The sequence below is a fragment of the Methylobacterium organophilum genome (genome assembly GCF_022179465.1).
GTDB lineage: Bacteria > Pseudomonadota > Alphaproteobacteria > Rhizobiales > Beijerinckiaceae > Methylobacterium > Methylobacterium organophilum.
Genome location: NZ_BPQV01000013.1, coordinates 1 through 179237, shown reverse-complemented (window position 1 = coordinate 179237; position 179237 = coordinate 1). Strand labels below are relative to the sequence as shown.

The following is a 179237-nucleotide window of genomic DNA, read 5'->3' as shown; positions in this document are numbered from 1 at the left end:
CCTGGGTGATGTCCGGGTCGAGCGTCGTGCCGGTGAGCCAGAGCTTGCCGCCGCCTGTCACCGTCGCGGCCGGATAGTCGGCAAGTCGCTGCAGGATCTTGCCGCCGTTGATGGTGAGGACGCCATCGCCCGTGACGTTGATGTCGCCGTCTGCCGAGGCGACGCCGCCCACCGTGTTAATGCGGGTGATCGTCGCCCGGCCGTGGCTGACCTTCACGGAAGGGCGCGTCGCACCGGTGCCGCTCGCGGACTTGGTCGAGTTGAGGCTGTCGATCTCAACCCGGCGGGCGCCGACCACGTCGAGCGTCGCGCCGTCGCCGTCCATGTCGAGGTGGCCGAAGAAGTACCAGGTGGTCTCGGTGTTGGTCCCGACGATGAGCCGCTGGCGGTAGGACGAGAAGAACCGGAAGTTGGCCGCATCCGAGCGGCCGAGGCTCAGCGCGACCGGCGTCCCGTCCTGGTAGATGTTCAGGAGCTGGGCGTCGTTCGCGTTGCCGGAGTTGATCATCCCCCAGGGCCAGTTGTGGACGACCAGGGCCTGGACGTAATCGGCGTTGTTGTCGATGGCGAGGCCGGTGTTGAGGGGGCTCATCTCCAGCTGGCGGATGGAGAACGTGCCGCGGCTGTTGATGTTGACCGCGTTGACGCAGAACCAGCACTTCTGGAGGCGCACGTGCCCGATCATGAAGCGATCGGTGTCCACCAGATCCAGCGCGGCCGGGTACTGCACGACGTCGGCCCGCACGGCGACGCCGCTCTGGTCGAAGTCGATCAGGACCCCGTCGATGCCGCCGTTGTCGGCCGCCTTGAAGACGGAGCCGGCGGACATGTTGAAGGTCTTCGGGATCCGGATCGTGGTGCCGTAGCGCCCGACCTCACGCGCCGCGCCTGCCCCGCGGAGCTGCTGCGTGTTGCAGAAGGTGATCTGGTTGGTGATCGTGTAACGGCCGGTCGGGAAGCGCACGTCCTTGCAGGTGGCGAAGGCGTTGCGCACGTACTGGGTCAGATCGGCCGTGCTGGTGCCCGCGCGGATGTCCGCCCGCAGCCCGGGCGGGATGAACGCCATCACGTTCACCTCGTCGGCGGCCCGCTCGCCCAGGCCGTAGGCGAAGGCGCCGGTGGCGGGCGCGGTGACGCTGAAGCCCCCGGCCTCACCGCTTGAGCCCGCCCCGTTGATGATCAGCCGGTCGACGTTCGGCGCCAGCATGTTCGGCGACGGGTATCGGCTCTTGGCGCCCTCGTCCCAGGCCGCAGCGGACGCGACGAGGCCGGTGAGGACGAACGCAAGCGCGCCCGCGCCGCGAAACAGGTTTCGCATCGGGATCTCCGAAGGGTTTGGGAGCGAGAGACGTGAGGCCGGGCGGAAGAACAGTCGGAGGGAGGACGCAGCTCCGCGATGGGCAGGCGTCCTCATGCCCGAGCCTCCTCGTTCCGCGATGAGGCATTGCGCGAGGAGGCGATCAGGACTTGGCGGAGCGTGTCGCGGAGGAAGGCGCTGGTGCCTTTGGCCTGCCGCGCGGCGGCTGCCTCGATCGCCGACCGAAGCTCAGCATCGGTTCGGATGGTGATCGTATCCGAGAGCTTGATCGGCCGCACGGCGCGCCTCCATTGCTAAAAGCAATATATTGGAGGCGCCATAAAATGTAAGACAGAAGTTGTTGTTACAGTTGTTGCTGTGGGTTTACTGAATTACGCTGCGTCAACTCCATAAAGATCCCGAAGGATGGCAGATTGCTTCTGCGGAGATGCTTTGGCGAAATCCGAAGCCTCGGCCTCAAGGGCAGCCTGCGACTGAGCGCGAGTCGACATCTCGCTGATCCACGACGCAACATCGGGATCAAGCCTCGCGGCGACGAGCACCTTGCCAAACAGCGCACCTGTATTGATGGCACGCTCTAATTGGTCATGATTGATTTCCGATGCAGACATTCCCAAGCGATGCAGGCCGAAGTGCTTAGCGCGAACACTGTTTATCGCAGACTGTACGGCCGCGCGCGTGTATATATCAGTTTTCCAATGATTTCCTGTATAAGCCATCGCGGCGCCAATTGCTGCAGCAATCGTGCGAAGCAATTCCTCGGTATCATCGTCACCCATTAACGCTTTCGCGACGAGATTTTCTTTCGTTCGATCTCGTTCCGACTGATCTTCAGCAAGACTGCGTTCAAGCCGAAGCTCGGCCTCTTGAGAGATAGATCTACCTGAAAGACGGGCAGCTTCTCTCAGTGCGGTCTCAGTCTCGTGCGTGAGACGCGATGTCAGCGTGTAGCGCTTGGCGGGGCTGCCGCCCTCCGTTCCAGACATGGTGAAGCTCCAAAACCAAGATGCGTCCAGGCTACGGGGATCACCGGTATATCGCTAAGGCACCCCTCGTCAACAAATGAAGCGCCCGTGCAGCACGGCGGTCGCTTGCTTTCCCTGCAAACAGGGTTCAAAACCTGTGAGTCACTGGTGAAGCAGAACCGCTGCTGGGCAGAATCGCGGAGCACGGCATGATGAACGAAGCGCAGAAGACGCCTCACGCCGAGGTGTTCGATCGCATCCGGAATGGTCTGAACGTGAAGGTCGCCGATCTGGCGCCGATGATCGGCATCACGGAGGCGGGCCTCTATCGAGCGGTTCGAGAGAAGCGGATCGAGGCCATCCAGATCGGCCGGGCGGTGTTCATCCCGGCCCGCGTCGCCGCTCCGCTCGTCGGCCTAAAGATGGAGCCGGTCGCCGCCTGATCTTCCCGCCCCGGCGGGCGCGGCTCGCCGGCTTCCGAAACGCCCCGAGCAAAAAACGGCCCCGCGCAAGCGGAGGCTCGCCGGGGCCGAAAAGGTCAATTTTGCATGGACCGCTCTACAGCACGAGCCGCGCCGCGGCAATCTCGTTCCGTCCCGACTTCGCCGCCCGATCTCCCGTCGATTGAGGAGATGCGTACCCGCGTGGTGCTCGGGCGCGTCCGGAGCCCAGCCCTTGCCCAGGTGATCGCGGGGCACGCCTTCGCCGTCTCCGACCGCTGGGGGCGCGCATGAGCGCCCCGCTTCCTCTCCCCACAGCGCCCGACGACATGGGCGCGGTCTACGCCGCCATCGGCGAGGCTGTCGCGACGGCCCGCCTGATGATGACCGCCGAGCTGCTGCAGGAAACGCGCCCAGTCGGGCGGGGAGGCGCCTGATGCCCGAGCCGCAGGTCGTCGCCGTCATCGCCAAGAACGCCGTCGAGGAGGTGCGCGTCGCGCTCACCGAGTTCAACGGGCACGAGCTCGTCGATGTCCGGATCTACGCGAGCTTCGACGATTCCGACGCCGAGCGCCGCCCGACCAAGAAAGGCATCTCCCTCAAGCGGGAGAAGCTGCCGGAGCTGATCCAGGGCCTTGAGCAGGCGCTGCGCGAGGGAGAGGGCTGACATGGGCCGCCGCTCCGCGCACAGCGACGAGGGGCTGTTCCCCTCCGAGACCGAGATCGCCCGCCGGCTCAGCCAGGATCCGGCCGCCTGGGCCGCGAAGGCCATCGTGCTCGAGCGCGACGGGCTGCCCCGCGTCGATCCCCTGATGGGGGCCCGCTACTGGCCGGCGGTGCAGGCCTATTGGGATCGGCGCTACGGTCTCTCCCGCGTCGGGGCATCCGCCCTCGACGGACAGGAGAACCTTGATGTCCTCTGATCTCAATGCGCCCGGCCTGAAGCGCCGGAAACGCAAGAACGGCCCGGATGCCCTGTATTGGGTGGCGCGAGCCGACCTCGTGAAGGTCGGCTATCGGCCCGAGACAGTGCGGCTGCCCTACGACCCGAATAACCCGGCGCAGCACACCCTCACCAGCGCAGCGTGCCTGCGCTTGCAGGCCGAGATGCTGGAGTGGTCTTCGGGTCGCGGGCGCGAGAAGAACCCCTTCCACGGTACGTTTCGGTGTCTGTCGCGCCGCTACCAGACCGATGAGGCCAGTCCCTTCCAGCGGCTCAAGCACACGACCCGCGAGAAGGATCTCTACATCCTCAAACTCATCGAGGATGCGATCGGCGATCGCCTGATTGCTGCAGTCGTGCTCGGAGATGTGTGGCGTTGGCATAAAGCGTTGGCGGAGGCGAAGACGCCAGGCGGCCGGAGGCGGCTGCGCCGCGCCTGGGGCTTCATGAAAAAGCTGCGGGAGATGCTCTCCTATGGCGTCTCGGCCGAGCTGCCTGGCTGCGCACGGCTCAAGGCCATCCTGGCCGAAGTACGCTTCCCGCAGCCGGCCCGGCGGCGGGTGACGCTCGACCTTCCCCACGTCGAGGCCTTCATCGCGAAGGCGATCGAGATGGGGCGCGTGTCCCTCGCGCTGGCGACGGCCGTGCAGTTCGACACGGCCTTGCGTCAGAAGGACGTGATCGGCGAGTGGGAGCCGATCCCCGAGGGCGAGCCCGCAAGCGGCATCGTCCTCAACGGGCATCGCTGGGTGAACGGCCTGACCTGGGCCGATATCACCCTGGACGGCATCACCCGCAAGATCACGTCGAAGACCGGCGCCATCGCTGCGCACGATCTGACGCTCTGCCCCCACGTCCAGAGCGTTGCGAACCACGTTCCGACCGCAGCGCGAGTCGGCCCGCTGATCGTCGATGAGAAGGCGGCGCGCCCTTATGCCGGAGACGCCTTCAGCCGCGAGTGGCGCATCGTGGCCCGCGCCGCGGGCATCCCGGATCACATCTGGAACATGGATGCGCGGGCCGGGGCCATCACCGAGGCCGAAGATGCGGGTGCCGACCTCGACGACGCTCGGGCCGCAGCGGCTCACACACAAGCATCGACGACGGCGCGCTACTCGCGCGGCGCGGTCGGAAAATCGCGGAAGGTGGCGGCGCTTCGCATCGCCCACCGGAGCGCGAAGAACACGGCCTGAACGGCCATGAGGAACGCGTCGGGGAACATGGGGAACGTGAGGTCAGCGGTAGAGCGTTAAAAAGGCTGACGCTTCAATGGGATAATTGGAGCGGGCGATCGGGATCGAACCGACGACATTCAGCTTGGGAAGCTGACGTTCTACCACTGAACTACGCCCGCATGCCCCGCATGGCGGGGCGGCGCCCAGCCTTGGCCGAGCGAAGCGCGGGGACCATAGCAGACCCGGCCCGATTGTCCACGCGGACGTGGTGCTTGCCGGGCCGGGCGGCTTCGGAGCCGCGGCCTGGATGAGGAGCGCCAGGGTTTTGCCGTTCGGGAGGGAGGGCGGTGAGCGGCGACGTTCCCTTGCCGGTTGCCTTGCAGTAGCCTCGGAGGCCAATGATCCCGGGCCGCACCCTGCGGTTTCGCTCCCTGCCCATCCCGAAGCACGCCTGACGCATGAACGACGCCCTTCTCCAAGACGCGCCGACGGATCCGGCCGCCACGTCCGCCCCGGACAGGCCTGTGGCTGGTCCGCATCTCGTGCTGGCCTCGGCCTCGCCGCGGCGGCTGGCCCTGCTGCAGCAGATCGGGATCGAGCCCGACGCGCTGCTGCCCGCCGATATCGACGAGACGCCGCGCAAGTCGGAATCGCCGCGGGAACTCGCCCGGCGCCTCGCCCGGTCCAAGCTCGACGTGGCGCAGGACGCCGCGCGGCGTCGGGACGACATGCGCGGGAGCTACCTGATCGCGGCCGACACCGTGGTGGCGGTGGGGCGCCGGGTGCTGCCGAAGGCCGAACGCCTCGACGAGGCGGCCGATTGCCTGCGCCTGCTCTCCGGCCGAGCCCACCGGGTCTACACGGCGGTCTGCGTGCTCTCGCCGAAGGACCGGCGCCGGGAGCGTCTGGTGGAGAGCCGCGTGCGCTTCAAGCGCCTCTCCACCCGGGAGATCGAGGCCTATCTCTCCTCCGGCGAATGGCGCGGCAAGGCGGGCGGCTACGCCATCCAGGGGCTCGCCGGTGCCTTCGTCGTCAAGCTCGTGGGGTCGCACAGCGCCGTGGTCGGCCTGCCGCTCTACGAGACCGTGAGCCTGCTCGAAGGCGAAGGCTTCCCGGTGCGCCGCAACTGGGGCGCGATCGCATGAGCGCACCACGACCGAACAGGAAGCCCGCCCTCGCCGCGACCTGCCCGATCTGCGGCAAGCCCGCGCAAGCGGAGACCGCCCCGTTCTGCTCGACCCGCTGCGCCGACATCGATCTCGGCCGCTGGCTCGGCGAGCGCTACGTCATCTCCGAGCCCCTGGACGGGGAGGAGGAAACCCCGCCCTCGCGGGAGCGCGAGCCCTGACGGAAGGGCGCGTCACGAATTCGTCGTTTGGCGCGCCGGCGAGGCTGGACAGGGCCCGAACCCTTCACTATACCCCCGCTCCAGCCGAGGCCGCCGCGCCGGCCCGGCGGTCGCCCAGGTAGCTCAGTTGGTAGAGCATGCGACTGAAAATCGCAGTGTCGGTGGTTCGATTCCGCCCCTGGGCACCATCTCATTCTTAAGCCGTTTCAGAGGCTTAGCGCTCCCTTCCAGAGCATCCCCTTCGGATCGCGTGACGGTCGGTCTGCGTCGCAATCCGGCTTCGTTGCGGGGCTCGGGCCTCCATGTCGAGAAGGTTCCTCCCGATCACGCAAGCGCGCCGGAACGCGATGCGCCTTCCGGGCTTGTCTCCGCAGGGCAGGATGCGGAGGCGGCGATGAAGGTGTTTCAGGTTCGGCAGGGCGCGAGCGGAGCCATTCTGTGGACCGGCGCGGCGGCCGGCGAGATCCAGGCGCTCGATGCCATGGCGCACGAGGCCGGCTACTACGATCATTCCGATCTTCCGGCGAGCATCCGCGAGGGCGGCCTTTCGGTCGAAGCCCTCGGTTTCTCGAAAAGCACCGGTTCCCCGACGCGGCGCGTCGAAGGCGGCCGCAGCGGTCACATTCTGAGGCCGTCTTCCGCGACGGCGCGCGCCGCCCGCGTCTAGGCGGGTGAAAAGGGCGAGGCCTGCGCGCGTCTCAGGCCTGCGCCCGCTTGATGGCGAGCACCGTGCGCGCGAAGCTTCCGGGTTCCGCATCGGGATTGCGCAGTTCGCGCCATGCGCGCGTGTGACCATCCAGCAGGAAGACGATCACCGCCACCACCAGAAACAGCTTCGTGCGCATCGCTCCCGTCCTTCTCCCCGGAGAAGGGCGGTCTATTCTCGGGCCTGCCGCCGCTGCATGCGCTGGCGCACATTCGCGCGGCCGCTCCACTCGACGCTGCCGGGACGGTAAAGAACCCGTTGCCGCCGTCGACGGGGGCGCGGAGGTCAGATCGCGGCAGGCAGCGGTGTCGCGAGCCGGGGCGAGGCCGGCCCCTCCTGCCGTCTGGTCTCCGGCTGCGGTTCAGCCCGCGCCAAGTCGAGGGCGGCGTCGAGGGCGTCGCTGAAGGACGTCACCAGGAGATCGGCGGAGGTGGCGCGGCGCAGCCCGTCCAGCGTGGTCGGATCCCGCTCGCCCCAAAAGCCGACAAGCACCTTCACCCCGGGGATCGCGCGCCGTGCGGCCCGCACCGCGAGCCGGATCTGCGAGAGACTGATCGGCTCGAGATAGGACAGGCAGACCAGGGCCGTGCCGCTCAAGGCTTGGACCGGGGGGGCCTCGCGGGTGGAGGAGGGGAGGGGAATCACTTCCGCGCCGAGGCCGTGGCGCTCCAGGATCTGGCCGAGCATGGTCGCGGCGGCCTCGTCGAACACGCCGCGGCTCGCCACGCAGAGGACCGGATAGCGGGCGCGCCAGGCTTCGGCGAGATCCGCGCTGCCGAGCACGATGCCGGCGGAGCGCCGGTCGGGGCCGATGGCGGCGAGGGCGGCGGCGGCTTCGCTGCTCCGGCGGCGGCTTCGGCGCCGGCGCGCCCGGCCAAGGCGTTCGACCACGAGACGGAAGGCCGCGCGCATCTCCGCCTGGCGGGCGGCGTCGAAGCCGCCTCGGGAGAGATCCTGCTGCGCCAGCCGGAGCGCGGCGAGCACCACCTCGTCGTAATAGGTGACGAGCGCCCGCTCCTTCAGGAATTGCAGGCCCTGGTCGATCGCCTCCGCCGGGTCGCCGGCCAGCATGCGCTGGTAGAGGATCTCCGGCGGCGTCAGGGCCGGGCGGTCGCCGAGGATCACGTCGAGATACCACAGGCGCTCGACATGCCGGCCGAGCACCACCAGGCAGACCGTGAGCGGGGTGGCGAGCACCAGGCCGATCGGTCCCCACAGGAAGGTCCAGATCGTCGCCGCTAGGATCACCGCGATCGGCGAGAGCCCGGTCGAGTGCCCGTAGAGCAGGGGCTCGACGACGTGCCCGGCGATGGGCTCGACGATCAGGAAGAGCAGGGCTGTCTGGATCACCATCGTCCAGCCGGGATCGACCGCCGCCGCCAGGGCCAGGGGCAGCACGGCGCTGATCGCCGCGCCGACATAGGGCACGAAGCGCAGGATGGCGGCGAGCACTCCGAACAGGATCGGGCTGGGGACGCCGATGAGCCAGAGGCCGAGGCCGATCACGAGGCCGAAGGCGGCGTTGAGGGCGAGCTGCGCCAGGAAGAAACGGCTCAGGCGGGCCGTGGCATCGTCCAGCGCCGCCGTCGTGCGCCGCAGATCCCCGGAGCCGGCGAGCCGGATCGCCCGGTTCCGCAGGTCCTCCCGCTGCATCAGGATGAAGATCGTGAAGAGCAGGATCAGGCCCGCCGTGGCGAAGGGGTGGAGCACCGAGCCGGCATAGGTCTGGAAGGTGGTGATCAGGCCCGAGCGCGCCTCGTGGATCTCCACCTGCATCGGCCGGCCGGGGCTGCCGATCTGGGCCTCGGCGGCGATCGCCTCCACCGGCGGCTGCAGGGCGGCGCCGATGTCCTGGGCCATGTCGAGGATGCGCGACAGGGTGCCCTGCTCGGCCGCCGCCCCACGCAGGGCCGCCACCTTGTCGCGGATCGTCAGGGTGTAGCGCGGCAGCTCGGCGGCGAGCTGCGCGCCCTCCCGGGCGATCAGGACGCCCACCGCCCCGAGGGTGCCGAAGGTGAGCAGAACCACGAGCAGCACGGCCGGCGCCCGCGGCATGCCGAGGCGGCGCAGGCCGCGCACGGCCGGCACCAGCACGAAGCTCAGGAGAATCGCCAGGGTGATCGGGACGAGGATGTCCCGCCCCAGATTGAGGGCGACGGCGAGTGTCACCACCACGAGCAGCGAGGCCAGGGCGACGAAGATCGGCAGGGCCTGTCGCATCAGCCGGGCGGTGAGGGGATCCTCGGTCATGGGCGTCAGGCCGCGGGCTCGGCTTCGCCCAGGGCGGCGGTGATCTGGCCGACGAGCTTGGAGAAGTCGACCGGCTTGGGATGATAGTCGTCGCAGCCCGCCTGGATCGCCTTGTCCCGGTCGCCGGACATGGCATGCGCCGTGAGCGCGATGATCGGGATGTCCTTGGTCTCGGCGTTCGACTTGAGGGCGCGGGCCGCCGACCAGCCGTCGAGCACCGGCAGGTTCATGTCGAGGAGGATCACGTCGGGCCGCCCGGTCCGGGCCTGGGCGACGCCGGCCTCCCCGTCATGGGCGAGCATCACCTCGTAGCCGCGCCGCCGCAGGCGACGGGAGAGAAAATCCCAGATCTCCTCGTGGTCCTCGACCAGCAGGATCTTTGCCGACACGCCCTTGCCCCTCTCGCACTGGCCCGTTCGCCATGGAAAGGCCCGCACGCTTCAACGCGCGGGCCTCGCCTCCGGTCGCATCTGGCCCGAGGCCTATTCCTCGTCCAGGCCGAAACGCACGGTCTCGATATTGGCCCGCTCGAAGGCCTGCATCACGTACTGGTAGGAGCGCTCCATCTCGCTCGCCTCGCCCTCCGATTCCTCGGGCTTGAGCACGAACATCAGCATGGAGCGGCCGGTCACCGCGTAGGTGTCGCCCACGGCGAAGCTCGCCACCTCCTGGTCGTCCGGCAGGTTGGTGTCGAGGAGGCGCGTCCAGGCCACGCCGCCCGGCGTCTCGGGGAAGGTGAACCCCACCACGTCGTGATAGGCGTTGAAGTAGAGGAGCAGGGTCGCGTCCCCGCCGCGGCGGTGGATGCCGCTCGCCTGGGCACGCCCGTCGAGGAGCACGGCGAGGGAGCGCGAGGCGGCGTCGTTCCAGTTCTCCGGGGTCATCTCCGTGCCCGCCGGCGTCAGCCAGGTCACGTCCTTGACGCCGAGTTCCTCGTCGTAGGCCCCCGTCACGAAGCGCCCGCGCGACAGCATCGGCAGGGCGTTGCGCAGGAGGATCAGGCGCTGGGTGAACTCGGCGAGGTCGCGCTCCTCCGGGCCGATGGCGCCCCAATCGACCCAGGAGACCTCGTTGTCCTGGCAATAGGCGTTGTTGTTGCCCTGCTGCGTGCGGGCGAACTCGTCGCCGGCCAGCAGCATCGGCGTGCCCTTCGACAGGAACAGCGTCGCCAGCATGTTGCGCATCTGGCGCAGGCGCACGGAGCGGATCTGCGGATCGTCGGTCGGCCCCTCGACCCCGTAATTGAAGGAGAGGTTGTGGCCGTGGCCGTCGCGGTTGCCCTCGCCGTTCGCCTCGTTGTGCTTCTCGTTGTAGGAGACCGTGTCGTTGAGGGTGAAGCCGTCATGGGCGGTGATGAAGTTCACGCTCGCCCAGGGCCGGCGCCCCCGCTTGTTGAACTTGTCGGCCGAGGCCGTGATGCGGGAGGCGAGGCCCGGCAGCAGGCCGCCATCGCCCTTCCAGTAGCCGCGCACGTCGTCGCGGAAGCGGTCGTTCCACTCGGCCCAGCCGGGGGGGAAGCCGCCGACCTGATAGCCTCCGGGGCCGCAATCCCAGGGCTCGGCGATGAGCTTGACCGCGTTCAGCACCGGGTCCTGCCGGCAGGTGTCGAGGAAGCCGCCGCCCTCGTCGAAGCCGTAGGGCTCGCGCCCCAGGATCGTGGCGAGGTCGAAGCGGAAGCCGTCGACCCGCATCTCCGTCGCCCAGTAGCGTAGGGAATCGGTGACGAGCTGCAGCACCCGCGGATGCGACAGGTTGAAGGTGTTCCCGGTGCCCGTGTCGTTGATGTAGTAGCGCTCCTGGTTCGGCAGCAGCCGGTAGTAGGAGGCGTTGTCGATGCCCTTGAAGGAGAGGGTCGGACCCTTCTCGTTGCCCTCCGCCGTGTGGTTGTAGACCACGTCGAGGATCACCTCGAGGCCGGCGCCGTGCATGCGCGCCACCATCTCCTTGAACTCGGAGAAGGCGAAATCCGGCACCGCGGCGTAGCGCCGGGCGGGGGTGAAGAAAGAGATCGTGTTGTAGCCCCAGTAATTGATCAGGTCCTTCTGCTGCAGGTAATCGTCCTGCACGAAGGAATGGACCGGCAGCAGCTCCACCGAGGTCACGCCGAGGCTCTTGATGTAGTCGAGCACGGCCGGGTGGCCCATGCCGGCATAGGTGCCGCGGTGCTTCTCCGGCACGGCCGGGTGCAGCTTGGTGAAGCCCTTCACGTGGGTCTCGTAGACGATGGTCCGCTCCCACGGCACGTGGGGCTTGCGGTCCCGGCCCCAGGTGAAGGCCGGGTCGATCACCCGGGAGCGGCGGGTGAAGGGGGCGGAATCGCGCTCGTCGAAGGTCAGGTCGTCGCCGCTCTCCATCTGGTAGCCGAACAGGGCCGGGTTCCACTGGATGGTGCCGACGAGGCCCTTGGCATAGGGGTCGATGAGCAGCTTGTTCGGGTTGAAGCGGTGCCCGGCCTCGGGGGCGTAGGGCCCATGCACCCGGTAGCCGTAGATCGTGCCGGGGCGGGCATCCGGCAGGTAGCCGTGCCAGACCTCGTCCGTGTATTCCGGCAGCTCGATCCGGTCGATTTCCTTCTCCCCGGCATCGTCGAACAGGCAGAGTTCGACCTTTGTGGCGTGGGCGGAGAACAGCGCGAAGTTCACGCCCATCCCGTCCCAGGTCGCCCCGCAGGGATGGGGCGAGCCTTCGCGGATCCGCGAGCGCGCCACGGCCGGCTTGCCGATTCCGTTCGTGGCGGTCCTGTCGTTGGGGGCCATGGTCACTCCGCGAGGTGGTGCGTTGCTCGGCGCGGAGGGGGAACGCGCCGGAGGGCACCGGATTTCGATTCGAAACGTTCGCGCTGCGGTCTAGCTCCGGGGCGCGAGAAAAATTCACTCCGCCCCGGCGCTTGACCGGCCCGCCTCTGTTGCGGTGCAACACCTAGAGCGCGTTCCGGCGAAGGGGATGCCGGTTCGTCGACGCAAGGCGCGGCCTCACAGGGACCGGGAGCCGCCGGCCCGATGCGATCGGGTTGGACGGGGCGCCGGGCGGCGAAGCAGGTTCGGGAAGGACGTCATGCAGGTTGCCGAGCTGATGAGCCGCGACGTCGAATTCATCGCGGCCGAGGCGAGCGTACGGGAGGCGGCGGAGCTGATGGGCGAGCTCGATGTCGGCGCCCTGCCGGTGGGCGAGCCCGGGGCGATCGAGGGCATCCTGACCGACCGGGACATCCTCTACCGCGTCGTGGCGGCGGGGCTCGACCCGAACACGACCACGGTCGGGGCGGTGCAGTCCCGGCCGGTGATCGCCTGCGCGCCGACCGACACCGCCCGGGCCGCCATGGACCTGATGGCCGCCCACCATGTCCGCCGCCTGCCGGTGCGCGACCGGGAGGGCCGCGTCGCCGGCTGGATCACCCTGGCCGACCTGTCCCGCGCCCTGCTGATCGGCAGCGCGACCCTGCAGGGGGCGCTCCAGGCGCTGACCGAGGAACGGTGAGGCCCGCTCAGGGCCGGTAGCGGCGGTGCAGGCTCGCCACCGCATCCTCGGGCAGGGCGAGGCGCGCGGCGAGATAGGCGAGGTAGCGCGCGCTCGCCCGGTCGCGCTGGTCCACGGCCAGCAGCGCCGCGCCGTAGGCGTGGGTGCCGATCCGCGCCGCCAGGATCGCGTCGAACAGGGCCGCCTCCGCGGGCTTGCCGAAGGACTCGGCCAGCATCCGGCGCTCGCGCTCGCCGGCCCCGATCCGCGCCAGGGCGCCCTGGGCGAGGTCGAGGTCGCAGCCGCGCCCGCCCGCCTCCATCGCCGCGGCGACGAGGCGGATCACCAGGGCGCGCTGCGCGAGATCGAGGGAGCGCAGGTTGAGGGTGAGCGGCAGCAGGGTCTGGTAGCGGTTCTGCAGCCAGCCATGCAGAACCTTCTGGCCGAGGCTCTCGAGCACGATGGCCTCGGGCCGTCCGGCATGGCGGTCGCGCCGGGGCCGGGCCGGCGCGGCGGGCTCGGGCGCCGGGTCGGGCCGGCGCAGGAGGCGGTCGAGAAGGGTCACGCGAGGGCCGTCCCGGCAGTGCCACGATCGGCGCGTCTTGTGCCGGAACCGGGGGCCGCCGTCACGCGTCCGTTCAGGCGATGCGGCGGGCGGCACGGCGGCTGCTTCCGAGGGAGGATGGTGGCGATGTTCGAGGATCCTTCCGAGCGGCCCGCGGGCCTGACGGCGCTCGCCGAGCGGCATGGCGTCAGCCTGGACGCGGTGCGCCACCTCCTGCGGGCGCTGGAGGCGGGCCAGGGCCAGATGGCCCAGTTCGATCATCCCGATCTCGGCGGCTTCGGGCAATGGTCCGCGGGCGGCATGATCATGGTCGGGCGCATGAACGACCACGCCCTGAAGGCGCGGGTGGCGGCGCTCTGCGCCGATCTCGCCGCCTCGCTGCCCGCCCTGGCCTGGGACAGGGGCGCCAGGCCCTCCGGCGGTTCGACGCATTGGTGGCCGGAGGAGCTCGGCCTGCCCGCCAGCGCCGGCGCGCAGAACACGACCCGCTACGCCTATTTCCCGGGGCGCCGCCGGCTCGCGGTGGAGCGGGACGGCCAGGTGAGCCTCTACGATACCGGCCCGTACGTCATCACCGGGGTCTCGCAGGCGCAGAGCGGCAGCGCCTCCTTCCAGTTCAGCGGGCCGGACGGGCCGGTGCGGCTGGAGGATCTCACCCCCGTGGATCTCACCCCCGCGCCGCCCCGCCCCGAGACCGCGCCCGGGCCGAAGGCGGCGCCGGCCGGGCCGGTGGCCCCCTCCGCCACGACGCCCGCTCCTTCCTCCGCTCCCGCGGCCGCGCCGGCCTCCGCGACCGAGATCCTCGCCATCCTGGAAAAGCTCGCCGACCTGCACGGGCGGGGCGTGCTCACCGAGGCGGAGTTCGCGGCCAAGAAGGCGGAGCTGCTGGCGCGGCTATAGCCTTCCCATGGCCCTGTCCCGCGACCTGATCGCGATCGAGCGCATCTTCCACGAGGAGGCCGTGGCGGGCTTTCCCCGCGGGCAGGCGATCCTCGACCGTTTCCCGCAGGCCGAGCGCATCCCGGTGTCCTCGCACTGGAACATCCCCTCGCTCCACGGCAACGAAGGCGCGGTGGAGGATTGGGTGCGCCTCAAGCGCTCGACCCTGGTGCTCGGGGTGAAGAAGGGGCTCGCGATGCGCCCCAACGGCCGCTCCGCGCATTTCATCGCGCCCTCGGTCTCCAATGGCTGCGCCATGGCCTGCGCCTATTGCTACGTGCCGCGCCGCAAGGGCTACGCGAACCCGATCTCGCTCTTCGTGAACATCGAGGCGATCGGTGCCGCGATCCGGCGCCACGCGGAGCGGCAGGGCGCCCTGCCGGAGCCGGATCAGGTCGACCCGGCGGCCTGGGTCTACGATCTCGGCGAGAACGGCGACCTCTCCGTCGACGCCGCGATCTGCGACAATGTCCGCGACCTCGTCGCCCTGTTCCGCGACCTGCCCAACGCCAAGGGCTCCTTCGCCACCAAGGCGGTCAACCGCGACCTGCTCGCCTACGACCCGCAAGGCCGCACCCGCATCCGCTTCTCGCTGATGCCGGCCCGGATCGCGCGCATCGTCGACGTGCGCACCGCGCCGATCGGGGAGCGCATCGCCGCCATCGGCGACTTCCTCGCCGCCGGCTACGAGGTGCACGTGAACTTTTCCCCCGTGATCCTCTACGAGGGCTGGGAGGCCGATTGGCGGGACCTGTTCCGGGAGATCGACGACACCATCCCCGCGGCGGCCAAGCGCCAGCTCAAGGCCGAGATCATCCTGCTCACCCACAACGCGGTCCTGCATGCGGTCAATCTCGGCTGGCACCCGAAGGCCGAGGCGCTGCTCTGGCGCCCGGACATCCAGGAGGCCAAGCGCTCGGAGGGCGGGGGCGACAATCTGCGCTACCGCGCCGGCTGGAAGGGGCGCTGGCTCGCCCGCTTCAAGGCGCTGCTTGCCGAGGAGATGCCGTATTGCGCGGTACGCTACGCCTTCTGACCAGAGCCTGAGGAATCGGCATGAACGGGCACGAGGATTTCCTGCGCGAGGCCGTCGCGATCGCGCGCCAGAACGTGGCCGAGGGCGGCCGGCCCTACGGCGCCGTGATCGTGCGGGACGGAGAGGTGGTGGCGCGGGCGGCCAACACGATCCATTCGAGCAACGACCCCACCGCGCATGCCGAGCTCGCGGCCCTCCGCGCGGCGAGCCGCCGCCTCGGCCGGCCGAAGCTCGACGATTGCGTCGTCTATGCGAGCGGGCGCCCCTGCCCGATGTGCCACGCCGCCATGCGGCTCGCCGGCATCCGGGAAGCCTATTTCGCCTTCACGGCGGAGGAGGCGGCGGCGCACGGCCTCCTCAGCGCCGGGATCTATGCGGAGCTGTGCCGGCCGCTCGAGGAGCAGCCGATGCCGGTGCGCCATCTCGCGCTGTCCGACGAGGCGAGCCCCTATCCCGACTGGGCGGCGCGTCAGGGCGGCTAGGGCGCCCCCGGCCTCAATGCGTCCAGGGGGCGGTGCGGTTGAACTTGAAATTGTCGGAGTAGGACAGGCCCTTGCGCAGGGTCTGGGGCTTGGCCTCCTCGACCCGGTAGGCGATGCCCGCCCGCGTGGCGTAGGCCACGGCCTCTTCCTTCGTGTCGAATTCGAGCCGCACCTGCTGCAGCATGTCGGAGGATCCGGTCCAGCCCATCAGGGGATCGGTCTCGCGCGGGGCGGTCTGGTCGAATTCGAGCAGCCACTGCTTGGTGCGGGCGAGGCCCGACTGCGAGGGATCCTTGGACGGGCGGTAGATGCGGGCGCTCGACATCGGACGCTTCAAGTCTCCGGCAAAGGAATGGTCGGGGCGATAGGATTCGAACCTACGACCCTCTGCTCCCAAAGCAGATGCGCTACCAGACTGCGCTACACCCCGACGCGCGGATGCGCATCGAGGGAGATACGGTCTCGGCCTCACGCGAGCAAGCCGGGAGTTGCAGGATCGGAAAAAGGGACTCTTCGGGACGGGGAATCGCCCGGCGCATTTCCGGGCGGCACAACTAGGGATTTCAATTCGTGGATCGGGCCTATCTAGGCTGAAGGCCCCCGCGCCCCCGCAGCCCGCGGAGGCCGGGGCGCAGAAGCCGTGACGCGAGCGCCGCACGATGGGCAACCCGCTGATTCTCAAGCTGTCGCACGGGATCGACCTCGACGAGGACGAGCGCGCCGCGCTCTCGGCCCTCACCGAGCGGACGGTTCCGTCCGCCGCGCGGCACGTGATCATGCGCGCCGGCGAGCCGAGCGTGAACCTGCATCTGATCATGAGCGGCGTGGCCATCCGCTACAGGCTGCTGCCCGATGGCGGACGCCAGATCTTCGCCCTGCTGCTGCCGGGCGATTTCTGCGATCTCCAGGCGCACCTGCTCGACCATTCCGACCACTACATCGAGACGGCCACGGACTGCGCCATCGTCGAGATCCCGCCGGCGATCGTGGACGACCTCGTGCTCACCCGCTCCCGCCTCGCCCGCGCCCTGTGGTGGGCCACCCTCGTGGACGAGAGCGTCACCCGCGAATGGATGCTGGGCCTCAGCCGCCGCCCCACGGACAAGCGCATGGCCCACCTGTTCTGCGAGATCCTCCTGCGCATGCACGCCGTCGGGCGGGGCGAGAGGGACAGCTGCGCCATGCCGCTGACCCAGGCCCAGCTCGCGGATGTGCTCGGCATCACGAACATCCACGTGAACCGGGTGCTTCAGGAGCTTCGGGACCGGGACCTCATCGTGCTGAAGAAGCGGCAGCTTCTCGTCCCCGACCTCCCTCGCCTGCAGGCCTTCTGCGACTTCGACCCGGGCTACCTGCATCTCGGCCAGCGCGCCCGGGCGGCCGAATCCCGGGGGGCACGCGCGCCGCAGCCCAGCTCCGCCCGAACCCTCTGAGGCGCGGTCGGTTATGAAAGGGCGATCGGAGAAGTCAGACGATGCCGCGTTACTTCGTCGACACCAGCGACGACGATCTGTTCGTCGAGGATGAGGAGGGGCAGGAACTCGCGGGCGTGAACGACGCCCGCCGGCTGGCCCTCAGCGTCCTTCCCGACATGGCCCGGGAGAAGATGCCGAACGGCGACCGGCGCAGCTTCCTCGCGATCGTCCGCGACGAGGGCGGCCGCGTCGTCTACAGGGCGACGCTGACGCTGAGGGGGGAGTGGACGCGCTGATCCGCCCGTCCCGCGGCCGGCCTCAGACCAGGATGTCGAGGACGCGCTTCTCCATGTCCACGGAGGATTTCAGGAGGCTGGTGTTCAGCCCCACCTCGGACTTGGCGGCCATCGCCTCCTGGACGGCCGAAGCCAGATCGGCCTGAGGCTGGGTCGTGCCCTTGGCGGCGATGTCGCCCGCGCTCCGCTTGAAGCGCTGGAAGGCATGGGTGAGCGCCGCGCTGCTCGTGGAGATCGAACCGACCATGGCTGCCCTTTCCGCTCGGATGCCGCGACCTGACCGGGCGACTTGGCCGAAGCACCGGTAAAGCCTCCCTTGCGGGATTCCGGTGCTTTCTCGGGGTTGGACGGATTCCTGGGGGCGGCCGCTCGCTTGACCGGCGCGGCGGTTGCACCCACTTCGGCCCGGGGCGGGCGGTACCGGTGCCGCGACGGGCCGGTCGCAAGGGATAACACGATGATCGATCTGTATTATTGGCCGACGCCGAACGGCCACAAGGTCACGCTGTTCCTGGAGGAGGCCGGCCTCCCCTACACGATCCGGCCGGTGAATATCGGGGCGGGCGACCAGTTCAAGCCGGACTTCCTCACGATCGCCCCCAACAACCGGATGCCGGCGATCGTCGACCACGCGCCGGCCGATGGCGGCGCCCCGGTCTCGCTGTTCGAATCGGGGGCGATCCTGCTCTATCTCGCCGAGAAGACCGGTAAGTTCCTGAGCCCGGACCTCCGCGGCCGGGCCGAGACCCTGCAATGGCTGTTCTGGCAGATGGGCGGCCTCGGCCCGATGCTCGGGCAGAACCACCATTTCTCGCAATACGCGCCGGAGAAGATCCCCTACGCCATCGAGCGCTACGTCAAGGAGACCAACCGGCTCTACGGCGTGCTCGACCGCCGCCTCGCCGACCGGGCCTTCGTGGCCGGCGCCGACTACAGCATCGCCGACATGGCCTGTTATCCCTGGATCGTCCCATACGAGAAGCAGGGTCAGACCCTCGACGACCATCCAAATCTGAAGCGCTGGTTCGCGGCCATCGCCGCGCGGCCGGCCACGAAGGCGGCCTATGCCCGGGGGCCTGAGGTCAACCCGAATCTCGGCCAGACGATGAGCGAGGAGGCCAAGAAGGTGATGTTCGGGCAGACCGCCGCGAACACGCAGCGCTGAGGAGCCCTCCCTCCCTCGCAGAAGGGGAGGGGAAGCCTCCGCTACGTCCGCAGCGACTCGAGCGGCACCGGCGCCGCGTGCGGCCGGCTGCCCAGCATCGCGTCGATCAGCGCCAGCACCTCGGTCCGGCCGACATTCGCGGCCGGCTCGAAGGGCGTCCAGGTCTGGGTGAAGTCGAGGCGCTCGAACACGTCGCGGTAGCGGCGCAACTCGTTGACGGTCAGCGGCACTCCGCGCACGAAGGCCTTGTGGGCCGAGATCGTCAGCGCGCGGCGGAAATCGCCGGGGTCGAGCTCGAATTTCAGCGCGTCGCCGCAGAAGCAGATCTTTCGCCTCCGGTCGAACAGGATGGCGTGGCCGTCGAAATGGCCGGCGGTGCGGTGCAATTCCAGCCCCGGCAGCGGTTCCAGGACATCGTCGTAGGGCCAGGAGACTTGGAGCGCCGCGCTCCAGGTGAAGTCGGCCGCCGGCAGGCAGAGCTCGGGGTCGAAGCGGTCCTGGAGCTGGACGAGCGCTCCGTAGGAATGGGGATGCGAGGCCGAGAGCACCTGCATCCCGCCGAGCCGTGCGATCTGGTCGAGGGCCGCCTCGCTGAAGACCGGGCAGGCCTCGAAGCCCATGTTCCCCGCCTCGGACTGGATCAGGTAGCCGCTCGGGCCGATACCGGAGACGGGCTCGTTCCAGAAGCGCCAGACCCCCGGCTCCAGCTCCTGCCAGTGGCAGGGAAAGGCCTCCTGCGCCTCGGCCTCGGAGCGGAAGTGCCAGCCGTCCTGGGGCACCACGTGCCGGGCATCGAGGCACATCGGGCAGCTCGACGGCCTCTCGAAATGCCGCTGCCAGAACCCGCAATTGTCGCAGGTGAAGGCGGGCAGCTTCAGGGCGCCCGCGAAGGGCAGGTAACCGGGCACGGGCGGACCTGTTCGCAAAAGGAGACGGCCGGAAGCTAGTGCTCCCGGCCGTTCCCGCATCCCCTTCTTGCCGGATCGGCGCTCAGCCGTGGGCGGGCGCCCCGTGGGCCGCGTCGTGCGGATCCTTTCCGCGTTTCCGGCCGATCCAGATCACCGCCTTGCGGATCACCACGTAGAAGACCGGCGTGAGGAACAGGCCGAAGAAGGTCGCGCCGATCATGCCGAAGAACACCGCCGTGCCGAGCGCCTGGCGCATCTCGGCGCCGGGGCCGGTGGCGATCACCAGCGGCAGCGTGCCCAGGATGAAGGCGAAGGCCGTCATCAGGATCGGGCGCAGGCGCAGGCGGCAGGCCTGCACGGCGGCGTCGACCGGGCCCTTGTGCTCGCTCTCCTCGATGTCGTGGGCGAATTCCACGATCAGGATCGCGTTCTTGGCGGCGAGGCCGATCAGCACGATCAGGCCGATCTGGGTCAGGATGTTGTTGTCCTGCCCCCTCAGCTGCACCCCGAACAGGGCCGCGAGCACGCCCGTCGGCACCACCAGCAGGATCGCCAGCGGCAGCGCCCAGGATTCGTACTGCGCGGCGAGCACGAGGAAGACGAGCAGCACGCCCAGGGCGAAGACGTAGATGGCGGTGCCGCCCGCGGCCTTCTGCTGGTAGGCGATCTCGGTCCAGTCGTAGGAATAGCCCTCCGGCAGGGAGCGCTTGGCGATCTCCTCCATGGCGTCGAGCGCCTGGCCCGTCGAGATGCCCGGCTTGGCCACGCCCTGCACCGGCACCGAGTAGTACAGGTTGAAGCGCTGCACGATCTGCGGGCCCGTGATCTCGCGGATCGTGGCGAGCGTGCCCATCGGCACCAGGGCGCCGGTGGAGGAGCGCACCTTCAGCTGCTCGATGTCGCGCTTCGACATGCGGTAGACCGCGTCGCCCTGCACGCGCACCTGGTAGATGCGGCCGAGCGTGTTGAAGTCGTTCACATAGGTGCCGCCGAGCGCCGCCTGTACCGTGTTGAACACGTTGGCGAGGGGCACGTTCAGCATCCGCGCGATGGTGCGGTCGATGTCGAGATAGAGCTGCGGCGTGTCGTTGCCGAAGGTCGTGAAGACCCGCTGCACGTCGTTGCTCTGGTTGGCCTGTCCCAGCACCTCGCCGGTGGCGGCCAGGAGCGGGCCGATCGCCGAGGATTGCCGGCTCTCGATCTGCATCTTGAAGCCGCCGCCCTGGCCGAGGCCGCGCACCGGCGGAGGCGGGATCACGATGATGCGCGCCTCCTGGATGCCCGCGGTGGCCTTCAGCACGTCGCCGGTGATCACCGCGGCGCTGCGGCCCTGCTCGGCCCGCTCCTTGGCGCCCTTCAGCGTCAGGAACATCACCGCCGCGTTGGTGGTGTTGGTGAAGGTGGCGCCGTCGAAGCCCGCGATGATGACGGTGTTGGTCACGCCGTCGACCTTCCGGGCCAGCGCCGCGGCGCGGTTGACCACGTCCGTGGTGCGGTCGAGGGAGGCGCCGGAGGGCAATTGCACCACGCCGATCAGGTAGCCCTGGTCCTGGTCCGGGATGAAGCCCGTGGGCGTCGTCTGGGCGAGGTGCAGGGTGCCCGCGATCACGCCCACATAGACGAGCAGCATCGCGATCACGCCGATGGCCGTGCCGGTCAGGAACCGGATCGAGCGGGCATAGCCGTTCGAGAGCGCGTCGAAGCCGCGGTTGAACAGGCTCGCCAGCCAGTTGAAGAAGCGGGTGAGGAAGAATTTCGGCTTCTGATGCGCGTGGTGGGGCTTCAGCAGCAGCTTGCAGAGCGCCGGGGAGAGCGTCAGCGAGTTGAAGGCCGAGATGATGGTCGAGGCCGCGATGGTGAGCGCGAACTGCTTGTAGAACTGGCCCGAGATGCCGGGGATGAAGGCGGTGGGGATGAACACCGCCGCCAGCACCAGCGCGATGGCGACGACCGCCGAGCCGACCTCGTCCATGGTCTTGTGCGCGGCCTCGCCGGGGGACAGGCCCTCCGACATGTTGCGCTCGACGTTCTCGACCACGACGATGGCGTCGTCGACCACGATGCCGATGGCGAGCACCAGGCCGAACAGGGTCAGGTTGTTCAGGGAGAAGCCCAGCGCGGCCATGACCGCGAAGGTGCCGACCAGCGAGACGGGAATCGCGATCACCGGGATCAGCGCCGTGCGCCAGCTCTGCAGGAACACGATCACCACGATCACGACGAGGAGCACCGCCTCGAACAGGGTCTTGTAGACCTCGTGGATCGATTCCTCGATGAACTCCGTCGGGTTGTAGGCGATGCGGTACTCGACGTCCGGCGGGAAGTTCTTCTTGAGCTGCTCCATCGTCGCCTTGACGGAGGCGGCCGCGTCGAGGGCGTTGGTGCCCGGGCGCTGGAAGGCGCCGATGCCCACCGCCGGGGTGGCGTTGAGGAAGGAGTTCGTCGTGTAGTCCTTCTGGCCCATCTCGACGCGGGCGATGTCCTTCACCCGCACGAGGCGCCCGTTGGTCGCCTTGACGATGACCTCGGCGAATTCCTCCGGCGTCTGGAAGCGCCCCTGCGACTGCACCACGAGCTGGAAGGCGGCGCCCGGCGCGGCCGGCGGCCCGTTGAGCTGGCCGGCGGCGACCTGGACGTTCTGCTCCTGCAGGGCGGTGGTGACGTCGGTCGTGGTCAGGCCGTAGGCGGCCATCTTCTGGGGATCGATCCAGATGCGCTCGGCGTATTCGTTGCCGCCGAAGATCGTGATGTCGCCGACGCCGTCGAGGCGCAGCATCTCGTCGCGGATGTTGAGGTAGATGTAGTTGGCCAGGTAGTTCTGGTCGTAGGTCTTGTTCGGCGAGAGCAGGTGCACGACCAGCATCAGGTCGGGCGAGGCCTTGCGCACCGTGACGCCGAGGTTGCGCACGTCCGGCGGCAGGCGGGGCTGGGCCACCGAGAGCCGGTTCTGGACGAGGACGTTCGCGATATCGAGGTTGGTGCCGACCTTGAAGGTCACGGTCAGCAGCATCGCCCCGTCATTGGTCGACAGCGACGTCATGTAGAGCATGTTGTCGACGCCGTTGATCTCCTGTTCGAGCGGCGTCGCGATCGTGGCGGCCACCGTCTCGGCATTGGCGCCGGGGAAGGAGGCGCGCACCGTCACGGTCGGCGGCACGATCTCCGGATACTGGGAGACCGGCAGCTTCTCGTAGGCGACGAAGCCGAGGATCAGGAAGACGATCGACGTCACCGACGCGAAGATCGGCCGGTCGACGAAGAAATGGGCAAAACGCATCGGTCAAACCTCTTGCCGCGCCTCAGGCCTTGCGGCCGGCGGCGGCGCTGCGTCGTCGTCTCACGGCCGGCGGAGGCCGGCATCGGGTCTCATTCCGGCCCGAGGGAGCGAGGCCGTTCGGGGCCGCTCCCCCGCGCCCGTCATTCCTTGACCGGCGGAAGCTCCTTGCGCTCCGCCTTGACCTGCGCCCCGGGCCGGATCTTCGCGAGGCCATTGATCACCACGGTCTCGTCGCCCTTCAGCCCGTCGCGGATCACGCGGTAGCCGTCGACGAGGGGCCCGAGCTGCACCGGCTTGGCGGCGACCTTGTCGCCCTCGCCGAGGATGTAGACGATGCGCTTGTCCTGGTTGGCCGAGATCGCGTCGTCGGGCAGCAGGATGCCCTGGAAGGGCTTGGTCGCCGGCATCGAGACGATGCCGAACAGGCCCGGCTTGATGAAGCGGTCCTCGTTGGGGACGGTCGCGCGCAGCAGCACGGTGCCGGTGGCGTTGTCGACGCGGTTGTCGACGAAGTCGAGGGTGCCCTTGTGGGTCGGCTTCTTCTCGCCGGTCAGGGCGATCATGATCGGCGCGCCCTTGCCGCGCTGCATCTGGCCCATGCCGATGCCGAGGGAGGCCTGATATTTCAGGAACGACTTCTCGTCGACGGTGAAGCCGAAATAGATCGGGTCGAGGGAGACGATCGTCGTCAGCAGCGTCTGGTCGGTGATGACGATGTTGCCCTCCGTCACCGCGCGCTGGCTGATGCGCCCGTTGATCGGCGACTTCACCTCGGTGAAGTCGTAGTTGAGCTGGGCGTTGCGCAGGGCCGCCTCCGCGCTGTCCACATCGGCCTGCGCGGTCTGCGAGGCCTGGCGGCGCTGGTCGGTGACCTGCTCGGAGATGTTGCCGCCCTTGGAGAGCACCTGGGCGCGCTCGAGGTCGGTCTGGCTGAAGGCGAGCCGCGCCTTGGCGGAGGTCAGAGCGGCCTGCGCCTGCTCCAGGGCCGCCTTGTAGGGCCGCCGGTCGATCACGAAGAGCGTCTCGCCCTTCTTCACGTCCGCGCCGTCCTGGAACATGATCTTGTCGAGATAGCCGGTGACGCGGGCGCGCACCTCGACGAACTCGATCGGGTCGAAGCGGCCGGTATACTGGTCCTGCTCGACGATTTCCTTCACCACCGGCTTGGCGACGGTGACGGTGGGTGGCGGCATGCCCGGTGCCTGGGCCCATGCCGCATCCCCGAGACCCGCCGCGGTCGATCCGGCAAAAACTCCGGAGACGACGAGGCGCAACAGCCGAAGCTTTCGCATCATTCTATTCCCTGCCTTCCGCGACCTAGGGGGCGGAGAAGGTCCGTGGTGTGCGCTCGCGCACATGTTATCGACGGCGATGGAACGATCGGCGGGGTCAGGTCTCGATCGGCTCGCCGGCGCCGTACCAGTCCTTGAAGGCGCCGGCGTAATGCTCGACCAGGTCGAGGCCGGCATTCTGAACCGCCGCGAGCGCGTGGACCGAGCGCACGCCCGAGGCGCAGGAGAAGACCGGCCGGCGCCCGTCCGCCTGGACCAGCGCCCGGATCTCCGCCGGATCGAGGCTGGAGAGCGGCCGCGAGACCGAGCCCGGGATGTGGCCCCGGGTGAATTCATAGTCCTCGCGCACATCGATCAGCAGCAGCGAGCCGTCCGCCAGCCCCTGCTTGACCGTGTCCCGATCGAGATCGACGACCTTCATCGCTGTCGTTCCCTGGAACGCCTCCCGCCGCGACGGAGGCCGCTTCGGCATCGGGGACGGGGCGCTCGTAGCCATGGTGGGGAAGCCGGCCCGACCGTTTCGGATCGGGGCAGGCCCGCGCGGAAGCGCGACCGGGACGGTGAACGACGGCGCCGGGAGGCGCAACGGTCGCGCTGATGAATTTTCATATTCATCAGCGGGCCGGCGCGCAATCACCTCGTGCTCGCTACGGTTGCAGGGAGGGGCGCGGCCCGGCGCCGAGATCGTCCAGGACGGCGTCAACGGTCTCGAAATGCGCCTCCCAGCTCGGCGGCCGGAAGGCGTCGAGCCGCGCGGCGAGCTGGCGCCTCAGGGGAGAGGCCGGTTCGCTCAGGGCCAGGACCGCGTCCCGCCAGCCCGGCCCGTCCAGGGGGTCGAGGAAATGCGCAGCCGCGCCGGCGATCTCGCGATGGACCGGGAGATCGGACGCCACCACCGGAAGGCCGGCGGCGGCGGCCTCCACGACGGGCAGGCCGTAGCCCTCCGCGAAGGACGGCATCAGCAGCGCCGTCGCCCCCCGCATCAGCCGCGCCAGGCCCGGCGTGGTCAGCCCGCGCACCTCCTCGACATGGCCGTGCAGGGCCGTGCAGCGGTCGAGCATGTCGACGACGTGCTCGATCTCCCAGCCCCGGCGGCCGATCACGAGGAGGCGCGGCGTGGCCGGGCCGAGCCTCTCCGCCAGCGCCCGCCAGACATGCAGCAGCAGCAGGTGATTCTTGCGCGGCTCGATGGTGCCGCAGACGAGGAAGGTCGGCCGCGCCAGCGTCGGCGCCGCCGCGTCCCGGGCGAGGAAGGCGGGTTCGACGCCGAGGGGGGCGAGGCGCGCGGGCGGCCGGCGCAGGCCCGCTTGCGCGCAATGGGCGTCGAACCGCGCCCCCGTATCCCGCGAATTGACCAGTACATGCGCGGCATGGGCCGCCACGGTCGCGAGGCGCCTTCCATGGCGCTCGGCTTCGCCCGCCCGCCCGTATTCCGGATGGGTGATCGGGATGAGGTCGTGCACGAAGAAGACCGGCCGGATGTCGGTGCGGCCATAGAGCCAGTCGAACCGCCCCGGCAGGTCGAGGCGCAGATGCGAGGTGTGGAGATAGACCGTGCCCGCGGGCAGCGCGTCGACGCCGCCCGCCCGCGCGGTGCGCAGCAGGGCTTCCGCCTGCCGGCGCCGCCGGTGCAGCGCCCCGGAAGCGGTCGCGCCCCCCGCCGCCGCCAGGGGCGGGAGCCCGGCGAGCCGGCGATAGACCGGGTCCGCCTCCGCCGTGCGGTTCTCGGTCCAGCCGTCCGCGACCGCCTCGACGATGCGGCGCGCCGCTTCTTGGGGCAGCACCCGCATCCCCCGGGGCGTGAGCACCACACCGAAGCGCTGGCCCGGCCCGGCGAGGTAGCGGCGGGCATAGGCGAGATCGACCCGGTCGATCCCCGTGGGGCTGGCATGCCGCAGGCGGGTGATCAGGCGCGTCAGGTCGAAGGCGAGCGCGGAGGAGGGCATTCGTCCCTTTCGAGGATGGGCGCGGTGCGGGGAAGCCCGGCCCTGCGCTCCATAGATCGGTTTGGCCGGGCATGACGACCACCGCGGCGGCGGTCCCGCCCGGCGCGGAACCCCGCTCCGGTACAGCGCCGCCTCATCATCGCTGATTTCGGGGTTGCGGCGGAGCCGCCGGGAAGCTAAGAGCGCCGGGCCTCGCGGCGTCGGAGTGTAGCGCAGCCCGGTTAGCGCACTAGTCTGGGGGACTAGGGGTCGTGGGTTCGAATCCCGCCACTCCGACCATTTTACGCTTTGTTTACGGGCACTTAGCGAGCGTGGCCTTCAGGCCTCGTTTTCCCTTTTCCAGAAGTCAAATCGAGAACGCTTGGACTGCCTTCGTTCCGTCGAAGGGTGACGGATGGCAATCCGGCAGCAAAAAGGGCGGCCCGCTCGCGCAAGCCGCCCTGTGCCTTGTCTCGGCTCCACTATCAGTGGTCGTTTGCCGCGAAAAAGCGATCGATGGGGCGAGCGTGATGTCGGCTGCCGGCGGTCGAGCGGCAGATCGGTGACCAGCCGTTTCAGCGTGCTGTTCTCGTCCTCCCGCTGCTTGAGCCGCCAGATCTCCGGCACACCCATGTCGGTTGGCGGTTCTGCCCCGATCCCCGACCCGGCGGATCCTGTCGGACGCTGGGAAAGCGCGTGAGGGCGCCTAAACGAAAGCCTTGTTCATGCCACGGGCGACGAGGGCAGCCCAGGCGATCGCGACGATCACGGTGGCCAGGGGGATGGCAACGGCAAAGACGATCTTGAGATCCATGATCGCTCTCCGAAAATGGAGCCGCCATCGAGGCGGACGGGGGCATCCTGAAGAGAAGCCCGGCTCGACACCGGAAGCGATCCGGTGTGGCGGTGGGCGCGGCCATGCAGGGCGAGCGGCCGAACCCGCGGGCCCGAAGACGGCACCCCCTGCTCCGTCGGTGCGGCCTGCCAGCCACCGCCATGGGGAAAACCCCGGAAGCGGTAAGCTTCCGGGGCGGTATCGACGCCGCGCCAGGTTGATCGGGCTGGGGATGCGACGGTCGAACGAAGGACGCCTTCACCGCACCGGCGCGAGGACGGATACCGTCCTCGCGCCGGTTCGTCTCAGTAGCTGCCGAACTTGTAGTTCACGCCGGCGCGCACGACGGCGAAGTCGTCGCCGAGGGAGCGGCGGTCCGGCGTGCGCAGGTAGAGGTCGCCCGTCTCGGTGTTGACGGCGAGGAGGGCGGTGCCCTGGTTGCGCTGGACGTTCACGTAGAGGCCTTCCACCTTCAGCGTCACGGCGGACGACTTGAAGAAGTTCAGGAAGGAGTCGGTCGGGAGGGCGTACTCGACGCCGCCGCCCACGGTCCAGCCGGTCCGCATCTGGGCGTTGTCGGTGACGCCGAAGTAGCGGTTCTCGCTGCCGCCGCCATAGGCGTAGCCGCCGGTGGCGTAGACGAGGGTGCGGTCGAAGGCGTAGCCGAGGCGGCCGCGCACGGTCCCGAAATACTCCATGCCCGCCGTGGCCCGCGGATCGAAGAAGACCGTGTCGGGGTTCAGGACGGTGCCGCGGCCGGCGAGCACGCCGGAGCGGCGGCGTCCGGCATCGAGATACTGCGCGTCCGCCTCGACGCCGATCACGAAGCCGCTGCCGGGGGTGAACTGGTAGTTGGCGCCGACCTGCAGACCGCCGGTGAAGCCGTTCTGGCCCCGGTTGTTGAAGCTGAACGTGCCCCCGACCGTGCCGATATCGGAATCGTCGATCAGGAAGGCGGCGTTCCGCTTGCTGCTCTCACGGGTGGTGAAGGCGTAGCCGGCATTGCCGCCGAGATAGAAGCCGGTCCAGGTGAACACCGGAACCGGCGTGAAGACCGGCGCCGGCGGTGCAGCGCGCCGCGGCAGATCGGCGGCGGACGCCGCGGCCGTGAGGGCCGTGAATGCAACCAGAGATGACAGAACCTTGATCATGGCCGAGCTATTTCCACTCCAGATTTATCGATGGGCATGATGTATCAGATCAGTCCTTAAGAGTATGTAGCGGCCTTGCAACAGTTATATTACGCGACGATCCAGAAATGTGTTGGTTAATACTTGCATAACTGCAGCATATACTAAAAGTAGAAATGTATTATTTTGTTTATTCTGCAAGTTGTGTGACTTGCTGGCCCGCCGAAGGCGGCGACTTGCCGATATCTTAATATATCGTTTGCGATTCTCCGGAGGCGTTTCACGATCGAACTGCATTCCGATGAGGTGGATGCCGGTTCTTCGAAAGACGGCGCGGTGTCACAAGGATCGAGCGCCACCCGCCTGAGGCCATCAGGTTGGTGGCGGTTTTCGCTTCCGCGACCCAGTTGCGGATCGTCTTCGCCGAGGGCTCGAACGCGCGAGGGAGGCCGGTCGGATCGCGGCGGACGCGGACCGGGTCGACCATCGGGCGACGAAACTCGGCCCGGCACGGGGTCCGAGGCCCGGGCATCGGGAAAACACCTCACGCCAAAGCGCGCTCGGTGCCCGCAAACCCGTCACGTCTCGCTTCCTCGAGGCATCCGGTGCAGACGGCGCGTCGGATGCGGAAGGAGGCAAAGCCTCCTCGAGGGTGCCGGAAGCCTTCGACCGGTCGCCCGGTTCTCAGGGGCGCAGGGCGGCGGGCTCTGGCCGACGGTGCGCGGCTCGCCGGTTTATGGTCGTGAGATTGCCAAAGTTCAATTCTGACTCATTCCATGTTCTTGAATATCGCATACCGTCTGTAGCGTGATCGCGGGCTGGATGGGTCCGTGAATGGGATTGGTTTGCTTATATCGATTTTTTCGCAATCGAAATTGGTCGATGCATATAATATATATTCTTCTTATTGTGATCTTTGAAATATGCGCACGACGATCATCGTAGTGATCACTCATTGATTGACGCAAAATTTTCGCGCATCCAGAGAATATCGATTGCTGGAGGTTCGGACCATGTCGTCGGCATTCAGATTTATGAAGATACGGCTGGGCGTTCCGCTTTCTTATGCGGAGGTCCGTATCTTCCGAGAGAACATGTGGAAGCGATACACGGGAAAAATTTTTCCGGATGAGGGAGATGTTACCCAAGCTGGGGCTGCGTTATTGTATCTCGATCGAATTGTCGATAGATTGATCAATAAAGCGCGGGGGATATTGCCGTTCAATTCGATATTGATTGTCATCGCTAATCTGGAGCGGGCTCTGGACGCGCATAAGGAACTTATCAATGCCTCTCTCGTGTCCCTGGTTGTGTCCACGGTCCTGCTGATCAATCTTTTCTGGGTGCATTGGGGGGATGTGGATCATTACGCATCCGCCGCACGCGAGTTTGGCGCTACGGTCAGGATCATCTGGGTCCGATCCATGATCATGCAAATTTCGATATTTCTGTCTCTTTCGGGCCTGGTTCTTCTGACGATCAGCGGGGTGGATTATTACTCGAATGCGCAGGGCCTATCTTTTTCGGCAACGTTGCAGGTTCCATTCAATTTCAGCAGATTGAACCCGCAAGTCATGGAATAGAAGGCTGTCTATTCAGGCAATAATGCTCTTGCGGCTTTGGACGTCTTTCTCGTCGTGGTGTTTCGCAGCGGGTGCGATCGCCGCCTCGTGACCGCGAAGAGCGGGATGCGCGAACCCGAGGGGACGGCTCTGTCCGGTCCGCGTCCTCCCGCGAGCCGGAGCGCCCCCACCCCTCACAACAGGCCGAGATCGGCGGGCGTGACCTCGGCGAAGACGCGCGCCAGGGCGCGCTGGTCGAGCCCGTAGAGGCGCTGGAACAGGCCGGCGAGGAGGGCGCGGTAATCGGTGAGGACCGGAAAGTCCCGGTTCTGAAAGAGGTGGGCCTCGTCCGCCCGGACCTGCGGCCCGGCGATGCGGCCGCCGCGCACCCCGCCGCCGAGCACCCAGTAGACGCTGCCGTGCCCGTGATCGGTGCCGCGATTGCCGTTCTCCCGGAAGGTCCGCCCGAATTCCGACAGCACCACCACCACCGTCTGGCTCCAGCCCGCGCCGATCTCCTGCTGGAACCCCGCGAGCCCTCTCCCGAGCTCGCCGAGCCGGTCGGCGAGGTAGCCCGTCGCGGCGCCCTGGTTCACATGCGTGTCCCAGCCACCGACATCGACGAAGCCGAGGTTGAAGGCCTCGCGCATGAGCCGGCCGATGCGCCGGGCCGAGAGCTCGAAGCCCTTGGGGGACACGGCGCCGCGATCGGCCTGTGCCTGATGCTCCGAGATCGTGTGATAGACCTCGTCGCGGACCCGGAAGCCCTCCTCGACGGCGGCGCGCAGGGCGCTGTTGCCGTACATCGCGGTGATCAGCTTCGCTTGCCGGTCGTCGATGCCGGGCTTGCCGACCCCGTTGATGGCGATGTTCGGCACCGTCTCGCCGCCCCGGAAGACGAGGGGCATCTGCTCGGTGAAGCTGATCGGCCGGCCCCGGGTCAGCTCGGCGGCCATACGCCCCATGAAGCCGGAATTGTAGTCGCGGGTGCCGCCGAGGCTCTGGCCGAGCTCGATCGTGTCCTGCGTTTCGAAGTGGCTGCGGGTGAGGTCGTCGGTGCCCGCGAACGGCACGAAGGCGGCCTGTCCCTGGGCATAGAGCGGCAGGATCGTGTCGCGCAGCGCGGGATGCAGGCTCCACTCCGCATCGAGCGGCAGGGCGGCCGCCGGATCGGCTGAGTTCGCCCGGGCCAGGGCCAGGTGCGGGCGCGCCTGGTAGTAGAAGTCGCTTCCCGTCGGGATGACGGTGTTGGCCGCGTCGTAGGCGCCGCGGAGGAAGACCACGAGCAGCCGCGTATCCGCCTGTGGGGCGGCCCAGACTCGCCCGGAGGTCGTCATGAGAGGCAGCGCCAGAGCCGCGCCGAGCAGGTCCCGCCGATCCATCGCGATCCTCCTCACTGCATGAACTCGGGCGAGGACAGGTAGAGGGTGTTCCAGTCCTGCGGGGAGATGGCCCGGTCCAGGGCCGCGCGGGTGCTCGCGCTCAGCGCGCGGGACAGGACGGAGAAGTAGAGCGCGTTCTGCAACAGCGGGAAGGCGGGCTCCTCCACCGCATCTGGGCCGGGCGGCCTGAACAGGCCGGCGGACCCCGAGCCGAGCTGCCGGGCGACCTCGAAGCGGGTCATCATCTGTCCCGGCCCGGTCCAGGCTTCGGGGCCGAGCGGGTAGCCGTCGGGCGTCGAGCGGTTGAACAGGCCCTCGCCCAGCCGGTTCAGCCAGTTCTGGATGGGGCCGGTATTGAGCACCACGCGCCCGTCATAGGCGAGGCGGACGGCCGAAAGCACGTAGCGGACGGGGTCCTTGGTCTGCTGGCCCAGGGCCGCGGCGAAGTCCGGCGCATGGACCAGGGCGTCCATGACCGCGGCGACGTCGCCGTCGCTGCGCGTGAACACGGCGGCGAGCCGGTCCACCAGGGCCTCGGCCGGCGCCCGGCCCGTGAAGTAGCTGGCCAGGGCGCGGGACACGTTGCGAGCGGTCGCGGGGTGGCGGCAGAGGAGATCGACGGCCTCCTCGATCTCCGCGAAGCCGCGGCCTCGGATCGGGTGGCCGAGCAGGACCTTGTCGCTGTAATCGTGCCGGGCCGGATTGAAGAGGAACAGGCCCTCGCGGACGAGGTCGCCCTGCCGCTCGGGCTTGAGCTTCGGATCGTCGGGCCGGCTGTCGATGCCGACCCCGGTGAGGATGCGCGCCAGCGCCTCGACATCGGCCTGGCTGTAGCCGGCGCCGACGCCCAGGGTGTGCAGCTCCATGATCTCGCGGGCGTAGTTCTCGTTGAGATGGCCGGCGGCGTTCTCGGCATTGTCGAGGTAGCGCAGCATGGCCGGGTGGCGCAGCGTCGCCATCAGCAGGTCGCGAAACCGGCCGAGGGCGTGGGGACGGATGGCCGTGTCGACGTAGTCGCCGACGAGCAGCCGCAGATTCGCCTTGTGCTGGTGAACGTTGAAGCGGTTGAACCAGAACCAGGTCAGGCGCTCGCGGATCTGATCGGGCGCGTAGAGGGCCCGGATCAGCGTGAGCGCCGCGGCGTCCCGCGCCTCGGTGTTCAGGGCGGCCTGGTAGAGCTGATGCGCCGCCTTGCGCGGCTCGCCTTCGGGCTCCGCCTGGGCCGCCTTCTGCTGTGCCTCGAACGCGCGGGCCCGGTCGATCAGGGGGACCGACCGTATCAGGGGCGCAGCCACGGCTTCGGCGGCCGGGGGCAAGGTCACCGCCGCGGCGGGGTGCAGCTGCTCGCGCAGCCAGCGTTCCCGGCCCTTGGCGTGCAGTTCGGCGTAGCTCGAAGCGTTCGCGCCCCAGGTCAGGGCATTGAGGAAGGCGAGGTCGTCGCCGGCCGGAGGGGCGGCGCGGGCCGGCGCCGCCATCAGCCAACAGGCGACGATGACCGCGATGCCCGAGGGCCAGCAGATCGAATGCGCAGACCTCATGAGCCTCACCTCCGGGCTCACACGGCTCGATGCAGAACGCGGCGGAACGAGGACGATCCGCCGGGAGCGTGCCGGGCTCCCGGACTCTTGAACGGTCCGCGCCGCTAAATTCAGGTTAAGCCGCGCGCATCCCCGTCACGCCGCTGGCAAGGGCATCGGCCGGGAGCGAGGCAAAAGCGGCGAGAAAAATACGATGACAGGCACCGTTTCGATCAAAATCACGGTGCGGCAGATGAATTCTGCGGCCGTTTTCCATAATTTTTCCTGGGGACTTGCCGCGAGGGTTGTAAAGGTCTACTGATTGTCTATCGATCTAAGCCCGGAATTTGGGCCGTATTCGCCTTCGCAGGGCGGTTCGGAATTTCTCGTCTTCTATCGGTTTCGACTATTTTGCCGCTGCAAGGCGGCGAAGTGCCTACGCATGACTGCCTGCGAAGCGACAGGGATAAAATGAGCACCGGTACCGTCAAATGGTTCAACGATCAGAAGGGCTTCGGCTTCATCCAGCCGGATGATGGCTCCAAGGACGTGTTCGTCCACATCTCCGCCGTGGAGCGCGCCGGAATGCGCGGCCTCGTCGAGGGCCAGAAGGTCTCCTACGAGATGGAGACGGATCGCCGCTCCGGGAAGCAGTCGGCCGGCAACCTCCAGAACGCTTGAGCCGTCTCTTCGGCCCATGTTTCGAAGCCGCTCCCCACGGGGCGGCTTCTTCGCTTTTTCGCACCATCGTTTCCGAGACCAGCCCCTCGCGGCGCGGGTCACAGCAAGGATCCTACGTGAGCTTCAGCAACCAGACGGCACTCGACGGACGTCTTTCCGCTCAGCAGCAGGCGCGCCAGGCTATGCTCGAGCGCTTCCGCCGCCGCCCCGGCGCGGATGACCCGGCCGTGATGGCCCGCACCGCCGAGCGCCGGGCCATCGCCGAGGCCCGGGCCGCGCGTGTCGAGCAGCGCGAACTCGCTCGCCTCGCCGAGGAGGAGCGCAAGGCCGCCGAGGCCGAGGCGGCGCGTCAGGCCGAGGTCGCCCGGCAGGCCGCCGAGCGCGAGGCCATGGCCGAGCGAGCCCGGGCGGCCCAGGCCGCCCAGAAGGCCGAGCGCGACGCGCGCTACGCCGCGCGCAAGGCCAAGATCAAGCTGCGCCGCTGAGCGCAGGCCGTCCCGTCACAGGAGGATGTCATGTCCCACAAGTTCAAGCTCGGCCAGCGGGTGAAGCGCCTGCGTCCCGTCTCCCTGGCGGACAAGACCGGCTTCGCCGACGTGGCGGAGATCGTCCGCCTGATGCCGGCGGACCAGTCCGGCGAAGTCTCCTATCGCATCCGTTCGGGCTTCGCCGAGCGGGCGGTCCGCGAGGATGAGATCGAAGCGGCGCTCTGACACCGCGCATCCGGGGTTCCGGCCGTCGATCGCCGGGCCCCGCCTCAGGCGCGTCCCGCCGGAGCGTTTTTCGCAGATCGGTGCAGGACGTCGAGGCGGTATGTGGGCGTCCGCTCCTGCCCGACGCAATGCAGGAAGCCGCCCGTGGCCTCGATGAAGAGGCGGGCCGCCTCGTCCCCCGTCAGCGGGTAATGCGTCTCCCCCGTCCAATGCACCAGCACGACGTCCCCGCCCGGCGGCAGGCTCGCGCGCACGCGCTCCGCCAGACGCCCCACGTCGGACGCATCGAGATAATAGACCACCTCCGAGAGCAGGATCAGGTCGAAGGCCCCGTCCGGCCATTGCCCGGGGACCTGCCTGGCCTCGAAGCGGACATGGTCGAGGCCGCCGCAGCGCTCCCGGGCCTGGCGGAGGGCCGATTCCGCGACATCGAGCCCGAGCAGGCGCGCGCACCGGCCGGCCAGCGCCTGCGTCAGGACGCCGATGGAGCAGCCGATCTCCAGGGCCGAGGCGTAGCGGGCGCGGGGCAGGGCCGCCAGGGTGGCGGCGTATTTCGCGCGCTCGTAGGCGCTCGTGGCGAAGCGCCAGGGGTCCGGATCGGCGGCGTAGCGCGCCTCGAAATAGTCGGGGGGCAGGGAGGTCGTGTGGCGGGTCACGGCCGCATCTCCAGGAAGATCTCGAAGGGGCGGGCGAAGCGGGCCAGCATGGTCGGCTCGAGCCGGAACCCGTCGGGATCGTCGTCGATGAGGTCGGTCGTCTGCGAGCGGTGGGCGGCGATCGCCGCGCCCTTCGCGGCGAGTTCGCCCGCAATGTCGAGGCGAACCCCGCGCGGGGCGGCCCCTACCTCCGTCTCCCCGGGCAGCGTCCAGCCCCAGATCGGATAGGCGAAGAGGCGCACGTCCCCAAGGCGGCGGCGGGCGAGTCCGGCCAGGGCCGCGGCGGCCTGGTGATCGCCATGCGGATCGTGGGCCCAGGTCACGAACAGGGCGCTCGCTCCGCAGGCGCGGGCGAGCGCGGCGATGGCCTCGGCCGCAGACTCCGCCGCGGGGCCGGAGGCCGGCACGAACCGGTCGGGCAGGCCCAGGAAATGGATGCTGTCCGCGTCGAGACCGAGGGCCCGCCCGGCGGCCAGGGTCTCCGCTTCGCGCAGGGCCCGCAGCCGCTCGGGCGGGTAGCTCGGCGAGTTCGGGTGCGAGCCGGCGCCGTCGCTCACGACGACGAGGCGCACGGGCATGCCCCGGGCACGGGCCTGGGCGATCAGGCCGCCGCAGCCGAGGCTCTCGTCGTCCGGATGCGGGGCGATCACCACGAGGCCGCCGCCCCCGGCCAGGGTGCGGAGATCGGCGAAGGGCAGCGTCTCGGCAGCCGCGAGGAAAGCGTCCGCCCGCATCAGCGTTTCCCCTCCGCGATCCAAAGCTCCCCCGCCGGCCCCTCCGCGGACAGCACCGCGGCGGCGGCCGTCGTGAGGGCCCGGTCGGGCGCCGGCTGGCGCAGATAGGTGGCGAGATCGCGCGCGCGCCGCTCCAGCGGGTGCCCGCGCAGGAAGCCCTGCAGACCGACGGAACGCTGGGCGAGCTGCAGCACCTCGAGGCCCGCGCGCTCGACGGCCAGGCGCGCCAGATTGACGAAGGCGACGATCCGATCCGCGGGAAGGGCCTCCTCCGTGGCGAGGGCGGCCGCCCGGCCCACCCAGTGCCGGGCGGTCTCGACCGCGATGGCGCCCTCGCCGAGGCGCGCGAGCTGGTGCGGGTCGGCGCCGCGCCCGTGCCGGCCGAGATGGGCGCGCCAGGCATCGAACACCGCCTCGATGCCGCCGAGCTGGACCGCCGCGAACCGCCAGGCGCCGCCCGAGAAGGCCGGCTGCCGATGGTAGTCGTCCGGCCCGCCGAGGATGGCATCCGGGGGGACGGCGAGGCCGCCGAAATCGACGGTGCCGGTGGCCGAGGCGCGCATGCCCTGTGCCCGCCAGGCGGAGAGATCGGCGCGGGTTCCGGGCTCCAGGGGCACCAGCAGCATCAGCGGCTCGGCCTCCCCCGGGCGGCGTCCGGTCACGAGGGCGCGCGTCACGAAGCCGGCCCCCGAGGCGAAGGTCTTCACGCCCCGCAGGCTCACGCCGCCGGTGCCGGAGTCGAGGGTCAGGCCGCCCTCGGGCGGCTCCGTGTTCCAGACGCCGAAGAGGTGTCCGTCGCGCGCATCGGCGAACAGGCGGGCGCGCTGGCCGGCCTCGCCGTAGCGGGCCACCAGCTGGAGGGCATTGACGTGGCCCTCGTAGAGCCGACCGAGGGGGAGGCTGCCATAGCCGACGAGGCGCAGCACCTCGGCGAGATCCCGGGCCCCCGGCTCCCCGCCGAGGCCGGCGCCCCGTTCCTCCGCCGGAACCGGCGCGGCGAGCAGCCCGAGGCGGGCGAGATCGGCGACGTCCTCGGCGGGGAAGCCGCCGTCGTGGTCCTGCGCCTCCGCGCGTGCGGCGGCCGTGGAGGCCACGTCCCGCGCGGCCGCGATCGCGTCGTAGGCCAGATTGAGCGGCGTCGCCTGGTCCATCTGCTGCGCTCCCGTCAGACCGCCGCGGCGGCGATCTCCTCGATCGTGCGGCCGGTCAGAACCGACCGCGGCTGTTCGTCCAGAATGTCCGGCGCGCCGGGTCCGCGGGCCGCCTCGTCCCTGGATTTGACCAGCAGCCAGGAGACCTGCCGCGCGCCCCCCCGCGTCTTCATCCGCATGAGCCGCCAGCGTCCCCGCAGCTTCTCCCCGTGCAGGGTGAAGGCGAGCGACCCCGAATCCAGCGCGGACCGGGGGTCGCTGTCCTCCGGCACCCAGTGGCCGCGGTCCCACAGCAGCACGACGCCGGCCCCGTAGCGGCCCGGCGCGATCACTCCCTCGTAATCGGCATAGTCCAGGCCGTGATCCTCCACCGCGACGGCGAGACGCCGCGCGCCGGCGACGAGGCTCGGCCCGCGCGTGACCGCCCAGCTCTTCAGGACGCCGCCGAGCTCCAGCCGGACATCGTAATGCAGCCGCCGCGCGGCGTGCTTCTGGATGCGATAGGCGAGGCGCGCCGTCTCAGGCATGGCCCGCCCGCTCGATGGGCGGCTTGGCGGCCCCCTCCATCACGGTCGCCGCCCCCGGTCGGGGCAGGCGGCCGGCGACGAAGCCCCGGCCCGCGCGGAGCAGGGCCAGGCAGGCCCGCGCCTGCCGGATCCGGGCCGGGAGCTGCGAGGGCCGCAGCGGGTGATGGACGAGGCGGGGGCTTTCCAGCTCCGCCACCGCGAGCACCGCGCCGAGGCTCGGCAAATCCGCGATCGCCCGCGCGCGATCGGCGCGAAGGCCGAGCCAGGGCGCCCACAGGGCGGTGCGGGCGAGGCGCCCGCTCGCATGCAGCCGCCGCAGCCATCGCCGCGCGGCGAAGCGGAACAGGGCCCGCGGCAAGGCCTCCAGGCGCGGGTCGCACGGACTCTCCGGGATCGCGCAGCGCCGCTTCATCGTATCGGCCGCGCCGCCCGGGGCCCGCCCGTCGAGCCGGCCCGAGGTCACGACGACGATGTCGGGATCGTGCCGCACCCGCGCGTCGCTCGACAGGAGCGAGGAAACGAAGGCCCGGTCCTCGCCGACCGCCAGGGCCGGCATGCCGCCGACCTGGCGATAGACGGGCAGGCGAACGGCGAGGGTCGCGCCGGAGGTGGTCCAATGCCGCGGCCAGGGATCGTGCGGGATCGGGTCGATCCGCGCCTCCAGCTCGGTGAGGAGCGCCTCGTAGGTGCCCTCCAGCCTTCCGCGGGCGTGCAGGGCCGCGGGCAGCCGCGCCGCGTCGTCCGCATCGAGGGCGATCCGGCCGGCCACGGCATCGGCGCCCGCCGCGATGGCGGCGAGATTGCGGGCGACCCAGTCCGGCGCCACACGGCTGTCCGCGTCGGAGGTCAGGATGACGCCGTCGCGGGCGCCCGCCGCCTCCAGCCAGCGGGCGGCTTCCTCCATGGCCTCGCGCCGGGCCCAGCCGGCATTGGCCCCCGCGGAGACGCGCGCGATCACGCGGACCGGAAAGGGCAGGTGCGGGCGAAGGGAGGCGACCACCGCCGCCGTCGCGTCGGTGCAATTGTTGAGGAACAGGACGATGCCGAGTCCGCGCGTCCCGATCTCCCCCTGGGCCGCGAAGGCCGCGAGGCAGGCTCCGATCCGCTCGGCCTCATTGCGGACGGGCACGGCCACCACCACCCGGAGAGGGCGCGCGTCCTCCGCTGAGGGCAGGGGGGCGGTTCCGTCGTGGTCCAGCGTCATCACGCACTCCGGCAGGCCGGTACGCGACAGCCGGCAGACCCGGTAAAAACCCTCGGCGCGGGGAACCGGTTCGGTCCCGGGCACGGCCTGCGCCACCATGGCGCGAGCGATCCCACGACGGAGGCTCGCAGCGCGGTCTCGGTCGCGCGCACGGGGTCGCGCGCACGAGGAAGGGGGCCGGGCTCCGCCGTCTCGGCGTCGCGGATCGGGCAGGCCTGCGGGGAGCTGCGTTCGGATCAGGCCGCGATGGGCGAGGGTCGTAGGAGCGCGCTCGAGGGCCCGACCGCGCCCCGAGCCTACGCAGCGTCAGGCCCGGCGACGGAGGCGGTGGGCGAAAGCGTCTTCCAGGGCGGCCGCAGGGGGCGGCGCATCCGCCGCCCGGGTATGGGCCGCGAAGGCCGCGATCGGCGCGGGCCTGCCGATCAGGTAGCCCTGCGCGGAATCGCAGCGCTCGGCCTCCAGGAAGCGCATCTCGGCTTCCGTCTCCACGCCCTCCGCCACCACGGGCAGGCCGAGGCCGTGCCCCAGCCCGATGACGGAGCGCACGATGGCCGCGGCCTGGGGATTCTCGTCGACCCTGCGCACGAAGGACCGGTCGATCTTGATCTTGTCGAAGGGATAGGCCCGCAGGTTCGAGAGCGAAGAGTAGCCCGTCCCGAAATCGTCCATGGCGATGTGGACGCCGAGGGACTTGAGCAGGCGCAGGGTCGCCTGCGCCCGCGAGGGATCGCGGATCAGGGCGGTTTCGGTGATCTCGATCTCCAGGCGCCCCGGCTTCAGCCCGGTCTGCAGCAGGATCTCCTGGACGCGGGTGGCGAAATGCGGCGCGTGGATCTGGACCGCCGAGACATTGACCGCGATCGGCAGGGGATTCGACCAGCGCGCCGCCTCCCGGCAGGCCTCGCGCAGGACCCATTCGCCGATCCCCAGCATCGCGCCGCATTCCTCCGCGACCGGGATGAAGACCGCCGGCGAGATCCAGCCGCGCACCGGGTGCAGCCAGCGCAGCAGCACCTCGAAGCCGATGACCTCGCTGGAGCCGACACGCGCCAGGGGCTGGTAGACGAGATTCATCTGGCCGAGGGCCACCGCGCGCTGGAGGTCGTGCTCCAGCTGCCGGCGCTCGCGCACCTCGGATCCCATCGCCTGCTCGAAGAATCGGAACGTGCCCCGGCCTTCGCTCTTGGCGCGGTAGAGGGCCGTGTCCGCGTTGGTGAGGAGGAGCGTCCGCTCGGTCGCATCGTCCGGGAACAGGGCGATGCCGATGCTGGTGGCGATCGAGATCCGGGCCGGATCCTGGGACTCGGCGGCGAGCGCGCCGAGCACCGCCTCGGCCAAGCGGCCCGCCTCGGCCGGGTGGCGGCAGCGGGCCAGGATGGCGAACTCGTCGCCGCCGAGCCGGGCCATCAATTGCCCCTCGTCGAGCAGCGCGCTCACCTTGTCGGCGACGTCGATCAGCAGAGTGTCCCCGGTGGCGTGGCCGAACAGATCGTTGACCTCCTTGAAGCGGTCGAGGTCGAGGCAGAGCACGGCGACCTTCTCGCCGCGGGCGGCGGCCACGGCGAATTCCTGATCGAGGCGGTGGCCGAAGCTCGTGCGGTTGGCGAGGCCCGTCAGGGAATCGTGATGGGCCAGGAAATGGATCTGCCGCTCGGCCTGGCGCCGCGCCCGCAGGTCGCGGATGGCGACGGCGTAATGGGGCTGATGGCCGTAGAGGATCGGCCGGGCGATGCATTCCACGGGGATGGGGTCGCGCCCGGACGGGTGCAGCTCGGCCTCGAAGGCGGCGTCCTGCACCCCGTCCGGCGCGGGCCGGGCGGCGAGCGCCGGCAGGAAGGGGGCGAGGGGGGCGCCGACGAGATCCGCCGCGGGAATCCCGACGAGGCCCGCGAAGCTCTCGTTCGCGCTCACGATCACGTCGTCCCGGTAGACCACCATCCCCTCCACGGCCGCGTTGGCGAGGCTCTGCAGGCGGGAGCGCTCCAGGGCGTTGTGCCGGTCGCGGATGTCGAGGTTCAGGGCGGCGCAGGCGAGCAGCAGGATGGTGACGCTCACCAGGGCCACGCCCCCGGCCAGCGTCGGACCGGTGACCAGGCCCTCCGGCACGACGCGGCCCGGATCGGGCACGATCGTCACCGCGGCCATGGCCGTGAAATGCAGGCCGCAGATCGCGGCGAGGAGGATCAGGGCGCCTCCGAGGCGGCCGGAGGGGCCGAGGCGCGAGAGGGCCAGGGGCAGCGCGAGGGCGCCGAGCCCGACGCCGATCCCGATCGAGACCGCGGCGAGACCGGGATCCCACACGATGCTGGCGGGCGCCTGGAACGCCCGCATGCCGACGAAATGCATGACCGCGATGCCGCAGCCCAGCACCGCGCCGCCGAGGGCCGCCATCGCCCGGGACCGCCCGGTGGCCGCGAGGGCGAGGCCGAAGCCGGTGAGGCTGATCGCGTAGATCAGCGACGAGGCCGTCAGCGCGAGGTCGTAGGCATGCGGCACGCCCGGCTCGAAGGCCAGCATCGCCACGAAATGCGTCGCCCAGATTCCCGAGCCGCCGGCAATGGCGGCCACGGCGATCCAGAGGATCCGAGCCCTGGCGACACGCTCGCAGGCATGCCGGAGAAGCTCGACGGAGGTAATCGCCGCGAGGCCGCAAATCACCGCAGCAAGGATGACGAGCCGCATATCGTGCGCGCCGGTCACGCAGCCGACCACTTTGAGCATCGATCGCACCCGCTGCCTTCTAGTTGCGGCAATATCGCTCTGGGCGACCTAACCAACTCTTAAATCTTGTTGTCTGTCATGAAGCGTACGGATTTAAAAACTATGGAAATCTGTTTTCATTGCGGGAGTCTTGTCGGGGCCTGCATCCTGAAATTGCAATTCTTCCTTTGGACCGGGGTTGAACCCGGTACATTCGTCCCACGCGGGCGCCCGCAGCCGCCATGTTCGGGCCGCCCGGACGCATCGCCTTCTGTCCCGATCGAGATTGGCGGCTTGATCCCTGATTGCCCTCCGTTCCGGGGGCTGAGGCGCGCCAAGTGGGAGGGCCATGCGGCTGCGGGGCCCGGAGCGGCCACCGCGCGCCGCAAAAAGAAATCCCGCCACGGCTGGGCCATGGCGGGTCGGGAAGTTGGTCTCGTCACATCTCCTTAACAGGCGGAGCGGAAGGCGATGTGTTCTGAAGCACGGCGCTCGTTGTGAGAAATAATCCTGCGCGGCTCCGGAAATGAGGCCGGGAAAACAAAAATCATCTTCCGGCATGAGCGGATGAATGAAGGCGCTTAATCCGTTCATCATGGGTCGTCGGGCTGCCCGCCCCGCACGCGGTACGCGGACGACTGGCGGCCCGGTCAGCTTCCTCGGCTCACCCGGGCCGCCCTCGTTTGCACGGGGCGGGTGCGGGCGGAGCTCGGCCGCCCGCCGTCAGGCCTGTCCCTCGGTCAGGGGCGTGATCGTCAGCGCGTCGAATTCCCCGACGATGCAATCGTGCATCCGCCGCAGCCAGTCCTGGGTTTCTCGGCTCTGCCGCTCGGCGGCGGCGGCCCGCTTCTCCGCCTCCTGGAGCCGGAGGGTCAGCTCGCGCGCCTGCTTCTCGGCGGTCTCCGTCCGGTTGCGGGCCCGTTCGAGGCCGGCTTCCGCGCTGCGGGCCCGCTCCTCGGCGGCCTGCGTCGCCGCCGTCGCGTTCCGGACGATCTGGTGGGCGTCCTGGGCGATGGCGTGGGCCCGCTGATGCATCGCCCGCACCCGGGCGGCCACGCTGCGCACGAGGGTGAGGGAATCCGCCCAGGCGTCCGGGCCGCTCGCCCCGGCGGCGAGGGGCGGGGGCGCCTGCGTGAAGAGCTGCACGACCTTGTCGAGGGCCGCGGTGGTCGCGTCGCGCTCCTCCGCCCGGGCGGCGGGCGGGGACGGGGGTGGAGAGGGGGCGAAGGCGGCGCTCATGCCACGTCCTGCCGCGGGAGCTCGCCGAACTCGGCCAGGATGGTTTCCTGCAGGCGCATCAGCCAGGTCTCCGCCATGCGCGCCCGCTCCTCGGCGGCCTGGGCCCGCTGTTCCGCGATGGTGAGCTGGGCCTGCAGCTCGCGGCCCCGCGCCTCGGCGGCCCGCACCCGGGCATCGGCCTCGCAGATGTCGTGGCCGACCTGTTCCAGCAGCTGCTGGACCCGGAGCTCCTGTTCCTGAGCCTGCGCCTCGACCTCCCGGGAATGCCGGGCGGCCGATTGCACCCGCGCGATCAGCCTGTCCCAATCCTCGGGGGCGGATAGGCGGGTGAGGGCGGGCGCCTCGGGCTCGCCCGCACCCGCCGCCGCCGCCGCCGGGGCCGCGCCCGTCGCCGTGCCCGTCCGCGGCAGGGGCACGCCGGCGCCCAGACGCTCGCGGATGGCGTCGAAATCCCAATGATCCGTCGAGGGTTTGAGAAGGGCGTTCACGGCAATCGAGCCTGATCAAGTCCGAGGGGCGCCGGAGCGGCGATGGCGCAACCATCAGGTGCAGATATGGTTAATCAGGTCTTAACGCCGCGGTCCCTCTCGGAGGGGCCACGGCCATCGAGACCGGCGGCATAGGTGCCCCAGCGCGCACGATGAATTGCGCAAACCTTTGTTTCGACGCGGAAAATCCTCGACGGCTCCGGCCATGCCCGCGCGCGATCTGCTGTCTTTCCGCCGCGCTCTCGGGACGGAGTGGCGCTGAAAACAGTTTTCGCAACCTATAGTGGCGTTTCCGCCACCGTCCCCATCCCGCTTCCATCGTGCCCCGCGGGCCGCACATCGACTTTTTCTGCCAAGGTTGCGGATTAAGCGGCGCCAAGGAATCGTGCGGCTGCAAAGTAAATTTGAAGTAGAAAACTTCTAAATCATAGATGTTGCATGTAGGTTTTGATTGTTGCCAATGATGTTTCTGCAACCAGAAAGAAACGCGATCGTCCTCTGTGGCGGGCCGCAAGCAGAAACAGAGACCATCATGCGCTCGCGTATCACGGCCGCCACCTGCAGCGCCGGATTGTTCGAGGGAGAACCGTCCCGCTGGCTGCGTCCCGCGATGGTATCGGGCGCGATGCTGTGCGGCGCCTTCGATCCGGCCCTGGCGCAGGAGACGGTGACCCTCGACGCCATCGCCGTCGAGGGCGATGCGCAACGGCGCAACGCCGCCGGCACCGGGCGCGGGGGCGCCCTGGGGCCCGTGCCGGGCTACGTCGCCACGCGCAGCATGGTCGGCACCAAGACGGACACGCCGATCCTCGAGACGGCGCAGTCGATCTCGGTGATCGGGCGGCAGCAGATCGAGGACCAGAACGCGCTGAGCGTGGTCCAGGCCCTGCGCTACACCCCCGGTGCCTCGGTGGAGCAGCGCGGCGGCGCGGGCTCGACCCGGCTGGAGCAATTCTTCATCCGCGGCTTCGTGGCTCCGACCTATCTCGACGGCCTGCGCCTGCCGCAGAACCGCGACGCCTATCCGTCGGTCGATCCCTACAACCTGGAGCGGATCGACATCATCAAGGGGCCGGCCTCCACCCTCTACGGCCAGGCGGGCCCGGGCGGCCTGGTCAATCTCGTCAGCAAGCTGCCGCGCTTCGTCCAGCACCGCGAGATCTTCGTGCAGGGCGTCGGCTTCGACGAGGTGCGCGGCGGCTTCGACATCGGCGGCCCCGTGGGCGACGGCAGCGGCACCCTGGCGGACCAGTTCGCCTATCGCGTCGTCGGCTCGGGCCGCATGGGCGACGGCCCGGCGGTGACGACCCGGGTGGAGCGCGCCTTCATCGCGCCAAGCTTTACCTGGCAGCCCTCCACCGACACGAGCCTGACCGTGCTCGCCCGCTACCAGCGCGATCCCTATTCCGGCTTCTATGGCGGCTTTCCGGCCAAGGGCACGGTGTTCCCCTCGAATTTCGGCATCCCCGGCGGCCGGCTCGGCTACCTGCCCGTCGATTTCTACGACGGCGACCGCAGCTACGAGCGCTCCGACCGCACCATCGGCTCGATCGGCTACATCTTCGATCACCGCTTCGACGAGAACCTGCGCTTCCGCTCCACCACCCGCTATCTCCACAGCCAGGGCGACTACCGGCAGGCCTATACCGCCTTCTCCGGCAACGGCCCCTCCTGGGACGGGCGCCTGCTGCAGCGCGGGCGCGGCGGTACCCGGGTCGCCATCGACGCCTACACCACGGACAACAATCTCGAATACCGGTTCGACACGGGGCTCTTCCATCACACGATGCTGTTCGGCATCGACCACCAGACCCTGCGGACCACCACCTTCGGCACCGGCTTCCCGAGCACGGTCCCCCTCGACCTGCTGAACCCGAACAACGACATGGGGCTGCCGGGGCTGCCCTTCACCACCTACCAGGACATCGTGGCGAGCCAGACCGGCGCCTACGTCCAGGACCAGATCCGCTTCGACGACCTGATCCTGACCCTGGGCGGCCGCTACGACCGGGCCCGCCAGGAGGGACCGACCTTCAGCCTGCCGAGCTACCGGCGCACCGGCACGCAGGATGCGCGCGCGGAAGCCTTCACCTACCGGGCGAGCCTGCTCTACCGCTCGGAGATCGGCCTCTCCCCCTATGTCAGCTATTCGGAGGCTTTCGAGCCCATCGTCAGCGGCGCGATTTTCGACGGCGACCCGAACGGCCTCGGCCGCATCCCGGATCCGCAGACGAGCCGGCAATACGAGGCCGGCGTGAAGTATCAGCCGCCGGGCACGGAGATCCTGCTCACCGCGGCGGCCTTCGACATCAAGCAGCAGAACCGGTTGCAGCCCGATCCGGTCAACGGCACCCGCTTCAGCATCCAGACCGGCGAGGTCGGGGTGCAGGGCGTCGAGTTCGAGGCCCGGGCCAACCTGCTCGACGGCCTCAACGTGATCGCGGGCTTCTCGATCCTCGACGCCAAGGTGACCCGCGATTCCACCACCACCCTCAACGAGCTGACCAACGGGCAGGTGCCGCTGCTCGGCCGCGTGCCGGTGCAGATCCCCGACCACACCGCCTCGATCTTCGCCGATTACCGGGTGCCGGACGGGCCGCTGCGGGGCTTCGGCATCGGCGGCGGCCTGCGCTGGATCGGCCGTTCCTGGGGCGACCCCGCCAACACCTTCCGGGTGCCGGACGCCTTCCTGGTCGATGCGGTGGCGTCCTACGACTTCACCCATCTCGATCCGGCCTGGGCGGGCGTGGACCTGCAGCTCAACATCCAGAACCTCCTGGACGAGCGCTACATCACGACCTGCTTCAACTACTCCGCCTGCTATTACGGCCTGCCGCGCACGGTCTTCGCGACCCTGCGCTACCGCTGGTAGCCGCCATCATCCCCGGCGCGGGGCCTTGGCTCCGCGCCGAATGCGTTCGGGTCGGGAAGACGGGATCGGCGTCATGCGAAAGGGCTTCCGCCAATCGATGGCGTGGCTGCATGCCTGGTCGGGGCTGATCGTCGGCTGGGTGCTGTTCGCGGTCTTCGTCACCGGCACGGCGAGCTATTACCGGGCCGAGATCTCCCGCTGGATGCGGCCGGAGCTGGCGCGGAGCGCCGATACCCGGCCGGAGGCGCTGGCCGCCGCGGCGGAGCGGGGCGTCGCCTATCTCCAGGCGCATGCGGGGGAGGCGCGGGCCTGGTTCATCGGCCTGCCGCGGCCCGACAGCCCGGTGCTCGACCTGTTCTGGCGGGCGCGGCCCGGCGCGCCGCCGAACCGCGTGACGCTCGATCCCGAGAGCGGCGCCCCGGTCGCGGCCCGCGACACCCGGGGCGGCGACTTCTTCTACCGGTTCCATTTCGAGCTGCACATGCCGCCGATCTGGGGCCGCTGGGTCGTCGGGATCTGCGCGATGATCATGCTGGTGGCCCTGCTCTCGGGCATCGTCACCCACCGGCGGATCTTCGCGGATTTCTTCACCGTCCGGCGGGCGAATTCGGCCCAGCGCGGCTGGCTCGACGCGCACAACGTCACCGGCGTGCTGGCGCTGCCCTTCCACCTGATGATCACCTATACGGGGATCATCACCCTCGGGCTGATGTACATGCCCTGGGGCGTCACCGCGGCCTACAAGGGCGACCAGCAGGCCTTCTTCGCCGAGACCGGGCAGGTCACGAAGCCCCGGCCGCCCCTCGGCCGGCCGGGAACCCTGGCGCCGGTCGGTCCGATGGTGCGCCAGGCGCTGGCCGATGTGCAGGAGCCCCTGGAGCGATTGACGATCGGCAACCCGAAGGACGCGAACGCCACGGTCGTGGCCGTGTTCGAGGAGCCGCACGGCATCGTCCACCAGCATCCGCAGGTCGCCTTCGACGGCACGACCGGTGCCGTGATCGAGACGCTCCGGGGCGGCCTCAAGCCGGCGGCGCAGACCTTCACCGCCCTGGTCGGCCTGCACGAGGCCCATTTCGCCGGGGCGGCCCTGCGGATCCTGTTCTTCCTCTGCGGCCTGATGGGCTGCGCCATGGTGGCGACCGGCCTCGTGCTCTGGTCGGTGGCCCGGCTGCCGAAGGCGGGCGAGGCGAAGGGCTTCGGCCTGCGCCTCGTCCAGGCGCTCAATATCGGCACGGTCGCCGGCCTGCCCGCGGGCGTCGCGGCCTTCTTCCTGGCGAACCGGCTGCTGCCGACGGGCCTGGCGGGCCGGGCGGAGGGGGAGATCGGGGCCTTCTTCGGCGCCTGGATCCTCGTTGCCCTGGTGTCCCTCGCCATGCCGCAGCGTCAGGCCTGGTCGCGCATGCTCGCCGCCGCGGCGCTCCTGTTCCTGGCGGTGCCCGTCGCCAACGCCCTGACGGTGGGGCTGGCCGTCCCGGCGAGCGACCTCGCCCTCCATCGCGGGTTCGATCTGGCGATGCTGGCCCTCGCGGCCGGGCTCGGCCTCACCGCCCTGAAGGTCCGACGCTACCGCGCCCCGAACCGGGGCAGGAAGGGCGTTCCGGTGGGCGAGGCGATGCCGAGCGGGGCGCGGTGAGCGCCGCCCGACGAAGGGGGCCGGTCCGTCGAGGAAATGCGCGCCGAAACAAGAGGAGAGGGCTCTTGCCAGCCCGGCGGGAAGGACGGAGGAAGCGGCCTCCCGCCGCCTCCCCGGCCCAACCGGAGCCCCTCTCTTGATCCAGCCCCAGCCGATCTTCGGCGAACTGACCCGCTACCACTTCGTCCGCGAGATCGAGCAATGGGGCTGGTCGATCGGCGCCTACAGCTACGGGCGGCCGACGGTGCTCGAGCCCGACCTCGCGCGCCTCCGCATCGGCCGGTTCTGCTCGATCGGCCCCGGCGTCACCATCGTGCTCGGCAACCACCGGACCGACGGCGTGACGACCTATCCGTTCAAGGCCATCGCCGGCCTCACCGGCGGTGGGGTGTGGGCAGAAGCGCGCGCCTGCGCGGACGACCATGCCAGCCGCGGCGATGTCGTGATCGGCGACGAGGTCTGGCTCGGCGCCCATTGCACGGTGCTCTCCGGCGTCACCATCGGCAGCGGTGCGGTGATCGGGGCCGGCGCGGTCGTGCGGCGGGACGTGCCGCCCTACGCCGTCGTCACCGGCAACCCGGCGGCGGTCGTGCGGACCCGCTTCGACGAGGCCACGGTCGCCCGGCTGCTCGCCCTGGACTGGTGGTCCTGGCCGGAGGCGCGCATCGCCGAGCATCTGCCGCTCCTCCTCGGCGGCGATGTCGCGGCCTTCCTGGCGGCGGCGGAGAATCCCGGCGGCAAGGCTGCCCGGAAGGCCAAGGACAAGACGAGCAAGGGCGAAGGCGGCAAGGCCAAGAAGGACGGAAAGCCCAAGAAGGACGGAAAGGCCGCCAAGGCCAAAAACTAGCCCGTCAGCGCTGCGGATCGCGCGCGTTGGGCGGGCAGAGGACGGTGCCGGCGAGGCAGGCGGCGCCGGCGAGCAGGATGCCGAGGATCAGGGACATGGCGTCGGTTTCCTTGGGGACGGATGTTCGTGGCGCCCGTTCTGCGCCTTGCCCGCCCCGCGGCCCTGACGGCGCCTGTCAGCGTTCCGTCAGGTCGCCTCGATCAGGATGATCGCCGACCATGCGGACCCCTCTGCCCTCCCTCCTCGCCGCCGCCCTGCTCGCGGGCCTCGCGCTTGCCGGGTCGTCGCCCGTGCGCGCCGACAAGGATGCCGACCAGGCCCGCCAGGCCCTGGAGAAGGGGGAGATCCGGCCCCTCGACGAAATCCTGCGCGCCGCCCGGGAGGCCTTGCCCGGGGAGGTCGTCGCCCTCGATCTCAAGCGCGACAGCGGCCGCTGGCTGTACAAGCTGCGCATCCTCGGGCCGGACGGGAAGCGCCGCCGCCTGAAGATCGACGCCGGCAGCCTCAGGGTCCTCGACAGGGACGACGACGACGATGACTGAGTTCCGGCGGGAGAGGTGAGCGGATGCGCATCCTGATCGTCGAGGACGAGCCGCGCATCGCCGCGGATGTGAAGCAGGGGCTGGAGCGGGCCGGCTACGTCGCGGAGGTCGTCGCCGATGGCGAGGCGGCCTGGTTCCGCGCGGAGGTCGAGACCTACGACGCCATGGTGCTCGATCTCGGCCTGCCGCGCCTCGACGGGCTCGGCGTGCTGCGCCGCCTGCGGGCGGCCGATGTCGGCTTGCCCGTGCTGATCCTCACCGCTCGCGACGGCTGGCGCGAGCGCGTCGAGGGGATCGATGCGGGGGCCGACGACTACCTCGTCAAACCCTTCCGCATGGAGGAGCTGGTGGCGCGGCTGCGGGCAATCCTGCGGCGCAGCGCCGGCCATGCCTCGCCGGTCCTGCGCGCCGGCCCCGTCGAGCTCGACACCCGCACCCGCGCCGTGAGCGTCGACGGCCGGGAGATCGACCTCACCGCCCTCGAATACCGTCTGCTCGCCTTCCTGCTGCACCGGCAGGGACAGGTGGTGCCGGCGGGCGAATTGCTCGACCATCTCCACGGCACCGGCAGCGCGCGCGAGGCCAATGCCCTCGAGGCCCTGCTCACCCGCCTGCGCCGCAAGCTCGGCCCGGGCATCGTCGAGACCCGCCGGGGCCACGGCTACCTGGTGCCCGCGGACGCGCCCGGCGGCCCGGAGCCGTGAGGCTCGGCTCCCTGCGCCTGCGGCTGGGGCTCGCCGCCGCCGGCCTGATCGCCCTGGCCCTGCTGCTCGCGGGCGCCGGGCTGACCCTGATCTTCGAGCGCGTCCTCGACGCCCGGGCGGCGGACGAGCTCGACCGCCGGGTCAAGCTCCTGGCCGGCCAGGTCGAGCAGGCCCCGGACGGCGCCCTGAGCCTGGCCCACGAACCCTCCGATCCGCGCTTCGCCACGCCCTATGGCGGGCTCTACTGGCAGGTGGAGGGGGGCGGCCACGTGCTGCGCTCCCGCTCCCTCTGGGACCGGCGCCTCGACCTGCCGCCGGGCGACGGGCTCGTGGCCGACGCGGCGGGGCCCGATGGCGGGCGGCTGATCGCGTTCACCCGCGCCGTGCGCATCGGCCCCAGGGGGCACGAGACGGAATTGCGCATCGCGGCGGCGGAGGACCGGCGCGGCCTCGCCGCGAGCCGGGCCACCTTCCTGCGGCTGCTCGTCCCCTCCCTCGGCGCCCTGTTCCTGGTGCTGACCCTCGCCATGGCGTTGTTCGTGCAGCGGGCGCTCCGGCCCTTCCGCACGCTCCAGGCGGAGCTGCTCGCCGTGCATGCGGGCGAGCGCGACCGCCTGCGGGGCACCTTCCCCGACGAGGTCCGGCCCCTCGTCGCCGATCTCAACCGGCTGCTCGACGCGCAGGAGCGGGCGCTGACCCGGGCGCGGGCCAGCGCCGCCGACATGGCCCACGGCCTCAAGACGCCGCTCGCCGTGCTCGATGCCCTGGTGCGGCGAATCGGCGGCCGCGAGCCGGCGCTCGCCGCCGAGATCGCCGAGCAGGGCCGGGCCATGAGCGGACAGGTCGAGCGGGCGCTCGCCCGGGCCCGGGTGGCGGCGGGGGCGGATCTGCGCAAGCGCGCCTGCCCCGTCGCCCCGGTGGCCGAACGCCTCGTCGCGACCCTGCGGCGCCTGCCGGAGGGCAGCTCCCTCGCCTGGGAGATCGCCGTGCCGGCGGGCCTCGCCTATCCCGGCGAGGAGGGCGAGCTGATGGAGCTTCTCGGCAATCTCCTCGACAATGCCCGCAAATGGGCGCACCGGCGCGTGCGCATCGGCGGCGGCCTCGATGCGGCGGGCGCCCGCCTCGTCGTCGAAGATGACGGGCCGGGCATGACGGCGGAAGCGATCGCCGGCCTCGGCCGGGGCGTGCGCTGGGACGAGAGCCGCCCCGGCACCGGCTTCGGCCTCGCCATCGTCCGCGACCTCGCCGAGGCGGCGGGCATCGCGCTCGCCTTCGGCCCCTCGGACGGGGACGGCCTACGCGTGGAACTGCGCTGGCCGGTTTCCTGAGGGAGCGCCGCGCGCGGGACCGGTGTCAGGCGCGGGCGTCGTCGAGGTCGCGCCGGCGGGTCTCCGGCATCAGGATCGCCGCCACCGTGCCGATCGCGCTGAAGGCGGCGAGGTAATAGGCCGGGGCGAGCCGGTCCCCGGTCACGGCGATCAGCCAGTTCACGACGTAGTTGGTGCTGCCGCCGAAGATCGAGACGGAGAAGGCGTAGACGATCGACAGCCCGGCGCTGCGCACCGCCCGCGGCAGCGATTCCGGGATGCCGACGATGATCGCCGCGGCGTTGATGGAGGAAAGCGCCGAGAGCAGGAAGGTCACCGTGAAGACGCTTCCCGCGGTGCCCGCCGCGACCATCCAGGCGAAGGCCGGTACCGACAGGACGAGGATGAGCAGGCGCGGCCAGATCATCACCGGGCGCCGGCCGGCCCGGTCGGCGATCCAGCCGCCGAGCAGGGGGAAGGCGACGGAGGCGAGCCCGAGGGCGATCGGCACCGCCCCGGCGACGAGCCCGCTCAGGCCGAGGGTCGCGCCGGCATAGACCGGCATGTTGGTCCCGACCGCGTTCGAGACCGTCGAGGCGGCGATGATCAGGAAGGTCAGGAGCAGCAGGCGCCGATGCTCCCGCAGGAGCCGCATCACCACGGCGCCGGTGCTGGGGGCGGCGGCCGGGTTCTTCTCCGCGCCCGCGGTCTCCGGCAGGTGGCTGCGGATGATCAGGCCGATCGGCACCACGGCGAGGCCGAGGGCGAACATCAGCCGCCAGCCCCATTCCGCCATGGCCGGCTCGCCGAAGAGCAGGCCGAGCGCCGTGGCGAGGAGCCCCGCGAACAGGGCGGCGCAGCCCTGGCTGGCGATCTGCCAGCTCGCGACGAAGCCGCGATGGGCCGGGGGCGCCGCCTCCAGCAGATAGGCGGTGGAGGGACCGACCTCGCCGCCGAGGGCCAGGCCCTGGATCAGCCGCCCGGCGATGACGATGCCCTGCGCCCAGGCGCCGATCGCGGCATAGCCCGGGCAGGCGGCGAGCATCAGCATGCCCAGGGCCATGAGCGCGATGGTGATCAGCATGGCGGGCTTGCGCCCGGCCCGGTCGGCGAAGGCGCCGATCAGGATGCCGCCGATCGGGCGCATCACGTAGCCGATGCCGAACAGGGCCAGTGAGGCGAGCAGGCTGTGGGTGGCGTCGCCCGAAGGGAAGAAGGTCTCGCCGATGGGCTTGGCGAAGAAGGCGTAGAGGGTGAAGTCGTAGAATTCGAGGGCGTTGCCGAGCACCACGGCGGCCACCGCCTTGCGCGCGAGATTCGGGTGGGGCGCCGGTGCGATCCGGGCCGTGGCATGCGTCGAGACCATCCGCTCCTTCCATCGGGCTGCGACGGCGTTGTAGGGCCGGGCGCGCCGCCGCCCACCGCCGGCGGGGGCGGGGCGCCCCTTCGCCGCGGGCGGACATGGCTGCGGGCGGGCCTGCGCCGGCCCGCGGGGCGATTTCGGATGTGACAGTGCGGCCGGCCCATGGTCCATGGGAGCCCATGTCGACCGATCAGACCGCCGCGACGCTCGAGGCCCTGCGCCGGGGAGACCTCGCCGGAGCGCGAACGCTCCGCCTGACCGGGCTGTCCGAGGTGCCCCGTGAGCTGTTCGGGCTCGCGGACACGCTCGAAGTGCTCGATCTCGGCGGCGGTACGCTTACCGACCTGCCCGCCGATTTCGGCCGGCTGCGCCGGCTCCGGGTGCTGTTCGGCTCCGGCAACCGCTTCGCGCGGCTGCCGCCGGTGCTGGGCGACTGCCCGGCGCTGAGCCAGATCGGCTGCCGGGGCGCGGGCGTGCAGGAGGTGCCCGCGGAAGCGCTGCCGCCGGCTCTGCGCTGGCTCACGCTCACCGACAACCGGATCGAGGCCCTGCCGGCGCGCCTCGGCGCCCTGCCGCGGCTGCAGAAGGTGCTGCTGGCGGGCAACCGCCTGCGGGCGCTGCCCGCCAGCCTCGCCGGCGCGCCGAACCTCGAATTGCTGCGCCTGGCCGCCAACGCCTTCGAGGCCCTGCCGCCCTGGCTCGCCGGGATGCCGGCGCTCGCCTGGCTCTCCTGGGCCGGGAACCCGTTCGAGCCCGCGACCCCTCCCGCGGGCGCGCCTGGCATCCCCTGGGCCGATCTGGAGATCGGGGACTGCCTGGGGGAGGGGGCCTCCGGCCGCGTGCACCGCGCCCTTCGGCGCCGGCCCGACGGGGCCGAGCCCGTGGCGCTCAAGCTGTTCAAGGGTGCGATGACCAGCGACGGGCTCCCGGAGCGGGAGATGGAAGCCTGCCTCGCCGCCGGCCGGCATCCGAACCTCCCCGGCGCCCTCGGGCGGCTGACCGGGCATCCGGAGGGGGTGCAGGGGCTCGTCATGCCGCTGCTGCCCGCCTCCTGGCGGGCGCTGGCCGGCCCCCCGAGCCAGGAGAGCTGCAGCCGCGACGTCTACGCGCCGAACCTCGCCCTCGATCCGGCCTCGGCCCTGCGCCTCGCCCGCGCGGCGGCCGCGGCGGCCGCGCATCTGCACGGCCAGGGCCTCCTCCACGGCGACCTCTATGCCCACAACCTGCTCTGGGATGGGCAAGGGGATGCGCAGGGGGATGGGCAGGGGGGCGCGGCCGTGCTGAGCGATTTCGGCGCCGCCTCCCGCCTCCCGCCCACCCCCGCGGGGGAGGCCTACCGGCGCATCGAGGTGCGTTCCTGGGGGATCCTCCTCGGCGAGCTCCTCGACCGCTGCCGGGAGCCGCCCCCCCGGGAGGCGGCTTTGCGCGCGCTGGAACGGGCCTGCACCCAGCCCGAGGTGGCCGCCCGGCCGACGATGCGGCAGGTCCTCGACGCGCTGCCCGCCGAGGCGGGCTGATCCCGCCCTCAGGCGCCGCCGGGGATCAGCCGCTCGCCGCCGGCGAAGACCGTCAGGGTGTCGGAGCGGGCGATGGCGCAGAGCGTCATGTCGTGCAGACGGGCCCGCTCCACGGCGAGCGAGGTCGGCGCGGAGATCGCCACGATGACGGAGGCGCCGAAGGCGGCGGCCTTCTCCGTCATCTCGAAGGAGCAGCGGCTCGTGATCACCAGGAAGCCCCGGTCCGGGTCGGTGCCGGCCCGCATCAGGGCGCCGATCAGCTTGTCGAGGGCGTTGTGGCGGCCGACATCCTCGCGCACGGCTTCCAGGCTCCCGTCGAGGCGCGCCCAGGCGGCGGCGTGCACGGCCCGGGTCTCGCGGTTCAGGCTCTGGCGGTCGCCGAGCGCCGAGAGGGCCGCGGCGATCGCCGGCAGCGTCACGTCAGGCCCGCGTCCGGTGCGGGGCTTGGCCACGGGAAGCGAGGCCAGGTCCTCGATGCCGCAGACGCCGCAGCCGGTGCGCCCGCTCATGGCCCGCTTGCGGGCGAGGTGTTCGCGCAGGCGTCCGGGGGCGATGTCGACCACGAGGCGTAGGCCCTCCTCGGCCGCCTCGACCTGCGCGCCGCGCACCTCCGCGGCCGCGGCGACGACGCCCTCCGTCAGGCTGAAGCCGTAGGCGAAATCCTCGAGGTCGCGCGGCGTCGCCATCATCACCGCATAGGGCACACCGCCATAGACGAGGTTGACCGGCGTCTCGACGGCGAGCGCCCGGCTGTCCTCCCTCGCCTCCGGCGCGTCGTAGGCGAGGACGAGGGTGGGCACGCGCCGCGACGGCGCCGGGGCGCGGGGGGGCGTCGTCGGTTCCTCGGGCAAGGGCGTCCCTCCATGCGGCGTCGGTTCGACGGTCGGGTCCTGCTTTACCCCGGAGCCCGGGCGGAACGATACTTCCGGGCAGCGCCGCCGGGGCCGGGGGGCGGCATAACGTCCGCCCGCTCACGGAATCGCACCCGCGATCATCCGGCGATCGCTCAATAATTTGCTTTGGAAACGAAAAATCGCCAGCGCTCCGGGAACCGCCACGCTTGTGCGACGCTCAGGCGGTTGCGCATTTGCAATCAGTATGGTTCTACGTCGCGGTCGAGAATCCGGCGGTGTGCCCGCGCACGCCCACCCGGTCCGCCGATCGCCCGGCCTGCATTCTGCATTCAGATGCGGTGCCCACCAATGAAATCAAGGGAACCGGGGAGCCAAAGAGGCCTATGAGGACGGTGAAGCGCCAACATCGGTCGTCGTGGGGAGTCGCCGCAGGCGCCCTTCTCGCCTCCATGGTGCCGGCTTTTGCCGAGCCGGTCGGTCATCCGGAGCGCTGGCAGATGGGCCGTCAGGTCCCCGTCACCGCCGAGGCCGCCGATCTCGCCCTGTTCGAGCACTACCTGCACCTGCTCGCCTTCGGCATCTCGATCTTCGTGCTGGCGCTGCTGGTCTACTGCATCGTCAAGTTCAGCGAGAAGGCGAACCCGCGCCCCTCGCGCACCACGCACAACACCGCCATCGAGGTGGCCTGGACGATCATCCCCGTCCTGATCCTCGTCGCCGTCGCCATCCCCTCGTTCCGCCTGCTGCGCACGCAGCTCTCGGACCCGAAGGCCGACGTGATGGTCAAGGTGATCGGGCACGCCTGGTACTGGTCCTACGAGTACCCGCAGGACGGCGACAAGGGCGGCTTCACCTTCGACGCCAACGTCGACGAGGAGAAGGAGCCCAAGCTCCTCCAGAACGACAACGAGGTGGTCGTTCCGGTGAACAAGGTCGTCAAGGTGCAGGTCACCTCCGGCGACGTGATCCATTCCTGGGCCGTGCCGTCCTTCGGCGGCAAGATCGACGCGATCCCCGGCCGCCTGAACCAGTGGTGGTTCAAGGCCGAGCGGGAGGGGACCTATCACGGCCAGTGCTCGGAGCTCTGCGGCGCCCGCCATGCCTACATGCCGATCACCGTGCGTGTGGTGAGCGAGGAGGCCTACGCCCAGTGGCTCACGGAAGCGAAGACCAAGTTCGCCGCCATCGACGGCGGCACGAAGGTCGCCGCCCGGTAACGAACCGGCCCACGGCCTGAGAGGAGGACCGGCACCCCGCGCGGGTTGCCGGCTCTCATCCCGCGAGATCTAGGAAACACCCGAGCAAGGTCAGCATCGATGGCTACCGCCGCAGCACATGCCGGGCACGACGCCCACCACGATCACAAACCCTCCTTCTTCGTCCGCTGGTTCCTCTCCACGAACCACAAGGACATCGGCACGCTCTACCTGCTGTTCGCCTTCTTCGCGGGCATCATCGGCGCGTTCCTCTCCTTCGGCATCCGCATGGAGATGGAGGAGCCCGGGCTCCAGTACTTCTCCAATCCGGCCACCTACAACGTGTTCGTGACCGGCCACGGCCTCATCATGGTGTTCTTCATGGTGATGCCCGCCCTGATCGGCGGCTTCGGCAACTGGTTCGTCCCGCTGATGATCGGCGCGCCGGACATGGCCTTCCCGCGGATGAACAACATCTCCTTCTGGCTGACGGTCTCGGGCTTCTGCTGCCTGGTCTGCTCGCTGTTCGTCGAGGGCTCGCCCGGCGCCAACGGCGCGGGTACCGGCTGGACGGTCTATCCGCCGCTCTCCTCGTCCTCCGGCCATCCCGGCCCGGCGGTCGATTTCGCGATCTTCTCGCTGCACCTCGCGGGCGCGGGCTCGATCCTCGGCGCGATCAACTTCATCACCACCATCCTGAACATGCGCGCCCCCGGCATGACGCTGCACAAGATGCCGCTCTTCGCCTGGGCCGAGCTCGTCACCGCCTTCCTGCTGCTCCTGTCGCTCCCGGTGCTCGCCGGCGCGATCACGATGCTGCTCGTGGACCGCAACTTCGGCACCACCTTCTTCGACCCGGCCGGCGGCGGCGACCCCGTCCTCTACCAGCACCTGTTCTGGTTCTTCGGCCACCCCGAGGTGTACGTGATGATCCTGCCGGCCTTCGGCATCGTCTCGCACATCATCGCGACCTTCTCGAAGAAGCCGGTCTTCGGCTACCTCGCCATGGCCTACGCCATGGTCGCCATCGGCGTCGTCGGCTTCGTCGTGTGGGCGCACCACATGTACACCGTCGGCCTGTCGCTGCAGACGCAGTCCTACTTCGTCTTCGCGACCATGGTGATCGCGGTCCCGACCGGCGTGAAGATCTTCTCCTGGATCGCGACCATGTGGGGCGGCTCGATCCGCTTCACCGCCGCGATGCACTGGGCGGTGGGCTTCATCTTCCTGTTCACGGTCGGCGGCGTGACCGGCGTCGTGCTCGCCAACTCGGCGGTCGATAAGTACCTGCACGACACCTACTACGTCGTCGCGCACTTCCACTACGTGCTGTCGCTCGGCGCGGTGTTCATCATCTTCGCCGGCGTCTACTACTGGTTCCCGAAGATGACCGGCCACGTCATCCCGGAATGGGCCGGCAAGCTGCACTTCTGGCTGGCCTTCATCGGCGCGAACATCCTGTTCTTCCCGATGCACTTCCTGGGTCTCGCCGGCATGCCGCGTCGCTATGCCGACTACCCGGAGGCCTTCGCGCCCTGGCACAAGGTCGCGACCATGGGCGGCCACATCTTCGCCCTCGGCATGGTCGTGTTCTTCATCGGCATCGTGCTGGCCTTCCGCTCGAAGACCCGCGCCGCGGACAATCCCTGGGGCGAGGGCGCCACGACCCTGGAGTGGACCCTGTCCTCTCCCCCGCCCTTCCACCAGTTCGAGACGCTCCCGAAGATCGTCGACGAGCCGGCGCACTAAGGGACCGACACAACGCGAGGACCGCCCCGGCGGTCCTCGCCCTTTCCGGGTGGCCCCGCGGGGCCGCCCGCAAAGGGCGACGCTTCCGAGATCCGGAAGGGCGCGCGGATTGAGAAAGACGGCCCCCCGGGGCCGACGCTTCGAGAAGCACGTGGGTTCATGACGGTTCTGTCGAACAGCCTCGGTGCCGGCGCGGATCGGCCGGCCTTCGCGCCCGCGATGGGCGCGGCGGGAGGCGAGGTCTCCGATTTCTTCGCCCTGCTGAAGCCGCGGGTGATGGTGCTCGTGATCTTCACGGCCCTCGTCGGCATGGTGGTCTCCCATGCCAGCGTGAACCCGGTCGTGGCCGGCATCTCGCTGCTGATGATCGCCGTGGGCGCCGGGGCCTCGGGCTGCCTCAACATGTGGTGGGATGCCGATATCGACGCGGTGATGACGCGCACCGCGACCCGGCCGATCCCCGCCGGGCGCATCCGCCCCGACGAGGCCTTGGCCTTCGGCATCGTGCTCTCGGTCGGCTCGGTGCTGATCCTGGGGCTCGCCTCGAACTGGCTCGCCGCCGGGCTGCTCGCCTTCACGATCGTCTTCTACGCCGTGATCTACTCGATGTGGCTGAAGCGCGCGACGCCGCAGAACATCGTCATCGGCGGCGCCGCCGGGGCGCTGCCGCCCGTGGTCGGCCAGGCCGCGGTGACGGGCCATGTCGGCATCGAGTCGCTGATCCTGTTCGCGATCATCTTCATCTGGACGCCGCCCCATTTCTGGGCGCTGGCGCTGGTGAAGAGCGGCGAATACGCCAAGGCCGGCATCCCGATGATGCCCAACGTCGCCGGTCCCGACTCCACCCGCCGCCAGATCGTCTGGTACACCCTGCTGCTGGTGCCGCTCGGGCTCGCCCCCGTGGCCCTCGGCTTCGGCGGCTGGCTCTACGGCGTGGTCGGCCTCGTGGGCGGCCTCGGCATGCTGGCCGGCGCGGCGCAGGTCTATCGCCGGCGCGAGGGCGAGGCGGAGCGCAAGGCCGCCATGGGCCTGTTCGGCTTCTCGATCCTCTACCTCTTCGTGCTGTTCTCGGCGCTGCTGGCGGAGCAGGGCCTCGGCCTGTTCCGCGCGGTCCTGGCGTGAGCACGGCCATGTCGAACCTGCCCGAGGGCATCCGCCCGCTCACGCCGGAAGAGGCCAAGGCCCGGCGCAAGCGCTCGGTCGCCATCGCCCTGACGCTCGGCGCGCTCGTCCTGCTGTTCTTCGTGCTGACGATCGCCAAGCTCGGGCCGCAGATCCTCAACCGGCCGCTCTGAGGACGGATCGGCGATGCGCAGCAGCGGGAGCACGGGCAACGGGGCGCGCTGGACGGCGATCGCCTGCGCCGGCCTCGTCCTCGGCATGACCGGGCTCGCCTTCGCCTCGGTGCCGCTCTACGACCTGTTCTGCAAGGCGACGGGCTTCGACGGCACGCCGGTGCGCGGCGTCGCCCCGGGCCTCGCCCTGGCGGACGGCACGGCCAAGCCGCTCACGGTCCATTTCGACACCAACGTCGCCAAGACCCTGTCCTGGAGCTTCCGGCCGGAGACGCGCAGCGTCTCGGCGACGCCCGGCGAGACCAAGACGGTGTTCTTCACCGTGAAGAACAACGGCCTGAAGCCCGCGACCGGCATCGCGACCTTCAACGTGCAGCCCGACCTGATGGGCGCCTACTTCGTGAAGGTGGAGTGCTTCTGCTTCAGCGAGCACACGCTGCAGCCGGGCGAGAGCATGGATTTCCCGCTGGTCTTCTACGTCGATCCCAAGCTGCGCCGCGACCCCGATATCGGCGGCCTCGACGAGATGACCCTGTCCTACACCTACTTCGCCTCGAAGAACGGGGCGCCCGCCGCGGATACGGCGAGCGTGGAGGCCGGGGAGCGGAAGAACTTCTGACGCGGGGCGATTCCTTTCGCGCCAAGCGTGACAACAGCTTCCCGACCGCGATAGTGGTCGGGCCGGAAAGGCGGGGAACCCCGCCGCAACGAAGAGAACGGGACCGGTGCCGCGGGCGGCCGGAGCCGGGGGTGAGGAGAGCGACGACGATGGCCGAGGCCCACGCCAAGAACCACGACTACCACATCATCAATCCGAGCCCGTGGCCCCTGATCGGCGCGTTCTCCGGCTTCCTGATGGCCTTCGGCGCGGTCTTCTGGATGAAGAGCCTGACGCTCGGCAACCTCGCCGTCGGCCCCTACATCTTCGGCGCCGGCACCCTCGGCGTGCTCTACACCATGCTGTCCTGGTGGAAGGACGTCGCCCACGAGGCCAATAGCGGCGACCACACCCGCGTCGTGCAGCTGCACCACCGCTACGGCATGATCATGTTCATCGCCTCCGAGGTGATGTTCTTCGTGGCCTGGTTCTGGGCCTATTTCGAGGCGGCTCTCTACACCGCCGACCCGATCCAGGCGACCCGCGTCGAGTTCACCGGCGGCGTCTGGCCGCCCAAGGGTATCGAGGCCTTCGACCCCTGGCACCTGCCGCTGCTCAACACGCTGATCCTGCTCACCTCCGGCACCACCGTGACCTGGGCCCACCACGCCCTGCTGCACGGCGACCGCAAGGGCCTCAAATACGGCCTGTGGCTGACGATCATCCTCGGCGTGCTGTTCACCGCCTGCCAGGCCTACGAGTACAGCCACGCCCATTTCGGCTTCTCGGGCAGCATCTACTCGTCGACCTTCTTCATGGCGACAGGCTTCCACGGCGCCCACGTCATCATCGGCACGATCTTCCTCGCCGTCTGCCTGCTGCGCGCCTACAAGGGCGACTTCACGCCCAAGCAGCACCTCGGCTTCGAGTTCGCCGCCTGGTACTGGCACTTCGTCGACGTGGTCTGGCTGTTCCTGTTCGCCGCCATCTACGTCTGGGGCTCGGGCGTCGGCCACGCCGCCCACGGCTGAGCGCAGCCTGATCCCAGGGACGACGGAAGGGGCGGCGCGAGCCGCCCTTTTTCATGCGCGGGGCGCCGTTGCGCCCTGCGACGTTCCGCCGGGACCGGGCGGATGCGATATCGGGTCCGCTGGCGGACCGTTTCGTCGTGCCGGGAGGTTCCCGGGATGGGTCGCCTGGTCTTCCGGAGTTCGAACGACGTGACACGCCCCATCGCCAACGAGCCGCCTCCGATCCCGACGGGCCTGCGCGGGCGCTGCCCCCGTTGCGGCGAGGGGCACATGTTCAAGGGCTATCTCAGCTTCCGCCCCACCTGCGAGGTCTGCGGGCAGGATTTCTCCGCCTTCGATTCCGCGGACGGGCCGGCCTTCTTCGTGATGTCGATCGTCGGCGCGGTCGTGGTCGCCACCGCCCTCTGGCTGGAGATCACCTACGAGCCGCCGATGTGGCTGCATGCGGCGGTGGCGGGCACGCTCTCGATTGGCCTCAGCCTGCTCCTGGTGCGGCCGCTGAAGGGCCTGCTGGCGGCTCTCCAGTTCCACAACAAGGCCGCCGAGGGGCGCTTCCGCTAGAGCCCTCTCGCCGGCGTGGACACCGGTTCGGCGTGCGCGCGCGCGTCACGACAGCGGCTCTTGAACGCCTCGGGTCGGCGCCAGGGCTGCCGCCCTTGCGCGGCGCCCTGGCAGTCTCTTGCCGGTCATGGACCGGCAGGCGAGGGAACGCGTCGCCGGATGCGCCATTTTATCCCGGTCAGGATGAGGAATATTTCGTCATTCTCCCCGGCCCAGCTCCGGCGGCGGTTGCGCCTGGGGAGGTTTCGCGCCAGTTTCTAAGAAAAGTTTCCAGAGGATGCGGCGGAATGTTCCGGCAGATGGCGTGCCGTTTCCCGTCCGCTATCATGCGTGATCGGTGTTGCGGCCGGTTGCGCGCCGCCGAGCTTTGCACCGCCGCGCGGCCCGCCACGGATGGGCACGCGGCCGGAGCCTCGGGTCGTCGAAGGGCGGGGTTTGGACAGTGAACGCTCCGAAGGAATCGGCAGAGACGCTGAGAGACCCTCTGCTGCTCGACAACCAGCTCTGCTACGCCCTCTACGCCGCCGCCCATCGGATGACGAAGTCGTACCGTCCGATGCTGGAGCGGATGGGTCTGACCTATCCGCAATATCTCGTGCTGCTGGTGCTCTGGGAGAGCGACGGCATCACCGTCTCCGATATCGGGCGCCGGCTGCGGCTCGATTCCGGCACGCTCACCCCCGTGCTGAAGCGCCTGGAGGGCTCCGGCCTGCTGCTGCGCAGCCGCCGGCAGTCCGACGAGCGCGAGGTCGAGATCGCGCTCACTCCGAAGGGGCGCGACCTGCGCTCCGAGGCCCTCGCCGTCCGCCAGGCGGTCATGTGCCAGCTGCATCTCACGGAGCCGGAGATCCAGGCCATGCGCGCCGATCTCAACGCCCTCATCGACAGCCTGAGCATGGCGGGGTGACCGGGCGGCCTTGGCAAGCCGCGCCAATGTTGATTTGCCGGTTAAGGATCTCTTGAGGAAGAGGCTCGACCTCGGCTAGTGGTGCGTCGCGGTGGGGATGTCTCGCATCGCGCCGTCCGGCTGATCTCCCGCTTCGCCCCGCCGATGATTCATCGCAAAGTTGCAGAGGCCTGCCTCCTCTCGGTGCCGGGCTCATCCTCCCTCGTCCGGGCGCACCCTCTTGTGTCCGGAAGCGAACCGTTGCGTCATCGGCTCGTTGACCTGCGATGACGGCAGGGTTGATCTCGATCGAGCGAGAGGCCCGGCGGCAGGTGGGGGCGCTGCCCTATCGCCGCACGGCTGAAGGCGGCCTCGAAATTCTCCTCGTGACCTCTCGGGAGAGCCGGCGCTGGGTCATCCCCAAGGGCTGGCCGATGAAGGGCCGCAAGCCCTACGAGGCCGCCGCACAGGAGGCCTACGAGGAGGCGGGACTCCTCGGGCATATCGGCAAGCGCGCCCTCGGCTACTACTTCTACGAGAAGCGGCTCAAGAACCGGGATTCGGTGCTCTGCCAGGTCCGAGTCTATCCCCTCGAGGTGCGCCGGCAACTCAAGAAATGGCCCGAGCAGGACCAGCGCGACGGCCGCTGGTTCTCCCCGTCGGAGGCCGCCGAGGCCGTGGTCGAGGCGGGGCTCGCGGGCATCATCCGCGCCGCCTGCAAGCGCGATTCCGGCATGCTGGCCTGAGAGCTCAGCCTGTCTCTTCGGTCGTGGCGGGAGGCGCGAAGGCCGCCCTCCGGATCGCGGCCAGGGTGATGAGCCGGGGCGTGCCCGGTGGCCCGGAGAGGGGCAGGCGATCGCGCCCCGTGGCCAGCATCCGCGAGAGCGCGTCCCGCAGGGAGGCTTCGGGCCTGGTCTCCGGCCCGCCTTCGGCCGAGCCCGGCTCGGCCCAGTCGCCGCAGGGCAGCAGGGCGAGGCGGCGCAGGGCCCGGTCCTGCCCGAGGAAGTCCGCCACGAAGCCGCCCGCCGGGGCGGCGAGCAGATCCGCGGGGGGCGCGGCCTGGACGAGGCGCCCCTCGCGCATCAGCGCGATCCGGTCGCCCATCAGCATGGCCTCGCCGATGTCGTGGGTGACGATCAGCACCGTCTTGTGCAGCCGCGCCAGGATCGCGCCGATCTCGGCCTGGAGCCGGCCGCGGGCGACGGGGTCCACGGCCCCGAAGGGCTCGTCCATCAGCAAGATCGGCGGGTCCGCGGCGAGCGCCCGGGCCACGCCCACCCGTTGGCGCTGGCCGCCCGAGAGGGCCTCGGGCCGGCGGTCGCGATAGGTCGCGGGATCGAGCCCGACGAGGTCGAGCATGGCGTCGACCCGTGCCTCGATCCGGCGCCGTGGCCAGCCGAGCAGCTTGGGCACGGTGGCGACGTTCTGCGCGACGCTCCGGTGCGGGAACAGGCCGATGCCCTGCAGCACGTAGCCGATGCCCCGGCGCAGGATGACGGGATCGAGGCCGGCGACGTCCCGGCCCCCGACGAGCACCCGGCCGGCATCCGGCTCGACGAGCCGGTTGACCAGGCGCAGCGTCGTCGATTTGCCGCAGCCGGACGGCCCGATCAGCACGCAGGTGCTGCCCTCGGGGACGACGAGGTCGAGGGCGGCGACGGCGGCGTGCGCGGCGCCGGGAAACCGCTTCGAGGCGCCCTCGAACCGGATCACGGCGCGGTGCCGCCGGCCGCCCGCGGCGACTCCCTCAGCAGCCCTTGCAGATCGAGCCCATGGTGCGCTGCATGCGCTGGTCCCAGGCCTTGTTGCGCGTCTCGGCCGCCTTCTGCGCCTTCAGCATCGCCGCCTCGCTCTCCGGCTTCAGGGCGCCGGTCCGGGGGCTCGCCGGGGGCATCACCCGGCCGGTCGAGGAGACGTTGCGCCCGGAGGGCGGGCTCGCGGGCACGGTCTCCGCCAGCGCGGGGGAGGCGGCGAGCAGCGCGGCCGCGGCGAGGAGGGCGATCCGGTCAATCATCGGCCAGTCCGAGCTGTCGTGAGGGGAAGAGCGCGGGCGTCTGCAACCACGCGAGAGCGGCATGCCCCGGGCAGGGACTCAGGGCATGACGTCTCCGGGCATGAGGTGACATCGCGCCCGGCGCCGCGCAAGATCGGTCGCCGGTCCGATCGCTCCCTCGGCACCGGCAGGAGGAGCCGCATGACCGATTCCGCCGCCCCTCCGCCGGGCCGACGCGTGGCCCTGGAGCATGCCCTGGCCCGACTCGCCCCCCGCCTGCCGGATTTCGAGCGCGAGGCGATCCTCGACCGGGCGCTGGCGAGCCCCGGCCTGCGCCGGGCGGTCCCGGAGACGGCGGCCTGGCTCGCCCTCGTGGCCTTCGCCCGCCACGTCTTCACCGAGTACGACGCTCTGCTCGACGAGGGCTACGACCGCGACAGCGCCCGTCATTTCGTCCTCGACGACCTCAACGACGCGCTGGCGGAATGGGGCGTGCGCCGCCGCCTCAGCGAGGAGCCGGAGGCGAGCGAGGCCGAAGCGGAGGCCTGACTACCCTTCGAGGGACAGCCGCACCCCGTGATGCGCCCGGCCGCCCGGGGGCAGCAGGCGCTGGGAATCGCGCTCCGCCAGCTCGCCCGAGAAATCCGACCAGTCGGCATGGCCGGTCCAGCATTCGAGGGAGAGGAAGGGCGCGGTCGGCTTGGTCCAGAGGGCGAGATGGGGAAAGTCCTCCACCGCCATGGCGATGGCCCGGCCGCCTGGCCCGACGAAGCGCAGGGTGCGGCTCGCGGCGTTGCGGAACACCAGCGCCTCGATGAAGACCGCCGGATCGAGGGGCAGGATCGCGCCGTCGAGGGGCGCCGGCCGCTCGCGGCGCAGGAGCAGGCCGCCGGGCCCCACCTCCGGCACGAAGGGCCGCTCCGGTGCCTCGAAGGCGACGTGGTAGCCGCCGCCGGCCCGGCGCTCGCCCCCGGCGAAGGGCCAGGGGAAGGCGGGGTGGAAGCCCAGGGCGTAGGGCAGCGGCTCCGCGCCGGGATTGGCGACGGCGATCGCGAAATCCAGCCCGCCGGGCCGGATCCGCGCCGCGATGTCGAGCTGGAAGGCGAAGGGGAAATGCGCCCGCGTGGCGGCATCGTCGGTCAGGCGCAGGCGCACCCGGTCCTCCGCCTGCTCGACGACGGAGAAGGCGGCGTCCCGGGCGAAGCCGTGCTGGGGCATCGGATAGGTCTGGCCCCCGACGCGGATCGCCGCGTCGGCCGAGGCGCCGACCACGGGAAACAGCCAGGGGGCGTGGCGATTCCAATGGGCGGGGTCGCCGTGCCAGAGATACTCCTGGCCCCCGACCTGCCAGGAGACGGGCTCCGCGCCCCGCAGGGCGATCCGCGCCGTGCCGCCGTCGCCCGCCCGGATCTCGACCGTTTCGCCCATCGCCTGCCCCGCTGGTTCCCCCGGAGGAATAGCGGGCCGGGGCGCCCCAGGCCAGCCGCCGGTTCAGGCGCGGCGCGTCTCTGCCAAGGGGGCAAGCTCGGGGGCGACGGCCTCCAGGGGGCCGGAGGCGACGAGGCGCCCGGCATCGAGGACATGCACCACGTCGACATGGCGCAGCGAGGTCAGCCGGTGCGCGACCATGATCAGGGTGCGGGTGCCCGAAAGCGCCTGGAGCGCCGCGATCACGGCGGCCTCCGTCTCCCCGTCGAGGGCGCTCGTGGCCTCGTCGAACACGATCACGTCCGGGTCGTGGTAGAGGGCGCGGGCGATGCCGATGCGCTGGCGCTGGCCGCCGCTGAGCCGCGCGCCGCGCTCGCCCACGCCGGTGGCGTAGCCCTGCGGCAGGGTGGCGATGACGTCGTGGATGCCGGCGAGCCGCGCCGCCCGCTCCAGAGCCGCCGGGTCGCGCTCCTCCGCCGGCACGCCGAGGGCGATGTTCTCGGCGATGGTCCCGTCGATCAGGAACACGTCCTGCGGCACGTAGCCGATCCGGTTCTGCCAGGCCGGCAGGCTGTCGGCGTCGAGCACGCGCCCGTCGACGAGGAGACGGCCCCGCGTCGGGGCGACGATGCCGAGGAGCAGCCCGATCAGCGTCGACTTGCCCGAGCCGGTGCGGCCGACGAGGCCGATGGCGCCGTGGGCGGGGATGGTCAGGTCTAGCTCCATCAGGGTCGGCCGGCCCGGCTCGTAGTCGAAGCCGACGCCCTCGAAGCGGATCTCCCGGGCGAAGGGCAGCCGTTCGGCGGTGCGCGGCCGGGGCTCGCGCTCGCCCTGCAGCGCCTCCACGATCACCCGCACCCCCGGCAGGTGGAAGCGCAGCTGCGCGATCGACACGAAGATGTTCTGGAAGGCCGGCAGCATCCGATAGCCGGCAAAGGCGAACAGGCCGAGGAGCGGCAGCAGCCCGGCGGTGTCGAGCCCCTGATGCAGGGCGAACAGCACCACGACGATGACGCCGCCGAAGGCCAGGGACTCGATCACGAAGCGCGGCATCTGCCCGGTGAGCAGGCTCTCCGCCACCGCCCGGGCATAGGCGCGGGCCGGCGGGTCGAAGGCCGCCGCGAAGCGGGCCTCGCGGCCGTAGAGCTTGAGCTCCGTCAGGGCGCCGAAGGTCTCCTGCACCACCCGGTAGCGCCGCTCGTTGCCCGAGACCGCCCGGGCGCCGAGCTTGGCGAGCCGGGCCCGCATCACGAGGTAGATCAGCACGTAGAGGCCGCCGAAGCCGCCGCCGAGGATCAGGGCGAGCTTGGGCTGGTAGACGATCAGGAACAGCACCACCGCGAGCGCCGAGGCGCCCCGGGAGACCAGCACCATGGTCGGCGTCAGCACGCCGACGACCATGCGGTCGGTCTCGCTCAGCACGTTCTTGGCGAGCTCGGCGCTGTTGGCCCGGGCGAAGAACAGCCGCTCCCGGTCGACGTAGCGGGCGAGCAGGCGCCGGGCGAAGCCGTAGCCGGTCAGGTGCGAGAACAGGAGCTGCGCGAAGGTCAGCCCCGCATTGATCAGGCTGGTGGCCAGGATCGCGAGGAGCGCCGCGAGCCCGGTGGCGAGCAGGAAGCTGCGGTCGTCGGTAAGCCCGAGCCCGTCGCGGATCGCCGTGAGATAGGGGATGCGGCCGGCGGCCGCCGGGTCCCCGACCAGGGTCAGGAACGGCACCACCGAGGCGACGCCCACCACCTCGAACAGGGCGGCGACGGCGAGCCCGAGCAGGATGAGGGCGAGCTGCCGGCGCTCGTGCGGCCGCATGGCCCGCACGAGATCGAGAAGGGTCCTCATGCGGGCATCGATGCCGGACGGCATCCCGGCGGAGAAGGGGCGGAAAGACCAGACACCGTGAGGCCCGTCGGCTGAGGCGGATCCCGCCGGAGCGTGGACCGGCTCGGCAGGGCGGCGGAGGATGATGGCGGACCGGGACCCGGGCCGGCGCACCCTGCTCGTGAAGGCGCCGTTCTAGGCGCCCCGGCGGGGCGATGTCCATGCCGCCCGGCGGGCGCCCGCTCCTATCCCCGCTTGCGGCCGCCGCCGCCCTTGTAGCGCGGCTTCTGGCCGCCGAGCCCCTGGGTCGAGCGTGCCTTGGGCCGCTCCTGCCAGGTCGGGGAGGGCAGGGCGCCCCCCACCGGCAATTCGCGGTCCGTGCCCGGCCCCATATTGTCGAGGGTCGGCTTGGCGATGCGGGAGCGGCCCTTCTCGCCGTAGCGGCCCGCCTCGCGCTCGATGGCGCCCTGATGGGCCATGGGATCGTCGGCGACCAGCAGCTCGGTCGCCTGCAGCCGCTTGAGCTCGTCGCGCAGGCGCGCGGCCTCCTCGAAGTCGAGATCGGCGGCGGCCGCCCGCATGCGCTTCTCGAGATCGGCCATGACCGCCTTGAGATTGTGCCCGACGGTGATCGCGTCCTTGGCCAGTCCCGTATCGACGCGGACGTGATCGCGCTCGTAGACGCTCTCCAAGATGTCGGCGATGCCGCGCTTGACCGATTGCGGCGTGATGCCGTGCTCGGCGTTGTAGGCGAGCTGCTTCTGGCGGCGCCGCTCGGTCTCCGCCATCGCCCGCTCCATCGAGCCGGTGATGCTGTCCGCGTAGAGGATGCAGCGGGCCTCCGCGTTGCGGGCCGCGCGGCCGATGGTCTGGATCAGCGAGGTCTCCGAGCGCAGGAAGCCCTCCTTGTCGGCGTCGAGGATCGCGACAAGAGCGCATTCCGGGATGTCGAGGCCCTCGCGCAGCAGGTTGATGCCGATCAGCACGTCGAAGGCGCCGAGGCGCAGGTCGCGGATGATCTCGATGCGCTCCAGGGTGTCGATGTCCGAGTGCATGTAGCGCACCCGCACGGAGTTCTCGTGCAGGTACTCGGTCAGGTCCTCGGCCATGCGCTTGGTCAGGGTGGTGACCAGGGTCCGGTAGCCGGCCTGGGCCACCGCGCGGACCTCTCCCAGCAGGTCGTCCACCTGGGAGCGGGCCGGGCGGATCTCGATCACCGGATCGACCAGCCCGGTCGGGCGGATCACCTGCTCGGCGAAGACGCCCTCGGTGCGCTCCATCTCCCACTTGCCCGGCGTGGCCGAGACGTGGACCGACTGGGGCCGCATCGCGTCCCATTCCTCGAAGCGGAGCGGCCGGTTGTCGAGGCAGGAGGGCAGGCGGAAGCCGTATTCGGCCAGCGTCGCCTTGCGGCGGAAGTCGCCCCGATACATGCCGCCGATCTGCGGCACGGTGACGTGGCTCTCGTCTGTGAAGACGAGGGCGTTGTCCGGCAGGTACTCGAACAGGGTCGGCGGCGGCTCGCCGGGCTTCCGCCCGGTGAGATAGCGCGAGTAGTTCTCGATGCCGTTGCAGGCGCCGGTGGCCTCGATCATCTCGATGTCGAAGGTGCAGCGCTGCTCCAGCCGCTGCGCCTCGATCAGGCGGCCCATCTTGGTCAGCTCGGCGACGCGCAGCCGCAGCTCCTCCTTGATGCCCTTGATCGCCTGCTGCAGCGTCGGGCGCGGCGTGACGTAGTGCGAGTTGGCGTAGACCTTCACGAACTTCAGCTCGTTGATCTTCTTGCCGGTCAGCGGATCGAACTCGACGATGGATTCGACCTCGTCGCCGAACAGGCCGATGCGCCAGCCGCGATCCTCCAAGTGGGCCGGCCACAGCTCGATCACGTCGCCGCGCACCCGGAAGGTGCCGCGGGCGAAGTCGGACTGGATCCGCTTGTACTGGAGCGCCACGAGGTCGGCGATGAGCTGGCGCTGCTCGATGCGCTCGCCCAGCGACACGGTGAAGGACATCGCCGTGTAGGTCTCGACCGAGCCGATACCGTAGATGCAGGACACCGAGGCCACGATGATCACGTCGTCCCGCTCCAGCAGAGCGCGGGTGGCGGCGTGGCGCATGCGGTCGATCTGCTCGTTGATCGAGCTTTCCTTCTCGATGAACGTATCGGAGCGCGGGACATAAGCCTCGGGCTGGTAATAGTCGTAGTAGGAGACGAAGTATTCGACCGCGTTGTCCGGGAAAAAGCTCTTGAACTCGCCGTAGAGCTGCGCGGCCAGCGTCTTGTTCGGCGCCAGGATCAGGGCCGGGCGCTGGGTCTCCTCGATCACCTTGGCCATGGTGAAGGTCTTGCCCGAGCCGGTGACGCCGAGCAGCACCTGGTCGCGCTCCTGCTGCCTCACGCCGGCCACCAGGTCGGCGATGGCGGTGGGCTGGTCGCCGGCGGGAGTGAACTCGGATTTCAGCGTGAACTTCACGCCGCCTTCCGATTTCTGCGGCCGCTCGGGCCGGTGCGGCACCCAGGCCTGGCCGTTCTTGAAGAGCGGGTTGCCCTCGGTGAGCAGCTTCTCCAGCGCCTCCACCGTGGCCGAGACGCCCTCGGTGGCGAGCGACGGCGCGTCCTCGTCGGGCGCGGGCGCCGTCTCCGGGGCCGGGCCGTCGTCGGGAGGCGTCAGGCCGAGGGCCTGGGCCAGATGCGGGTCGATCTCGGCGGCGTCGTCGCGCAGGGTGAATCCCGCCTGCGGCGCCTCGGCGAAGCCCTCCGCCCGCCCGGACGCGGCGGCCTTCCGGCCCCGCCCCTTGCCCGCGGCGGGTGCAGGCTCGGCCACCTTCAAGCGCTCGCGGTTCAGCGCCGGGTTGAGCAGGGCCGCGAGATGCTCGTCGAGCGGCTTCAACTCGGGCTTGTCGGCCTTGGCCGCGGCGGAACGCGCCTTGGGGCTCGGCTTGGCGCTGGGCTTCTTCGGAGTCGGCATGGGCTGAATATGGGCTCGACCGGAGGGATGAGGAAGACGGGTCAAACCGTTTCAGTCCCCGTCTTGCCGGAGACTTCCGCCGGAACTACCGTTCCCTTGTTCAGGACATGCGCGTTGGCGAGGGAAGGGCCGTCATGAAAACGGTCAGCCTCAGGAGGCCGAGGCGGATCTGCCGCGCCTCGTCGAGCAGGCCGCCCGCGGCGAGCCCTTCGTGATCACGAAGGGCGGCCGGCCGCTGGTGCGCGTCGTGCCCGAGACGGCCGACGCTCCGCGGACGCGGCGCATCGGCTTCCTCGCGGGGAAGATCTCCGTGCCCGATGATTTCGATACGATGTATCAGGAAAAGATCATCCGGCTGTTCGAGGGTGAGCCCGACGCGCCGCGCTGACCGGTCGCCGGCGGCGCGGGGCGTTGCCTCACGCCGGCAGGGCGAGGTCCCGGTCCCAATGGGGCTCGCCTTCGAAGCGGCGCGCCAGGAAGGCGAGGAAGGCGCGGGTCTTGGCCGGGCGCCGGCCCGGCGGCATCAGCGCGGAGATCGGGAGGACGGGGGTGGGCGCGCCGAGATCGAGGGCGACGAGCTGTCCCGCCCGCAGGGCGTCCCCCACCAGGAAGGTCGGCTGGTAGACGAGGCCCTGGCCAGCGATCGCCGCCGCCACCAGGGCCGCGCCGTTGGGCGCGCGCAGGTTGCCCGAGACCGCGTAGGTCCGATCGCCGAAGCGCCAGCCGCCCGCATCGGCGAGGGTGTAGCTGAGGCAATTGTGCTCCTTCAGCGCCTCGGGCCGGTGCGGCGTGCCGTGCCGGGCGAGGTAGTCGGGGGCGGCGCAGACCGCGATGCGGCAGGGCGCCAGGGTGCGGGCGATCAGGCTCGAATCGCCGAGCGCCCCGATCCGCACGGCGAGGTCCCAGCCCTCCTCGATCAGGTCGACCCGCCGGTCGTTCAGGCCCAGCTCCACGCTCACCGCCGGATGCGCGGCGGCGAAGGCGGCGAGCGCCGGGGCGATCTCCCGCACGCCGAAGGAGAGGGGCACGTTGAGCCGCAGCGTCCCGCGGGCCTCCACCGCCTCCGCGCCGGCCACCGCCTCGGCTTCGGCGATCTCGGCGAGGATGCGCTCGCAGGCCTCCCCGTAGGCCCGGCCCGCCTCCGTCAGGGTCAGGCGGCGGGTCGAGCGGTGCAGCAGCCGCGTGCCGAGCCGCGCCTCCAGGGCCGCGACATGCTTGGTCACCCCGGTCTGCGACAGGCCGAGCGCCCGGCCGGCGGCGGAGAAGCTGCCCAGGGCCGCTACCCGCGCGAACACTTGCATCCCGGTCACGCGGTCGAGCACGGCGTCATTTCACTCCAGTAGAGTGAGATGAATGGAGAAATCGGCGGATTATCGCAAGCGCCGGCATGGGGCACGATCTCTCCATCGCAAACGGACCTGTTCGACCATGACCACCGCCCTCGCCACCACCACCGACACCCGCACCGCCCCCTATGCCGCGCTCCTGCTGCGGCTGACCCTGGGCGGGCTGTTCCTGGCCCATGCCGGGCTGAAGCTGTTCGTGTTCACCCCCGCCGGCACGGCGGCCTTCTTCGGCTCCCTCGGCCTGCCGCCGGCCCTCGGCTACGCGGTGATCGCCGCGGAGGCGGCCGGCGGCCTCGCCCTCATCCTCGGCCTCTATGCCCGCTGGGTGGCGCTCGCGCTGATCCCGATCCTCGTCGGCGCCATCGTCACCGTGCACGGCGCCAACGGCTTCTTCGCCCAGAACCCGGGCGGCGGCTGGGAATTCGCCGGCTTCTGGGCGGTGATGCTCCTGGTCCAGGCCGGGCTCGGCAGCGGCCCCTACGCCCTGCGCCGCGGCTGAAGGGGGTGGCGATGAGCGCGCCCATCCATCCGGAGACCCGCATCGGCCACGTCCATCTCAAGGTGGCCGATCTGGAGCGGGCACTCGGCTTCTATTGCGGCGTGCTCGGCTTCACGCTGATGCAGCGCTACGGCAGCCAGGCGGCCTTCGTCTCGGCCGGCGGCTACCACCACCATATCGGCCTCAACACCTGGGAGAGCGCCGACGGTCCCCCGCCGGCCCCGGGCACCACCGGCCTCTACCACGTCGCCATCCTCTACCCGAGCCGGGCTGCCCTCGCCGACGCCCTCCGCCGCCTCGACGCCGCCGGCATTCCCCTCGACGGGGCGAGCGACCACGGCGTCTCCGAGGCGCTCTACCTGCGCGACCCCGACGGCAACGGCGTGGAACTCTACCGCGACCGCCCGGAGCCCGAATGGCCGCGGGACGAAGCCGGTCACCTCGCCATGGTCACCCGCCGCCTGGATCTCGCCGGACTGCGCGCCGAACCTTGAGGGCCATGCCTGCTCAAAGCGCGCGAAAGGGCGTCATCGCCGCGACCGCTCGGGCGAAAACCGCCGCGCCGGAGTCTCCATCGGCTGGACAGGGAGGGGCGGGGGCGCCAGATGCCGGCTGCCGCAAGCAGTGAGATCCCGATGGCCGAAGACCGCCCCGCCGCCCCGCCCGCCCTCGACGACGAGACCCTCGCCTTTGCCGGGCGCGTCTTCCAATATGCCCGGATGGGGCATGCCGCGGAGCTCGCCGAGCTGTTCGGGCAGGGGCTGCCGGCCAATATCCGCAACGACAAGGGCGACAGCCTGCTGATGCTCGCCGCCTATAACGGCCAGGAGGAGACCGTGAAGGTGATCCTCGAGGCCGGTGGCGATCCGGAGCTCGCCAATGACCGCGGCCAGACCCCGCTCGCCGGCGCCGCCTTCAAGAACGAGCTGGGCATCGCCCGGCTGCTGCTGGAGCACGGCGCCCAGGTCGACGGCACCGGGGGCGGCAGCCGCACCGCCCTGATGACCGCGGCGATGTTCGACCGCACGGAGATGGTGGCCCTGCTCCTCGATCACGGCGCCGACCCGGACGTTCGCGACGGCGCCGGGCAGGATGCCGCGGCGCTCGCCCAGTCCATGGGCGCCACGCAGACCCCGGCCCAGCTCGCCGCGGCCAAGCGCTAGGATCCGGCCGCCGGGCACAACTTCGGCGCGCAAGGCCCTCGACCGGCAAAGTGAATACGGAATAATCTCCGCCCAAAGAACGTGGGAGGAGGGTTTCGTGAAGAGGGTGTTCCGGATGGTCGGCGCCGCGCTCGCCGGCGGCTGGCTCTGCGGCGCGGTCGCGGCCGCGCCCGCCGCCTATCCCAACCAGAAGGAGGGCGACCTCGTCGTGAAGGATTTCCGCTTCGCGGGCGGCGGCAGCCTGCCCGAGGCGAAGCTGCACTACACGACGCTGGGCACGCCCCACCGGGACGAGACGGGCGAGATCGACAACGCGGTCCTCGCCCTGCACGGCACCACCGGCACCGGCAAGGCCTTCCTGGTCCCGACCCTGGGGCCGGAGCTGTTCGGCCCCGGTGCCCCCCTCGATGCGGAGAAGTACTTCGTGATCCTGCCGGACGGCATCGGCCGCGGCGGCTCCTCCAAGCCCTCGGACGGCCTGCGCGCCCGCTTCCCCCGCTACGGTTATGCCGACGTGGTCGAGGGCCAGTACCGGGTCGTCACCGAGGGGCTCGGCATCAAGCATCTGCGCCTCGTGCTCGGCACCTCCATGGGCGGCATGCAGGCCTGGATGTGGGCCGAGCGCTATCCCGGCATGATGGACCTGGTGATGCCGGTGGCGAGCCAGCCGATCCCGGTGAGCGGCCGCAACGCCCTGTGGCGGCGGCTGCTGATCGAGGGCATCCGCACCGATCCCGAATGGAAGGGCGGCGACTACGAGAAGCAGCCCTCCCGCTTCGGGAAGATCCTGCCGATCTTCAACATCATGACCGAGAGCGTGCTCGGCCTGCAGAAGGACGCGCCGACCAATGCCGGCGCCCAGGCGCTCTACGACAAGCTCGCCGCCGCCTACGAGAACAAGGCCGACGCCAACGACTGGCTGTACTGGTTCGATTCCTCCTTCGACTACGACCCCTATCCGCAGCTCGACCGGATCACGGCCAGGGTGCTCGCCGTGAACTTCGCCGACGACGAGCTGAACCCGCCCCAGCTCGACGTGATGAACGGCGCCATCGCCAAGGTGAAGGAGGCCCGCTTCGTGCTGGTGCCGACCGCGCCGGACACCCATGGCCACCAGTCCCTGCGCTACGCCAATCTCTGGAAGGGCTACCTCGCCGAGTTCCTGGCGAGCCCGAAGGCCGCCACGGACAAGCCGAACGCGGCCGAGGGCCCCGGCGGCGCGCCGGCCCGCTGAGGCCGGCGTTCAGCCCCGCGGATGGGGCGGGGCGTCCGGCAGGTGGATGCGCCAGGGCTGCTCGAAAGGGTGCTCGTCGAGATTGGCTCCCGGGCCGCCCCGGTCGACCACCAGGAAGTCCTGCGCGGCTCCGAACGGGGTCAGCACCCCGTGCCACGTGCCCCGATGGTAGCTGACGCCCTGGCCCGGCGCGGTGACGAAGGCCTGCGGCCGGCCGGGCCGGTCTCCCTCGTCCGGGCAGACCACGACGAGGAACGGCGCGCCGTTCAGGGGCATGAAGGCCTGGCTGCCGAGGGGATGGCGTTCGACGAGGCGCAGAGTCAGGGGCATCGCGTAGGGCTGCGCGGCGACGAAGCCGATCACGACGCGGCCGTCCGTGTCCGCCACGCAGGCTTCCGCGAGCGCCGGAAAGCGTAGCGCCCGGCCGCTGTTCATCGGGCGCGCCGCCTCCGCCCGCTTGTCGAGGACGTCGCCGAAGGGGGCGAAGGCCTCCCGCGTGAGGGGACGCGCGATCAGGATCCGCTCGCTCACGGGGCTGCTCCATGCCAGGGGACGGCCCGCGCGGGATCCGTCCCGGTTCAGAGATCCGACGAGCGCCGCGACAGCTCGGCGCGCAGATGGCGCGCCGCCTCGATCAGGCCCGCATCGCGCCGCCGGCGCGGGCGCGGCTGGTCCAGGGTGACGTCGGCGGCGATGCGGCCGGGGCTGCCGGCCAGCACTACCACACGGTCGGCGAGATAGACCGCCTCGTCGATGTCGTGGGTCACGAACAGCACGGTCTTGCCGGTCTGCGCCTTGATCCGCTGCAACTCGTCCTGCAGCCCCTCGCGGGTGAAGCTGTCGAGGGCCGAGAAGGGCTCGTCCATCAGGAGCACGTCCGGATCGACGGCGAGGGCCCGGGCGATGGCGACGCGCTGGCGCTGGCCGCCGGAGAGCTGGTGCGGCCAGCGCTGGGCGAGGTCGGCGAGGCCGACGAGCTTCAGCATCGCCTCGGCCCTGGCGTAGCGCTCCGCCTTCGACAGGCCGCTGTTCTCCAGGCCGAAGGCGACGTTGGCGATCACCCGCCGCCAGGGCAGCATCCGCGCATCCTGGAAGACCAGGGCCATGGGCGTGCGGACCTTGGGATCCGCGTCGATCGTCACGCCGCCCCCGCTCGGCTTGGCGAGCCCGATCAGCACCCGCAGCAGGGTCGACTTGCCCACCCCGGATTCGCCGACGATCACTAGGAACTGGCCCCGCGGGATCGCGAGGTCGAGCTCCGACAGGATCACGTTGCGCCGGCCGTCGCGCGCGTAGGCGAGGCTGAGGCCGCGGATGTCGATGATCGGCCGGCTCACGCGCGCCACCGCAGCAGGAAGTTCTGGAGGGCGACGAAGCCGGTGTCGAACAGGCCGTAGAGGGCGGCCATGGTCAGCATGTAGACCACCACGATGTCGGTGGAGAGGAGCGAGGAGGCCTGCATCATCCGCGCGCCGATGCCCGGCACGCCGAAGATCTCGGCGGCGACCACCGCCATCCAGGCCTGGCCCAGGGCCGTGCGCAGGCCGACCAGGATGCCCGGCGTCGCCGCCGGCAGCAGGATCTTGGTCAGGCGCGCCCAGGCGGAGCGGAAGCCGAAGGCCTCGGCCACCTCGAGCAGGTCGCGGTCGACCCCGCGCACCGCCCCCTGGGTGGCGAAGAACACGATCCAGAACACGCCGATGGCGATGATGAACACCGCGGCCGCCGGCTGCACGCCGAACCAGATGATCGCGAAGGGCACCCAGGCGAGGCCCGGGATCGGCCGCAGCAGCCGCACGATCCAGGCGGTGACGCTCTCGAAGGGGCGGAACATGCCGCTCAGGGTGCCGAGCGCGATGCCCATGCCCGCGCCGAGCCCCAGCCCGACCACGTAGTGGCTCAGGCTCTCGACGACCGCCGTCGGCCAGGCGCCGCCCGCGATCTCCTTGAGGAAGGCGGCGGGCAGGGTCGAGGGCGGCGGCAGGAAGGCCGGGTTGACGAGGTCGAGCCGCGGGGCGGCCTCCCACAGGCCGAGGAAGGCGAGGAGCCCCGCCGCCGCGAGCCCGGTCGAGCGCAGGAAGGTCATGGCGTCGGGGTTACGGCTTGGCGGCCTTCTCGTAGAAGCTCGGCACGAACAGGCCGTCGATCGGCACCTCCTTGTCGAGGGTGCCGATGGTGACCTGGAAGGCCTGCATCTGCTTCGTCGCCTCCAAGATCACCCGCGGGTCGGCGGTGAACTTGGCGGCCGGCGAGGTCAGCGCCTTCTGGATCGTGGCGACGTCGGTGATGCCCTTGCCCAGCGCCGCCTCGACCGAGGGGGCGGCCTTGGCCGGGTCCGTCTTGAGGAGGTCGACCGCCTTTACGAGCGCCTTCACCAGGCCCTCCACGGCGGCCGGGTTCTTGTCGGCGAACTTGCCGTAGACGGCGACCACGGTGCCGGGCTGATCGGGGAACATCTCGCCGCCATTGGCGATCAGCTTGATCGCCGGGTTGCGGCCCTGGACGATGGTGAGCGCCGGCTCGCGGATCGAGGCGCCGTCGACGGCGCCGGCGAGCAGGGCCTGCTGCGTGGCGTCGATGCCCATCGGCACGATCTCGACATCGGCCTTGTCGGCCTTCGCCACCTGCCAGAGCCAGTGCTGCAGGGTGGTGTTGGGCACCGAGCCGGGGGGCTGGGTGGCGAGGCGGGCCGGCTTGCCCTCCTTCGCCCGGTACTGCTTGAACGCCTCCGCCTTGCTCGGCGCGCTCGCGAAATAGGGGGCGAGCTTCGGGCCGGCGACGAAGACCATCTCCTCGACCGCGGTGGCGGCCACCACGCGCACGTCGATGCCCTTGGTGCGGGCGACGGCCAGGGGGGCGATGCCGGCGACGTAGACGTCGATCGTGCCCGAGGCCAGCGCCTGGATCATGTTCGGGCCGGATTCGAAGGTGGTGAAGCTCGGCTCCAGCCCCGCTTCCTTCAGCCAGCCCTCGCCGCGGGCGACGAAAATCGGCGCGGCGCCGATGACGGGGATCACGCCGATGCGCACGGGCACCTGTTGGGCCTGGGCGGGCACGAGGAAGGCCAGGGCCGCCAGCGCGGCGAGCAGGAGACGCATGGGGCAGGGTCCGGTATCGCGGGAACGGCTCCCCTTACGCATGGACGCGCGCAAGATCAAAGCGGCGTGATCGGCGGAACCTCGCCGTCCCCAGTCTCGGCCCCGATCGGCGGGTCAGGAACGCGGACCGGCCCCGCTTCGTTACGCTGGCGCTGCGCGACCCGCGCGGCCCGGACAAGGGATATATGCCATGAGCCTCCTCGGCAGCATCGTCAGCAAGATCCTCCATCCGTTCGGCGGCGGCGAAGCCCAGGCCAAGGAAGGTCCTGCGCCCTCGCAGGCGGAGGCCAAGCCCGGCGCGGGCGGCGACGCGCCCGCCACGCCCACGAGCGGCGGCACGGCCGGCAGCGGCGGCACCGTCGACGTGGCGGAGGTGCTCGACGGCCTCGCCGCCAAGAACCCGCAGAAGCTCGACTGGCGCCACTCGATCGTCGACCTGATGAAGCTGATCGATCTCGATTCGAGCCTCGCCGCCCGCAAGCAGCTCGCCGACGAGCTGCACTACACCGGCGACAAGAACGACTCGGCCACGATGAACATCTGGCTGCACAAGCAGGTCATCAGGAAGCTCGAGGAGAACGGCGGCAAGGTGCCGGCCGACCTGAAGGACTGAGCGCCGCATCCGCCCTCTCCCCTCTGCGGGAGAGGGCTTTTCCCCTACAGCGACCCCACCGTGCGCAGCCGTGCCCGCGGGTGGATCTCCGCCTGGCTCATCACCGCCGTCTCCCGGCGGAAGCGCTCGATGATCGAGCGCACGAAGGGCCGGGCCTGGGCGGAGGTCACGAGCACCGGCATCTCGCCGCGCCGGGCCGCGGCCTCGAAGCGGTCGCGCACGGCGTTCACGAATTCCGACAGGCGCGAGGGCTGCATCGCCAGGTAGCGCTCGTCGCGCTCGCCCACGATCGACTCGATGAAGGCCTGCTCCCAGGCCGGCGACAGGGTGATGATCGGCAGCGTCCCGTCCGGCCCCTGATACTGCGCGCAGATCTGGCGGCCGAGGCGCGCGCGGACATGCTCGACGATGTCGCGCGGGTTCTTCACCTGCCCCGCCACCTCCGCGATGCCCTCGACGATGGTGCCGAGGTCGCGGATCGAGACGCGCTCGGCCAGCAGCAGCTGCAGCACGCGCTGGATGCCCGTGGTCGCGATCTGGCTCGGCACGATCTCCTTGAAGAGATCCATGTGCTCCTTGGGCAGCTCCTTGAGCAGCTTCTGCACCTCGACATGGTTCAGGAGCTCGGAGACATGCGCCTTGATCACCTCGGTGAGGTGGGTCGAGACCACGGTGGCCGCGTCGACCACGGTGTAGCCCTTGAGCTGGGCCTGGTCGCGCAGGCTGGCGTCGATCCAGGTCGCGGGCAGGCCGAAGGTCGGCTCCAGCATGTGCTGGCCGGGCAGCTGCACCTGGCCGCCCATCGGGTCCATGGCCATGAACTGGCCGGGGAAGATCTGGCCGTTGCCCGCCTCGATCTCCTTCACGCGGATCACGTAGCCGTTGGCGTCGATGCCCACATTGTCGAGGATGCGCACGGAGGGCATCACGAAGCCGAGCTCGGCGGCGAGCTGGCGGCGCAGGGCCTTGATCTGGTCGGTGAGCCGGTCGCCGCCCTCGCCGCTGACGAGGGGCAGGAGGGCGTAGCCCATCTCGAGCTTGAGGTCGTCGAGCTTGAGCAGGTCTGTCACCGTCTCCTCGCCGGCCGCGGTCGCGGCGGAGGCGGCGGTGGGGGTGGCCACGGCGTTCTCGGCCGCCGCGCGCTCCCGGTTCACCTTGGCGATCTTCCAGGCGGCGTAGCCCGCCCCGCCGCCGAGCGCCAGGAAGGGCAGCATCGGCATGCCGGGCAGGAGGGCGATGAGCAGCATCACCCCCGCCGACATGCCGAGGGCCTTCGGGTAGTTGGCGATCTGCTTGCCCAGGGCCTTGTCGGCGGCGCCCTTCACGCCGGCCTTGGAGACGAGGATGCCCGCCGCGGTCGAGACGATCAGGGCGGGCACCTGGCTGGCGAGGCCGTCGCCGATGGTGAGCAGGGTGTAGGTCTTGGCGGCCTCGCCGAAGCCGAGGCCCTGCTGGGCCACGCCGATGATGATGCCGCCGATCACGTTGATCGCGGTGATGAGCAGGGCGGCGATGGCGTCCCCGCGCACGAATTTCGAGGCGCCGTCCATGGCGCCGAAGAAGGAGGATTCCTCCTCCAGGGCGGCGCGCCGGGCCTTGGCGACCTTCTCGTCGATGAGCCCCGCCGAGAGGTCGGCGTCGATCGCCATCTGCTTGCCGGGCATGGCGTCGAGGGTGAAGCGGGCCGCCACCTCGGCGATGCGGCCCGAGCCCTTGGTGATGACCACGAAGTTCACGATGATCAGGATCGCGAAGACGATGATCCCGATCACGAAATTGCCGCCCATCACGAAATGCCCGAAGGCTTCGATGACGTGGCCGGCCGCCGCCGTGCCCTCGTGGCCATGGCCGAGGATCAGGCGGGTCGAGGCGAGGTTGAGCGCCAGCCGCAGCATCGTCGCGATGAGCAGCAGCGTCGGAAAGACGGTGAATTCCAGCGGGTTGTCGATGAACAGCCCGGTCATCATGATCAGCACGGACATGATGATCGACACCGCGAGCAGCAGGTCGAGCAGCACCGCCGGCAGCGGGAAGATGAGCACCGTGAGGATGCCCAGCACCGCCGTGGCGAGGAACAGGTCGGAGCGCTTCGCGAGGGCCTGGAGGCTCGCGCGGTCCGGCAGCGCGAGGCCGCCGAGGCCCGGGAATCCGGGCCGGCCGGTGGTCACCGCGCCTGCCGTCTCGCTCATGCTCGTCCGCATCCCGGCCGCGGGAAGGGCGCGGCAACCCGGCAAGAATTGCCGGGCACACGGTTAGCAGAAGGTTAACGCGGTGCGCGCCGCCCCCGCCCGGGAACCAGCCGGAGCCGACCCGCTTGATCGGACAGGGGTCGGAAGGCCCCGAAGGAGGACATCATGGCGGCCAGGACGATCACGGCCCTCTTCGACGATTACGAGGAGGCGGCCCGCGCCATCGACGCGGTCGAGGCGGAGGGAGTGCCGCATGCCGCTATCAGCATCGTGGCGAGCAACCCCGACGACCGGCATTCCGGCCGCGTCCCGCCCCAGCCGCCCGGCCGGCCGACGACCGTGGCGGGGCACGACGCCGCCGACGGCGCCGGGACCGGCGCGGCGGTCGGCACGGTGATCGGCGGCGGGGCGGGGCTGCTCGCCGGCCTCGGCCTCCTCGCCATCCCCGGGATCGGCCCGGTCGTGGCCGCGGGCTGGCTCGTCGCCACGGTGGCGGGGGCCGGATTCGGCGCCGCCACCGGCGGCCTGCTCGGCGCCCTCACCGGCGCGGGTTTGAGCGAGGCGGATGCGGAGGCCTATGCCGAGGGCGTGCGCCGGGGCGGCACCCTGGTGACGGTGCGGGCCGAGGAGGATCTGGCGGACCGGGTCCTGCACATCCTAGAGCGCGGCGGCTCGATCGATCTCGACGAGCGGGCGAGCGACTGGCGGAGCCAGGGCTGGCAGGCGACGGGCGCGCCTTCGGCCAACCCGGTCCCGGCGCCCCCTTCCGCGACGCTCCCCGCCGCGGCTGCCGCCGTCCCTCCGGCGGCGACCCCTGCCGCTCCGCCCGGCTCCAGCACGCATTCCGTCCCGGTCCCGACCCCCGAGGACGACGACGAGGCGGAGCCGTTCTCGAGCGGCGAGCCCCGGCCCTCCACGGACCCGACCCACGCCCCCCATACCCGTCAGGTGCCCGGCGGCATCCGCTAGGGACGCGACGACGCGGCCGCCCCGTGAGGCGGCCGCGGTCTGCCGTGAGCGGATCGGGGGCGGCGCGGCGCCGGCCTCAGGGCTTGGCCTCGAGCACGCTCGCCATCACGGTGCCGTAGTGGCAGGCCGTGGCGAGGAGCACGAAGCCGTGCCAGATCGCGTTCTGGAAGGGCAGGCTGCGCCAGACGTGGAAGACCACGCCGAAGGAATAGAGCAGGCCGCCGATGCCGAGCAGCCAGAGCGCCTGAAGGGACAGGCCGGCGATGATGGAATCGTAGGCGAGCACCCCGCTCCAGCCCAGCATCAGGTAGAGGGCGATGGAGACCCGGTCGAAGCGGCCGGGCATGGTCAGCTTGATGGCGATGCCGATGGCGGCCACCGTCCAGATCAGGGCGAGCAGGCTCCAGGCGACCGGGCCGGACCCGACCAGGGCCACCAGCGGCGTGTAGGTGCCGGCGATCATCAGGTAGATGAAGGCGTGGTCGTAGCGCCGCAGGATCCATTTGCGCGGAGAGACCGGCCACATGTTGTAGGCGGCCGATGCCCCCAGCATCGCCACCAGGGCGGCGGCGTAGATCAGCACCGAGGAGAGTTCGGTCCAGCCGAGATGGGTGAGCGCGGCGGTCACGATCAGGGCGATCGCGCCGGTCAGGCCCAGCGCCACACCGACGAGGTGGATGGCGCCGTCCGCCAGCAATTCGTGCCGGGTATAGTGCCAAGTCAAGGCCAGGGGCCTGCCGTCCTCCGCCAGGGACATTGTCGGCGCCTTTCTCCTCTCTGTTGCCGTGACGATAAGAGGAATCGCCCTAAGTCGTTCCATAGGAAGAGTACGGACTTTCGGGATATCGTTACCGCATCTCTTCGCAGGTACTCCGAAAGAGAAAGGTGGGGCGTCACGCTCGACTGACGTCGGGCGTGGTTTCACATTGCACTGCGCCGTTCATCTTGCGCCGCAAAACACAGCGGCTTCCACTCTACGTTGGGTCCGTGACATGGGTACGACTTGCGACGACGGGCCCGGCGCCGGTTATCGCCCGCGGATTGGCCGCAAGGACCGGGCCAGGACCTGTCTAAGCCCGGCGAGCGGGCCGTCCGTGTCGGGCGCGTCCCGGGCGAGCCGCTCGGCCTTGCGCAGCAGGGCGGCCGCTGTGCCCTTCGGGTCGGGCAGCTCCCAGGCCACGTCGAAGCCCGCCCGCGTCACGTAGCGCGTGTCGGGGGCGTGGTAGTAGCGGGCGCGCGTTCCCGCCACCCGGTCGACCAGGGCGAAGTTCGCGTTGAGCGCGGGCTGCCAGTTGAGCCCGACGACCCGCCGCCCGGGCGCGGCGAAGGCGGTGGTGTGGAAGGCGGATCCCGCCGAGCCCAGCACGACCGGATGGGCCGAGAGCAGGCGGACCTGCTCGGGGAAGCGCAGGGTCTCCGGATGGGCGATCGCGACCCCGCGCCGCGCCAGCTCGGCCTCCAGGGCGTCCTCGTTGACGATCCGGGCGATGCCCGCGCCGAGCCGGGTCTTCGAGAGATAGAGGAAGCGTTCCTGGCGTTCCCCCTCCCAGTAGGGCCGGCCGATGGCGCGGCAGAGGTCGCCGAAGACCGCGTGCACGCTGCTCTGCTCGGTCAGGCTCGGGGCCGGCACCAGAACCTCGGCGAGCCGCAGGGGCGCCCCGGGGCTCTCCAGCTCGTCGAGTTCGTAGCCGAGGCGGCCGAAGATCGCCGCGCCGAAGCCGGCCCAATGGGCGTCCTGGACCGGGCCGGGGCGGTGGCAGAGCAGCGCCGGCCTTTCCCCCTCCCAGCCGATCAGGGGCCAGAGCCGGGGGAGCGTGTTGAGCAGGAAATGCCCGTAATGCCAGGCGATCGGCCCGAGATAGAGGGCGCGGCCCAGCGCCGAGGGCGTGCCTTCGGGCAGGCGCTCCCCGGGGGCGAGGTCGCGCCCGGCATCGCCGATCCGGGTCGGCCCGGAGAACAGGCCCCAGGCCCCCTCGGGCCGGGGCGGCACCAGCAGGGCGTCGCGCACGGGAACGAGCGCCGGGGGCGCCTCGATCCAATCCGCCCGTCCCCAGAGCGTCGTGCAGCGCAGGAGCGGCCGTGCCATACGTCCCGACGCTCCTTCGCGGGTGGGGGAAAGCGGGCCGCCATGCCATGCCCGCGGCGGGGAGGCCAAGCCCTGCGGCAGAAAGGCCGAGCCCTGCGGCAGCAAGGTTAGGCCCCGCGGGGCCCGCGCGCGCGTCCCGGTGCTTCACGGCGCCGGTGCGATGGTGTAGGCGCGGCCCCTTGTTCGCATCGGATCCGCCGGTGCTCCGACCAGACCCGGCCGCGAGGCATTTCCGCATGACCGCCCGCATCGAAGCCGCCTTCGCCCGCTGCCGCGCGGAAGGCCGTGCCGCCCTCGTCACCTACGTGATGGCGGGCGATCCCGATCCGGAGACCTCCCTCGCCGTGCTCAAGGCGCTGCCGAAGGCCGGCGCCGACATCGTCGAGTTCGGCCTGCCCTTCACCGATCCGATGGCCGACGGCCCGGCGATCCAGGCCGCGGGCCTGCGGGCGCTCGCCGCGGGCCAGGACCTGCGCAAGACGCTGGCCCTCGTCGCCCGCTTCCGCGAGGAGGACCGGGACACGCCGGTCGTGCTGATGGGCTATTACAACCCGATCCACAGCTACGGCGTTCCGGCCTTCCTCGAGGCGGCGCTGGCGGCGGGCATCGACGGGCTGATCGTGGTCGACCTGCCGCCGGAGGAGGACGACGAGCTCTGCCTGCCGGCGCTCGCCAAGGGCCTCGCCTTCATCCGCCTCGCCACGCCGACGACGGATGCGGAGCGCCTGCCCGCCGTGCTCGCGAACACCGCGGGCTTCGTCTACTATGTCTCGATCACCGGCATCACCGGCACGGCGACCCCGGATTTCGGGCGCGTGGCCGAGGCGGTGGGCCGCATCCGTCCGCATACGGACCTGCCGGTCGTGGTCGGCTTCGGGGTGAAGTCGGGGGCGCATGCCGCCGAGATCGCCCGGGGCGCGGACGGCGTCGTGGTCGGTTCGTCCCTGGTCGACGCCCTCCATCGCAGCCTGGACGCCGAGAATCGCGCCCAGGCGGGGAGCGTCGAGGCGGTGGCCGGTCTGGTGCGCGAGCTCGCGGCGGGCGTGCGCGGCGTCGCCAAGGCCTGATCCGCCGCAGGAAAACCGCATCTCCCTGGCATTGGCCGCCGCGTATTCCGATATCGGCCCAATCCGGCAAGGATCTCTTCCATGGTCGAAGCGATGAACTGGATCTCGGAGGTCGTGCGCCCCAAGATCAAGACGCTGTTCAAGCGCGAGACGCCCGAGAATCTGTGGATCAAATGCCCCGATACCGGGCAGATGGTCTTCCACAAGGAAGTCGAGCAGAATCTCTGGGTGATCCCGGGCTCCGAGCATCACCTCAAGATGAGCGCCCCGGCCCGTCTCAAGGCGATGTTCGACGAGGGCACCTGGATCGACGTGCCCCTGCCCGAGGTCCCGGCCGACCCGCTCAAGTTCCGGGACGAGAAGCGCTACGTCGACCGCCTCAAGGAGGCCCGCGCCAAGACCGGCATGCCGGACGCCTTCAAGATCGGCTTCGGCCGGGTCGGCGGCCTGCCCATGACCATCGCCGCGCAGGAATTCGGCTTCATGGCCGGCTCCCTGGGCATGGCGGCGGGCGAGGCCTTCATCCGCGGCGCCGAGACGGCGCTCGAGAAGCGCACCCCCTACGTGCTGTTCTCCGCCTCCGGCGGCGCGCGCATGCAGGAGGGCATCCTGTCGCTCATGCAGATGCCGCGCACCACCGTGGCCGTGCGCCGGCTCAACGCGGCCCGGCTGCCCTACATCGTGGTGCTCACCAACCCGACCACCGGCGGCGTCACCGCCTCCTACGCCATGCTCGGCGACGTGCATCTCGCCGAGCCGGGGGCGCTGATCTGCTTCGCCGGGCCGCGGGTGATCGAGCAGACCATCCGCGAGAAGCTGCCCGACGGCTTCCAGCGGGCGGAGTATCTGCGCGAGCACGGCATGATCGACCAGGTCGTGCACCGCAAGGACCTCAAGGAGACCATCGCCCGGCTCTGCCGCCTGCTGATGAACGTGCCGGCCGAGGCGGCGAAGAAGCCGGAAGCGGCCCCGGCGCCCCAGCCCGAGCCGGCGTGAGCGGGATGGCCCGATGATGGATTCCTCCGACGCGCTGATGGCGCGCTTCCTCGCCCTGCATCCGCGGACGATCGACCTCTCCCTCGGGCGCATCGAGCGGCTGCTGGAGAAGCTCGGCCATCCGGAGCGGCGCCTGCCGCCGGTGATCCATGTCGCCGGCACCAACGGCAAGGGCTCCACCATCGCCTTCATGCGGGCGATCCTGGAGGCGGGGGGGCTCGCCGCCCATGTCTACACCTCGCCCCATCTCGTCCGCTTCCACGAGCGCATCCGCCTCGGCGCCATCGGCGGCGGCGTCTTCGTGCCGGAGGAGCAGCTGGCCGACGCCTTCAGCCGCTGCGAGACCGCCAATGACGGCGACCCGATCACCGTGTTCGAGATCACCACGGCGGCCGCGCTCCTGCTCTTCTCGGAGGCGCCCGCGGACGTGCTGCTGCTCGAGGTCGGCCTGGGCGGGCGGGTCGACGCCACCAACGTGATCGACCGCCCGGCCTGCGCCGTGGTGACGCCGATCGGGCGCGACCACGCGGAATATCTCGGCGACACCCTGGAATCGGTGGCCACCGAGAAGGCCGGCATCTTCAAGCGCGGCTGCCCGGCGGTGATCGCCGCGCAGGACTACGCCCAGGCCGATTCGGTGCTCTGCCGCCGGGCCGAGGCGGTGGGCGCCGGCCCGATCTTCGTCGGCAACCAGGATTTCTCGGTGCACGAGGAGAGCGGCCGTCTCGTCTACCAGGACGAGCGGGAGCTGTTCGACCTGCCGCGGCCGCGCCTCGCCGGCCGCCACCAGCTCACCAATGCCGGCACCGCCATCGCCGCCCTGCGCGCGGCGGGCTTCGGCGATCTCGGCTCCGCGGCCTTCGAGACCGGCCTGCGCCGGGTCGAGTGGCCCGGCCGCCTGCAGCGCCTCACCAAGGGGCATCTCGCCGAGATGATGCCGAAGGACGCCGAGCTCTGGCTCGATGGCGGCCACAACGCCGATGGCGGCCGCATCCTCGCCGCCGCCATGGCCGATCTCGGCGAGCGCAGCGACGTGCCCCTCGTCCTCGTGGTCGGCCTGCTCGGCACCAAGGACGCGGAGGGCTTCCTGAAGAACTTCGTCGGGCTCGCCCGCTCGCTCATCGCCGTGCCGATCGCCGGGCAGCTCGCCGCGCGGCCGGCGGAGGAGGTGGAGCGGATCGCGCAGGGCGTCGGCCTGATGGCCGAATCGGCGTCGAGCGTGGAGGCCGCCCTGGCGAGCCTCGCGGCGACGGTCTTCGAGAAGCCGCCGCGGGTCCTGATCTGCGGCTCGCTCTATCTCGCCGGTGCTGTCCTGACGGCGAACGGCACGATTCCTACCTGAACTTTAACTAGATTGAATTCTCCCTGTCCCATTTGGGAGAAGCGTCTTCCCGAGACTGAGTTTCCGCGGCTCATGACCGCGGAGATTTCCCACTCCTGCGGTTGCGCTCGGGTGGCGGTGTGGCCTGAGGGTTACATCGTGGGGGTGGAAAATGGTCTAGCTTCCACGGCGATCGGGCAATTCGCTGGGGATCAACAATGAAAAAGCTTCTTACGTCGCTCGCCGCCTTCACGGCGCTGACGGCTGCGGCTTCCGCCGCTGACCTGCCGCGTCGCGCTGCTCCGCCGGTCTTCACGCCGGTTCCCGTCTTCACCTGGACCGGTTTCTACGCCGGTTTCAACGCCGGCTACGGCTTCGGCGTGCAGGACAACACCGCCGCTCCGGTGGTGGGCGTGAACGCCGCCACCGGCCTCGTGCCGGCCGGCACCACCGCGGTCATCGCCTTCGGCGACAACCGCAGCACCGACGGCTTCGTCGGCGGTGGTCAGATCGGCTACAACTACCAGTTCACCCCGGGCAACGGTGTGGTCGTCGGTATCGAGGCCGATGCCCAGTACGTCGATTTCGGTCGTGACCGGAACCGCTTCACGGTCGTGAACAGCACCGCCGCCGTCAACGGCCTGGCCGCTCAGCAGGTGTTCAACCCGAACGGTCTCGCCGGCCTCGACTTCTTCGGCACCGTCCGCGGCCGCATCGGCTACGCCTTCGACCGCGTCCTGTTCTACGGCACCGGCGGTTTCGCCTACGGCGCCGGCGGCGGCCGCGAGTTCGGCCTGCCGAACAGCTCGCGCGACGACTTCCGCACCGGCTACGCCGCCGGCGGTGGCGTCGAGTACGCTCTCCCGACCGACTCGTTCCTGAACTTCTTCCGCTCCTCGGCCGTCACGCTGAAGGTGGAAGGTCTGTACGTGAACCTCGATCGCGGCGGCGGTGCCCTCAACGGCGCCTTCGCGGTGAACAACGCCGGCACGGTCATCACCACGACCTCCCCGGGTGTGGTCGTCGCTTCCGGCGCCCTGCGCCGCAACGACACCGAGTTCGCCGTCATCCGCGCCGGCCTCAACTACAAGTTCGGCTCCTACTAAGCCGACCGAGGGTCCTCGAAACCACGGAAAGCCCGGCCGCAAGGCCGGGCTTTTTCGTGTTCGGGACCGGCCGGCGAGGCCCAGGCCGCGCGCCTTCTGGGGCGCCCACGAAAAAGGCCCGGCGGGGAACGCCGGGCCTTTCGCGCGCCGGAGCGCGACGGAAACGGGGAGCGGATCAGGCGCTCGCCTGGATCCAGCGGGAGAGGTCGCCCTTGGGGGCGGCGCCGACCTTCTGGCTGGCGAGCTTGCCGTCCTTGAACAGCATCAGGGTCGGGATCGAGCGGATGCCGTAGGTCGAGGCGATGCCGGGATTCTCGTCCACGTTCACCTTGGCGATCTTCACCTTGCCCTGCAGGTCGACGGAGATCTCCTCCAACGCCGGGCCGATCTGACGGCAGGGGCCGCACCACTCCGCCCAGAAATCCACCACGACGGGTTCGGCGGACTTGAGAACGTCCTGCTCGAAGCTCGCGTCGGTCACTTTCACCGTGGCCATGGCCGGTCCTTTCCGAAACGTCACACCTGTCGCCCTGGAACCGGGCGACCTGCCCTTCCTTGGAAGCGAGTTGCCGAGAATTGGCGCCGCCCCCCTTCACGGTCAAGGCGGACGGCGTCCGGGGCAGGGCAGGGGCGCAGGGATCTCATGAAAACCCGGTGAGGAGCGCCGGGCCGTCGCGCCGAGGGATGCCTTTCGTCGGCCCTTGCCCCGCTTCGGGGCTCGCCGCGGCGGGGTTGCCGCCCCATGTGGCGGGCGGAGCCGGCGTTTCCCCGGCACCCTCCACGCGCGATCTCGCCGGAATCGCGCGGCCAGACGACCAGGATGTCTCGTGCCCTTCCTTCGGGAGGCGGGGCCGCCGGTACGGGATCGGACAAGGAACAACGACGTGACGCGCTTCTCCCTCGCCCTGCTCGCCTCCGTCGCCGCCTTCTCGCCGGCCGCCCTCGCCCAGCAGGAGGGGACGGAGCCGCGGGCGCCCCGGATCGAGGGCGACGCCTTCCAGGCCCCCGCGGCGCCGACCGCCGGCGAGAAGCCCGCGGAGACCCAGGCCCCGAACACGAGCTACACGCCGCTCCTGCCCAACCAGACCCGGGCGCCCCAGCCCGCCAAGGCGACGCAGGTGGAGGTGAGCCCGGTCGTGAGCGGCCTCGACAGCGCCTGGGCGCTCGAATTCCTGCCGGACGGGCGCATGATCGTCACCGAGAAGGCGGGCAAGATCCGGCTGATCGGCAAGGACGGCAAGCCCGGCCCGGCCGTCGCCGGGGTGCCGAAGGTCGATGCCCGCGGGCAGGGCGGGCTCCTCGACATCGCGCTCAGCCCGAGCTTCGCTGGCGACAAGACGATCTATTTCAGCTTCAGCGAGCCCCGGGACAAGGGCAACGGCACCAGCGTGGCCAAGGCCAAGCTCGTCGAGGACGGCAAGGGCGGCGGCAAGCTCGAGGATCTGAAGGTCATCTTCCGCCAGACGCCGTCCTATGACGGCGACAAGCATTTCGGCTCGCGCCTCGTCTTCGCGCCGGACGGCAACCTCTTCGTCACGGTGGGCGAGCGTTCGGACAAGGGGCCGCGGGTGCAGGCCCAGGACCTGTCGAGCGGCCTCGGCAAGGTCTTCCGCATCGACAACGAGGGCAAGGCGCCCAAGGACAATCCCTTCATCGGCAGCGACAAGGCCAAGCCCGAGATCTGGTCCTACGGCCACCGCAACGTGCAGGGCGCGACCCTCGACGGCCAGGGCCGGCTCTGGACCGCCGAGCACGGCCCGCGCGGCGGCGACGAGCTCAACCGGCCGCGGCCGGGGCTCAATTACGGCTGGCCCCTCGTGACCTACGGCATCGAGTATTCCGGCGAGAAGATCGGCGACGGCGCCACCCAGGCCGGCGGCACCGTGCAGCCGGTCTATTACTGGGATCCGGTGATCGCCCCCTCGGCGCTCGCCTTCTACGACAAGACGCTCTTCCCCGAGTGGAAGGACGACTTCATCCTCGGCGGCCTCGTCAGCACCGGGCTCGTGATCCTGAAGGTGAGCGGCGACAAGGTGCTCACCGAGGAGCGCATCCCCCTCGATCACCGCATCCGCGACGTGAAGGTAGGGCCGGACGGCGCCGTCTATGCCGTCACCGAGGGGCCGGACGGCCAGATCCTCAAGGTGACGCCGAAGAAGAGCAGTTGACGCGTCTTCTCGAAAACAGGGTCCGTTCGGCGCGGGCCGGCGCGCCCGGACCCGGCGCCGCCGGCCCGATGCGATCGGGCCGGCCGTCGCGCGGGCGGGGCGGGCCTCAGCCCAGCACCACCACCTTGGCGCCGACCTCGACGCGGCTGAACAGGTCGATCGCGTCCTGGTTGATCATGCGGATGCAGCCCGAGGACACGCTGCGGCCGATCGATTCCGGCTCCGTGGTGCCGTGGATGCGGTAGAGCGTGTCCTTGTTGTTCTGCCAGAGATACATCGCCCGGGCGCCGAGCGGGTTGCGCGGGCCGCCGGGCACGCCGAGGCCGCTCTGCAGCGTGGAGACCTCGCGGGCGAGGGCCGGCTTGCGGGCGATCATCTCCTTGGGCGGATACCAGTCCGGCCAGGCCTGCTTCGCGTTGATTGTCGAGGCGCCGGACCAGGAAAAGCCCTGCTTGCCCACGCCGACGCCGTAGCGCCGCGCCCGGCCGCCGGGCAGGACCAGGTAGAGGTGATGGGCCTTGGGATCGACCACGATGGTGCCCGGGGCCTCGCTGCCGGTATAGGCCACCTCCTGGCGCAGGAAGGAGGGGTTGGCCTTCTTCCAGTTGAAGGCCGGCACCGGGAAGGGCTCGCCCTGCACGGCGGCATAGGCCTTGGCGTAATCGATCGGCCCGTCATCCGGCTTCGCGTTCGCCACGGCCGCGCCGTTGGCGGCCGGCGTCGGCGGCTCGGCGGGCGGGGGCTCGCCGTAGCGCTCGGCCCGGCGGCGGGCATAGGCCTCCGCGTCGAGATCGATCTCGGGATCGGCCACCGGCCGGCCGTTGCTGACCCGGCCGCGATAGGGCACGTAGTCCCCGCCGCGGCGGCGATAGAGGTTGCCCTGCTCGTCCCGGTAGAGCCTGTCGTCGTCGTAGCCCCCCAGGCCCTGGGCGAGGCCGAGGCTCGGGACGGCGGACAGGAGGAGGCCGGAGACGGCTCCGGTCAGGATCTGGCGGCGGTTCTTGATGGACATGGATCGCTCGATGGATCGCCGGACGAGGCCGGTCCGGATGGCACCCCGGAAGGCACAACGCGGAACGGTCAAGCCTGCTCCCTAGCAAGCTTGCGGTTGCGCGTCACGCGACCGGGAACCCCGCGGCGGCCCGACCTGCGGGCAGGCTTTACCATCCCGTAAAAATTGAGCGGAAAGCCGCGCGAATCGAGCGGCCCCGTCATTGAACTGTCGGCACCCGTGGCGATCTATGCGGGGAAGATCCCCTGAGGAACCGCCCCGTGCCCGTCGCTCCGCTCCGGCGCCCCCTCGCCCGTGCCGCAGGCTGTGTCCTCGCCTGCGCACTCGCCCTCGGCGCGGGCGGCGCCGAGGCCCGCAGCCCGAAGCGCGTGCCGCCCCCGGCCGAGGCCCCCGCCGCGGCGGAGCCGGCCAAGCCCGGCGTGACCTGGACCTCGGGCGAGGCACCCCTCCTCTGCAGCACCGGCCGCCGCAAGATGTGGCAGGACGGCGAGGGCTGGATCGTGCGCCGGGTAAAGACCTGCCGCTGATCGCCCGCGCGGTCCGCAGGACGCTTCGGTGAGACGACGCTTCGGTGACAGGGGCGCGCCGCTAGGCAGGGCGGCGCGGCAACAGCCTCTTTCCTGAGCAATCCCACGGATGAGGCCGCGCCCCCCGCCGTGGCCGGCGCCCGCACCGGATCTGGCACGGCTGCTGCATGGGTCGGCCGCCGCTTCTTGAACGCGGCGCGCGGGGCAACGGCGCCTCGCATGCGGACGGCGCGAGTCCGGATCCCCCGCATGAGCGGCTCCGCCCGGCGATTGGCCGGCGCTTCGGGCTGCGTTCGAGAGACGAGCACTGCCATGGCCAGTTTCAAGACCGTGATGAAATCCGGTCATCCCAAGACCCTGTTCGCCGCCTTCCTCTATTTCGATTTCTGCTTCGCGATCTGGGTGCTGAACGGCGCCATGGGCCCGTTCATCACCGAGACCTACAAGCTCACCCCGGCCCAGACCGGGTTCATGATCTCGCTGCCGATCATGGCGGGGGCGATCATGCGCTTCCCCCTCGGCGTGCTCGCCCAGTATATCGGCCGCAAGAACGCGGCGATCACCGAGATGAGCATCATCATCCTGGCGATGGCCTACGGCTTCTTCTTCGTCTCCTCCTACAACGACGTGCTCGCCATGGGCGTGCTGCTCGGCATCGCCGGTGCCTCCTTCGGCGTGGCCCTGTCGCTCGGCTCGGGCTGGTTCCCGCCGGAGCACAAGGGGCTCGCCATGGGCATCGCCGGGGCCGGCAATTCCGGCACCGTGCTCGCCGTGCTGTTCGCGCCGCCGCTGGCCCAGGCCTATGGCTGGCAGACGGTCTACGGCTTCGCCGGCCTGGTGATGGTCCTGCCCCTCGTGGTGATGATCGCCCTGGCCAAGGAGCCGCCGGACGCCCACCGGCAGACCTTCAAGGAGCATGTCTCCTGCCTGTTCACCAAGGACGGCTGGGCCTTCTCGCTGATCTACATCATCACCTTCGGCGGCTTCATCGGCCTGTCGAACTTCCTGCCGACCTTCTTCTACGAGCAGTTCGCCGTCACCAAGGTCGAGGCCGGCCGCCTCACCATGCTGGCCGCCCTGATGGGCTCGGGTATCCGCATCCTCGGCGGCTATTTCGCCGACCGCATGGGCGGCCTTCTGGTGCTCTCGATCGTGCTGCTCGCGGCGATCGGCTCCTTCCTGGCGCTCACCGGCGCGCCCTCCCTGGCGCTGACCACCGGCCTGTTCATGCTCTGCTTCGCCGCGCTCGGCGCCGGCAACGGCGCGCTGTTCCAGCTCGTGCCCCTGCGCTGGCCGAACAACACCGCCGTGGCCGGCTCGATGATCGGCGAGATCGGGGCCCTCGGCGGCGCGATCCTGCCCAACGTCATGGGCTTCTCGAAGCAATATACCGGCGCCTTCGGCCCGGGCTTCGTGGTCTATGCCCTGTTCGCGGCCATCGTGCTCGGCTGCCTGTTCCTGTGGCAGCGCAAATGGGTCGGCGCCTGGGTCGGCCCCCGCGGCAAGGTGCTCGCGCCGGAGGCCGAGGCGGCCGCGACGGGCACGCTCAAGCCGGCCACCGCCTGAGCGGTGGCCTCGCAGGATCGGGAGAACGCAACGGGGGCTTCGGCCCCCGTTTTCGTGTCGCGGCGCGTCCCGTTGATCAACGGGCGTCGAGCCGGGTCCCCTCTCCCCGCAAGCGGGGCGAGAGGATGCGCGCATGGCCGAAGCGATCGTGCGGAATCCCGTTAAGATATTGTATTGAAACAGTCTTTTGCGCGGCGAGGGTCGCCCCATCAACCGGCCCCCGGCTCACCCCTGCACGGCGACGGTCGCGAAGGTGAGCAGGTCGACCTGCTTCGCCCCGCCCCGCAGCAGGGCCCGGGCGGCGGCGTTGCCGGTGGCGCCGGTGGTGGTGACGTCGTCGACGAGGAGGAGGCGCCGGCCGGCGATCCGCGGGCGGGCGGCCTCGGGCACGCGGAAGGCGCCCTGCAGGTTCTGCGCGCGCTGGGCCCGGGTGAGGCCCACCTGCGGGCGCGTCGCCTTCACCCGGGCCAGCGCCTGGAGGTCGCAGGGCCGCTGCGCCAGCCGCCCGACCGCCCGGGCGAGCAGGGCCGATTGGTTGAAGCGGCGGCGCCAGAGCCGTAGCCCGTGCAGGGGCACCGGCACGATCAGGTCGGTCTCGGCCAGGAGCTCCCGGCCCGCCGCCGCCATCATCCGCCCCATCACCCGGGCGAGGTCGAGGCGGTCGCCGTATTTGAGCCGGTGGACGAGGTCGCGGGCGGTCCCGTCGTAGAGCGCCACCGCCCGGGCGCGGGCGAAGACCGGCGGCTCGGCGATGGCCCGCGGCGACAGCAGCGGGCCGATGCCGAGATCGAGGGCGAAGGGGGTGCCGAGCCGCTCGCAGAAGGGCCGCTCGATCAGGGACAGGCCCGACCAGCAGGCGGGGCAGAGGGCGTGGGGCTCGGCGGTGGCCGCGCCGCAGCCCACGCAGGTCGGCGGATAGACGAGGCCGAGCGCCCCGTCCCAGGCGGCGCGCAGCCCGGTGAGCAGAAGGGTCCGGGCCGCCGCCGTGCTCAGCGGGCCGGCTGCTGTTGGGGTTGGGCGGCCGCCTTGTCCTTCTTGTTGGCGTAGTGGTGGCCGATGGCGCAGCCGGCGGCGGCGCCCGCGACGCCGTGCCCGGCGGCGTGGCCGGCCAGGCCCCCCACCAGCGCTCCCTTGATGCAGCCCTTCGCCTCGGCGCCGCCGGCGAAGGTGGCGGCGGCGAGAACGAGGCCCGCGGCGACGAGATGGCGGATCATGCTGGACACTCCGTTGAAAAGCGGCACAGCAACGGGCGGCCCCGCCCCGGCGTTCCGCCCTCCCGAAAGCGTGAAGCGCGATGATCCGCCAGACTGGCGCGGGCGGCAAGCCGGGACCATGTTGAGCCCGCGATGAACCCGCCGCCGCCCCTGTTCGACACCGCCCTGATCCGGCACCGCCTCGCCCGTGCCCGGCGTGCAGGCTTCGCTGATTTCCTGCTCGCGCGGGTGATCGAGGATGTCGACGACCGCCTGTCCGCGGTGCTGCGGCGCTTTCCCCTCGTCCTCGACCTCGGGACCCCGCTCCCCGGGCTGGCGCAGGCCCTGCGGGGGCGCGAGGGCGTCGAGCGGGTGCTGCGCCTGAGCCCGCTCGCCGAGCCGGGGGCGCCCCTGACGGTCCTGGGCGAGCCCGAGGCGCTGCCCTTCGCTGCGCAACGCTTCGACCTCGTCGTCTCGGCGCTCGCCCTCCAGCACGTCAACGACCTGCCGGGGGCGCTGGCGCAGCTACGGCGGGCGCTCAAGCCCGACGGGCTGTTCCTCGCCTGCCTGATCGGCGGGTCGAGCCTGACCGAGTTGCGCCAGAGCCTGCTCCAGGCGGAGAGCGAGATCGCCGGCGGGGTCAGCCCGCGGGTGGCGCCCTTCGCCGAGGTGCGCGACCTCGGCGGCCTGCTGCAGCGGGCGGGCTTCGCCCTGCCGGTCACGGACACGGATCGGATCGTGGTGCGCTACGCCGACGCCTTCGGCCTGATGCGCGACCTGCGGGCCATGGGGCTCACCAACGCGCTCAGCGAGCGCAGCCGCGCCGGTTTGCGCCGCGACGTGCTGATGCGGGCCGCCCAGATCTATGCCGAGCGCTTCGCCGACCCCGATGGCCGCCTGCGCGCCACCTTCGAGATCGTCTGGCTCTCCGGCTGGGCGCCCCACGAGAGCCAGCAGAAGCCCCTGCGCCCCGGCAGCGCCCAGGCGCGCCTCGCCGAGGCTTTGGGAACCGACGAGCGCCCCCTCACCCCCGGAGGTTGACCATGAAGGAGCCCGGCCCCGACCATCCGATCGTGATCGCCCCGCACCCGGCCGCCGTGAGCGTGCGGGTCGCCGGCACCCTGGTCGCCCACACGCGCAACGCCCTGCGGCTGACGGAGGCGCGGTATCCGCCGGTGCTCTACATCCCGCGGGCGGATGTGCGGGCCGACCTGCTGCGGCCCAATCCGCGCACCACGCAGTGCCCCTACAAGGGCGAGGCGCACTATTTCGACCTCGCGGTCGGCGACGACCTGCGCAGCGCCGCGGCCTGGAGCTACGAGACGCCGTTCCCCGCCGTCGCCGCGATCCGCGGCCATCTCGCCTTCTATCCCGACCGGGTGGATGCGATCGAGGAAGAGCCCGGTCTATAAGCGGATCCCGGTCCGGAGCCCGTCTTGAGCAAGCCCTTCGTCGTCGATGCCCTCACGCAGGACCGGCAGCGCCGCGCCGCGGATCCCCGCGCCTCGGCCTGGGTCTCGGCCAATGCCGGCTCGGGCAAGACCAAGGTGCTCACCGACCGGGTGCTGCGCCTGCTGCTCGACGGGGCGCGTCCCGGGCGCATCCTCTGCCTCACCTTCACCAAGGCGGCCGCCGCCAACATGTCGAACCGGGTGTTCGACCGGCTCGGCCGCTGGGTCACCCTGGAGGAGGGGGCCCTCGCCGCCGAGCTCGAATCGCTCACCGGCGCCCGGCCGGCCCGGCGCCAGCTCCAGGTCGCCCGGCGCCTCTTCGCCCATGCGGTCGAGACGCCGGGGGGCCTCAAGATCGAGACCCTGCACGCCCTCTGCGAGCGGCTCCTGCACATGTTCCCCTTCGAGGCGAACGTGCCGGCCCGCTTCGTCGTGCTCGACGAGAACCAGAGCGGCGAGGCCTTCGCCCGCGTCACCGACGACGTGCTCGCCGACGCGATCCGCGGCGGCCATCCGCATCTCAGCGCGGCGCTGGACATCGTCGGCCCCGAAGCCTCCGGCGAGACCCTGCGCGAGGCGATCCGCGCGGCGATGCGGCGGCGCGCCCTCTTCTCCGATCCCCGCGCCCTGAAGCCGGGGCTCGCCCGGCTGACCAAGGCGCTGGGCCTCGAGGACGGCGACGACGAGGCGGCGCTCCTCGCCCGCATCTTCGACCGCGCCCCCCGGGATCTGCCCGGGCTCGCGGAAGGCCTGCGCACGGGCAAGGCCACCGACGAGAAGCTCGCCGAGGGGCTCCTGGCCGCCCATGCGGCCCGGGGCACGCCGGAGGGGCTCGCCGCCTATCGCAGCGTGTTCTTCACCGAGAAGCAGGAGCCGCGGGCCGAGCGCAGCCTCGGCACCAAGGCGGTGCCGCCGGCGGTGAAGGAGGCCCTGCTCGCCGAGCAGGCCCGGCTGATCCCGCTCCTCGACGCCCTCAAGGCCGCTCAGGCCGCGGGCCGGACCCAGGCCCTGTTCACGCTCACCGCCGAGATCCACCGCCGGGTCGAGGCGCACAAGGCGCGCATCGGCGCCCTCGACTTCGACGACCTGATCCACAAGACCGTGGACCTGCTCGGGCGGGTCGAGGCCGCCTGGGTGCTGTTCAAGCTCGACAAGGGCGTCGACCACGTCCTCATCGACGAGGCGCAGGACACCAACCCGCAGCAATGGGAGATCCTGCGCCGCATCACCGCGGATTTCGCCAGCGGCTTCGGGGCGCGCCCGCTCCTGCGCACCCGCTTCGCGGTGGGCGATCCCAAGCAGTCGATCTACAGCTTCCAGGGCGCCGAGCCGCGGGAATTCGCCGCCACCCACGGCGACTGGCGGAAGGCCGCGGCCGAGGCGGAGCTCGCCTTCGAGGACGTGAAGCTGGAATTGTCCTTCCGCTCCGCCCGCGGGGTGCTGCGGGCGGTCGATGCGGTCTTTGCCGTGCCCGACCATTTCCAGGGCCTGTCCTTCGAGGACGGGGCCACGGGCACCGTGCACACCTCCGCCCGCGGCGAGGCGCCGGGCTCCGTCGAGCTCTGGCCCGTCGAGGTGCCGGCGGAGGAGACCGAGCCCGATGCCTGGGCCGCCCCTGTGGACGCGCCGGAGGCGAGCGCCCCGGGCATCGTCGTCGCCCGCCGGATCGCACGGGCGGTGCGGGAATGGACCACCCGGGGCGACGCCCTCGGGCGGCGCTGGCGGCCGGGCGACATCCTGGTGCTGGTGCGCAAGCGCTCCGCCGCCTTCGAGGAGGTGATCCGGGCGCTCAAGGCGCTGGGCCTGCCGGTGGCCGGCCAGGACCGGCTCGAGGTCGCCGCCCATATTGCGGTGGCCGATCTCGTCGCCATCGGCCGGGCCGGGCTCTTGCCCGCCGACGACCTGACGCTCGCCACCGCCCTCAAGACGCCCCTGGTGGCGCTCACCGACGACGACCTCGTGCGCATCGCCGCGGGGCGCCCGGAATCCGAGACCCTGGAGGACGCGCTCGCCCGCCACGCCGAGGCCGGGGATCCGGCCGCGCGCCGGGGGCATGCGGCCCTGCAGGGCTGGCGCGCCCGCGCCGCCTGGCAGGGGCCGTTCGGCTTCTACGCCGCCCTGCTCGGCCCGGAGGGCGGCCGGGCGAAGCTGGTGGCGCGCCTCGGCGGCGAGGCGGGGGACGCCGTCGACGTCTTCCTCACCGAGGCGGCCAAGGCCGAGAACGGTACCGACGCGCCGAGCCTCGACGCCTTCCTCGCCCGCTTCGTGGCCCGGCAGGTCCGGGGCGAGCCGGGCATCACCGTCAAGCGCGACATGGAATCGAACCGGGACGAGGTCCGGGTGATGACCGTGCACGGCGCCAAGGGCCTGGAGGCCCCCGTCGTCGTGATGATCGACGGCTGCGAGCCGCTCGGCCGCAACGATCCGCCCCTGCTGCCGATGGGGCCGGAGAGCATCGTCGCGCCGCTCCCCCCGGTCTGGCCCGGCGCCAAGAGCCAGGATTGCGCCGCCACCACCGCGGCGCGGGCGGCCCTGCACGCCCGGGCGCGGGAGGAGCACAACCGCCTGCTCTACGTCGCCATGACCCGGGCGGCCGACCATCTCGTGATCGCGCCCTATTGCGGGGCGACCGAGCCCGACGAGGCCGCCTGGAGCCGGATGATCCGCACCGGGCTGGAGCGCGGCCTCGGCCCGGGCACGGACAGCGAGGCGGCCTACGGGCCGATCACCCTCTGGCAGGACGGCACCGCCCGGGCGGAAGCCGAGGCGCCGGCCGCGCCCGGGGCGGTGTGTCCCGGCCCGGAGCCCCTGCCGGACTGGCTGCGCCGGCCCGTCCCGGAGGAGCGCGACGCGGCGCCTCCGCTCACGCCCTCGAACCTGCTCGGCGCGGCCGACGGCCCCCGCGATTCCCGGCGCCGGGAGGCCGGGGCCGAGGCGCGGCAGCGCGGCACCCTGATCCACGCCCTGATCGAGCACCTGCCGCGGGTCGTCCCGGAGCGCCGGGCGCAGACGGCGGCCCGCTTCGTGGAAGCCCGCGCCCCGGCCATGGCCGCCCCGAAGCGCGCGGCCATCGTCGAGGCGGTGCTGCATCTCCTGGAGGAGCCGGATCTCGCCCCGCTCTTCGCGCCGGGGGCCCAGGCGGAGGTCGCCCTGTCCGGCCGGGTCGTGGCGGGGGGCGTCGAGCGGATCGTGTCCGGGCGGATCGACCGGCTCGCGGTGGGCGAGGGGGTGGTGCGGCTCTGCGACTTCAAGACCGGCCGGCCCCCGGCCGCGGAGGTGGCGCTGCCGCCGGCGGAGGCGGCGCAGATCGCTCTCTACGCCGCGCTCCTCGCGGAGCTCTATCCGGGCCGCCGGGTCGAGCCGATCCTGGTCTGGACCGCCGGCCCGGTCCTGCGCCGCCTGTCCCCGGCGGAGATCGCGGACGCCCTCGGCGCGGCGGCGATCTCCGCCGGGTGAGGCCGCCGGCCCGGGCGAGAGGCCCGGGGCCGGCCTTGCCTGCCTCAGGCGTCGAGCTGGTCCTCGTCTTCGTCCTCGTCGTCGATCTCGACGAGGAACACGATGTCGGCCTCGTCCTCTTCCTCGTCGTTGTCCGCGCCGGCGTGATGCGGGTCGGGCTCGAACGCGCCGTCCTCGTCGGACTCGTCGGCCGCCAGGGCGTCCTCGAATTCCTCGATCTCGTCCTCGGTGGCGGGGCGGATCGTCAGGGCGGAGGTGCCGTTCCAGATCGGCTTGCCGCTGGTCGTCAGCGTGCGGATGTCCTCCTTGAACCCGTCGCAGGTGAAGAGGTCGCGCGCCGTCTCCTCGTCCCCGTTGATGACGGCGACCGCCGTCCCGTCGATCTCGAGCGTGAACATCGAAATAGCCTTTCGTGAGGAGCGTCCGCCCGGCCGCCGCGCGCCGCGCGGCGAGTCGCCGTATGGGCCGGGCGCCCACCCTGTAGGGGCGCGCGCCGGCCGGGTCGAGGGGCGGGGCGGAGATTGATGCGGGCTGCGCTCAGGCGCCGCCGGCCCGGCCGATCGCGCGCTTGACCACCCCCTGCACCTCCTTGTTGGAGAGGAACAGGTCGTGGTTGATCAGGCCGCCGCCATACTCGGAGGCGTCGGCCACGCGCACGCCGAGGGCCTCCAGGCGCTCCCGGTCGGCGGCGCCCGCGCGCACGATGCCGCCGGCGATGGCGCCCGACAGCTCCAGGGCCCGGTCGTTGGTCGACGAGATCACGGTGATTTTGTTCACGTCCGGGCCGAGCCGTTCGACGCCCGCGGTGAACAGGTCGATGTCGATGTCCGGGGCGGCGAGCACCACCGCGCCGATGCGCGCCATCGCCGCCTCGCCGGCCTCCGCCCGCAGCATGCGCAGGGTCTCGAGGGTCAGGAGCGTGCCCATGGAATGGGCCACGATGTGGATGCGGCCCCCGCTCGGCGAGGCGGTCAGCGCCTTGAGCAGGTCCTCGAAGCCGTCCCGCGACCACAGGGCGCTCTCGCGGTCGTAGCCGTAATCGAAGGTCGCGGCGGCGGAGGGCCAGGTGAACAGCCCGGAGGCGCCGCGGAAGCGGATGCCGTCCGAGAGCATGGCTGCGCTGATCGCCGCCGATTCGAAGCTCTCCCGGTAGCCGTGCACGTAGAGGAGCACGTCGCGCCCGAAGGCGGCCTGGGTGAAGGCGGCGGCCGCGCCGGCGCCGGTCTGCACCTGCGGCACCGCCTTGATGCCCCAGTCGCCGGTCACGACCGAGGAGACCTGGCCGATCAGCGAGCGGTCCGGGGCCGACATGCGCACCTCCGCGAAGGAGAGGCCGCGGCCGCGCTCGGAGCCGAAATAGGGGGATTTGGAGCCGCCGGAGACCGGCTTGCGGGTGGTGGCGACGAGGAGCACCGGGCTCACGTCGAGGGCCGACTGGCTCTCGGGCGCGCCGCCCACGGCGCCGGTCACGAGCCCGTCCGCGATGCAGCCCGACAGGCCGGGGGCGAGCCCGGCCACGCCCGCGAGCGCGGCGAACCGCATCAGCCCACGGCGCGTCGGGCCGGCCTGCGCGGCATCCCGCCCCGTTCCGAAATCGTTCCGCCGCATGCCTCGACGCCCCCGTTCCGAGCCTTTCCGCCCGGCTTCGGCCTAACCTGTGCAGCAGGATCGTGACCATGGCGGGGCAGCCATGAGGCGCCGCGCGGTGTGGGGCGGTGTGGATTGCGGGGGCCTGCTTCAGTCCTGCCGCGTGCGGCGGGCCGGGGCGGCCCCCTTCGGCGCGCCGGGCTCGGGGCTGAGCATCATGCGGCCCTCGTAGCCGTCGAAGCCGCCGCTATAGGTGAACCGGTTGAGCGCGAGCTTGCGCTTCATCTCCGGCGAGAGCTCCCCCTGCCAGGAGGGTCCGCGCCGGGCCTGACCCGGGCGCCGCATGCGCGCCGAACCCGCCATGTAGGGCTTTGGCATGAGCCACCTCTGCGATTGCCGTCCCCGCAGGATCCGAAAATTTCCGCGGGCTGGATAGGGCGTTCTTCCGGGAGGAACGTTTTGGGCCGCGATTCCGTGGCGTTCCCGGCGGCCATGTGTGTCTGGCTACCGCTTCACCAGCGCGTAGCGGGGATGCGCGATGAACTCGTGGAAGTTGACGCAGAGGGTGTCGATCAGGCCGGTCAGGCGCGGGTTGCGGTGGCGCTGCTTGGGGTAGAGCAGCGAGATCGCGGTCTTCTTCGAGCGCCATTCCGGCAGGAGCGGCACCAGGGAGCCGGACTGGACCTCGTAGGTGACGAAGAAGTCCGGGAGATAGGCGATCGCCGAGCCTTCGACGGCGAAGTACTTCGCCATCCAGTACTCGTTGACGCGGTAGCGCTCGTAGGGGCGGGCGATCGCCTGGGCGCGCCCGCGCTGGAGCGCCCAGGCCTCGGCCACGCCGCTGCGGTGGTAGACCGCCCCCGGCAGGCCCTGGAGATCCTCGGGACCGGCGAGGCCGCCGAAGGAGGCCGCCAGGGACGGGGCGGCATAGACCCCGCTCGCCACGTCCGTCAGCTTGCGGCAGAGCAGCGCCGAATCGGGCGGCTTGCCGACATAGAGCATGCAGTCGAAGTCGATCTGCCCCGAGAGCAGGGTGTCGTTCGGGGTCATCCTGAGATCGAAGTCGAGATGGGGGTTCTGCAGCGCGACCCGGTGCGCGGCCGCCCCGAGGAGGGTGGTGCCGAACTCGCCGCTCGCCACGATCCGCACCCGGCCCTCGACCCGGGAATGCGCGCTCTGCGCGGCGCTCGCGGCGGCCTCGCAGCTGTCGAGGATCGCGCGGCAATGCTGCTGGTACTCGCGGCCCGCCTCGGTCAGCTCCAGCCCCCGCGGCTTGCGCAGGAACAGCTCGACCTTGAGGGCATCCTCCAGCCGGCTCAGGTGGTGGCTGAGGGTGGCCTTGGGGATCCCGTGCGCCGCCGCGGCGCGGCTGATGCTGCCGCAGCGCGCCAGGAGCAGGAAGCCGTGAATGTCCTTGAGCTCGTAGCTGAACAACCCGCGCGCCTGCGTTCGGCATTCTGAACGGAACGATCAGGAAAGCGCTCTAGCCGATCTGTCAATCATCGATATGGTCTCGCGACAGATCAGCGGCGCGAATGTCCATTCGCGAAGCAATGTGCCTGCGATGTGACGGGATCAGTCCAGATTTCAGGCATTCCGATTCTGTGAAGAGCCGTGTCGTCCGGCGCGGCAATACTGGGTTCGGGGCCGGCCGCCCTCCGCGGCGGCCGCCCGGGGCGCGAGGAGGCGGGAATGATCAGCGGCGATGTCATGCGCGGCCTGCCGAAGGCGGAGATCCACATCCATCTCGAAGGGGCGGTCAGGCCCGACACGGCGATGGCGCTGGCTCGCAAGAACGGGGTGGCCCTCGCCGAAGGCGGCGTCGAGAGCCTCTATGTCTATGACGACCTCGCCGCCTTCCTGGCGGTCTATGGCCGGATCGCCGACAGCGTCGTCACCGCCGACGATTTCCGGCGCATCACCTACGAGATGCTCGAATCGGCCGCCGCCCAGGGCTGCCGCTACATGGAATTCTTCATCAGTCCCCATGCCCATCGCGGGGTGCCGTTCGGGGTCCAGTTCGAGGGCATCCGCGCCGGCCGGGCCGAGGCGGAGGCGGATTTCGGCATCGTCTCGCGCATCATCCCCGGCATGAACCGGGAGCTGGGGCCGCAGGCCGGCGAAGACTATCTCGACGCGATCCTGGCCCATCGCGGCGACGACGTGATCGGCCTCGGCCTCGATTACGACGAGGTGCCCCACCCGCCGGAGCCCTTCGCCGCGGTCTTCGCCCGGGCCGCGCGCCAGGGGCTGCGCCTGACCGCGCATGCGGGCGAATCCGGCCCGCCCGCCTCCATCGCCGGGGCGCTCGACGCCTTGAAGGTCGAGCGCATCGATCACGGCTACAGCGTGGTGGAGGACCCCGCCCTGGTCGCCCGCTGCCGGGACGCGGGCATCGCCTTCACCTGCTGCCCCTCGACCACGCGCGTCACCACCCGTTGGCGCGACCTCGGCGCGCCCGAGCATCCGATTCGCCGCATGAAGGAGGCCGGGCTGGCAGTGACGATCAACACCGACGACCCGCCGATGTTCGGCACCGATCTCGGCCGCGAATACGCCCTCGCGCAGACGCAGCTCGGCTTCGCCCCGGCGGACATCAAGGCGGCCATCCTGACGAGCCTCGACGCCTCCTTTCTGGACGCGGCGCAGAAGCGCGCCTGGCGCGTGGAATGGTCGAGGGAGATCGACCGGGCGCTCGGCCTCGCCGCCGGCACGGCGTGAGGCCCGCCCGGCCGCGCCTCCGCTGCCCGCTCGATCGGACCGGTCTACGCGCGCCTTGCCTCTCCCTCGGGGAGAGGTGGCCGCGAAGCGGACGGAGAGGGCGGCGCCGAGGGGCCCGGTCTCGCGCCCGGCGCGGCCCACGCCACCGCGCTCACGCGCGGTCCCCCTCGCCCCGGGGGCGGGGCGAGGCGCTCCTGCCCGACCGACACTTCAACCGGACACGACATCGTCCACCAGCCGAAGGGAACCGCCATGGGCGACAGCATTCCGATCATCGATCTCACTCCCCTGCGCGAAGGCGGCGAGGCCGGCCGCCGGGCCGTCGCCGCGGCGATCGGCGAGGCCTGCCGGGGCATCGGCTTCTTCTATCTCTCCGGGCACGGCGTGCCGGCCCATTTGAGGGGGGATGTCTTCGCCATGGCGAAGGCGTTCTTCGAGAGCCCGGAGGCGCTGAAGCGGACGGCGCTCTATTCCGCCAAGAGCGGCAATCGCGGCTTCATCCCCATGAAGGGGGAGGCCCTCGATCCGACCAAGGCGCCCGACCTCAAGGAGGCCTTCAACATCGGCCTCGACCTCCCGGCGGAGGATCCGGAGATCCGGGCCGGCGCCCCGTTCCGGGCCGCCAATCTCTGGCCGGACCTGCCCGGCTTCCGCACCACCACGCTCGCCTATTTCGACGCGGTCTGGGCCCTCGGGCGCGTGCTGCACACGGCCTTCGCCACCGAGCTCGGCCTGCCGACGGACTTCTTCGAGGACAAGCTCGACCGGCCCATGGCGACCCTGCGGCTGCTGCACTACCCGGCCCGCCCGGCCGCGCTCGACGAGGGCCAGCTCGGGGCCGGGGAGCACACGGATTACGGCTGCGTCACCCTGCTCGCCACCGACGCGGTGGGCGGCCTCGAGGTCCGCACCCGGACCGGCGAATGGATCGCGGCGCCCTTCATCCCGGACACCTTCATCTGCAACATCGGCGACTGCCTGATGCGCTGGACCAACGACGTCTACCTGTCCACGCCGCACCGCGTGGTCAGCCCGGCCGGAAGCGAGCGCTACTCCATCGCCTTCTTCCTCGACCCCAACCCCGAGGCGGAGGTCGCCTGCCTGCCGGGCTGCGCCAGCGCGGAACGGCCCGCCCGCTATGCGCCGATCCGGGCCGACGACTACCTGACGAGCCGGCTCAACCCGACCTACGCCAAGGCCGGCCTGCTGGCCGGGGCGGCCGCCTGATCGCCGGGAGAGGGCGGGCCCCGCCGCCGGCCCTCTCCCCCGGCAAGGCTCTCGACGAACGCCGCGCGCCCGGTCATGAAGGGCGCCATGGCGCCTCCTCCTCTTCCCGACATGGACACGATCCGCGAACGGCTGCTCGCGGGCGACCGCGCGGCCCTCGCCCGGGCGATCACCCTCGCGGAATCGCGCCGGGCCGACCACCGGGCGGCGGTGCGCGACCTGATCGACGCCGTGCTGCCGCAGACCGGCAAGGCGATCCGGGTCGGCATCACCGGCGTGCCGGGGGTGGGCAAGTCGACGACGATCGACGCGCTCGGCAGCCTGCTCACGGAGGCGGGCCACAAGGTCGCCGTGCTCGCCGTCGACCCGTCCTCGACCCGCACCGGCGGCTCGATCCTCGGCGACAAGACCCGGATGGCCCGGCTCGCCAACGACGGGAACGCCTTCATCCGGCCCTCGCCCTCCTCGGGCACGCTCGGCGGCGTCGCCGCCAAGACCCGGGAGACCATGCTGCTCTGCGAGGCGGCGGGCTTCGACGTCATCCTGGTCGAGACGGTCGGCGTCGGCCAGTCCGAGACGGCGGTGGCCGACCTCACGGATTTCTTCCTCGTGCTGATGCTGCCCGGGGCCGGCGACGAGCTCCAGGGCATCAAGAAGGGCATCCTCGAACTCGCCGACATGATCGCGGTCAACAAGGCCGATGACGGCGAGGGCGAGCGCCGGGCCCATGCTGCGGCCTCCGAGTACCGGGCGGCCCTGCACATCCTCACCCCGCCCTCCGCCACCTGGACGCCGCCGGTGGTTACCATCTCCGGCCTGCACGGCAAGGGCCTCGACGGGCTCTGGCGCCGGATCGAGGACCACCGCGAGAAGCTGACCGCCACGGGCGAGATCGCCCGGAAGCGCCGGGAGCAGGACGTGAAATGGATGTGGGCGCTGGTGCACGAGCGCCTGCATCAGCGCCTCGTCGGCAGCGCCGAGGTCCGCAAGGCCACCGCCGAGGCCGAGAAATCGGTCGCCGCGGGCGAGCACTCTCCCGCCGCCGGCGCGGACGCGATCGCGACGCTGATCGGGCTTTGAGCGGATGCCGGGCCGGCTCCTCGTCACCGGCTTCGGCCCCTTTCCCGGCGTGCCCCGCAATCCGAGCGCGCGCCTCGCCGAACGGATCGCCCGCCATCCGCGCCTCCGGCTCCTGCTCGCCGAGGCGCCGGAGCTGCTCGTGCTGCGCACGGCCTATGCGGCCATCCCCGCGCAGCTCGAACCGGCGCTGGCGCGGGATCCGGCGGCGGTGCTGATGATCGGGGTCGCCGCCCGCGCGAAGCGGGTGCGGGTTGAGTTCCGCGCCCTCAACCGGGCGAGCCGGCTCTTTCCCGACGCCAGCGGCGGCACCGCCCGGCGCCTCGCCCTCGACCCGGAGGGGCCGCCCCAGCGCAAGAGCCCCGCGGCGGAGCGCGCCCGCCTCGCCATGCGGCGCCGGGGCCTGGATGCGGCGCGCTCGCGGGAGGCCGGGCGCTATCTCTGCAATGCCGGCTACTACCGCACCCTTGCCGAGGGGAAGCCGGCGATCTTCCTGCATATCCCGCTACCGCCGCCGCCCGCCCGGCGCGGCCCGCGCCGCCCCCGCGCCCTGGACCTGTGGACGCAGGCCGGGATCGAGGCGGCGCTCGCCCTGCTGCGGGGGGCGCCCGTCGCGGCCGCGGCACGTCCGGCGTGAGCCGGAATCCCGTCAGTCCTGGCAGGTGATGCGGATCGGGCGCTCGCTCGGGCGCACCGGGGCGGTGGCGATGGCGCCGGTATACTCGTCCTGCGCGGCGACGCCGTAAGTGGCGGCGCTGGCATAGCCCTGGGCTTCGCACCAGGCATTGGCGACCACCTGGCCGCATTCGCTGGCGCCGCCGGTGAGGCATTCGCCGACGCCGTAGCCCTCGCCCGAGGGGATCAGGAAGGTCTTCTCGACAGGGGCCTGGGCGCTCTTGGCGGGGCTCTGCCCGTCGCCGGCCGCGAGGCCCTGCGAGGCGGCGGAGGCGAGGATGACGGCGAGCAGGGCAGCGGCCGGTCGGCGCATGGTGAAAGCCTCGTTGACGGGATCGTTCTTGGCCGGAGTGTTCGGACGGTGGGGTAAACAAACCCTTGCGGCGATCCTCACGGCTGCTTGAAGTCTCTCGATCGGACGGGTCGTTCTCGAAATGCTCATGGTTTTGGGGTAGCCCAGGCGGCCCGGTCCGGCCGTCGCCTTCGCGCAACACGGCCTCCGGGCGAGGCCGGCGACCATGCGGCGGCTTGGGCGGGGGCCGGTCCGGCCTGCCCGGAGAAGTCGCTGCATCGCGAGAGGGATAGACCGCCGCCCGGGCCCGCCGGGGCCGGGGCGGGCGGAATCAGGCAGGAACGACGGTGATGGCGCCGATGTTGCGGCTCTACAACACGCTGACGCGGGAGAAGGCGCCCTTCGCGCCGATCGATCCGGGCCATGTGCGCATGTATGCCTGCGGGCCGACCGTCTACGACGCGGCCCATATCGGCAATGCGCGCCCGATCATCGTCTTCGACCTGCTGTTCCGGCTGCTGCGCCATCTCTACGGGGAGGCGCACGTCACCTATGCCCGCAACGTCACGGACGTGGACGACAAGATCAACGCCCGCGCCGCCGAGCGCGGCATCACCATCCGCGAACTCACCGACGGCACCCTCGCCCAGTTCCACAAGGACATCCGCGACCTCGGCGTCCTGATGGCCGAGGACGTGAACGTGGCCGGCGCCCGCCCCCGCTTCATCGAGCCCCGCGCCACCGACCACATCGCCGAGATGCACCGGCTGATCGAGGGGCTGGTCGCGGCGGGCCATGCCTACGTGGCCGAGGACCACGTGCTGTTCGACGTGCCCTCCATGCCCGATTACGGCGCGCTCTCGAAGCGGCCCCTCGACGAGATGGAGTCCGGCGCCCGGGTCGAGGTCGCGCCCTACAAGCGCTCGCCCCTCGATTTCGTGCTGTGGAAGCCCTCGAAGGCGAACGAGCCGTCCTGGCCCTCGCCCTGCGGCATCGCGGCGCCGGGCCGGCCGGGCTGGCACATCGAGTGCTCGGCGATGTCCTGGAAGCATCTCGGCGAGACCTTCGACATCCATGCCGGCGGCCTCGACCTGATCTTCCCCCATCACGAGAACGAGGTGGCCCAGTCCCGCTGCTGCTTCGGCACGAGCGTGATGGCCAATGTCTGGCTCCACAACGGCTTCCTGCAGGTGGAGGGGGAGAAGATGTCGAAGTCCCTCGGCAACTTCATCACCATCCGGCAGGTGCTCGACGACTGGCCGGGCGAGGTCGTGCGCCTCAACATGCTCAAGACGCATTACCGCCAGCCGATCGACTGGACCCTGCGGGGCCTGGAGGAATCGCGCCGGATGCTCGACCGCTGGTACGGGATCGTCGGCGACGCCGCCCCGGCCTCCGTGGTGCCGGCCGCGGTGATCGAGCCGCTCCTCGACGACCTCAACACCGCCGCCGCCTTCGCCGAGCTCCACCGCCTGGAGGAGCCCGCTGCCCTCAAGGCCGGGGCCGGGCTGATGGGCTTCCTCAAGGAGACCCGCAGCACCCGCGAGCAGGCCCAGATCGCCAGCGCCGGCATCGACGTCGCCCGGGTCGAGGCCCTGATCGCCGCCCGCCGGGAGGCCCGCGCCGCCAAGGACTGGGCCGCCTCCGACCGCGCCCGCGACGAGCTCGCGGCCCTGGGCGTGGCCGTGAAGGACAACAAGGACGGCACCACGACCTGGAGCGTGGTGAAGTAGGCCGCGAACCCTCCCCCGCCGGGCGAGGGGGCGCCGCTCGCCCCGCCCGAAGTCGGGCTTGCCCGACTTCGGCATCGCTTGCTGATCCCGGGCAAGCCGGGGATCAGTCGGGGAGGGGGCGGCTCGACCGCCCCGTCGCGGCCCGCCTCAGCCCCGCCCCAGCCAGTCCTTCCACCAGGGCTTGCCCGCGAAGGAGCGCCGGCTCAGCCGGTCCAGGGCCTCGGCGGCGGCGGTGACCGGCGTGTCGGCATACATCCGCCCGATCGCGGCGGCGGTGTTGGGCATCTCCGTGAATTCCCGCAGGATCGCGTCGTAGTTCCGCTTGAGCACCTGCGAGGACGGGTCGAGATTCGTGATGAGCACGAGGCCGGTCGGGGCGGCGTCGGCGGCGGTGATGGCCAGGTCCGGGCGGTACTTCCTGAGGATCGCCACCACCTTCCAGACGTCGCCCGTCCAGAAGCTCACATAGTCGGAGCCGCGGGCGCGCTCGAGGGCCTGTTCCGGCTCGCGGTCGGCCATGGCCTCGGTGAGCGGCAGGCAATCGTGCAGGGCGATGATCGAGTCGCGCCGGCAGATCGCCTCCGTGTTGAAGAAGTCGCGCAGCAGGAACTCGAACAGGTGCATCCCGTCGAGGAAGGCGAGGTCGATCCGGTGCCCGATGTCGCGGCGCCAGTTCAGGCGCTGGAAGAACACGTCGCTCGGGAGCTGATACAGGGAAACCCGGGCCTTGTTGGCGGTGACGTTGGTGTTCAACTGGAACAGCGGGTCGACGCCGATGGCGTGCACGCAGCTGATCTGGGTGAAGACGTCGCCGCTTCGGACGCCGACTTCGAGATAGCGCAAGGCCCCGGTCCTTTTGGACAAATCCCGGAGAAGTTCGAAATAGGGAAGGCCCGCATGGGGCCGGATGATGGTCTTCGCCGCGTCAGCCATGGCCGAGTTCTACGCGATTCCCCGGTTCAAGGCATCGGCCGGTGCCAGGATGTCGGGAGCCTTTGCCGGACGATCACAGCGGCCGACGCGCATCCCCTTGCCCCCTCTTGCGGGAACCTGTTCCCGCATCCCATCGGGTGCCCGCTGGATCGGCTCGGTCTGCGGCGCATCGTTCCTCTCCCTCCCGGGAGAGGGGGCCGCCGGGCTCCCCCGCATCGCGCGGCCCCACTCCAGCGCGCTTCGTGCGGTCCTCCTCGCCCAGGGGGGCGAGGAAAGGCGCGGCGGCCGAACGCCGCCCCCTCAGAACCGCTCCGCCACCAGCCGCTCGCGCTCGGGGGCCTCGCCCTGCTGGGCGGCGGCCTGGCGCAGGAGGGGAATCACCTGCGCCACGTCCTCCGTCACGAGGTAGCGCGGGTCGAGGCCGGCGCGCAGGAAGCCGGTCTCCCGCATGTGGTCGAGCAGGGTGAGCAGCGGCGCCCAGAAGGCGTTGGTGGAGAGCAGCAGGATCGGCTTGGTGTGCTGGCCGAGCTGCGCCCAGGTGAGCTGCTCGACGAGCTCCTCCAGGGTGCCGATGCCGCCCGGCAGCGCCACGAAGGCGTCGGCGCGGTCGAACATCAGCTTCTTGCGGGTGTGCATGTCGTCGACGACGATGGTCTCCTGCACCGCGTCGAGCATGCGCTCTCGCGACTTCAGGAAGTCCGGGATGATGCCGGTGACGTGGCCGCCATGGTCGAGCACGGCGCCGGCCACGGTGCCCATCAGGCCGACATTGCCGCCGCCATAGACGAGGCTGAGCCCCGCCTCGGCGATGTCGCGGCCGAGCGTCGCCGCCGCCTCGCGGAAGGCGGGATCGGTGCCGAAGCCGGAGCCGCAATAGACGCAGACGGAGGTCAGGCGAGCCATGCGCGGCCTCCCGAATCCCGTCCGGACGCCCCGTCCAGGGGCCAAACTGCTGAAGTCGCGTGGGATTCGAGGCCGCACGCGCGCGGGAGCCTTGGTGTTCCTGTCATGTCCGGTAATATGTCGCGAGAATTCGAGCGAATGTCGACGGCCGGAAACGCGGTCCCGTCGTGTCGCCGCCGCAGACGGGTGCGGCGAGGGAGCGTGGCGTGATGACCTCGGAGTTGCGGCGAGGGATCGTTCTCGCGGGCGTCGGTCTGCTCGCCGGATTCGCCCTGGTCGTCGCGCTGTTCGGCACCGGGGAACTCCTGAAGCGGCAGGGCCCGCCGGTGCCCGCCGCGCCCCATGGCCTGACGGGGAGCGCCGACGGGGCGGGCAAGGCCGGCCCCGAATCGCCGGCGGCGAAGTCTTCCGCGGCGAAGCCCGAGGCCCTGCAGGAGCTGTCGCCGGGCGGCCCGGCTTCCCCCGCCGCGCGGCCCGAGGCGCCGGAGGCGGGGACGCCGAGCTTCGACATCGTCCGCGTCGAGCCGGACGGCTCGGCCGTGGTCGCCGGCCGGGCGGCCCCGGATTCCACGGTGGAGCTGCTGCGGGACGGCCAGCCCTTCGCCCGGGTGCAGGCCGACCCGGCCGGGCAATTCGCCCTGACGCCGCCGGACCTGCCCGCCGGCAACAGCGAGATCACCCTGCGCATGACCGCCCCCGACGGGAAGACGGCGACGAGCCGCCAGAGCGTCGTGGTCGTGGTGGCGCCGAAGCGGGACGCCAAGCCGCTGATCGCCCTGAGCAGCCCCGACAAGCCAACCGTCGTGCTCTCGCAGCCCGAGGAGAAGCCGGGGACGGGCGCCGCGGCCGGCAAGCCGGAGCCGCCATCCTCCGGGCAGGGCCTCGCCGAGGCCCGCACCCCCGAGACGAAGGCGGCGGGCAAGCGCGGCCCGGGAGCGGCGGCGCGGCCGGGGACGAAGCCCGCCGCCGGGGCACATGCGGGGGCGACCGCCGAGGCGGGGCCGGGCGGCCCCGTGAAGATCGTCAGCATCGATGCCCAGGAGAACGGCCGGCTCTTCGTCAGCGCCGAGGCCGAGAAGGGCAGCACCCTGCGCCTCTATCTCAACGACACCCTGGTCGCGAGTGGGCAGGCCGGCCCGGACGGGCGCATCGCCTTCACCATCGGCAGGGGCGTGCGGCCGGGGGATTATCAGATCCGCGTCGATCAGGTCGATCCGTCCTCCGGCAAGGTGCGGCGGCGCGCGGCGGTGGCCTTCGCCTTCCCCGCGCCGGGACCGGCCCCGGCCCCGGTGGCGGAAGCCGGGAGCGAACCAGGCCGCGGCGGCCCGGCCCGGGCCACCGGCTCCAACGCGACGCCTTCGCCCACCCGCGAGGCCGCCGCCGCGCCCGAGGCCGCCCCAACGACCGCCCCGTCGCGACCGGCCACTCCGGCGGCCGACGGCAAAGCCGGCGCGCCGGCCCCGTCCCGCCCCGCGGCGACGGCGGAGGCCGCCGCGCCGCGGAACGCCCCCGGCTCGGTCTTCGTCGCCGAGATCGGCACGGCGCGGATCATCCGGGGCGACAGCCTCTGGCAGATCAGCCGGCGCACCTATGGCCGGGGCGACCGCTACACCGTGATCTACGACGCCAACCAGCAGCAGATCCGCGATCCCGACCTGATCTATCCGGGCCAGATCTTCGTCCTGCCCAAGGACGCCCCCGATCCGGCCAAGCGGGGCTGACCGGCGGACCGGCCGCCCCAGCCGGGATCAGCCTTCGCCGGTGCCGAAGGCAGGCTCTCCGAACCCCGCATTGTCTCGCCCCCGCCGCTCCACCACCCTGCCGGCATGGATGCGGACCCGACCGGCAGCGCCGCCGAGGCGATCCTGAGCATGGTGGCGATCCGGCTCGCCGCCCTCGTGCTGCTCGGGGTGATCCTGCCCTGGCTGCCCGCCGAATCGGGGTCGCGGCATGCAACCGGAGCGTGTCGGGGCGGGGCCGCCGAACGGGTCGCCGCGCCCGTCCCGCCGCCGCCCCCGGCCGGGGACGAGGGCCTGCGCGACCTGCTCCGGCACGATTGACGGCGGCCTCGAAGCCCCGCCCGAGCCCGCTTCGAGGCCCTGCGGGGCAGGCTTCGAAGCGGCGGGGGCCGGCTCTCAGGCGCTTGCCGCCCGCAACCGGTCGAATCCGGCCTCCAGATCCGCCTTCAGATCCTCCGGATCCTCCAGCCCGATATGGAAGCGCAGGGTCGGCCCGCCCGGCTCCCAGCGGGTCGCGGTGCGGTAGACGGTCGGGTCGAAGGGGATGACCAGGCTCTCGAATCCGCCCCAGGAGAAGCCCATCCCGAACAGCTCGAGCCCGTCGAGGAAAGCGGCAACCGCTTGTTCCGGCACGGGTTTCAGCACGATCGAGAACAGGCCGGAGGCCCCCAGGAAGTCGCGCTTGAACAGGGCGTGGCCCGGATCGCTCGGCAGGCCCGGATGCAGGACCTTCAGCACCTCCGGCCGGCTCTCTAGCCATTCCGCCATGGCGAGCCCCCGCGCGCCGTGCTCGCGCAGGCGCAGACCCATGGTCCGTAAGCCCCTGAGACCTAAGAAGATATCCTCCGGACCGGCGCACATGGCGAAATGCTCGTAGGTGCGCTTCACCGCCGGCCAGTGCCGGGCATTGGCCGAGACGAGGCCGATCAGCAGGTCGGAGGCGCCGCTCAGATATTTGGTCCCGGCCTCCACCGCGATGTCGACCCCGCGTTCGTGCGGCGGGAACAGCAGCGGCGTCGCCCAAGTGTTGTCCATGACCACCGTGCCGCCGCGGGCATGCATCGCCTCCGCGATGGCCGGCACGTCCTGCATCTCGAAGGTCTGCGAGCCCGGCGCCTCGACGAGCACGGCTTTCGTGTTGTCCCGCATGAGGTTAGCGATATCGGCGCCGACCAGGGGATCGTAGTACTCGACCGTCACGCCGTAGCGCGCCAGCACGCCGTCGCAGAAGATCCGCGTCGGGCGATAGGCGGAATCGGTGACGAGCAGATGGTCGCCGGCGCTGGTGCAGGCCATCAGCGTCAGCGTCAGGGCGGACAGGCCCGAGGGCGTCAGCACCGTGCCCGCCGCCCCCGCGATCTCGGTCCAGGCCTCGCAGAGCGCATCCATGGTGGGCGTGCCGGAGGTGCCGTAATTGTAGCGGCCGCGCCGGTGCTTGATGTCGTCATAGGTCGGATAGAGGACCGTCGAGCCGCGATAGATCGGCGTGTTGACGAAGCCGTGCTGTTCGAACGGGTCGCGCCCCGCCAGCACGAGCCGCGTATCAGGCGAGAAGCGCGCACGGTCGTGCGGGGGCGATTTCGACATGGATCTCTGCGCGGGTTCTGGACGCTGCGTAAGAGCGCTTTCAGCCCGCGGCGGCCCCGTGCGTCAACCCTCGCTTAAACCGGGATGTCTAAGGGGATCTGGCCTCATCGGTCTTGGCGGCCTCGTCATAGGCCTGGATCCAGGCGGCCCGCTCCTCCGATCCCTCGGGATAGGGGCATTCGCTGCGCGGCTTGCCGTAGAGGCGGGCGTTGCGGCCCTGGATGAAGGGGCTGTCGCTCGCCGTGGCGGTGGCGTCCATGTTGCCGCTCCGTGTCTCGAAACGAAAGGGAAGCCGCGGAGGGCGGCCTTCGGATCGTTAACGAGCCCGGACCTATCCTGTTTCTCTACAATCTTCGCGTGAGGGGCTGCCGCGTTGGGTATCCTGCGTTTCATTGCCTTCGGCGCCACCATGGGCCTCAGCACGCTGGTCGTCTGCTTCGTGAGCGCGGATCGGCTCGCCCATTCGCCGAGTCCTGCCGTGGCGGGGGCGCCCGTGCCGCGCCTCGCGCAGGCGGCGGCGCCTCTGCCCGAGGCCACCGTCACCCAGACCGCCGAGGTGCGCGCTCCGGCCAAGGCCATGGGGGGATTCGACACCGAGCGCCTCAACGCGCTGATGCGCGGCGAGGGCCTGCCGGCCGCGGGAAGGAAGCGCTGAGCCGCCGTTTCGGGTAAGCCCGCCACGGGAAACGGCGGGGTTTTGGGTCTTGGGTCTCGTTTACGCGCTCGGCGCCTGCCTGATCTGGGGCCTCGTGGTCCCGGTTCAGTTCCGCTGGCTCTCGGCCATGGCGCCGGAGGCGATCCTCGCCCATCGGATCGCCTGGTCCGCGGTCTTCGTCGCCGTGCTGCTCTTGGTGTTGCGCCACCGGCTCGCCAATCCGCTGCCGCTGAGGCCCCGCCACGGCCTCCTCGTGGTCTCGGCCGGCCTCATCGCCTTCAACTGGCTGCTCTACGTCACGGCCGTCGGCTCGGGGCACATGCTCGATGCCAGCCTCGGCTACCTGATCAATCCCCTCGTCGCCGTGCTGCTCGGGGCGGTGGCGCTGCGGGAGCGATTGCGGCCGGTCCAGATCGTCGCGGTCGTCATCGCCGCCACCGGCGTCGCCATCGCGGTGGCGATGGCGGGCAAGCTGCCGCTGCTCTCCCTCGGCCTCGCCGTGAGCTTCGCGATCTACGCCCTGATCCGGAAGATCGTGGGCGTCGATGCCCTGCTCGGCTTCTGCGCCGAGACCTTCCTGCTCCTGCCCTTCGCGCTCGCCTATCTCGCCGTCCAGCCGGCCGGAACCGCGCCCGCGGACACGTTCGGCTTCGTCCTGCTCGTCGCGACCGGTGTGACCACGGCGTTGCCGCTGATCTGGTTCGCGACGGCCGCGCAGCACCTCACCCTGGCGACCCTCGGGCTGATGCAATACATCGCGCCGTCCTGCCTGATGCTGCTGAGCGTCTTCGTCTATGGCGAGCGGCTGGCGCCCGATCGGCAGGTGATGTTCGCCCTGCTCTGGCTGGCGCTGATCCTCTACGCCGCCGATTCCTTCCGGGCGGCGCGGGCGGCCACTGGCGATCGGGGTTCCGGCATGCCAGCCTCGCCGGAGGAGGAGAGGGGAACATGATCGGTCGCCGCAATCGCATCACCGATATCGCCGGCATCCGGGTCGGCCACGCGGGGGACGCCCGCGTCGCTTCCGGCGTCACCGCGCTCCTCTTCGACACGCCCTTCGTCGCGGCGGTCGATGTGCGCGGCGGCGGCCCGGGCACGCGGGAGACGGACCTCCTCGATCCGCAGGCCACCGTGGAGCGGGTGGACGGCCTCTTCCTCTCGGGTGGCTCGGCCTTCGGGCTCGACGCGGCGGCGGGCATCGTCGCCTGGCTCGCGGAGAACGGCCGCGGCTTTCCGGTGGGCGACGTGCGCGTGCCGATCGTTCCCGGCGCGATCCTGTTCGACCTGCTCAATGGCGGTGACAAGCAATGGGGGCGTTTCCCGCCCTACCGCGACCTCGGCTTCGCGGCGGCCGCGGCGGCCTCCGAGGACTGCGCCCTCGGCAGCGTCGGGGCCGGGCTCGGCGCGCGTACGGCGAACCTCAAGGGCGGCCTCGGCTCGGCCTCGAGCCGGGTCGCGGAGACCGGGTTCACCGTCGGAGCCCTCGTGTCGGTCAACGCCTTCGGGCGCGTCACGATCGGGGAGGGGCCGCATTTCTGGGCCGCGCCCTTCGAGCGCGAGGCCGAGTTCGGCGGCTGCGGGCTGCCCTCCGCCCTTCCGCCGGACGCGTTCACCTGGCCGCGCCTGGGCCTGCCGGGCGCGAACACCACGCTCGCCGTCGTCGCCACCGATGCCGCCCTCACCAAGGCGCAGGCCAAGCGCCTTGCGGTGACGGCGCAGGACGGTCTCGCCCGGGCGATCAACCCGGTTCACACGCCCCTCGACGGGGACGTGGTCTTCGCGGTGGCGACGGGGGCCGTGCCGCTCGCCGATCCGATCGGCGATCTCGCCCGGCTCGGTGCGGCGGCCGCCGACACCCTCGCCCGCGCCGTGGCGATCGGGGTGCATGCGGCGACGGCGCTGCCCTGCCTCGACCTGCCGGCCTGGAAGGATCTTCACGGCCGGCAAGGTTAGCTCAGCGCAGGTAGATCACGCTGTAGAGGGAGCGGCGCAACTCGTCCTCCTCCAGCCAGACGCGGCCGAGATCGCAACGCTCGCGGATGCCCGGGCGCATCCGGGCGCAGTACTCGCCCGTATTGTCCTGGAGATGGTACTGGCAGCGGCCCTCGACGCTTCGCCGCGCCAGGATCGGGCTCGAATGGTCGGCGGCGAGGTCCGGGTCCTTCGGGTCGCGGTCCTCCAGCACGTACCAGCTGTAGCCGACGGTCGGGATGCGGCCGTGATCGAGGGCGTAATCGACCATGGCGAGCAGCCGGTCGGTCTGCCGCCGCGTCGGCGGCTGCCCCCGCTCCAGCCGGTCCATGAAGTCGAGCTGATTGTCGGCGACCCGGTAGGAGACCGGCAGCAGTGGCACCGGCAGGGGCCGGCGGCGGCAGCTGGCCTCGACATGGGCGAGCCAGCCGGCATTGAAGGCGTCGGTTTTCGCGCTGCGCAGTTTCTCGACCGTACCGGCGAGGCTGCGCCAGCATTGCTTCGGCGCCACCACCCGGGCGCGCCAGCGCAGGGCCCGTAGGAACTTCTGGTGCTGGCCGTATCCGTCGAAGGAGGGCAGGTCGCGGTCCTCGCAAAGGCCGCCGACATTGTAGAGGAGGGCGGCCGCGTCTTCCTGCCCGTCCTCCAGCTTGTCGAAATAGGCGAGGCGTCCGGGATTGCCGTCCTTGCTGACATCCGTGTCGTTGCGGCTCGTGGCGATCTCGGCAAGCGTGTCGGGGTTCTCCCGGAGATAGCGGCGCAGGGCGGGATCGCGGGAGGCGGCGAGCCGCGCCGGATCGGCGAAATAGTAGCGCGTCGCCACGTCCAGGGCCGAGACCGTGCGGCCGACCCGCTGGGAGATCATGTCGGCGGTGGCGTAGGCGAAGCAGATCGCGCTGTCGCCCTGGCTCATCGGCGACTCGGCCGGATCCGGGCTGATCTTGCCGTCGAGGGGATGCGTGCCCGGGTGCGGCGCGGGCGCCACCACCGTGACGTCGGGGCAGGCGGCGTTGCGGGTGTAGCGGGGATGGGCGGGGAGGATCCGCGGATCGTACGCCATCGCCGGCATCGCGAGGAGGCCAGCAAGGAATGCCCAGGCCACGGGCGCGAGGCGGCTTTTGAAAGAAGGCACCAGTCGCGGTGTCCGGCTACGCTTCGGGTCCCGACCTCATGGCACGGGGACGCATCCGGCCAAAGCGCCGCGGGCACTCAGATCCCCGCATACCACTCGTAGCCCCGGTCCTCCCAGTACCCGCCCTTGCCGTCGCCGAGCTTGGCGAGCGACTCCACCACCTCGATGCGGCGGATATACTTGGCCTGCTTGTAGCCGAGCTGGCGCTCCAGGCGCAGCCTCAGGGGGGCGCCGTGGGCGACCGGCAGGGTCTGGCCGTTCATGGCATAGGCCAGGATCGTCTGCGGGTGGAACGCGTCGGTGAGATCGATGCTCTCGTAGTAACGGATCGGCCGGCCTGCCTGCGGGGCGTCGCCCTCGCCAGAGGCCGTCTCCGTGGTCCGGTCCTCCTGGCCTGCGCGCTTCTCGGACAGGCCGGGATGGCCGGTGGCCTTCGTGTCGGCGGCTTTGGCGTCGGAGGATCCGGTGTCACCGCCGCCCCAGGCCAGGCCGGCAGCCGCCTTCGGCTTGTTTTCGGCCGCCGGCGCGTCCTGCCCGGATTCGTTGCCGGCCTGATCCCCGCCTTCGAGGCCGCCGCCGGCATAGTCCATCGTGTCGAAGCAATGGAATACGATGTAGCGCGCCTGGGGCTTGAGCCCGGCCCGGTTGAGCAGCTCGGAGAGCGGCACGCCGGTCCATTTGCCGATGCTGCTCCAGCCTTCCACGCAATCGTGCCGGGTGATCTGCGTGCGCGACGGGAGGCCACGCAGCTCCGACAGGGACAGGCTCTGCGGGTGCTCGACGAGGCCGCTCACCTCCAGGCGGAAGCCCTCGAAGCTCTTGGCGGCGAGCGCCTTGTAGTCCCTGTCCTCGGGGTCGACCGTGCCGTTCGGCTTGAAATAGGCCGAGATCGCGCTCTCCGGGAATTCGCGCGCTAGCGAGGCGGGGGTGAGCAGCAGGCGCTGCACGAACAGGTTGGCGTCCTCGCCGGCTTCCAGGCTGCGCCGGCCCCAGGGCGCCTTCGCGATCTGGTCGCAGCCGGTGAGCGCGGTCGCGCCGAGAAGGCCCGCGACGCCCGTGAGGAAACCCCGGCGATGGGGCGGGGGGAGGCGCAGGCGGCGGCTCATCGGTTCTCTCCCCCGGCCGGGATCCGTCGTTTCTCGATCACGAACCAGCCGGTGATCATGCCCCGCAGGTTGTTGAACAGACCCGAGACCAGCACGAGCAGCACGTGCACGATCGTGAACAGCACGAGCAGGTTCATCGACAGGAAGTGAATCGAGCGGGCCGATTGCCGGCCGCCGAACAGGTCGACGATGGGCGGGAAAATCGCGTCGAAGCCCGGCGACATGGCGAGGCCGGTGAGCAGCATCAGCGGCAGCAGCACGAGCACCACGACGAGATAGGTGAGCTTCTGCAGCACGTTGTAGCGCTTGGCCTCCTCGCCTTCCGGGAAGTGCAGCGTCAGGTGCTCGCGGATCGAGCCGCCGATGTCGCGGATCTGGTCGCCGTCCGGGATCAGCCGGCGGCGCAGCTGCCCGCTGCCGAGGCCGTAGAGGAGATAGATCAGCCCGTTGATCACGAAGGCCCAGGCGAACAGGAAGTGCCAGCGCCGTCCGGTGGCGAGATCCTGGTTGGCCGGCAGGGTCGCCCAGGCGGGGAAGGCGCGGCTTGCCGCCTCGCCTTGGTCGCGCGAGAGGCCGAGCCAGCCGGTCGTGTCGAAGGTCCGGTCGCCGAGCATCACGACGCCCCGCGGCGTACCGTCGGGCGTGGTGTCGTCGGTGATGGCGAGGAACGGCTTGTCGAAGGTGGAGGCCTGTCCCCAGTAGAGGGCCGGATGGGCGTTGAAGATCTGCAGCCCGCTCATCAGCAGGATGGCGAGGCAGGCGAGATTGATCCAGTGCGCGAGCCGGATCGTCAGCGGGTGCCGGAAGACCCAGTGTCGCCGCACCGTCTCGATGGCCTCCGGCATCGCCGGTGTCGCAGATCCCGCCACGAAGTTCCTCGCCTCCCTGCCACACGAAAACGCCCGCCCGGTCGTCCCGGACGGGCGAGCACCATCGATTACGTGTTCGACGGCGCGCGGGTTTCGTTACATGCCGCTGTTCATGTCCGAGCCCTGCTCCATGCCGGAGCCGGAGTTCATGCGCTTCTTGGAGCGCATCATCTTCTTGTTGCTCTTCATCTTTTTCATGGACTTCTTCTTCATCGGGCGCTGGGCCATGTCCTCGTTGCCCATCTGGCCCTGCTGCATCTGGCCGTCCATGCCCGGCTGCATGCCGGGCTGCATCTGCTGGGCGGAGGCGGTCGAGGCGAGGCCGAGACCGAGCGAAAGCGCGCCGGCGGCGATCAGAAGGCGGGTGTTCATGAAGCACCTCGTGAATGACGTGGACGTGCGTCGCGTGCGAACAACCCGGCAGGGCGCACAGGCCTGCCGGACCTGAGCGCCAACGGACTCGGCCGCGGATCGTTCAAAAAATTTTCTCGCAAGCTGCCGGGGGCGGGATTCAACTTTCCGTCAGCCGCGGCCGGGAAAGCGGTTCTTTCCCCCTTGTGGGATCCGGCCGCTTCGCCTGCTTGCCGCCCTCGGATCCGCCGCCTATAGCCTGCGGCCTGTCATGAGCGCAGCGCCCGCACCGCACAGCTTCCCCCACCGGCACCTGCTCGGCATCGAGGGGCTGTCACGCCCGGATATCGAGGCTCTGCTCGCCCGGGCGGACGACGCCGTCGCCCTGTCCCGTCAGGTCGAGAAGAAGCGCAACGTCCTGCGGGGCCGCACGCAGATCAACCTGTTCTTCGAGCCCTCGACGCGCACGCAATCCTCGTTCGAGCTGGCGGGCAAGCGCCTCGGCGCCGACGTAATGAACATGTCGGTGGCCTCCTCCTCGGTGAAGAAGGGGGAGACCCTGATCGACACCGCCGCGACGCTGAACGCGATGCGGCCGGACATCATCGTGGTGCGCCACCATTCCGCCGGCGCCGTGCATCTGCTGGCCCGCAAAGTCGATTGCTCGGTGGTGAATGCGGGCGACGGCGCCCACGAGCACCCGACCCAGGCGCTCCTCGACGCCCTGACGATCCGCCGCAACAAGGGCGGGATCGAGGGGCTGCAGGTCGCGATCTGCGGCGACGTCCTGCATTCGCGGGTGGCGCGCTCCAACATCATCCTGCTCCAGGCGCTGGGCGCTCGGGTGCGGGTGATCGGCCCCTCCACGCTGCTCCCCACCGGCATCGAGCGCTTCGGCGTCGAGGTCTTCACGAACATGCGCGAGGGCCTGAAGGGCTGCGACATCGTGATGATGCTGCGCCTGCAGCGCGAGCGGATGAACGGCTCCTTCGTGCCCAGCGTGAAGGAGTATTTCCGCTATTACGGACTCGACGGCGACAAGCTCGCCCTCGCCAAGCCCGACGCGCTGGTGATGCATCCCGGCCCGATGAATCGGGGCGTCGAGATCGCCTCCGACATCGCCGACGGGGCGCAGTCGCTGATCCGCGAGCAGGTCGAGATGGGCGTGGCCGTGCGCATGGCCGTGCTGGAGGCCCTGGCGACGCATCTGCCGAACGGGTGATCGAATGAGCCAGCTCCTCCTCGCCAATGCCCGCCTGCTCGATCCCGCGACCGGCCGGGAAGGCCCGGGTGCCGTCCTCGTGCGCGACGGCCGCATCGCCGACCTGGCCTGGGGCGCGACCCCGGACGCGCCGGAAGGCTGCGCGCGAATCGATTGCAACGGGCAGGTTCTCACCGCCGGTCTGATCGACTTGCGCGCCTTCGTCGGGGAACCCGGCGCCGAGCACCGGGAGACCCTGGCCTCGGCGAGCGCGGCGGCGGCGGCAGGCGGCGTCACGACCCTGGTCTGCATGCCCGACACCAACCCGGTGATCGACGGCGCGCCGATCGTCGACTTCGTGCTGCGCCGTGCACGGGACACAGCGAGCGTGAACGTATTGCCGGCCGCGGCCATCACCAAGGGGCTCGCCGGCAAGGAGATGACCGAGTTCGGCCTCCTCGCGGAGGCCGGCGCCGTCGCCTTCACCGATGGCCTGAAGGCGGTGACGAACGCCCAGCTCATGCGCCGCGCCCTCACCTATGCCCGCGATTTCGGCGCCCTGTTGATGCAGCATGTCGAGGAGCCCGACCTCGTGGCCGAGGGCGTGATGAACGAGGGCGAGATGGCCTCCCGCCTCGGCCTGATCGGCATTCCCCGCGAGGCCGAGACCGTGATGCTGGAGCGGGACATCCGCCTCGTCCGCCTCACGGGCGGCCGTTACCACGCGGCCATGATCTCCTGCGCCGATTCGGTCGAGATCGTGCGCCGCGCCAAGGCGGACGGTCTGCCGGTCACCTGCGGCGTGTCGGTCAACAACCTCGTGCTCAACGAGGGCGACATCGGCCACTACCGAACCTTCTGCAAGCTCTCGCCGCCATTGCGCGACGAAGCCGACCGGCACGCGGTGATCGCGGCCCTGAACGAGGGGGTGATCGACGTGATCGTCTCCGATCACAACCCGCAGGACGTCGAGACCAAGCGCCTGCCCTTCGCGGAGGCCGCGGACGGGGCGCTCGGCATCGAGACCCTGCTCGGCGCCTCCCTGCGCCTGCTCCATACCGGGGACGTCGCCCTGCCGAAGCTGCTCGCCGCGTTGAGCGCCAACCCGGCCCGGCTCCTCGGGCGCGAGGCCGGGCGTCTCGCGGCGGGGGCGCCGGCCGATCTCGTGCTGATCGATCCGGACGTGCCCTACGTGCTCGACAAGCGCCAGCTGAAGTCGCGTTCCAAGAACTCGCCCTTCGACGAGGCCCGGCTCCAGGGCGCCGCGGTGCTCACCCTGGTCGGCGGCCGCATCGTCCACCGCGCCGAGACGCTGGCGGACGCCGCATGACCGCTGCGCTCGATGCGGGCTGGCCGCTCGTCTTGGCCGGGCTCGGCTTCGGCTATCTCCTCGGCTCGATTCCCTTCGGGCTGATCCTCACGAAATATGCCGGGCTCGGGGACGTCCGGGCCATCGGCTCCGGCAATATCGGCGCGACCAACGTTCTGCGCACCGGCCGGAAGGGGCTCGCCGCCGCGACGTTGCTCGGCGATGCCCTGAAGGGGACGGTCGCCGTGCTGGTCGCCGGGCTCTGGGGCGAGGAGCCTGCTCTGGCCGCGGGCCTTGGCGCCTTCCTCGGCCATCTCTTCCCGGTCTGGCTCAGCTTCAAGGGCGGCAAGGGCGTGGCCACCTTCCTCGGGGTCCTGCTCGCCCTCAACCCCCTGGCTTTGCTCGCTTTCGCCGTGATCTGGCTCGGACTGGCCTTCGCCCTGCGCTATTCCTCGCTCTCGGCGCTCGCCGCCTCCGCCGCGACGCCCCTCGTCCTATGGGCGCTAGGCCAGCCGCGCACGGCCCTGCTCTTCCTCGTGCTCGGCCTGCTGCTCTGGTGGAAGCACGCGCCCAACATCCGGCGACTTCTTGCCGGCACCGAGGGACGCATCGGGCAGAAGGGCTGACGAGGCTGCCTGGGCCGCCGGTGCGTCAGCCCATGCATTGATCCTCGTGCGTCTTGGCGGCGTCGTTCTTGGGCTCGTGCTCGGCCGGGCGCCCGCGGCCCACCACACCGTCGGACTGCGCCTTCAGGTAGACGTAGATGTCGTCGACGTAGCACATGACGTTCTTGTTCTCCCCGAAGGCTGGCATGACCAGTTCCTGGGAGGCGCTCACGTCCTTCTTGCCGCCGGCCACGATGCCGATGAAGGTGGGATAGTCGTCATGCTTGAGGGCCTCGACGAGGGACGGCGCGTAGGTCGAGCTCGCGCTGTCCGGCCCGTGGCAGACGATGCAGTTCGCATTGTAGCGCAGGTATCCGGACCTCGTCGCCCAATCGATCTCCATGCCGAAAGGTTTTCCTGGCGCAACAAGCTGGGCCGACTTAGCTTTCCGCGACGGGAGCGCCCCTCGGGGAATCGAGTCCGGCCGGCCGCTCTCCCGAGAGGAGGGCGGTCATGCAGCTCACCGATGCGCAGCGCCTCGACTGGCTGCGTCTGATCCGCACCGAGGGCGTCGGCCCGCGGACCTTCCGCACGCTGATCAACCGCTTCGGCGGGGCCGCCGCCGCGCTGGAGGCCCTGCCCGACCTGACCAAGCGCTCCGGCAAGCGCGTGGTGCCGCCGAATCGTGCCGAGATCGAGAAGGAGATGGCGGCGGCGGGCCGGATCGGCGTCCGCTACCTCGCCATGGGCGAACCCGCCTATCCGAAGAGCCTCCAGGCGGCGGACACGGCGCCGCCGATCCTGGCCGTGCGCGGGGCGGCGGAGGCGCTTCTGAGGCCCGCGGTGGCGATGGTCGGGTCCCGCAACGCCTCGGCCTCCGGCCTCGCCTTCACCGAGCGGCTGGCGCGGGGGCTCGGCGAGGCGGGTCTCGTCGTGACCTCGGGCCTGGCCCGCGGCATCGACGCCCGGGCGCACCGGGCCGCGCTCGCGACGGGAACGGTTGCCGTGCTCGCGGGCGGGCATGACAGGATCTATCCGGAGAATCACGCGCCGCTGCTGCAGGAGATTCTGGAGAACGGAGGCGCCGTGGTGGCGGAGATGCCGCTGGGCTGGGTGCCCCGCGGGCGCGACTTCCCCCGGCGCAACCGCATCATCTCCGGGCTGTCCTATGGCACCGTCGTGGTGGAGGCGGCGCGCCGCTCAGGCTCCCTCATCACCGCGCGCTTCGCCCTGGAGCAGGGCCGAGAGGTCTTCGCCGTGCCGGGTTCCCCGCTCGATCCGCGCGCCGAGGGCACCAACGATCTGATCCGCCAGGGGGCGACGCTGGTCGGCGAGGTCGCCCATATCCTCGCGGTGATCGGCCCCCTCGTCGAGCATCCGGATGCCTTCGGTCCGCGCGATCTCCTGAGCCGCGACCGGCCCGCTCTGGAGGAGCGGCCGGATTTCTGGGACGAGATCGATCTCGACGGGGAGGTGATCCGGGTGCCGGCCGCCGGGCTCGACAGCCCCGATCCGGCCGAGCCGGAGGGCGACCGGGCCCGCCTGATCGCCGCACTGAGCCCGACGCCGATCGGCACGGACGAACTCGCCCGGCTGGCCGGCCTGTCGGTGCGCGTGGTGCAGACGGCGCTGCTCGAACTGGAACTCGATGGGCGAATCGAACGGCATGGCAGCGGTGCGGTTTCCCTGGTGCCATGAGGCAGGCGCATCGGTCTTTCTTGAGCGGCCGATTTGACAACCCGGCGCCCTTAACCCACTTCTGCGCGGCGCGAGGCCCCGGCCATCGGCGGGAGCGCATCCGCGCATCTCCTACAAACCGTTCTGGCGGTGAGGCTCTGGCGAGAGGCAGAGGTTCATGAAAGTCGTCGTCGTCGAGTCGCCGGCCAAGGCCAAGACGATCAACAAGTACCTGGGGCGCGATTACGAGGTTCTGGCCTCCTTCGGTCATATCCGCGACCTGCCGGCCAAGGATGGCTCGGTCGATCCGGAAGCCGATTTCGCCATGATCTGGGAGCTTGAGGATCGCGGCTCCAAGCGCGTCTCCGAGATCGCCAAGGCGGTGAAGGGGGCCGAGAAGCTGATCCTCGCCACCGACCCGGATCGCGAGGGCGAGGCCATCTCCTGGCACGTCATCGAGGCGCTCTCCGCCCGCAAGGCGCTGAAGGGCATCCCCGTCGAGCGCGTCACCTTCAACGCCATCACCAAGGACGCGGTGCAGACCGCGATGCGCAAGCCCCGCGAGATCGACCAGGCCCTGGTCGATGCCTATCTCGCGCGCCGCGCCCTCGATTATCTCGTCGGCTTCAATCTCTCTCCCGTGCTCTGGCGCAAGCTGCCCGGCGCCAAGTCGGCCGGCCGGGTGCAGTCGGTCGCGCTCCGCCTCGTCGTCGAGCGCGAGATGGAGATCGAGCGCTTCAAGCCGCGGGAATACTGGTCGATCGTGGCGACCCTGGTCACCGAGGTCGGCGGGGTGTTCGAGGCGCGGCTGGTCGGCGCCGACGGCAAGCGCATCCAGCGCCTCGATGTCGGCAATGCCGAGGAGGCGGCGGCCTTCAAGCGCGATCTCGAACTCGCGACCTTCCAGGTCGGGTCGATCGAGGCGAAGCCCGCCAAGCGCCATCCGCAGCCGCCCTTCACCACCTCGACCCTGCAGCAGGAGGCGTCCCGGAAGCTCGGGATGGCGCCGGCCCAGACCATGCGCGTCGCCCAGAAGCTCTACGAGGGCGTCGACATCGGCGGCGAGACGGTCGGCATCATCACCTACATGCGAACCGACGGCGTTGACATGGCGCCCGAGGCGATCCAGGACGCCCGCCGGGTCATCGGCCGCGAGTTCGGGGACGACTACGTCCCCAACGTGCCGCGCAAATACTCGGTGAAGGCCAAGAACGCGCAGGAGGCCCACGAGGCCGTGCGCCCGACCGATATGGGCCGCCTGCCGAAGCAGATCGCCCGCTACCTCGAACCGGAGCAGGCCAAGCTCTACGAGCTGATCTGGACGCGCACCGTGGCGAGCCAGATGGAATCGGCCGAGCTCGAGCGCACCACCGTCGACGTGATCGCGAGCGTCGGCCCGCGCCGGATCGACCTGCGCGCCACGGGCCAGGTCGTGAAGTTCGACGGCTTCCTCGCCCTCTATCAGGAGGGCAAGGACGACGAGGAGGACGAGGACGGCAAGCGGCTCCCCGCCATGAAGGCGGGCGATCCCCTCAAGCGCGAGCGCATCGCCTCGACCCAGCACTTCACCGAGCCGCCCCCGCGCTATTCCGAGGCGAGCCTCGTGAAGCGGATGGAAGAGCTCGGCATCGGCCGGCCCTCGACCTATGCCGCCGTGCTCCAGACCCTGCGTGATCGGGAATATGTCCGGATCGAGAAGAAGCGCCTCCAGCCGGAGGACAAGGGCCGCCTCGTCACCGGTTTCCTTGAGAGCTTCTTCAAGCGTTACGTCGAGTACGATTTCACCGCGAGCCTCGAGGAGCAGCTCGACCGGGTCTCCAATGCGGAGATCGATTGGCGCACCGTTCTGCGCGACTTCTGGCGCGACTTCTCCGCTGCTATCGGCGGCACCAAGGAGCTGCGCGTCGCCGAGGTGCTGGAGGCGCTCAACGGTCTGCTCGGTCCCCACATCTTCCCCGAGAAGGCGGACGGATCGAATCCCCGCGCCTGTCCGACCTGCGGCTCCGGCCAGCTCTCGCTGAAGCTCGGCAAGTTCGGCGCCTTCATCGGCTGCTCGAACTATCCGGAATGCAGCTACACCCGGCAGCTCTCGGCCTCCGGCGTCGACGGCGACGGTGAGGGCTCCTCCGGCGAGGGCGGCCAGCCCGGCGTGCGCGTGCTCGGCAACGATCCCGTCACCGGCCTGCCGGTCACCCTGCGCGACGGCCGGTTCGGCCCCTTCCTTCAGCTCGGCGAGGCCAGCGCCGACAAGGATGCGGAGAAGCCCAAGCGTTCCTCGATCCCGAAGGGCGTGGCGCCGGCGAGCGTCGACCTCGAAAAGGCCCTCAAGTACCTGTCCCTGCCCCGGGAGGTGGCGCGCCATCCCGAGACCGGCGAGCCGATCCTCGCCAATATCGGCCGCTACGGGCCCTACGTGCAGCACGGAAAGACCTACGCCAATCTCGGCCGGGACGACGATGTGCTGGAGGTCGGCGCCAACCGCGCGATCGACCTGATCGTGACCAAGGAGCAGGGCGGCGGGCGCGGGCGCCCGTCCTCCGATCCCGGCCGCCCCCTCGGCAAGGACGAGGCGACGGGGCGCGAGGTCACGGTGAAGGCGGGCCGCTACGGGCCCTACGTCACCGACGGCGAGGTCAACGCCACCCTGCCCAAGGCGATGGCGGCCGAGGCCCTGACCCTGGAGCAGGGCATCGATCTGCTCAACGCCAAGCGCGCCTCCGGGGGCGGCAAGAAGGCGCCGGCCCGGGGTCGGAAGGCGCCGGCCCGCAAGGCAGCCGCGAAGTCCGGCGAGGACAAGGCGCCCAAGAAGGCGGCCGCCAAGGCTCCGGCCCGGAAGACGGCGGCGAAGAAAAGCGCCGGGTGAGCGTTCTGCCGCATCCGGCCGATTGCACTATCGGCCTGATCGACAGTTCTGGGGACAGCCGATACTCTTTCCGCTCGAGGCCAGCCCCTCGGGCGGAACGTCCGGCCTGCGACATCCCGGAATCGACACCGCCCGCATGACCGACAGTCCCGAGAAGCCTCCGCACGCGACGCATCGCGGCGTCCTCACCGGTGCCCTGGCCGAGATCGCCGAACCCGGCAGCGACATCTTCTTCGCGGCCGTGGAGACCACCCGGATGCCGATGGTGGTGGTCGATCCGCGTCAGGACGATCTGCCCATCGTCTTCGCGAACCCGGCCTTCCTGGCGATGACGGGATACACCCGCGACGAGGTGCTCGGCCGCAACTGCCGTTTCCTGCAGGGGCCGGAGACCGATCGCGCCAAGGTCGCGATCGTCGCGAGGGCGATCGCCGAGCAGCGCGACGTGTCCCTCGAGATCCTGAATTACCGGAAGGACGGCTCGACCTTCTGGAACGCCCTGTTCGTCAGCCCGGTCTACAACGCAGCCGGCGAGCTCGTGTACTATTTCGGCTCGCAGCTCGATGTCTCGCGCCGCCGCGACGCCGAGGATGCCCTCGGCCAGGCGCAGAAGATGGAGGCGCTCGGCCAGCTCACCGGCGGCATCGCCCACGACTTCAACAACCTGCTCCAGGTCATCCTCGGCTATGCCGACGTGCTCGCGAGCGGCCTGTCGAAGCCCGAGCCGGACCGGGCCCGCCTCGGGCGGGCCACGCAGAACATCCGCGAGGCGGCCGAGCGCGCGACCACGCTGACCCAGCAACTCCTCGCCTTCGCCCGCAAACAGCGGCTGGAAGGCCGGCCGGTCAACCTCAATGCCCTCGTCCGGGAGATGGGCGAGCTCGCCCGCCGCACCCTCGGCGAGACGGTAGAGGTCGAGACCGACCTCGCCGGCGATCTCTGGACCTGTCGGGTCGACCCGACCCAGGCCGAGGTCGCCCTGCTCAACATCCTGATCAACGCCCGGGACGCGATGCCCGGTGGCGGCCGCGTGCGGATCACCACCACGAACGAGACCATCGCCGACTCCGATGCCCAGGCGACCGACGCCCTGCGGCCGGGGCGCTATGTCGGCGTCGCGATCAGCGACACCGGCAGCGGCATCCCGCCCGCGGTGCTGTCCCGGGTGATGGATCCGTTCTTCACGACCAAGGAGGAGGGCAAGGGCACGGGCCTCGGCCTCTCCATGGTCTACGGCTTCGCCAAGCAATCGGGCGGCGCGGCGCGGATCAGCTCGACCCTCGGCGTCGGCACGACCGTCCACCTGTTGTTCCCGACCGACGATCGGATCGAGGAGCGCCCTTCCCGCGAGAGCGAGGAGGACAGCGAGCGTCACGGCACCGAGACGATTCTGATCGTGGAGGATCGGGAGGACGTGGCCGAGCTCGCCCGGGCCATCCTGCGGGATTACGGCTACGTCACGCATATGGCCGGCAATGCCCGCGAGGCGCTCGCCATCCTGGATGCCCACGAGGGCATCGCACTCCTGTTCTCCGACCTGATCATGCCGGGGGGCATGAACGGCCTCGTGCTCGCCCGGGAGGCGCGTCTGCGGCGTCCGGACCTAAAGGTGCTGCTGACCACTGGCTATGCCGAGGCGAGCCTGGAGCGAACCGATGTCGGGGGATCGGAGTTCGAGATCCTGAAGAAGCCGTACCGACGCGCCGATCTGATCCGGCGGGTGCGGGCGGCCCTGGACTCACCCGGCGGCGCCTGACGGCAGCGCCGCACGCCATGTCAGGAGTGGCCCATGCCCCGCGGCGACAAGTCGAAATACACCGACAAGCAGATCCGCAAGGCGGAACACATCGCGGAATCCTACGAATCCCGCGGTGTACCCGAGAAGGAGGCGGAATCCCGTGCCTGGGCCACCGTCAACAAGGACGATGGCGGCGGCAAGCACCCCGGCGGCTCGGGGCGGGGGCGCAACACGGGAAAGCCCGCCGCCCACAAGGGCGGCCGCGTCGGCGGCGAAGCCTCGGCCTCCCGCACTGCCGAGCAACGCTCTGCGTCCGCCAAGAAGGCCGCCGAGACCCGCAAGCGCAACGCCGCCAAGAAGGCGTCCTGATTACCGGGCGACGGCGCCCACCAACGGACCGAGCGGGCGGCTGAGATCGGAGCGGCCGATGCCCGGCGCGTAGAGACTCGACACCGAGCCGTCGAGGAACAGCGCGTTGCGGCAGGCGAAGGTGTCCTTGAACAGACGCGCGAAGGCGCCGAAGCTCACGGGACGTTCCGAGATCGCGAAGACGGCGGTGTGGCCGTCCTCGCGCACCCCGACGCCGTTGCGGATCTTCTGGCTCGGGCCGTCCGTCGAGATCTTGGGGTGGATGCGGCCGTCGATGACCAGCATCGGGCCGGACTGCGTGGCGTAGTCCGGCTTCAGCTTCGCCTTGAGGTAGCGTCCCGTCTCCAGCACGCCGGCCCGGTCGCCCTTCACGTAGAAGATGCCGTTGGGCTTGAGGTGGAAGTTGCCCGGGCCGTTGGCGGTGGAGACGCCCTTCAGCTCGCGCCCCTCCTCGATGTAGAGCCCGACCGGCGCCTGGCCCTTGTCGTACATGCCCGCATTCATCGCGAAGCTGAGGCGGTCCCCTTGCGCCCGCGCGAGGTTCGAGAGCGAGGAATAGGGAAGGCCGTCCGAGCCGAGCCAGAACAGCCGGAGCCGCTGCTTGCGCAGGTCGATCAGGCAGGCGGTGTAGGCCTCTCCTTCGGACTCCACGACCCGGCAGGGGCTCGCCGCCGTGGCGGTCTTGCCAGCCGCCGGTGCATCCGCCTCCCGCGACCAGGCCTGCGTGGCGGCGAGAGCGAGCAGCACGGCAGGCAGAAGACGGGCGGCGTATCGAGACATCGGACGCTTCCTGGCAGAGCGTGAACCGGCGGAGCTTGGCCGCGCGGCGCTCTCCTCACCCGGAAAAGCGGCAGCATTCAAGCGGGGCCGCTCCCGCGATTCTCGAAGCTCACGCATTCGAGACCGGACGTCGCATGAACCGTTTCCCGGAGCTGAGCGTTTTTTGGGCAAGGGGCAGTCAAGGGGCGGTCTTCCCCCTCAGTCCGGAGAATTTTCATATGAAACGCGTCTTGATGGCTTCGGCCGCCCTGGTGGGCGCGCTGGCGATGGTTCCTGCCACGGCCGAAGCCCGCGGCTTCGGTGGGTTCCATGGCGGCGGCTTCCACGGGGGTGGATTCCACGGCGGCGGGTTCGGCGGCTTCCGGGGTGGCGGTTTCGGCGGCGGCTTCCGCGGGGCGGGCTTCCGTCCGGGCTGGGGCGGTGGCTGGCACCGGGGCGGCTATGGCTGGCGCCGTGGCGGCTACGGCCTCGGTGGTCTCGGCCTCGGTCTGGGCCTCGGTCTCGCGGCGGGCGGCCTCTACGGCGGGTATGGCGGCTACGGATATGGCTACGGCCCGTATTACGGCGGCTACTCGGCGGTGGGCTACGATCCCTATTACGGCGGCGGCTGCTACACCGTCCCGCGCCTGCGCTGGACGCCCTATGGCTACCGCCGGGTCCTGGTCGAGCGCTGCTACTGAGGCACGTTCCGAAAGCACGGACAACGAGGGGCCGCGCCAGCGGCCCCTTTTGCCTGCCCTCTTGAGGCGGCGCTCGGTCTCAGCGCCGGCGCATCTCGTCGCGCCGCATCGGCATGGCGTCGATAGTCGAGAACAGGGTCTGAGGCGGGATCGGCTCCTGCGACGACAGCTTGACGCCGCCATCCTTGCCGACCAGCACGGCGTGGAACGCCTCGGCCGAAAGCCCGAGCCGTCGGCGCAGGCGTACCGCGTCCGCGCTCGACCCCACGGCTTCGAGAACGACGAGGTCCCGCTCGCGCAATCCCGTCCGGGCCGAGGCGAGGGCCTCCCGCTGCGCCCTGAGAGTCTTGTCCTCCGCTCCGGGGGCGGAGAGCACCAGCACGCGGGACCGCCACTGATGGGCGGCCAGCGGGTCGCCGTCCGCGGCTCCGCCGGCCAGCAGAGCCGCGAGCGTGGCGGCGGCGAAAAGGCTCTGGCGTGGCATCGGCGGCTCCTGTCGCGGGGCGGTTGCAGCAACCAACGCGCGGCGCTGGGAGCCCGTCTGCGGTCGTTCGGCGCAGCCCTCGGCTCACACCGCCCGCAGGGGAGGCTCCAGGACGCCGAGGACCCGGGCGAGGTCGCTGCCGCGCTTCATCACATGGCCATTGGCCGCGATGACCGCATAGGCCCCCTGGCGGCGGGCGAGCTTCGGATCCTTCTCGACCCGGTAGAGCGGCATCTCGGAAGAGCGGCGGTAGATGGAGAAAATCGCCTTGTCGCGGCGGAAGTCGAGGGCGTAGTCGCGCCATTCCCCTTCCGCGACCCGGCGTCCGTAGAGATTGAACAGGATCCGCAACTCGTCCCGCCCGAAGGCCACCTGGGGCGGCGGCGCGCTTCTCGGAAACGGGATGATCTGCGGATCGCTTGCGGCGGGATCGGCACCGGGCCTCTCGCTCATCGTCTCTCCCTTGTCCGGGCCGCCGAAGCCTCCCGTCGAGCCGAAGCGGGTACCGTTTCGGCAGGTCGGGCGGGTTCGGAGGCGGTATCGATCTGATGATGGGCCGCCCCGGTGCCCGCGGCAAGCGCCGGCTAACGGCTCGAATCGCCGCTTTTCCGCCGCAATAAGGCCCTTGCGCAGCCTCATCGCGCTGATGAACTGTTGCATGGAACCTCGTCGGCTCAAGCCCCGGGGCGGCGACTGCAACCCGAGCTCCCCAGCCCGTGGTCGCTGCAATGGATCCGCGAAGGCCGGCACTCCGAGGTTTCGAGACCCAAGGACTTCAGGCGGCCTCTTCGGAGCGCCGCCCTTTTTCTTGGATTTTTTCCCCGATCCTGCGAAGGCTCCGGGCGATCATGACCTCGCCCCCCGTCTTCGACAGCGCTTTTCGCGACCGCCTCGCCGATCTCATCGTCTGGCGGCGGGACGTGCGGCGCTTCCGTGCCGAGCCGGTGGACGAGGCGGTGCTGCACCGCTGCCTGAAACTCGCGAGCCTCGGCCCTTCCGTCGGAAACAGCCAGCCGGGCCGCTTCGTGCGGGTCTCGGATCCGGAGCGCCGCGCCGCGGTGGTCGAGAGCTTCTCCCGCTGCAACGCCGCGGCGCTCGCCTGCTACGCCGAGGAGCGGCAGACGCTCTACGCCCGGCTCAAGCTCGAGGGCCTGCGTGAGGCGCCGATCCACCTCGCCGTCTTCTGCGACGAGGAAACCGAGGCCGGCTTCGGGCTCGGCCGGGCCACCATGCCGGAGATGCTGCGCTATTCCGTGGTCACGGCGGTGCACGGTTTCTGGCTCGCCGCGCGTGCCCATAACCTCGGCGTCGGCTGGGTCTCGATCCTCGAGCCGGAGCGGGTGACCGCCGCCCTCGACGTGCCCCCGGCCTGGCGCCTCGTGGCCTATCTCTGCGTCGGGCATCCGGTGGAGGAGCACGCCGATCCGGAGCTCGTCCGCCATGGCTGGCAGGCGCGGGTCGCCGCTCAGAGCCTGCTCCTGGAGCGCTGACCGGCGCGCTGCCGTGGGGTAACGGAATGATATCCTTACCCGTCCCTCGCCCCGATCGCGCGCCTTTTCGGCATCGCGTCGCGGCGGAGTTAGCCGTCTGAAAGCGTTGAAGAAACCGGCGGTGGATAAGTCGCAGGGCTTCACCGGAACGGCAAGGCCTCGCGGCGCTTTCTTGCTCAAGCGTATGGTCACGCTTGAGGAATGAAATCCATGTCTGCGTTCACGCTGGAGGAGTCCAAGGTATCGTCGTTCCCGCGGCTGCGGGCCGTCCTGACCGGCGCGGCGTTCGCGACGGTCGCGGCTTCGGCTTTCGCGACGCCGGCCGCGTCCCGCGAGATGGTGCCGTTCGCCGATCCCGTTGCGCCGGGCTCGCTCGTGGTGCGCACCTCGGAGCGGCGCCTCTACCTCGTCAACGGCGACGGCACGGCGATCCGCTATCCCGTGGCGGTGGGCAAGCCCGGCAAGCAGTGGAGCGGCCACACCGAGATCGACGGCAAGTATTACGAGCCCGACTGGTCGCCCCCGGCGGAGGTGAAGCGCGACCATCCCCGGCTGCCGAATCTCATCCGCGGCGGCTCGCCGCACAATCCCATGGGCGTGGCGGCAATGACCCTGCGGGGCGGCCAATACGCCATCCACGGCACCAATCGGCCGAACTCCATCGGCACCTTCGCGTCCTATGGCTGCATCCGCATGTACAACCAGGACATCGCGGATCTCTTCCAGCGCGTCGATGTCGGCACGCAGGTCTACGTGGTGCGGTAGAGCGCTGTTCGACGAAGCGGCTCCCGCGCGTCGAAAGACATCCCGTCCTCATCGGGACCGGAAGGATCCGGCCTGACCCGATCGGACCGGAATGAGATGCGTCAGAAATCGACGGCGAGGCCCTTCACCTCCCAGTCCTGGTAGCGGACGGGCTCCAGCCCGCCGCGGCCCTGGCGCTCCGTCTTGGCCGCGATCTCGGCCGCGCGGGCGTCGATGGCGGCGCGCCGCTCGGCGGCTTCCGCCAGGGCGCGCTCCGCGGCAGGGCTGAGGGGCTTGCGCGCGGGCGGCGCATCCGGGCGATCGTCCGTCGTCGTCATGTCGTCTTGCTTTCGGTCGCGTCCGGTGGGAGGGCGTCGGGAAACCCGACCCCTCGTTCTTTCGGAAAGTGGCATTCATGGCGAGACGCCGCAACGCGGCCGGCCGCGAGACGGCTTCGGAGCCGGACGTCCCCGGCCTCGGAGCCCGCCGCGTTGCCCGCGAAGCCGTCGCCGACCTGATCGGCAAGGCTCGCGGCCTCGCCCTCGACGACGCCCTCACCCAGGCCCTGCGCCGCACGCCCCTCGAGCCCGCCGATGCGGCGCTTGCCCGCGCCATCGCCACGGCCACCTTCCGGCGCTTCGGCTCCCTGCGCGCGGCCCTCGCGGAGCGGATGACCAGCGGCCTGCCGGAGGAGCAGCCGCGCCTCCTCGCCTTGCTGGTGACCGGGGCCGCCCAGATCCTCGACCTCGCCGTGCCCGACCATGCCGCCGTCGATCTCTCGGTGCGGCTTGCCAAGTCCGATCCCGAACTCGCCCATGCCGCCGGCCTCGTGAACGCGGTCCTGCGCCGGCTTGCCCGCGAGGCGGAGGGGATCCGGGCCTCCGCGCCAGATCCCCTCGACATCGACACGCCCCCCTGGCTCGCCCGGCGCTGGCGGGAGAGCTACGGCGAGGCGACCGCGCGTGCGATCGCGGCCTCCCATCGCGCCGGGGCGGCGGTCGATCTCACCGTTCCGACGGACGCCCAGGCCTGGGCCGAGCGGCTCGGGGGTATCCTCCTCCCTCTCGGCAGCGTCCGCCTCGCGGAGGTGCGGGCCGCGGTGTCCGAGCTGCCGGGCTATGCCGAGGGCGCCTGGTGGGTGCAGGACGCCGCCGCCGCGATCCCCGCCCGGCTGCTTCGGCCCGCCAAGGACGAGCGCATCGCCGATCTCTGCGCGGCGCCGGGCGGCAAGACCGCCCAGCTCGCCGCGGCGGGGGCCCGGGTGACCGCCGTCGACCGCTCCGCTGCCCGCCTCGAACGGTTGCGCCTCAATCTGGCGCGGCTCTCCCTCTCCGCGGAGGTGCAGGCCGTCGACGCCCTCGATCTGCCCGAGGACGCGCCTTTCGACGCCGTGCTCCTTGATGCGCCCTGTTCGGCCACCGGCACGATCCGCCGCCATCCGGACGTGGCCTGGACCAAGAGCGAGGGGGATATCGGCCGTCTCGCCGGCCTGCAGGCGCGGCTCCTCGACAAGGCCGCCAAGCTGCTCCGACCCGGGGGGCGCCTCGTCTATTGCACCTGTTCCCTGGAGCCGGCGGAGGGGGAGGCGCAGGTCGCCGCCTTCCTCGCGCGGCATCCGGATTTCGCCCGTCTGCCCGTCACCTCGGAAGAGGTCGGTGGCCATGCCGAGCTGATCGGGCCGGAGGGCGACCTGCGCACCCTGCCCTCGCACCTGCCGGGTCCCGCGGGCTCGCGGGTGGGGGGGGTGGATGGGTTCTTCGCGAGCCGGCTGGTACGAGGCGGCTGAGGGCGGCAACAGCGTTAGCAAATGGTTAAGAGGCGGGCTCTACCGTCAGGCTTGGGAGCCGGCCGACGCACGCCCCGCGTCGCCCGCGCCGGAAGAGGACACTGCGTGGGTTGGGGGTCTGACCGCTGGGATCTGTATCGGCTGGCCGGGACGGAACTCGCCCGATCCGTCCGGATGACGGCCGCCCGCCTGACCTCGCCGGCGGACATCCTGTCCCGTGCCCGGGTCCGCGCGCTGGTGATCGCGCCGCACGACCTGCGCACGAGCGATCCCACCTTCGCCGACGACATCTATTCCGGCCTGTTCGTCTTCGCCGGGCGCTCCCTGGTGGTGAGCGGCCGCTCGCCCTTCGACTACGATCCGCCCTCGCCGGAATGGGCGCAGGTGCTCTACGGTTTCGGCTGGCTGCGCCACCTGCGCGCCGCCGACAACGCCCTGGCCCGGGCCAATGCCCGCGCCTTCGTCTCCGATTTCATCGCCGGCCGGGGCGATCCGGATCTGGCGAGCCCGGTTCCCGTGGCGGCCCGCCGCCTCGTCTCCTTCCTGTGCCAGTCGCCCCTGGTGCTCGAGGGGGCGGACCACGCCTTCTACCAGGCCTTCCTCAAGGCGATCGGGCGCAATGCCCGCGAACTGGAGCGCTGGCTGCGCCGGGGCGCGCCGCCCCAGGCCCAGCTCGTCTCGGCCGTGGCGCTCAGCTATGCCGGCCTCTGCTGCGAGGGCATCGAGCCGATCCTGCGCCGGGCCACCCGGGTGCTCTCGCGCGAGCTCGACCGGCAGATCCTGCCCGATGGCGGCCATATCAGCCGCAACCAGCGCTTCGCCCTGGAACTGCTGCTCGACCTGCTGCCCCTGCGCCAGAGCTTCCTCAGCCGCAGCATCGACCCGCCGGAGGCGCTGCTGCGCGCCATCGACCGGATGCTGCCGCTGTTCCGGCTTCTGCGCCACGGGGACGCCTCGCTCAGCCACTTCAACGGTGTCGGCGTGACCGCCGCGGACCACCTCGCCACGCTGCTCGTCTATGACGGGGGCGCCGCCCAGACGATGCTGCGGGCCCCGATCTCGGGCTACGAGCGGCTGGAGGCGGGCCGCACCGTCGTGGTCGCCGATGTCGGGCAGGCGCCGGGGCCGCGCGAATCGGCGGAGGCCTGCGCGGGCTGCCTCTCCTTCGAGATGACGAGCGGCCGCGAGCGCCTCGTCGTCAATTGCGGCATGCCCGCGAGCGGGTTCGAGCTGCGCCGCGTCGCCCGCAGCACCGCCGCCCATTCCACCGCGACGGTGGACGACACCTCCTCCTGCCGCTTCCTGGCGAGCCCGGACGCCTGGTGGGGACGCCGGCTCGTGACGAACTGGCTCTCCGACCGCTACGGACCCGCCATCCTGCGCGGGCCGACGAACGTGGCCGTGGAGCGCGGGGCGGAGGCCGGGGCGGCGACCCTGGCGGCCCGGCACGACGGTTACCTCCTCTCCTTCGGCGTCGTCCACGAGCGCCGCTGGACGCTCTCGGCGGACGGGAGCCTGCTCGAGGGCGTGGACGCCTTCCTGCGCGAGGGCCGCGGCAGCCGCCGGCCCCACGAGATCGCCGTGCGCTTCCACCTGCACCCGAACGTCCATGTGCGCGGGGAGGGCGGCGGCCAGGTCGAGCTGACCACGGCCTCCGGCGAGGTCTGGCGCTTCTCGGCCGACGGCGCGGACGTGGCGATCGAGGAGAGCGTCTACTTCGCCGGCGTGGTCGGCGCCTGCCGCACCGAGCAGATCGCGCTCTATCTCGCTCTCACCGAGGGCGCGCGGATCCGGTGGCGCTTCGTGCGGGTCGCGGAAGGCGGCGGAGGGCGGTCCGGCCCGGTTTGATCCGCCCGGGTGGAAGCCCGGAGGCGTTCCATGCTACCGCGCGCCGGCAGAACGCCTTTTCGAGACCGGACGAGCCTTCCATGTCGCGCGACCAGACCCGGGTGACCCGCGCCCTTCTTTCCGTTTCCGACAAGACCGGCCTCGTGGCCTTCGCCCGCGCCCTGGCGGAGCGCGGCATCGCCCTGGTCTCGACCGGCGGCACCCACCGCGCCCTGACCGAGGCCGGCCTCGCCATGACCGAGGTGGCGCAGCTGACGCAGTTCCCCGAGATGATGGACGGGCGCGTGAAGACGCTGCACCCGGCCGTCCATGGCGGCCTGCTCGCCATCCGCGACAATCCCGAGCATCAGGCGGCGCTGGCCGCCCACGGCATCGGCGCCATCGACCTGCTCGTGGTCAATCTCTACCCCTTCGAGGCGACGCTGGCCCGGGGCGGCTCCTACGACGACTGCGTCGAGAACATCGATATCGGCGGCCCGGCCATGATCCGCGCCGCGGCCAAGAACCATGCCGACGTCGCCGTGGTGGTCGACGTGGCCGATTACGGCACGATCCTCTCCGAACTGGCGGCGAACGACGGCGCCATCGCCGCCGCGACCCGCCGCCGCCTCGCCCAGAAGGCCTTCGCCCGCACCGCCTCCTACGACGCCGGCATCGCCAACTGGCTCGCCGGCGCGATCGAGCCGGAGGCCGCGCCCGCCTTCCGCGCCTTCGGCGGCAGCCTCGGCCAGGCCCTGCGCTACGGCGAGAACCCGCACCAATCCGCCGCCTTCTACCGCTCCGCCGGCACGCCGCGGCCCGGCATCGCCACGGCGCGGCAGCTCCAGGGCAAGGAGCTATCCTACAACAACCTCAACGACACCGACGCGGCCTATGAATGCGTGGCCGAGTTCGATCCGGCCCGCACCGCCGCGGTGGCGATCATCAAGCACGCCAATCCCTGCGGCGTCGCCGAGGGCGGCAGCCTGCTCGAAGCCTATGAGCGGGCGCTCGCCTGCGATCCCGTCTCGGCCTTCGGCGGCATCGTCGCCCTCAACCGGCCCCTCGACGCGGAGGCCGCCCGCAAGATCGTGGAGATCTTCACCGAGGTCATCATCGCGCCCGATGCGACCGAGGAGGCCCAGCGCATCGTCGGCGCCAAGAAGAACCTGCGGCTGCTGCTCGCCGGCGGCCTGCCCGATCCCCGCGCCGCGGGCGAGACCGTGCGCAGCCTCGCCGGCGGCCTGCTGGTGCAGGGCCGCGACGGGGCGGTCGTCGACGACATGGCGCTCAAGGTCGTGACGAAGCGCCAGCCGACGGAGGCCGAATACGCCGACATGCGCTTCGCCTACCGCGTCGCCAAGCACGTGAAGTCGAACGCCATCGTCTATGCCCGCAGCGGCGCCACGGTCGGGATCGGGGCCGGGCAGATGTCGCGGGTCGATTCCTCGCGCATCGCCGCCTGGAAGGCCGCGGAGGGCGCCAAGCGCCTCGGCCTGTCCGAGAGCCTCGCCAACGGCTCCGCGGTCGCCTCCGACGCCTTCTTCCCCTTCGCCGACGGGCTTCTCGCCGCGGCCGAGGCGGGGGCCACCGCGGTGATCCAGCCCGGCGGCTCGATGCGCGACGAAGAGGTGATCCGCGCCGCCGACGAGGCGGGGCTGGCGATGGTGTTCACCGGCACGCGCCACTTCCGGCACTGAGGGGCCGCGGCCTCTCGGACCCCGATCCAAGAGAGACGAGCGCAGGATGCGTGACGGCGCCCCGCCTTCCGACGGAGCGCCGCCACGTCTCGCGGCGCCCCCGCGCCCGCAGCGTCCGCTCACGCCCCTGCAGCTTCTCAGGACGGTGGCCTCGAACACCGTCGGCATCTTCGACGAAGCCCTGTTCGACGAGCTCGTCGTGGTGCGCCGCTACGGTCCGGTGCGGCTCGCCTTCGTCAGCGACCCGGCGGCGATCCGGCAGGTGCTCGTCGACCGCTTCGACGATTATCCCCGCGTGCCGATGATCAAGCGCCTCTACGCGGCGGAGATCGGCACGGGCACGCTGGCGACCTCCGGGGCGATCTGGTGGCGGCACCGCCGGATCTGCGCCGCGACCCTGGACCGGCGCGCCACGGCCCCGGACCTGCCCGGGCTGATCGCCCAATGCGAGGCGCTGGTCGCGGGCTTCGAGCCGCTGCTCGCCGAGCCGGTCGATATCGAGGCGCAGGCCGCCCGGATCTGGATCCAGCTCCTCAACCGGATGTCGGCGGGGGGCGACCTGGATTTCGTGCCGATCCTGAAATGGCTCTCGAGGGTGCCGCGCAAGCCCCGCGCCCTCGATCTGCTGCCGATGCCCGAATGGCTGCGCGACCGGGTCAGCTCGGCGCGGCAGAGCCCGGAGCGGATCGCCCTCCGGGCGCAGCTCGCCGCGATGATCGCGGCGCGCAAGGCGGCGGGCTATGCCGGCCCGCGCGACCTGCTCTGGCGGATCGCCCACAGCGCCGACCGCGCGACCGGCGAGACGCTGCCGCCCAACGAGATGGCCGACGAGGCGGCGAGCCTGGTGGGGGCCGGGGACGCCACCATCCGGGCGCTGACCTGGATCTGGTATCTTCTCGGCACGCATCCCGCGGTCGAGGCGCGGCTGCATGCCGAGCTCGACGCGGTGCTCGGCGACGGGCCGCTCCGCCCGGAGCAGTTGCGCCAGCTGCCCTATCTCCGCCGGGTCCTCGACGAGGTGATGCGGCTCTATCCGCCGATCCCGATCATCGCCCGCGTGGCGCGGGTCACCGACACGATCGCGGGCAAGAAGGTCCCCAGGGGCACCTTCGTCATCGTCGCGCCCTGGGTGGTGCACCGGCACCGGCGCCTGTGGGACGAGCCGGAGCGCTTCGATCCCGACCGCTTCACCGAGGCGCGCAGCGCCGACCGGCCGCGCTTCGCCCATCTCCCCTTCGCCGTCGGCCCCGGCGTCTGCCCGGGCTCCCACTTCGCCCAGACGCAGATGATGGTGATCGCCGCGGCCATCGCCCGGCGCTACCGCTTCCACTTGGCGCCGGACGCCAACGTGGTGCCCTTCGGCGCGATCAGCCTGCAGCCCCGCGGCGGCCTCTGGGGGGCGCTGGAGCGGCGCTGATCGGATCCGTTCAAACGAAGAAGCCCCGGCCGTGCGGAGCGGCCGGGGCTTCTTTTCGTCGATGACGGCGCCTCGCGGCGCCGTTGCTCGTGCCTGTCAGTGCGCGTGGGCGCCGGCGGCGCCGATGCCGGTCTCCGAACGCACGTATTGCGCGTCGAAGGCGGCCCGCTCGCGGTTGGCCCGGCGCGTCTTGTCCAGAAGCGACACCGCCCAGATCGTCACGAAGGCCAGCGGCATCGAGAACAGGGCCGGGTTGGCGTAGGGGAACAGCGGCGCCGGATGGCCGAGGGTCTTCACCCAGACCGCATCCGAGAGCACCACCATGGTCACCGCCGCCACGAGACCGACGAGGCCGCCGATCAGCGCCCCCCAGGTCGTGGTGCCGCGCCACAGGATCGACATCGCCAGGACGGGGAAGTTGCAGCTCGCCGCCACCGAGAAGGCGAGGCCGACCATGAAGGCCACGTTCTGGTTCTCGAAGACGTAGCCGAGATAGATCGCCACGATGCCGATGCCCACGGCGGAGATCTTGGAGAGGTTGACCTCCGCCTTCTCCGTGGTGCGGCCGCGGGCGATGACCTGGGCGTAGAGATCGTGGCTGATCGCCGAGGCGCCGGCCAGCGTCAGCCCCGCCACCACCGCGAGGATGGTCGCGAAGGCCACCGCCGAGATGAAGCCGAGGAAGTACGGCCCGCCCACCGCGTTGGCGAGGTTGACGGCAACCATGTTGGTGCCGCCGATCATGTCCTTGATCTTGTCGAAGGACCCGCCCGCGCCGAGCTTGAAGTAGGAGGGATCGGACATCAGCAGGGCGATGCCGCCGAAGCCGATGATGAAGGTGAGGATGTAGAAGTAGCCGATCAGGCCGGTGGCGTAGAACACCGACTTGCGGGCGGCCTGAGCGTCCGACACCGTGAAGAAGCGCATCAGGATGTGCGGCAGGCCGGCGGTGCCGAACATCAGGCCGACGCCGAGCGAGATCGAGTCGATCGGGTTCGAGACGAGGCCGCCCGGCGCCATGATGGCGTCGCCCTTCGGGTGGGTCTGCACGGCCGCGGCGAACAAGGCCTCGGGGCTGAAGCCGAACTTGTAGAGCACGGCCCCGGCCATGAAGCTCGCGCCGCCCAGCAGCAGGCAGGCCTTGATGACCTGCACCCAGGTCGTCGCCTTCATGCCGCCGAAGGCGACGTAGATGATCATCAGCGCGCCGACGATCACCACCGCGTAGAGATAGGGCAGGCCGAACAGGAGCTGGATCAGCTTCCCCGCGCCGACCATCTGGGCGATCAGGTAGAACGCCACCACCACGAGGGTGCCGGTCGCCGAGATGATGCGGATCGAGGTCTGGTCGAGGCGGAAGCTCGCCACGTCGGCGAAGGTGAACTTGCCGAGGTTGCGCAGGCGCTCCGCGATCAGGAACAGCACGATCGGCCAGCCGACCAGGAAGCCCGTCGAGTAGATCAGCCCGTCGAAGCCCGAGGAATAGACGAGGCCGGAGATGCCGAGGAACGAGGCCGCCGACATGTAGTCGCCGGCGATGGCGAGCGCGTTGGTGCGGGCCGAGATGCCGCCCCCCGCCGCGTAGAAGTCGGCGGCCGATTTCGAGCCCTTCGCCGCCCGGTAGGTGATGACGAGGGTGAAGATCACGAAGAAGAAGAACATCGTGACGGCCGGCCAGTTCGTGGCCTGCTGCTGCACGGCGCCGAGATCGGGGCCCGCGGCCAGGGCCGGGGCGGCCGCCAGCGCGAGGCCGGCGGCGGGGAGGAGGAGGCTGCGGCGGATCATCGGGCGAGGCTCCGGGCGAGGTCGGCCGAGAGCCGGTCGAAGCGGGTATTGGCGCGGGCGACATAGGCGCCGGTGAGCAGGAACGCGAAGACGATCACGAACATGCCCATGTAGAAGCCGAGGGAGGCGGTGCCGCCGACCTTGGTGGCCAGCAGCGCCTTGTCGAAGGCGATCAGGCCGATGAAGCCGAAATAGACGACGAGCATCAGGCCGGTGAGGATCCAGCCGTAGCGGGTGCGCTCGCGGACCAGGGTCTTGAAGGTCGGGTGCTCGGCGATCCGGTCGAGGTCGTGATCCGGCTCGGGCATCTCCAGGGCGCCGATGCCATGGATCGTCTGGGCCTGGGGCGTCACCGACGCTCCCGCCGTTTGCAGGGTGCTCATGGGGTTCCTCCCGCCTGTCCGGTCCCGTTCTGTCGGGATCCGCGGCCGGTTTTCTGGCGTGGGGGCGTGACAGGCGGATGTTGGCGCTCCGCTCCGTCACGCTTGCGGTCTGCCGGGCCTTCCGAAATGGAGGGCCTGCGATCGACTTGTGCGCGATCTTATGCCGGCCGGTTCTGCCGGTTCTCGATCAGGTCGTCAACGACCGCCGGCTCGGCGAGGGTGGAGGTGTCGCCCAGCGAGCCGAAATCGTCCTCGGCGATCTTGCGCAGGATGCGGCGCATGATCTTGCCCGAGCGGGTCTTGGGCAGGCCCGGCGCGAACTGGATCAGGTCGGGCGAGGCGATCGGGCCGATATCCTTGCGGACCCAGGCGACGAGCTCCTTGCGCAGCCCGTCCGAGCCCTCCTCGCCCTCGTTGAGAGTGACGTAGGCGTAGATGCCCTGGCCCTTGAGATTGTGCGGGTAGCCGACCACCGCCGCCTCCGCGACCTTCGGATGGGCGACGAGGGAGGATTCGACCTCCGCCGTGCCCATGCGGTGGCCGGAGACGTTGATGACGTCGTCCACCCGGCCGGTGATCCAGTAATAGCCGTCCGCGTCCCGGCGGGCGCCGTCGCCGGTGAAGTAGAGGTTCTTGTAGGTCGAGAAATAGGTCTGCTCGAAGCGCTCGTGGTCGCCGTAGACCGTGCGCATCTGGCCCGGCCAGGAATCCTTGATGCAGAGATTGCCCTCGCAGGGGCCGTCGAGCTCCTTGCCCTCGGCATCGACCATCACCGGCTGCACGCCGAAGAAGGGCCGGGTCGCCGAGCCGGGCTTGAGCTTGGTGGCGCCCGGCAGCGGCGTGATCAGGATGCCGCCGGTCTCGGTCTGCCACCAGGTGTCAACGATCGAGCAGCGCTGCTCGCCGACGACGTTGTAGTACCATTCCCAGGCCTCGGGATTGATCGGCTCGCCGACGGAACCCAGCACCCGCAGGGATTGGCGCGAGGTCTTCTTCACCGGGCCCTCGCCGCCGCCCATCAGCGAGCGGATCGCGGTGGGAGCGGTGTAGAAGATGTTGACCTTGTGCTTGTCCACGACCTCCCAGAAGCGGGAATTCGACGGATAGGTCGGGATGCCCTCGAACATCAGCGTGGTCGCGCCGTTCGCGAGCGGGCCGTAGACGATGTAGCTGTGGCCGGTGACCCAGCCCACATCCGCCGTGCACCAGTAGACGTCGCCCTCGCGGTAATCGAAGACGTATTCGTGGGTCATCGAGGCGTAGACGAGATAGCCGCCGGTGGTGTGCACCACGCCCTTGGGCTGGCCGGTCGAGCCCGAGGTGTAGAGGATGAAGAGCGGATGCTCCGCCTCCACCGCCTCGGCCGGGCATTCGTCGGTCACCTGGGCGGCGGCCTCGTGGTAATAGACGTCGCGGCCCGGCTCCATCGCCACGGCGCCGCCGGTGCGCTTCACGACGACGACGTGCTCGACGAGGTCCTTGTCGAGCCGCTTGATCGCCTCGTCGACATTGGCCTTGAGGGGCACCTTGCGCCCGCCGCGCAGGCCCTCGTCGGCGGTGATGACGACCTTGGAGCCGCAGCCGCTGATCCGGCTCGCCAGCGAGTCGGGCGAGAAGCCGCCGAACACGATGGCGTGGATGGCGCCCAGCCGCGCGCAGGCCAGCATGGCGTAGGCGGCCTCGGGGATCATCGGCAGGTAGAGCGTGACCCGGTCGCCCTTGCCGACGCCGCGGTTGCGCAGGACGTTGGCCATGCGGCACACCTCGGCGTGCAGCTCCCTGTAGGTGATGTGCTTCGACTCGTTCGGGTCGTCGCCTTCCCAGATGATCGCGGTCTGGTTGCCGCGCTTGGCAAGGTGGCGGTCGATGCAGTTCAGCGCGACGTTGGTCTTGCCGTCCTCGAACCACTTGATCGAGACGTTGCCCGGGGCAAAGCTCGTATCCTTGACTTTGTGGTAGGGCTTGATCCAGTCGATCCGCTTGCCGTGCTCGCCCCAGAACGCGTCCGGATCGGCAACGGAGGCCGCATACATCTCCCTGTACTTGGCATCGTCCACGTGGGCGCCCTGGCGCCATGCGTCCTGGACCTCGACGACCTTCTCAGACATCGTGTTTCATCCCTCGAGGTGCCCGATCGTATCGCGAAGCTTGCGCAGCCGGGTCTTTCCGATCCGTGGTTCTAGGCTCTCCGGAAACGGGGCAGCAAGCACCATTTAGTCCAGGGCTTTGCGGGATCGGCAGATTGTTATGGCCGGCCCCGCGCGCGGTCGGCGGGGCGGTCATGCGGCCGGGAACATCATCTCGACGAGGGTGCCCTCGTTCTTGCGGCTGGAGATGCGGAAGCGGCCGTGATTGGCCTCGACGATCGCCTTGGTCAGGGTGAGGCCGAGGCCGCTGCCGCCGCCCGGATGGGCGGTCTGGACCGGTCCGAAGGGTTCCAGCGCGTTCGCCACTTCCTCCGGCGTCATGCCGATGCCGGTGTCGCGCACCCGCAGGGCGATCTCGCCGCGCTCGGCCAGGGTCGTCGAGACGATGACCTGGCCGCCGGCTTCCGTGAAGCGCACGGCATTGGCGATGACGGTGAGCGCGGCCTGACGCAGGGAGCGCTCGTCCGCATGCAGCCTCCGCAGGTCCGGGGCGAGGCTGGTGCGCACGAGGACGCGTTCGCGCGCCGCCTGGGGCTGCACGGCGGCGATGCAGCCCGAGACGAGGTCGTTCAGGGCGATCTCGGTGGGGGCGAGGCCGGCGCGCCCCGCCTCGATCTGCGCGAGTTCGAGCAGGTCGTTGACGATGGCGAGCACGTGGCTGCCCGCGTCGCGGATGTCGCGCAGGTAGTCGCCGTAGCGCTCGCTGCCGAGCGTCTCCAGCGGTGCCTTCATCATCGCGTCGGCGACCTCGATGATGCCCGTCATCGGCCGGCGGATCTCCTGGCTCGCCTTGGCCAGGAAATCCGCCTTGCGCAGGGCGGAGGCTTCGAGCTCCCGGCGCGCCGCGGCCTGCTCCTCGCGCAGGCGCTTCGCCTCGCCGCGTTCCGTCAGGACGGCGCTGAAACGGGCGGCGTCCCGGCCCGGGAGGCGGGCGAGGCGCAGGCTCACGGGATCGCCGCCGGGCGCGTCCTTGGGCAGGATCTCGCCGGCCTCGCCGGTGCCGGCGCGCTCGGCCGCGGCGATGGCCGCCCCGAGCGCCGGGGCGCTTTCGGGGGCCAGCAGGTCGCGCAGGGCGATGCCGACCACCTCGCGGGGATCGCCCCGCAGCCGGGCGGCGGCGCTGCGGTTGAGGGAGAGCACCCGGGCCGTGTCGTCGAGGGTCAGCACCCCGTCGGGCAGGCTGTCGAGCACGTCGCGCAGGGCCTGCTCGCGGGCGGCATGGCTCTCGGCGACATGGGGCGGCACCACGGGGGAGGGCGGCGCGACGCGGGCGAGCAGCAGCTCGGCCGGAGCGCCCTCCCAATCGAGCCGCGCCCGCTCGACGAGCAGGGGCACGCTGCCGCCATCCGCGGTGGCGCAGGGCACGACCTCGCCGGCTTCGCTGCGCTCGGACGGCGCGAGCCCGCGGAAAAGCCGCGCGATGCCCGCTTCCCCCTGCAGGGCCGAGCGGTCGGGAAAGCCGGTCAGGCCGAGGAACCGGGTATTGGCGAACAAAACCGTGTCGTCGCGATGCACCAGCACCCCCGCCGGCAGCTGGTCGAGCACCTCCGCCAGGGCGGTGGGCATCGGTTCGGGACGCCAGGGGCGGACGGGCTGCGGGGCTTGGTTGTCCTGCGACAGCTCGCCGTCGAAGCGCACGCCGAGGGCGCGCGCGATCTCCCGGAAGGCGGTCTGCTCCGTCTCGGACAGATCCGTCGCCGGCGGCTCGGGGTGCCGGCGCCAGGGGGACGCCGCCGGCTCGGGCAGGGCCTCGGACGGGGAGGCGACCGTCTCCGCGGCGAGCGAGGCCGGCTCCGGAGCCGAAGATTCGGGGGCCGCCGGCGCGGGCATGGCGGTGTCCGGCGCGTCGGCTGCGTGCTCGTCGATCTCCGGCTCGCCGAGCACGGGTTCTTCGGTCCCGATCGCCGCGCGCGGAGCGTCCGCGATGTCGTCCGACGCCCGGTCGGGGTTTGCGGGATGGCGTGCGCGCAGGAGGCCGAAGCCGGCGAAGCCCGCGAAGGGCTGCCCCGGCCGGGCGGCCGGCATGCCGGACAGCTCGGCCTCCGCCGTCGCGCCCGAGCCTGGCGCGACGACGCGGACCGGCTGCGCCCGGAAGGTCGCCTGCGTGGCGAGCGCGGCCGCGAGGGCCTCGCCGCGCACGATGCCCCGCGCGAACAGCTCCGCCCAGGATTGCCCGACCAGGAGCGGCGCCAGATCGGCGGCGGCGCCCGAGATCGCGGTCACCACGTCGGCCGCGTCCGAGCGCCACACGAAACGGCCGGTTTCCGGCCGCGGCGGCGCGGCGTCGCCCGGGCCGTCCGGACCCTTGTCCTGCGGCGGGTCCGGGGGCGTGTTTTCCGGCGCCGCGGCGACGGCCTTTCCGGGGAGCGGCGGCAGCTTCGGCAATGCGCCGAACGGGGCCAGGACGAGGGCGGGCCGGCCGTCCTCCAGCGTGGCCAGGGCCGCCCGGCAGGTGACGGGGGCGGCGAGGCCCCGCGGATCGAGACGCAGCCGGAACAGCCGGGCACGGGCACCGGCGCCGCCGGCCCGCTCGATCTGCCGGGCGAGGCCCAACGTCTCCGCGACGCGTCCCTCGGGATCCGCGATGCCCGCGCGCAGCCCGCGCGCCGGGGGAGAGGCGAACAGCACCCGCTCGGCCCCGGTGTCGAGCACGAGGAAATGCGCCTCCTGCCCGCGCAGCAGGCCGCCGAGCTCCGCGCCGGCGCTCCAGCGGGGGAGGGCGTCGGTCACGGCCGCTTCGTCAGGGGTCGCAGCTGGCTGCATCAGGGTATCGGGTATCCGTAGCCGGCCTTCGCGCAAGGGCCTGTGCTGAGTTTCTAGGGGTGGCTTGTACCCCGGACATAGACTTCGGCGAGCGCCGACACACGTTTATCAACTGTTAACCCTAATCAGCCTCGCCGGGGCTGGAAATCGCCGCGGCCTGTGTTATTGTGCAGTGCACAATCGCTGTGTGAACCAAAAACTCGAGGAGACGGACATGGCCGAGACCCCGAATTACGAGATCCCCACCGAGATGCGCGATTTCGCGGAGAAGAGCGTCGACCAGGCCCGCAAGGCCTTCGACTCCTTCATCGGCGCGGCCCGGCGCACGGCCGAAACGGTGAGCGGCTCGGCCGATCTCGCCCGCAGCAATGCGAGCAACCTGTCCACCCGCGGCTTCGAATACGCCGAGCAGAACGTGAACGCCGCGTTCGACCTGGCGCAGAAGCTCGTCCGCTCCCGTGACGTGAACGAGGCCATGCAGCACCAGGCCGAGTTCGTCCGCTCGCAGTTCGCCGCGATCCAGGCCCAGGCCAAGGAGTTCGGCGGCCTTGCCCAGAGCGCCTTCCAGCAGGGTGCCGAGAACGCCAAGAGCGCCGTGCAGCAGGGCGTGAGCGAGGCCCGCGACGCCTTCAACCAGAATGCCGAGGCCGCCAAGAAGGCGACCGACCAAATCTGATACCCCTTCGCGGTTTTCCGCGGACCGGGCCGGCGCGATCACCGCGCCGGCCCTTTTCGTGTCGGGCCTTCAGCCCCGTCCGGCTCAACCCTTGAGGAAATCGCCGCATTTGGGCGGCGGCTCCGTGCCCCAGGGGGCGAGGGGGACGCTCGAGGTGGAGTTCTTGGGCGAGCCCTGGATCACCTTGTCCGAGTAGACCATGTAGATCAGCGTGTTGCGCTTCACGTCGCAGCCGCGCACGATCTGCATCGACTTGAAGATCAGCGACCGGCGCTCGCTGAACACCACCTCGCCCTGCTTGAACTTGTCCTTGAACTGAACCGGCCCGACCTGCCGGCAGGCGAGCGAGATGTCCGACACGTCCTCGGCGAGGCCGAGGGTGCCCTTGATGCCGCCCTTCTCCGGCTGGGTGTACCAGCAGGCGACGCCCGCCACCGCCGGGTCGTCGATGCCGTAGACGACGAGCTTGTCGTTGGGCGTGAGCGGCCGCCAGACCGTCGACTTGTCGAAGATCCTGTCGGGCTCCTGCGCCTGTGCCCCGTTCCCCGCCAGGGCCGCGAGGCCCAGGCCGAACACCCCCGCAAGACCCATGGTGCGCTTCAGCCACATCATTCCCGCAATCCCCGCAAAGCTGCGCCGTTGTGATGTGGGGTGTCTGTTGCCGGTCTGCGAGGAGGTTTATTCAGGACGTTGATTTGCCCGACGCGTCCCGCTGCCCCTTTCGCGGGCCGTGCCCCGCCCGACAGCAACCCGAGCTATGCCGTTGATTCGTAGGTCGACACGTCTGCCGGTTGCGCTTCTCCTGCTCGCGCTGTTCGCCGTGCCGTTCCTCCCGGCGGCCGCGCGCGCGGACCAATGGGCCTGCCAGCGCTACAAGGCCGAGCTCGCCAACCTCAACAACGGGGCGAGCGCCGCCGAGGCCCTGCGCAACGAGATCGGCCGCCTCCAGGCCTATTACCGCAGCCTGAACTGCGAGGGCGGCAAATTCCTGTTCTTCGACACCCGGCCGCCCCAGTGCGGGGCCGTGGAGCAGCGCATCCGCGCGCTCAATGCCGGCTACGGCTCGGAGAACGGAGAGGTCGTCTCGGCGCGCCGCCGCCAGCTCACCCAGGCGGTCGCCACGGCCTGCGGCGACCAGCCGCCCGGCACCGGCCTGCCCGGCGAGCAGACCGCCCGGGGCGGCCATCAGGTCATCTGCGTGAAGACCTGCGACGGCTCCTATTTCCCGATGAGCAACCTGCCCGAGGGGCGCTCGGGGGCCAACGACATGTGCCAGGCCCTCTGCCCGGGCACCGAGGCCGTGGCCTATTCGATGCCGGCCGGCGACGACGCCCTCAAATACGCGGCGACGGTCAAGGGCAGCCGCGCCTACACGGCGCTGCCCAACGCCTTCAAGTTCCGCACGAGCTTCACGCCGAACTGCTCCTGCAAGCGCGAGGGCCAGACCTGGGCGCAGTCCCTGGTCAAGGCCGAGAGCATGCTGGTGCGGCACAAGGGCGACATCTTCGTCACGCCGATGCAGGCGGAGGCGTTGTCGCGGCCGAAGGTGCGCCTCACCCTGGTCGGCCGGGCCGACCGCACCGCCGCCGAGATCGCGGCGGATGCGGCGCAGCGTTCGGGCACGCTGTCCGACGGGGATGCCGCGGGCGGCAGCCCCGCGGCGACGGGCAGCGCCGCCCCGCAGAACATCCGCGTCATCGCCCCCTCGATGATCCCCGTGCCGGCCCGGACGGGCGCGCCCTGACCGGCTGATCCCCAGGATGTGAACGGCCCGACCCCGGGTCGCCGCCGGCTCTGCGGCGGCGCGGAGGCGCCTGCGGCGTGGAACCATATCGGCCCGACCGAGTTCGGATCCCCCGATTGCGTTTCACGAAGGCTGACCTGATGGGGATGACCCGCTCGCTGCTTCTGACGGGCACGATCCTGCCCACCCTGCTCCTGTCCGGGCCGATCGCCGCCCGGCCATCGGGCGAGGGGCTGACCGGCCGGATCGAGCTCGCGCAGGCGGAGGAACCACGGGGCGGCCCCCGCGGCCCCGGTGGCGGCGAGCGCGGCGGTCCGGAGCGTGGCGGTCCCGGCGGCGCGGAGCGTGGGGGACCGCCTCCGGGGCGGCCCGAACGGGCGGCCCCGCCCGAGCGCCCGTCTCCCGCCGAGCGGCCCGGTCCCGCGGCCCGGCCGGAGCGTCCCCCTCCCGCGGAGCGCCCTGCGCCGGCGGAGCGGCCGGCCCCCTCGGCCCGTCCCGAACGTCCGGCGCCGGCGGAGCGTCCCGCCCCTGCCGAGCGCGCGGCGCCGCCCGCGGCCCGCGAGCGTGCCCCGGAGCGCCCGCCCGCCGCCGAACGGCCCGATCGGGCGCCGGCCGCCCGCCCCGATCGCTCGGAGGAGCGCCCGACGCCGCCCGCGGCCCGGGACCGCAGGCCCGGCCCCGACCGGGAGGCTCCGGACCGCGCCGCGCCCAATCGCCCGGACGAGAGGTCCGGCCCCGCCCGCTCCGAGGAGAGGCCTGAGCGGGCGACGCCGCCCCGCCCCGGCGCGGCGCCGAATGCCCCGCCCCCGGCCCCGCAGAACCGGTCCACGCCCCCCGCGCCGAACCGGCCCGCTGGCGCGGAGACGCCGCCGCCCGCGCGCCCCGGCGCCCCGGCGCAGCCCCATGCGGCCCCGCCCGAAACGCCGCCCCCGAGCCGCCCCGGCCAGCCCACGGCCCCGGGCGCGCCGCCGCCCAACCGTCCCGGCGAGCCGGAGGCGCCGGCCGCGCGCCAGCCGGAGACGCCGACCCCGCCGAACCAGCGGCCCGGCGTGCCGGGCCGTCCGGTCGCGCCCAATCAGCAGCCGGGCGTTCCCGGCCGTCCCGTCACGCCTCCCGGCGCGCAGCAGCCGGCCGTGCCGCCGGGCACGCCCCCGGGGACGCCGCCCGGGCAGCCCGTGCCGCCCAATGCGCAGCAGCCCGGCGGGCGCCTGCCTCCCGGCCAGGGACCATCCAACCAGATCGCGCCCGGCCAGCCGAACCAGGTTCCGCCGGGTGCTCCGCCCCAGCCGGGTCAGCCGGGCTACCAGCCTGGCAATGCGGGTGGCTACGACCGCCGCGACGCCTCGGATCGGCGCGACGCCTATGACCGCCGCGACGGCGCCGAGCGCCGCGACCGCTTCAACGTGCCCGGCGGCCCCGGCTACATCCCGGGTGGCTTCAACGACAACGATTACCGGGTGCGCGACTACGACACCGTCCGCCGCGATCGCCGCGAATACGATGTGGACGGGCGGACCTATATCCGCGAGCCCGGCCGCATCATCGTGCGCGACCGCGACGGCTATTTCATCCGCCACGACGAGAACGAGCGCTTCCGCGAGATCTACGGCGACCGCGGCTATCGCAGCGAGCGCCGCGGCGGCGAGATCTACAGCTATGTCGACAGCCCCGGGGGCGGCCAGGTCGTCACCGTGGTGGACGACGACGGCCGCCTGCTGCGCCGCTACCGCCGCTACGGCGACGGGCGCGAGGTCTTCCTGATCAACAACAGCTATGGCGGGCCGCCGCGGCCGATCTACGAGGACGTGGTCGACCTGCCCCCGCCGGACATCCGCATCCCCCGCGACCGCTACATCGTGGATTACGAGCGGGCGGACGAGCGGACGGTCTATCAGGCTCTCTCGGCGCCGCCGGTCCAGCCGGTCGACCGGCGCTACACGCTCGATCAGGTCCGCTACAGCCCGCAGCTGCGCGCCCGCATGCCGAGCGTGGACATCAACACGATCAACTTCGATTCCGGATCGTTCACGGTGACGCCCGACCAGGCGCAGCGCCTCTCGACCATCGCCGCGGCGATCAACCAGGCGGTGAAGGCCAATCCGCAGGAGGTGTTCCTGATCGAGGGCTATACCGACGCGGTCGGTGCGGAGGTCGACAACCTCTCCCTCTCCGACCGGCGGGCGCAATCGGTGGCCTCGGTGCTGACCCAGACCTTCCAGGTGCCGCCGGAGAACCTCACCACACAGGGCTACGGCGAGCAGTACCTCAAGGTGAATACCCAGAGCGCCAACCGCGAGAACCGCCGCGTCACGGTCCGTCGCATCACCCCGCTGCTCCAGCAGCAGGCGGAGGGCCAGCCGTCATCGGCTCCGCCGCCGCAATAATCCGGCCGCCGCCCGATCCTGGGCGGGAGCCGTGACGATCGCGAGCCGGCCCGACCTGGAAAAGGTCGGGCCGGTTTTTTCGTGGAGGCGTCCACCCGGCATGGCCGCATGCCTCTCCGACGCCAAGCCCCTTCCCATGCGCGCCTTGCGCAGGGGATGAACATTCGCTCAAAAATTGTGCAGTGCATCGGCGCTGCTGCCGTCCGGGGCACGCTCCGGTCACGCTTCGGCACCCTTCGCCCGCGCTGCGGCGAAAGGAGACCGGCCGCCGCTCCGCGGGCGCCGGCGAAAGTTGGCATGCTTCGTGCTGGATATCCCGCATAGGCCGGTCAACGAAGATCGGCCCACCGTCAGCAAAGCCGCTGATCCGATGTTCGCACGCGACGATTTTTGATCGCGCAGGCGATCCCGGATGGCGGCTTTTTTCATGCGCGATGGCGCCGGGGGGACGAAGATCAGATGAGCATCGACCCGAGCAACACGACACGCCGTGGCATCATCAAGGGGGCGGCCGCCGCGCTGGCGCTCGCCGGGGCGGCGCGCGCCGCGCTGCCGGGCGGCGCCTTCGCGCAGGGCGCCGGGCCGGAGGTCAAGGGTGCCAAGCTCGGCTTCATCGCGCTCACCGACGCGGCCCCCCTCTTCGTCGCCAAGGAGAAGGGCATCTTCGCCAAGTACGGCATGCCCGACACGGAGGTGCTGAAGCAGGCCTCCTGGGGCACCACCCGCGACAACCTCGTGCTCGGCTCCGAGGGCAACGGCATCGACGGCGCCCACATCCTGTCGCCGATGCCCTACCTGATCTCCGCCGGTCGGGTGACCCAGAACAACGTGCCGGTGCCGATGTACATCATGGCCCGGCTCAACCTGAACGGTCAGTGCATCTCGATCGCGAAGGAATACCTCGACCAGAAGATCGGCCTCGACACCAAGCCGTTCAAAGCCGCCCTCGAGGCCAAGAAGGCCTCGGGCAAGTCGGTGAAGGCGGCGATGACCTTCCCGGGGGGCACCCACGACCTCTGGATCCGCTACTGGCTCGCCGCCGGCGGCATCGACCCGGACAAGGACATCGAGACCATCGTCGTGCCGCCGCCCCAGATGGTGGCGAACATGAAGGTCGGCACGATGGACTGCTTCTGCGTCTGCGAGCCGTGGAACGAACAGCTCATCCACCAGGGCATCGGCTACACGTCCGTGACCACGGGCGAGCTCTGGAAGGACCATCCGGAGAAGGCCTTTGCCCTGCGCGCGGCCTGGGTCGACAAGTATCCGAACGCGGCCAAGGCCCTGCTGATGGCGGTGATGGAGGCCCAGCAATGGTGCGAGAAGCCGGAGAACCGTGAGGAGCTCGCCGGCATCGTCGCCAAGCGCCAGTGGATCAACGTGCCGGTGGCCGATGTCGTCGACCGGATGAAGGGCAAGTTCGACTACGGCACCGGCCGCGTCGTCGAGAACAGCCCCTTCACCATGAAGTTCTGGGCCGACAACGCTTCCTACCCCTACCAGAGCCACGACCTCTGGTTCCTCACCGAGGACATCCGCTGGGGCAAGTTCGAGGCGACCACCGACACCAAGGCGCTGATCGGCAAGGTGAACCGCGAGGATCTGTGGCGCGACGCCGCCAAGGCGCTCGGCGTCTCCGCGATCCCGACCTCCACGTCCCGCGGCAAGGAGACGCTGTTCGACGGCAAGGTCTTCGACCCGGCCGATCCTGCCGCCTACCTCGCCAGCCTCGGCATCAAGAAGGTGGCGTGATGGCGACCGGAGCCACCCTCTCGAACGCCGCGGGCGCCCGCGCCGTGGCCAAGGCCCGCGGGCCGCTCGTCACCCTGGCCGGTCTGCGCGCCTTCGCGGCTCGGATCGTGCCGCCGCTCGTCGTGCTGGCGGGCTTCCTGCTCCTGTGGGAGGTGCTCTGCTCCTCCCCGACCGCCGGCCTGCCGGCGCCCTCGCGGGTGCTGTCGGAGGCGCACGACATCATCGTCGATCCGTTCTTCGACAATGGCGGCACCGACAAGGGCCTGTTCTGGCATATCGCGGCGAGCCTCAAGCGCGTCGCGCTCGGCTTTTCCCTGGCCGTGGTGGCGGGCGTGCTGCTCGGCACCCTCGTCGGCCAGTCCGAATGGGCGATGCGCGGCCTCGACCCGATCTTCCAGGTGCTGCGGACCATCCCGCCGCTGGCCTGGCTGCCGCTCTCGCTCGCCGCATTCCGCGACGGTCAGCCGAGCGCGATCTTCGTGATCTTCATCACCTCGATCTGGCCGATCATCATCAACACCGCGGTCGGCATCCGGAACATCCCGCAGGATTACCGCAACGTGGCGGCGGTGATCCGGCTCAACCCGATCGAATTCTTCTACAAGGTCATGCTGCCCTCGGCGGCGCCGTACATCTTCACCGGCCTGCGCATCGGCGTCGGCCTGTCCTGGCTCGCCATCGTGGCGGCCGAGATGCTGATCGGCGGCGTCGGCATCGGCTTCTTCATCTGGGACGCGTGGAACTCGTCGCATATCAGCGAGATCATCGTCGCCCTCGTCTATGTCGGGCTCATCGGCTTCGTCCTTGACCGGCTGGTGGCTGGGGTGGGCGTGCTCGTGACCCGCGGCACCAGCGCAGCGTGAAGCGAGCCGCCATGACCCATCTCTCCCTCTCCCAGGTCGGCATCTCCTTCCGCCGCGGCGGCAAGACCTCCGAGGTGCTGCGCGACGTGAATCTCGACATCGCCAAGGGCGAGTTCGTCTCGATCATCGGGCATTCGGGCTGCGGCAAGTCGACGGTGCTCAACATCGTCGCCGGCCTGCTCAAGGCCTCGACCGGCGGCGTGCTCCTCGACGGCAAGGAGGTGAATGCCCCCGGTCCCGACCGCGCGGTGGTGTTCCAGAACCACTCCCTGCTGCCCTGGCTCACCGTGCGCGAGAACGTGGCGCTCGCCGTCGACAAGGTGCTCAAGGGCAAGAAGTCGAAGGCCGAGCGGGCGCAGTGGATCGAGCACAACCTCGCGCTCGTGAACATGATGCACGCCGCCGACAAGCGCCCCAGCGAGATCTCCGGCGGCATGAAGCAGCGCGTCGGCATCGCCCGGGCGCTGGCCATGGAGCCGACCGTGCTCCTGATGGACGAGCCCTTCGGGGCGCTGGACGCGCTCACCCGCGCCCATCTCCAGGACCAGCTCATGGAGATCCAGACGCGGCTGCGGAACACCGTCATCATGATCACCCACGACGTGGACGAGGCGGTCCTGCTCTCCGACCGCATCGTGATGATGACGAACGGCCCCTCGGCGACGATCGGCGAGATCCTGCCGGTGCCGCTGCCGCGTCCGCGCCGCCGCCTGGAGCTCGTGGAGGATGCCACCTACGTCCATGCCCGCGCCGCGGTGCTGGAGTTCCTCTACGCCCGCCACGCCAACCCCGCCGCCCTCGCCGCGTGAGCTTGGAAGGGGGATCGGGCATGGGCGCGCAGGCCATGGGTGGAAAGGAGCGGCTCGTCGTCGTCGGCAACGGCATGGCCTCGCTCCGTTTCCTGGAGCGGCTGACCGAGCGGGCGCCGGGGCGTTACGACGTCACCGTCGTCGGCGCCGAGCCGGTCGCCGCCTATAACCGCGTGCTGCTCTCCTCGCTGCTCGGCGGGGAGGTGGACGAGGCCGCCTGCGGCTTCCGCCCGCTCTCCTGGTACGACGATCACGGCATCCGCCTGATCACCGGCGCGCCGGTGACGCAGATCGACCGGGAGAACGGGTTGGCCATCGTCGGGGAGACGCATGTCCTGCCCTTCGACAGGCTGGTCCTGGCGATCGGCTCCCTGCCGATCCGCCTGCCCCTGCCCGGCATCGACCTGCCGGGCGTGCTCACCTTCCGCGATTTCGCGGACGTGGCGGCGATCCGCAAGGCGGCCGTCGAGCACGCCAAGGCCGTGGTGATCGGCGGCGGCCTGCTCGGGCTCGAGGCCGCGGTCGGGCTCGCCCGGCTCGGCGTCGACACGACGCTGATCCACGTCATGGACCGGGTGATGGAGCGCCAGCTCGACCACCATGCCGCCCGCCTCGTGCGCGCGGCGATGGAGGCCCGTGGCGTCAAGGTGATGCTCTCGGCCGACACCGCCGCCATCGAGGGCGACGGCAAGGTCGAGCGGCTGGTGATGAAGGACGGCACCGTGGTGCCGGCCGACCTCGTGGTGATGTCGGTGGGCATCCGCGCCTCCATGGCGCTGGCGCAGGGCTGCGGCCTCGCCTGCGGGCGCGGCATCACCGTCGACGACCGCATGACCACCTCCGACCCGCGCATCTTCGCGCTCGGCGAATGCGCCGAGCATCGCGGCGTGGTCTACGGCCTCGTCGAGCCCGCCTACGAGCAGGCGGAGGTGCTGGCGCGGCATCTCGTCGGGGAGGCGGCGGCCTATCTCGGCACGTCCCTTGCCACGAGCCTGAAGGTGTCGGGCCTGCCGGTGTTCTCCGCCGGGGTGGTCGACACGCCCGAGGGGGCCGAGGCGATCGTGATGCACGACGCCTCCGCCGGGCTCTACCGCAAGCTGACGATCGTGGACGGCACGCTGATCGGCGCCGTCTTCGTCGGCGACATCGCCGAGCAGGCGCGGTGCAAGGACCTGATCCGCACCGGCGCGGCGCTTCGACCTGAAGACCGGGACGACCTGATGTTCGGCCCGTCCGTGAAACCCCTCGCAGCGTGAGTGAGGCAGCGATGGCAGACGATTTCAATCCTGAGCAGAAGCGCTATCTGGAAGGCTTCGCCTCCGGCATCGCCGCCGCCCGGATGACCGGCGGCCTCGCCCTGGGTCAAGCGCCCGCGGGCGCGCCGTCCGAGCCGACGGGACCGGATGCGATCCACATCAAGGCGCAGGACCGCACCGTGAAGAACGGCGGCAAGCTCTGCGACCAGGAGAAGTGGAAGCGCGCCGAGAACCCCTTCGATGGCCATAACCGCCTGATCCAGGAGGCCGCGACCGGCAAGCCGCCCAAGCCCGAGGACAATTTCCGCTGGCGCTACCACGGCCTGTTCTGGGTCGCCCCCAATCAGACCTCCTATATGTGCCGCCTGCGCATCCCCAACGGGATCCTGCAGCACTGGCAGTTCGCCGGGATCGCCGACCTCGCCGATGCCCATGGCGGCGGCTACAGCCACGTCACCACCCGCGCCAATCTCCAGGTCCGCGAGATCGCCCCGGAGCACGGCCAGCCCTTCCTCGACGGGCTGACCGATCTCGGCCTCACCGCCCGGGGCGCGGGCGCGGACAACATCCGCAACGTCACCGGCTCGCCCACCGCCGGCATCGACGCGCAGGAGCTGCTCGACACGCGCCCGCTCGCCAAGTCCTGGCACAACTGGATCCTCAACGACCGCTCGCTCTACGGCCTGCCGCGCAAGTTCAACGTCGCCTTCGACGGCGGCGGCGTGATGCCGGTGCTGGAGGAGACCAACGATATCGGCTTCCAGGCGATCGAGGTTCTGGAGGGCGCGAGCGTGCCCGCCGGCATCTGGATGCGCCTCGTGCTCGGCGGCATCTCCGGCCACAAGGACCTCGCCCGCGACACCGGCGTGGTGCTCAAGCCCGAGGATTGCAACAAGGTCGCCGACGCGATCCTGCGCGTCTTCATCGAGAACGGCGACCGCACCAACCGCAACAAGAGTCGGATGAAGTACGTCCTCGATGCCTGGGGCTTCGACAAGTACCTCGCCGCCGTCGAGGAGAAGCTCGGCCGCCCGCTCGACCGGGTCGATCCCGCCCATGTCGCCCCGCGCAAGGCCACGAACCGCTTCGCCCATGTCGGCGTGCACAAGCAGGTGCAGCCCGGCCTGAACTGGATCGGCGTCGTCCTGCCGGTGGGCAAGATGACCACCGACCAGATGCGGGAACTCGCAAAAATCTCGGCCGAGTGCGGCGACGGGCAGATTCGCCTCACGGTCTGGCAGAACTTCATCTTCTCCGGCGTGCCGGACGCGAAGGTGGCGGAGGTCGAGGCCCGCATCGAGGCGCTCGGCCTCACCATCAAGGCCGCGGGCATCCGCTCGGGCCTGGTGGCCTGCACGGGCAACCGCGGCTGCAAGTTCGCCGCCGCCGACACCAAGGGCCACGCGCTGCTCATCGCGGACCATGTCGAGAAGACCGTGACCCATCTCGACGTGCCGGTGAACGTGCATCTCACCGGCTGCCACCATTCCTGCGCCCAGCACTACATCGGCGATATCGGGCTCATCGGCGCCAAGGTCACCGTCTCGGAGGAGGGCGACACCGTCGAGGGCTACGACATCGTGGTCGGCGGCGGCTTCGCCGAGACCCCGAAGATCGGCACCGAGATCTGGAAGGGCGTGAAGGCGGAGGAATGCCCGGGCCGCGTGGAGGCCCTGCTCCACGCCTATCTCGCCCGCCGCCAGGGGCCGGAAGAGAGCTTCCAGGCCTTCACCGCGCGCACCGGCCCCGAGGCCCTGCGCGACGCCGCCGAAGAACAGCCCGCCCTCAAGGCCGCCGCATGACCCAGCACGTCACGCCCCCGCTCGTTCTCATCCCCGAGAGCGCCCCCTTCACCGCCGACCAGCGCTCCTGGCTCTCGGGCTATTTCGCGGCCCTGCTCGGCCCGGCGGTCGAGGGCGCGACGGCGCTCGCACCCGGTGAGGCGCCGGGCGGTGCGAAGAAGCTCGCCGACAACGACGATGCGCCCTGGCACGACCCGTCCATGCCGATCGCCGACCGCATGGAGATGGCCAAGGACCGGCCGGACGCGCAGAAGCTGATGGCCGCCATGGCCCAGCAGGATTGCGGCCAGTGCGGCTACAACTGCGCCGACTATGCCAACGCGATCTTCCTCAAGAGCGAGGAGCGCCTGAACCTTTGCCAGCCGGGCGGCAAAGAGACCCTGCGCATGCTCAAGAAGCTCGACGAGGAGTTCGGCGCCTCCGGCGGGGCGGCGGCCGCGCCGAAGGCGGAGGCGGCCGCTCCGAAGAAGGAGCCGGAGCTCGGCCCCCTGGGCTATTGCCGCGAGAATCCCGTCGAGGCGACCTTCCTCGGCCGTCGTCGTCTCAACGAGCCGGGCGGCGAGAAGGAGACCTGGCACATCGAGATCGACCTGAAGGATACGCCGATCGAGTACGTGGTCGGCGACAGCCTCGGCCTGTTCCCCGCCAACGCCCCCGCCCTGGTCGATGCGGTGATCGCCGAGCTCGGCACCCGTCCCGAGCGGATCATCGGCGGCAAGACCCTGCGCAACCGCCTGCTCGCCGATTACTCGCTGGGCGCGGCGCCGGACGGGCTCTACCAACTCCTCTCGCTCCTGACCTCGGGCGAGGCGCGCCGGAAGGCCCAGGCGCTCGCCGCCGGCGAGGATCCGGACGGCGACGCGGCCTATCTCGACGTGCTCGGCGCGCTGCACAAGTTCCCGGGCGCCCGCCCCGATGCCGAGGTCTTCCTCGAGGCCCTCGACGAGCTGCAGCCGCGCCTCTACTCGATCTCGTCCTCGCCCAAGATGGATGTCGGCAAAGTCTCCCTCACCGTCGACGCGGTCCGCTACAACCACCGTTCGCGGCTGCGCCTCGGCGTCGCCTCGACCCATCTCGGCGAGCGCCTGCCCGAGCAGACCAAGGTCAAGATCTACCTGCAGAAGGCGCACGGCTTCGCCCTGCCGGAGGATCTGTCCAAGGACGTGATCATGTGCGGGCCCGGCACGGGCATCGCCCCGTTCCGCGCCTTCCTGCGGGAGCGCGCCGCCACCAAGGCGCCGGGCCGCAACTGGCTGTTCTACGGACATCAGCGCCAGGCCAGCGACTTCTTCTACAAGGACGAGCTGACCCAGCTGAAGGACGACAAGGTGCTCACCCGCCTGTCGCTCGCCTGGTCCCGCGACGGCAAGGAGAAGACCTACGTCCAGGACCGCATGCGCGAGACCGGGGCGGAGCTGTGGAAGTGGCTCGAGGGCGGCGCCCATTTCTATGTCTGCGGCGATGCCAAGCGCATGGCCAAGGACGTGGAGCGCGCCATCATCGACGTCGCCGCCAGCCACGGCGGCAAGAACCCCGACGAGGCCGTGGCCTATCTCGCCGCGCTGAAGAAGGCGGGGCGCTACCAGGCCGACGTGTACTGAGCCTTCGAACCCTCCCCTCGGATCTCGGGCCAGCCCGAGCTCCGCAAGCGCGACTTGCGGGGGGAGGGCGAAACGGCGGCCAGCCGGCGGCCCGGCTCTTGCTGCCTGTGACGACGCGATATCCGCCGAGGATCGGCCCATGACCCAGCCCGCCTCCGACACCGCCGCGACCGTGGTGAAGACCACCTGCCCCTATTGCGGCGTCGGGTGCGGCGTGCTCGCGAGCCCGGACGGGCGGGGCGGTGCCGGCATCGCCGGGGATCCCGAGCATCCAGCCAATCGCGGCCGGCTCTGCTCCAAGGGCTCGGCTTTGGGCGAGACGCTCTCCCTCGAGAACCGCCTGCTGCATCCGGAGATCGACGGCCGCCGCGCGTCCTGGGAGGAGGCGCTGGGGGCCGTCACCGGTGGCCTGCGGCGCATCGCGGAGGCGCACGGGCCGGATTCGATCGCCTTCTACCTCTCCGGCCAGCTGCTCACCGAGGATTACTACGTCGCCAACAAGCTCGCGAAGGGCTTCCTCGGCACGCCCCATGTCGACACCAATTCGCGGCTCTGCATGTCGAGCGCGGTCGCGGCCCATCGCCGGGCCTTCGGCTCGGACACGGTGCCCGGCTGCTACGAGGATCTCGACGAGGCCGATCTCCTTGTGCTCACCGGCTCCAACACCGCCTGGTGCCACCCGATCCTGTTCCGCCGCATGATCGACGCGCGCGCCAAGCGCGGCACCAAGATCGTGGTAATCGATCCCCGCCGCACCCAGACCGGCGAGGAGGCCGACCTGTTCCTCGGCCTGAGGCCGGGGAGCGACACCGCCCTGTTCTCCGGCCTGCTCGTCCATCTCGCCGCGACGGGCAAGCTCGATCCCCGCTTCATCAAGGAGCACACCGCCGGCTTCGACGGCGCCATCGAGCGCGCCCGGCAGATCGCCCCCGACGTCGCGGCGACCGCCGCCGCCACTGGCCTCGCCGAGGCGGATGTCGCGGCCTTCTTCGCGCTGTTTGCGGAGACGAAGCGGGTCGTCACCTGTTTCAGCATGGGCGTGAACCAGTCCGCGCAGGGTACGGACAAGGGCAACGCCATCATCAATTGCCACCTCGCCACGGGCCGCATCGGCCAGCCGGGCATGGGGCCGTTCTCCCTCACCGGCCAGCCCAACGCCATGGGTGGGCGCGAGGTCGGCGGGCTCGCCAACATGCTCGCCGCCCACATGCATTTCGCGCCGGAGGAGGTCGACCGGGTCAAGCGCTTCTGGAACGCGCCGCGCATCATCACCGGCGAGGGCATGAAGGCGATCGCGCTGTTCGAGGCGATCGAGCGCGGCAAGATCAAGGCCCTCTGGGTGATGGGCACCAACCCCGTCGTGTCGATGCCCCAGGCCGACCGGGTTCTGGCGGCGATCGCCAAGCTCGACCTGTTCGTGGTGTCCGAGGCCGTCGCCGACAGCGACACGGCGCGGGCCGCCGGCCACAAGACCATCCTGCTGCCGGCCCTCGCCTGGGGCGAGAAGGACGGCACGGTGACGAATTCCGAGCGGCGCATCTCCCGCCAGCGCGCTTTCCTGAAGGCGCCGGGGGAGGCTCGGGCCGATTGGGCGATCATGAGCGAGATCGGCCGCCGCCTCGGCCACGGCGCGGCCTTCCCCTACACCAACGTCGCGCAGATCTTCCGCGAGCATGCCGCGCTCTCGGCCTTCGAGAACAACGGCAGCCGCGACTTTGACATCGGCGGCCTCGTCGAGCTGAACGACCGCGCCTACGAGGCGGCGGCGCCGGTGCAGTGGCCGCTGCCGAAGAAGCTTTCCGGCAAGGGCGGGCAGCCGCGCCTGTTCGGCGACGGGCGCTTCTTCACCTTCGACCGGCGTGCCCGCTTCGTGGCGGTGCAGGCTCCGGCCCTCGCCACGGCGCCGAGCGCGCCATTCCCGCTCGTGCTCAACACCGGCCGCGTCCGCGACCACTGGCACACCATGACCCGCACGGGCAAAAGCCAGCGCCTCTCCGCGCACCGGGCCGTGCCCTTCGTCGAGGTGAGCCCGGAGGATGCCCGCCGCCTCCAGCTCGCCGAGGGGGGCTTCGCCCGCGTCACCACCGAGCAGGGCAGCGCCGTGCTGGAGGTGACGGTGACCGACGGCGTGCGCCCGGGCGAGATCTTCGCCCCCATGCACTGGAGCGCCATGACCGCCTCCGACGCCCGCGTCGGCGCGCTCACCCGCGGCATGCCCGATCCCGTCTCCGGCCAGCCCGAGCTGAAGGCGACGCCGGCGGCGCTGGAGGCCGTGGCCTTCCGCTCCCGCGGCTACCTGATCACCCGCGAGCCGCAGGCGGCGCCCCAGGGCTGGTGGTGGGCGCGGGCCACGGTGCAGGACGGCTCCGGGCTGATCTTCGCGACGCAGGACGGCTCCCGCGAGATCGCCCTGGCCCTGCGGGGCGCCTTCCAGGGCCTCGACATCGCCGAATATTCCGATCACGGCCGCGGCCTCTATCGGCTGGCCGCCTATGACGGCGCGCGGCTGGTGGCGAGCCTCGCCGTGGTGCCGGGCGAGGCGAGCCGGCCGGACTGGGAACTCGCCAAGAGCGCCTTCGCCGCGGGCGCCCTCGAATCCGGCGACCGCCGCGCCCTGCTCACCGGCCGCGCCGCCACGCCCTCGGCCGGGCCGACCATCTGCGCCTGCCACGGCGTCGGCCTCGACGTGATCACCGCCTGCATCGCCGCGGGCGCCGGCTCGGTGGAGGCGGTGGGCGCCGCCTGCAAGGCCGGCACGAATTGCGGCTCCTGCATTCCCGAGATCCGCAAGCTCCTGCCCGAACCGCTTGCGCGCAGCGCCGCCTGAGCGCAGGTTTCCCGGTTCCCTCTCCCTCGGATAAAGGAGAGGGTCCGCCGGCCGTCTCCCGAGGCGCCGGCCCGGTACCGAGCGAAGAAGTCTCCGCCCCCCGATGAACACCCCGCGCCAACCCCGTGAGACCCGCTCCGCCGGCCTCGAGCCCCTGGCGGTGCTGCCGGTCTTCGTGCCCCTGCAGGACAAGCGGGCCGTGCTCGCCGGCTCGAATGGCGGCGCGCCCTGGAAGGTGAAACTGCTGGCCGCCGCCGGCGCCCGGGTCGACGTCTATGCCGCCGCGCCCAGCGAGGAGCTGCGCGGCGTCTCCGACGAGATCGCGGCGGGCTCCGTCACCCTGCACGAGCGAGCCTGGACCCCCGACGACCTGACGGGGGCCGCCTTCGCCATCGGCGCGATGGAGGACGAGGCGGAGTGCGTCGCCTTCGTCGCCGCGGCCCGGGCGGCGGGCGCCATCGTCAACGCGGTCGACCGGCCGCATCTCTGCGATGTGAAATTCGGCGCCATCGTCAACCGCTCGCCCCTCGTCGTCGGCATCTCGACGGAGGGCGCCGCCCCGGTCTTCGGTCAGACCGTGCGGGCGCGCATCGAGGCGATGCTGCCCCGCGGCTTCAAGCACTGGGTCGCCGCCGCCCGCGACTGGCGCGAGACGGTCTCCGCCCGCTTCCACGGCTTCGCCGAGCGCCGCGGCTTCTGGGAGCGCTTCACCGACCGCGCCTTCGCCGAGCCCGAGCGGGCGCCGACCCAGGCCGATCTCGACGCGCTGATCGGCCAGACGGAGGCGCTGCCCCTGGGCGGCGCGGTGACGCTGGTGGGCGCCGGCCCGGGCGATGCCGAGCTCCTCACCCTCAAGGCCCTGCGCGCCCTGCGCAACGCCGACGTGATCCTCTACGACGACCTCGTCGCCCCCGAGATCCTCGATTATGCCCGCCGGGAGGCCCGCACCATGCTGGTGGGCAAGACCGGGCACGGCCCTTCCTGCCGGCAGGACGACATCAACGCCCTGATGGTGTCGCTGGCGAAATCCGGCAAGCAGGTGGTGCGGCTGAAATCCGGCGACCCCCTGGTCTTCGGCCGGGCGGGCGAGGAGATCGAGGCCTGCCGCCAGGCCGGCATCCCCTGCGCCGTGGTGCCGGGCGTCACCGCCGCCCAGGGCGCGGCGGCCTCCATCGGCGTCTCCCTGACCCATCGCGACGCCGCGCGCCGCCTGCAATACGTCACCGGCCACGATCGCCGCGGGGCCCTGCCCGAGGACCTGAACTGGGGGGCGCTCGCCGATCCGAGCGTGACCACCGTGGTCTACATGCCCAAGCGCACCCTGCGCACGCTGCTGGAGCGGGCGGTCCGCGAAGGGCTGGCCCCGACGACCCCGGCGCTGGTCACCTTCAACGCCACCCGGCCGAACCAGGCGGTGGTGCGCGGCAGCGCCGCCGATCTCGCCGACCGGATCGAGGCGGCCGGGCTCGAAGGCCCGGCGATCCTGATGGTCGGCGAGGCCCTGGGCCGGGACAAGGTCGCCCTGCCGCTCCCCGAGACCGCGGCCGCCTCGCGCTGAGCCTTAGAGATCCCCGAGGGAGAGCTGGCCCTGCGGGGAGGGCTTGCCCGGGCGGGCCGTTTTCTCGGCGGTCTTGCCGGTCCTGGCCGCGCGCTTGCGCTGGGGCGGGGCGTCGGCCCGCAGCCGCGCCTTGGCCCTGTCGCGGGCGACCGCCTCGGGCGCCTGCGGATCGTCGTCGAGCCACTTGCCGCGCTTGATCACCTCGTTGACCCGGCCCTGGTTCACCCCGAGCTTGAAGGCGATCTCCTGCTGCGTCATCCCCGTGGTGGCGTGCAGCTCCAGGATCGACCGGGCCAAATCCGGCGTCATCTTGCGGCCGGTGAGGCGGCGGGCGGGACGGATCACGCGGGTGGCGCGGTCGCGTTCCCGCAGGCGCTCCAGCAGGGCGAGCGCCATGTGCATGCCGTGCTCGCGCAAAGCCTCCTCGAATTCCTTCAGCGTCGCCATTCCCGGCTCCCCGCCTGCGGGCATTCCTCGATGAGGGACAACCACGGCGCCAAGGCCAAGGTTGCGCCGCCCGTTCCGATTCGGAACGCTCTGCCGCTTCGGCGCCACTGGCAACGCCGACGTGACGTCATCCACCGGAAAGCGTCGCCGGCTTGGCACCGGGCCGCGGCCTCGGGTAAACCGCGCACGATTTCCTGCCGCACGAGGCGCTCTCCGCGATGATCAGCCCGATCCTGCCCGTGGCCCGCGAGGGCGCCGCGCCCGGTGGCCCGTCCCTGGTGGAGGCGCTCGAGGGCGGCGCGGTTCTGGTCTTCCGCGACCTCGACTTTCCCTTCGACGCCTTCGAGCGGCGCTTCGTCGAAAAGCCCTTCGCCGACGGGAAGGCCAAGAACGTCAACATCCGTGGGCCGCAGGCGGAGCTGCGCGGGGCGGCGGGCAGCGAGGAGGAGCAGGCCCGGCTGCGGGCGCTGCTGCAGCGCTACCGCAGTTTCGCCCAGTCGCTCATCGACACCTACCTGCCGGCCTATACCGGCAAGGTCACGCTCGCCGGCACCTCCTACCGGACCTTCGACGTCGATGCGCGCAAGCTGAGCTGGCGGCGGGACGACACCCGCATGCATGTCGACGCCTTCCCCTCCAACCCGATCGGCGAGAAGCGCATCCTGCGCATCTTCCGCAACATCAACGCCGAGGGGCAGCCGCGGCACTGGCGGGTGGGCGAGGATTTCGGCGCGATGGCGGAGAAGTTCCTGCCGAAGCTGCCGGCCTATTCGGGCCTCTCCGCGGGCCTCCTGGCGCTCCTCAAGATCACCAAGGCCAAGCGCTCCGAATACGATCACCTGATGCTGCACCTGCACGACGCGCTCAAGCAGGACATGGGCTATCAGGCCAATGCGCCCCAGGAGAACGTGTATTTCCAGCCCGGCGAGACCTGGGTGACCTTCTCCGACCTCGTGATGCACGGCGCCATGGGCGGCCGCTACATGCTGGAGCAGACCGCCTATCTCCCCGTCGCCGCGCAGGCCGACCCGGAGAAGAGTCCGCAGCGGATCCTCGCGCAGAAGCTCGGGCGCCCGCTGCGGCATTGAGGGGTTCGCGCGCCGATCAGCGCGCCTCCGTGCCCTGCGGGATCGGAAAGGGTGGGAAGCGGACCTCGCTGTACTCCCATTGCTTCAGGTCGCCTTGAGCCTGGAGCGTGCCCTCTTCGACTAGGGCTTCGATCTGCTCGGCGATGTCGCTGCCGTCGCCCCTATAGACGCCACGATGGGTGAGGCTCACTTCGGCGATGATCCGAGCCGTCTTCAGCCAATTGTCCTCTGCGGTGCAGAGGATCCAGTATTTTAACCGATCGGGGCCCGGCTCCTCGGTGAAGTCCCGCCACAGCAGCATCAGCGCCGCCATCACCGCCGGGCCGACGAAGAGGCCGAGGAGTCCGAAGGTCTCGACGCCGCCGAGAATGCCGAGCAGCACCCAGAGGAAGGGGAGCTGGGTGGTGCCGCCGATCAGCGCCGGCCGCACGAAATGGTCGGCCACGAAGGTGACGACGAAGCCCGCGGCCACCACGATCACCGCCGGCACGATCTTGCCCGCCGCCGCGAGCAGCAGGGCCGCGATCCCGAAGGCGAGGGGGGCGCCGAAGGGGATCATCGCCGCCACGGCGGTGAGCGCGCCGAGCAGCACCGGATGCGGCACGCCCGCGAAGGCGTAGACGATCCCGAGCAGCACGCCCTCGCCGATCCCGACGAGCACCAGACCGTCGACGGTGCCGTGCACCGAGGCCACCATCTGCCGCGCCACGCGCTCCCCCCGCTGGCCGAACAGGCGGTGGCTCGCGGTCAGCCCCTGCCGCACCAGCACCCGCCCGTCGCGGAACAGGAAGAACAGGGCGAGCAGGCAGAAGCCGAACAGCACGACCCGGTGCACCAGCCCTGCGCCGATGGTGCGGGTGAGGTCGCGGTTCGAGGCAGTGTCGAGGCGGTGCAGCAGTTCCTGCGCCCAGCCGGCATGGGCGAGGTTGGCGTTCCACCAGTCGGTGACGGCCTGGGCGCCGAAGGGCAGGCGCTGCACGATCTCCGGCACCGGCACGCCGTTCTGCTCGGCCTGCCGGAAATACTCGAGGATGTCGTGCGCCTCCCGCAGGGCCTCGACGGCGAGCACGCCCACGGGCAGGAGGAAGACGAGGGCGACGGCCCCCGTGAACACGGCCGGCCACAGGATGTTGTGGCGGCCCGGGGGAAACCGCCTCTGCGCCCGCTCGAACAGCGGCCAGAGGGCGATGCCGAGCACCACGGCCCAGACCAGGGCCTTCAGGAAGGCCAGCAGGATGTAGAGCCCGAGCCCGAGCAGCCCGAGGGCGAGTGCCGCCCGGGCCGCCGATTGCGCCCGATCCACGCCGGCATGCGGCCCCATCCTCTGATCGTCCATCGTCCGAATGTCCCGTGCCTCTGCGATTGCTCCGGCACAGTTCTAGGGCATTCGCGTGCGAAGGCGCCGGCTCCTCACGCCGTCGTGCGGTCTCAGGCGGCGACCCGGTTCCGGCCCTTGGCCTTGGCACGGTAGAGTGACCGGTCGGCCCGGGCGATGGCCTCCGCGACCCCCGTCTCGCCCGGCCGGATCTCGCCGCAGCCGAGGCTCACCGTCCAGGCGAAGCGGCCCTGCGCCCCGGCGACCGCGCTGCGGATCGCCTCCGCTCCGGCATGGGCGGATGCGAGGCTCGCCGCGGGCAGCACGGCGACGAACTCGTCGCCGCCGAGCCGGGCCATGAGCGCGGCCGGCGGCAGGGCGATCCGCGCCCGCGCCACGAGATCGGCGAGCACGGTGTCGCCGGCGGCATGGCCGTGGCGGTCGTTGATCGCCTTGAAGTGATCCACGTCGATCACGATCACGGCGCCGCCCCCGGCGAGCAGCCGCCCGGCACGGGCCTCGAGGCCCGCCCGGTTCCAGGCGCCGGTCAGCGCGTCGGTATGGGCGAGGTCGCGCAGCTTGGCCGAATCGCGCTCGCCCGGCATGGCCAGGAGCCCGAGATTGAGCACGGCCAGCAGGATCTGGTCCGACAGCATCGGCACCAGGGCGGCCATGTTGATGAGGGCGCGGCCGGTCCCCTCCTCGATCATCGCGACGGCGTAGCCCGGCAGGTAGCCGAGCAGGCCGAGTCCGGCGATGCGGCGGCCCGTCGAGACCGTGCCCCGCCGCGGAAACGCGACCAGCCAGCCGCTCAGGCCCATGGTCAGGGCGGTTCCGAAGGTGCCTCCGAGGCGGGCCGCCGCCGAATCCGGGCCGACGATCCAGGCGGGAAGGGCATAGCCGAGCCCCGTCGCGGCGATGGGCAGGATCATCCAGGCCGCGAAGGCAGGCCGGCCTTCGAAGCGGCGCACGCCCGCCAGCACGATCAGGTCGCTGGCGGCGAGCAGCGCGTAGAGGCTGCCGTCCTGGAGCGGGCTATGGTCGGAGAGGCCGAAGCCCAGGAGCGTGAGGACGTAGAGGGCGGAGGTCAGCGCCCAGTAGAGCAGGTAATCCTCGCTCCTGCGGCCGAGCCACAGGCACAGATACACCAGCACGAAGGCCGCGCTGGCGAGCATGCTGCACAGGCGTACGGTCGCCAGGTCCGGAAGGTCGGGCATGAGCCGGCATGCAGGAGCGGTCGGGAGGGGGATTCTATTAGCGCGTGTTTAAGGGTCCGTCTCCGCCACGAGAAGAAACGCGGGAACCGGCAAGGTTGCCCGGCCTCCATCGCTTCGTGTAAGGGGTCGCGATCTATTTCCAGAGCACCGATGGGAGCCGGCGGCGGAGAGGGGCCGCACTGGATCCCGGGTGGGGGACAGCGTCCGGTCCGGGGGATTTCCGCGGCGCTTGCCCGAAGTCACGAGAAAGCGGCCAATCTTCATGTCCAACGAGACCGCCACCTTCGATCGCGTGGCCGACATCATCGCCGAGACGGCGGATATCCCGCGTGACAAGATCACGCCGGAGAGCCACGCCATCGACGATCTCGGCATCGATTCCCTCGCCTTCCTCGACATCGCCTTCGCGGTCGACAAGGCCTTCGGGATCAAGCTGCCGCTGGAGCGCTGGACCCAGGAGGTCAACGAGGGCAAGGTCCCGGCCGAGGAGTACTTCGTGCTCAAGAACCTCTGCGCCCGCATCGACGCGCTCGTCGCCGAGAAGGCCGCGAAGGCCTGATCGGGCCGAAGCGTCGGCCATGCGGCTCGAATATTTCGAGATGATCGACAAGGTGGTGCGGCTCGACCGCGCCGCCGGCACGATCGAAGCCTTGGCGCAGGTGCCCGAGGCGAGCCCCGTCTTCGAGGGGCATTTCCCCGGCCATCCGCTGGTGCCCGGCGTGCTGCTCACCGAGACCATGGCCCAGGCCTCCGGCTATCTCGTGCTGGCCCATCTCGGCTTCGCGCAGATGCCGTTCCTGATGGCGGTGGACAAGGCGCGCTTCCGTTCCTTCGTCGGCCCCGGGGCGAGCCTGGAGATCAGCGCCAGCCTCGAGCATGACGGCTCGGGCTACGCGGTGACCAAGGCCGCGATCCGCCATGCCGGCAAGCCGCTCTGCGACGCCGAGCTGCGCTTCCGCACCATGCCGTTCCCGGCCGGGCTCGACGCGCCGATGCGCGAGCGCGCCCGCAAGATCGGCCTCCTCGATCTCGATGGAGCCGCCGCATGAGCGCCACCCGCGACGTCGTCGTCACCGGCATCGGGCTGCTGTCCTGCGCCGGCGAGGGCATCGAGGCGCATCTCGCCGCCTATGCCGCGGGCGAGGCGCCGCGCACCGACGCGCAGAGCTACGCGCCCTATCCGGTGCATCCGGTGGCGCCCCTGACCTATGATGGGCAGATCCCGAAGAAGAGCGACCAGCGCCAGATGGAGGCGTGGCAGCGCCTCGGCGTCTACGCGGCGGGCCTCGCCCTCGATTCCGCGGGCGTGAAGGAGGATGCCGCCTTCAAGGCCGGGCTCCACCTGATCGTGGCGGCGGGCGGCGGCGAGCGCGACTACGCGGTCGACGGGGCGATCCTGTCCGGCCTGCGCGAGGCGGCCGATCCCGGCGCCTACCTCAACGAGCGCCTGCTCAACGACCTGCGGCCGACCCTCTTCCTGGCCCAGCTCTCGAACCTGCTCGCCGGCAACATCGCCATCGTGCACGGCGTCACCGCCGCCTCCCGCACCTTCATGGGCGAGGAATCCTCGGGGGTCGACGCGCTGCGCACCGCCCAGGCCCGGGTCGCCTCGGGCCAGGCCGACGCGATCATGGTCGGCGGCTCCTACAGCGCCGAGCGGCCGGACGTGCTCGTCGTCCACGAGATGGGCGGCTTCCTCTATAAGCCGGACTACCGGCCGGTCTTCGCCCGCGGGGGCGAGGGCAATGGCGGCTTCATCCTCGGCAGCGCCGCCGCCTTCCTGGTGCTTGAGGCGGCCGAGCACGCCGCCGCCCGCGGGGCGAAGGCGCTCGCCCGGCTGGCGCCGGTCGCCAACGACCGCAGCCGCCGCGAGCCGGGCAGCGTGGAGGCGACGCTCGGCCGCCTCCTCGGCGAGGCCGCCCTCGGCCGGCCCGACCTCGTCCTCTCCGGCGCGACCGGCGTGGCCGACATCGCGGAGGAGGAGGTGCGGGCGATCCGCGCCGCCCTCGGCGAGACCCGCATCCGCGCCACCGGCGACGTGGTCGGTCATCCGATCGAGGTGGCCGCGCCCTTCGGCACGGCCCTCGCCGCCGCGCTCTGCGCCGCGGGCCAAGCCTCCGAAGTGGCGATCACCTCCGTCGGCCATCGCCGCGGCGAGGGCGTGATCCGCGTCGTCTCCGCCTGAGCGGGGGCGCGCCCGATGCACAGCCGGCGCAAAATAGGCTAAGGCGCTTGCCATGAACGCTTCCTCCGCCCGTGACGGAAAGGGCCGGCCGCTCGTCGCGGTGACGGGCCTCGGCATCGTGACCTCCCTCGGGCGCGGCGTCGCCGACAATTGGGATGCGCTGACCTCGGGCCGCTCCGGCATCAAGGCGATCAGCCGCTTCCCGACCGAGGGCCTGCGCACCCGTATCGCCGGCACGGTCGACTTCCTCGACACCGATCCCCTGGTGGCGCCGCTCCTGTCGGAGCGCTTCGCCATGGTGGCGGCGGAGGAGGCGATCGGGCAGGCCGGCATCGGCGCCGATTTCCCCGGCGGCCTGTTCATCGCCGTGCCGCCGGTCGAGATGGAATGGCCCCAGCGCCAGGCTCTGGCCGAGGCGGCCGGCGAGAACGGCCCCGTCACCTATGACAGCCTGCTGCGCGCCGCCGCGAGCCGGCGCTTCGACGCCTGGCACGACCTCTTCATCTTCGGCACCGTGGCCGACCGGGTCGCCGACCGCTTCGGCACCAAGGGCTCGCCGATCTCGCTCTCCACCGCCTGCTCCTCCGGCGCGACGGCGATCCAGCTCGGCGTCGAGGCGATCCGGCGGGGCGAGATGAAGGCCGCGCTCTGCATCGGCACGGACGGCTCGGTGAACCCGGAATCGCTGATCCGCTTCTCCCTGCTCTCGGCTCTCTCGACCCAGAACGAGATCCCGGAGGCTGCCTCCAAGCCCTTCTCGAAGAACCGTGACGGCTTCGTGATGGGGGAGGGCGCCGCTGCCCTGGTGCTGGAGGATGCCGAGGCGGCCCGCGCCCGGGGCGCTACCATCCTCGGCTACGTGCTCGGCTGCGGCGAGAAGGGCGACGGCTTCCATCGCACCCGCTCCAGCCCCAATGGCGAGCCGATCATCGCGGCGATCCGCGCGGCACTCGAGGATGCGGGCGTCGGGCCGGAGGCGATCGACACGATCAACGCCCACGGCACCTCGACCCCGGAGAACGACAAGATGGAGGCGATGGGCTGCGCCGCCGTCTTCGGCGAGCGCATCGGCGCGGTGCCGATCTCGTCCAACAAGTCGATGATCGGCCACACCCTCACCGCCGCGGGGGCAATCGAGGCGGTGATCTCGCTGCTCACGATCCGCAACGGCCGCATCCCGCCGACCATCAACTACGCCCTGCCGGACCCGAGCCTGACCCTCGACGTGGTCGCGACCGCGCGGGACGCGAAGGTCTCCAAGGTGCTCTCGAACTCCTTCGGCTTCGGCGGGCAGAACACCTGCCTCGTGCTCTCGGACGGGCCGGCATGAGCGGCGAGGGCAAGCGCGTCCTCGTCACCGGCGGTGCCTCCGGGCTCGGCGCCGCCATCGTGCGGGCTTTGGCGGAGGCGGGTTACGGGGTCGACCTCACCTACCGGTCCTCGCCGGAGACGGCGCAGGCGCTCGTCGCTGAGCTGCAGGCGGCCCATCCCGCTGGCCGCTTCGCCGCCCATGCCCTCGACCTCGCCGACCGGGCGGCCCTCGACGCCTTCTGCGACGCGATCGAGGGCGAGGGCTTCTACGGCTACGTCCATAATGCCGGCCAGTCGGCCGACGCGCTCGCGGCCATGCTCGACCAGGACCGGGCCGAGGCGGCGATGCAGGTGAATTTCTGGTCCCTGAGCCGGATCGCGAAGGCGCTCGTGCGCGGCATGATCCGCGCCCGCTCCGGCCGCATCGTCGCCATCGGCTCGGTGGCCGCGCTCCAGGCCAATGCGGGCAACGCGGCCTATGCGGCCACCAAGGGCGCCCTGATCTCCTATTGCCGGACGCTGGCGATCGAATCGGCCAAGCGTGGCGTCACCGTGAACGTCATCGCGCCGGGCTTCATCGACACGGCGATGCTCGCCCCCTACGCCGCCCATCGCGAAGGCATCGAGCGTCAGATCCCCCTCGGCCGCTTCGCCAAGCCGGAGGAGGTGGCGGCGCTCGCCGCCTTCCTGATGAGCGGGCCGGCCGGCTACGTCACCGGCGCGGTCCTGCCGGTTGATGGCGGGCTCACGGCGATGATGGGCGTGCATCGGGCCTGATCCGCGGGACGCAAGCTTCCATGATCCGCTCGCTCGCCCTCGCCGCCCTGCTCGTGACTGGCGCCGGGCCCGTCCTGGCCGCGCCGGAGAGCTTCCGGGTCGACGGGCTGCCGCGGGACGACAGCCTCACCATCCGCGAGAGCCCGGATGCGGGGGCACCCGCGCTGGGCCAGATCCCGGTCGGGCGCCGGGTGATGGGATTCGGCTGCACCGCCGACACGCCGAGCCGGCTGACCTGGTGCCGGGTGAAGTTCGGCCGCACCGTCGGCTGGGCGCGGCGGCGCTATCTCACGCCGGATTGAGCCGGCGCCTCTTTCGGTCGATAAGGCCGCCGATCCGGCCCCTCGCCCCGAGGGGCCCATGCGGGATTTCGACCGGCACGATGCAGGCCCTCCAGCTTTTCGGCGACCGCGACCTTCGCCTCACCGAGGTCGAGCCGCCCCCGCCGCCCGGCCCCGGCGAGGTGCAGGTGCGGGTACGTGCCGTCGGCCTCAACTTCATCGACGTCTGGGGCTTCCGCGGCATGGCCTTCGCCAAGCGCAAGCTGCCCCTGACGGTCGGCGCGGAAGCCGCCGGCGAGATCGCCTGCATCGGCGAGGGCGTGGAGGGGCTGAAGCCGGGCGACCCGGTCGCGCTCTACGGCGCCATGACTTGCGGGCAATGCCGCGCCTGCCGGGAGGGCCGCGACAACCTCTGCGAGGACGTCTCCGGCGTGATGGGCTTCCATATCGACGGCTTCGCCCGCGAGTTGGTGAACATGCCCGCCCGCCTCGTGGTGAAGGTGCCCGAGAGCGTCGATTTCGTCCAGGCGGCCTGTGCCGGCATCGCCTTCGGCACCGTGCAGCACATGCTGTTCGACAATGCCCGGCTCGAGCCCGGCGAGACCATCCTCGTCCATGCCGGCGGCTCCGGCATCGGCACGGCGGCGATCAAGATGGCCAAGGCCATCGGCTGCACCGTGTTCACCACGGTCGGCGACGACGCCAAGGGCGAGAAGGCCAGGGCTTTGGGCGCCGACCACGTCATCAACTACCGCGAGGAGCGCTTCGAGGGCGAGGTGCGACGGCTGACCAAGCGCAAGGGCGTGGACGTGGTGTTCGAGCATGTCGGCGCCGAGACCTGGAACGGCTCGCTGCTCTGCCTCAAGCGGGGCGGCCGCCTCGTGACCTGCGGCTCGACCTCCGGCGTCTCGGCGACGATCAACCTGATGCAGCTGTTCCAGCAGCAATACCGGATCACCGGCTCGTTCGGCTGCCGCCTCGCCAACATCCGCGAGTCGCTGGCCAAGATGGCGGAGGGCATCACGCCGGTGGTCGACACGGTTCTGCCGCTGGCCGACTTCGCGACGGGCCTGGAGCGGCTCGAATCGCGCAAGGTGTTCGGCAAGATCCTCGTGACGCTGTGATCGTCTCGCGCGGATGCGGGAAATGATTTATGCGCGACCTCGTTCTTTCCGAGACACGTTTTCCATGAGTCTTTCGTGCTCCGCCTCGCGCTGATCCTGAGGCGACAGCTCCCGCGTCTTGCGGGCCTGGCCACGATCCCGCTGATCCGCGGCCTGTTCTGGCTCGCCCGCGCCCTCGGCACCAACCGGGCGAGCGACCTCGGCGGCTGGCTCGCCCGCAGCATCGGGCCGTTCCTGCCCTCGCACCGCACGGCGCTCGCCAACCTGCGCGCGGCCTATCCCGACCTCTCCGAGGCCGAGCTTCGGGCGCTCGCGGCGCAGGCCTGGGACAATCTCGGCCGCACGGGCGCCGAATACGCCCATCTCGACACGATCTTCGATTACGACCCGGACAGCGCCGAGACGCAGCGCATGTCGGTGAAGGGCATCGACCACTTCTACGCCCTGCGCGACGACGGCAGGCCGGGCCTGGTCTTCTCCGCCCATCTCGCCAATTGGGAGCTGCCGGCGATCTGCGCGCAGAAATTCGGGCTCGAGACCACCGCCGTGTTCCGGCCGCCGAACAACCCGGCTGCCGCTCAGCTCGTCGCCGAGGTCCGGCGCAAGACCATGGGCGGGCTGGCCGCCTCCGGCACGGGCGCGGTCTTCGCGATGCAGGGGGTGGTGGAGCGCGGCGGCCATCTCGGCCAGCTCATCGACCAGCATTTCACCCGCGGCGTCGTGGTCACCTTCTTCGGGCGGCCGGTGCTCGTGAACCCGCTGCTCGGCAAGCTCGCCCGCCACCACGATTGCCCGGTCCACGGCGCCCGCGTCGTGCGTCACCCGAATTCCCGGTTCCTGCTGGAGCTGACCCCGCCCCTCGACCTGCCGCGGGACGCGGAGGGGCTCGTCGACGTCCAGGGCGCGATGCAGGCGATGACCGAGGTGGTCGAGTCCTGGATCCGCGAGAATCCGGGCCAGTGGCTCTGGATGCACCGGCGCTGGCGCCCGGGGATGTTGCCGAAAATCCTGCCGCCGGCCCTACGGGCGGAGCCTCAAGCCAACGTGACTTTCCAAGGGGCCGATGCGCGCGTCTCATGAGGTCATGCGATTGAGACTGAACATCGCGTTCGCCGCGGTGATGCTCGCGGGCTTTCCCGCGGCGGCGCAGGCGGAGCCCGTCCGCGCGGTCGTGGAGATGTACACGAGCCAGGGCTGCGCCTCCTGCCCCCCGGCCGACCGCCTGACCGGCGCCCTGTCCAAGGAGCCCGGCATCCTCGCCCTGACGCTGCCGGTCACCTACTGGGATTATCTCGGCTGGAAGGACAGCCTCGCGACCCATGCCTTCACCGACCGGCAGCGGGCCTATGCGAGCGTGCGCAGCGACCGCTCCCTGTTCACGCCCCAGGCCATCATCAACGGGCAGGACGTGGTGGTCGGCTCGGACCGGCAGGAGATCGCCCAGCTCATCGAGAAGGCCAAGGCCGCGGGCGGCCTGCCCGTGGGCCTGCGCGTCGAGGAGCGCAACGAGCGTATCGTCGTCGACGTGGAGGCCGATGCGAGCGGCCGCCGCGGCGAGGTCTGGCTGCTTCCGATCGCCCGCCACCGGCTCGTCGACATCGAGCGGGGCGAGAACAAGGGACGGCAGATCGTCTACGAGAACGTCGTGCGCGGCATGCAGCGGCTGGGCGCCTGGGCGGGACAGAGCATCCGCTTCGAGGTGCCCCGGGAGTCCGCCCGCAAGGGAGGCGCGGACGCCTATGTCGTGATGCTGCAGAACGCCGCCGGAGGGCGCCTGGGCGCGATCCTCGCCGCCGCCAAGGGACCCGGCTGGTAAGGGGAGCGGCGCGCGTTCAGCTGCGCGCGGCCGCCCCTTCGAGGGCGTGGCGGATCTCCGGAAGCGCCGCTTTCGCCGCCTGGCGCCCCAGCTCGATGCAGAGCGCGGCGCGGTGGAACTCGAACTGCCCGAATTCCGCGAGCTTGGGCCGGATCGACACGTCGGGCGGGTCGCCGGCGAGGCGGGCCCGGGAGATGCGGTCCTGGGTGATGTTGAAGGCCTGGAGCATCACGCGGGCGACCCCCGGGGCCGGGACGCCCCCCTCGTCCCGCTCCGTGCGTCCGCGCCCGATCAGGCGCAGGCCGGCGCCGCGCAGCAACTCCCAGCGGCTGCGCACCCGCACCACCGTCTCGATCTCGGCCTCCAGGCTCTCGTCGCCGGCGGGGGAGGCGGGCTCGGGCCGGATCACCGATCCGCGCAGGCGCGTGTCGCAGTTCAGGTTCACGCAGATGACGAGGTCGGCCCCGAGATCCCGGGCGAGGCGCACCGGCACGGGATTGACCAGGGTGCCGTCCATCAGCAGCCGCCCGTCGAGGGCGACCGGCGGGAAGATGCCGGGGATCGCGTAGGAGGCGCGCACGGCGTCGGCCAGCGGCCCGTGGGTCAGCCAGACCTCGTGGCCGCTGCCGAGCTCGGTCGCGACGCTCGCGAAGGCGATGCGCAGATCCTCGATGCGCAGGCCCTCGAGCTCGCGGCTCAGGCGCCGGCGCAGGCGCTCGCCGGCGATCAGCCCCGAGCCGGACAGGCGGGGATCGATCATCCCCATCACCCGGCGCCGCGTCAGCGAGAGCGCGAAATCCTTGAGCGCGCCGATGCGGCCGGCGGCATAGGCGCCCCCCACCACCGCGCCGATGGAGCAGCCGGCCACCACCGCCGGGTAGAGGCCGGCTTCCTCCAGCACCTCGATCACGCCGATATGCGACCAGCCCCGGGCCGAGCCGCCGCCCAAGGCGAGGCCGATGCGCGGCGCGCGGGGCGGCACCGCGACGGGCTCGACGATACTGTTCGGGAACGCGGGCAGGCGCGGTGCGAGCGCCTCCCGCCTCATCGGCCGGCGGGCGCCAGCACCGCGGCGCCGGTCGCGGGATCGAGGGAGACGCTGCGGTAGAAGCAGGAGCGGCGCCCGGTATGGCAGCAGCCCCCGTCGCCCCCGACCGCGACGCGGATGAGGAGCGCGTCCTGGTCGCAATCGACCCGCATCTCGACGATGCGCTGGACCTGCCCGCTGGTGGCGCCCTTGTGCCAGAGCTCGCCGCGGGAGCGCGACCAGTACCAGGCCTCCCCCGTCTCCAGGCTGCGCCGGAGGGATTCGGCGTTCATGTGCGCCAGCATCAGCACCGCCCCGTCCTGCGCGTCGACGGCGATGCAGGCCACGAGCCCGTCCGGCCCGAAGCGCGGGGTCAGCACGGAGCCTTCCTCGACCTCGGCCTTGGAGCCCGGCGGGGGGAACGGGGGCGATGCGGGAATCATGCGCGTCCCGGTGTCAGGCCTTGTTGCGCACGAGGGTGAGGAAGCGGACCTGCTCGCTCGGATCCTCCCGGAACACGCCGCGGAACTGCGTCGTGATCGTGGAGACGCCGGCCTTCTGCACGCCGCGCATCGCCATGCAGAGATGCTCGGCCTCGACCATCACGGCGCAGCCGCGGGGCTTGAGGATGCTCTCGATGGTGTCGGCGATCTGCGCGGTCATGGTCTCCTGCGTCTGCAGGCGGCGGGCGAAGGCATCGACCACGCGGGCGAGCTTCGAGAGGCCGACCACGCCCTTCGTCGGGTAATAGGCGATATGGGCGAGCCCCATGAAGGGCACCATGTGGTGCTCGCAATGGGAATAGAACGGGATGTCGCGTACCAGCACGACGTCCGAATAGCCCTCGACCTCCTCGAAGACCCGGGCGAGCAGGTCTTCCGCATCGCTCCTGTAGCCACCGAAGATCTGCTCGTAGGCCTTCACCACCCGGGCCGGCGTGTCGATCAGGCCCTCGCGGGTCGGATCGTCGCCCGCCCAGCGCAGCAGGGTGCGCACGGCGGCCTCGGCCTCCTGGCGGCTCGGCCGGCCGAGGGCGATCTCGTGGGGCACGCGCTGGGCGGAAGCCGGCTCCGGCGCCACGTCCACGGCTTCCCGCACGGGCTCGCGGCCGCCGACGGCCTTGAGTGCGGTCAGGCGCTTCTCCTCGTCGGTCATGCCGTAGGACAGGGATTTGAGGGCCGCATCCATCGCATCTCCCGCCCGGGTGACGCGGGCCTTCATGGTGTTGCTGTCGGGTTTCGCGTACATCGTCGGTTCCCGTCGTTCCTCCCGTGGGAGGGACGTCTTCGCCCCCGCCTTTCGTGGAAGCCTCGGCCGGGGCGTGACCTGGGTCGACGAGCCGTCCTCGCGGAGCGGCAACGAAGCGCCTATATCGTCGTTCTCGCGCCGGTGCGCAATGCATCGGCGCGATATGGGCGATGCCGAACACGCGGATACCTCCGGCAAGGAGGTCGTTCCACCGGCATGGCATCCGAGGAAGAGGCTTTTCGCGCCGATGCTCGACGACATCTACAACCGCCGCATTCTGGAACTCGCCGCGGATATTCCCCGGCTCGGGCGTCTCCCGGCGCCGGATGCGAGCGCCAGCGCCCATTCCAAGCTCTGCGGCTCGACCGTGACCATCGACCTCGCCACCGATGCGAGCGGCGAGCGGGTGACGGATTTCGCGCATGAGGTGAAGGCCTGCGCCCTCGGCCAGGCCTCCTCCTCGCTGATGGCGCGGCACGTGGTCGGGCGCAGCGCGCAGGACTTGCGGGACCTGCGCGCGACCATGCGGGCGATGCTGAAGGAGAACGGTCCGGCGCCCTCCGGCGAATGGGCGGCCTTCGCCGTGCTGGAGCCGATTCGGGATTTCCGGGCCCGGCACGCCTCGACCCTGCTCACCTTCGACGCGGTGGTGGACGCCCTCGACCAGATCGCCGCCCGCAAGGAGGCCGCGAAGGATGCCGTCCAGGCGGCCGAGTAGGGCGCGATGCTGCGCCGGCTCGCCCATGTCGCGATCCGCACCTACCAGCTCAGCCTGTCCGGGCTGATCGGACGGCAATGCCGGCACTGGCCGTCCTGCTCGGACTATGCCGACGAGGCCATTGCCCGGCACGGTCTCTGGGCCGGCGGCTGGATGGGCTTCGCCCGGATCTGCCGTTGCGGCCCCTTCGGCACCCACGGCATCGATCTGGTGCCGGTTGCTCGGCCGGAGCGGGCGCGCTGGTGGCGCCCCTGGCTCTATGCCCGCTGGCGCGGCGTCGAGGCGCCGCCCTCTCCCTTCCTCTGCGAGGCGGTCCTGTCGGAAGGGGAGGGGCGTTCGCAGAAGCGCTCCCGGGAAACGGGAAGTCGAGCCGGCTGAGAATCGTGTTGACGTGTCGTGAGGGTGTACCTATACCCGGTTCATCGGCGCCGGCCGCGGGAGTGGACCGGTTGCTGCGGCATC

172 protein-coding genes, 4 tRNA genes and 3 pseudogenes are annotated in these 179237 nt (G+C 70.9%); 101 read left to right on the top strand and 78 right to left on the bottom strand.

What is annotated here, in order from left to right; translation table 11 throughout:
- The 3 genes and pseudogenes from MFF21_RS20070 to MFF21_RS20060 all read right to left on the bottom strand — a co-directional run.
- Positions 1-1318 (bottom strand): annotated as a pseudogene (locus MFF21_RS20070) (hypothetical protein); the annotation flags it as partial.
- A 92-nt stretch (positions 1319-1410) separates the two neighbouring features.
- A complete protein-coding gene (locus tag MFF21_RS20065) occupies positions 1411-1596 on the bottom strand; it encodes a hypothetical protein (RefSeq protein WP_238313329.1) in 186 nt (61 codons plus the stop codon).
- Positions 1597-1689: 93 nt separating this feature from the next.
- On the bottom strand, positions 1690-2304 hold the full coding sequence (locus tag MFF21_RS20060) for a TraY domain-containing protein (protein WP_238313327.1): 615 nt from the start codon (positions 2302-2304) through the stop codon (positions 1690-1692).
- A 188-nt stretch (positions 2305-2492) separates the two neighbouring features.
- Between MFF21_RS20060 and MFF21_RS20055 the strand changes: the two genes are divergently transcribed.
- From MFF21_RS20055 to MFF21_RS20040, 4 genes are all read left to right on the top strand, one after another.
- Positions 2493-2726 carry a helix-turn-helix domain-containing protein gene (locus tag MFF21_RS20055; RefSeq protein ID WP_238313325.1) on the top strand — a complete coding sequence of 78 codons (234 nt, stop codon included), beginning with the start codon at positions 2493-2495 and terminating at the stop codon, positions 2724-2726.
- Between the two features lie 433 nt (positions 2727-3159).
- Complete coding sequence (locus MFF21_RS20050; protein ID WP_238313323.1) at positions 3160-3390, top strand: transcriptional coactivator p15/PC4 family protein; 231 nt, start codon at positions 3160-3162, stop codon at positions 3388-3390.
- A gap of 1 nt (position 3391) precedes the next feature.
- Positions 3392-3646, top strand: a complete 255-nt coding sequence (locus MFF21_RS20045) for a hypothetical protein (RefSeq protein ID WP_238313321.1) — start codon at positions 3392-3394, stop codon at positions 3644-3646.
- A complete protein-coding gene (locus tag MFF21_RS20040; RefSeq protein WP_238313319.1) occupies positions 3636-4859 on the top strand; it encodes an integrase in 1224 nt (407 codons plus the stop codon). Before MFF21_RS20045 ends, MFF21_RS20040 begins: the two co-directional genes overlap by 11 nt.
- Positions 4860-4945: 86 nt before the next feature.
- Here the strand turns inward: MFF21_RS20040 and MFF21_RS20035 are convergent.
- A tRNA-Gly gene (locus tag MFF21_RS20035) sits at positions 4946-5020 on the bottom strand.
- A 279-nt stretch (positions 5021-5299) separates the two neighbouring features.
- Here MFF21_RS20035 and MFF21_RS20030 point away from each other — a divergent pair.
- The 4 genes from MFF21_RS20030 (at position 5300) to MFF21_RS20015 (ending at position 6856) form a co-directional block, all read left to right on the top strand.
- On the top strand, positions 5300-5986 hold the full coding sequence (locus MFF21_RS20030) for a Maf-like protein (protein WP_373325066.1): 687 nt from the start codon (positions 5300-5302) through the stop codon (positions 5984-5986).
- The gene (yacG, locus tag MFF21_RS20025; RefSeq protein ID WP_238313316.1) at positions 5983-6189 is read left to right on the top strand and encodes a DNA gyrase inhibitor YacG; all 207 of its coding nucleotides are present in this window, start codon (positions 5983-5985) and stop codon (positions 6187-6189) included. Before MFF21_RS20030 ends, yacG begins: the two co-directional genes overlap by 4 nt.
- A 112-nt stretch (positions 6190-6301) precedes the next feature.
- A tRNA-Phe gene (locus tag MFF21_RS20020) sits at positions 6302-6377 on the top strand.
- A gap of 62 nt (positions 6378-6439) precedes the next feature.
- On the top strand, positions 6440-6856 hold the full coding sequence (locus tag MFF21_RS20015; RefSeq protein WP_238313314.1) for a hypothetical protein: 417 nt from the start codon (positions 6440-6442) through the stop codon (positions 6854-6856).
- A 31-nt stretch (positions 6857-6887) separates the two neighbouring features.
- Here the strand turns inward: MFF21_RS20015 and MFF21_RS20010 are convergent, their stop codons facing one another.
- The 4 genes from MFF21_RS20010 to glgX all read right to left on the bottom strand — a co-directional run bounded on the left by MFF21_RS20010 (position 6888) and on the right by glgX (position 11901).
- Positions 6888-7034, bottom strand: coding sequence for a hypothetical protein (locus MFF21_RS20010; protein WP_238313312.1), 147 nt, complete (start codon positions 7032-7034; stop codon positions 6888-6890).
- Positions 7035-7180: 146 nt separating this feature from the next.
- Positions 7181-9145, bottom strand: coding sequence for an AI-2E family transporter (locus MFF21_RS20005; RefSeq protein WP_238313310.1), 1965 nt, complete (start codon positions 9143-9145; stop codon positions 7181-7183).
- A gap of 5 nt (positions 9146-9150) precedes the next feature.
- Positions 9151-9534 carry a response regulator gene (locus MFF21_RS20000; protein WP_238313308.1) on the bottom strand — a complete coding sequence of 128 codons (384 nt, stop codon included), beginning with the start codon at positions 9532-9534 and terminating at the stop codon, positions 9151-9153.
- A gap of 93 nt (positions 9535-9627) precedes the next feature.
- Complete coding sequence (gene glgX / locus MFF21_RS19995; protein WP_238313306.1) at positions 9628-11901, bottom strand: glycogen debranching protein GlgX; 2274 nt, start codon at positions 11899-11901, stop codon at positions 9628-9630.
- 298 nt (positions 11902-12199) lie between these two features.
- Here glgX and MFF21_RS19990 point away from each other — a divergent pair, with 298 nt between their 5' ends.
- Positions 12200-12622, top strand: coding sequence for a CBS domain-containing protein (locus MFF21_RS19990; protein ID WP_238313304.1), 423 nt, complete (start codon positions 12200-12202; stop codon positions 12620-12622).
- Between the two features lie 7 nt (positions 12623-12629).
- Here the strand turns inward: MFF21_RS19990 and MFF21_RS19985 are convergent, their stop codons facing one another.
- The gene (locus tag MFF21_RS19985) at positions 12630-13166 is read right to left on the bottom strand and encodes a DUF533 domain-containing protein (RefSeq protein WP_238313302.1); all 537 of its coding nucleotides are present in this window, start codon (positions 13164-13166) and stop codon (positions 12630-12632) included.
- A gap of 126 nt (positions 13167-13292) precedes the next feature.
- Between MFF21_RS19985 and MFF21_RS19980 the strand changes: the two genes are divergently transcribed.
- Genes MFF21_RS19980 through MFF21_RS19970 form a run of 3 tightly spaced genes read left to right on the top strand, consistent with a single transcriptional unit; the run spans position 13293 to position 15623 of the window.
- A complete protein-coding gene (locus MFF21_RS19980; protein ID WP_238313301.1) occupies positions 13293-14066 on the top strand; it encodes an SHOCT domain-containing protein in 774 nt (257 codons plus the stop codon).
- Between the two features lie 7 nt (positions 14067-14073).
- A complete protein-coding gene (locus tag MFF21_RS19975) occupies positions 14074-15141 on the top strand; it encodes a spore photoproduct lyase family protein (RefSeq protein ID WP_238313299.1) in 1068 nt (355 codons plus the stop codon).
- 20 nt (positions 15142-15161) lie between these two features.
- Entirely contained in the window at positions 15162-15623 is a 462-nt protein-coding gene (locus MFF21_RS19970) for a nucleoside deaminase (protein ID WP_238313298.1), read from the top strand.
- A gap of 13 nt (positions 15624-15636) precedes the next feature.
- Here MFF21_RS19970 and MFF21_RS19965 read toward each other — a convergent pair whose 3' ends face one another.
- Positions 15637-15948, bottom strand: coding sequence for an ETC complex I subunit (locus tag MFF21_RS19965; protein ID WP_238313297.1), 312 nt, complete (start codon positions 15946-15948; stop codon positions 15637-15639).
- Positions 15949-15976: 28 nt separating this feature from the next.
- Positions 15977-16053: transfer RNA gene (locus MFF21_RS19960), tRNA-Pro, on the bottom strand.
- 229 nt (positions 16054-16282) lie between these two features.
- Here MFF21_RS19960 and MFF21_RS19955 point away from each other — a divergent pair.
- Together MFF21_RS19955 and MFF21_RS19950 are read left to right on the top strand one after the other, a co-directional pair.
- A complete protein-coding gene (locus tag MFF21_RS19955) occupies positions 16283-17056 on the top strand; it encodes a Crp/Fnr family transcriptional regulator (RefSeq protein ID WP_238313295.1) in 774 nt (257 codons plus the stop codon).
- A 41-nt stretch (positions 17057-17097) separates the two neighbouring features.
- Positions 17098-17334 carry a DUF6894 family protein gene (locus MFF21_RS19950; protein WP_238313293.1) on the top strand — a complete coding sequence of 79 codons (237 nt, stop codon included), beginning with the start codon at positions 17098-17100 and terminating at the stop codon, positions 17332-17334.
- A gap of 22 nt (positions 17335-17356) precedes the next feature.
- On the opposite strand, the gene MFF21_RS19945 is transcribed toward MFF21_RS19950, so the two are convergent.
- Positions 17357-17581 (bottom strand): hypothetical protein, encoded by a 225-nt coding sequence (locus MFF21_RS19945; protein WP_238313291.1) that lies wholly within the window; start codon positions 17579-17581, stop codon positions 17357-17359.
- A 210-nt stretch (positions 17582-17791) separates the two neighbouring features.
- On the opposite strand from MFF21_RS19945, the gene MFF21_RS19940 reads away from it, so the two are divergent.
- Entirely contained in the window at positions 17792-18499 is a 708-nt protein-coding gene (locus MFF21_RS19940) for a glutathione binding-like protein (RefSeq protein WP_238313289.1), read from the top strand.
- Between the two features lie 41 nt (positions 18500-18540).
- On the opposite strand, the gene MFF21_RS19935 is transcribed toward MFF21_RS19940, so the two are convergent.
- From MFF21_RS19935 to MFF21_RS19915, 5 genes are all read right to left on the bottom strand, one after another.
- Complete coding sequence (locus tag MFF21_RS19935) at positions 18541-19407, bottom strand: MBL fold metallo-hydrolase (protein ID WP_238313288.1); 867 nt, start codon at positions 19405-19407, stop codon at positions 18541-18543.
- 82 nt (positions 19408-19489) lie between these two features.
- Entirely contained in the window at positions 19490-22684 is a 3195-nt protein-coding gene (locus tag MFF21_RS19930; RefSeq protein WP_238313287.1) for an efflux RND transporter permease subunit, read from the bottom strand.
- 140 nt (positions 22685-22824) lie between these two features.
- Positions 22825-23979, bottom strand: a complete 1155-nt coding sequence (locus MFF21_RS19925; RefSeq protein WP_373325065.1) for an efflux RND transporter periplasmic adaptor subunit — start codon at positions 23977-23979, stop codon at positions 22825-22827.
- Between the two features lie 94 nt (positions 23980-24073).
- Positions 24074-24397, bottom strand: a complete 324-nt coding sequence (locus MFF21_RS19920; RefSeq protein WP_238313286.1) for a rhodanese-like domain-containing protein — start codon at positions 24395-24397, stop codon at positions 24074-24076.
- A gap of 226 nt (positions 24398-24623) precedes the next feature.
- Positions 24624-25922: a glycosyltransferase family 4 protein gene (locus MFF21_RS19915; protein ID WP_238313285.1), complete on the bottom strand. Its 1299-nt coding sequence runs from the start codon at positions 25920-25922 to the stop codon at positions 24624-24626.
- A 201-nt stretch (positions 25923-26123) separates the two neighbouring features.
- On the opposite strand from MFF21_RS19915, the gene MFF21_RS19910 reads away from it, so the two are divergent.
- Positions 26124-26201 (top strand) — tRNA-Pro (locus MFF21_RS19910).
- Between the two features lie 39 nt (positions 26202-26240).
- Here the strand turns inward: MFF21_RS19910 and MFF21_RS19905 are convergent.
- On the bottom strand, positions 26241-26534 hold the full coding sequence (locus MFF21_RS19905; RefSeq protein ID WP_238313350.1) for a hypothetical protein: 294 nt from the start codon (positions 26532-26534) through the stop codon (positions 26241-26243).
- Between the two features lie 507 nt (positions 26535-27041).
- Entirely contained in the window at positions 27042-27887 is an 846-nt protein-coding gene (locus MFF21_RS19900; RefSeq protein ID WP_238313284.1) for an outer membrane protein, read from the bottom strand.
- A gap of 992 nt (positions 27888-28879) precedes the next feature.
- Here MFF21_RS19900 and MFF21_RS19895 point away from each other — a divergent pair.
- Positions 28880-29449, top strand: a complete 570-nt coding sequence (locus MFF21_RS19895) for a hypothetical protein (RefSeq protein ID WP_238313283.1) — start codon at positions 28880-28882, stop codon at positions 29447-29449.
- Positions 29450-29622: 173 nt separating this feature from the next.
- Here MFF21_RS19895 and MFF21_RS19890 read toward each other — a convergent pair whose 3' ends face one another.
- The 3 genes from MFF21_RS19890 to MFF21_RS19880 form a co-directional block, all read right to left on the bottom strand.
- Positions 29623-30810 (bottom strand): DUF1501 domain-containing protein, encoded by a 1188-nt coding sequence (locus MFF21_RS19890; protein ID WP_238313281.1) that lies wholly within the window; start codon positions 30808-30810, stop codon positions 29623-29625.
- Between the two features lie 11 nt (positions 30811-30821).
- Positions 30822-32348 (bottom strand): DUF1800 domain-containing protein, encoded by a 1527-nt coding sequence (locus tag MFF21_RS19885; protein WP_373325064.1) that lies wholly within the window; start codon positions 32346-32348, stop codon positions 30822-30824.
- A gap of 115 nt (positions 32349-32463) precedes the next feature.
- Positions 32464-32604: a hypothetical protein gene (locus MFF21_RS19880; protein ID WP_238313278.1), complete on the bottom strand. Its 141-nt coding sequence runs from the start codon at positions 32602-32604 to the stop codon at positions 32464-32466.
- 194 nt (positions 32605-32798) lie between these two features.
- On the opposite strand from MFF21_RS19880, the gene MFF21_RS19875 reads away from it, so the two are divergent.
- From MFF21_RS19875 to MFF21_RS19865, 3 genes are all read left to right on the top strand, one after another.
- Positions 32799-33008 carry a cold-shock protein gene (locus MFF21_RS19875; protein WP_238313276.1) on the top strand — a complete coding sequence of 70 codons (210 nt, stop codon included), beginning with the start codon at positions 32799-32801 and terminating at the stop codon, positions 33006-33008.
- A 116-nt stretch (positions 33009-33124) separates the two neighbouring features.
- A complete protein-coding gene (locus MFF21_RS19870) occupies positions 33125-33493 on the top strand; it encodes a DUF6481 family protein (protein ID WP_283206545.1) in 369 nt (122 codons plus the stop codon).
- Positions 33494-33523: 30 nt separating this feature from the next.
- Positions 33524-33721, top strand: coding sequence for a hypothetical protein (locus MFF21_RS19865; RefSeq protein ID WP_238313274.1), 198 nt, complete (start codon positions 33524-33526; stop codon positions 33719-33721).
- A gap of 44 nt (positions 33722-33765) precedes the next feature.
- Here MFF21_RS19865 and MFF21_RS19860 read toward each other — a convergent pair whose 3' ends face one another.
- The 8 genes from MFF21_RS19860 to MFF21_RS19825 all read right to left on the bottom strand — a co-directional run bounded on the left by MFF21_RS19860 (position 33766) and on the right by MFF21_RS19825 (position 42420).
- Positions 33766-34377 (bottom strand): class I SAM-dependent DNA methyltransferase, encoded by a 612-nt coding sequence (locus tag MFF21_RS19860; protein ID WP_238313273.1) that lies wholly within the window; start codon positions 34375-34377, stop codon positions 33766-33768.
- Complete coding sequence (locus MFF21_RS19855; protein WP_238313271.1) at positions 34374-35111, bottom strand: PIG-L deacetylase family protein; 738 nt, start codon at positions 35109-35111, stop codon at positions 34374-34376. The genes MFF21_RS19860 and MFF21_RS19855 overlap by 4 nt, the downstream gene beginning before the upstream one ends.
- Entirely contained in the window at positions 35111-36262 is a 1152-nt protein-coding gene (locus tag MFF21_RS19850) for an acyl-CoA dehydrogenase family protein (RefSeq protein WP_238313269.1), read from the bottom strand. Before MFF21_RS19850 ends, MFF21_RS19855 begins: the two co-directional genes overlap by 1 nt.
- 14 nt (positions 36263-36276) lie before the next feature.
- Positions 36277-36789, bottom strand: coding sequence for a DNA polymerase ligase N-terminal domain-containing protein (locus MFF21_RS19845; RefSeq protein ID WP_308445694.1), 513 nt, complete (start codon positions 36787-36789; stop codon positions 36277-36279).
- Positions 36782-38092, bottom strand: a complete 1311-nt coding sequence (locus MFF21_RS19840; RefSeq protein WP_238313267.1) for a glycosyltransferase family 2 protein — start codon at positions 38090-38092, stop codon at positions 36782-36784. Before MFF21_RS19840 ends, MFF21_RS19845 begins: the two co-directional genes overlap by 8 nt.
- A 207-nt stretch (positions 38093-38299) precedes the next feature.
- Positions 38300-40714, bottom strand: a complete 2415-nt coding sequence (locus tag MFF21_RS19835) for an EAL domain-containing protein (protein ID WP_238313266.1) — start codon at positions 40712-40714, stop codon at positions 38300-38302.
- A gap of 702 nt (positions 40715-41416) precedes the next feature.
- A complete protein-coding gene (locus MFF21_RS19830) occupies positions 41417-41932 on the bottom strand; it encodes a hypothetical protein (RefSeq protein ID WP_238313264.1) in 516 nt (171 codons plus the stop codon).
- Positions 41929-42420, bottom strand: a complete 492-nt coding sequence (locus MFF21_RS19825; protein ID WP_238313262.1) for a hypothetical protein — start codon at positions 42418-42420, stop codon at positions 41929-41931. The genes MFF21_RS19830 and MFF21_RS19825 overlap by 4 nt, the downstream gene beginning before the upstream one ends.
- Positions 42421-42952: 532 nt before the next feature.
- On the opposite strand from MFF21_RS19825, the gene MFF21_RS19820 reads away from it, so the two are divergent.
- From MFF21_RS19820 to MFF21_RS19795, 6 genes are all read left to right on the top strand, one after another.
- Positions 42953-45292 (top strand): TonB-dependent siderophore receptor, encoded by a 2340-nt coding sequence (locus MFF21_RS19820; RefSeq protein ID WP_238313260.1) that lies wholly within the window; start codon positions 42953-42955, stop codon positions 45290-45292.
- Between the two features lie 73 nt (positions 45293-45365).
- On the top strand, positions 45366-46928 hold the full coding sequence (locus MFF21_RS19815) for a PepSY-associated TM helix domain-containing protein (RefSeq protein WP_238313258.1): 1563 nt from the start codon (positions 45366-45368) through the stop codon (positions 46926-46928).
- 136 nt (positions 46929-47064) lie between these two features.
- A complete protein-coding gene (locus tag MFF21_RS19810; protein ID WP_238313256.1) occupies positions 47065-47775 on the top strand; it encodes a CatB-related O-acetyltransferase in 711 nt (236 codons plus the stop codon).
- 218 nt (positions 47776-47993) lie between these two features.
- Entirely contained in the window at positions 47994-48317 is a 324-nt protein-coding gene (locus MFF21_RS19805) for a PepSY domain-containing protein (protein ID WP_238313253.1), read from the top strand.
- A 23-nt stretch (positions 48318-48340) separates the two neighbouring features.
- Positions 48341-49021, top strand: coding sequence for a response regulator transcription factor (locus MFF21_RS19800; RefSeq protein WP_238313251.1), 681 nt, complete (start codon positions 48341-48343; stop codon positions 49019-49021).
- The gene (locus MFF21_RS19795; RefSeq protein ID WP_238313249.1) at positions 49018-50349 is read left to right on the top strand and encodes a sensor histidine kinase; all 1332 of its coding nucleotides are present in this window, start codon (positions 49018-49020) and stop codon (positions 50347-50349) included. Before MFF21_RS19800 ends, MFF21_RS19795 begins: the two co-directional genes overlap by 4 nt.
- A 25-nt stretch (positions 50350-50374) precedes the next feature.
- On the opposite strand, the gene MFF21_RS19790 is transcribed toward MFF21_RS19795, so the two are convergent.
- Positions 50375-51694, bottom strand: a complete 1320-nt coding sequence (locus MFF21_RS19790; RefSeq protein WP_238313247.1) for an MFS transporter — start codon at positions 51692-51694, stop codon at positions 50375-50377.
- Positions 51695-51870: 176 nt separating this feature from the next.
- Here MFF21_RS19790 and MFF21_RS19785 point away from each other — a divergent pair, with 176 nt between their 5' ends.
- Positions 51871-53208 carry a leucine-rich repeat-containing protein kinase family protein gene (locus MFF21_RS19785; protein WP_238313245.1) on the top strand — a complete coding sequence of 446 codons (1338 nt, stop codon included), beginning with the start codon at positions 51871-51873 and terminating at the stop codon, positions 53206-53208.
- 8 nt (positions 53209-53216) lie between these two features.
- Here MFF21_RS19785 and fdhD read toward each other — a convergent pair whose 3' ends face one another.
- Positions 53217-54059, bottom strand: coding sequence for a formate dehydrogenase accessory sulfurtransferase FdhD (gene fdhD, locus MFF21_RS19780; RefSeq protein WP_238313243.1), 843 nt, complete (start codon positions 54057-54059; stop codon positions 53217-53219).
- A 386-nt stretch (positions 54060-54445) separates the two neighbouring features.
- Here fdhD and coxB point away from each other — a divergent pair, with 386 nt between their 5' ends.
- The 9 genes from coxB (at position 54446) to MFF21_RS19735 (ending at position 62124) form a co-directional block, all read left to right on the top strand.
- The gene (coxB, locus tag MFF21_RS19775) at positions 54446-55279 is read left to right on the top strand and encodes a cytochrome c oxidase subunit II (RefSeq protein ID WP_238313241.1); all 834 of its coding nucleotides are present in this window, start codon (positions 54446-54448) and stop codon (positions 55277-55279) included.
- Between the two features lie 99 nt (positions 55280-55378).
- On the top strand, positions 55379-57007 hold the full coding sequence (ctaD, locus tag MFF21_RS19770) for a cytochrome c oxidase subunit I (protein WP_238313239.1): 1629 nt from the start codon (positions 55379-55381) through the stop codon (positions 57005-57007).
- A 159-nt stretch (positions 57008-57166) separates the two neighbouring features.
- Positions 57167-58129 (top strand): heme o synthase, encoded by a 963-nt coding sequence (locus tag MFF21_RS19765; RefSeq protein ID WP_238313237.1) that lies wholly within the window; start codon positions 57167-57169, stop codon positions 58127-58129.
- Between the two features lie 8 nt (positions 58130-58137).
- Entirely contained in the window at positions 58138-58302 is a 165-nt protein-coding gene (locus MFF21_RS19760; RefSeq protein WP_238313236.1) for a cytochrome c oxidase system small membrane protein, read from the top strand.
- A 13-nt stretch (positions 58303-58315) separates the two neighbouring features.
- Entirely contained in the window at positions 58316-58921 is a 606-nt protein-coding gene (locus tag MFF21_RS19755; RefSeq protein WP_238313234.1) for a cytochrome c oxidase assembly protein, read from the top strand.
- A 149-nt stretch (positions 58922-59070) separates the two neighbouring features.
- Positions 59071-59931, top strand: a complete 861-nt coding sequence (locus MFF21_RS19750) for a cytochrome c oxidase subunit 3 (RefSeq protein ID WP_238313232.1) — start codon at positions 59071-59073, stop codon at positions 59929-59931.
- A 156-nt stretch (positions 59932-60087) separates the two neighbouring features.
- Positions 60088-60492, top strand: a complete 405-nt coding sequence (locus MFF21_RS19745; protein ID WP_373325063.1) for a DUF983 domain-containing protein — start codon at positions 60088-60090, stop codon at positions 60490-60492.
- A gap of 442 nt (positions 60493-60934) precedes the next feature.
- Positions 60935-61399 (top strand): MarR family winged helix-turn-helix transcriptional regulator, encoded by a 465-nt coding sequence (locus MFF21_RS19740; protein ID WP_238313228.1) that lies wholly within the window; start codon positions 60935-60937, stop codon positions 61397-61399.
- Positions 61400-61665: 266 nt separating this feature from the next.
- Positions 61666-62124 carry an NUDIX hydrolase gene (locus MFF21_RS19735; protein ID WP_238313226.1) on the top strand — a complete coding sequence of 153 codons (459 nt, stop codon included), beginning with the start codon at positions 61666-61668 and terminating at the stop codon, positions 62122-62124.
- A 4-nt stretch (positions 62125-62128) separates the two neighbouring features.
- On the opposite strand, the gene MFF21_RS19730 is transcribed toward MFF21_RS19735, so the two are convergent.
- On the bottom strand, positions 62129-63091 hold the full coding sequence (locus MFF21_RS19730; RefSeq protein ID WP_238313224.1) for an ABC transporter ATP-binding protein: 963 nt from the start codon (positions 63089-63091) through the stop codon (positions 62129-62131).
- Between the two features lie 34 nt (positions 63092-63125).
- Positions 63126-63392 carry a hypothetical protein gene (locus tag MFF21_RS19725; protein WP_238313222.1) on the bottom strand — a complete coding sequence of 89 codons (267 nt, stop codon included), beginning with the start codon at positions 63390-63392 and terminating at the stop codon, positions 63126-63128.
- A 180-nt stretch (positions 63393-63572) separates the two neighbouring features.
- Here MFF21_RS19725 and MFF21_RS19720 point away from each other — a divergent pair, with 180 nt between their 5' ends.
- The gene (locus MFF21_RS19720) at positions 63573-63920 is read left to right on the top strand and encodes a DUF2293 domain-containing protein (protein WP_238313220.1); all 348 of its coding nucleotides are present in this window, start codon (positions 63573-63575) and stop codon (positions 63918-63920) included.
- Here MFF21_RS19720 and MFF21_RS19715 read toward each other — a convergent pair whose 3' ends face one another.
- From MFF21_RS19715 to uvrB, 3 genes are all read right to left on the bottom strand, one after another.
- Positions 63921-64799, bottom strand: a complete 879-nt coding sequence (locus tag MFF21_RS19715; RefSeq protein ID WP_238313219.1) for an aldose 1-epimerase family protein — start codon at positions 64797-64799, stop codon at positions 63921-63923. It lies immediately after the preceding gene.
- 63 nt (positions 64800-64862) lie between these two features.
- Entirely contained in the window at positions 64863-66635 is a 1773-nt protein-coding gene (locus MFF21_RS19710; RefSeq protein ID WP_238313218.1) for an ABC transporter ATP-binding protein, read from the bottom strand.
- Between the two features lie 224 nt (positions 66636-66859).
- Complete coding sequence (uvrB, locus tag MFF21_RS19705; RefSeq protein ID WP_238313217.1) at positions 66860-69583, bottom strand: excinuclease ABC subunit UvrB; 2724 nt, start codon at positions 69581-69583, stop codon at positions 66860-66862.
- Between the two features lie 211 nt (positions 69584-69794).
- Here uvrB and MFF21_RS19700 point away from each other — a divergent pair, with 211 nt between their 5' ends.
- Positions 69795-69971, top strand: coding sequence for a type II toxin-antitoxin system Phd/YefM family antitoxin (locus MFF21_RS19700; protein ID WP_308445693.1), 177 nt, complete (start codon positions 69795-69797; stop codon positions 69969-69971).
- 28 nt (positions 69972-69999) lie between these two features.
- On the opposite strand, the gene MFF21_RS19695 is transcribed toward MFF21_RS19700, so the two are convergent.
- A complete protein-coding gene (locus MFF21_RS19695) occupies positions 70000-70905 on the bottom strand; it encodes a LysR family transcriptional regulator (RefSeq protein WP_238313216.1) in 906 nt (301 codons plus the stop codon).
- A gap of 106 nt (positions 70906-71011) precedes the next feature.
- Here MFF21_RS19695 and MFF21_RS19690 point away from each other — a divergent pair, with 106 nt between their 5' ends.
- From MFF21_RS19690 to MFF21_RS19675, 4 genes are all read left to right on the top strand, one after another.
- Entirely contained in the window at positions 71012-71428 is a 417-nt protein-coding gene (locus MFF21_RS19690) for a DoxX family protein (protein ID WP_238313215.1), read from the top strand.
- 11 nt (positions 71429-71439) lie between these two features.
- The gene (locus MFF21_RS19685; RefSeq protein WP_238313213.1) at positions 71440-71922 is read left to right on the top strand and encodes a VOC family protein; all 483 of its coding nucleotides are present in this window, start codon (positions 71440-71442) and stop codon (positions 71920-71922) included.
- A gap of 141 nt (positions 71923-72063) precedes the next feature.
- Positions 72064-72591: an ankyrin repeat domain-containing protein gene (locus MFF21_RS19680; RefSeq protein WP_238313211.1), complete on the top strand. Its 528-nt coding sequence runs from the start codon at positions 72064-72066 to the stop codon at positions 72589-72591.
- Between the two features lie 97 nt (positions 72592-72688).
- Entirely contained in the window at positions 72689-73825 is a 1137-nt protein-coding gene (locus tag MFF21_RS19675) for an alpha/beta fold hydrolase (RefSeq protein WP_238313209.1), read from the top strand.
- A 9-nt stretch (positions 73826-73834) separates the two neighbouring features.
- On the opposite strand, the gene MFF21_RS19670 is transcribed toward MFF21_RS19675, so the two are convergent.
- From MFF21_RS19670 to MFF21_RS19655, 4 genes are read right to left on the bottom strand one after another with little or no spacing between them, the layout of a single operon-like run.
- Positions 73835-74356: an ureidoglycolate lyase gene (locus MFF21_RS19670; RefSeq protein ID WP_238313207.1), complete on the bottom strand. Its 522-nt coding sequence runs from the start codon at positions 74354-74356 to the stop codon at positions 73835-73837.
- A gap of 47 nt (positions 74357-74403) precedes the next feature.
- Positions 74404-75162: an ABC transporter ATP-binding protein gene (locus MFF21_RS19665; RefSeq protein WP_238313205.1), complete on the bottom strand. Its 759-nt coding sequence runs from the start codon at positions 75160-75162 to the stop codon at positions 74404-74406.
- Positions 75159-75911: an ABC transporter permease gene (locus MFF21_RS19660; protein ID WP_238313203.1), complete on the bottom strand. Its 753-nt coding sequence runs from the start codon at positions 75909-75911 to the stop codon at positions 75159-75161. Before MFF21_RS19660 ends, MFF21_RS19665 begins: the two co-directional genes overlap by 4 nt.
- A gap of 10 nt (positions 75912-75921) precedes the next feature.
- On the bottom strand, positions 75922-76923 hold the full coding sequence (locus MFF21_RS19655; protein ID WP_238313201.1) for an ABC transporter substrate-binding protein: 1002 nt from the start codon (positions 76921-76923) through the stop codon (positions 75922-75924).
- 190 nt (positions 76924-77113) lie between these two features.
- On the opposite strand from MFF21_RS19655, the gene MFF21_RS19650 reads away from it, so the two are divergent.
- A complete protein-coding gene (locus MFF21_RS19650; protein WP_238313199.1) occupies positions 77114-77536 on the top strand; it encodes a DUF3597 domain-containing protein in 423 nt (140 codons plus the stop codon).
- A gap of 44 nt (positions 77537-77580) precedes the next feature.
- Here the strand turns inward: MFF21_RS19650 and flhA are convergent, their stop codons facing one another.
- The gene (gene flhA / locus MFF21_RS19645; protein WP_238313198.1) at positions 77581-79725 is read right to left on the bottom strand and encodes a flagellar biosynthesis protein FlhA; all 2145 of its coding nucleotides are present in this window, start codon (positions 79723-79725) and stop codon (positions 77581-77583) included.
- A gap of 165 nt (positions 79726-79890) precedes the next feature.
- Between flhA and MFF21_RS19640 the strand changes: the two are divergent.
- Positions 79891-80556: pseudogene (locus MFF21_RS19640) on the top strand (hypothetical protein); the annotation flags it as partial.
- A gap of 214 nt (positions 80557-80770) precedes the next feature.
- On the opposite strand, the gene trhA reads toward MFF21_RS19640, so the two are convergent.
- Together trhA and MFF21_RS19630 are read right to left on the bottom strand one after the other, a co-directional pair.
- Positions 80771-81451, bottom strand: coding sequence for a PAQR family membrane homeostasis protein TrhA (gene trhA / locus MFF21_RS19635; RefSeq protein WP_238313194.1), 681 nt, complete (start codon positions 81449-81451; stop codon positions 80771-80773).
- A 270-nt stretch (positions 81452-81721) separates the two neighbouring features.
- Complete coding sequence (locus MFF21_RS19630; protein ID WP_238313191.1) at positions 81722-82780, bottom strand: glycosyltransferase family 61 protein; 1059 nt, start codon at positions 82778-82780, stop codon at positions 81722-81724.
- Between the two features lie 236 nt (positions 82781-83016).
- Between MFF21_RS19630 and trpA the strand changes: the two genes are divergently transcribed.
- The 4 genes from trpA to MFF21_RS19610 all read left to right on the top strand — a co-directional run bounded on the left by trpA (position 83017) and on the right by MFF21_RS19610 (position 87270).
- Entirely contained in the window at positions 83017-83847 is an 831-nt protein-coding gene (trpA, locus tag MFF21_RS19625) for a tryptophan synthase subunit alpha (RefSeq protein WP_238313189.1), read from the top strand.
- Between the two features lie 81 nt (positions 83848-83928).
- A complete protein-coding gene (gene accD / locus MFF21_RS19620; protein ID WP_238313187.1) occupies positions 83929-84843 on the top strand; it encodes an acetyl-CoA carboxylase, carboxyltransferase subunit beta in 915 nt (304 codons plus the stop codon).
- Positions 84844-84859: 16 nt separating this feature from the next.
- Entirely contained in the window at positions 84860-86185 is a 1326-nt protein-coding gene (locus MFF21_RS19615; RefSeq protein ID WP_238313340.1) for a bifunctional folylpolyglutamate synthase/dihydrofolate synthase, read from the top strand.
- A 197-nt stretch (positions 86186-86382) separates the two neighbouring features.
- Complete coding sequence (locus tag MFF21_RS19610; protein ID WP_238313185.1) at positions 86383-87270, top strand: outer membrane protein; 888 nt, start codon at positions 86383-86385, stop codon at positions 87268-87270.
- Between the two features lie 175 nt (positions 87271-87445).
- Here MFF21_RS19610 and trxA read toward each other — a convergent pair whose 3' ends face one another.
- Complete coding sequence (trxA, locus tag MFF21_RS19605) at positions 87446-87766, bottom strand: thioredoxin (RefSeq protein WP_238313183.1); 321 nt, start codon at positions 87764-87766, stop codon at positions 87446-87448.
- A gap of 388 nt (positions 87767-88154) precedes the next feature.
- Between trxA and MFF21_RS19600 the strand changes: the two genes are divergently transcribed.
- Entirely contained in the window at positions 88155-89438 is a 1284-nt protein-coding gene (locus MFF21_RS19600; RefSeq protein ID WP_238313181.1) for a PQQ-dependent sugar dehydrogenase, read from the top strand.
- 106 nt (positions 89439-89544) lie between these two features.
- On the opposite strand, the gene MFF21_RS19595 is transcribed toward MFF21_RS19600, so the two are convergent.
- Complete coding sequence (locus tag MFF21_RS19595; protein WP_238313179.1) at positions 89545-90450, bottom strand: L,D-transpeptidase; 906 nt, start codon at positions 90448-90450, stop codon at positions 89545-89547.
- A gap of 260 nt (positions 90451-90710) precedes the next feature.
- Between MFF21_RS19595 and MFF21_RS19590 the strand changes: the two genes are divergently transcribed.
- Positions 90711-90977 (top strand): hypothetical protein, encoded by a 267-nt coding sequence (locus MFF21_RS19590; protein ID WP_238313177.1) that lies wholly within the window; start codon positions 90711-90713, stop codon positions 90975-90977.
- A 312-nt stretch (positions 90978-91289) separates the two neighbouring features.
- Positions 91290-92543 (top strand): MFS transporter, encoded by a 1254-nt coding sequence (locus MFF21_RS19585; RefSeq protein ID WP_238313176.1) that lies wholly within the window; start codon positions 91290-91292, stop codon positions 92541-92543.
- Positions 92544-92768: 225 nt separating this feature from the next.
- Here the strand turns inward: MFF21_RS19585 and MFF21_RS19580 are convergent, their stop codons facing one another.
- Together MFF21_RS19580 and MFF21_RS19575 are read right to left on the bottom strand one after the other, a co-directional pair.
- Positions 92769-93509, bottom strand: coding sequence for a ComF family protein (locus tag MFF21_RS19580; RefSeq protein ID WP_238313338.1), 741 nt, complete (start codon positions 93507-93509; stop codon positions 92769-92771).
- A 23-nt stretch (positions 93510-93532) separates the two neighbouring features.
- Positions 93533-93757 (bottom strand): hypothetical protein, encoded by a 225-nt coding sequence (locus MFF21_RS19575; protein WP_238313336.1) that lies wholly within the window; start codon positions 93755-93757, stop codon positions 93533-93535.
- Between the two features lie 132 nt (positions 93758-93889).
- Between MFF21_RS19575 and MFF21_RS19570 the strand changes: the two genes are divergently transcribed.
- From MFF21_RS19570 to addA, 3 genes are read left to right on the top strand one after another with little or no spacing between them, the layout of a single operon-like run.
- Positions 93890-94777, top strand: a complete 888-nt coding sequence (locus MFF21_RS19570; protein ID WP_238313174.1) for a methyltransferase domain-containing protein — start codon at positions 93890-93892, stop codon at positions 94775-94777.
- Positions 94778-94779: 2 nt separating this feature from the next.
- Positions 94780-95148, top strand: a complete 369-nt coding sequence (locus tag MFF21_RS19565; RefSeq protein WP_238313172.1) for a DUF427 domain-containing protein — start codon at positions 94780-94782, stop codon at positions 95146-95148.
- A 24-nt stretch (positions 95149-95172) separates the two neighbouring features.
- Positions 95173-98643 (top strand): double-strand break repair helicase AddA, encoded by a 3471-nt coding sequence (gene addA / locus MFF21_RS19560; RefSeq protein WP_238313170.1) that lies wholly within the window; start codon positions 95173-95175, stop codon positions 98641-98643.
- Positions 98644-98687: 44 nt separating this feature from the next.
- Here the strand turns inward: addA and MFF21_RS19555 are convergent, their stop codons facing one another.
- The 4 genes from MFF21_RS19555 to MFF21_RS19540 all read right to left on the bottom strand — a co-directional run bounded on the left by MFF21_RS19555 (position 98688) and on the right by MFF21_RS19540 (position 101664).
- Positions 98688-99041 carry a hypothetical protein gene (locus tag MFF21_RS19555; protein ID WP_238313168.1) on the bottom strand — a complete coding sequence of 118 codons (354 nt, stop codon included), beginning with the start codon at positions 99039-99041 and terminating at the stop codon, positions 98688-98690.
- A gap of 139 nt (positions 99042-99180) precedes the next feature.
- Entirely contained in the window at positions 99181-100251 is a 1071-nt protein-coding gene (locus tag MFF21_RS19550; RefSeq protein ID WP_238313166.1) for an alpha/beta hydrolase, read from the bottom strand.
- A gap of 129 nt (positions 100252-100380) precedes the next feature.
- The gene (locus MFF21_RS19545; RefSeq protein WP_238313164.1) at positions 100381-100608 is read right to left on the bottom strand and encodes a hypothetical protein; all 228 of its coding nucleotides are present in this window, start codon (positions 100606-100608) and stop codon (positions 100381-100383) included.
- A 126-nt stretch (positions 100609-100734) separates the two neighbouring features.
- A complete protein-coding gene (locus MFF21_RS19540) occupies positions 100735-101664 on the bottom strand; it encodes a LysR family transcriptional regulator (protein WP_238313161.1) in 930 nt (309 codons plus the stop codon).
- A gap of 258 nt (positions 101665-101922) precedes the next feature.
- On the opposite strand from MFF21_RS19540, the gene add reads away from it, so the two are divergent.
- The 4 genes from add (at position 101923) to MFF21_RS19520 (ending at position 105892) form a co-directional block, all read left to right on the top strand.
- Positions 101923-102951 (top strand): adenosine deaminase, encoded by a 1029-nt coding sequence (gene add / locus MFF21_RS19535; protein ID WP_238313159.1) that lies wholly within the window; start codon positions 101923-101925, stop codon positions 102949-102951.
- 252 nt (positions 102952-103203) lie between these two features.
- Entirely contained in the window at positions 103204-104178 is a 975-nt protein-coding gene (locus tag MFF21_RS19530) for an isopenicillin N synthase family dioxygenase (RefSeq protein ID WP_238313157.1), read from the top strand.
- Between the two features lie 75 nt (positions 104179-104253).
- Positions 104254-105258, top strand: a complete 1005-nt coding sequence (gene meaB, locus MFF21_RS19525; RefSeq protein ID WP_238313156.1) for a methylmalonyl Co-A mutase-associated GTPase MeaB — start codon at positions 104254-104256, stop codon at positions 105256-105258.
- Positions 105259-105262: 4 nt separating this feature from the next.
- Positions 105263-105892: a pyroglutamyl-peptidase I family protein gene (locus MFF21_RS19520; protein ID WP_238313154.1), complete on the top strand. Its 630-nt coding sequence runs from the start codon at positions 105263-105265 to the stop codon at positions 105890-105892.
- A 12-nt stretch (positions 105893-105904) separates the two neighbouring features.
- Here MFF21_RS19520 and MFF21_RS19515 read toward each other — a convergent pair whose 3' ends face one another.
- Positions 105905-106243, bottom strand: coding sequence for a hypothetical protein (locus MFF21_RS19515; RefSeq protein ID WP_238313152.1), 339 nt, complete (start codon positions 106241-106243; stop codon positions 105905-105907).
- Between the two features lie 329 nt (positions 106244-106572).
- Between MFF21_RS19515 and cysS the strand changes: the two genes are divergently transcribed.
- The gene (gene cysS, locus MFF21_RS19510) at positions 106573-107955 is read left to right on the top strand and encodes a cysteine--tRNA ligase (protein WP_238313150.1); all 1383 of its coding nucleotides are present in this window, start codon (positions 106573-106575) and stop codon (positions 107953-107955) included.
- 147 nt (positions 107956-108102) lie between these two features.
- On the opposite strand, the gene MFF21_RS19505 is transcribed toward cysS, so the two are convergent.
- Together MFF21_RS19505 and MFF21_RS19500 are read right to left on the bottom strand one after the other, a co-directional pair.
- Positions 108103-108798: a class I SAM-dependent methyltransferase gene (locus MFF21_RS19505; RefSeq protein WP_238313149.1), complete on the bottom strand. Its 696-nt coding sequence runs from the start codon at positions 108796-108798 to the stop codon at positions 108103-108105.
- Positions 108799-109188: 390 nt separating this feature from the next.
- The gene (locus MFF21_RS19500; protein ID WP_238313147.1) at positions 109189-109791 is read right to left on the bottom strand and encodes an LOG family protein; all 603 of its coding nucleotides are present in this window, start codon (positions 109789-109791) and stop codon (positions 109189-109191) included.
- Positions 109792-110000: 209 nt separating this feature from the next.
- On the opposite strand from MFF21_RS19500, the gene MFF21_RS19495 reads away from it, so the two are divergent.
- Together MFF21_RS19495 and MFF21_RS19490 are read left to right on the top strand one after the other, a co-directional pair.
- Positions 110001-111512 carry a LysM peptidoglycan-binding domain-containing protein gene (locus tag MFF21_RS19495; RefSeq protein ID WP_238313145.1) on the top strand — a complete coding sequence of 504 codons (1512 nt, stop codon included), beginning with the start codon at positions 110001-110003 and terminating at the stop codon, positions 111510-111512.
- 105 nt (positions 111513-111617) lie between these two features.
- Positions 111618-111851: a hypothetical protein gene (locus MFF21_RS19490; RefSeq protein WP_238313143.1), complete on the top strand. Its 234-nt coding sequence runs from the start codon at positions 111618-111620 to the stop codon at positions 111849-111851.
- 75 nt (positions 111852-111926) lie between these two features.
- Here MFF21_RS19490 and metC read toward each other — a convergent pair whose 3' ends face one another.
- Positions 111927-113117, bottom strand: a complete 1191-nt coding sequence (gene metC, locus MFF21_RS19485; RefSeq protein WP_238313141.1) for a cystathionine beta-lyase — start codon at positions 113115-113117, stop codon at positions 111927-111929.
- Positions 113118-113205: 88 nt separating this feature from the next.
- The gene (locus MFF21_RS19480; protein WP_238313139.1) at positions 113206-113376 is read right to left on the bottom strand and encodes a ribosome modulation factor; all 171 of its coding nucleotides are present in this window, start codon (positions 113374-113376) and stop codon (positions 113206-113208) included.
- A gap of 114 nt (positions 113377-113490) precedes the next feature.
- On the opposite strand from MFF21_RS19480, the gene MFF21_RS19475 reads away from it, so the two are divergent.
- From MFF21_RS19475 to MFF21_RS19465, 3 genes are read left to right on the top strand one after another with little or no spacing between them, the layout of a single operon-like run.
- Positions 113491-113772, top strand: coding sequence for a hypothetical protein (locus MFF21_RS19475; protein WP_238313138.1), 282 nt, complete (start codon positions 113491-113493; stop codon positions 113770-113772).
- Between the two features lie 49 nt (positions 113773-113821).
- A complete protein-coding gene (rarD, locus tag MFF21_RS19470) occupies positions 113822-114724 on the top strand; it encodes an EamA family transporter RarD (protein WP_238313136.1) in 903 nt (300 codons plus the stop codon).
- Entirely contained in the window at positions 114724-115725 is a 1002-nt protein-coding gene (locus MFF21_RS19465; protein ID WP_373325069.1) for a P1 family peptidase, read from the top strand. Before rarD ends, MFF21_RS19465 begins: the two co-directional genes overlap by 1 nt.
- Position 115726: 1 nt before the next feature.
- Here the strand turns inward: MFF21_RS19465 and MFF21_RS19460 are convergent, their stop codons facing one another.
- The 4 genes from MFF21_RS19460 to MFF21_RS19445 form a co-directional block, all read right to left on the bottom strand.
- Entirely contained in the window at positions 115727-116878 is a 1152-nt protein-coding gene (locus MFF21_RS19460) for a hypothetical protein (RefSeq protein ID WP_373325068.1), read from the bottom strand.
- Positions 116879-116952: 74 nt separating this feature from the next.
- Complete coding sequence (locus MFF21_RS19455; protein WP_238313129.1) at positions 116953-117981, bottom strand: molybdopterin-dependent oxidoreductase; 1029 nt, start codon at positions 117979-117981, stop codon at positions 116953-116955.
- Positions 117978-118826, bottom strand: coding sequence for a cytochrome b/b6 domain-containing protein (locus tag MFF21_RS19450; protein ID WP_373325067.1), 849 nt, complete (start codon positions 118824-118826; stop codon positions 117978-117980). The genes MFF21_RS19455 and MFF21_RS19450 overlap by 4 nt, the downstream gene beginning before the upstream one ends.
- A 120-nt stretch (positions 118827-118946) precedes the next feature.
- Positions 118947-119222, bottom strand: coding sequence for a hypothetical protein (locus MFF21_RS19445; RefSeq protein WP_238313127.1), 276 nt, complete (start codon positions 119220-119222; stop codon positions 118947-118949).
- Positions 119223-119472: 250 nt separating this feature from the next.
- Between MFF21_RS19445 and MFF21_RS19440 the strand changes: the two genes are divergently transcribed.
- From MFF21_RS19440 to plsY, 3 genes are read left to right on the top strand one after another with little or no spacing between them, the layout of a single operon-like run.
- Positions 119473-120423 (top strand): aspartate carbamoyltransferase catalytic subunit, encoded by a 951-nt coding sequence (locus MFF21_RS19440; RefSeq protein WP_238313126.1) that lies wholly within the window; start codon positions 119473-119475, stop codon positions 120421-120423.
- 4 nt (positions 120424-120427) lie between these two features.
- Positions 120428-121732, top strand: a complete 1305-nt coding sequence (locus tag MFF21_RS19435) for a dihydroorotase (protein WP_238313125.1) — start codon at positions 120428-120430, stop codon at positions 121730-121732.
- Positions 121729-122337, top strand: coding sequence for a glycerol-3-phosphate 1-O-acyltransferase PlsY (gene plsY / locus MFF21_RS19430; protein WP_238313124.1), 609 nt, complete (start codon positions 121729-121731; stop codon positions 122335-122337). The genes MFF21_RS19435 and plsY overlap by 4 nt, the downstream gene beginning before the upstream one ends.
- A 25-nt stretch (positions 122338-122362) precedes the next feature.
- Here plsY and MFF21_RS19425 read toward each other — a convergent pair whose 3' ends face one another.
- Positions 122363-122719, bottom strand: a complete 357-nt coding sequence (locus tag MFF21_RS19425) for a c-type cytochrome, methanol metabolism-related (RefSeq protein ID WP_308445692.1) — start codon at positions 122717-122719, stop codon at positions 122363-122365.
- A 110-nt stretch (positions 122720-122829) separates the two neighbouring features.
- On the opposite strand from MFF21_RS19425, the gene dprA reads away from it, so the two are divergent.
- The 4 genes from dprA (at position 122830) to MFF21_RS19405 (ending at position 128963) form a co-directional block, all read left to right on the top strand.
- Complete coding sequence (dprA, locus tag MFF21_RS19420) at positions 122830-124014, top strand: DNA-processing protein DprA (RefSeq protein ID WP_238313123.1); 1185 nt, start codon at positions 122830-122832, stop codon at positions 124012-124014.
- A gap of 157 nt (positions 124015-124171) precedes the next feature.
- Positions 124172-126856 (top strand): type I DNA topoisomerase, encoded by a 2685-nt coding sequence (topA, locus tag MFF21_RS19415; protein ID WP_238313122.1) that lies wholly within the window; start codon positions 124172-124174, stop codon positions 126854-126856.
- 136 nt (positions 126857-126992) lie between these two features.
- Complete coding sequence (locus MFF21_RS19410) at positions 126993-128612, top strand: histidine kinase famiy protein (RefSeq protein ID WP_238313120.1); 1620 nt, start codon at positions 126993-126995, stop codon at positions 128610-128612.
- A gap of 33 nt (positions 128613-128645) precedes the next feature.
- Entirely contained in the window at positions 128646-128963 is a 318-nt protein-coding gene (locus MFF21_RS19405) for a plasmid stabilization protein (protein WP_238313118.1), read from the top strand.
- Here MFF21_RS19405 and MFF21_RS19400 read toward each other — a convergent pair whose 3' ends face one another.
- Positions 128964-129743, bottom strand: coding sequence for a phosphodiester glycosidase family protein (locus MFF21_RS19400; protein ID WP_238313116.1), 780 nt, complete (start codon positions 129741-129743; stop codon positions 128964-128966).
- Between the two features lie 218 nt (positions 129744-129961).
- Between MFF21_RS19400 and MFF21_RS19395 the strand changes: the two genes are divergently transcribed.
- The gene (locus MFF21_RS19395) at positions 129962-130423 is read left to right on the top strand and encodes a hypothetical protein (RefSeq protein ID WP_238313114.1); all 462 of its coding nucleotides are present in this window, start codon (positions 129962-129964) and stop codon (positions 130421-130423) included.
- A gap of 79 nt (positions 130424-130502) precedes the next feature.
- Here the strand turns inward: MFF21_RS19395 and MFF21_RS19390 are convergent, their stop codons facing one another.
- Positions 130503-130907 carry a DUF4174 domain-containing protein gene (locus tag MFF21_RS19390; protein WP_238313112.1) on the bottom strand — a complete coding sequence of 135 codons (405 nt, stop codon included), beginning with the start codon at positions 130905-130907 and terminating at the stop codon, positions 130503-130505.
- Between the two features lie 84 nt (positions 130908-130991).
- The gene (locus tag MFF21_RS19385; RefSeq protein ID WP_238313110.1) at positions 130992-131360 is read right to left on the bottom strand and encodes a DUF2794 domain-containing protein; all 369 of its coding nucleotides are present in this window, start codon (positions 131358-131360) and stop codon (positions 130992-130994) included.
- A 395-nt stretch (positions 131361-131755) separates the two neighbouring features.
- Between MFF21_RS19385 and bluB the strand changes: the two genes are divergently transcribed.
- Positions 131756-132397, top strand: a complete 642-nt coding sequence (gene bluB, locus MFF21_RS19380) for a 5,6-dimethylbenzimidazole synthase (RefSeq protein WP_238313109.1) — start codon at positions 131756-131758, stop codon at positions 132395-132397.
- A gap of 210 nt (positions 132398-132607) precedes the next feature.
- Complete coding sequence (locus MFF21_RS19375; protein ID WP_373325062.1) at positions 132608-133162, top strand: L,D-transpeptidase; 555 nt, start codon at positions 132608-132610, stop codon at positions 133160-133162.
- A 101-nt stretch (positions 133163-133263) separates the two neighbouring features.
- On the opposite strand, the gene MFF21_RS19370 is transcribed toward MFF21_RS19375, so the two are convergent.
- Positions 133264-133479, bottom strand: coding sequence for a DUF1674 domain-containing protein (locus MFF21_RS19370; RefSeq protein ID WP_238313107.1), 216 nt, complete (start codon positions 133477-133479; stop codon positions 133264-133266).
- A gap of 77 nt (positions 133480-133556) precedes the next feature.
- Between MFF21_RS19370 and MFF21_RS19365 the strand changes: the two genes are divergently transcribed.
- The 4 genes from MFF21_RS19365 to MFF21_RS19350 all read left to right on the top strand — a co-directional run bounded on the left by MFF21_RS19365 (position 133557) and on the right by MFF21_RS19350 (position 139871).
- Positions 133557-134927, top strand: a complete 1371-nt coding sequence (locus MFF21_RS19365; RefSeq protein ID WP_238313104.1) for an RsmB/NOP family class I SAM-dependent RNA methyltransferase — start codon at positions 133557-133559, stop codon at positions 134925-134927.
- A 105-nt stretch (positions 134928-135032) separates the two neighbouring features.
- Positions 135033-136775, top strand: a complete 1743-nt coding sequence (locus MFF21_RS19360) for a heparinase II/III family protein (protein WP_238313102.1) — start codon at positions 135033-135035, stop codon at positions 136773-136775.
- Between the two features lie 80 nt (positions 136776-136855).
- Positions 136856-138454 (top strand): bifunctional phosphoribosylaminoimidazolecarboxamide formyltransferase/IMP cyclohydrolase, encoded by a 1599-nt coding sequence (gene purH, locus MFF21_RS19355; protein WP_238313100.1) that lies wholly within the window; start codon positions 136856-136858, stop codon positions 138452-138454.
- Positions 138455-138500: 46 nt separating this feature from the next.
- On the top strand, positions 138501-139871 hold the full coding sequence (locus MFF21_RS19350) for a cytochrome P450 (protein ID WP_238313098.1): 1371 nt from the start codon (positions 138501-138503) through the stop codon (positions 139869-139871).
- A gap of 96 nt (positions 139872-139967) precedes the next feature.
- Here the strand turns inward: MFF21_RS19350 and MFF21_RS19345 are convergent, their stop codons facing one another.
- From MFF21_RS19345 to MFF21_RS19330, 4 genes are all read right to left on the bottom strand, one after another.
- A complete protein-coding gene (locus tag MFF21_RS19345) occupies positions 139968-141656 on the bottom strand; it encodes a cation acetate symporter (protein WP_238313096.1) in 1689 nt (562 codons plus the stop codon).
- Complete coding sequence (locus MFF21_RS19340) at positions 141653-142039, bottom strand: DUF485 domain-containing protein (protein WP_238313094.1); 387 nt, start codon at positions 142037-142039, stop codon at positions 141653-141655. Before MFF21_RS19340 ends, MFF21_RS19345 begins: the two co-directional genes overlap by 4 nt.
- 158 nt (positions 142040-142197) lie before the next feature.
- Positions 142198-144147, bottom strand: coding sequence for an acetate--CoA ligase (gene acs, locus MFF21_RS19335; protein ID WP_238313091.1), 1950 nt, complete (start codon positions 144145-144147; stop codon positions 142198-142200).
- A 171-nt stretch (positions 144148-144318) separates the two neighbouring features.
- Positions 144319-146916, bottom strand: a complete 2598-nt coding sequence (locus MFF21_RS19330) for an ATP-binding protein (RefSeq protein ID WP_238313089.1) — start codon at positions 146914-146916, stop codon at positions 144319-144321.
- 247 nt (positions 146917-147163) lie between these two features.
- Between MFF21_RS19330 and MFF21_RS19325 the strand changes: the two genes are divergently transcribed.
- Positions 147164-147625, top strand: a complete 462-nt coding sequence (locus tag MFF21_RS19325; protein WP_238313087.1) for a phasin — start codon at positions 147164-147166, stop codon at positions 147623-147625.
- A gap of 84 nt (positions 147626-147709) precedes the next feature.
- On the opposite strand, the gene MFF21_RS19320 is transcribed toward MFF21_RS19325, so the two are convergent.
- Positions 147710-148237 (bottom strand): CreA family protein, encoded by a 528-nt coding sequence (locus tag MFF21_RS19320; RefSeq protein WP_373325061.1) that lies wholly within the window; start codon positions 148235-148237, stop codon positions 147710-147712.
- A gap of 145 nt (positions 148238-148382) precedes the next feature.
- Between MFF21_RS19320 and MFF21_RS19315 the strand changes: the two genes are divergently transcribed.
- The 10 genes from MFF21_RS19315 (at position 148383) to cysG (ending at position 164221) form a co-directional block, all read left to right on the top strand.
- A complete protein-coding gene (locus tag MFF21_RS19315) occupies positions 148383-149369 on the top strand; it encodes a DUF2865 domain-containing protein (protein WP_238313086.1) in 987 nt (328 codons plus the stop codon).
- A gap of 140 nt (positions 149370-149509) precedes the next feature.
- Positions 149510-151753 (top strand): OmpA family protein, encoded by a 2244-nt coding sequence (locus MFF21_RS19310; protein ID WP_238313084.1) that lies wholly within the window; start codon positions 149510-149512, stop codon positions 151751-151753.
- Between the two features lie 459 nt (positions 151754-152212).
- Positions 152213-153505 carry a CmpA/NrtA family ABC transporter substrate-binding protein gene (locus tag MFF21_RS19305; protein WP_238313082.1) on the top strand — a complete coding sequence of 431 codons (1293 nt, stop codon included), beginning with the start codon at positions 152213-152215 and terminating at the stop codon, positions 153503-153505.
- Positions 153505-154368, top strand: coding sequence for a nitrate ABC transporter permease (gene ntrB, locus MFF21_RS19300; protein ID WP_238313080.1), 864 nt, complete (start codon positions 153505-153507; stop codon positions 154366-154368). Before MFF21_RS19305 ends, ntrB begins: the two co-directional genes overlap by 1 nt.
- 11 nt (positions 154369-154379) lie before the next feature.
- Positions 154380-155177: an ABC transporter ATP-binding protein gene (locus tag MFF21_RS19295; RefSeq protein ID WP_238313078.1), complete on the top strand. Its 798-nt coding sequence runs from the start codon at positions 154380-154382 to the stop codon at positions 155175-155177.
- Positions 155178-155212: 35 nt separating this feature from the next.
- On the top strand, positions 155213-156433 hold the full coding sequence (locus MFF21_RS19290) for an NAD(P)/FAD-dependent oxidoreductase (protein WP_238313331.1): 1221 nt from the start codon (positions 155213-155215) through the stop codon (positions 156431-156433).
- Positions 156434-156444: 11 nt separating this feature from the next.
- Positions 156445-158235 carry a NirA family protein gene (locus tag MFF21_RS19285; protein WP_238313076.1) on the top strand — a complete coding sequence of 597 codons (1791 nt, stop codon included), beginning with the start codon at positions 156445-156447 and terminating at the stop codon, positions 158233-158235.
- A complete protein-coding gene (locus tag MFF21_RS19280; RefSeq protein ID WP_238313075.1) occupies positions 158232-159836 on the top strand; it encodes a sulfite reductase subunit alpha in 1605 nt (534 codons plus the stop codon). Before MFF21_RS19285 ends, MFF21_RS19280 begins: the two co-directional genes overlap by 4 nt.
- A gap of 139 nt (positions 159837-159975) precedes the next feature.
- Positions 159976-162663: a nitrate reductase gene (locus MFF21_RS19275; protein WP_238313073.1), complete on the top strand. Its 2688-nt coding sequence runs from the start codon at positions 159976-159978 to the stop codon at positions 162661-162663.
- Positions 162664-162766: 103 nt separating this feature from the next.
- Positions 162767-164221 carry a siroheme synthase CysG gene (gene cysG / locus MFF21_RS19270; protein WP_238313071.1) on the top strand — a complete coding sequence of 485 codons (1455 nt, stop codon included), beginning with the start codon at positions 162767-162769 and terminating at the stop codon, positions 164219-164221.
- Between the two features lie 3 nt (positions 164222-164224).
- On the opposite strand, the gene MFF21_RS19265 is transcribed toward cysG, so the two are convergent.
- On the bottom strand, positions 164225-164668 hold the full coding sequence (locus MFF21_RS19265; protein WP_238313069.1) for a sigma factor-like helix-turn-helix DNA-binding protein: 444 nt from the start codon (positions 164666-164668) through the stop codon (positions 164225-164227).
- Positions 164669-164886: 218 nt separating this feature from the next.
- Between MFF21_RS19265 and kdoO the strand changes: the two genes are divergently transcribed.
- The gene (gene kdoO, locus MFF21_RS19260) at positions 164887-165756 is read left to right on the top strand and encodes a Kdo hydroxylase KdoO (protein ID WP_238313066.1); all 870 of its coding nucleotides are present in this window, start codon (positions 164887-164889) and stop codon (positions 165754-165756) included.
- Positions 165757-166030: 274 nt separating this feature from the next.
- On the opposite strand, the pseudogene MFF21_RS19255 reads toward kdoO, so the two are convergent.
- Positions 166031-167077: pseudogene (locus MFF21_RS19255) on the bottom strand (AI-2E family transporter); the annotation flags it as partial.
- A gap of 107 nt (positions 167078-167184) precedes the next feature.
- Positions 167185-168288, bottom strand: a complete 1104-nt coding sequence (locus tag MFF21_RS19250; protein WP_238313064.1) for a GGDEF domain-containing protein — start codon at positions 168286-168288, stop codon at positions 167185-167187.
- A gap of 262 nt (positions 168289-168550) precedes the next feature.
- On the opposite strand from MFF21_RS19250, the gene MFF21_RS19245 reads away from it, so the two are divergent.
- The 9 genes from MFF21_RS19245 to MFF21_RS19205 all read left to right on the top strand — a co-directional run bounded on the left by MFF21_RS19245 (position 168551) and on the right by MFF21_RS19205 (position 175782).
- The gene (locus MFF21_RS19245) at positions 168551-168847 is read left to right on the top strand and encodes an acyl carrier protein (protein WP_238313062.1); all 297 of its coding nucleotides are present in this window, start codon (positions 168551-168553) and stop codon (positions 168845-168847) included.
- Between the two features lie 19 nt (positions 168848-168866).
- The gene (locus tag MFF21_RS19240) at positions 168867-169337 is read left to right on the top strand and encodes a 3-hydroxyacyl-ACP dehydratase FabZ family protein (protein WP_238313060.1); all 471 of its coding nucleotides are present in this window, start codon (positions 168867-168869) and stop codon (positions 169335-169337) included.
- Positions 169334-170473, top strand: coding sequence for a beta-ketoacyl-ACP synthase (locus MFF21_RS19235; RefSeq protein WP_238313058.1), 1140 nt, complete (start codon positions 169334-169336; stop codon positions 170471-170473). Before MFF21_RS19240 ends, MFF21_RS19235 begins: the two co-directional genes overlap by 4 nt.
- Before the next feature lie 52 nt (positions 170474-170525).
- Positions 170526-171803 (top strand): beta-ketoacyl-ACP synthase, encoded by a 1278-nt coding sequence (locus MFF21_RS19230; RefSeq protein WP_238313056.1) that lies wholly within the window; start codon positions 170526-170528, stop codon positions 171801-171803.
- The gene (locus tag MFF21_RS19225; protein ID WP_238313054.1) at positions 171800-172561 is read left to right on the top strand and encodes an SDR family NAD(P)-dependent oxidoreductase; all 762 of its coding nucleotides are present in this window, start codon (positions 171800-171802) and stop codon (positions 172559-172561) included. The genes MFF21_RS19230 and MFF21_RS19225 overlap by 4 nt, the downstream gene beginning before the upstream one ends.
- 20 nt (positions 172562-172581) lie before the next feature.
- A complete protein-coding gene (locus MFF21_RS19220; protein ID WP_238313053.1) occupies positions 172582-172863 on the top strand; it encodes an SH3 domain-containing protein in 282 nt (93 codons plus the stop codon).
- Between the two features lie 80 nt (positions 172864-172943).
- Positions 172944-173966 (top strand): zinc-binding dehydrogenase, encoded by a 1023-nt coding sequence (locus MFF21_RS19215; protein WP_238313051.1) that lies wholly within the window; start codon positions 172944-172946, stop codon positions 173964-173966.
- Between the two features lie 75 nt (positions 173967-174041).
- A complete protein-coding gene (locus MFF21_RS19210; RefSeq protein WP_238313049.1) occupies positions 174042-175046 on the top strand; it encodes a lipid A biosynthesis lauroyl acyltransferase in 1005 nt (334 codons plus the stop codon).
- Positions 175047-175050: 4 nt separating this feature from the next.
- Complete coding sequence (locus MFF21_RS19205; RefSeq protein ID WP_373325058.1) at positions 175051-175782, top strand: DUF1223 domain-containing protein; 732 nt, start codon at positions 175051-175053, stop codon at positions 175780-175782.
- Between the two features lie 16 nt (positions 175783-175798).
- Here the strand turns inward: MFF21_RS19205 and MFF21_RS19200 are convergent, their stop codons facing one another.
- Genes MFF21_RS19200 through folE form a run of 3 tightly spaced genes read right to left on the bottom strand, consistent with a single transcriptional unit; the run spans position 175799 to position 177895 of the window.
- Positions 175799-176830, bottom strand: coding sequence for a patatin-like phospholipase family protein (locus MFF21_RS19200; RefSeq protein ID WP_238313045.1), 1032 nt, complete (start codon positions 176828-176830; stop codon positions 175799-175801).
- Positions 176827-177252, bottom strand: a complete 426-nt coding sequence (hisI, locus tag MFF21_RS19195) for a phosphoribosyl-AMP cyclohydrolase (RefSeq protein WP_238313043.1) — start codon at positions 177250-177252, stop codon at positions 176827-176829. Before hisI ends, MFF21_RS19200 begins: the two co-directional genes overlap by 4 nt.
- Positions 177253-177265: 13 nt before the next feature.
- Positions 177266-177895 carry a GTP cyclohydrolase I FolE gene (folE, locus tag MFF21_RS19190; protein ID WP_505744246.1) on the bottom strand — a complete coding sequence of 210 codons (630 nt, stop codon included), beginning with the start codon at positions 177893-177895 and terminating at the stop codon, positions 177266-177268.
- Between the two features lie 409 nt (positions 177896-178304).
- Here folE and MFF21_RS19185 point away from each other — a divergent pair, with 409 nt between their 5' ends.
- Positions 178305-178775 (top strand): iron-sulfur cluster assembly scaffold protein, encoded by a 471-nt coding sequence (locus MFF21_RS19185; protein WP_238313039.1) that lies wholly within the window; start codon positions 178305-178307, stop codon positions 178773-178775.
- 6 nt (positions 178776-178781) lie between these two features.
- On the top strand, positions 178782-179153 hold the full coding sequence (gene yidD, locus MFF21_RS19180; RefSeq protein WP_238313037.1) for a membrane protein insertion efficiency factor YidD: 372 nt from the start codon (positions 178782-178784) through the stop codon (positions 179151-179153).
- The last annotated feature ends 84 nt before the right edge of the window (positions 179154-179237 follow it).

Excerpts from the sequence above, each read along its gene's own strand:
- MFF21_RS20060 (WP_238313327.1), bottom strand. The coding sequence starts at position 2,304 with ATGTCTGGAACGGAGGGCGGCAGCCCCGCCAAGCGCTACACGCTGACA.
- MFF21_RS20055 (WP_238313325.1), top strand. The coding sequence starts at position 2,493 with ATGATGAACGAAGCGCAGAAGACGCCTCACGCCGAGGTGTTCGATCGC.
- MFF21_RS20050 (WP_238313323.1), top strand. The coding sequence starts at position 3,160 with ATGCCCGAGCCGCAGGTCGTCGCCGTCATCGCCAAGAACGCCGTCGAG.
- MFF21_RS20045 (WP_238313321.1), top strand. The coding sequence starts at position 3,392 with ATGGGCCGCCGCTCCGCGCACAGCGACGAGGGGCTGTTCCCCTCCGAG.
- MFF21_RS20040 (WP_238313319.1), top strand. The coding sequence starts at position 3,636 with ATGTCCTCTGATCTCAATGCGCCCGGCCTGAAGCGCCGGAAACGCAAG.
- MFF21_RS20030 (WP_373325066.1), top strand. The coding sequence starts at position 5,300 with ATGAACGACGCCCTTCTCCAAGACGCGCCGACGGATCCGGCCGCCACG.
- yacG (WP_238313316.1), top strand. The coding sequence starts at position 5,983 with ATGAGCGCACCACGACCGAACAGGAAGCCCGCCCTCGCCGCGACCTGC.
- MFF21_RS20010 (WP_238313312.1), bottom strand. The coding sequence starts at position 7,034 with ATGCGCACGAAGCTGTTTCTGGTGGTGGCGGTGATCGTCTTCCTGCTG.
- MFF21_RS20005 (WP_238313310.1), bottom strand. The coding sequence starts at position 9,145 with ATGACCGAGGATCCCCTCACCGCCCGGCTGATGCGACAGGCCCTGCCG.
- glgX (WP_238313306.1), bottom strand. The coding sequence starts at position 11,901 with ATGGCCCCCAACGACAGGACCGCCACGAACGGAATCGGCAAGCCGGCC.
- MFF21_RS19990 (WP_238313304.1), top strand. The coding sequence starts at position 12,200 with ATGCAGGTTGCCGAGCTGATGAGCCGCGACGTCGAATTCATCGCGGCC.
- MFF21_RS19980 (WP_238313301.1), top strand. The coding sequence starts at position 13,293 with ATGTTCGAGGATCCTTCCGAGCGGCCCGCGGGCCTGACGGCGCTCGCC.
- MFF21_RS19975 (WP_238313299.1), top strand. The coding sequence starts at position 14,074 with ATGGCCCTGTCCCGCGACCTGATCGCGATCGAGCGCATCTTCCACGAG.
- MFF21_RS19970 (WP_238313298.1), top strand. The coding sequence starts at position 15,162 with ATGAACGGGCACGAGGATTTCCTGCGCGAGGCCGTCGCGATCGCGCGC.
- MFF21_RS19965 (WP_238313297.1), bottom strand. The coding sequence starts at position 15,948 with ATGTCGAGCGCCCGCATCTACCGCCCGTCCAAGGATCCCTCGCAGTCG.
- MFF21_RS19955 (WP_238313295.1), top strand. The coding sequence starts at position 16,283 with ATGGGCAACCCGCTGATTCTCAAGCTGTCGCACGGGATCGACCTCGAC.
- MFF21_RS19950 (WP_238313293.1), top strand. The coding sequence starts at position 17,098 with ATGCCGCGTTACTTCGTCGACACCAGCGACGACGATCTGTTCGTCGAG.
- MFF21_RS19945 (WP_238313291.1), bottom strand. The coding sequence starts at position 17,581 with ATGGTCGGTTCGATCTCCACGAGCAGCGCGGCGCTCACCCATGCCTTC.
- MFF21_RS19940 (WP_238313289.1), top strand. The coding sequence starts at position 17,792 with ATGATCGATCTGTATTATTGGCCGACGCCGAACGGCCACAAGGTCACG.
- MFF21_RS19930 (WP_238313287.1), bottom strand. The coding sequence starts at position 22,684 with ATGCGTTTTGCCCATTTCTTCGTCGACCGGCCGATCTTCGCGTCGGTG.
- MFF21_RS19925 (WP_373325065.1), bottom strand. The coding sequence starts at position 23,979 with ATGATGCGAAAGCTTCGGCTGTTGCGCCTCGTCGTCTCCGGAGTTTTT.
- MFF21_RS19920 (WP_238313286.1), bottom strand. The coding sequence starts at position 24,397 with ATGAAGGTCGTCGATCTCGATCGGGACACGGTCAAGCAGGGGCTGGCG.
- MFF21_RS19915 (WP_238313285.1), bottom strand. The coding sequence starts at position 25,922 with ATGCCCTCCTCCGCGCTCGCCTTCGACCTGACGCGCCTGATCACCCGC.
- MFF21_RS19905 (WP_238313350.1), bottom strand. The coding sequence starts at position 26,534 with ATGGGTGTGCCGGAGATCTGGCGGCTCAAGCAGCGGGAGGACGAGAAC.
- MFF21_RS19900 (WP_238313284.1), bottom strand. The coding sequence starts at position 27,887 with ATGATCAAGGTTCTGTCATCTCTGGTTGCATTCACGGCCCTCACGGCC.
- MFF21_RS19895 (WP_238313283.1), top strand. The coding sequence starts at position 28,880 with ATGTCGTCGGCATTCAGATTTATGAAGATACGGCTGGGCGTTCCGCTT.
- MFF21_RS19890 (WP_238313281.1), bottom strand. The coding sequence starts at position 30,810 with ATGGATCGGCGGGACCTGCTCGGCGCGGCTCTGGCGCTGCCTCTCATG.
- MFF21_RS19885 (WP_373325064.1), bottom strand. The coding sequence starts at position 32,348 with ATGAGGTCTGCGCATTCGATCTGCTGGCCCTCGGGCATCGCGGTCATC.
- MFF21_RS19880 (WP_238313278.1), bottom strand. The coding sequence starts at position 32,604 with ATGGAAAACGGCCGCAGAATTCATCTGCCGCACCGTGATTTTGATCGA.
- MFF21_RS19875 (WP_238313276.1), top strand. The coding sequence starts at position 32,799 with ATGAGCACCGGTACCGTCAAATGGTTCAACGATCAGAAGGGCTTCGGC.
- MFF21_RS19865 (WP_238313274.1), top strand. The coding sequence starts at position 33,524 with ATGTCCCACAAGTTCAAGCTCGGCCAGCGGGTGAAGCGCCTGCGTCCC.
- MFF21_RS19855 (WP_238313271.1), bottom strand. The coding sequence starts at position 35,111 with ATGCGGGCGGACGCTTTCCTCGCGGCTGCCGAGACGCTGCCCTTCGCC.
- MFF21_RS19850 (WP_238313269.1), bottom strand. The coding sequence starts at position 36,262 with ATGGACCAGGCGACGCCGCTCAATCTGGCCTACGACGCGATCGCGGCC.
- MFF21_RS19845 (WP_308445694.1), bottom strand. The coding sequence starts at position 36,789 with ATGCCTGAGACGGCGCGCCTCGCCTATCGCATCCAGAAGCACGCCGCG.
- MFF21_RS19840 (WP_238313267.1), bottom strand. The coding sequence starts at position 38,092 with ATGGTGGCGCAGGCCGTGCCCGGGACCGAACCGGTTCCCCGCGCCGAG.
- MFF21_RS19835 (WP_238313266.1), bottom strand. The coding sequence starts at position 40,714 with ATGCTCAAAGTGGTCGGCTGCGTGACCGGCGCGCACGATATGCGGCTC.
- MFF21_RS19830 (WP_238313264.1), bottom strand. The coding sequence starts at position 41,932 with ATGAGCGCCGCCTTCGCCCCCTCTCCACCCCCGTCCCCGCCCGCCGCC.
- MFF21_RS19820 (WP_238313260.1), top strand. The coding sequence starts at position 42,953 with ATGCGCTCGCGTATCACGGCCGCCACCTGCAGCGCCGGATTGTTCGAG.
- MFF21_RS19815 (WP_238313258.1), top strand. The coding sequence starts at position 45,366 with ATGCGAAAGGGCTTCCGCCAATCGATGGCGTGGCTGCATGCCTGGTCG.
- MFF21_RS19805 (WP_238313253.1), top strand. The coding sequence starts at position 47,994 with ATGCGGACCCCTCTGCCCTCCCTCCTCGCCGCCGCCCTGCTCGCGGGC.
- MFF21_RS19800 (WP_238313251.1), top strand. The coding sequence starts at position 48,341 with ATGCGCATCCTGATCGTCGAGGACGAGCCGCGCATCGCCGCGGATGTG.
- MFF21_RS19790 (WP_238313247.1), bottom strand. The coding sequence starts at position 51,694 with ATGGTCTCGACGCATGCCACGGCCCGGATCGCACCGGCGCCCCACCCG.
- MFF21_RS19785 (WP_238313245.1), top strand. The coding sequence starts at position 51,871 with ATGTCGACCGATCAGACCGCCGCGACGCTCGAGGCCCTGCGCCGGGGA.
- coxB (WP_238313241.1), top strand. The coding sequence starts at position 54,446 with ATGAGGACGGTGAAGCGCCAACATCGGTCGTCGTGGGGAGTCGCCGCA.
- ctaD (WP_238313239.1), top strand. The coding sequence starts at position 55,379 with ATGGCTACCGCCGCAGCACATGCCGGGCACGACGCCCACCACGATCAC.
- MFF21_RS19765 (WP_238313237.1), top strand. The coding sequence starts at position 57,167 with ATGACGGTTCTGTCGAACAGCCTCGGTGCCGGCGCGGATCGGCCGGCC.
- MFF21_RS19760 (WP_238313236.1), top strand. The coding sequence starts at position 58,138 with ATGTCGAACCTGCCCGAGGGCATCCGCCCGCTCACGCCGGAAGAGGCC.
- MFF21_RS19755 (WP_238313234.1), top strand. The coding sequence starts at position 58,316 with ATGCGCAGCAGCGGGAGCACGGGCAACGGGGCGCGCTGGACGGCGATC.
- MFF21_RS19750 (WP_238313232.1), top strand. The coding sequence starts at position 59,071 with ATGGCCGAGGCCCACGCCAAGAACCACGACTACCACATCATCAATCCG.
- MFF21_RS19745 (WP_373325063.1), top strand. The coding sequence starts at position 60,088 with ATGGGTCGCCTGGTCTTCCGGAGTTCGAACGACGTGACACGCCCCATC.
- MFF21_RS19735 (WP_238313226.1), top strand. The coding sequence starts at position 61,666 with ATGACGGCAGGGTTGATCTCGATCGAGCGAGAGGCCCGGCGGCAGGTG.
- MFF21_RS19725 (WP_238313222.1), bottom strand. The coding sequence starts at position 63,392 with ATGATTGACCGGATCGCCCTCCTCGCCGCGGCCGCGCTGCTCGCCGCC.
- MFF21_RS19720 (WP_238313220.1), top strand. The coding sequence starts at position 63,573 with ATGACCGATTCCGCCGCCCCTCCGCCGGGCCGACGCGTGGCCCTGGAG.
- MFF21_RS19715 (WP_238313219.1), bottom strand. The coding sequence starts at position 64,799 with ATGGGCGAAACGGTCGAGATCCGGGCGGGCGACGGCGGCACGGCGCGG.
- MFF21_RS19710 (WP_238313218.1), bottom strand. The coding sequence starts at position 66,635 with ATGAGGACCCTTCTCGATCTCGTGCGGGCCATGCGGCCGCACGAGCGC.
- uvrB (WP_238313217.1), bottom strand. The coding sequence starts at position 69,583 with ATGCCGACTCCGAAGAAGCCCAGCGCCAAGCCGAGCCCCAAGGCGCGT.
- MFF21_RS19690 (WP_238313215.1), top strand. The coding sequence starts at position 71,012 with ATGACCACCGCCCTCGCCACCACCACCGACACCCGCACCGCCCCCTAT.
- MFF21_RS19685 (WP_238313213.1), top strand. The coding sequence starts at position 71,440 with ATGAGCGCGCCCATCCATCCGGAGACCCGCATCGGCCACGTCCATCTC.
- MFF21_RS19680 (WP_238313211.1), top strand. The coding sequence starts at position 72,064 with ATGGCCGAAGACCGCCCCGCCGCCCCGCCCGCCCTCGACGACGAGACC.
- MFF21_RS19660 (WP_238313203.1), bottom strand. The coding sequence starts at position 75,911 with ATGACCTTCCTGCGCTCGACCGGGCTCGCGGCGGCGGGGCTCCTCGCC.
- MFF21_RS19655 (WP_238313201.1), bottom strand. The coding sequence starts at position 76,923 with ATGCGTCTCCTGCTCGCCGCGCTGGCGGCCCTGGCCTTCCTCGTGCCC.
- MFF21_RS19650 (WP_238313199.1), top strand. The coding sequence starts at position 77,114 with ATGAGCCTCCTCGGCAGCATCGTCAGCAAGATCCTCCATCCGTTCGGC.
- flhA (WP_238313198.1), bottom strand. The coding sequence starts at position 79,725 with ATGAGCGAGACGGCAGGCGCGGTGACCACCGGCCGGCCCGGATTCCCG.
- trhA (WP_238313194.1), bottom strand. The coding sequence starts at position 81,451 with ATGTCCCTGGCGGAGGACGGCAGGCCCCTGGCCTTGACTTGGCACTAT.
- MFF21_RS19630 (WP_238313191.1), bottom strand. The coding sequence starts at position 82,780 with ATGGCACGGCCGCTCCTGCGCTGCACGACGCTCTGGGGACGGGCGGAT.
- trpA (WP_238313189.1), top strand. The coding sequence starts at position 83,017 with ATGACCGCCCGCATCGAAGCCGCCTTCGCCCGCTGCCGCGCGGAAGGC.
- accD (WP_238313187.1), top strand. The coding sequence starts at position 83,929 with ATGGTCGAAGCGATGAACTGGATCTCGGAGGTCGTGCGCCCCAAGATC.
- MFF21_RS19615 (WP_238313340.1), top strand. The coding sequence starts at position 84,860 with ATGGATTCCTCCGACGCGCTGATGGCGCGCTTCCTCGCCCTGCATCCG.
- MFF21_RS19610 (WP_238313185.1), top strand. The coding sequence starts at position 86,383 with ATGAAAAAGCTTCTTACGTCGCTCGCCGCCTTCACGGCGCTGACGGCT.
- trxA (WP_238313183.1), bottom strand. The coding sequence starts at position 87,766 with ATGGCCACGGTGAAAGTGACCGACGCGAGCTTCGAGCAGGACGTTCTC.
- MFF21_RS19595 (WP_238313179.1), bottom strand. The coding sequence starts at position 90,450 with ATGTCCATCAAGAACCGCCGCCAGATCCTGACCGGAGCCGTCTCCGGC.
- MFF21_RS19585 (WP_238313176.1), top strand. The coding sequence starts at position 91,290 with ATGGCCAGTTTCAAGACCGTGATGAAATCCGGTCATCCCAAGACCCTG.
- MFF21_RS19575 (WP_238313336.1), bottom strand. The coding sequence starts at position 93,757 with ATGATCCGCCATCTCGTCGCCGCGGGCCTCGTTCTCGCCGCCGCCACC.
- MFF21_RS19570 (WP_238313174.1), top strand. The coding sequence starts at position 93,890 with ATGAACCCGCCGCCGCCCCTGTTCGACACCGCCCTGATCCGGCACCGC.
- MFF21_RS19565 (WP_238313172.1), top strand. The coding sequence starts at position 94,780 with ATGAAGGAGCCCGGCCCCGACCATCCGATCGTGATCGCCCCGCACCCG.
- MFF21_RS19555 (WP_238313168.1), bottom strand. The coding sequence starts at position 99,041 with ATGTTCACGCTCGAGATCGACGGGACGGCGGTCGCCGTCATCAACGGG.
- MFF21_RS19550 (WP_238313166.1), bottom strand. The coding sequence starts at position 100,251 with ATGCGGCGGAACGATTTCGGAACGGGGCGGGATGCCGCGCAGGCCGGC.
- MFF21_RS19545 (WP_238313164.1), bottom strand. The coding sequence starts at position 100,608 with ATGCCAAAGCCCTACATGGCGGGTTCGGCGCGCATGCGGCGCCCGGGT.
- add (WP_238313159.1), top strand. The coding sequence starts at position 101,923 with ATGATCAGCGGCGATGTCATGCGCGGCCTGCCGAAGGCGGAGATCCAC.
- MFF21_RS19530 (WP_238313157.1), top strand. The coding sequence starts at position 103,204 with ATGGGCGACAGCATTCCGATCATCGATCTCACTCCCCTGCGCGAAGGC.
- meaB (WP_238313156.1), top strand. The coding sequence starts at position 104,254 with ATGAAGGGCGCCATGGCGCCTCCTCCTCTTCCCGACATGGACACGATC.
- MFF21_RS19520 (WP_238313154.1), top strand. The coding sequence starts at position 105,263 with ATGCCGGGCCGGCTCCTCGTCACCGGCTTCGGCCCCTTTCCCGGCGTG.
- MFF21_RS19515 (WP_238313152.1), bottom strand. The coding sequence starts at position 106,243 with ATGCGCCGACCGGCCGCTGCCCTGCTCGCCGTCATCCTCGCCTCCGCC.
- cysS (WP_238313150.1), top strand. The coding sequence starts at position 106,573 with ATGGCGCCGATGTTGCGGCTCTACAACACGCTGACGCGGGAGAAGGCG.
- MFF21_RS19500 (WP_238313147.1), bottom strand. The coding sequence starts at position 109,791 with ATGGCTCGCCTGACCTCCGTCTGCGTCTATTGCGGCTCCGGCTTCGGC.
- MFF21_RS19495 (WP_238313145.1), top strand. The coding sequence starts at position 110,001 with ATGACCTCGGAGTTGCGGCGAGGGATCGTTCTCGCGGGCGTCGGTCTG.
- MFF21_RS19490 (WP_238313143.1), top strand. The coding sequence starts at position 111,618 with ATGGATGCGGACCCGACCGGCAGCGCCGCCGAGGCGATCCTGAGCATG.
- metC (WP_238313141.1), bottom strand. The coding sequence starts at position 113,117 with ATGTCGAAATCGCCCCCGCACGACCGTGCGCGCTTCTCGCCTGATACG.
- MFF21_RS19480 (WP_238313139.1), bottom strand. The coding sequence starts at position 113,376 with ATGGACGCCACCGCCACGGCGAGCGACAGCCCCTTCATCCAGGGCCGC.
- MFF21_RS19455 (WP_238313129.1), bottom strand. The coding sequence starts at position 117,981 with ATGAGCCGCCGCCTGCGCCTCCCCCCGCCCCATCGCCGGGGTTTCCTC.
- MFF21_RS19450 (WP_373325067.1), bottom strand. The coding sequence starts at position 118,826 with ATGCCGGAGGCCATCGAGACGGTGCGGCGACACTGGGTCTTCCGGCAC.
- MFF21_RS19445 (WP_238313127.1), bottom strand. The coding sequence starts at position 119,222 with ATGAACACCCGCCTTCTGATCGCCGCCGGCGCGCTTTCGCTCGGTCTC.
- MFF21_RS19440 (WP_238313126.1), top strand. The coding sequence starts at position 119,473 with ATGAGCGCAGCGCCCGCACCGCACAGCTTCCCCCACCGGCACCTGCTC.
- MFF21_RS19435 (WP_238313125.1), top strand. The coding sequence starts at position 120,428 with ATGAGCCAGCTCCTCCTCGCCAATGCCCGCCTGCTCGATCCCGCGACC.
- plsY (WP_238313124.1), top strand. The coding sequence starts at position 121,729 with ATGACCGCTGCGCTCGATGCGGGCTGGCCGCTCGTCTTGGCCGGGCTC.
- MFF21_RS19425 (WP_308445692.1), bottom strand. The coding sequence starts at position 122,719 with ATGGAGATCGATTGGGCGACGAGGTCCGGATACCTGCGCTACAATGCG.
- dprA (WP_238313123.1), top strand. The coding sequence starts at position 122,830 with ATGCAGCTCACCGATGCGCAGCGCCTCGACTGGCTGCGTCTGATCCGC.
- topA (WP_238313122.1), top strand. The coding sequence starts at position 124,172 with ATGAAAGTCGTCGTCGTCGAGTCGCCGGCCAAGGCCAAGACGATCAAC.
- MFF21_RS19410 (WP_238313120.1), top strand. The coding sequence starts at position 126,993 with ATGACCGACAGTCCCGAGAAGCCTCCGCACGCGACGCATCGCGGCGTC.
- MFF21_RS19405 (WP_238313118.1), top strand. The coding sequence starts at position 128,646 with ATGCCCCGCGGCGACAAGTCGAAATACACCGACAAGCAGATCCGCAAG.
- MFF21_RS19400 (WP_238313116.1), bottom strand. The coding sequence starts at position 129,743 with ATGTCTCGATACGCCGCCCGTCTTCTGCCTGCCGTGCTGCTCGCTCTC.
- MFF21_RS19395 (WP_238313114.1), top strand. The coding sequence starts at position 129,962 with ATGAAACGCGTCTTGATGGCTTCGGCCGCCCTGGTGGGCGCGCTGGCG.
- MFF21_RS19390 (WP_238313112.1), bottom strand. The coding sequence starts at position 130,907 with ATGCCACGCCAGAGCCTTTTCGCCGCCGCCACGCTCGCGGCTCTGCTG.
- MFF21_RS19385 (WP_238313110.1), bottom strand. The coding sequence starts at position 131,360 with ATGAGCGAGAGGCCCGGTGCCGATCCCGCCGCAAGCGATCCGCAGATC.
- bluB (WP_238313109.1), top strand. The coding sequence starts at position 131,756 with ATGACCTCGCCCCCCGTCTTCGACAGCGCTTTTCGCGACCGCCTCGCC.
- MFF21_RS19375 (WP_373325062.1), top strand. The coding sequence starts at position 132,608 with ATGTCTGCGTTCACGCTGGAGGAGTCCAAGGTATCGTCGTTCCCGCGG.
- MFF21_RS19370 (WP_238313107.1), bottom strand. The coding sequence starts at position 133,479 with ATGACGACGACGGACGATCGCCCGGATGCGCCGCCCGCGCGCAAGCCC.
- MFF21_RS19365 (WP_238313104.1), top strand. The coding sequence starts at position 133,557 with ATGGCGAGACGCCGCAACGCGGCCGGCCGCGAGACGGCTTCGGAGCCG.
- purH (WP_238313100.1), top strand. The coding sequence starts at position 136,856 with ATGTCGCGCGACCAGACCCGGGTGACCCGCGCCCTTCTTTCCGTTTCC.
- MFF21_RS19350 (WP_238313098.1), top strand. The coding sequence starts at position 138,501 with ATGCGTGACGGCGCCCCGCCTTCCGACGGAGCGCCGCCACGTCTCGCG.
- MFF21_RS19345 (WP_238313096.1), bottom strand. The coding sequence starts at position 141,656 with ATGATCCGCCGCAGCCTCCTCCTCCCCGCCGCCGGCCTCGCGCTGGCG.
- MFF21_RS19340 (WP_238313094.1), bottom strand. The coding sequence starts at position 142,039 with ATGAGCACCCTGCAAACGGCGGGAGCGTCGGTGACGCCCCAGGCCCAG.
- acs (WP_238313091.1), bottom strand. The coding sequence starts at position 144,147 with ATGTCTGAGAAGGTCGTCGAGGTCCAGGACGCATGGCGCCAGGGCGCC.
- MFF21_RS19325 (WP_238313087.1), top strand. The coding sequence starts at position 147,164 with ATGGCCGAGACCCCGAATTACGAGATCCCCACCGAGATGCGCGATTTC.
- MFF21_RS19320 (WP_373325061.1), bottom strand. The coding sequence starts at position 148,237 with ATGATGTGGCTGAAGCGCACCATGGGTCTTGCGGGGGTGTTCGGCCTG.
- MFF21_RS19315 (WP_238313086.1), top strand. The coding sequence starts at position 148,383 with ATGCCGTTGATTCGTAGGTCGACACGTCTGCCGGTTGCGCTTCTCCTG.
- MFF21_RS19310 (WP_238313084.1), top strand. The coding sequence starts at position 149,510 with ATGGGGATGACCCGCTCGCTGCTTCTGACGGGCACGATCCTGCCCACC.
- MFF21_RS19305 (WP_238313082.1), top strand. The coding sequence starts at position 152,213 with ATGAGCATCGACCCGAGCAACACGACACGCCGTGGCATCATCAAGGGG.
- ntrB (WP_238313080.1), top strand. The coding sequence starts at position 153,505 with ATGGCGACCGGAGCCACCCTCTCGAACGCCGCGGGCGCCCGCGCCGTG.
- MFF21_RS19295 (WP_238313078.1), top strand. The coding sequence starts at position 154,380 with ATGACCCATCTCTCCCTCTCCCAGGTCGGCATCTCCTTCCGCCGCGGC.
- MFF21_RS19290 (WP_238313331.1), top strand. The coding sequence starts at position 155,213 with ATGGGTGGAAAGGAGCGGCTCGTCGTCGTCGGCAACGGCATGGCCTCG.
- MFF21_RS19285 (WP_238313076.1), top strand. The coding sequence starts at position 156,445 with ATGGCAGACGATTTCAATCCTGAGCAGAAGCGCTATCTGGAAGGCTTC.
- MFF21_RS19280 (WP_238313075.1), top strand. The coding sequence starts at position 158,232 with ATGACCCAGCACGTCACGCCCCCGCTCGTTCTCATCCCCGAGAGCGCC.
- MFF21_RS19275 (WP_238313073.1), top strand. The coding sequence starts at position 159,976 with ATGACCCAGCCCGCCTCCGACACCGCCGCGACCGTGGTGAAGACCACC.
- cysG (WP_238313071.1), top strand. The coding sequence starts at position 162,767 with ATGAACACCCCGCGCCAACCCCGTGAGACCCGCTCCGCCGGCCTCGAG.
- MFF21_RS19265 (WP_238313069.1), bottom strand. The coding sequence starts at position 164,668 with ATGGCGACGCTGAAGGAATTCGAGGAGGCTTTGCGCGAGCACGGCATG.
- kdoO (WP_238313066.1), top strand. The coding sequence starts at position 164,887 with ATGATCAGCCCGATCCTGCCCGTGGCCCGCGAGGGCGCCGCGCCCGGT.
- MFF21_RS19250 (WP_238313064.1), bottom strand. The coding sequence starts at position 168,288 with ATGCCCGACCTTCCGGACCTGGCGACCGTACGCCTGTGCAGCATGCTC.
- MFF21_RS19245 (WP_238313062.1), top strand. The coding sequence starts at position 168,551 with ATGTCCAACGAGACCGCCACCTTCGATCGCGTGGCCGACATCATCGCC.
- MFF21_RS19240 (WP_238313060.1), top strand. The coding sequence starts at position 168,867 with ATGCGGCTCGAATATTTCGAGATGATCGACAAGGTGGTGCGGCTCGAC.
- MFF21_RS19235 (WP_238313058.1), top strand. The coding sequence starts at position 169,334 with ATGAGCGCCACCCGCGACGTCGTCGTCACCGGCATCGGGCTGCTGTCC.
- MFF21_RS19230 (WP_238313056.1), top strand. The coding sequence starts at position 170,526 with ATGAACGCTTCCTCCGCCCGTGACGGAAAGGGCCGGCCGCTCGTCGCG.
- MFF21_RS19225 (WP_238313054.1), top strand. The coding sequence starts at position 171,800 with ATGAGCGGCGAGGGCAAGCGCGTCCTCGTCACCGGCGGTGCCTCCGGG.
- MFF21_RS19220 (WP_238313053.1), top strand. The coding sequence starts at position 172,582 with ATGATCCGCTCGCTCGCCCTCGCCGCCCTGCTCGTGACTGGCGCCGGG.
- MFF21_RS19215 (WP_238313051.1), top strand. The coding sequence starts at position 172,944 with ATGCAGGCCCTCCAGCTTTTCGGCGACCGCGACCTTCGCCTCACCGAG.
- MFF21_RS19205 (WP_373325058.1), top strand. The coding sequence starts at position 175,051 with ATGCGATTGAGACTGAACATCGCGTTCGCCGCGGTGATGCTCGCGGGC.
- MFF21_RS19200 (WP_238313045.1), bottom strand. The coding sequence starts at position 176,830 with ATGAGGCGGGAGGCGCTCGCACCGCGCCTGCCCGCGTTCCCGAACAGT.
- hisI (WP_238313043.1), bottom strand. The coding sequence starts at position 177,252 with ATGATTCCCGCATCGCCCCCGTTCCCCCCGCCGGGCTCCAAGGCCGAG.
- MFF21_RS19185 (WP_238313039.1), top strand. The coding sequence starts at position 178,305 with ATGCTCGACGACATCTACAACCGCCGCATTCTGGAACTCGCCGCGGAT.
- yidD (WP_238313037.1), top strand. The coding sequence starts at position 178,782 with ATGCTGCGCCGGCTCGCCCATGTCGCGATCCGCACCTACCAGCTCAGC.